A 230,686-nucleotide genomic window follows, 5' to 3' on the forward strand; every position below is an offset into this window, starting at 1 on the left:
GCCGTCCTTTGCGCATCAGCTCTGGCGGCAAGGCCGAGATATCATTCGCCGTGGCCACCACAAACACCGGTTGCTTGCGCTCCGCCTGCCAAGTCAACAAGCTGCCCAACAAGCGCTTGCTGGTGCCGCCGTCGCTGGATTCAGAGGCTATGCCTTTTTCCAATTCGTCCATCCACAAAACACAGGGCGACATACGTTCGGCCAAGGCCAGTGCCTCGCGCAAATTGCGCTCAGACTCGCCGTGAAATTTATTGTATAGCGCGCCGAAATCTAACCGTAATAGTGGCAAACCCCAAGGCCTGCCACCGCTTTCGCCGCCAGACTTTTACCGCTGCCCTGCACGCCCAGCAACATAACGCCTTTAGGTTTATCTCGAATCGAATTATCGGTAAAGGCTTGTTGTCGGCTGTTGAGCCACTGTTTTAGTTTAACCAGCCCGCCCACCTCGGCAAAACTGGCGGTATCGAACTCGAAAGACACTACGCCGTCGAGATTTAACAATTCAAATTTAGCCTTGTTGACATTGGGTAGATCAGATTCGGTAATGGCACCGTCATCGACAATGGCTGAGTGCACCAACTTTCGCACATCGGCAAAACTTAAGCCGCGTAAATTACTCACCATTCGCGCCAGCGTTTCATTGTCTGCTTTCACTCGCTGACCCTTTTCACTCCACAACTTTGCCTCTTCGCGAATGATGGTCATAATTTGCTCATCAGAGGGCATAGCGAGTGAAAAGCGCGCGGCAATGCGGGAGAGTTCGGGTGGCAAGTCTAGGGCGTGACTGACCAGCACCAAAGAATGGCGATTCTGACTTTGTGCTAAGGCTATATCTTTTAATAACCGCACCGTTTTTGGGTTGCCCGCGAGATAGGGGTGAAAGTCACAGAGCACCACTACGGCTGGGTGACTCATGGTTTTGATGTGACGCAATACATCCTCCGGCTCCTGCTGAGCATTGGTTGCAAGACTAACGCCATCGGTAGGCCCAAAGCCTAGGCGCACCAAGCCTTCGGTCACCGTCCAGCGATACACAGGCCGGCTGCGCAGGCGCCCGCGCTCACTCATCGAGGCCTCTGAGATAGCGCGCTGAATGGTCTCTAGTGCCCGCATTTCATCGTGCGTTTCCAACAGTATTAGCGGCGTTTTAGCGCCCAACATCAAACCTATATCTCTCACATCCGTCATGCGGGTCTCCCTTTTTTGTCCCCACTGCGATCCAAAACAGCCATTGCACACAGCGCAAGTTTGGCTGCTAGACTCAAGATTGCCATTCTAGCACTAGCTCCCTTGAACACCATGAGGCCAGACTAAATGGCTCCACGCGCGCCAAAAGTTCGAAAGGCCGAAGCACTGTGAAGATTAAACATAAACTAAGCGCACTACTCTCCCTGCTACTGCTCGTTTCCACAACAGCTGTGATTGTGCTAGCGCTGTCGTGGGCCAGTGAAAATTTTAAGCAAAACGCCTTGAATGATATTCGGTCGGCGCTCGAACTGAGTTCACAACAACTCAAGAGCGAGCTCTCTGTGGTTAACCAGAGCTTGGATATCTATATACATTCGCGCGAAGTACAAAGCGGCGACCCCAGTATTTTTCTGCCCTACCTTCAAGGCGAAATCAAACGCCAGCAACCGCACTTCGAAAAATTTATTTACGGGCTGCCGAATGGCACTTTTTACAACACCGCCGGCGGCAACCCGCACCTCGGCATGCTGAGAAGTTTCGATGACGACAATGCCAAAGCACCTCCCTATAACATTGCACAACGGGATTATTGGCAAGCGACGATCGCTCAAAACAGCGCTGCACTTCCCGTCACTTTCGTCTCACAGCCCATGATCTCCTACACCACGGGCAAGCGCCAAGTGGTGGTAGCCAGTGCCATCGTGGCAGAGGGTTCAGTGATCGGGCTCTTGGGTGTCAGCCTATACTGGCGCGATATTGAGGCTAGCCTCGAGCGACTAAAAGCAAACTATTTCTCGCGCTTCGACTGGCCCGCGCGCCTGATGCTAACCGATCGAGAAGGCAATTATTGGTATCACTGGAATCCGGAAAAAGTGGTACAAAAACTGGCCGATGAGAACGGCCAGTCGGTACTGGATAACTCGGGCCAGCCGATGTCATTGATTTCTAACATTAAGGATGAACATATTAGCGAGCTGACCGAAGTCTATAGCGGCAATCTCAAATCGGGCGTCAATGTCGTAAGGTTTCGCACTCAGCAAGATAAGCCCGGCCTCTATTTTATTTATGAAATTATTCCACACAGTGATTACGTTTTGGGCCTAATCGTCAGTCGAGACGAATTGTTAGGACCGCTCACTCAACTGCAGCAAAAGTACGCCTGGCTGTTAGGCATCATTGTCATTTGTGCCTGGGTGGCGGCGATTTTTATAGCGCACTTAATTTCCGCGCCCTTGGAAAGGCTGACCCACGCCGTTAATGCACTGAGCAAAGGTAAAATGCTGCCCATTGCCAGCAATCACCACTTAGATGAAATTAGACTGCTTAGCCAAGCCTTCGAGAACATACGCCATAAATTCATTGAGCGGGAATCTGATCTCGCCACCAGCGAAAGTCGATTCGAGTATGCGATGCAGGGCGCTAACGATGGTCTGTGGGATTGGAACCTCGCAAATGACGAAGTGTTCTACTCCCCGCGCTGGATTACCATGCTGGGTTACGAACCGGAGGGGTTCGGCACTAGCACCTCGAAATTCTTTCAAGTTATTCATCGGGATGACAAAAAGAAAGTCATACACAAAGCCGACGCCTATTTGAGTGGAAAAATCGATAAATTTCGCATGACGTTGCGTTTAAAAACATAAAGATGGCCACTATGTTGACGTGTTATCGCGAGCCTTCGCGGTTAGAGACCCGAGCTCGGGCAAGACGATAAGATTGGTAGGAACCCATGTTGATATATCGGAACAAGTCGCATTTGAAGCAAAAATAAAAGGCCTCAATGAAGACCTCGAAAAACGCGTTGTCAGCCGCACCGAAGATTTAATGCTGGCCAAAGAAGCCGCACTTAAGGCGCAGGCCGCGGCGGAGGAGGCCAATCTAGCCAAGAGTCGTTTTTTGGCAAACATGTCACACGAATTGCGCACGCCGCTGAATTCAATTAATGGTTTCGCGGATCGATTAATTACACGCTTAGAGGGCGTTATAGAGCCCCGCCATATGGACGCGCTAAAAACCATTGCGCGAAATGGCCGTCAGCTTCTCCATATTATCAACGATATTTTGGACACCCAGGGCATCGACAGCGGTGACATCACGTTAAAGTATTCACTCGTTTTGGTTCCTGAGTTATTCGATCAACTGGCTAGATCCTATAAAGATAAGGCGGATGAAAAAGGCATTGCCTTGCATTTTAAATACCCAGACGATATCGATCATCGCAGCATCTATGCAGACCCCATTAGAATCCGACAAATTCTCGATAACCTACTTAACAACGCGGTTAAATTCACCGACCAAGGCAGTGTTTCCATAAGCGCCCTGGTGGCAAACCACCAACACAAACCCGGCATGCGCTTCGATATCCAAGACACAGGGCGGGGTATCGAAATACCCATCTTAGATTCGCTGTTCATGCCCTTTACCCAAGCGGACAACTCCGTAAACCGACTCATCTCTGGCACAGGCTTAGGCCTGACCTTGGTTAAATTATTGACAGAAATGCACAATGGCGCGGTAACCGTGCAGTCCGAGCTCGGCAAGGGCAGCACTTTCTCGGTTTGGATTCCAGACCAAAAGCCGTAAACTAAGGTTTTGCCTTTGGGGACTCCCTATGATCAACAGCCCTATGGCCAACCGCCGCCTCAGCTTGCTAGACCAGCTGATTGTCGAAGCGGACGCCGCCCTGAGAACCCTGCAGCGAGGCCATACCGCCGCTCGCGCCTGCCCAGCCGACAAACTGGCGCAACCGGAGCTGTCTGCGCAAGAGGCGCGCCATGCCGCCGGTTTGATGCGGGTCAACCACGCTGGCGAGGTTTGCGCCCAAGCCCTATACCAGGGCCAGGCCCTAACCGCTAAATTACCCGAGGTCAGGGCCGAAATGGCACAGGCTGCGGCGGAAGAGATCGATCACCTAGCTTGGTGCGAACAGCGGCTAAAGGAGCTGAACAGCCGGCCCAGCCTGCTCAACCCGGCTTGGTACGCGCTGTCTTTTGGTATAGGCGCAGCGGCCGGGCTGATTAGCGACCGCGTCAGCTTGGGGTTTGTCGCGGCCACGGAAGATCAGGTGTGCCGTCACCTCGACGGCCACTTAGACAGCCTGCCGGAACAAGACTCGAAGAGCCGAGAGATTGTTAGCCAAATGCGCGCCGACGAAGCTAGGCACGCGGAAGCGGCGCGCACAGCAGGCGGCTATGAGTTTCCTGCGCCCATCAAATCTTTAATGACTGCAACCGCAAGCCTCATGACCGCGACTAGCTATCGGATATAAGAGATCGAACCATGCCAAGCACAGACAAAAAATTGATGTACCAAAGGCTGCTCCAAACGTGCCAGTCACTAACCGAGGGCGAAACCGATGAAGTGGCGGTTATGGCGACCCTCGCCTGCGAAATTCATCACGCGATTCCCTATAGTCACTGGACCGGCTTCTATCGCGTTACTGAGCCCAACCTACTAAAAATCGGGCCTTACCAGGGAGGCCACGGCTGTCTACAAATTAGCTTTGACCGCGGCGTATGCGGCAAAGCTGCACAAGAAAATGCGGTACAACTGGTGGACGATGTGCATAGCTTGCCCTACCACATTGCCTGCTCCAGCTCGACGCTGTCGGAGCTTGTCTTGCCCATTGCCGATGCCACGGGTCGCGTTAGAGCCGTGTTAGATCTAGACTCTAACGACCCTGCCGCCTTTTGCGCTGATGACGTAGAGGGCCTAACGGCACTAATCAATTTGGTAAGCGTTTGTTACAGAAGCTGAGTCATGCAGTATTCACGGCGATACTCCTCGCGGCTATCGTCAGCGAGGCCAAAGCCGACACCATTGAGTTGAGAGCTGACGACTGGTGCCCCTACACCTGCGCCTCGAGCGAACATCAGGGCCTATTGGTGGAGATAGCCACGCACATTTTCACTGCCGCAGGCCACAGGGTAAATTTTCGCACCGTGCCCTGGACGCGAGCAGTGCTCGAGGTTCAACACCATCAAGCCAACGGCCTCATTGGCGTCACACCGGCGGAAGCGCCCTCGCTGCTTTACAGCGCCGAACCGCTTATGTACGCAGAAGATCATTGGTTTGTTAGGGCTGACAATCCTTGGCGCTTTGATGATTTAACATCCTTAGCTGGGATAAAACTGGGCGCCACAGAGGGCTATAGTTACGGCCAGGATATCGATGCTTACATTGCTCAACATAAATCCGATGCCGATAAGGTCCAACTTTACATTAGCGACGTTTCTCTGCAGCGCAACCTGCGCAAACTCCAGCGGGGAAATATCGACGTATTGCTAGAGGATTGTCGCGTGGTCACGCGCGCCGTGCAGCGACACAAAAAGAAAGTGGCTTTGGTTAGCGCTGGCCTCGCCTCTCAAATAGGCCTCTATATAGGTTTCGCGGCCGATCATCCTAAGTCGAAACACTATATAGAATTGCTTAACAAAGGTTCGCGCGCGTTAATCGAAAGCGGCGAGCTGGCGCAAATGCTCGCTCGCTACCCCGCCACCCTGTGTCAAGGGAATCGCTAAAGTTCGGTCTCTATAATTTCAACCGAATGACTTAACTGCACGCCAGCAGCCTCGAGCATGATGGATGCCGAACAGTATTTAGTCGCGGACAACTCAACGGCTTTTTGTACTTGATTGGCCTTCAGGCCCTTGCCAGATACGATAAATTTCAAATGAATCTTGGTGAAAGGCGATGGCACGGCATCGGCGCGTTCAGCTTGCAACTCAACCCGGCAATCGCTAACCGCTTGCCTAGATTTTTTCAAAATTCCAATCACATCAAAAGACGCACAACCACCTAAGCCAAGCAGAATCATCTCCATGGGGCGAACGCCCATGTTCCTGCCGCCATGATCCGGCGCGCCATCCATTACTACGGCATGGCCGCTGCCCGACTCGCCTAAAAACATGACGCCATCTACCCACTTTACCGTCGCCTGCATAGCTTCCACTCTTTATTAATGCCGATCAAACAAGGCGCGCAGATTAACATAGACAGGCTATCGGCTCCATGTATCCACTCGCCGTCTAGGCCGATAACCTTAGTAAAAACAAGGCTATTGCCACTTTTTCCGCGCAATTCACCACCAAAGTGTGACTATGAAAGCTAACTAGTTCACACTATTGCACGCTTTATTCGACTTGCAGGAAAGCTGTGCTAAGGCCTCGCTGGCACCAAGCGCAGATAAACGCCATAATCAGGGCTGGCTCACAAGGCCTAATAACCAAAGCATTTGGTAACAAACGCAAATAAAAAGGGGTTCACTTTGGTCGCCGTATTGACACCACACATTCAAAACGTAGACAAGTTTTTAGAGCATTGTCATCGCCGCCGCTATCCGGCAAAAACCACGATTATTTATGCGGGAGACAAAAGCGATTCGCTCTACTACATAGTCAAAGGCTCAGTGACCGTACTGATCGAAGATGACGATGGCCATGAAATGATTGTTGCCTATTTAAATGATGGTGACTTCTTTGGCGAGATGGGTCTGTTCGAAGACGACGCCGATGCCCGCAGCGCATGGGTCAGAGCCAAGACTGAGTGCGAAGTAGCCGAGATCAGCTACGCGAAGTTTCACGAATTAGTGGCGACTCACCCAGAATTCCTATTTGCCCTGTGCAGCCAGATGGCGAACCGACTAAGAAATACCACACGCAAAGTCGGCGACCTCGCGTTTTTAGATGTCACCGGGCGCGTTGCTCGAACGCTGCTAGACCTCTGCAAAGAACCCGATGCCATGACGCACCCAGATGGCATGCAAATTAAAATCACACGTCAAGAGATAGGTCGCATCGTTGGCTGCTCGCGGGAAATGGTGGGGCGGGTGTTGAAAACCTTAGAAGAACAAGGCTTAGTCTCCGTCAAAGGCAAAACCATGGTGGTGTTTGGCACCCGCTAACAGATCTCCCCGACAAAAGGACCCGCATTAATGCACAGGACGCGAGCTTTACGCCAATTTGCAGCTCTGTTGGGCTTGGTATTAGGCGTCATCGGCTGCGATGACGCCTCGATACCCACACAGAAAGTGATCACCGGAACCGCGCAATTATCTGAGCCAAGCAAACTACCGCCAAACAGTAAACTTCAGGTGGTTCTCGAAGACATCAGTCGCGCAGATATTGCCGCACAACCCATTGCCGATCTAGAACAAGACGCCACCCAGCCACTCAACTTCGCCCTGAGCTACAATCACGATCACCTGCAACCCAATCGACGCTACAACCTCAGAGGCCGCATTGTCGACGCCCGTGGCGAGCTACTGTGGGTAACCGATAGCCAGCTATCGCCGCCGGCATCAAATACCCCCGTCACCTTGAAGCTGGTGGCCGTACCCAGTCGATCAGTGCCGCCCCAATCGTTATTTTATCAATGTGAAAAGCACAGCCTATTGGTAAAAATAGAGGGCGAAAGCGCCTCGCTATTTTTAGGTGAGAGGGTGTTTGCGCTGCATAAAATGATGACGGCCTCCGGCATTCACTATCAATCTGAGGAAGCGGACTTTTGGAGTAAGGGCGACGAGGCCTTTTTAACCATCGCCGGCGAGTCTCGCCAGCACTGTACGCTACAGCCGCAAGCGCTTTCGCTCGCGGCCGCCGAAGGTGCAACGCTTTGGGCAAGCGGCAATGAACCGCCTTGGTTGTTAATCCGAACCAAAGACGACGCCCTAACGCTGACGCAAGATTATGGCGCAGAGGTTTTAACCTTTCATCACCTAATTGAAAAGACACATAACAGCAACATCATTCAACTTAAGGCTGAATCTGAAGATCAAGCCCTGACCGTTTTGATCGAACAAAAAGCCTGTGCTGATACCATGAGCGACCGGGTCTACCCTTTAACACTCGCCCTTGAATTCAATGAAACAAAGCTCAGCGGTTGCGGCCAAAACCTGACTCAATCTTAGTTGCCTAAGGCTACTTTTAGATCATTTTCCGGCTGTGCAATGGGCAAATACAGCGTAAAACAACTGCCCTGCCCCTCGCGCGACTCCACTTTAATTTCACCCCTGTGCATTTGAACAATACCGTAAGACACCGATAAGCCCAGACCCGTGCCCTCGCCCACGCGTTTGGTGGTGAAAAATGGATCGAAGATCTTGCGCTTCACCTCGGCACTCATACCCACACCGTTGTCGGTAACACTTAACCACACTTGGCTATTATCCGCGCTCATACCCGATTTAATAACAATCTCGCCAAACTCTGGCAGTGATTGCCCGGCATTAACCAGTAAATTCAACAGCACCTGATTGATTTGAGGCGCAATGCATTGCACCGGCAATATATCCCCCAGCTCCAAGCGCACATTACATTTGTATTTCAGCTCGTTACTCACGATATTCAAACTTGAGCGCAACAGTTGATGTAGATCCTCCTGCTGCCAGGCCTTCTGCTCGGGGTGAGCAAAGCCCTTCAGGTCACCGACAATTTGCTTTACCCGCAACACCCCCTGCATAGACTCGGCAATTAAGTGGGTGGTGTCTTCACGTAAATAGGGTACGTCGATACGCTGTTTCAGCAGCATCAAGTCCCGCTTTAACTCGACGTCGGGAATCAAATCATCGAGCGCTTCATAAGCTTCCAGTAACCGCCACAAATCACCCAGATAGGCCTTTAAGGTATCGAGGTTTGAATTGATATAGCCAACCGGGTTGTTAATTTCGTGCGCCACCCCAGCCGCCAGCTGCCCTAAACTGACCATTTTCTCGGCCTGAATGAGCTGCGACGTCGCCTCTTGAAGCCGGTCATTGGCAGACTCCAGCTCCAAGGTGCGATCTCGAACCCGAGACTCTAGGTGCTGTTCGCGGTTATGTAAGGCGAGATGGGTGCGCACGCGAGCCAACAGCTCATCGCGATTAAAAGGGGTTGAAACATAGTCGGCTGCGCCCAAATGAAAGGCTCTACTGATGGTGTTTGGCTCGTTGTCGGCGCTCAACACAATGACCGTCGGCACGCGCGCCAAGCCCAAATGGGGCAGCTCTTGTAACACGTCAAAACCTGACTTTTCCGGCATATTCAAATCGAGCAGCACGAGATCAATACTCTCTCGCGTCACGACTTTCAGGCATTCGGCGCCGTTTGCGGCCTCATACAACTCAGGAAATTCGTCGGCCAAAATATGGCGCACTAACTTTCGGTTAATATCGTTGTCATCGACGAGCAAAATGACTTGCGGCATGGGCAGCTCCCTGTGGCCCAATTTTTAATAGCCACAGTAAACCCCAGATTGGAAAGCGTTTGCAAGCGCGCAATAGGGCGAAAAAAGCTCTTGCCAAGCCGTTTATTACAGGCAAAAAAAAGCCCTCTATAACAACTGAGGGCAAGGTCTTAGGGTGTTCTTGATCATCCTAGCGACTGCGATATCGATAGCGCCATCAGGTCTTATCTATCCAACCACCACACCTGAAACACCAGGTAACTAGGGTAAAAGTTGGGGGGCCCACTGCTTACTACGAGCCCCCCTAAATCGAGCCGGTTTTACCTTCTATACAACGACTACGGCATCACCGGAAAAACTGACTACTACCACTACAGGGTCATATTCGTTAAGCCTACTTCGAGAGTACTACTGCCATCAGGGTTTAGCACCGCTGGGCTACTTCACTCTCCACCACCTGAATATGTAACCTATTCTACATTAGCTGACTAACCTGTCAATCATGACATTATATCATTTTGTTATGGATGAATGTCTATAAAAACACATTAGTCATTTAAGTCAGCTTAAAAGTTAGCTATATTTAGCGTTAACCGCAGCGTATATATGAGCAAAATCGGGCATGAGCGACATCCAAGTATTGACCACTGGCGAAGCCGCTAAATTCTGTGGGGTTAACTTCCGCACGGTAATTCGCTGGATTGAGCGCGGCCGATTAAAGGCCTACAAGCTGCCAGGGCGTGGCGACCACCGGATACAGACCCAAGATTTTGTTAACTTCCTGAGAGAAAACCAAATGCCGGTGCCGCCTGAATTAGTGGGTGCCAACAACCGCATTTTGGTTATCGAAGATCAACCCGAGATGGCCGCTGCCATTAAACGCACATTGAAGCGCGCCGGCTACGAAGTAGAAGTGGCGAAAGACGGCTTTGTCGCAGGCACAATGTTAATGCGCCACGATCCAGCCTTAGTGACCCTCGATTTAAAGATGCCGGGAATAGACGGCTACGAAGTGCTCACCTTCATTCGCGAGCATCAGGATCACAATCAAGTAAAGGTATTGGTCATTTCAGCGGAGACAAAGGAAGGCTTATCGCGAGCGCTAAGTTCCGGCGCCGATGACATTCTCGCCAAGCCATTCGATAACAGCGAGTTACTCAGTAAAGTCACCATTCTCATTGGCGAAGGGCAACCCAACCTCGCCACTGTTGTCTAACCTGGCGCCCAAGCATGGATAACCCAAACAAGGCTTATTGGACAGCCGCATTCGGTTGGCTAAACATAGCCGTGGTCGCGCTGGTGATTGTTCTGGCAATTGTTGCACCCAGCTACATTAACGCAAGCCAGCCTGGCATAGTGTTTACCTTGGCGCTGCAACTGGTGGTGTCAGCGGGTTTGGTGTTTGTCGGCCAACAACTCAGGGCCGGCACCGATTTAGGCCACAAAGTCTATCCCGCTGCACTCGTAGCCTACGGGTTATTTCTGCTCATGGCCGCCCGATGGCTAGCCAACTAATTCCTCCTGCACAGGCTTGGGCGGGCAGCGAAAGGTCTGTTTGACCTCGTCGGCCCACACCGATTCCAAAACCACATCAAAGCCCCATAGCCGATGCACATGTTTTAACACCTCGTCCGTCGAAGGCCCCATGGGCTTGCGATTGTGTTGAAAATGCCGAAGGGTTAACGCGCGATCGCCACGCACATTAACACCGTACACCTGAATATTTGGCTCTCTATTGCCTAGGTTGTAATTACCCGCCAAGGCCGAGCGAACCGCTTGATAACCGCGCTCATCGTGAATGGCATCCACAATTATTTCCGATTCCGTATCGTCATCGACAATGGAAAAGAGCTTCATATCCCGCATGAGCTTGGGCGATAAATACTGCAAGATAAAACTTTCATCTTTAAAATTTCGCATAGCAAAATCTAAGGCTTCCTGCCAGGGCTTACCGGCTATATCGGGGAACCAATCCCTATCCTCCGCTGTGGGTGCCTCACAGATCCGGCGAATATCGGTCATCATATTAAAACCTAAGGTATAGGGGTTGATGCCGGAATAGTATTTACTGTCGAAGGGGGGCTGATAAACAACACTGGTATGCGATTGTAAAAACTCCATCATAAAGCCGTCGGTAACGTAACCCCGGTCGTACAGAGTATTAAGCAGGGTGTAATGCCAAAACGTTGCCCAACCCTCATTCATGACCTGCGTTTGACGCTGCGGATAAAAATACTGGGCTATCTTGCGCACAATGCGCACTATCTCACGCTGCCAAGGCTCGAGCAGGGGCGCATGTTTTTCAATAAAGTATAAAATGTTTTCCTGCGGCTCTTCCGGAAAACGAAAGGGGCTATCCAGCTGTTTTGCGGCGTCGGTTACGGGAATTGTGCGCCAAAGGTCGTTTACTTGCTGCTGTAAATGCTGTGCTCTCTCTTCTTGGCGAAGAATTTCTTCTTGAGCGGAAATAGGGTAAGGCCGCTTATACCTATCCACTCCGTAGTTCATGAGTGCATGGCAAGAATCGAGAATGCGCTCTACCTCATCGATGCCATGGCGCGACTCACAGCCGGCAATATAATTTTTTGCAAACACCAAATAATCAATGATGGAATCTGCATCCGTCCAGGCGCGAAACAGATAGTTACCTTTAAAAAAGGAATTATGCCCATAGCAGGCATGGGCAATCACCAACGCCTGCATAGTCATGGTGTTCTCTTCCATGAGGTAAGCGATGCAAGGGTTTGAGTTAATAACGATTTCGTAAGCCAGACCCATCTGGCCACGTTTGTACGAATTTTCTACATTCAAAAACTGCTTGCCGTAGGACCAATGACTATACCCAAGCGGCATACCCACTGAGGCGTAGGCATCCATCATCTGTTCCGAGCTAATGACCTCAATTTGATTGGGATAGGTATCCAAGCCATACTCGCGCGCAATCGCTGCGATTGCACTGTCGTATTCCTTGATCAGCTCAAAACTCCACTCGGATGTGGTCGATATCGGTTTATTTGTCATGGCTTTTCTTCTGAAATAGCTCTCTAAATACCGGATAAATATCGGCGCTCGTTTTAATTTGCTGCATGGCAAACGCGTCCGGTTCCTCGGCCGCGACGCGGGCGTATTCATCCCACAGGGCTTGGTGTTGACGCGGTGTTATTTCGATGTAGGAGAAATATTGCGCTTTAGGTAAAATTTTACTAAACATTAAATCTCGACAGACCGAGGAGTCGTCGTTCCAGTTATCGCCATCGCTGGCTTGTGCGCCGTAGATATTCCACTCTGCAGGGGAGTATCGGTCTTCGATAACCTCGTCCATTAACTTTAAGGCGCTAGAGACAATGGTGCCACCAGTTTCGCGACTGTAGAAAAAATCCTGCTCATTGACTTCTTTGGCACTGGTGTGGTGGCGAATAAAGACCACTTCCGTGCGCTCATAATTCCTTTGTAAAAATAAATACAAAAGAATGAAAAAACGCTTGGCAATCTCTTTGGTTTCCTGCGTCATCGAACCAGACACATCCATCAGGCAAAACATAACTGCCTTTGACTTTGGCACCGGGTGCTTCACCAATAGATTATATTTCAGGTCAAAGCTATCTATCCAAGGTAACTTTTTTAAACGCGATTTAAGTGATTGAATTTCTTCCTGCAGGGCAACAATCTTTTTTTCGTCGTGCAGCAGGTCATCCACAGACAAAAGCTCTTCCAGCTGCGCTTCACAAGCTGCAATCCTACGCCGCTTAACACCACCCAGCGCAACCCTGCGCGCATTGGCCGAGCGCAAGGTTCTAACAATATTGATACGCCCCGGATTACCTTCGTTGGCAACACCTGCGCGATGCAGCTTAAACTCCTCAGAGCCTGCCAACTGCCGTTTTACTAAATTTGGCAGTTCGAGGTCGTCAAACATGAAGTTGAGGAACTCATCTTGGGTGATCTGAAAGACGAATTCATCCATGCCTTCGCCTTGATCACTAGCGCCTTCACCCGAGCCGCCCCGCCCTGCCCCACCTTTCGGCCGAGCAATGCGGTCGCCAGAAGAAAACTCCTTATTGCCTGGGTGCACTCTTTCATTAACCCCACCAGAGCCATGGTGAAAAACCGGCTCACCCAAATCCTTAGAGGGAATACTGATCTTTTCGCCACGCTCTATATCGGTAATTGACCGTTTATTGACGGCATCTGAAACCGCTTTCTTAATATGCTCCTTATAGCGTCGCAAAAAGCGCTGGCGATTTACCGTGCTTTTGTTCTTCGCATTCAAACGACGATCGACGACATAACTCATGCGTTAACCTCACTATGAATGATCTATTGCGATTTACGAACCCGTAAATACCAATCAGACATCAACCGCACTTGTTTTTCGGTGTAGCCCCGCTCCGTCATGCGGGCAACAAAATCCTGGTGCTTCTTCTTGTCATCCGCCGAGGCCTTGGCATTAAAGGAAATAACCGGTAGCAAATCCTCAGTATTGGAAAACATTTTTTTCTCGATCACCGTCCTCAATTTTTCATAGCTGTTCCAGGCTGGATTTTTGCCTTGATTATTCGCCCTGGCGCGCAATACAAAATTAACCACTTCATTTCTAAAGTCTTTTGGATTGCTAATGCCGGCCGGCTTCTCAATTTTCTCTAGCTCTTCATTGAGCGACGAACGATTTAAAATCTCGCCCGTTTCTGGATCTCTGTACTCTTGATCCTGAATCCAAAAATCGGCATAGAGCACATAGCGATCAAAAACATTTTGACCATACTCGGTGTAAGACTCCAGATAAGCCGTCTGAATTTCTTTACCGATAAACTCTACATAGCGCGGCGCCAAATGCTCCTTAATAAAGGCTAGGTACTTATCCCTCAACTCCTGCTGAAATTGCTCCTGTTCTATTCTCTGTTCGAGCACATACAACAAATGCACAGGGTTGGCCGCCACTTCTGTGGGGTCAAAATTAAACACCTTGGAGAGTATTTTAAAAGCGAAGCGCGTGGACAAGCCATTCATACCTTCGTCTACGCCAGCACTGTCACGATACTCTTGCATCGATTTGGCCTTAGGGTCGGTATCTTTCAGATTCTCGCCGTCGTACACCCGCATCTTCGAAAACAAATTAGAGTTCTCGGGTTCTTTCAAGCGCGACAGCACAGCAAATTTCGCCAACATATGTAGCGTATCAGGCGCACAAGGCGCTCCGTTGAGGGAACTGTTTTGCAACAGCTTTTCGTATATTTTAACTTCCTCAGAAACTCTTAAACAATAAGGCACTTTAACGATGTACACACGATCGATGAAAGCCTCATTGTTTTTATTGTTTTTGAAGGTTTGCCATTCGGATTCATTGGAGTGAGCCAGCACAATACCTTCAAACGGAATAGCACCAAGTCCCTCGGTAGAGTTGTAGTTACCTTCTTGGGTTGCGGTGAGCAGAGGGTGTAGTACTTTTATCGGCGCTTTGAACATCTCCACGAATTCCATCAAGCCCTGATTAGCTCGGCTTAAACCGCCAGAAAAGCTGTAGGCATCTGGATCATTCTGGGGAAATTCCTCCAGCTTGCGGATATCCACTTTACCCACTAGGGAAGAGATATCCTGGTTGTTTTCATCGCCAGGTTCAGTTTTGGTTATGGCAATTTGATTTAAAATGGAGGGAAATAGCTTCACAACTTTAAACTGACCAATATCGCCCTTATATTCTTGCAGGCGTTTCGACGCCCAAGGCGACATAATGGTCTTTATATAACGCCGCGGAATACCATAATCTTCTTCCAGAATAGCGGCATCCTCTTCGGGGTTAAACAACCCCAAGGGCGATTCAAATACCGGCGAGCCCTTGATACAGTAAATGGGCTTCTCCTGCATCAGCGCCTTGAGCTTTTCAGCCAGCGACGATTTGCCGCCACCCACCGGCCCTAGTAAGTACAGAATTTGTTTGCGCTCTTCCAAACCTTGCGCCGCGTGTTTAAAGAAAGAAACGATTTGTTCTATCGCCTCTTCCATGCCATAGAAGTCATTGAAAACGGGGTAGCGCTTGATAATTTTGTTGGAAAAAATGCGACTCAGGCGCGAGTCTTTAGAGGTATCCACTAACTCGGCATCGCCGATGGCCGCCAGCATTCGCTCTGCGGCGGTGGCGTAAACGGATGGATCGGTTTTACATAAATCCAAATATTCCTGGATCGACAACTCTTCCTGTTGTGTTGCTTCGTAACGGTCCTGGTAATGGCTGAAAATACTCATCACATCGCTCCTTTACCTTGAAAGCCAGAAAGCTTTTGGCCACTTAATTTAAATACCAATTATCTCGATTAACAATTACCTTGGTTGTATCTAAAGTTGCAAGCCGTGCGCCAACAACTCCGAAAAATTAGATTCTGTATTAAGCATAGTCCCATTCTTAGACCGCACAGAAGAAGATTCGTTAAATATTTATTAGCGCTCAATTTTTCAGCAACCATTTGCATACCAAGCCGGTAACTGCACAGCCGATCGACTAACTCGCGCATTGATCAAATGATCGGGTTACAATGGCGAATTTCAATATGTCTAAATCAAAGGATGGAAAGATGGCCGTTTTAGTCACCGGAGGCGCAGGGTTCATTGGCAGCCACACCTTGGTAGAATTGGTGGCAGCAGGCTATCAGCCCGTTGTGGTCGACAACTTATGTAATAGTCAGCGCGAGTCTTTGGCTAGAGTGGAAGCACTTACTAACCAAAAAATTCCCTTCCACGAGGTGGATATTCGCGACAAATCAGGGCTAGAAAACGTCTTCCAACAACACCAGATTAGCCAAGTTATTCATTTTGCTGGTCTTAAAGCCGTTGGCGAGTCCTCACAACTACCGCTGAGCTATTACGATAACAACATTGCAGGCACTCTGGTGCTGCTGGAGGTCATGCAATCTAAGCAGGTGTTTGATTTAGTCTTTAGCTCTTCGGCCACTGTCTACTCACCCACCGCGCTGGTACCGCTCACGGAATCCTCGCCGCTCGGCGCCATTAACCCCTATGGTCGGACCAAATTGATGCTCGAGCAGATACTGGCCGACGTTGCCGCCAGTGACAAGCGCTGGCGATTTTGGCTGTTGCGCTACTTTAACCCCATCGGCGCCCATGAAAGCGGCACAATCGGCGAAGATCCCAGCGGTATACCGAACAACCTCCTACCCTACGTGGCCCGTGTCGCAATCGGCCAGCTACCGGAACTGCCCGTCTTTGGCGACGATTACGACACCCACGACGGTACCGGTGTTAGGGATTACATCCACGTGGTCGACCTAGCTCGCGGCCACATCAAAGCCATGGAAAAAATGGCTCCAGGCTGCCAGGCGGTAAATTTGGGCACCGGCCAGGGCTACAGCGTGCTCGATGTTGTAAACACCTACCGCAAGATTAGCGGCCAAGCCATTAAGGTCGCTATGAAGCCGCGCCGAGCCGGCGATCTCGCCACTTGTTTCGCCGAGACTTCCCACGCCAAGGCCAGTATTGGCTGGCAGGCAGAGTTTGACTTAACGCGGATGATTGCAGACAGCTGGCGCTGGACGCAACAGAACCCCAAGGGCTACCAACCTTAGCTCGAACATTGGGTACTGAAGCGCTGCTGATCCTCGAGCCGCATCAGGGTGAGGCAGCCGCCCCAAACGCAACCGGTATCTAGGGCGAAAGCATTGGGGTGAGACGAGTGCCCCTCCAGCGCCGCCCAATGGCCAAAAATAATTCGGTCTTCAGCGGTTTTTCTATTGAGCAGGGCAAACCAAGGCGCATAGCCTAGGTTCACGGCACTGGGGGCCGCTTTATTAGTCAGGTCGAGCCTGCCCTCGGTGTCACAAAAGCGCATGCGGGTGAAGTAGTTGGTAATGACGCGCAGGCGCTTCATACCTTTTAACCCCTTGCGCCAGCCTACCGGCTCGTTGCCATACATGGCTTTAAGGAAGCGCCGGTAGTCACCGCTCTGTAAAACGGCCTCCACTTCCCGCGCTCGCTTTTCCGCTTTTTTCAGGCTCCACATGGGTGGAATACCGGCGTGCACCATGGCGAAGCCGAGCGCTTTGTCGCGGTGTATGAGCGGTTGGGCGCGCAGCCACGCCATGAGCTCGCGTAAATCTGGCGCGTTCATCAGCTCGGCTAGGGTGTCGGCTTTAGAAGCGGCTTTAATGCCTTCCGCGACGGCGAGAAAATGCAAATCGTGATTGCCGAGAACAATGCTCGCCGCCTCGCCCAAGCCCTTAATAAAACGCAGCACCGCGAGCGACGCCGGGCCCCGATTGACCAGATCCCCAGCCACCCAGAGGCGATCGCGACCAGGGTCGAACTGCACTTGTTGCAGGAGTCTTTCGAGCGGCTCAATACACCCTTGTATATCGCCCACGGCATAGGTAGCCATTAGTGCAGGGCGCCCGGCAGGGTCAAGGCGAATAAGGGAATAGCGACGTCAAATAGCTCGCCTTCGTCGGTGCGAAATTGATAGCTACCCTCCATCGTGCCATTGGGGGTTTCAAGTACGGCGCCGGAGCTGTAAGTGAATTCTGCGCCGGGTAATAAACGAGGCTGCTCGCCGATAACACCCTCACCTCGCACTTCTTCTAACTTGTTTCTGCCATCCAAAATTTTCCAATGCCGGGTGAGCAATTTTGCCGGTTGCTGACCTTTATTGTGAATACTGATGGTGTAGGCAAACACATAGCGGCCCTGTTTGGGCGACGATTGCGCCGGCAGGTACAAACTTTTTACTTTGATGTGAATATCTTCGGGCAACATAAAAACGACAACTCTAGGATTGCGACGACTGACGCAGGTCAACCAAGGTATTGGCTAAAAACACATACTCATCAACAGAGATAGTTTCTGGGCGCCGGCTGATATCAAAATCTAACCCATCGATCTGCTCGACATCCATGAGCTGTTTTAAGGTATTGCGCAGGGTTTTACGGCGCTGGGAAAAGGCTGCCGTCACCAATTCTTGCAAGACTTGATGATCTTTGGCTGCAACTTTCGGTTTGGCATAGGGCGTTAACCGCACTATCGCGGAATCCACTTTGGGCGCCGGCGAAAAGCAGTGCGGCGGCACGTCGAACAAATACTCGACCGCACACCAATACTGCACCATCACCGACAGCCTGCCGTAGGTCTTCGAACCAGGTTCTGCACCCATTCGCTGCACCACTTCTTTTTGCAGCATGAAATGCATGTCTTGCACTTTGCCAACAAAGCTCAGCAGGTGAAAGATAAGCGGCGTAGAAATGTTATAGGGCAAGTTACCCACAATGCGCAGCGGTTTTCCGGGTGCGGCTAAGGCCGCGAAATCGACTTTCAGCGCATCGGCGGCAATCACCTCGAACTCGGGATAGCGCTCAAATTTAACTTTTAACCAGGGAATTAAATCCCGATCTAACTCCACAACTTTCAGGCTCGGGCAACCGGCGATCATCAGTTCGGTAATAGCCCCTTTACCCGGGCCAATTTCCACCACCTGCTCATTGGCATTAGGGGTTACTGCCCGGGCGATACGCGCGATAATACCGTCGTCGATTAAAAAGTTCTGACCAAATCGCTTTCTGGCCTTGTGATGAAAATCTGTCACAAATAATCCTCGGTCACACTCGACCGTTTGCGTGTTTAGCCATGTCCGTGGCGTATTGAATGGCGGTTAACAAACTGCCTGAATCGGCCTTGCCGGTGCCGGCGAGATCGAGCGCGGTACCGTGATCAACGGAGGTGCGAATATACGGTAGCCCCAGAGTGATATTCACGGCCTGACCAAAACCTTGGTATTTCAGAACCGGCAAACCTTGATCGTGATACATAGCCAACACGGCGTCGGCATGGGCCAAATATTTGGGCTGAAACAACGTATCGGCCGGCAAGGGGCCCTGCAATTTAATGCCGCGCTTGCGCAATGCTTGCAGCGTCGGCTCGATGATCTCGATTTCCTCGCGGCCCATATGGCCACCTTCACCGGCGTGAGGGTTTAAGCCGCAGACCACTATATTCGGCGCCGGCAAACCGAATTGCTGTTGCAGATCGCGGTGCAATATTTCGATGACCTGCGTCAGTAGACTTGCCGTGATAGCGGCGGGTACGTCTTTTAACGCCAAGTGCGTGGTCGCCAAGGCCACGCGCAGCCCCGCCGTCGCTAACATCATCACCACATTGGTTTGAGCTTTGGCGGCGAGATATTCGGTGTGGCCGGTGAAGGCAATACCGGCATCATTAATAATACTTTTTTGCACCGGGCCAGTGACAAAGGCATCCGCTTGACCACTTACACACAGCTCGATGGCCTGATCCAAGGTGGCCAGCACATAGGCACTGTTGGCTTGATTCAACACACCCGCCACTGCCGGCTCGGCCATGGCCACAGGCACAACAAGGAGCTCGCCGGCCGCTTGTGTGCAGGCAGGCCTAGATGAATCAAACGCACTTAGAGACAGGGGTAGCCCTAATTGTGCAGCGCGGGCACGCAGAAGGGCTGGATCAGCCACGACAATCCATTCTGCCGGGCGCGCCTGCTGGGCCGCAGCCAGAACAATATCTGGCCCTATGCCCGCGGGCTCACCGGCGGTTATGACGAGGCGAGGAATCACAAGTACCGCCGATTATAATTTAAGCTCCACAAAAGCTTCATCGCGAATTTCCTGCAGCCACACCTGCAGCTCTTCTTCAAAACGGCGGCCACGGAGTAGGTTGGCGGCTTGGTTTTTTATCATGGTGTCGCTCATATCCTGCTTGCGGCGCTCCAGCACTTGCAGGATATGCCAGCCAAACTGGCTGCGGAAGGGCAGACTAATTTCGCCCAAACCCATTTGTTTCATGGTTTCTTCAAACTCAGGCACAAACTGGCCCGGGTTAGACCAACCCAGATCGCCGCCCTGCAAAGCCGAGCCTAAATCCTCTGAATTTTCTTTCGCCAAAACGGCGAAATCTGCACCGTCTAGCACCTGCTGACGCAGCGCTTCCAACTTATCAAAGGCGTCCACATCGGTAATTAATTCATTGGTTTTAACGAGGATATGGCGAGCTTTGGTTTGTTCAACTAACACCTCGCCGCCGCCGCGCTGCTCGTACAATTTAATCAAATGAAAACCAGCACCGCTGCGAAAGGGTTCGGTGACTTCGCCCACTTTCAACGACGCCACTTTATCGGCGAATAAGCCGGGCAATTGCGCCACTTTACGCCAGCCTAAATCACCCCCATCGAGGGCATTTTGACCCGAGGAATTGGCGACGGCTAAACGCCTGAAATCGGCACCGGCCATCGCCTCCTGCTGAAGCGCTTTGGCTTTCGCCTCTAGCTCGACTATGTCGGCCTCACTAGCACCAGAGGTTACGGCAATGAGAATATGGCCCAGCAAATAATCCGGCGACGTCCAAAACTTGCCTTCGGTCGAATTCAAAAAGTTTTCAATTTCAGATTCTGTCACCTGAATACGGCGGTTGACGCTGCCTTGCTGCACTTGGCGCACTAGCATTTCCCGGCGCATATCTTCGCGCAATTGGTTCAGGCTAATGCCCTCCAACGCCAATTGCTGGGCAAATTGTTCCGGTGATAAATTATTCGAGGTGCGAATGCGCTCCACCATTTGATTCAATTCTTGCTCGCTTACCTGGGCTCCCGCCCGCCGCGCCATTTGCAACTGAATGCGCTCATTTACCAAGTGATCGAGTACCTGCGAACGCAGCACCTCCTCGGGCGGCAATTCGGTATTGCTGGCCTGAAGCTTGGTGCGAATAGAGCGCAGCTTAGACTCGAGCTCGCTCTGCATCACCACGCCCTCGTCGACGATCGCCACCACTTTGTCTAATTGCTCTAGTTCTGCAACAGCGGGCAAAGCGGTCAAACTAGCGATGAACACCAATGAGCAGGCGAGGCTTTTTCTTATGTACTTCATTACGTTACCGTTAAGGTTCATATTGTGGTCTTTGATCAAATCCAATGATGCCCTCTCGAAGCACCTGATCCAATCGCTGACCCAGTGTGCCCAGCCCTTTAAGCTGGAACTCTAAAAATACACCGCGATCCACCTCTAAATTGGAGGGACCCACGGCAGTGATATCGCGACTATCGGTCCAGCGGCGCGCCAAAAAGCGCATGCGATAACAGCAGCTATCGTATTCTACGCCAGCAAAGGTATCCATCTCGCGCCCGAGTGTGTGGTCGTAAAAGCTACGCGCCAACAAATTCCAGTCGCCCGCTAGCGGATAGACAACGCCAATGTCTGTTTGATCAATAGTTGTGTCATAAAGTTCACCGGTGCTGGCATCAACCGCGCTGCCCTTGCGCTGGTAGCGATAACCCAAGCTCAACACTCGGCCCTGCTCATCGCCATAACGCAGGCTGGTGCTGGCCTGCGACGGCTTGTAGTTATCTTGGGAGTAGGCCATATCAAAGCTGTAACGCCAATTGGTTCCAATCTGCGCGGCAATTTGGCCGGCGATCTCCGAGCGCGGCGCCTGTTCTGCCACGCCGTCCAAGGTCACCAGCCGATCGGTAAAATAGAAGATCTGGCCAAGGCTCAAGCGCAGCAACTCGGCACCGGTTTGCGCCGACAGAAAGCGCGAGGTCAATCCTACCGAAAGCTGGTCGGCATCGTCGATTCGATCGCCGCCGTTGAAGCGCGAGGTGCGAAATAACTGATCGTAACTGAAGGTGGTTTCGGTGGTGTCAAACTGCACATCTCTGCCGGTGTCGGTGATGTTGTAGAGATCGCTATGATCGAGTTCGGGGCTATTGAAATAAAACAAGCGCGGCTCGAAGGTTTGCACATAAGCGTCGCCCAACAGCGAATCTTCACGCTCGAAAAACAAGCCGCCGTCTAAGCTCAGTTGGGCGCCGGTCAGGCTTGGCGCCCTATTCGCGCCATCGCTCAGGCGCTCGGGGTCGAGGTCGTACTGAAGGTGCTTGGCCATCACCGCCGGCGTGAGGAAGCCCCACAGCCATTGATTATCCCACGCTAAACGATAGTCGGCGCGCAAACGGTCGCCGACGATGCGCTTATCCGTGGGTACCGCGTCGGTTTCATCCCAATAGTCATCGCTGTGATCAAACACTGTGTACTGGTTCAATAGACTGAGCGACCAGCCGCCAGCAAACGCATAGTCGCCATCGAGATCAACGCGGGGCATCTGCCGATAGGGCTCGGTGCCGGTGGCGCTGATATTTTGGTAGGCCTCGGCCTTTACACCCAATTGCCAATGCGCAAAGCCATAGCCTGCACTCACACTTTGCAATAAATGCGTGCGCGAACTGGTTTCGATAGATCCGCTATCAAACTCGCGCAGATAGTCGATATCGCTGACTTCGGAATAGTTTATCTGGGTGTTCCAAGGTTGACCTGCACCGCCGGTTTGCTTGATGCCATAGAGCCAGCGATCTTCACCCTTGTAGGGTGTGACGTCGCTTTGATCGATTTCGCCGGCGTCGGCTTTGTCCTGAAGGCTTTGGTTACTGCCGCCCTTGTCATCGCCGAGATAAGCCCCCGACAAGGTGGTGCTGAAATAGCGCGAGAGATGCCGCGCCTCGCCCTCCATGCTCAGGCCGCGATGCTCGAGCCAGCGCGGCGCCAAGGTTAGGTCGTAATCTGGCGCCAAGTTAAAATAGATGGGCTGGGCGTATTCGAAACCGTTGCGATCGCTGTGGGCGAGGGTGGGGAAAAGCAGCCCGGTCATGCGTTTATCGCTGGCCGGAAAACGAAAGTAAGGCGCGTAAAACACCGGGACATCAGACAACTCTAAGCGCATGTGCTTAGCCGTGCCTTGGCCGGTGGCATTATCGATGCTAATTTCTGCGCCGCGCATCAGCCACGTATTGTCCTCGGGCGCGCACATGGTAAAGCTGCCATCCTCGAGGGTATAGGTATCAGCGCCGACACTGGCGCCACTCTGCTGGGTCAAGCTCGCCGCATGACCGCGCATATGGGCGTCGTGCAACACAAACTGGGTGTCCTCCATGCGGGTTTGACCCTTGCCCTCATCGACGCTGAGCTTGTCGGCGAACATCACCGCACCGGGCTGGCGCAGCACAACGTGCCCCTCGATGGTGGCGGTGCCGTTGGCTTGATCAAACAGGGCCCTATCGGCGGTTAGGCGTCGATAGCCCTGAATCACCTCAACATCACCGGAAAGCTCAGCCTGCGACTCTTGCACCCAACGGCTCTCAGCTGCCGACGCCCGCACCGGCGCCTCATCTGGACTCATCTTGGCCTCGGCGTCGGTGCGCTTGGGCTCGATATAGGCGCCATCGCAGGCCTGTTTACAGCGCCCTAACTGCTCGGCCGTTAATGCCTCCCGTGGTACCCAGTCTAGCGTCTCGCGGCCGCGGCTATAAGCTTTCGCACTGGCGCCAAACATATCGCCCTTGGGATCGGCTTCATAGGGTTGCTGCTCGGCCACGGCCTGTAACGGCAAGGTCGCGAGGCCAACCAAGCCAAGATGCGCGGTGGTGATGGCGAGCCAAAGGACACTTTTTTTGTGGGAGGGCTTAAAGGGCATGCTATCTCTATTAAATACGTCGGGTACAAGCCCTAAAGGCTCTTCGCTAGGGCCGAGATTCTACTGCAAACGAGCCCGCCTGTGGAAAGAAAACGCCAGAAGGCGCAAAGGTTGTTGCGCGTCAAGACTTTCGCCGCGACGCTTAATCTGGAATCATGGTGGTTTTTTAGCTAAGGGATAGCTTGTGAGCGCACAAACAGAATTGCACCAATGGGTACAAGCCACACTCTCCGACAAGGGCTGGCTACCGTCTGGGCCCCTGATTATGACCGCGCTCACTGGCGACGCAGGTTTTCGCAGCTATTATCGCCTCAACACCCAAGCGCCATTGCTCGCCGTAGATGCCCCGCCCACCACGGAAAAAAATGAGGTGTTCGGCTACCTTTCGCACCTGCTCAGGCAACAAGGCGTGCATGCGCCGGAAGTGTACGCCGCCGATTTCGACAAGGGCTATCTTTTAATCGAAGACCTGGGCGCAGAGACTCTGCTGATGCGGATAAACAGCGAAAACGCCAATATCCTCTACGGCGAAGTGATTACCGACCTGTTACGCCTGCAGCAAACGCCTACCAAAAAGCTCGACCTGCCCCATTACGACCAAAGCCTGTTGCGCCAAGAAATGCAGCTTTTTATCGATTGGTTCGCGCCCAAGTTACTCGGCTACAAACTAACCGATGCCGATTTAACCATGCTAAATCAAACTTTTTCGGCACTTGAAAAAAACGCCCTAGAGCAGCCGCAAGTGTTGGTGCACCGGGATTACCACTCGCGCAATTTAATGATTCGCGATGGCCTCGCCCCCGGCATCGTCGATTTTCAAGACGGCGTGATAGGCCCCATAACCTACGACCTCGTTTCCCTGCTGCGGGATTGCTACCTGCGCTGGCCCGTGGAACAAGTCGAGCGCTGGGCTCTCGCCTACGGCAACATGGCAGTGGAAGTGGGCTTAATGCGCCCAATCACCCAGAAGACGTTTTTGCGCTGGTTCGATTTAATGGGCCTGCAAAGACACATTAAAGTGCTCGGCATTTTTGCGCGTTTACATTTGCGCGACGGCAAAGACGGCTACCTAAAAGATCTACCACTGGTGATTCGCTACAGCCTCGAAATTGCCGAAGCCTACCCAGAATTTTTGCCCTTTGCCGATTGGTTCCGCACCCATCTGATACCGCTGGCCAAGTCACAAACCTGGTACCAAGATTACCGCAAAGCCGGCGACCAATAAGTTAAACCTATGAAAGCCATCATTTTTGCCGCGGGAAAAGGTGAGCGCATGCGACCGCTCACCGATCACACGCCCAAGCCGCTGCTCACCATCAATGGCAAACCCCTCATCGACTTTCACCTGGAAAAGCTCGCCCAGGCTGGTTTCAACCAAGTAATCATCAACCTAGCCTACAAAGGCGAGATGATTAAAAGCCACTGCGGCAACGGCAGTCGCTACGGTGTAGCCATTGAATACTCCGACGAAGGGCCAGAGCCATTGGAGACAGGCGGCGCGTTAAACTTGTGCCTGCCATGGTTTCAAAACCAATGCTTCGCGATGATTTCTGCCGACATATTCTGTCACTTTGACTACGCCAATTTAGCCCAGCGAATCACTGACCTAGCCAACAGTGACGCACAAGCAAACCTCGCTTTAGTCGCCAACCCAGCCCACAACCCCAAGGGTGACTTTTCGCTGCAAAAAGCCACACTGTGCTTAGCCCAACAGCACACCTATACCTACTCAGGCCTAGGTGTCGCCAAACCCACCTTCATCGACCAATTCCCGCTCAAGCGCCAGCGTTTCCCGCTGCGAGAAGCGATTTATTTTTGGCTCGAAAGCGGCAAGGTTTACGGTTACCTGTGTGACGATTTCTGGTCCGACGTGGGCACGCCGGCGCGTTTAGAAGCCTTACAAAGCCATTGACATACCTAACCTTTTTGAAAGAACATCTGGCGCAATTACAATAAAAACCGCTGATACATCTATTGGATAAACAATGATCAAGGATAGATTGCTCGTAGCTATACTGGCCGCCACCACCTTAGTAGGCGCTTGCACCACCAGTTCAACAAAATCAATTAACCCCATTTCCGATCAGCAAACCACCTACTTCGCAGACCCTGAAGAGCGCGAACTGTTTGATGAATCCGAGCGCTTGCACGACGAGTTCGTGCGCAAAGGGCTCATCTACCGAGACTCGGCACTCACTCGCTATATCAATAAAGTATCCACGGATATCCAACCGCAAATCATCAAAGAAAAATTCGAGCTTCGCTTTTTCGTGATGCGCGACCCATCGGTCAACGCCTTCGCCCTACCCAACGGCAACATCTACTTAAACATTGGGCTTTTAAACCGTCTAGATAATGAGTCGCAACTCGCTTTTGTCATGGCGCACGAGGCGGCTCACATTATCAATCGACACGCATTTAAATCCAAAGTCAGCCGCCGCAATGATATCGTCGGTGCGCATATTGCCGATTTTTTCCTGGCCGGAACAGGCCTTTCTTATCTTGCCGCTGTTTCGAATATTGCCAGCTACAGCAGAGATTTAGAAACCGAAGCCGATGAGCGGGCACTCGTGTTTTTAAGCACAACAGACTATGACTTAAGCAAGGTAGTGGACACCTTCGACCAACTTAAAGAGGTCAAACACAACAAAGACAGCACCTCCATCTGGGCCAGCCATCCGGATGCATTGACCCGTAAAAAAAGCGCCACCACCTATATCGAAACCCATGGTCTGCCAAGCCATAGCAACACGGTTGACTCAGAGACATTTCAAAAATTCAAAGCAGAATTGACCGAGGCGACGCTGAAAATGCGTTTGCGATTACGTCAATATCAGTTAGCCCAAGAAACCGCAGAAGCCGCTATTTTGCATCAAGGTGAAAATGCGCTTATCCACGCCTATATTGGCGACAGCTACCGACTGCGGCTTGAAAACCAACTCACCGCCGCACAAGAGCGGGCATGGTTGTACGATGAAAAAACCGAGATCGCCAAACAGTACATCGACGACAACCTAGTCATCTTCGAACAGCAAGCCAACACCCATTACCAACTCGCCCTCCAGTTATCTGCTGACAATGCCAACGCAGTTCGCGGCACTGGCTTACTGCTTAGCTATCAAGGTAAGACGTCTGAGGCCATTGACTATCTTGATAGGTACCTAAGCTTCGAAAAAATACCAGACCGGCGCTTTATCGAAATGAAAGTTAAACAACTACACACCACGAATAATGAGAAATAACATGAAAAAAATTGGGTTGATTAGTCTGCTCTGCCTTTTAATATCCGCCTGTGTATCTAACACCAGCGTTAGACAGCATCAAGACTATGCCGATATCGCCAAGGAAGTGAGCACCGTTGTTATAATTCCACCGGATGTGGATATCGAACTCGTGGCCTTCGATGGCGACAATGAAGAACTCACGGAAGATCAACTGTTAATCGCCGCCGAAATTACCGCGCAAGCGAAAGGAAAGCTAAAATCCGAAGGTCTGACCGTTATCGATTTCGACATAGCTGGCGAAATGCTTGCCGATGAAGAATTCGCCTACGCAGTCACCCAGTGCACCGAAGCCTGGAACGCGGCTAAACAAGAGCTCTACGTCACAGGCTTTGTTAGCGAGGAGAAAAAAAGTTCGTTCCAAACCAGCATGGGCCCAGTCGCCAACGCTATTGCTGAAAAAACTGGCGCCGACTCAATGCTGTTAATGCACTTTCAAGGCGCAAAGAAATCGGCCGGTATGATTGCCAAAGATGTGGGCACCAGTGTGTTAGTGGGCGTGTTAACCATGGGTGCGGTTATTCCTGTACAGAACACAGAAGGAGCTACGCTCGACATAGCGCTGGTAGAAACAGCGGGCGGCCGGTTAATTTGGTCGAACAGAAAGGCGCTGCCACAAGTGAGCAGCGCATTGGCGGGACACGCCCTACAAGAGCTGCCTGATGTGACGTGGAAAAATGAACTGGCCGCTCCGGGCCCAGACGCCACTAACGGCGAAATGCCCCCCGAAGTAAAAACGTTACAATAAAACCCACGGCATTAAAGCACCTAGGCTCCTCCACCGGAGGAGCTGCAACTAGGGCGCATCGATCACCTGCGCATTGTCCACCTTCACGCCCTTGGCATGCGCATCTAAGAAACCGCGCACCCGTTTTATGACGCGGTCTTGGCTGGGCTCATAAACCGGCATTTGTAACGACACGTAATGCTCATGGCCCGCGCGTTTAGCGGCAACGGCCCGCGCGGATACATCGCTTGGGTCGGCGATATGCCTGTCTTCATACAAATCCAACATCGGCACCGATAGTTTGGCAATCACCCCAACTAAGTCACCCGCCTCACCCTGCAACTGATTGCGCGCATCGAGCAGCACAACCGCTCTAAAACCATCAAAGCCCATTTGCGCCACCAGCCTAGCTGCCCGCACAGCGCCGGCGCCCTCGGCGATCAACACCAAATTGAATTGGCCGTTATCGTGTAAATGCCGGATGGCCTGGGCTAAGCGGGCATCGACGATGTCGCTGGCGGGTTTGGCCGGTGCTTTGGGCGTGGGCGCCTCCGGTTCTGGGGTGTTGAGCTGGTCCACAGAGGCCACTGTGCCGCTGGTGTCATCAAATACCTCCTCGGTTTCCGGCCTTGGCGTTGCCGCCGACTCGGCCGACGCTGTTGCATCGGCGGCAGGCTCGGGTGACGCCGGCAGCTCGCGCTCCGGTACCGGCAAGGCATCCGGAGGCGGCAGGGTTACCATGAGCGTGGTCCAACCAAATTCCGGTAAGGCCAAGCGCAAGCGCTGCAGTCGCTGTGGGCGTATGGCATGTAAATCCTGATCTTGAACAAACAACACCGCGCCCACTGGCTCGGCACTGATCGCGAGGTTAAAAAGTGCCAAGACTTGGTTTTCACCTTCGGGCCACCAGAGCACCTGATCGCTGGGCGTCGCTTGCGCAACGAGGCTCATGTCTCGTATCGCCCGGCTTTTATAGATAGGTGGTTCCGACGCTACCTCTTTTTCCGCTTCAGTTTCAGCTGCTCCGTCCGCTACCGGCTCTGCTTCCTGTGCCGGCGCCGCAGCCGTTTCTGGCGCGGTTGTGGGCACTTGCACCTGCGCCTGAGCCCAAGCACCGAGCAGGTAAACAGCCATTATCACCACTAAAAGCCCGTATCGCACTGGCATCTCCCGATAAAGAATAACAACAAGTTTAGTCGCTGCTGAAGTTGCCGTTGCCACTTGGGCTTGCACCGGCAGTTGCGTACAATGGCGCCACATTTCTTGCCTTGGATTGATCATGACCGACTATCTCATAGCCCCGTCCATTTTATCGGCCGACTTAGCCCGTTTAGGAGAAGATGTTGACAAGGTGCTAGCCGCAGGCTCGGATATCGTGCATTTCGACGTGATGGATAACCACTATGTGCCCAACCTCACCTTTGGCCCCATGGTGTGCAAAGCGCTGCGTAAATACGGCATTACCGCGCCCATCGATGTGCACTTAATGGTTGAGCCAGTGGACGACTTGATCGTGCAATTCGCCGATGCCGGCGCCAGCTACATTACCTTTCACCCAGAAGCCTCGAAGCACGTGGATAGGTCGCTACAGCTGATCATCGACAAGGGCTGTAAGGCCGGTTTAGTGTTAAACCCCGCGACGCCGGTAGATATCGTAAAACCGGTGTTGCACAAACTCGATATGTTGCTACTGATGTCGGTGAACCCAGGTTTCGGCGGTCAAAAATTCATTCCGCAGACCCTGGATAAATTGCGCGAGGCGCGCGCCCTACTCGACGCGCAAAGCGCCAAAAGCGGACAAAAAATTCGCTTGGAAATTGACGGTGGCGTAACGCCAAGCAATATCGCCGACATTGCCCGCGCCGGTGCCGATACCTTCGTGGCTGGTTCGGCCATTTTTGGCGCCTCGAGTTATGAAAGCGCCATCGCCGCTATGCGCGCGGAACTGGCCAAGGCGTAATAACTCACTTATGAAAACATTGCGCGATCTTTGCCAGGGCCAACTGCCTAAGTTGGTACTGTTTGATTTGGATGGCACCTTAATCGATTCGGTACCCGACATCGCCACTGCCACCGACACCATGCTGACCTCGCTCGGCGCCGAGCCCGCAGGCGAGGCCAAGGTGCGCAGCTGGGTGGGCAATGGCGCGGCCACCTTGGTGGCGCGGGCGCTGCAAGATGCTGGTATAGAAGCTGGCCAACAAGAAGTCGCTATGACCCTATGGCGCGCCGCTTACACCCTCTGCTGCACGCGCCAAACCCGGCTCTACCCGGGCGCCATGGAGCTCCTGCGAGCCCTGAGTGACGCCGATATCGACATGGCCTTAGTAACCAATAAACCGGTGCAATTTGCCCAACCGATTTTGCAGCATTTGGGCATTGCCCGTTATTTTCGCTTGGTGTTGGGTGGCGAGTGCGTGGCCGAGAAAAAGCCGGCGCCCGATATGCTGCTCGAGGCCATAGCAGATGCCGGGTGCGACAAAGCTTTATGCGTGATGGTGGGCGACTCGAGTGCCGATATTAACGCCGCAAAAAATGCCGGTATCGCCGTGGTCGCGGTCAACTTTGGCTACGATAATGGCGCACCAGTGGCCAGCTTAAACCCGACCTTGGTGATCGATTCTCTCAGCGCCCTGGTGCAGTAAATTAACTCGGCGATTTTTACCGCAAAGGTTTTCTGACACTGGTTTTAAGCCGCTTTTTTCGCTTAGCACTTTGTTGCCGCATCGCACTTTTCCGAGCCAAGCCCCGCTAAACTTCCGTCGCCGCGGCTAGGCTTAAGGCGCCAGCTCATCACCTGAGCTGGCAGGCGCTCGAATCACGTCATCCCATAGGTTCCAGCGATGACTATCGGTATCTTTGCGCTTGCCGCGAATCCAATAATCGGTGAGTTTTGTCAGTGTGCCGTCGGCGCGACGCACTTGAAACCACTGCGACATATACAGTACGAACTCCAAATCATTACTGCTCAGCGGCATGGCCATGGGCACTGCAGGCAGTGCCGGCTGCGGCACCACCACGGCAAATTCTGGGTAGAGTAAAGTCCAAGCGGAGGCGCCGGCCGCACCAAAGATCACCGCGTCCAAATCCACTTTATCGCCGCGCAAAAATTCGCGCGGTGAACTAATTTCCGCCACGCGCCAATTGGGCAGGGCTTGATGTAAAGAGCCGGCAAGGTAATAGGTGTTTGGCACACCCAATCTCAGGCGATTACTGCTGCCGATTTCCTGCCACTCGCGCAATTCTGTGCGGCGAGATTTACGCACCAACAGCGCGAGGCTTTCCTGGTAGTGTGGCGCCGCTAAGGTAAAGTTTGCGATGGCACTGGGCGTCATGGCAACACCGGCGGTCATGTCTAAGTAGCGCGCATCCAATAGGCGTTTTGCATCTTTTCGGTAGACCCGCACAAACTCTACCGCAACACCCAAATCGCGCGCCAACTGATGCCATATTTCCACATCCAAACCGACCAAATCGCCCTGCTGATTGTGGAACGCATAGGGCAACCAATCTCTAAAATAACCCACGCGCAAGAGCTTGCGCGCTTGAATGCGGGCAAGGGTATTGCCGGCGGGCTCCTGCGGCAACACGGCGGGTACTTGCAACGTATTTTTACTCGGCGCCTTGGTTAAAAGTAAATCGCGACTGATGAACTCAGAGTAGGCGGTGTAATCGTGGCCAACCATTTTGTAAAGGCTGCGCAAAGTCAGCGACATAACCACCACCAACAGCAGTGTGGCAACCACAAAACGCAACAGCGCCTTAACACTCCAGCGCCATTTATGATCGGCGCCGCTGGCCACCAAAATCGCAAGCACCACCACAAACATCACCGAGGTCATGGCACCTAAACGATTGGAGATAATATTTTCCGACACCAAAAATAATTCAAAGAATTCGGCCGGAATTTTGTAGCTGTGCAATAAGCTTGGCACGGCATTAAAACTGGAGCCGAACAGGTTCACCAAACCGCTTAATAACAACTGGGGATAATCGGCAATGGCCACTGGCTCGCCGCCAAACCAACCGGCGAATAACACAAATAACAGTGCCATCAACTTGCCGGCAACCGGCAATGAAAAAGCCGCCGGCACCACCACTTCCACCAAGTTGGCTTGGGGCGAGGCGTGCTCGTAGGAGCGCAAAAATAACTTGCGGGTGTTCTCGGCGATGATCGGTAGCACGATAAATAAATTGCCCGTGGCGAAGGCGGTAATCAAGGCGTCTTTGCTGATATTCAACACCTCGCTGTAGCGCCACTTGGTCAAGGTTTTCACCAGCATGGGAAAGAGCCAAAAGGTCAGCACGAGGCAGAGCAAGGTCAGCGTCACCAAATACACATACAGGCCCTTTAAATCCTCCAGCTCCAAGGTACCGGCAGCGCTGGCGGCAATGGCGAACACACCAACCGGCGCCGTCTTCATTACCAGCGCCGCCATTTCACCGATGGCAGATTGCAAGGAATCAATCAGCTTTAAAAAGTCGTTATTTTGGCCGAGCCGCAATACTGCCACCCCCAAAAACAGCGAGAACACCACCACCGCGGGCACGGCACCGGCGCCCAGCGCAGAAAAAATATTGGCAGGCAGAAAATTAGCTAAAAAATCAAAGCGCTGCGCCGGCTCTAACATCGATGGGCTGAAATAAGAGGCCGAGGTCCAATCGGGAAAGGACAAAGTTGCCAAGGCAATCAGCACCAAGGTAAAGCCCCACAAAATAGCCAAGACTAAGGCGCCATATTTAGCCAGGGCCTTGGCTTGCCCCCTATTCAAGGCACCAACCGCCGCCACCAGCGACACCATGATGTAGGGCAGCACGGTCATCTGCAGCAACCCTAAAAAGATATCGCCGACAATATTCAGCGCCGTCATGCGCTCGCCGAAGCCCACACCCGCAGCCAAGCCCAACAACAAGCCTAAAATAATTTTTGTGGATAGCGACATCAAACAAGGTTCCTGAATATAGAAGTCATACAACGGTAGCTGATCGGCCAGCCAAGCGGGGCATTATCGGCCAAACCACCCAGCGTTGGTACTCACTGGGCGGAAAGATGCAACAGCAGCAACAAAAAAGCCGCTGATTGGCACAGATCCAAGGGCCAAGGTAGGCAAGACTGGCTCTTTTCAGTACACTAGCGCACCTCTAGGAACGACCCGTTTGGAGCACAGTGTGCAATTGGATACCTTCATGGCCCCAATTCTGCAGCAAGCCGCCTGCTTGCGATGGCGTAGCTGATTTAACACCAGTTAGCCCATGGCTCTGCCATGCCTGTCGCCACATAAAACCAAGGGTTCCCCATGACACCGGATCAGTTTGACCAACTTTGCCTGCAAGGCTTCAACCGCATTCCTTTAACGCGCGAGTTGCTAGCCGACTTAGACACACCCCTATCGTCCTATTTAAAATTCGCCAAAGGCCCCTATTCCTATTTGCTGGAATCGGTACAGGGCGGTGAGAAATGGGGCCGTTACTCGATCATCGGCCTGCCCGCACGGCAAGTACTGCGCGTCACCGGCGACGACATTGCCATCGAAATTGACGGCGAGATCGTAGAGCAGCACCAATCCGCCGACCCGCTTGCCTTCGTCGACGACTACAAAGCCCGCTTCAAAGCGCCCGAGCTAGACGGCCTGCCGCGTTTTAACGGCGGCCTTGTGGGCTATTTCGGCTACGACTGTGTGCGCTATGTGGAGCCGAAATTAAAAGCCAGCCAACCGAAAGATGTGATCGGCACGCCGGATATTCTATTGATGGTGTCGGACGAGCTGTTAGTGTTCGACAACTTAGCCGGTAAACTCATTTTAATCGTCCACGCCGACAGCGCCGAGCCGCTGGCCTACCAGAAGGCACAGGCGCGCCTAGATCAACTGGAAGCGCGACTGGCCGAGCCAGCGCCCAAAACCGCCGCCATGCGGTTAAAAGGTGAAGCGGCGCGGGAAGCGGATTTCACCTCCAGCTTTGGCGAGCAGAACTTCAACCAAGCCGTGGCGAAAATCAAAGATTACGTATTGGCCGGCGACACCATGCAAGTAGTGGTATCGCAGCGTTTATCCATTCCCTTTAGCGCCGAGCCGTTAAACCTTTACCGCGCCCTGCGCTGCTTGAACCCCTCGCCCTACATGTACTTTTTAGACTTGGGCGATCACCAAGTGGTTGGCTCAAGCCCGGAAATTTTGGCCCGTTTCGAAGATGGCGAAGTCACGGTTCGGCCCATCGCCGGCACCCGCCGCCGCGGCCATACGGAAGCCGAAGATCTAGCACTCGAGCAAGATCTTGTGAACGATCCAAAAGAAATTGCCGAGCATTTAATGCTCATCGACTTAGGCCGCAACGATGTCGGTCGCGTCGCCAACACCGGCACCGTGAAGCTCACCGACAAAATGGTGGTAGAGCGCTACAGCCACGTGATGCACATCACCTCCAACGTCACCGGCCAGGTAAAAGACGGGCTGACGGCGATGGATGTCTTGCGCGCAGCATTACCAGCCGGCACCCTATCGGGCGCGCCGAAGATTCGCGCCATGGAAATTATCGACGAACTCGAAAGCGAAAAGCGCGGCATCTACGGCGGCGCTATCGGCTATTTAGCTTGGAACGGCGCCATGGATACCGCCATTGCCATTCGTACCGCGGTGATTAAAAACGGCACCCTCTATATTCAAGCCGGTGCCGGCGTGGTGGCGGATTCGGTGCCGGCACTGGAGTGGAAAGAAACAATGAACAAAGCACGCGCCATGTTCCGCGCCGTCGACATGGTTCTATAAGGGGGTCATCGCAATGTTACTCATGATTGATAATTACGACTCCTTTACCTACAACGTGGTGCAGTACTTAGCCGAGCTTAAGGCCGAGGTAAAAGTGGTGCGCAATGATGAAATTAGCGTGGCCGACATAGCCCAATTAGCGCCCGAGCGCATTGTGGTATCGCCCGGCCCCTGCACGCCCAATGAAGCGGGCATTTCCATGGCGGCGATCGAAGCCTACGCAGGCAAGCTGCCGATCCTCGGCGTTTGTCTGGGCCACCAATCCATCGGCCAAGTGTTCGGCGGTAAAATTGTGCGCGCGCGCGCCGTTATGCACGGAAAAACCTCGCCCATTTATCACAACAACGTGGGCGTGTTTAAGGGCTTAAAAAATCCGCTCGTGTGCACCCGCTATCACTCGCTGGTGATCGACAAGGCGAGCCTACCCGACTGTCTGGAAATTACCGCCTGGACTCAGCACGACGATGGCTCCATGGACGAAATCATGGGCGTGCGCCATAAAAGCTTAAACGTGGAAGGCGTACAATTTCACCCGGAATCTATTTTGTCGGAACAGGGTCACGAGCTGTTCGATAACTTTTTAAAATCTTAAGGGGTGCAAGACCTAAATGGATATTAAAGCAGCACTCAATCATATCGCCCAAGGCCTGTCCCTTAGCCAAGCTGAGATGACCGCGTTAATGCGCACGGTGATGACCGGCGCCGCCACCCCAGCACAAATTGGCGCCCTGCTCATGGGCTTGCGCATGAAGAGCGAGTCCATCGACGAGATCACCGGTGCCGCCAGCGTTATGCGCGAATTGGCGGCGAAGGTGGATATCGATCAAACCCATTTGGTCGACACCTGCGGCACCGGTGGCGACGGCGCCAATTTGTTTAATGTCTCCACCGCTGCCGCCTTCGTAGTGGCGGCCAGTGGTGGCCGGGTTGCCAAGCACGGCAACCGCTCCGTTTCCAGCTCCACCGGCAGCGCCGATGTATTGGAAGCCGCCGGCGTTCATTTAGACCTGAGCCCAGAGCAAGTTAAAAAATGCATCGATACCTTAGGTGTGGGCTTTATGTTTGCGCCCGCGCACCACAGCGCCATGAAACACGCCATTGGCCCGCGCCGCGAGATGGGCTTGCGCACGATTTTTAATATGCTCGGCCCCATGACTAACCCCGCCATGGTCAAGCGCCAGGTGATTGGGGTGTTTAACAAAGCCCTGTGCCGCGCTATGGCCGAAGTGTTATCCCGCCTCGGCTCGGAGCACGTGCTTGTGGTGCACGCCGAAGACGGCCTTGATGAAATCTCTCTGGCCGCGCCAACCCACGTGGCCGAGCTCAAAGCTGGTAGCATTACTGAATACACCATCAAACCGGAAGACTTTGGTTTGGCCAGTCAAAGTTTGGCCGGTTTATCCGTCGATAACGCCGAGCAATCCTTAGCCCTAATCAAAAACGCATTAGGCAAACGCGACAATGAGGCCGCCCACAAGGCCGCTGACATTATCGCTCTCAACGCTGGCGCCGCGATTTATGTCAGCGGTATTGCCAGCTCGCTGGCACAAGGTATAGCCATGGCCCAAGACGCCATCGGCTCCGGCCTTGCCAAGGAAAAAATTCAGGAACTCGCCGCCTTCACCGACTGTTTAAAGTCGGCGTAGCACTCAAACATACAACTAGGCTTTCCCATGACAGACACACCTGACGTGCTCAAAAAAATATTGGCACGCAAGCAAGAAGAAATCGCCGAGCGCAGCGCGAAAATCAGCGTGCAACAACTGTTGGCTACGGCCAAGACGCAGTCACCGGTGCGCGGCTTTGTTGCCGCTATCGAGCGCAAGTTGGCACAGCAGCAAGCCGCGGTTATTGCCGAAGTGAAAAAAGCGTCGCCATCCAAAGGCGTTATCCGAGCCAATTTCGAGCCCACAGAAATTGCCAAGAGCTATGAAAAAGGCGGTGCCGCCTGCCTGTCTGTACTCACCGATGCCGACTTTTTCCAAGGCCATGAAACCTACCTAAAACAGGCTCGCGCCGCCACCAGCCTGCCGGTCATTCGTAAAGACTTTATTATCGACGACTACCAAATTGCCGAGGCCCGCGCTATCGGTGCCGACTGCATATTGCTTATCGTCTCGGCGCTAAGCCGCAGCCAACTACACGATCTCAATAAAACCGCGCTCGAGCTGGGCATGGACGTGTTAGTCGAAGTTCACGATCGCGCCGAGCTCGACCTTGCACTCGAATTACCTAACAAATTAATAGGCATCAACAACCGCAATTTACACACTTTCGAAACTAGCCTCGAGACTACCTTTAGCCTGTTGCCCCACATCGACAGCGGCCGCATTGTGGTCAGCGAGTCGGGCATACACAATATCGACGACGTCAAGATTATGCGCGGCCACGATGTTAATACCTTCCTCGTGGGCGAAGCCTTCATGCGCGACGAAGAGCCCGGGCGTCGACTGATGGAAATGTTTAACTAATGAGCGACGCACTGGCCTTTCTGCATCAGTACCCAGTGCTGTTGTGCTGCGCCATTTTTTGCGCGCGCTTATTAGATGTGAGTTTAGGCACCCTACGCACCTTGATGGTATTTCGTGGCTATCGCGCGCTGTCTGCTTTTGTCGGTTTTTTCGAAGTGTTGTTATGGGTTGCTGCCGCCAGCCAGGTCATTACCCATCTCGACCAGTGGTACTTAGCCGTAGCCTACGCCGCCGGTTTTGCCGCCGGTAATTACGTCGGCATCACCATCGAAGCGAAGCTCGCCATGGGACGCGAACTGGTGCGCATTGTCACGGAAAGCCCCGATATCTGCCTAGCCAAAGAACTGCGCAAGCACAACTATTCAGTAATTGAATTAGCGGCGCGCTTCGACGATGAAAAAGATGTCGAAATTTTGCTGATCTCGGAGAGCCGCAAACGCATCCCCGATTTATGCCGTCTGGTGAATAGCATTGACCCCAGCGCTTTCTACACCACTTCGGATATCAAAAAGCAATTTCAAGTCGATCAACTCCTCAACACTGAACGACCACTCATCAACGCCGGTTGGCGGGTGGTTGGCAAGCGCAAATAGCGCGGAGATTCCATGCCTAGATCTTTTATTGTGTCCCTGTTGCTGTTGATTGTGACGGGCTGTAGTTTTCTCGCCACACAACAATGGGATAAGCGCTTTGGCCCTAGCTCGCCCATCAATCGAGCCAGCGCCGCGTCTTTTGCGGTGAGCAATACCGACGTGCCCGATTACCTGCGCGAAGTAAAACCCATCATCGACAATCGCTGCGTGGTGTGCCACGGCTGCTACGATGCGCCTTGCCAACTTAAGTTAGAATCCATGACCGGGCTCGAGCGCGGCGCCAATAAAGAGCGCGTCTACGACGGTGCACGATTGTTAGCAGCAAATTTAACGCGCCTGTACGAAGACGCCGACAGCACCGAGCAATGGCGCTTGAAAGGCTTTTTCCCGGTGCTCAACGAGCGCGAGCAATCTGAGCCGGCCAATCAACAGGCCAGTGTTCTGATGCAAATGCTCGAACTGAAACAACGCCACCCACTGCCAAGCAATGGACCGCTGCCCGACAGCCAATTCGATTTCGCCCTCGACCGTAGCCAAAGCTGCCCGAGCATCGAAGAATTCGACACCTACGCTGCTGACTTTCCCTTAGCCGGTATGCCCTATGGCTTGCCCGGTTTAAGCCAGGAGGAACATCAAACCTTAACCAACTGGATCACATCTGGCGCCCGCGGCTTTGATCTTAGCGCTCATTTTTCGCCTGAACTCAGTGCCCAAATTGCTGACTGGGAAACATTTTTAAACGGCAACGACAACAAAAACCAACTCGCCAGCCGCTATATTTTCGAGCATCTCTACCTCGCCAATTTGTATTTCGACGACGGCGCCGAGCGTCAATTTTTTAGGCTAGTGCGCTCAGCCACCCCGCCCGGGCAACCGGTAGAGCGCATCAGCTCGCGCCGACCTTTTGATGACCCAGGGGTAAAAAGGGTTTACTACCGACTGATTTTTTACCCCGAGACCATTGTGGCAAAAAACCACATGCCCTATGCCCTCAACAAGGCGCGCTTAAGTAAGTGGCGCGAATGGTTTTTGGGCTCGGATTACGCGGTGCCGTCGCTGCCCAGTTACGATTTGGCAACCTCTGCCAACCCGTTTAAAACGTTTCAGCATATTCCACCGAAAATTCGCTACCGCTTCATGCTGGAAGAAAGCCAATACACCATTATGGGTTTTATTAAGGGCCCGGTGTGCCGTGGCCAAACCGCATTGAACGTTATCAACGATCAATTTTGGGTATTTTTTGTTGACCCGGATTATCCAGACATTGCCGAGTTTGCTGACTTCCTGGCCAACAACAGCGACAACTTGGATTTGCCAGCTGAGCGCGATAGCTCGGCCGGCGCTCTAGCCGGTTGGCTCACCTATTCGGAAAAACAACAAGCCTACCTAAAGGCGCAAGACCAGCTAATTAAAACCAAACTGGCGCGCTACAAGGGCCCAGACATCAACATGGTTTGGCAAGGCGACGGCGATAATCCGAATGCAGCGCTGACGGTATTCAGACATTTTGATAACGCCACTGTCGCTCAAGGCCTGATTGGCAATGACCCCAAAACCGCTTGGGTCATTACCTACCCACTGCTCGAGCGCATTCACTATTTGCTGGTGGCCGGTTTTGATGTGTACGGCAACGTGGGGCATCAACTGTTGACCCGCACCTACATGGATTTTTTACGCATGGAAGGCGAGCAGACTTTCCTGAGTTTACTGCCTAAAGAAACCGCGCACCAAGAGCTGGCGTACTGGTATCGCGGTGCCGAAGACATAGTACCCACCTACTTTAAAGGCGCGGGCCTAAGCGAGCAGTGGCAAACCCAGCTCACCTTTAGCAGCGACAACCCCAAGGCCGAACTGTACCAAAAATTGAAGTCTCACCTCGATGGCGTGCGCAATCTCAACCACGATATCGACACTAATCTGCACCTGTCGCCAACCACTCAGCGACACTTACTCGGCCTGCAAAACCAGCGCGGTAAACATTTACAATGGCTACCCGATAGCAGCCTGCTCATCATTGAACAGGAGCCGCCGCTCAGGCCAGCAGTCATCTCACTGCTGCACAACAAGGCGCATCAAAATATCACCAGCTTATTGCTCGAAGGCCGCAATCGACTGGTCGACGAAGACACCTTAACGGTGGCGAATGGCATCTTAACCACCTATCCAAACGCGCTGTTTAAACTTGGCAACGAGGCTTTGCCTGGCTTCAATCAGCGCGTAGCTCGCCTACAGTCGGCGCAGGACTACCAAGCTCTGGTTGACGCCTTTGGCGTCAGGCGCAACAACCCAAATTTTTGGGCCCTTAGCGATGAGTTACACAAACTCTATCGCCAGCAGGAACCTATCAGCTATGGCCTGCTGGACTACAATCGCCTAGAAAATCGCTGAGCGCAGAAATAAAGCTTGTGCCGATGAAAAAATCGGCACTAAAATCGCGCCCCCACTTATTATTGAGCCCTTGCCATGGCGCAGCCATCACTCACCTTGCCGGCAGCCAATGCTGGCGCAAGTGATTATCTCGAGCGCCTTAGCACTAAGGGCTGGGTGCATATTGAAGGCTTCCTCGAACCGGCGCTAACTGCCGAGCTCAAGCGCGAAGCGTTAAGACAACAAGAATGGGCCGACGCCGGTATCGGCAGCGCAGGCCAAACCAACGAAAAAATTCGGCGCGACAAAACGGTCTGGCTGAATGGCGCTAGCGCCGTACAAGCCCAGTACCTAGCGCGCATGGAGGCCATTCGCCTAGCGGTTAACCAAGCCTTCTTCGCCGGCTTATTCGAATATGAAGCGCATTTCGCCCACTACCCCGTCGGCGCCTTCTACCGCAAGCATCGCGATGCACTGCGCGGCTCAAATGCCAGGGTGCTAACCAGCGTTTGCTACTTGAACCCGCAATGGTGTGCCGACGATGGCGGCGAACTGGTGATTTACAACGATGCAGACACAGCCATTGAAGCTCAAATCTGGCCAGTGGCTGGCGACCTAGTGCTGTTTTGGAGTGAAGACTTTCCACACGAAGTATTGCCCGCAGCGCGCGACCGGTTCTCCATTTCAGGCTGGTTTCGACGCAACCTCGACGGCGCAAACCCACTGTAACTGATACAAAATTATGTTTGAATAACGCCTTCTTTAGCTGTCTGGAAGGAACCACGCATGCGCCATATACAAATCTATACCTACGCCCTCCTCGTCACCGCATTGCTGTTCGGCTACTCACCTGCGCGGGCACAAAGTACTTCGGTCGAGATGCTGTATCAAAACACGCAGAATCTTTCCCGAGAAATCGCCCAACTACAGACAGAGGCAAAAGCGCTAGCGGGTGAAAGGCAGGCGTCATTGCAGCTGCGTATCACCGGGCGGCAGCTGGAACTGTTAACGGCATTTGACACCTTAACCGACCGCATTGTGGCGGAGGAAAATGACGGTGTTGAACTTACCGAGCTAAAAGCCAAGCTGGCACCGCAGCTATTAGCGCTTGGGCCTCAGATTAAAACGGCCATCAACCGCCGGCTCGTCGCCCTAGACAAGCTAGAAGAAACCCACGAAGCGCTGTCTATTACTTGGATGGCAAGTTACCTAGAACACAACACTTTTATCGATCACGCCTATTTAACCCTGACTCAGCACGCTAAAAATTTAGCCGACTTAAAGCTCGATAACGCCGAATCAACCGCCTATTTACATCGCGCCTTGCAGCAGAGGGCCGAGGTCTTGGCGGGTCAAATTGCCTTAACACAAAAGGAACTGGAGGCAAATTTACACAGCCTGACGGCCTCGCCGGACGATGCCGGCACGCAACAAAAGGTCAAATCTTTAGAAGACAAACAAAACATCAACACCGAGAGCCTAAAAAGCACCGTCGCCCTATTGCAAGAAAATGGCTTGGAAAGCGGCCGCTACAAAGAGATTTTAATTAACAGCACCGGCGACATCACGGCCGATATCCTCGATGTCAATTTACTCAAGCGACTCTCGCAAACATGGCTGAAAAATATCACCAACTACGTGCTGGATAATGGCGCCGGTTTATTTTTTAAGCTTATTGTCTTTTTACTGATTCTGCTGCTATTCCACTACTTATCTCGCACCGTTGCAAAATTACTGCGCAAGAGCCTGGCAAAATCCACCATGCCAGTGTCTTTCTTAATGGAGACGATGGTGGTAAACCTGTGCCGGCGCATGATTATGCTCATCGGTATTCTACTTGGCCTCAGTCAACTCGGGTTTTCCTTGGCGCCGATTCTAGCCGGGCTAGGTGTGGCGGGCTTCATCGTCGGCTTTGCACTGCAGGATACGCTGGGAAATTTCGCCTCTGGCATGATGATTCTGATCTATCGACCCTACGATGTGGACGATTTAATTGAAGCCGCTGGCGTGCAGGGCCGAGTACAGCGGATGAATTTAGTGTCGACCACTATTTTAACCATCGACAACCAGACCCTGGTTATTCCCAACAACAAAATTTGGGGTGATGTGATTCGCAACGTCACGGCGCAAAAACATCGCCGGGTCGACATGGTGTTCGGCATTGGTTACAGCGACAACATAGAGAAAGCCGAAAAAATACTAAAAGACATACTCGATGCCCACCCGCAGGTATTATCCGAACCCGAGCACACGGTAAAGTTGCACACGTTAAATGAGTCATCGGTAGATTTTATTGTTCGCCCCTGGGTGGAGACGGAAAATTACTGGGACGTATATTGGGATGTCACAAAATCCGTGAAACTGCGCTTCGATGCCGAAGGTATCAGCATTCCCTTCCCGCAGAGAGACGTTCACATTTACCAAACAGAGAAAACAGCGTGATGGCGCTGTATCAAAGACTAAAGCACTGGCAGTTCTATCTACTGCTAGTGCTGTTTGCCGGCTTTGGCTTAACACCAAATCCCGGTGAGATATTGGCTCAAACCAATGATTTGCTGCTGCACTTTTCCGGCTATACCATCGCCGGTATATCCATGGGTTTGAGCAAGCCGGCTCTGCATCACTGGCAACGGTTTCTATTTTTGTGGCTCTATTCACTCGCCATCGAAGTGGGGCAGCACTTTGTACCCCACAGAGGTTTCGATCTGCTCGACTTAGTAGCCAACGGCAGCGGCGCTATTCTGGGCTTAATACTCTACCAATGGCTAGCCCGGCCTATTGATCGCGCTTTAACCCGAGCTATTGCACCCAGTCAAACAAATTAAATAACCACACCTGCTCGCCCTGCTGCAGAGTTAATTCGTTATTTTTAATGGCGATGTGACTCCACTCATTGAGCATACGCGCATAGCGCTGCTCCAGTAGCATGGCGTCGTCTGAGCACATCATCATGGTAGTGGCGAGCTGTTCAACTCTAAATTGCCCCTGCTCGTTTAACACAAACTGACCGCTAAATTGATTGCAACCGGCAAAACCGCCAACATGTTGTGCTTCGCCAAAATCCAGCTCAGGCACTAGACCTTTACCATAAGCACCCACCCGATTAGACAAGACCGCTTCACCATCGATGGTTTTTAACACCCAGCGGTGATGCGCCAACTGACTCGCCGTCACAAGTTTTTCACTCGCTTGGCTTGTTTGGTTGGCCTGACTATCTCGATTATCCTGATTCACCCCACTGGGTGTGCAGGCTAGTTGTAAAAACAACACCGCCAAACAAGCGCTGCGCTTAATCACCACAGACATTTTCAATCGCGAGGATTGCCTAATCATGAACTCAACCTTGATTTTTATTGAAAAAGTTAAAAATACTACTGCGCCATCCACTATCAGCAAGACGGTCGTTCCACCGGCGCGGAGATTCGTTATAATCCATGGCCTTACATGGAGCATTCATGAATCGCAATCTGCAATGGCACATCTTCTGCCGCGTTATCGACAACTTTGGCGACATAGGTGTGTGTTGGCGATTGGCGCGACAACTAACCAATGAGCACAACATTCAAGTCACCTTATGGGTAGACGATTTAATCAGTTTTCACGCGCTTTGGCCAAGCGTCGACCATAGGCTTACATCGCAAACCTGTGCCGGCGTGCTGATTAAACGCTGGCAAAAGCCCTTCGCAGAAACCGTCGTTGGCCAGGTTGTCGTCGAGGCATTTGGCTGCGAGTTGCCAACCAATTACCTTCAGGCCATGGTGCGTGCCAAACCCATATGGATAAACTTAGAGTACCTAAGCGCCGAAGAGTGGGTAAAAGACTATCACCTAAATCAGTCGCCGGTTAGAGGCATGCGGAAAACTTTTTTCTTTCCCGGCTTCGAAGCCGATACCGGAGGATTGCTCTGGGATCAAGCACTCATCCAACTATCACAAACCAGCAATGACAGCGACACCAAAGTGCGTATTGTTGCCGAGCTTGGCATAACACATTGCGCCAGCACCGACTTGCTTGCGAGCTTATTTTCCTACGAAAATACGGCGCTACCCGAGCTGCTCGAAGCACTGAGCCAGCACAATAAACCAGTGACCTTATTTGTGCCTGAGGGCCGAATGGCGGCGGGCGTGGCGCATTGGCTGGGCCGACAGCTATTGGCAGGCGAGCAAGTGCGCAAGGGCCAACTAACGCTGAACGGCTTAGCCTTCATGGATCAGTCTCGATACGACCAACTGCTTGCCATCTGCGACCTCAATTTTGTGCGCGGCGAGGAATCCTTCGTGCGCACCCAAATGCTGGCGAAGCCCTTTGTTTGGCATATCTACCCACAGCAAGAGGAGGTTCACATCCTCAAGTTGGAAGCCTTCCTCGAACTCTATCTGGCCGATGCCCCAGAGGCGGTAAAGCACGCAATACTGGCGGCCTCCCGGGCCTGGAATCAACCGCAATTAACCAGCAAAAACAGCTGGCATCTGCTGTTAGAGCAACTACCCGCTATCGCCCTACACGCCCGGCGTTGGCAAGCTAAGCAGATGGCGAACGGCGACCTAGCCTCAAATATCGTGCATTTTTGCAGCAATCAGGTATAGTACTGCGCGTTTCGATATGCCTATAAAATTCGGTGATTAAGCTATGAAAACTGCACAAGAGTTCCGCGCAGGCCAGGTCATGAACCTTGATGGCCAAGCTTGGGTGATACTAAAAACGGAATTCAACAAATCCGGTCGCAACTCAGCCGTCTGTAAGATGAAGCTGAAGAACTTGATCACTGGCGCTTCGCAAGAGCCCGTATTCAAGGCTGACGACAAGTTAGAACCCATATTCCTTGAGCGCAAGGATGTTACTTACTCCTACTTCGCTGATCCTTTGTACGTCTTTATGGACGAGGAATACAACCAAGTTGAAGTAGAAAAGGAAAACCTCGGCGATGCCGTAAACTTTATTGTCGACGGTATGACCGAAGTCAGCGAAGCGGTTTTCTACGGCGGCAAGGCCATTTCGATCGAACTGCCAACCACCATCGTGCGCACCGTTGCCTACACAGAGCCAGCCGCCCGTGGCGACACCTCTGGCAAGGTCATGAAGCTGGCAAAATTAGACAATGGCTTTGAAGTACAAGTAGCCGCGTTTATCGAAATTGGCGAAGCCATCGAAATCGATACCCGCACCGGCGAATTCAAAGGTCGCGCTAAGGGCTAATTCAGCCTTAGTCGAAAAAGCCGCCACTGTTGGCGGCTTTTTTATGCCTGGGTGAAACTCATGCCACATTGGAGGTCTATGCTAATTTGGAACTGAGTCTGCGCCACACCTTTACTCTAGCGCTTGTCGCTCCATCAACTGCTGAGAAATTGGCAGTAACAAGTCCCCGTACTCTCGGTTCAAGTAATGATGCATTGGGTAGGTGGCTACCGGAGGATATAGGGGCTCCACGTTGGTCACCCCCAATTCCTCTATAGCTTTTGGCACTGCTAATGTATCGCCCAATAGAAGATCCACTCGGCCTGCTGATAGCTGCTTTAAACCCACCTCGACACTCCCAGCCCTATGGGAATCTAACCCAACTAATAATTGATCTGACAATACCGAGCCGCGCAGAGACACTATCGAATGGCTGCGCCAGTTTCTGTGGTCGATGTCTTCTCCTTTGCGCTTATAAAGCAAGATAGTAAACACAGTGACAGGCGGCTCGACCCGCACCAGATTAGGAAACTGATCGCCAAACTCCTTAGCGCGAATGGCTGTACCATCCAGCAGACCTGAAGCTAGATTCTGGGCACCCCGGGCCCAAGGCATATCGACACATTCAACCTCAACACCTAACGCCGCGTAGGCCTCGACCACCCTCTTATTCCAAACACTAAAAATGTCGTTGCACTCTAAGCGAAGCGAAGTGGGCTGTGCCCATACGCCAGCGCTCAATGTGAGGGCGACCGCCATGGCAACGAATCCATGCCAAGGCCAACAATGATTAACGCGACAATCCCAATGTAATTTCACGATGACACCCTTTCCTTGGCTTAACGCCAGTGTAGCGCAATAGATTTCAGGCAAAAAAAAAGCCTGGTTCAGAACCAGGCTTTTTTCTGAGCGATCAATCACTTAAGCAAACGGATGGCGCAGTACAATAGTCTCAACCCTATCAGGCCCCGTGGAGACGATATCGATAGGCGCGCCGGTTAAGGCCTCAAGGCGCGCGATGTAATTGCGCGCATTTTGCGGCAACTGCTCGAGCGTGGTGGCACCCACGGTGGACTCAGTCCAACCCGGCATCACTTCATACTCTGGCACTACCAGCGCCCAACCCTCGGCATCGCAGGGCACACCCATTTTCTCGCCGGCGGCATTTTTGTAGCCAACGCAAATTTTCACTTCTTTCAAACCATCCAACACATCCAACTTGGTCAAGCACATACCCGACATAGAGTTGATGCGAATGGCATGGCGCACGGCAACGGCATCAAACCAGCCGGTGCGACGCTTGCGCCCAGTGGTGGCACCAAACTCGTGACCTTTAACACCTAAGTACTCGCCCACATCACAAGATAGCTCAGTGGGGAAAGGGCCAGAACCCACGCGTGTGGTGTAAGCCTTGGTGATACCCAGCACATAATCCAGATACAAGGGGCCAAAACCCGAGCCGGTAGCGGTGCCGCCGGCGGTGGTGTTAGACGAGGTCACGAAGGGGTAGGTGCCGTGATCGATATCGAGCAGCGAGCCCTGAGCACCTTCGAATAAAATGCCTTCGCCGTTTTCGCGGGCACTGTGCAAAATATCAATAACATCGGCCACCATGGGCTTCAACTGTACCGCCCACTCCTTGGCCAAGGCCAACACCTCGTCGACATCGACGGCGGGCACCTTGTAGTACTGGGTCAGGGTGAAGTTGTGTAATTCCATTACTTCGCGCAGCTTTGTCTCAAACCGCTCGGGCGCGAACAAGTCGCCTAAACGCAGGCTTCGGCGCGCCACCTTGTCTTCGTAAGCCGGGCCAATGCCGCGACCAGTGGTGCCAATTTTGGCATCGCCTTTGGCTATTTCGCGGGCCTGATCTAGGGCCACGTGATAGGGCAGAATCAGCGGGCAGGCGGGCGACAAACGCAGGCGCTCGCGCACCGGCACGCCGCTATCTTCCAGACCTTTCATTTCTTTCATTAAAGCTTCAGGCGATAGCACCACGCCATTGCCGATCAGGCAGGAGACGCCCTCGCGCAAGATGCCCGACGGGATCAAATGCAAGACGGTTTTCTTGCCGTTGATAACCAGCGTGTGACCGGCATTGTGGCCGCCTTGAAAACGCGCGACGATAGAAACCTGATCGGTCAGCAGATCGACGATCTTGCCCTTTCCCTCGTCACCCCATTGAGTGCCTAATACAACGACGTTTTTGCCCATGACTCGAATAACCTTTTACTTGCTGATCGGTTTAACTAGGTATTGACCGTTGTCGAGCACGAGCTCGCGGTCACAATTTAATTCTTCACGTACTAGCGAGCTTTCACTGAGCGTACAGACCACGCGCTCGCCCTGCTGGCGCAACTGTTGAACGGCCTGCCAACCCAAGGTATCAGACACCTCTGGCGCCAAAATACCTGGCTCTAACAAGCCCACCGTTGAACCGAGCGTGTTTAATGCGCCTAAATCGACGGCAAAACCGGTGGCCGGGCGGGCGCGACCAAATACTTCGCCGATATGATCGTAGCGGCCGCCATTGGCGATGGCCTGGCCATAGCCCGGCGCAAAAGCCGCAAACACGAGACCGGTATGGTAGTGGTAGCCACGTAATTCACTGATGTCAAAATACAAGTTGGCGGCTGGGTAGCGCTCGGCAATCACCGCCGCTATCTGCTGCAGCTCATCGATCGCCTGTAACGCGTCGGGCACATACTCAGACAATAATTTGCGCGCCTGCTCCAGCACCTCGACACCACCGCACAGCGCCGGCAGTGCCCGGATCAACTTGGCAATATTGGGCTGGGCAATTTGTTCGGCCACCCACGCATCGATGTCGCTCACCGCTTTTTGCTGCAGCAAGGTAAACAGCGCCATTTCTTGCTGATCATCTAATTGCGTTGCAGCGGCCAAGGCACGGTAGATACCCACGTGGCCCAAATCGATGTTGAGCTGCTTAACACCGGCGGTTTGCAGCGACTCTAGCAGCAGTGACACCACTTCAATATCGGCGCTCAAACTCGCCTCGCCAAAGAGCTCGACCCCAGCCTGAATCGGCGTGCGCGTAGCCAGTGGGCTTTTCGGCCGGGTGTGAACCACGTGACCGGCATAGCACAGGCGGTTGACGCCTTCGCGCTTAAAAGAATGGGCATCCATGCGCGCAGTTTGTGGCGTGATATCTGCGCGCAGCCCCATGGAGCGACCCGATAATTGGTCGGTCACCTTAAAGGTTAGCAAGTCGAGATCTTGACCCAGGCCGGTCAATAGCGAATCGGTAAACTCGAGTACGGGCGGTATGACCAAGTCATAGCCCCAACGGTGGTAGAGGTTGAGCATATCGCGGCGCAATTGCTCAATATCTTCCGCCTGCGCTGGCAGTATTTCGGCAATGCCATCAGGCAGCAACCATCGATCAGCATAGGTCATGTAATGCAGGGCCTTTTTGATGTCTTAACTGGATCACTTAATGATGTACAAGAGCCCAGCACCTATAACCATGCTGGCAAACCCCATCGTGCGTAGTTGGCGATCGTTCACCGTGGCCATGGTTACCACCAAGCCGCGCCAGCGACCTGGGTTTAGGAATGGAATAATGCCTTCTATCACGAGCATCAAACAAAAGGCCTTACCTAACTCTTCCCACATAACTCACCACGTGACTTTTAACACGAGTCTGCGCCACATATCGCCAATCAAACGCCGTTTTACGCCATAAAAGGCAAGTTTTGGCCGTTTTTAACACAAAAAAACCGGGCGCAAGGCCCGGTGATTTTATCTGGCTTGTGTGGCAGATCACCGAAAGGGGCGCATTCTACCACCCTTTGTGGGTGAATGTTGAACAAAAAACCCCGGTAAAGGTGGTTAATACCTACATTTACTGGGGTTAATCAGACTACTTCTTGCCCTGTGCATCCTTCAGGTAGCGGAAGAACTCACTGTCTGGGTCCACCAGCATAATGTCGTCTTTGTTTTGGAAAGCTTTTTTGTAGGCATTCAAGCTGCGCACAAAGGTGTAAAACTCAGGATCTTTGTTATAGGCAGCCGCGTAAGTAGCCGCCGCTATGGCGTCTCCCTCACCGCGAATACGCTCGGCATCGCGATAGGCCTCGGCCTCAACTACCACCTTTTGGCGATCGGCATCGGCGCTAATAAATTCCGCCTGCTCTTTACCTTTTGACCGGTGTTCGCGCGCTTCGCGCTCGCGCTCGGAGGTCATACGGCTATATACGGAACCACTCACTTCAGGCGGCAACTCAATCTGCTTGACCCGCACATCGATCAACTGAATACCGAGCGAACTGCGGCTAAAGTCATCTAAGTTTTGGGTTAACTTTTCCATCAACTCGTCGCGCTCGCCACTGACCACATCAAGTAATGAACGGCGAGCAAACTGGTTGCGCAGGCCTTCGTTGATACGCTGCGCCATCAATCGATCGGCCGTCATTTCATCGCCGCCGGTGGCAGTGTAAAACTTATCCACGTCTTGGATTTTCCACTTGGCGAAATAATCGACAATCATGCCTTTCTTTTCCACCGTCATGAAATTTTGCGGCGCTGTATCCAGGGTCAAGACGCGGCCATCAAATTTGCGCACCTCGTTGATCATAGGCCATTTAAAGTGCAAGCCGGGCTTTAAATCGGCCTGTACCATTTTACCGAACTCGAGCAGCACAGCGCGCTCGGTTTCTTTAACCACATAAACCGAATTTGATACAACTAACAGCGTTAAAGCAGCTACAGCCAACGCTAACATTGATTTACCGTTCATTAGCGAACCTCCCTGCGGGTACTGGCGGCTTCACGACGCAATTGTTCCATTACCTGGTTGCTCACTTCGCGAATCACATCAGGCGAAATATCGCTGCGATCTATGCTCGCAGAGCGCTGCTTAGTGATTTGATCCAAGGGTAAGTACAGCATGTTATTGCCGCCCTCAACATCCACCATGATTTTTGAACTGCTGGTCATGACCGACTCAATCGCATCTAGGTAGAGACGATCGCGGGTTACCTTTGGGGCTTTTTTGTATTCCACCAATAGCTGCTCGAAACGCGACGCCTCACCGGTAGATTCCGCCACAACGCGGGCTTTATACGCATTGGCTTCCTCAAGGATGCGCTGCGCTTTACCGCGTGCTTCCGGCACTATGCCGTTTAAGTAGGCTTGGGCTTCGTTCTTGTAGCGCTCTTCATCTTCACGGGCTTTGTTCACATCGTTAAAGGCCGCTTTCACTTCTTTCGGCGGCAGCGCATCTTCCATGTTGACCGTTTCCACGTGAATACCGGTGCCATAAGAGTTCAAATACTCTTGCAAGCGGGTCATCACATCGGCGGCAATTTTGGTACGCCCTTCGGTCAAGACTTCGTGCATAACCGTGCTGCCAATAACGTGACGCAAGGCTGAGTCAGTGGCTTCTTTCAAGCTGTTCTCGGGGTTCTTCACATTAATCACGAAATCTTTTGCGCTAAGAATGGAAAATTGAACCGAGAGATTGACGTCAACAATATTTAAATCTTCCGTCAGCATGGTCGACTTTGAACTGTGTAAACGCACCTTAGTAACGTTCACTTTGGTGACGCTATCAACCAGCGGTGGGTTCCAGCGCAAACCCGAACCTTTTTCTTCATGGAACAAGCCGAAACGCAGCACCACCGATTTCTCTTGCTCGTCTACCTGGTAGAAACCGGCAATACCGTACAGAATACCTGCTGCAACAAGAATCAAACCAAAGAAGCCAGCAGTAAAACTGCTACTGCCACCCGATCCGCCATTGCCGCCAAACATACCACCGAGACGCTCCTGAAACTTTTTAATCATTTCATCCATATCTGGTGGGCCATCGTTCTTGCCGCCTTTGCGACCGCCCCAAGGGTCTTGATTGTTTCCGCCGGGCTCATTCCAAGCCATGTTAGTCTCCATCAGAAGTAATAAATTTGTCTGCTAGCCAAGGCCTGCAGTGTACCAATGTTTTGCCTTCAACGCCGGTTTAACATCGGTGTGATTGTGTCGGCTACACCTTACATAAATGTGCGTTAACCAGCCTCTAACTGCGGGTGACCTAAGTTATGCCAAGGCGAGTCGGCCAGGGCAATATTTTCCGCGCTAAGCAGGCGCATTAAATCAACCCGGCCAATGCGCACATCCAGCTCGTAAGAGCCGTCGTCAGCACTGGCTTCGGCGAGCACCGCATTGTGCTGGTACAGTTTGGCGCGCAACCTCGCCCACTTAATCGGCAAGATTACCCGTTGATGCACTATCTCCTCGCCCAAGCGCTCGGCCATGGCCTGCAACAATAAGTCAATACCAGCGCCCGTTTGCGCCGAAAGCCACACCGCCAGCGGCATGCCTTGATCGTCGCGATCGATACGTGGCTCAAACTGATCGAGCAAATCAATTTTGTTAAACACCCGCAACTGTGGCAACTCGTGCGCGTCAATTTCCTCTAGCACCACCTCAACCTCATCGATATTGCGCTGGCGCTCTTCACTGGGCGCATCGATCACGTGCAGCAATAAGGTTGAGTTAGCCGCCTCTTCCAAGGTCGACTTAAACGCTTCTACGAGTTTGTGCGGTAGATGGCTCACAAAGCCCACGGTATCGGCCAAAATCGCCGTGCCCACATCGCGCAAGTCGATGCGGCGCATGGTGGGGTCAAGGGTTGCGAACAACTGATCCTTCACGTACACACCGGCATCGGTAATTCGATTAAATAAGGTCGATTTACCGGCGTTGGTATAGCCCACCAAGGATACCGTTGGAATATCGGCGCGAGTGCGCGAGCGACGCGCCTGATCGCGCTGCCGGCGCACGGCGGCCAAACGGGACTCAATAAAGGCAATGCGACCGCGCAACAAGCGTCTATCGGTTTCCAGCTGGGTTTCACCCGGGCCGCGCAAGCCGATACCGCCTTTCTGGCGCTCCAAGTGAGTCCAGCCGCGAATTAAGCGTGTCGACATATGGCGCAACTGCGCCAACTCGACCTGCAACTTACCTTCGTGGGTGCGTGCACGCTGGGCAAAAATATCCAGAATCAGACCGGTGCGATCGAGCACACGGCATTTCAGCACGGCTTCGAGATTGCGCTCTTGGCTTGGCGAAAGGGTGTGGTTAAAAATCACCAACTCGGCTTCATGCAAGGTTACAAGGTCTTGTAACTCCTCCAATTTGCCGCTGCCCATGAACGTGCGAGCATCGGGCGACGCGCGTTTTCCGGTGAGAAAGGCCACGGGATCGCCGCCGGCGGAAAGCACCAGCTCTTCGAATTCACGTGGATCGTTGGTTTCTAATTTGAGATTGAAATCCAGGTGAACTAGCACCGCTAGTTCACCGGAATCGGGACGTTCAAAGAACAAGACTACCCCTAAGGCTTAACAGCCTAAACTTAATCCTCAGCGACTTCGTCTTCCGCTTCGCCATCCGCTGGGTTCAGCATCGGCACGCGAACTGCACGCGAGGGCACTACGGTGGAGATGGCATGCTTATATACCATCTGACTTACGGTGTTTTTCAACAACACAACAAACTGATCAAAAGACTCAACCTGGCCTTGCAACTTAATTCCATTTACTAAATAAATAGATACGGGAATACGTTCTTTACGCAAAACATTCAAATAAGGGTCTTGTAAGCTATGCCCTTTTGACATGTTTATTCTCCTTAATAATCAACAATAAAAGTTGCGAATACCCTGTTCACAAGAATTGTGACAGGCGCAACAGCAAGCAAGATAACTGACTGGTGGCCCCAAAAAGGCACACTACTGCCCATTATATGGTTGCAACCCCTAGGCAGTTCAAGGCCTCGTTCACAATTTCTTGATGAAAAAGGGCTTTTCCGGCCGAATCGTCAGTATAGACCCATTTAAGATTTGGCCAGTTTCGCAACCAGGTCAGCTGGCGCTTGGCTAATTGACGGCTCGCAGCAACACCTTTTTCCACCATCGTGGGGTAATCGTACTGCCCTTCAAGATGCTCCCACACTTGGCGGTAGCCCACGGCGCGTATAGCCGGTAAATCTTTATGGAGGTCTTTGCGCGTCATTAGACCGCGCACTTCGTCGATAAATCCCGCCGCCAGCATTTTCTCAAACCGCAATGCGATGCGCTCATGCAACACCCTGCGCTGGTGTGGGCCTACGGCCAATTGAGTCACATTAAAACGCTCGACGAAAGGCGCGCCTTGGCTGGCCTGTTGCTCGGCGCGCAGCTGGCTCATGGTTTTGCCGCAACTGCGGTACACCTCGAGTGCGCGGGAAATACGTTGCGAGTGATTCGGGTGCAATTCGGCTGCGGTCGCAGGGTCGATGGCAGCCAGCTCCGCGTGCATCGCAGGCCAGCCTTTTTCGGCCGCTTCCTGCTCCACCTGCGCGCGCAGCGCCGGCTCGGAGCTGGGCATATCCGCCAGACCATCGAGCAGGGCTTTGAAATACAGCATAGTGCCTCCCACCAACAGGGGAACTCGCCCCTGTGCGTGGCTCGCGCCAATGGCGCGCTCGGCATCTTTGACAAATTGCCCGGCATTGTAGGGTTCGGCCGGGTCGCAAATATCGATGAGTTGATGGGGTGCTTGCGCTTGTTCTTGCGCCGAGGGTTTGGCCGAGCCGATATCTAAGCCTTTATAAACCAGCGCCGAGTCAACGCTGATCAAATCCAAGGGTAAATATTGGCGCAGCGCGATCGCCAAATCGGTTTTACCCGAGGCAGTCGGGCCCATTAAAAAGATGACCTGCTTGGGCTGGGTCATTACTGACCCCGCAAAAATAGCTTGTCGAGCGCGTCCATGCTCTGCAGAAACCACGTGGGCCGGCCGTGGTTGCACTGGCCACTGCGCTCAGTGGCCTCCATATCGCGCAGCAAACCGTTCATTTCGGGGATGGTTAATTTGCGGTTGGCGCGCACCGAGCCATGACAGGCCATGGTCGCGAGCAGCTCGTTAATGTGATGGCGAATACGATCGCTACTGCCGTGCTCGCTCAAATCCGACAACACGTCGCGCACCAGCTGTTCGACTTTCGCCTGCCCGAGAATTACCGGTATTTGGCGAATCAGCAAGGTTTCCGGCCCAGCTCGCTCTAAGCCAAAACCGAGCGAGGAAAAGATCTCTGCGTGCTGCTCGGCCAAATCGGCTTCTTTTTCGCTCACGGGAATACTCTCCGGCACCAGCAACGGTTGGGCGACCAAACCCTCACCCTCAAACGCCGCTTTCATGCGCTCGTAGGTAATGCGCTCGTGCGCAGCGTGGGCATCCACCACAATCAAGCCCTGGGCATTTTCAGCCAGAATGTAGACGCCTTTTAAATGGGCCACGGCAAAGCCGAGCGGCGGCATTTCTGCTGGGCTATCGCTGAGCGAGTGCAGGCTTTGTGCGGGCTGGTGCAACGCGCCGTACTGCTGCATCTGTTGAGCAACTTGACCAGGCTGCGGGTGGCTTGGTTGGTATTGACTGGGCTGGGTTTGCGAGAGCTGGCCATAGCCGTGATTTGACGACGGCCCGACGCCAGCAAACTCGGCGCGCTGCGGCACTGCCAAACCTAAACTCGACTGCGGGCCGAACTCGCCGCTGGTTAGGCCGCCAGCAGGCACTGCGATGGCTTCATTTTTTTCCAGCTGGTCTTGTGGCCGCACATCGGCCAAGGCGTGGTGCAGGGTGCGAAATAAAAAGTCGTGCACTAAACGGGAATCGCGAAACCGCACTTCGTGCTTAGTGGGGTGCACGTTAACATCCACCGTGGCCGGGTCTAGCTCTAAATACAACACATAGGCCGGATGCCGGCCGTGGAATAAAACATCTTGGTAGGCTTGGCGCACCGCATGGGTCACCAGCTTGTCTTTAATGGCGCGTCCATTGACATAAAAATGCTGAAGGTCTGCCTGCGAGCGCGAAAAAGCTGGCAAGGCTACCCAGCCCCACAACTTTAAACCGGCGCGCTCCACCTCTACATAGAGTGCATTTTCCATAAACGCGGAACCGCAAATCTGGCCAACGCGGCGCTCTTGTTCGATGCGCGTATTGGCCGCGCGCCAGCTGTGCACGGGGCGATTGTTGTGGGTCAAACTAAATGCCACATCGAAGTGAGACAAGGCCAAGCGCTTGACCACATCCTCTAAACGGCCGAATTCAGTTTTTTCTGTGCGCAAAAATTTCCGCCGCGCTGGGGTATTAAAAAATAAGTCGCGCACTTCCACCGTGGTGCCGCGCGGGTGCGGCGCCGGCATCAGTTCGGTCTCCATGTCCCGACCTTCAGAGCGCGCGCTCCAGCCGGCCGAGGGCAGCTCAGTTTGATTAGAACTGATTAACAAACGCGATACCGAACTGATGGACGCCAAGGCTTCGCCGCGAAAACCCAAGGTAGCAACGGCTTCCAAGTCGTCTAACTCATAAATTTTACTGGTGGCATGGCGGCTAAGCGCCAGTGGTAAGTCGTCTTTATCGATACCGACGCCATTGTCGCGCACGCGCATCAACTTAACGCCACCTTCATCGGCCTCAATTTCTAAACGCGAACTGCCAGCGTCAATGCTATTTTCCAGCAGTTCTTTAATAACCGATGCAGGCCTTTCAACCACCTCACCGGCGGCAATTTGGTTGGCGAGACGGGGCGATAATAATTTTATAACGGAAGACATTAGGATGCGGGTATCTGTAAAGTTTGACCAATTTTGATGGAGGAGCCATTGATATTATTGGCTTTGCGAATATCGGCCACCGAGACATTGTGCCGGCGGGCAATCGCGGAAAGGGTATCGCCGCGGGCGATTACATACTCGCGCGCCGGCGTGCCTTTGCCACCGCGCTTTTGCCAGGCTATGTAAGTATCTGACGGCGCTACGTCGTAAAAATAATCGGTGATACCGTTAAAAATCGCGCGCGCCATTTTTTCACGGTAGCTTGGGTTAGCGAGGTTTTTCGCCTCTTGCGGATTGGAAATGAAACCCGTCTCCACCAAAATCGATGGCACATCGGGTGATTTCAACACCAAAAAGCCGGCCTGTTCCACGTGATTTTTATGCATGTGGGCAACTTTTTTCATCGAGTTCGCCACCCGCTCTCCCACGGTTAAACTGTGGCTTAAGGTGGAGGTCATGGAGAGATCGACCAACACCGAGGCGAGCATTTCATCGCGACCATTGAGAATAGTGCCCTCGCCGCCGAACAAATCCGCTTCGTTTTCGCGCTGCGCTAAAAACCGTGCCATTTCACTGGTGGCGCCGCGCTCCGACAACGCAAACACCGAGGCACCGCGGGCATTTTTGTTGGTGAAGGCATCGGCGTGAATCGACACAAATAAATCCGCGCGCTCGTTGCGCGCCAGATCCCGGCGTTTTTCTAGCGGAATGTAGTAATCGCCTTTGCGCGTCATCACCGCGCGATAACCGGGCTCTTTATCCACCAGTTTTTGCAGCTCGCGGCTGATCGCCAATACCACATCTTTTTCCCGCAGCCGGCTTGGCCCGAGTGCGCCTGGGTCTTCACCACCGTGACCGGCATCGATGGCGATAACGATATCGCGCTGCGCGGTGGGGATTTTTGCCTCGATGGTTTTTTCGATTTTAATTTCGCTATCGAACAGGTCGATCACCAAGCGATCGGCTTTGTCGCCAAACTTTTTCAGCACCAAGCTGCGCGGACGCACGGAAGCAGACAAATCTAAAACAATGCGCAAATCATCTTGGTTGCGCGGCGCCGTGCGCACCGAGCGAATCGGCGTATCGGTCAAGGGCAATTCCGCCAAACTGGATTTTAATTTTACCGAACTGATATCCACCACTAAACGGTCTGGATTGGAGAGGGTGAAAATACTGTGCTCCACCGGCCCGCTTAAATCGAAAACAATGCGGGTGTGATCGGGCGCACGCCACAGCCGGGCGCTATCAATCGTCGCGGCCACGGCCCAAGGTGCACTCAAGCTAACAATACATAACACTAAAATTGCCAGCGGTCGCATCATGGCGGCCCCTACTCCTGTATTGCTGATGAAGCGTGCGGTGCGGCTAGCGCCCCAGTCACGCATTATTTTTCGCGGCCAAGGCCTGAACGGCTATCTGACCCAGAGCGCTCTTTGCCTCAAGTGCCAAACTGCGCCCGATACCTTTTTCTTCATCCTGTAATACCGCCACTGTAACGCGCAAATCCGGTTCAGGCAAAACACCGGCACCTTTGTTTGGCCACTCGACAATGCACAGCGCCGCTTGATCAAAATAATCGCGAATGCCCATATACTCGAGTTCTTCCGGGTCACCTAGGCGATACAAATCAAAATGGTAAACCCGACGCTCGGCAAAGCTGTATGGCTCCACCAGTGTATAGGTGGGACTCTTAACCGAAGCTGAATGACCGAATGCCTGCAAGATACCTCGGGTTAAGGTGGTTTTGCCGGCACCCAACTGCCCCTCTAAAAACACCACGCCACGCGGCAAGTGCGCGCCAATAAGCGCGCCCAGAGTCACCATTTCCGCTTCGCCAAAAGCAGACAACACCACTGTCGCCATGTTCTTACAATCCGTTCAGGAGCCAACGCACGGCCGGCAATAAATCAGTCGCTAATAAACCGCGCTGACCATCCGCTTCAGCCATCTGGTCACCCGCCATGGCATGCACCTGTGCGCCAAGCATGGCGGCTTGGGGCGCCGATAAGCCTTGAGCCAACAAGGCGCCGATGATGCCGGCCAACAAATCGCCCATGCCAGCACTGGCCATACCCGGGTTGCCAGCATCTACCAAGTACAACCGTGGGCCCTCCGAATCTGAAAATGCCACCAAGGAACCGGCGCCCTTTAATACCACCACGGCATCGGTTTTCGCCACTAGTGCCAACGCGGCGGCGGCGCGATCGGCCTGCACTTGGGCACTAGACAGGCCTAAGAGACGAGCCGCTTCGCCGGGATGCGGGGTGATCACACTGTTGTTCGGCAAACCATAAGAAGCCTGCTTAGCCAATAAGTTCAAGCCGTCAGCATCGATACACGTGGGTTGTGCACAAGCCAACACTTGCGCCAAGAGTTGCTCGCCCCATGCCCCCTGACCCAAACCCGGGCCCACCACAAAGGCCGTGGCCTGCCGACATTTTTCCTGCGCCTCAATACCGGCATCCACACCTAGCGCCATCAACTCGGGCTGGCGACTCAGCGCCAGCTGAGCGGTTAGTGGCCGGCTAATTAAACTCACCATACCGGCACTGGCGCGCAGGCCCGCTTGCGCGGCAATCAATGCCGCACCGGCCATGCCCTCGTCGCCGCCGACCACGGCCAAATGGCCGAAACTGTGCTTGTGGGTATCCAAGCCGCGCGCCGGCAGCGCCGCGATCAAGCTTTCGTAATCTAAACGCCGCGCTTTGGTGGCCAACTGGCAATCGCTCAGATCGCCCTGCAAATCGGAAAAACACACCGCACCGGCACAGGCGCGACCGGCGCCGGTAAACAAACCAAACTTAAGCCCAACAAAGGTCGCCGTGACATTGGCGCTCACCGCTTGGCCCATAACAGCGCCGGTATCGGCGCAAATACCCGAAGGTAAATCCAGCGCCAACACCTGCGCCGGCTGGGCGTTAATCCACGCGATAGCAGTAGCCATCTGGCCGCGCACCTCGGCGTTCAAGCCTGTGCCTAACAGCCCATCGACGATCACATCGGCCGCGAGCTGCTCTTGCTCGTCAAAGGCCGACATAGTCACCCCTTCTTGCTGCGCGAACTGAAACGCTTGGGCCGCCGCACCGGTCAATGTTGCCGGATCTGACAGCCAGCGCAGGGTGACCTCAAAATTTTTCGCCTGCGCCAAGGCCGCCACTATATAGCCATCGCCACCGTTATTGCCGCCACCGCACAACACCACTAAGCGCTTGGCCTCGGGCCACTGACGCAGCAACTGCTCAAAGGCAAAACGACCGGCGCGCTTCATCAGCACGGTGGCGGGAATGCCCTGCTCTTGAATCAGGTATTGATCTAACTGGCGTACGGATTGAGCGCTATAGAGTGCGCTGGGCAGAGTGGAATGGACCTTCGCTGACATTGAGTTATCTCGATGAGGGTAAAATCTGTCAGAATTATACGGAAAAGCCCCTCACAGCGACACGGACAATGCCCCAAGCCACTGAAAATGCATCACTTATTTTGCTCGCCGAACGGATAAAAGCCCACGGCCGCACACTGGGCTTCCAGCAAGTGGGAATTACCGACATCCGATTGCACGCCGAAGAGACCCGATTATCGGCCTGGCTAGACAAGGGCTACCATGGCGACATGGCTTGGATGGCCGATCACGGCAAGATGCGCACCCGCCCCGATGAACTTTTGCCCGGCAGCCTGCGTGTGATCAGTGCGCGCATGGACTACCTGCCCGGCGACACCAAACTCATCGCCGCGCTAAAAGATGGCGAAACCGCCTATATCTCCCGCTACGCCTTGGGCAGGGATTACCATAAACTCATCCGCAAACGCCTGAGCCAACTGGCGCAATTTATCGAAATCGAAGCCGAAAAACTGGGCCTGCCGCTACCTGAGGGCTTTCAACACCGCGCCTTTGTCGATAGCGCCCCCGTGTCGGAAAAGCCCTTAGCCGCAAAAGCCGGCCTGGGCTGGCAGGGCAAACACACCCTAGTGCTAAACAGCGAGGCCGGCAGTTGGTTTTTCCTCGGCGAAGTACTCACCTGCTTTGCCCTGCCTATCGATAAAAGCGAACAAATCGATCGCTGCGGCGACTGCACCGCCTGCTTAAAAGTCTGCCCGACTGATGCCTTTCCGCGCCCCTATGAACTCGACGCCAGACGCTGCATTTCCTATTTAACCATCGAAAACAAAGGCCCTATTCCCGAAGAATTTCGCGAGCCCATGGGCAACCGCGTGTTCGGCTGCGACGACTGCCAAGCCATCTGCCCGTGGAATAAATACGCCAAGGCCACAGAGGAGTTAGATTTCTTACCGAGGCACCAGCTCGACAACACCAAGCTGGTAGAATTGTTTCAATGGACCGAACAAGAGTTCCTAGACCGCAGCGCCGGCTCGCCGTTGAGAAGAGTTGGCTTTGAACGCTGGCAGAGAAACCTAGCGGTGGGCTTGGGCAATGCACCATCGAGCGATGAAATTATCAACGTTTTGCAGCTAGCGCTGCGCGACGCTACACCGATGGTGGCCGAGCATATTGAGTGGGCGCTGGAGCAGCAAGGGCGGCCGAATAGACGGCGGAAGAGGAAGATAAAGCAGTGAGACTGGGGATTTCCTCCGAAGGTTTTGTGGGGTTTTTACTGTTGCGGAGCTTGGGATAAATAATGTTAGTTAAGTGGAATGTTTAGCTTGTTCATTTTCTTTTAATGAAAAAAGAAAATGAACAAGGCAACTGCAAAGTCCAACCTACACAGTATCAACCCATCAACCCAACAAATATCAAAACTTAATAAACTCCTTCCGATAATGCTGCAACTCGGCAATAGAATCGCGAATATCATCCATGGCCAAATGACTCGAAGATTTCTTCACCCCGGCTAACACCTCTGGCGCCCAGCGCCGGGCTAATTCCTTCACCGTGCTGACATCTAAATTGCGGTAGTGAAAGAAGCGCTCAAGCGCCGGCATACCGCGCACGAGGAAGCGGCGGTCTTGGCAGATGGAGTTGCCGCACATGGGCGACTTGCCCTTGGGCACCCATTGCTCAAGGAAGGCAATAGTCGCGGCTTCTGCCCCTTGGGCTGAGGTTTGGCTGTCTTTTACCCGCTGCGTGAGGCCCGAGCCACCGTGCTGACGGGTATTCCACTCGTCCATACCGGCCAGTGCGGCATCGCTTTGGTGCACGGCGAACACAGGGCCTTCGGCTAAGACATTGAGCTGCGCATCGGTCACGATGGTGGCAATTTCGATGATGACATCGGTATCCGGGTCTAAACCGGTCATTTCTAGGTCGATCCAGACTAAATTATCGTCGGCTATGGGGCTCATGGGCTTTCACTCGTATTTTTTTGAGGGCGCACGTTTTACAATGCAGTCCATAGTTTAGCAAGCCTTATCCCCTATGAGCCAAAAACCATGATCTATCGCCTATGAGCAAACGCAAGCTCAACCGCCGCCAAACGTGGCGGATCGAGAAAATCCAACAGGAACGCAGCGACCGCGCTAACAAGCGCGACGCGAAAGCCGATCAGCAATTACAAGACGATAGCTTGGGGCCGGAGGAATTTGGCTTGGTGGTGGCACACTATGGCAAGCGCATTGAGGTGGAATCTTTAAACCAGGCCGACGATGCCGGTAGCACTGAGGGCGAGGTGATAAGCTGCCATTTTCGCGCTAACCTAGGTTCACTCGTCACCGGCGACAAGGTGGTGTGGCGGCGCGGTAAAGATGCCGGCGTGATAGTGGCCGTGCAACCGCGTCACTCGCAGTTACAAAGGCCAGACCCCTACGGCGACCTGAAAACCATCGCCGCCAATATCGACCGCATCATTATTGTTGCCGCGCCCTACCCAGAACCCCACGCCAATTTAATCGATCGCTATTTAGTGGCAACCGAGGCGCTGGGGCTAACCCCGCTCATTTTATTCAATAAATCAGACCGCATTGATGCCAGCAACCAAGCCAAGCTAGATTGGTTGACCGAGCGCTACGCGAGCCTTGGCTATGACGTGTTGAAAGTCTCGACCAAAACTCGGGAAAACATCGAGCAATTAACCGCGTATCTCGGTAATTACACCAGCGTCTTCGTTGGCCAATCGGGCGTGGGTAAATCCTCGTTGATTAATAGCTTGCTACCGGGCTATGAAATCAAAGTCGGCGAGCTGTCTGAAGCCACACAAAAGGGCACCCACACCACCACCACGGCGCACCTTTATCACTTCCCTTCCGGCGGCCATTTAATCGACTCGCCCGGCATACGGGAGTTCGGCCTATGGCATATGGAGCCGGCCGACGTGCTCGATGGTTTCATCGAGTTTCGACCCTTATTAGGTTACTGCAAGTTTCGCGACTGTAAACACGACCGCGAACCCGGCTGCGCACTACACAAAGCACTGGAAGCCGGCGAAATCAGCCAATCGCGCTTCGACAGCTGCAACATGATTCTCAATAGCCTAGACCACCCGCACGGTTAAACCTACGCTGAGTTTGCCGGAAAGCACGGGCAGACTCAGCTATTCTTCAACCATGACAAATGCCATCGCCATTACCCCTATTCAACTGCAAGCCCCGCGCGGTGCCGACCATTGGCGCAAGCTATTTAATCTCGCCGACTTAACGCTACTGCCCGGGAGTTTTGAACGGGTTGATCTGGCCTTGAAACACCCGAGCAGCAGCGCCGACCGAGTGGCCAGCGCCATGAAAGACGACCCAGCACTGTGCCTGCACTTCTTCCTGCGCGCCAATCGACTGGTGCAGCGCTCGGGTAACGAAGTGCACTCGCTGCCCCACATGATTAGCCTATTGGGCTTTACCACTGTGGCTCAAATTCTCAAAAGCCTGCCGGTGGCAGAGCGGCCGCTACCGTTTTACTGGCAGCAACTACAGGTCAGCCTATTGCGGCGCAACCTATTGATGCGCTTACCACTACACAACTTAGGCATAGATCCAACGCAGTTAGAATTCTCGGTGCTATTCAGCGACTGCGAGCAATGGTTGCGCTGGCATTTCGCAACGAGAGAGCAGCTGCATTACCAGGGCTTAGCGCGCAACCCCAAGATTGGCCCCATTAAAGCGCAACAACTGGTTTTTGGCACGGACGTAGGCGCCCAACTGCGCCTAAATTTACAGCACCAAAGCCTACCCAATGACCTGAAAGAAACTTTGCAGCAAAACCCAAAAAGCCTGAAGCAAATTCTCAAATCACTGCTAAAGGGCATTCAAGGAAAAGCTTTTAGCGCGCCATTACACAAGCGCCAAAGCCTCATTTTTTTGCTCGATAGATTGGTGGCTAACTTTTGCAGCTCGCCAATCCACAGCAGCACCAAGCGCTATCAACAATTGGTCGCACAATTGCTGCAAATTGCTGAAGCCAGCGTGGCCCAAAACCTACATCAAGTTGCCGGAGAGTTGGCGCCCTTGCACGCCAGCCTTATCGATACCCACCCTGCCCGGCGCCTGCTGTGTGCTTGGCCCAAGGGGCTAGATGAGCCAATATACGCGCTGCCGAGCCCACAACACGCTACCGCAAAAAAAGTGCCCCAAAAGCCAGTAGCAGTAGCAGATACCAGCACGCCTAATTTGCGCGACACTAACGCTGCAATAAGCCGCTCCCAACCAAACTACGAAACTCAAAACGCGAGCGCAAATCGACTGCTCGATAATCGCTTTTTAAATGCGAACTTGGTGCGGCAAGGTTTGCTAGCGCTGACAAAGGGGGAGCCTAGCCTCAACTCTCTTAATACCATTTTTCAAACCCTCAGCGATGCGCTTCAACAGGGTATGGGCATGAGCTTCGGTGCGATATTGGTGCCAATCACAGATGGCACTTGGCAGCCAAAATGTCAGTTTGACGAAGGGGATCTTCCCCCTATGGAGCAACTGCCAACGACACACCTATTCAGCAAAATGAGCGCCAAGCCGGCTGCCATTTTAATCGACAAAGATAACCGCGCCGCCATTCTCGAGCAGCTGCCGAGCCAGCTTAAAGTCAAGCTCGACGAAAGAGAATTATTGTTAGCCTCATTATTTTTAAACACCAAGCTCGTGGCCATTTTGCTGGCGGGTGAAGTGGATTTGGCGCCACCGAGAGTGCGAACCTGTAAGCGCCTAGCACAAGCTACCCAACTAGCCATTGCCCGACTTGCCTTACAAGTACAACGGCAAAGCGCGATCAAGCGCTGACCCGAGTACAACATTGATTTACAATAGCCGTTTTTCCGACGCGGAATCCCTATGCTGCCCCTAATCATTGAGCCGGCCCAACTTGCACAAGAATTGAGCAACCCCAAACTCTTGCTCATTGATTTATGCAATGAGCAAACCTACCACGCAGGCCACATTCCTAATGCGCATAGTGTTTTACCCCAAGAGATAATGGCAGGCACGCCACCCGCCGTGGGAAAGCAACCCGATGAAGCGCGCCTAACGGCACTTTTTTCCCGCTTGGGTTTAACCGCCGAGCATCACGTGGTGGTGTACGACGACGAGGGTGGCGGCTGGGCCGGGCGTATGATTTGGCTTCTCGACGTCATCGGCCATCAAAAGTATTCCTATCTGAACGGCGGCTTACTGGCCTGGAAAGCCGAAAACCGTGACTTGACCGACGCAATGCCACAGCCACAACCGGTGCCGTATAAGCTGTACGTTAACCATCAGTTCACAGTCGACATTGAAGATATTCTGCCCCAGCTCGGCAACAAGGATTTCGTCGTCTGGGACGCACGCAGCCCTGCGGAATACCGCGGCGAAAAAGTGTTCGCACAAAAAGCGGGCCACATTCCCGGTGCGATAAATTGCGAGTGGACACAATTAATGGACCAGCAGCGCCAATTGCGCATTCGCGACGACGCCAAAACCCTGTTGGCAAACTTAGGCATCGACAGAAGTAAAACCATCATAACCCACTGCCAAACCCATCATCGCTCGGGATTTACCTACTTAGTCGGTAAAACTTTGGGCTTTAGTATTCGCGCCTACTCTGGCTCTTGGAGTGAATGGGGTAATCACCCAGACACCCCCGTTGACGTTTAGAATTTTTAACCTCGGATAAACCCATGAACCCGAAATTTTTTGCAAACTTACAGTATGTCATTCCACAACACGCGCTCTCGCGCGCCGCTGGCTGGCTGGCTGACACCTCCATCAGCTGGATTAAAGACCCCTTCACTCGCTGGTTTGTCGAGCGCTATCAAGTGGATATGTCTGAAGCCTTAGAGGAAAACCCCTGCCGCTATGCCAGCTTCAACGATTTTTTCACACGCGCACTCAAGCCCGGCGCGAGACCGATTGATACCGATACACTGTCCATTGTTAGCCCCGCCGATGGCGCCATTTCACAACTGGGCGACATTGAGCTCGGCCGAGTATTCCAAGCCAAGGGGCAAGATTACAGCCTGACCGAATTGCTCGGCGGCGACCCAGAGGCTGCGGCGCCATTTATGGGCGGTAAGTTTGCCACCGTGTATTTATCGCCAAAGGACTACCATCGCGTGCACATGCCCCTTGCCGGCAAGCTTACCCAAATGGTGCATGTGCCCGGCGATCTTTTTTCCGTTAACGAAGCAACGGCTGATAATGTGCCACGCTTATTCGCGCGCAATGAACGCCTGGTCTGCTTTTTCGAGACAGACGCAGGCCCTATGGCATTGGTGTTAGTGGGCGCTATGATTGTCGCTTCAATCGAGACAGTCTGGGCCGGCCAAATCACGCCCTATCGCCGCGAAGTAAAGCGCACTAACTACGACACCATGCCCGATGTGCAATTGCAGAAGGGCGAGGAGATGGGGCGCTTCAAGTTAGGCTCTACCGCCATTGTGGTGTTTGGCCCAGATGTTATGACGTGGGACCAAAGCTACCGCGCAGGTACAGCCACTGTAATGGGACAAAAGCTTGGTGAGATGTTGGAGAGGTAGGCTACAAGCTACAAGCTACAAGCTACAGGCTACAGGCTACAGGCTACAGGCTACAGGCTACAGTGAGTATAAAAACAATTGCTACTTCGGCGACGCCTAACGCCATTAAAATACACAGACTTGTCATAAAAAAAGGCTCCTATTCCGGAGCCTTTTTTTATTTAGTCCCGACCAAATATGCCGGACAACCAACCTTTCTTTACCGGTTTAAATAAATATTCGTCGCGGATTTGGGCAATATCCACATCGTAGCTACCAGGCTCTAAATCCTGAGCAATCTCTATTTTTTCAATCTCGGACAAGCGCTTTTTACCTGAGTCGATCAAGGCCTGCTTTTGCCGATCGTCTTCCGCTAAATCCAGCAACATTGGCTTGCGCATTTGGTGTTTGCAAGAATCCAGCACCAGCATAACTTTGGGTTTCAAGCGGCGCTCGAAGTTTTGCTCCACCACAACGCCCACTTCGCCGGTCGATAACTCAACCAATGTGCCGGTGGGGTAAAGCCCGATGGCGCGAATAAACTCAACCACCAGTTCTTCTTGAAATTGCACGTCGCGCAATTCGTACAACTTGGCCACCGCCTTTGATGGCGCCAAGGGGTAGGCTTCACCACGAGGGTTGGTGGTGTCGTCATAGAAGGTTACGATACCGGCAATTTTACCGAGCAGGGGAATCTTATCGCCGCGCAAGTGCTGCGGAAAACCGCTGCCATTTAAGCGTTCGCAGTGGGTTTTCACCACGGCAATAACACGCGGCTCGATACCCGGCATTTGCCGAAGGATATCGCAGCCGTGCAACACAAATTTCTCGTATTCCAACTCATCGGCCGGCGAACGCACTTTTTGTGCAATCAAGCCGGCATCGATATTGACCTTGCCCACATCTTTTAGAAGGATACCCAGCGCCAAAGTATCGAGGTCAGTTTTACCAAGGCCAATATGGCGGCCAAATAAAATGCCCCAAACAGACGACCGCATGGCGTGGGTGTAGGTGTGCTCATCCACTTCGCGCACCCGCGCCAGCCAAGTAAACGCATCCGGATTTCTAACCACCGAATCCACCATCTGCGACGCCGCGCGCTTGGTGTCTTTAACGGGAATATCACCGCCCTTTTCCAGTTGACTCAGCACCTGCTCCATCGCGTGGTACACCTGCTGGTGCAGCTCTTTGGCGACGGCCACTTCTTTGTTGAGGGCCGACTTTTGCTGGTAAACATTGCGCTTAATTTTAAGCGGTGCCACTGGAATGTTGGCCGATGTATTTTTTGCAACGCGTTGACCAGCACCCGCCTGAGAGGCTGAGCCAGTGGTTTTACCCAGGGTTTTCAAACGAGCCGCAACCGGGCCCTTACCTTTGGCAACATCGATATAAACGTGCTTGCAATGGGCCTTGAGCTGCTTAATTTCATCCAGCTCGCGAATGTAGAAACCCTGCAAGGGGAAAGGCGTTTGCGACCATGGCCTATCCAGACCTGACACAAACATGCCAAGGGTTAGCTCATTAACATCGACTTTTAACTGTTTGATCGCCAAGGCAACTTCCTCGTTGCTGAATCTTATCCTATGCGCCAGTGGGCAAACTGGGCTGGGTAAACTTAACATCAAACATAGGTTTAGCACCTAAGCGCTTGAGTTAATAGATGATTTTAGCGTCTTTCTTAGCCGTTTGGCGAGTTTGACGTAAGACCAGCGTCACACATCGCAAGGATTACTGATGGTAGGCGGCCGAAAGCTGATGAACGGCATCGATAAACGCCCCCGCATTGGCGGGATCTACCTCGGGCGTTATTCCGTGGCCAAGGTTGAAAACATGGCCATTGCCCTTGCCGAAGGACGCCAATATCTGGCCAACCTCCGCCTCAATACGAGCGGAGTTGGCATAAAGCATGGTTGGGTCCATATTGCCCTGCAGTGCCACTCTATCGCCGACACGCGCCTTGGCGATACCTATATCGGTGGTCCAATCTAGCCCTAAGGCATCGGCACCAGTGTTGGCCAAAAGCTCGAGCCACTGGCCGCCGCCCTTAGTAAACAGGATAACCGGTACTTTGCGACCTTCGCGTTCGCGAATTAGGCCGGCAACGATGCGCTGCATATAGGCCAGCGAGAACTCTTGATAGGCGGCATGAGATAGAGCGCCACCCCAAGTATCAAAAATTTGCACCGCCTGAGCGCCGGCTTCAATTTGGGCGTTTAGATAGACAACTACCGAATCCGCCAGCACCGTCAGCAGCTGGTGCATTAATTCAGGCTGATCGAAGGCCATGGTCTTGGCGCGCCTGAAATCTTTACTCGAGCCACCCTCAACCATGTAGGTCGCCAAAGTCCAAGGGCTGCCAGAAAAGCCAATTAAAGGCACGCGGCCATTGAGCTCGCGACGGATAGTTTTAACAGCGTTTACCACATAAGGCAGATCTTGATGGGGGTTGACCACCTTGAGCGCCTGAATATCGGCTTCTGTGCGCACAGGCTTTTTAAAGCGCGGGCCTTCACCGGTTTCAAAATATAGACCCAAGCCCATGGCATCGGGAATGGTGAGAATATCCGAAAATAAAATCGCAGCGTCCAAGGGGTAGCGCTCCAAGGGCTGCAAGGTAACCTCACAAGCCATATCGGGGTTGGTACACAAGCCCATAAAATCACCAGCCTTAGCACGCGAAGCGCGGTACTCAGGCAAATAACGCCCAGCTTGGCGCATCATCCACACGGGGGTTACATCAACAGGCTGGCGCAGCAGCGCGCGCAGGAAACGGTCGTTTTTAAGTTCTGTCATGGGCTTCACTTCATTTTCAGTGGGCGCATTGTAAGGCCTGCGCTTGGCATCGTACAGTTTGCTAGCCCGCAAAAACAAAAGGCCCTGCAGTGAGGGCCTTTTGCTGGACTGGTTTTTGGTGGGCTAGGCACCCAAGGCCCTAGACATCCAAATAATCCAAGATGCCTTGAGCTGCTTCGCGCCCTTCCCAAATAGCCGTAACCACCAAGTCAGAGCCACGCACCATATCGCCGCCGGCGAATACTTTGGGGTTGGAGGTTTGAAACTTAAATTCTTGATGCTCAGCCGCTTCAACACCGCCCCAACTATTAATCTTAATGCCGTGCTCTTCGAACCAAGGCGCCGGGCTAGGTTGGAAACCGAACGCCACCAATACCGTATCGGCCGGTACAATTTGCTCCGAACCCGGTACGACTTCCGGCCGGCGACGACCATTTTCATCGGGTGCGCCCAGCTGAGTGGTCACCACTTTAACGCCTTCCACTTTGCCATCGCCGACAATTTCAACCGGCTGACGGTTGAAAATAAACTTCACACCTTCCTGCTTGGCATTTACCACTTCGCGTTTAGAACCCGGCATGTTTTCTTCATCGCGACGGTAGGCGCAAGTCACCGATGCCGCCTGCTGGCGAATAGAGGTGCGGTTGCAATCCATAGCCGTATCACCACCGCCTAACACCACCACGCGCTTACCCGCCACGCTAATAAAATCGGCCGGGTCTTTTTCAAAGCCCATATTGCGGTTCACGTTGGCAACGAGGAATGGTAGCGCATCGTAAACGCCCGCCAGCTCTTCGCCAGGGAAACCGCCTTTCATATACTTGTAAGTCCCCATACCCATAAATACCGCGTCGTAATCGCGCAGCAAATCGGCCATGGAAACATCCTTACCAATTTCTGTGTTTAAGCGAAATTCGATGCCCATCTCGGTGAAGATTTCACGGCGACGGCTCAACACCGACTTTTCCAATTTAAACTCGGGGATGCCGAAGGTTAATAGACCACCTATCTCCGGGTATTTATCGAATACCACAGGCTTAACACCATTGCGCACCAGAATATCCGCACAGCCAATACCGGCGGGGCCGGCGCCAATGATGGCCACTTTTTTATCAGTCCAAACCACTTTCGACATATCGGGCTTCCAACCCATGGCGAACGCGGTATCGGTAATGTATTTTTCGGCGTTGCCGATGGTCACCGCGCCGAAGCCGTCGTTGAGTGTGCAAGCACCTTCGCACAAACGATCTTGCGGACAAACGCGACCGCACACTTCGGGCAGTGAATTGGTTTGGTGGCTCAACTCGGCCGCTTCGAAAATATTGCCTTCGCTAATCAGCTTTAACCAGTTGGGGATGAAATTATGTACTGGGCACTTCCACTCACAATAAGGGTTGCCACACTCCAAACAGCGGTGGCTTTGATCTTTCACTTCCTCTTCCGTATAGGGCTTGTAGATTTCCACAAACTCATGTTTACGGGTTTTCAGTGATTTTTTCGCGGGGTCTTGGCGACCCACGTCGATAAACTGAAAATGATTATTTAAGCGAGCTGACATAGATGCTTCCTCTAAAATTCTGTTTGGTTACTGCGGGCTTGCAACAGTTTGCTTGAGCAAACCATCCAAGCTCGCGGCCTTCGGCTTAACCAGCCAGAACTTGCCAATCAGGTCGGTGAAGTTATCCAATAAATATTGGCCCCACTCGCTACCGGTTTCGGCAACAAATTCTTCAATAATTTGCTGCAAGTGCGTTTGATGCGCTTCCAACTCTTCATTGTTGATACGCGCAATTTCGACCAACTCGCGGTTATAGCGATCTGAGAAGCTGCGCTCAATATCGAGCACATAGGCGAAACCACCGGTCATACCGGCGCCAAAGTTCACGCCTACTTTTCCAAGCACCGCAACAACACCACCGGTCATGTATTCGCAGCAGTGATCGCCTGCCCCTTCCACCACAGCCTGCACACCCGAGTTGCGCACAGCGAAGCGCTCGCCCGCCGTGCCCGCAGCAAACAATTTTCCGCCGGTTGCACCGTATAAACAGGTGTTGCCAATAATCGAGGTTTCCTGTGACTTGAACGAGGAAATTTTCGGCGGACGAATAACCAACTTACCACCGGCCATACCCTTGCCCACATAATCGTTGGCGTCGCCCTCCAAGTACAACTCCAAACCACCGGCATTCCACACGCCAAAACTTTGACCCGCCACACCGGTGAGTTTTAGCTTGATGGGGCTATCACTCATACCCAAATTGCCGTGGCGCTTGGCAATTTCACCACTCAAACGCGCGCCAATGGAGCGGTCGCAGTTGGTAACCCTAAACGCAAACTCGCCACCGCTTTTCGCTTCAATAGCGGGCAACAAGGTCGCCACCATCGTCTCGGCCAGCTGACCTTCATCAAAGGGCTGGTTACGCGCCTGCTGGCAGGTTTGAGGTTTGGACGCTAAAAAATCATCGCTATAAATTACTGGGCTTAAATCTAACTGTGATTGACGTTTGGTTCGACCTTCAATGGTCTCCAATAAATCAACCCGGCCGACAAGCTCCTCAAGTGTGCGAACGCCTAGGCGCGCCATCCACTCGCGAGTTTCTTCCGCCATAAATTTAAAGAAGTTCATCGCCATATCGACGGTACCGATATAGTGATCGCGTCGCAATCTATCGTTTTGCGTTGCCACGCCGGTAGCACAGTTATTCAAATGGCAGATGCGTAAATACTTACAACCTAAGGCCACCATGGGCGCCGTACCGAAGCCAAAGCTTTCCGCGCCTAACATTGCCGCTTTAACAACATCCAAGCCAGACTTTAAGCCGCCGTCGGTTTGCACCCGCACCTTGCCGCGCAAATTATTGGCGCGCAGCATCTGATGGGTTTCAGACAGGCCCAACTCCCAAGGCGAGCCAGCGTAGCGAATAGACGTGATCGGGCTGGCTGCGGTACCGCCGTCATAACCAGAAATAGTAATTAAATCCGCATAGGCTTTAGCAACACCCGCCGCAATAGTACCAACGCCAGGGCGCGACACCAATTTAACCGACACCAACGCGTCTGGGTTAACTTGCTTCAGGTCGTAAATGAGCTGCGCCAAATCTTCAATCGAATAAATATCGTGATGCGGCGGCGGAGAAATTAAGGTCACGCCTGGCACTGAGTAACGCAAGCGCGCAATCAACGCATTAACTTTACCACCGGGCAACTGCCCGCCTTCGCCGGGCTTGGCGCCCTGCGCCACTTTGATTTGCAGTACTTCACCGTTAACCAAATACTCAGGCGTAACACCAAAGCGGCCGGACGCAACCTGCTTAATTTTCGACGATTTAATGGTGCCGTGGCGCGCGGGATCTTCCCCGCCTTCGCCGCTGTTCGAGCGACCGCCTAAGGTGTTCATCGCCTGCGCTAAAGCCTCGTGCGCCTCGGGCGATAAGGCACCTAAGGACATAGCGGCTGAGTCGAAGCGCTTAACAATCGATGCCACAGATTCCACTTCGTCCAAGGGCACGGGAGTGATGTTGTCTTTGATTTTCAAGAGATCGCGCAGTGTGGCGGTGGGCCGATCGTTGACCAAACCGGCGTAGTCGCGCCATACACTGTAGTCACCGGTTTGCACGGCCTTTTGCAGCGTCTGCACAACATCCGGGTTAAAGGCGTGATACTCCTGGCCGTGCATATATTTGAGTAAACCGCCTGGCTGGATAGGTTTGCGGGCTTTGTTGGCGTAACTTAAAAGTTTAACCACATCGGATTGCAAATCGTCAAAACCAGCGCCTTCAATGCGGCTCGGCGTTTCGGGGAAACACAAATCAACCACGTCCGAGTTCAGACCGATAATTTCAAACAAGTAGGCACCGCGATAGGAGGCCACCGTTGAGATACCCATCTTGGAGAGAATTTTCAACAGGCCTTTACAGATAGCCGTCACATAACGCTTCTGCGCGGTGGCGGCATCGTCGAGCATTTCACCGGTTTGAATTAAGTGATTGATGACACTGTAACTCAGGTAGGGGTGAACGGCGGTGGCACCATAGCCAATCAAACAGGCAATTTGATGCGAATCACGCGCAGTCGCGGTGTCGGCAATAATATTGGAGTTACAGCGCAGGCCGGTTTTTACCAAGCGCGCATGCACGGCACCGGTCGCCAACAAGGCGTGAATCGGCAGTTTATCCGTTTCCACATCGCGATCAGACAGTACGGCGATCACCGTGCCTTCGCGCACCGCGGCTTCAACTTCATCACATAAATCGACAATGGCCTGGCGCAAATCTTTTTGCGCAGGATCGAAATACAAACTGAACTTGCGAACCCGGTAACCTGGCTTGTCGAACTTTAAAATATAGTCGCACTTAGCCCAGGTTAATACCGGCGATGACAAGATCAAGCGATCAGCGTGATCTTCCACATGCTCGAACACGGACTTCTCTGCGCCCAAACAGGTTTCTAGCGACATCACAATAGATTCGCGTAGCGGATCTATTGGCGGATTCGTCACTTGCGCAAACTGCTGGCGGAAGAAATCGTATAAACAGCGCTCTTTTTCCGATAGCACGGCCATAGGCGTATCGTCGCCCATAGAACCGACAGCTTCTTGACCACCTTCGGCCAAGGGACGAATGACCTGATCGCGCTCTTCAAAGGTTACTTGGAATAACTTTTGGTGGCGGAAGAACTCGTCCATGGTGAACTGATTATCAATCGCCGGGCCATTGTAATCGGCGCGTAAACGGGTGGCACGCTTTGACAGCCACTGCTTATAGGGCTGCGCGTCTTTTAACATCTTATCGATGTCTTCACTAAAAAATAGCTTGCCCGTCTCAGTGTCGATCGAGAGCATTTGCCCAGGGCCTAAACGACCTTTGGCCACAACGTCTTCAGGCTTATAGCCGTGTACGCCCACTTCCGAGGCGACGGTAATAAAATCATCTTTAGTGATGACATAACGCGACGGGCGCAAACCGTTGCGGTCTAAGGTACACACCGCGTAGCGGCCGTCGGTAATAACCAAACCGGCCGGGCCATCCCACGGCTCCATGTGCATGGAGTTATATTCGTAGAAGGCGCGTAAATCTGGGTCCATATGCTCGACGTTTTGCCACGCTGGCGGCACTAACATGCGCACGGCGCGGTGTAACTCCATACCACCGGCGAGTAACACTTCGAGCATATTATCCAAACTCGATGAGTCAGAACCGGTGCGGTTTACCAGGGGCGTGATTTCATTCAGCTCGGGCAATAAATTGGTTTGAAATTTTGGCGTGCGCGCCACAGACCAATTGCGGTTCGCGGTGATGGTGTTAATTTCACCGTTGTGCGCCAACAATCTAAAGGGCTGCGCCAAAGGCCAACGAGGCAAGGTATTGGTCGAGAAGCGCTGGTGGAATACACAGATCGCCGTCTCTAAACGCTTGTCCGCTAGGTCCAAAAAGAAGCGCGGCAAGTCTACCGGCATCATTAAGCCTTTAAAGGACATCACCTTGGCATTGAGGCTACCCACATAGAAGCTTACATCCGCCGCCAAACGCAGCTCTGCTTTCCTGCGAACAATAAATAGCTTGGCATTCAATTGCTCGTCAGTCATGCCCTCACAATTGACGAACACATTATAAAAAGACGGCACTGATTCCAAAGCAATCGGCCCGAGGCAGGCATTGTCCGTTGGCATCTGGCGCCAACCCGCAAGGGTCAAGCCCTTGGCGGCAATCTCTTCATTAACAATTTTCTTTTGTGTTTCGGCGAGCTCGGCATCGGTGCTGAGCATCATCACGCCAACACCGTAGACATTGGTCAAGGGCAAACAACCGGCTTCTTCAGCCAACGAACGCATGAAACTGTCTGGCTTTTGCAGTAGCAACCCGCAGCCGTCACCGGTTTTACCGTCGGCAGCAATGCCACCGCGGTGCGTCATGCAGGTCAAAGCTTCGATAGCCGTTGTTAGCAACCGGTGGCTGGTTTCACCTTTTAAGTGGGCAATCAAGCCAAAGCCACAGTTGTCTTTGAACTCGTCTAACCGGTACAGGCCAGTGCTCATAAACAGTCCTTCAAATCGTTAAGAATTCCGCTAAGCAAGGGTTGGTTTAGGGCAACCAAGCGCGCCCTAAAGCCCTCTGTGAGCAATCAGTAGAGCGCAGTAACCACAGCAGGCAAAGCCCGCTGACGCTCAAAATATCGATATTGCCGGTGATGCTAGAGATTCCAGATTCAGCGCCAGTTCACTAAACTTACGCCAAATCACTCGTTGAATCAGATCCCGCACAGAGGTCCCTCAGATCCCACCTACCAAACTGTACTGCAGTTTCTGCTGTTTACAGGGCAAATGGGCGCAGAATGTTACCCGCTAAGCCATTCGGGTGCAAGTTGAGTCGCGCAATGATTGGAAAGCTAGGCGTTAGTGACCGATTCAATATTGCTAAAGTGTTTAATTTTCGTTTATTTGCTGCTGGACAGAGGCCAATGTGCGCGGCCAAGGGCCCGCTTTCTGCAGATTTTTGGGGAGTCTTTGCGTTGCTTGTCGCGCGGCATCCGAGCTCTCGTAATCACCCAAGACCACCACGTACCAAGGCTTACCGTCGCGTTTAGTGGTATACCAACGCAAGGGCTGACTGGCGTTTGCCTCTATAAAGCGCTCGACCCCAGCCTTGGACTCAGCCGCTAAGACTTGCAAGGTAAAGTGCTCTGCCGGCAAGGCTAGCAGCAGCAGCTCGTCTCCTGCAAATGCAGGCAAAGGGGTCACAGCTGCTTTTGGTGTTTCAACCACTGGTTGATGAAGAGACTCAAGCTGCTGTCCAGGTGTGATCACCGTGGGTTGTGGCGCCGACCTAACATGCCCACCTGAAACCATCAATGGATCATCTATAGCTACATCGGTTGTGGACTCATCAGTCGCTCTAACAGACGTGCCAGCCGAAGACGATACTATTGGCTCGCTGATGGGTGCAACAACCGGTGCTGGCGCCGGCACCTCAACAGCAGCCTGTGGCACTAGTACCACTGGGGTGCTAACTGTATTAGCCGCTGAATCACCGTCATAACCCCACCAAGCAATCGCTAAAATTAAGCAGAGCACTGCCAGCGCTGATAGATGCAGCCAAGGTATTCTCATGGTGGCTTGAATTGGGGCACTAGCCTTTTCCAACAAGTGGATTTCGGCCATCGCATTAACGCGATTCAAGTCGCCGCTACTGGTCAGCCAAATAGACTCCTCATCCACTTCACTAAAGGGGCTGACACTGTCAAAACCTGCATCCGCTAAACGAAAAGCTAAATAATCGGCGACGAATTCCTGGCTGATATCAGGCATGGAAAATATTTGCGGCGGTTCTGCATCAGGCTGATGAACAGATTGCAATTTATCAGCCAAATCGGCGGAGCCTACGAGCAACAAATGCCAGCAAGTGCCCGAATCATCGGGGTTAACTAAATCGAGTAAGGCTTTGAGCGTTTGCGGCTGCAACACATCGGCGTCATCGAGCAAAATATAGACCTGCAAGCTACCGCCGCTAAATTCGCTCCACTCCCGTAAGCGGGCGCGCAATCGCTGCTCCGAATCCTGCTCAGCAACCGCAAGGCCGATGGTTTTTGCAAGGTTAAACAACAATTCACTGGGCGAACCGAGCTCGATACCAGCGCGATAGAACACATAGTCTTCGCTCGATAACTGCGTATAGATCTGCTGGATTAGTGTCGTCTTACCTACACCGGGAGGACCAACCAGTGCCGAAACATTATCGGAAAAATGCAGCAGATGAATTAACTGGGCAAGTAAAGATTGGCGCCCATGGGCGGTAAAAAAACCACCGAGGCCTTTCTCAAAGGCTGGCTGCGTCAAGCCAAATAGCTGAATATAATCCAATAACGGCTCCGACTGCGTCGACAAGTCTTCAGCTTCGACGCGCAGATTGCGGAAGTTTGCCGCCGTTTTGTCTGCGCTGTCTGCCATACAGATCCACCCTTGTGTATTTTTTGTTCAGGCTAACGCCTTTAATGAGTATCGGCAAGCCCAGAACTTATGGATGCCTGTAGCACGTGTTGCAAATCACTTAGTCCAACATCGTTGACCACCACCGCCTCACCTAAGGCCTTCAACAAAACAAAGCGCAAGCGGCCATCCATCACTTTTTTATCGACGCTCATATGTGCTAAAAATTGGTCAACCGTCATCGACTTAGGGGCAGCAATAGGGAGCTGTGCCTTTTCCAATAAACCACGCACCCGGACGACATCCTTAGCAGCCAACCAGCCCAACTTTTCAGACAGCTCGGCCGCCAACATCATACCGGCACCCACTGCCTCGCCATGCAACCAATTGCCATAGCCCAACTGCGTCTCAATGGCATGTCCAAAGGTATGGCCTAAGTTTAACAAAGCGCGAACACCACCCTCGCGTTCATCGGCAGCAACAATTTTTGCTTTGTTCTCACACGACCGCCGAATAGCATAAATCAGCGCATCTGGGTCGAGCGCGACCAAGCGCTCAATATTCAACTCCAACCACCGCAAAAACTCAGCATCGCCCAACAAACCGTATTTAATAACTTCCGCCAAGCCCGCTGAAATCTCACGAGCGGGCAAAGTTGCAAGCAAATCAATATCGATGATCACCGCTTGTGGTTGATAGAAGGCGCCAATCATATTTTTGCCGAGCGGATGGTTGATGCCTGTTTTACCACCCACCGAGGAGTCCACCTGGGACAGCAAAGTGGTTGGCACCTGAATAAAATTAACGCCGCGTTGATAGCTAGCTGCTGCAAATCCACACATATCGCCAACAACCCCACCCCCTAGTGCGATTAATGTTGTGTTGCGATTGTGCCGAGCTTGCAACAAACCATCGAAGATCAGGTTTAATGTGGCAAAGTTTTTATGGGCTTCGCCATCCGGCAATTGAACTTGCGCCCCCTGCTTATCCTTCAAGCTCGATTGAAGTCTGGATTGGTATAAAGGGCCCACTGTACTGTTAGTAACAATACAGACCTGATCACTTTTGATGTGAGGTAAAAATAAACTCGGCTCAGCCAACAGGCCGGAACCAATATAGATGGGGTAACTGCGATCACCCAAATCAACCTGTACAATCTGCATTTTTACCCCCGAATTCAAAAGTCGGAACAATAGCAGATTTCTACATCTAAGGCTGCTTAAGCAGCCCTCGACTTAGTTAGGAAGATCGAACCAATGCAGCCATTTCCTGTGCAACCAGCTTTGGCGCTCGCTGTTCGGTATCAATGATGTGAGTCGCGACCTCGGCATACAAAGGATCGCGAATAGCCAGAAGTTCGCGAATGCGAGACTCCGGATCGGCGACCTGCAATAAAGGCCTTCGCTTATCCTTTGCCGTGCGCTCCAGCAATTGCTCTGTGGATGCCGTTAAATAAAAGACAATCCCTGAGGATTTAAGGCATTGGCGATTTTCTTCTCGCATAACGATGCCGCCGCCCGTCGCAATAACAAGCTGCCCCTGCAGTGACAGATCGGCTAACACAGCAACCTCTCGCTGCCGAAAGCCTGCTTCCCCTTCGACATCAAATATCCAAGGAATATCAGCACCAGTGCGCTCTTCAATTTCTCTATCCGAATCTTTGAAGGGATAACCCAGCTGTTGTGCAAGTAGTTTACCGATAGTAGTTTTGCCGGCCCCCATGGGGCCGACAAGAAAGACCGGACGACTCACTGAGCAAAATTGTCCGACATGATGCGAGGAGTAATAAAGATCAACAATTCAGTTTTGTTCTCACTCGTTACATCCTGACGGAAGGCACGGCCTAAGTAGGGAATATCGCCAAAGAAAGGAACCTTAGTGACTCCCTTAACCTGCTCAGTCTGAAAGATTCCACCCAGCACGATAGTTTCGCCATCTGCAGCAAGTACTTTGGTATTTAACTGAGTTACATCAATGGAGGGAATACCCGTTGGAGTAATTTCACCCACACTGTCCTTATGGATTTGAAGCTCCATAATGATGTGGTTATCTGGCGTTATCTGTGGCGTGACATCCAGTTTCAATACAGCCTCTTTAAAAGAAGTTGTGGTAGCACCGCTGGAGGAGGCCTCCTGGTAAGGAATCTCAGTACCGGACATAATAGTGGCTTTTTGCTTGTCGCCGGTAATCACCTTTGGCTGGGATACCACTTCGGCGTGACCAGAATCCTCGAGCGCAGACAACTCCAGAGCTAAGTAGGTATTATCGTCGACGAAGGCCGCGGTAATAGCACCAGCCGGGTTAACAACCCCGAGATCAATCATCATGGAATCACTCAAGTCAAACTCGATCTGACCGGTATCGTCGTCTACATCATAATCTAAGGTTTCTAGAGAGCCCGTAAATCTACCTTGGCTATTATCATTATTACTGAACCCTAATCCACCCCAACGAACGCCTAACTCTTCACGGAAATCAGTATTGGCAATTACAATGCGCGCTTCAATCATTACTTGCCGGATAGGAATATCAACCTCGGCGATAACTTTCTTGAACTCGGTAATTTTTTCTTCGGTATCTGTGAGGATAATCGAGTTAGTGCGCTCATCGACGATGGCTCGACCGCGCTCAGACAAAAGCGATCCTGTTGAATTTCTATCGCTGCTGCTACTACCGCTTCCACCACCAAAGTCCCTACCACTACCGCTCTCCCTTTGACCTTTAAACAATTCGAACAACTCTTTCGCGTTGGCGTAACGCACGCGAATGTACTCTGTGCGCAGAGGAGCCAATTCCTCCAATTGCTTTTTAGTTTCCAGCTCTTGGCGCTCGCGCTCGGCGATCTCAGCCGCCGGCGCGACCATCAACACATTACCAATCTGGCGCTTATCCAAGCCCTTGGTCTTTAACACTAAATCCAAGGCCTGATCCCACGGCACATTGTCCAAGCGCAAGGTAATACGACCACTTACCGTATCGGAAGCCACAAGATTTAGTTCAGTAAAGTCGGCAATCAACTGCAACACAGATCGCACTTCGATATCTTGGAAATTCAAAGATAGTTTGTCGCCAACAAAGGCAAAGGCGGCATTCTTAGCTTCCAACTCTTGCTTATTGAGCGGCTTAACACTAATAACATAGTTATTGTCAGCTTGGTAAGCGATGTAATCAAACTGACCAGGTGCGGCAATATCCACCACGGTATTGCGGCCATCATAATTCATATTAACTTGTGTAACAGGCGTTGCGAAATCAGTTACATCCAAACGACGACGTAATTCTTGCTCTAAAAATGTATTGATAAAGGTAACCCGAACGCCACTACTTACCTCGTCAACGTCTACCTCTAGATGAGCATCCGAAAGGGTAAAGTACAATTCGCCAGCGCCCTGCGCATTGCGCTTGAAATCAACGTCAGCAACACTGACTCGGCTATTGGCAGGTTTATCATTTGCACTTTTCGCAGTACTGGTCTGCTGAGATAAAGCTGCGCTACCACCGACGTTCGCTTTGGCCATCGCGTCACCGACATTGGTACCACCAACGGCAAGGATAAACTGGTTACCTTCGATGCGAGTCGAATAAGGCTGTAAATCATCGAGCGAGATAATTAAGCGAGTACGGCCACCGGCACTTACAATCGCTGCATCTTTGGCATTTTCAAAAGACAGCGCATACTTTTTCTGACTCAGGGCGTTATCCGTCTCAGGGAAATCAAGCACAATTCTCGCGGGTTTATCGATGGTGTAGCCATCAGGTGTGACGGGCGCCTCACTGAACTGCAAGTGCACCTCGAAACGCTGACCTGGTAACTCAGCGAACTTTATATCCTGAATGGTGTTGGCCTGAGCCACGCCTGCGCCAACGATCAAGGTCGCAATCGCAACCACTCTATACCCCAAACAGGTCAGTGATTTCATTAAATTACTCATGGCTGCTATTCCTTTTCCTCAATTCGTAAGCTTCTTGGTCTTTCAATCCAACCATTTAAGCCATCTGACACTATTTCTAAAAACTCAATTTGAGCCTGATTAATGGAAACGACATGGCCATGATTACGGCCGACATAATTTCCTTGCCGCACACGATGTACGCCACCTTTATCGTCTGAGACCAATGCCCACAAGGTGCCGTCTTTCTCAATCGTCCCCACCATTTTCAACACGCTAACCGAGTAATTTTCGAGATGCTCGCGCTCTCTGTTGAAATCAGGCTGGATTTTTTTACCAGCAGAACGCAACAATTGTTGCAACTCAACAACAGGTCGATCAAAGGGGCTTCTCAGCAGCATAGCGCCGTAATTAAACGCTTCATAAGGCCGAAACGAAGGCACAGGATCAATAGGCCCTGCCTGCCGAGCCTTTACGCTTGCCACATATGCCTTCAGATCAGAATCGTCGTGAACACTACAAGCCGACAAGCCGCCGCAAACAACTAAGAAAGCAATACGATTAATCAATGTCATTATTGCTCTCCCTGCGACTTGTAACGGTAGGTTTTAGCCGAAATATTCATCTGCAGGAAGGTACCTTCCTTATTTGGCTCGATGAGGTAATCGTGCAAGGTGACGATGCGCGGCATGCTGGAAATACCAGACACAAAGGCGCCAAAATCGTGATAACCACCTTGAACAACAATTTTAATGGGCAGCTCGATATAAAACTCCGCAGCAACCTCGGGCTCAAGTTTAATACTGTCGATGGACAAACCACTTGATGAGCCCTTCTCATCAATATCTTCTAGCAGGCCAGGAACTTCAGTATCGCTCGGCAACTGCGAAACTAACGCACCTAACGACTGCTCCATTTCAACCATTTGCTGTCGATAGGCTTCAAGATTCGCGGCCTGTTCACTTTTATCTTCAAACGACTTCCTCAGCTGCACTTCTTTGGCCGCGGACGAAGCAAGTTGAACTTCCAAGTCTTTAACGAAAAGGAAATAGGTTAATGCACCAATCGCAACGGCCATTATTATTGCCAGCATAGCCTTGACCCATGCGGGCCATATGCCTATCTTTTCCCAATCGACATCAGCTATATCAAAATTCTGAATTTGCTCAAGAGCATCTGCAAACGCCATGATTATTTGCCTTCCTCTTGCTCTGACTTCGGCACAGCGGTACGCACCGACATGCTAAATTTATTTGCCAACTCACCCTCTTCTGGCGCAGCCGCCACAGAAGTCAAATTTGGCGATTGAAACCAATCGGACTCATCAAGATTTCGCATTAACGAGGAGACGCGATTGTTTGATTCGGCAATGCCCGAAATATCAATTTTGTCTCCCGTGCGCTTCAAGTTTAAGACAAAAACACCATCGGGAATGGCGCGGGCCATCTCGTCAAAATAGCGCACGATTACCGGTCTTGTGCCTTGCAAGCCTTGAATAACACGCATGCGGTCTATCAGTTCCGCTTTGCGTTTTTTCAAGTCGCGAATTTCAGCCACTTGCTTTTCTAACTGCTGTATCTCGCGCTCAAGAGTGGCATTGCGTTGATTCTGAAATTCAATGTCACCCTCAACACTGGCAACCCACATATAAGCGAGAGCGGCGGCAATGATAAACACACCCCCGAGGATGGTGAAATATTCCTGTTTTTTCTCTTGGCGGTATTGATCGCGCCAAGGCAATAAGTTTATGCGTGACATTAGTCTTCAAAGCTCCTCATTGCCAAACCGGTTGCGATCATCAATGAAGGGGCATCAGCCGCCAGCGCTACCGCATTTACCTTAGGTGAAACAGACATACTGGAAAAAGGGTTAGCGATTGTGGTCTGCGTACCTAGTTTTTCTTCAATCAATTCTGCCAAGCCTTCCATCGCGGCAACACCGCCAGCTAACACAATATGGTCAACATCGTTGTATTGGCTCGAGGAAAAAAAGAACTGCAATGAGCGAGTCACCTGTTGAACCACTGATTCCTTAAACTGAAGCAGCACTTCGGTTTCATAATCATCAGGCAAACCACCTTGTTTTTTGGCCAGACCAGCTTCTTCCGCCGACAAACCGTAACGACGCTGAATTTCTTCGGTTAATTGCTTGCCGCCGAAAAGCTGCTCGCGGGTATAGATGGTTTTGCCCTCGAGCAACACGCTTAAGGTGGTCATGGTGGCGCCAATATCTAAGATGGCCACCACTTGATCGGAATCATCTTCAAACTGACGCGCGACCAAGGAGAAGGCGCGCTCCATAGTGTAGGCTTCTACATCCACCACTTTAGGAATCAACCCGGCCTGCTCAAGCACGGCCGAACGCAAATCGACATTTTCGCGTCGACAGGCAGCCAACAACACTTCCACTTGATCAGGGTTGCGCGGCGACGGGCCTTGCACCTCAAAATCAATAGCCACTTCTTCAAGTGGGTAGGGAATGTATTGATCGGCCTCTAAGGAAATTTGCGTTTCCATAGCGTCGTCGGAAAGCCCCGAGGGCATTTCGATCAACTTGGTGATGACCGCAGACCCTGCGACAGCAACCGCTGCATACTGAGTCTTGCATTTAGCTTGCTGCGCGACCTTTTTGATCACATCAGCCACCACCTCTACATCGGCGATATTCTTCTCCGATACGGCGTTCGGCGGCAGTGCCCGCACAGCGTAGCTTTCAACGCGGTAACGCTCGCCCTGACGGGAAAGCTCAAGCAGCTTGACCGACGTGGAACTGATATCCAGGCCGATTACCGGTTTTGTCTTTTTCTCGAGAAATCCCAAAATTCCCATTTTCCTATCAATTTCCGTAACTTACAGACAAGTTATGTTATAGCACTTTAACTTAAGCCTGCAACAATAGTGGCAATATGTAAAGCCCGTAAAAGCCCGTATAATGGCGGGCAAATTGACAAGGCCACCTAAGCTACTAATTCCTATGGAAAAAATATCCAAGAACTACCGCACAGTTCGCCTAATTTGCTGGCTACTACTGGCCGGAATCAGCGCCACAGCCCTCTCGACAGGCGGGCTATACCTCTATCTGAGCCCAAAACTCCCCTCTGTTGAGGCACTTAGGCAGATAAAATTCCAAACACCGCTGCGCATTTACTCTGCAGACGGCAAGCTAATCGGTGAGTTTGGCGAGAAGCGTCGCAGCCCCATTCGCTACGATCAGATCCCTCAGGCGTATATCGACGCCATACTCGCCGCCGAAGACGACCAATTCTACAAACATCACGGCGTGTCCATTAAAGGACTTTTGAGAGCAGCTTCACAAATATTGCAAACAGGGCAGATTCAAGGGGGGGGCAGCACCATCACCATGCAGGTGGCGCGCAATTTCTTCCTTACCTTTGATCAAACCTTCCTGCGCAAAGCGAACGAAATTTTGCTGGCGATCAAAATTGAGAACGAACTCTCAAAACCAGAAATTTTAGAGCTATACGTCAACAAAATTTACTTAGGTAATCGAGCCTACGGTATCGAGGCCGCGTCTCAAGTTTACTACGGTAAGAGCATAGACCAACTTAACCTCGCGCAACTGGCTATGATTGCCGGCCTGCCCAAAGCACCATCGCGCTACAACCCAATCGCCAACCCGCCCAGAGCCACAATTCGAAGAAATTGGATTCTCGGGCGCATGTTAGAGCTAGGCAAAATCAATCAGGCGCAGTACACCGAGGCGCTAAACACCCCACTAAGCGCTCGCTTCCACGAGTTAGCGCTGGATTTAAGTTCGCCTTACGTGGCGGAGGTCGCGCGCCAACAGGTGATCGACTTTTACGGCGAGGACGCCTATAGCGATGGCCTCAAGGTTTACACCACTATCGACACCAAACTGCAGGAAACGGCTCAGAAGGCCGTGGTTAGCGGGTTACTTACCTATGATTCTAGGCACGGCTATCGTGGCCCGGAAAAGACCATAAAGCTCAATGACAACATCAGCGAACCCGAGGAGCGGCAAAAGGCCTATCTGGAAGAGTTGAATAAAATCCCTGTTTTAGGCGGATTACAGCCAGCCATTATCACCGAAGTATTCGAACAAAGCGCCACGGCGCTGCTCGGCGATGGCAACAACATTACCTTGGAGTGGGAACAGGGATTGGCGAGCGCACAGCGTTACATCAATGAAGACCGCGTAGGCTCGCCGCCGACCAAGGCAAGCCAAATTCTGAGCGAGGGCGACTTGGTTAGACTACTGCCCCAATCAGACCAGCAATGGCAGCTATCCCAAGTGCCCGCGGCGCAATCGGCGCTGGTTGCGCTCAACCCAGAAGATGGCGCTATTGTGTCCTTGGTGGGCGGCTTCGATTTCCGTCAAAGCCACTTCAACCGAGCCGTACAAGCGGAGCGCCAGCCCGGCTCGAGCTTTAAACCCTTTATTTATACCGCGGCACTCGAAAGCGGCTTCACCCCGGCGACGCTGATCAATGACGCCCCCATCGTGTTCGAAGACGCCAGCCTTGAAGGCACCTGGCGCCCCGAAAATGACAGCGGCCAATTTCTAGGCCCGACGAGAATGCGTCAGGCGCTATATCAATCGCGCAATTTAGTTTCCATTCGTATCCTGCGCTCAATGGGCATCCGACCCACCATCGAAAAAATGGCGCGCTTTGGTTTCGACACCGGCAAACTACCGCGCGACCTATCCCTAGCGCTGGGCAGCCACGCTGTCACGCCGCTACAAATTGCCACGGGCTACGCCGTGTTTGCCAACGGTGGTTTCCGCGTAGAGCCCTACCTAGTGAAATCGATTGCCGATGTCAAAGGCGACCTCATTTTTGAAGAAAACCCCTTGGTGGCCTGCCGCCTTTGCCCAGAGCGACTCGCCCATAAGCAAAAAGAAGAGGTCGAAACAGAGATAGAAACTACTGAGGACGAGGCCGAAACACTAGACGACTTACTGGCCGAAACAGCACCGAGTGAGCCCCCAGCCGTCGATATGACAGCGACCAAACCAGTCAGGCTAGCCAAGCGAATTCTCGATGAACGCGACGCCTTTATCATCGACTCGATGCTGCGCGACGTGGTGAAAAAAGGCACAGGTAAAAAAGCCATGGCCCTTGGTCGCGACGATTTAGCGGGTAAAACCGGGACCACCAACGGCCCTAGGGATGCTTGGTTCTCCGGCTACAACCACCAATTGGTGGCCACAGCCTGGCTCGGCTTCGATCAAAACTTCAATTTGGGTCGGCGCGAATACGGCGGCTCCGCCGCACTGCCGGTGTGGATCGACTTTATGAGCATCGCACTCGATGGCATGCCCGAAGCGCACCGCCGTCAACCCGATGGCATTATCACGGTACGCATCGACCCAAAAACCGGTAAACGCGCACAGCCAGGCAGTAGCGGTGCGATATTTGAAATATTCAAAGTAGAGAATGCACCCGAGGAGTCAGACGCTACCCACTCGCAGCAAGAATCCTTGGACGAAAGCGACGAAACCTTGCCGGAGGAGCTGTTTTAAACCAACAACAAGAGCGCAAGCCATTACTGCCCTTAGTCATGTCGCGGGAGAGCTTGGTGCCGCTACTAGCGACCGTCACCCGCATGGGATCAGATCGCTGATAGAAAAGCATGCTTTGCCGCGCTAGCAAGGCCCACAATGTGTCATTGTGGGCCGGTGCCGAGGGGCGAGTGTTGAGACTAGATGGACGTATTCACATCGTGTCGCTAGTGCGGGCACCAAACTCACGCCCAAGCATACGCCGAGATGTCGATTCTATTGTGGGGCTTAAAACCTACCGATGATCGCGTCGTTTTTGTGAGACAGCCTTGGGCGCATGTCCCTTTTTATAAAACCCTGGCGCTGCCGCAATCTCACTTTACATCCTGGAGCCCACCCAGTGGGTAGTGCGCAGGAAAGGGTAAGTGAGCAACGCCGGTATCCACCGCAGCTTGAGCCACCGCCGCTGCGACTCGACCCAACAAACGCGCATCGGTAGGCTTGGGAATAATATACTCCGGGCCAAAGCTCAGTGCCGCGCCGCCATAGGCTTTGCTGACATCGTCTGTCACCGTCTCTTTTGCAATGCTGCGAATAGCCTCAACCGCGGCTAATTTCATCGCCTCATTGATGATGCGCGCCCGCACATCCAAAGCGCCACGAAACAAAAACGGGAAACACAAGACATTGTTAACTTGATTAGGATAATCCGACCGGCCCGTCGCCATAATCAAATCCTGACGCACCTGATGAGCCAGCTCGGGCGCAATTTCCGGGTCGGGGTTAGAGCAGGCGAACACAATAGGCCTTGCCGCCATTTTCGCCAGCTGCTCGGCGCTCAACAGATCTGGGCCAGATACACCGAGAAACACATCGGCGCCTTCGATGGCATCATCGAGCGTGCGTAGGTGGGTTTGATTGGCAAACTGCGCCTTGTATTCATTGATATCATCGCGCTCGGCGTGAATCACACCCTTGCTATCGAGCATGGTGATGTTTTCTCGTCGCGCGCCGGCCGATATCATTAAATTGCAACAGGCAGTGGCGGCAGCGCCGGCACCCAAGCACACGATTCTGACCTCAGTGATAGATTTATCTTGTATTTCCAAAGCGTTCAACAAACCTGCCGTGGTGACAATGGCGGTGCCGTGTTGATCGTCGTGAAACACCGGAATATCGCACAACTCTTTTAGTATGCGCTCAATCTCAAAGCACTCAGGCGCCTTAATATCTTCGAGATTAATACCGCCAAAACTCAGGGCAATATTGGCAACGGTATCGATAAATGCCTGCGGGCTATCCGATGACACTTCCAAATCGATCGAGTTAATACCGGCGAAGCGTTTAAATAACAGGCACTTGCCTTCCATAACCGGTTTCGAGGCCAAAGGCCCTAAATTACCAAGGCCCAAAATTGCACTGCCATCAGAGATAACAGCGACAAGATTACCTTTACCTGTATATCGGTAGGCATTCTCTGGATCTCTCGCAATTTCGCGCACTGGCTCAGCCACACCGGGGCTGTATGCTAAAGATAAATCTTCCTGCGTTTCCGCAGGTTTGGACAACTCTATACTCAACTTTCCCGGAACCGGAAAAGCATGGTAATCAAGTGCCGCTTTTTTACGCGACTCTCCTGATGCTGATAACTCGGACATGGTTGCAACCGCCAATTTTGTAGTTTTTTTAATTGTGATCTCTCGTAGGGAGCGCAAGGATACAGGCTTGCCTTACCCCCCTCAAGCGCGCTGCAGATAAGATCTAGAATGTTTCTTAAGGCTAGTTCACGCGAAGAGCATAAGGCGTGCGCACCTGCAACTTCCAAGGCGTGTAACCCTTTTGTAGATGATCGGATGTGTTAGAACGGTCCACAACCCAACCTTCAACTTCAATCTGATTCGCCACGTCAAAGCCAGCAGGAAAATCGTCGAAGTATTCGAGGTCATGCTTTTTAATCTGAATCGCTAACACGCCATCTAGCTCGAGCCAGTAATCGCCGGCGCGGGTTTTAGTGATTTTGGAAACTTTCCCGCTAACACGCTGAAAACCAGCGCGGGATAAGTGCCGTGCGGCGATGGCTTGGTTGGCGGCCCAAACACCCACTTTGCCAGCTTTCGGCTCGCTCGCGAGGTTAAAATAACAAGCGGCGTGTGCCAAATTGGGTGGCACAGCTAGGGGCACAGCTAGGCCTTTTATCAATAGATGTTCAGCCAAACTTTGCCCTTTGCCGTCTAGCAGGTGCGCCAGCCAGCGACCGTAGCGGTCTTGGTGCTCGCGATCAAAAACGAGAAACAGCCGATCGCGCGAGTTCAACCACTGCCTGGCTTGCTCTGTAGCCTCTCGGGCATAGGCCTGATCAACGCCGCCTTTGTGATCCAACTCTGGGGTGTTGATATTGAGCAATCGCACCTTGCGACCGTCTACCAGTTGCACCGTATCGCCGTCGTATACCCGTGCTACCTCCACCGGCTCCAAGCCTTTTACGATGTCTGGCGCGAAGCAACTTGGCCAAACCTCACTAGCCAGCGCTTCACCAGCCAAAAGCAATGTGCCCAACAACAGCCTTACCTGCATCTTCAGCCCTCAATTTTTATTGCTATTGAGCTTAAACCAATTTCACCAGCTTGGGTCCAAGCCTCGGCGACAAAGCGAGCAGGCACAAAAAAGCCGCGACATGCGCGGCTTTTTCAACACGTAAACGCTTAGCTTATTTGGCAGTGCCACGGCCAGCGAAACGCTTCTTGAAGCGGTCGATACGACCACCGGTGTCGGCAACTTTCTGCTTACCGGTGTAGAATGGGTGACATTCTGAACAGATATCAACATGGAAGTCTTGACCCAGTGTTGAGGCTGTTTCGATTTTGTTACCGCAGCTGCAGCTTGCAACTACAGGTACGTAATTTGGATGGATATCAGCTTTCATTTCGAAGTTTCCCAGTGTGTGCCGCCACCCGATCTTGTGCCGGGCACCGCACAAAGGTTAATGTTAGCGGTTTCAAGGATCGCGCATACTACCAGAATCCATCCGCCTGACAAGCGCTATTGTGTAATTTTTCAACAGGTCGCCACGGCGCAAAACCCTCTTTCATGCCAGAACACACCATCATCCGCGTCGCTGTGCCAAGTCCATTGCGGCGCCAGTTCGACTATTTGTTACCTCGCAGCGTTGGCCCGGCCGCGCCTGGCCAACGGGTACAAGTAGCCTTCGGCCAACAACAGTTAGTCGGCATTATCACCGAATTGCCACAAAGCTCCGATCTACCGGTCGAAAAACTCAAGCCAGTATTGGCGTTAATTGATAGCCAACCCTTGTTCGATACCGCCCTTTTACAGCTGTGCCTGTGGGCTGCTAACTACTACCAACACCCGGTCGGCGAGGTACTGCACGCAGCGCTACCGGCCTTGCTACGCGCCGGCGAGCAAGCGGCGCTGGCCACAGAGACCCGCTGGCAAATCACCGTGCAAGGCCTGGGCTTACCCGAAGGCGCGCCCAAAGGGGCTAAGAAACAAGCCAATTTACTCACCTTTTTACGGGCTGGCGCCAGAACCCCGGCCGACATAGAGCAGGCCGGCTTCAGCCGCGCCATCCTCAAGGCACTCGGCGACAAGCAGCTAGTCGAAGCCATAGAAATAGCCGAAACACAGACATTTAATGGCCCGCTAAGTGAGTTGGCGCTCACGTTGAATCAAGAACAAAGCGCCGCACTCAAGGCCATTAAGCCCACCGGCTTTTCCACCAGCCTGCTGGATGGCGTTACCGGCAGCGGCAAAACCGAAGTTTATCTGCAAGCCATTGCCCAACAGCTGGAAGCAGGCCGGCAAGCCCTCGTGCTGGTGCCAGAAATAGGCTTAACACCGCAAACCGTCGCACGCTTTCAGCGCCGCTTTAATGTGCCCGTGGGTATTTTGCATTCCGGCGTGGCCGACGGCGGTAGAAACTCTGCTTGGCTGCGCGCCAGAGCCGGCTTGGATCGCATTATTATCGGCACCCGCTCGGCCGTGTTTACGCCACTCAAACACCCCGGCATTATTATCGTCGATGAGGAGCACGATAATTCATACAAACAGCAGGAAGGTTTTCGCTATTCCGCGCGCGATCTCGCCGTTTACCGCGCCCATCAACTACATATTCCTCTGCTCATGGGCAGTGCTACGCCGTCGCTGGAAAGCCTTAGCAATACCCGCAGCGGCCGCTATCAACATTTGAAGCTCAGTAAACAAGCCGCCAGCGAACACAGCACGCGCATCATCCCTGTGGACATACGCGCCCAGCAGTTGCAGGAAGGCCTTGCCAGCCAGAGCTTAGCGGCCATCAAAGGCGCGGTAGCCAAGGGCGAGCAAGCACTGGTATTTATCAATCGGCGCGGTTTTGCCCCCGTGATCATGTGCCACTTTTGCGGCTGGCAGGCGAAGTGCCCGCGCTGCGATGCGCGCATGACACTGCACCGCCAACCCTACCACCTGCACTGCCACCACTGCGATCACCAGCGTCGCGTGCCGCAACAATGCCCTGACTGCAAGGCACCAGAGCTGCAGCACATAGGCCAAGGCACCGAGCGCACCGAGGAATTTCTCAGCAAGCTGCTGCCCCACACACCCATCTTGCGCATAGACCGAGATTCCACCCGTTCGCACAAGCAGCTCAACAGCATGCTCGATCAAATTGCCACCGGTGAGCCCTGTGTCTTAGTAGGCACCCAAATGCTGGCCAAGGGGCACCACTTTCCCAAGGTCTCGACCGTGGTGATTTTAGAGGCCGACGGCGGTTTATTTTCCGCCGATTTTCGCGCCACCGAAAAAATGGCGCAGCTCATCATTCAAGTGGCCGGCCGCGCCGGACGCGAAGCCTTGCAAGGCCAAGTGCTACTGCAAAGCCACCACACCGATCACCCCTACTTGCAGCTTCTGCTCAACCAAGGTTACGGCGCCTTGGCCGATTGCTTATTGCGCGAGCGCCAGGTGGTGGAACTACCGCCCTTCAGTTTTATGGTGATTTTGCGCGCTGAATCAAAACGGCCTGAAAACGCACTGCAATTTTTACAGCAGGCGCGCGCTAAAGCCGAAGGCTTACAAGCGCCAAGCCCGCAATTTCGTTATTTAGGGCCATTGCCTGCAAGCATGGAAAAGCGCCAGGATAGATTCCGCTTTTTACTGCAGTTACAGGCCAGCTCGCGCGCTCAACTCCAGCAATTTCTACCGCAATGGCTGGCGCAAATAGAACAAATGGCCTTGAGCAGACGGGTGCGCTGGAACCTAGATGTCGATCCGCAAGAAACCCATTAACCCAAAGCACACCACTCGCGTCGAACTTAAGTTGGGCTCAAGGCGCGACGAGTAGAGCAAGCACATACCCGAACACATGGCGCCCATATGCATGGCGCCCAAATGCATGGCGCCCATGGGCACGGCGCCAACATTCCTTTACAATGCCGGCCCACCTTTTGTTGTAATCAGAGCCATGACCCAAGACTTCGCCAACCGCAAACGCCGCAAACAACCGAGCAAGAAAAAATCTGACGTACCCGGCTGGGTATGGCTGTTTACCGGTGCGGTCCTAGGCGCGTTCGTGATGTTTTTGGTGTACTTATCGGATCAACCGCCGAGCAAGGCCAAACCAGCCAAAGTGGCCACTGCGCCCCAGGCAAAAGAACCTGAAAAAGCCGTGCCCAAGCCCCGTTTTGACTTTTATAAGCTGCTCGAAGAAAGCGAAGTTGTGGTAGAAACGCCAGAGGAAACACGCAAGCAACTAGAGCAACAAAGCACCGACAAGGTAGAGTATTTGCTGCAAGTTGGTTCGTTTAGAAAATCCGAAGACGCCGACAGCGTGAGAGCCAAACTGATTCTGCTCAACATGGATGCCAAAGTCGAAAAGGTCACGGTAAAAAGCGGTGAAACTTGGCACCGCGTTATTGTTGGCCCCTTCACTAACTCATCGGCCATGGCCAATGCGCGCAGCACCTTGGTATCCAATCGGTTCGACACGCTGTTACTTAAACGCAAAGCTGGCTAGAAAGGCTAGTTAGGTTGAATTACCGATCAACCACCCCCACCTAGGAAGTTCACACTCAGCATTAACCTGAAGGACTTCCCGTGACAACCATTCTTTCTGTGCGCCGCAACGGCACCGTCGTGCTTGGCGGCGACGGCCAAGTTTCCCTTGGCAACACCGTCATGAAAGGCAATGCCCGCAAGGTCCGCCGCCTGTACAACAACCAAGTGCTCGCAGGCTTTGCCGGCGGTACGGCCGATGCATTCACCCTGTTCGAGCGCTTTGAAGCCAAGCTCGAGGCCCACAATGGGCAGTTGGTCCGCGCCGCGGTAGAACTGGCCAAAGATTGGCGCACTGATCGCGCCTTGCGCCGGCTCGAAGCCTTGCTAGCCGTGGCCGATAAAGACGCCTCCTTGATTATCACCGGCAATGGCGACGTGATTCAGCCTGAGGACGACCTCATCGCCATCGGCTCCGGTGGCCCCTTCGCCCAAGCCGCGGCGCGGGCACTGCTCGATAACACCGAATTAGACGCCAAAACCATCGTCGAACAAGGCCTGCAAATAGCCGGCAGTATTTGTGTGTTTACCAATAACCACCTGACCATTGAAGAATTAAGCCAGAAGTAGCGAGCCCAATTATGTCCAATATGACGCCAAGCGAAATTGTTCACGAACTCGACCGCCATATCGTTGGCCAAAAAGATGCCAAGCGCGCCGTCGCTATTGCCCTGCGCAACCGCTGGCGCCGGATGCAGCTCAATGACGATTTGCGCCCTGAAGTCACGCCCAAAAATATTTTAATGATTGGGCCAACCGGCGTGGGTAAAACTGAAATAGCACGGCGCTTAGCCAAGCTCGCCAACGCCCCCTTCGTAAAAGTGGAAGCCACCAAGTTTACCGAAGTGGGCTATGTTGGCCGCGATGTGGATTCGATCGTGCGCGACTTAGTCGACGTCTCTATCAAGATGTACCGCGAGCAGGCCCAAGAAAAAGTTAAATACCGCGCCGAAGAAGCCGCCGAAGAACGTATTCTCGATGTGTTGCTGCCGCCAGCGCGCAATGCTGAAGGCGAGGCCGAGTCAAAAACTGATTCGGGCACGCGGCAAATTTTCCGCAAAAAATTACGCGAAGGCCAGCTCGACGACAAAGAAATCGATATCGACGTCGCCGCTACCAAAGTAGGCGTGGAAATTATGGCGCCGCCGGGCATGGAGGAAATGACCAGCCAGCTGCAAAATATGTTTTCCTCGATGGGCAAAGACAAGAAGAAAAAGGCCAAGATGACCGTCAAGCAAGCCTTCAAGCAATTGTGCGATGAAGAAGCGGCAAAAATGGTCAACGAAGAAGAATTGAAAGCTCAAGCCATCGAGGCGGCCGAGCAAAACGGCATCGTCTTTATCGATGAGATTGACAAGGTAGCCAAGCGCGGCGGCACCAGTGGCGCCGATGTATCGCGCGAGGGCGTACAGCGCGACCTTCTGCCCTTAATCGAGGGTAGCACTGTGTCCACCAAGCACGGCATGATTAAAACCGACCATATTTTATTTATCGCCAGCGGCGCCTTTCACTTCTCCAAACCCTCGGACCTGATTCCCGAGCTGCAAGGCCGGCTGCCGATTCGGGTCGAGCTAAAAGCTCTAACCCCGGAAGACTTCGAACGCATTCTGACCGAGCCAACCGCGTCGCTCACCGAGCAACAAAAAGCGCTGATGGCCACCGAGGGCGTCGAGATCACATTTACGCCAGACGGCATTAGGCGCATCGCCGAGACCGCCTATCAGGTCAACGAGCGCACCGAGAATATCGGCGCAAGAAGGCTGCACACGGTGATTGAAAAGCTCATTGAAGAGATTTCCTTCGAGGCCGGCAGCCAAGCCAAGGCTGTCACCATCGATGGTGCCTTCGTCGATTCGCAACTGGGCGCACTGGCGCAGGATGAAGACCTCAGCCGTTTTATCCTCTAGTGCCAAGCATAAATACGACAATCAGACGGAGACTCGGTAACTGGGTCTCCGTTCCCCGTTTAGCCGCTTGCCCATTCTCTCATTCACACCGCGCCTGACAACTAAAGTATCCCTCGCCCAAGCCGCTAACCTGACCTGAGCGTAGAAAGCTGTGAGCTGTCTACACTGTTGCAAGTATCTCAACGAAAGGTAGCGCCATGCATCGCCGTACCCATAAGGGCCAAAGCCTGACCAAACTCACAATTATGGTCACTAGTGCAATTGCATTCGTCTACCTGCTCGCTTGCGCCCTGTTGATGTCGGCAAACCCTAGCAAAACCACGCTACTCGTGTGCCTTGCCGGCATGGCGCTGGCACTCATTACTAGCGCAACTTTTCTCATGCACACCCGCGTCACCAGCCGGCTCAACGCGATGGCGGAGTTTTTAGTGCTAGTCGCAGACCCGAACAAGGCTCCCTCTTCGTCTCTAAAGGATGACAGAGACGACGAGCTCAGCTTCGCGGCTCACCTGTTATCTGATTTTGTCGAGCACCTGCGGCAAATTATGGAAGATGTTCGCATAGCGTCGCGCCAACTAGCGGGTTTTTCGCAGACCTTGGTGCAATCCATGGATACCACCTCCAAAGAGGTGGACAGCGAAACCCACGACATAGAGCAAGTCACGGCTGTCATCCACCAAGTGGCCGCCGCCTCACAGGCGCTCTCACAGCGAGGCCAAGAAATCAGTGACGCCGCGGGCACAACGGTGGAGTACCTAACCGAGGGCACCAAGGCCTACAGCGCTAGCCGAGATTCCGTGCAGACCTTAAGCAGTAATATTCAAACCATCGCCCAAGACATAGATCATCTCAAACACCAAAGCGCAGAAATTGGCACAGTGCTGGAAGTGATTGGCGGCATTGCCGAACAAACCAATTTATTGGCCCTCAACGCCGCTATTGAAGCGGCGCGCGCCGGAGAGCAAGGCCGTGGTTTTGCCGTAGTGGCAGACGAAGTGCGGGCGTTAGCGCACAGAACTCAGGAGTCCACCGTGCAAATTCAAAAAACCGTGGCCGACCTACAGGCCAGCGCCAACCACGCGGTGTCGGGTATCGCCAACTGCCGCGAGTTGAGTGAATCGAGCTTGCAGCAAAGCCTTGCCATGGAAAAAGTCATTACCAAAGCGCGCGAATCCACCCGTATTGTCAATGACCTAACCCACCAAATTGCAACCGGCACACAACAACAACAAGATGCCACCAACACCATTAACACACGCATGAACCATATCAACGACGTCAGTAAGGGCGTGTGCCAACGATTAAAAACCACGTCATCACAAGCCTTCGCCCAGTTGGAAGAGGCGCAAAAAGTTGATCAAGCACTGAACCAAATCTGTATTTAGGTGCGGCGGCCTTAGCGCTGCGCCATCGGCTGCGAAAACCTAGGGAACCTCTGAAACTCAGGTTTCGAACAGCAAGCAGTAGGGCTGACGCCAGATTTTGCTATACTCGCGCAAACTTTGCGTTAGTAGCAGCGGATTATGATTCCTGAAAAAATCAAACACCATAAAGGCTCCAACCAACTTGAGCTCGTGTTTAATCAGCAAAGCTACCAACTGTCGGCAGAATACCTGCGCATCTCCTCGCCCTCAGCGGAAGTCAAAGGCCACGGCCCAGGGCAGGCAAAATTGCAATTCGGCAAGCGGCTTGTTGAACTTAAAAAAGTCGAACCGGTAGGTAGCTACGCCCTTAAACTCGTGTTTAGCGACGGCCACGATTCAGGTATTTACACCTGGTCCTACTTATACGAACTGGCCAGCCAATACCCTCAGCGCTGGCAAGATTACCTAGCCCAACTTCACTCGGCGCAAAAAACCCGCGACCCTGATACCAGCGTCGTAAAATTTATTAATTAATCATCCATTTTGTTAAGACAAGGACGCACATCATGACCCTGCTACCGTCACTCCAACGCAGCCTTTGGCTATCGACCGCTGCCGCATTGGCCCTCACCGCTTGCGGACAAAAGGCAGAGCCACCAAAGGCGCCGCCACCGGCGGTAACCGTGGTGGTGGTATCGGCCCAAGACATTGGCGGCAGCCGCGAGTTCGTCGCGCGCACCGAGGCCTACTCCGAGGTGCAATTAATCGCCCGGGTGGAGGGAACGCTGGAAAAGAAAAATTTCCAAGAGGGCGGCATAGTCGCCAAAGATCAAGTTTTGTTCGAAATTAATCAAGACACCTACAAGGCGCAGTTATCTCAAGCCAAGGCCGAGCTAGCCGCCCGTATCGCCGAGAAAGATCGCTCTGAGCGCGATTTAAAGCGCGGCGCTGAATTGGCTCCCCAAGGCTTTATATCCCAGTCGGATCTCGACAAACTGACCTCCAATAAACAGCAAGCAGATGCCGCCGTGCTAGCCGCTGAAGCAGCGGTAGAAGCCGCCGAAATTAATTTAAGTTATACCCGCATTGTGGCACCCTTCGCCGGCCAAATCGGCAAATCCATTTACAGCGTGGGCAACACCGTTGGGCCCAACAAAGGCACGCTCGCCACACTGGTGAATATCGACAAAATCAAAGTTAACTTTCAACTCGAAGAAGCCAGCTACACAGCCTATCTACAAGAGCGGGCAAAATCACAGGCCACCGAAAAACTTTACACCTTAAAATTAATGCTACCGAATAAAACCCTGCACGACGCCCTGGGCGAATTAGATTTTGCCGACACTAAGGTCGATGCCACCACTGGCACCGTGAGCCTGCGCGCCGTGTTCGACAACCCTGATCACACTGTACTACCCGGTTTATACACCACGCTCTTAGTAGAGAGCCAAATCAAAGAAACCCGCGCGTTAATTCCGCAAGCTGCGGTGCAGGAAAACCAACAGGGCACCTTTGTGCTGGTGGTCGATAGCGAACAAAAAGTCGCTCAGCGCTTTGCCAAACTGGGCCAGCGCTTCGGCGCCATGTGGGTGGTTGAATCGGGCCTTGAAGCGGGCGAGCAGGTTATCGTCGAAGGCCTGCAAAAAGTCAGAGCGGGCGCCCTTGTCGCGCCCACGGTAAAAGTCGTAGACCCTAAAACTGGCGCAGTTAGCGAGAGCACTGCCCCCGCCGCCAGCCAAGAGGGTTAACCATGATCAGCAAATTTTTTATACATCGGCCTAAATTCGCCTTTGTGATTTCCATTGTCATTACGCTGGCCGGTTCGCTGTCGCTAATGACGCTGCCCGTTAACCTCTACCCGGAAATTGCGCCCACGCAAATTCAGGTGACTGCCACCTATCCTGGCGCCTCTGCCAACGTGGTTGAGGAAACCGTGCTACGCCCGCTGGAAGAGCAAATTAACGGCGTTGAAGGCATGGAGTTTATGGAGTCTACGGCCTCCAACTCCGGCCTCGCCACCATCACCGTAACCTTTAAAACCGATGTCGATGGCGACATGGCGCAGGTGAATGTGAAAAACCGCGCCTCGCTGGCGGAAAGTTCACTGCCGCCCGAAGTCATGCGCGACGGCGTGCAAACGCTGAAGCAATCCACCAGCATGTTGTTGGGCATTAATTTGATCGGCGAAAGCGAGCAATTCGACACCACATTTTTATCCAATTACGCCATCAGCAACTTGCAAGAACCTTTGGCGCGCATCGCCGGTGTTGCCAAGGCCGAGGTGATGGGTGATTTCCAATACGCCATGCGCGTTTGGTTAGACCCCACCAAAATGAACGCCCTCGATGTCACGGTATCCGATATTCAAGCGGCCATTGCCGAGCAGAATACCGTGGTAGCGGCGGGCAAACTGGGCGCCGGCCCCGTTGTTCCAGGGCAACAGTTTGAATACACCATTCAGACCCAAGGCCGACTGCAAGACGCATCCCAGTTTTCCGATACCATTATTCGCGCCGAGTCCGATGGCCGCTTCCTGCGCCTAAAAGATGTGGCGCGAGTAGAGATGGGTTCGCGCAGCTATAGCAATGCGGTGAAGCTCGACGGCCAAGACACCGCCTTCCTGGTCATCTATCAACTATCCGACGCCAACGCCACCTCGGTTGCCGCGGCGATTCACGCGGAAATGGCACGCTTAGCACCCATGCTGCCAGACGGCGTGCGCTACGAGATTTTGTACGACACCACAGATTTTATTAACGAGTCCATCGCCGAAGTTTATTCGACCTTGTTTGTTGCGGTGGCCTTGGTGATATTGGTGGTGTTCTTGTTTTTACAAAATTGGCGCGCCACGCTAATTCCCGCGATTGCCATTCCGGTTTCACTCATCGGCACCTTTGCGCTGATGAACGCACTCGGCTATTCAATCAACACGATTACTTTATTCGGCTTGGTACTCGCCATCGGCGTGGTGGTGGACGACGCCATTGTGGTGATTGAAAACGTCGAGCGAATCATGAAAGAGGAAAACCTAGGCGGCGTCGAAGCCACGCTAAAAGCCATGGAACAAGTTACCGGGCCCATTATCGCCACCACCTTAGTGTTAATGGCAGTATTTGTACCCGTGGGTTTTATGCCCGGCATTACCGGAGAAATTTACAAGCAATTCTCCGTCACTATTTCCTCGGCGGTATTTATCTCCTCCATCAACGCCCTCACCTTGAGCCCAGCCCTGTGCGCGGTATTGCTAAAGCCAGAACACATGACGCCGATTAAATGGCTGGCGCCGGTGGAAAAATTAATCCACCGCTCAACCGCCGGTTACACCGGCATCGTCGGCTGGCTATTAAAGCGCGGCGGCCGGGTGGGTATATTTACCCTGTTATTACTGGGCAGCACCTACTGGTTAATTACCAGCACACCCACCGGCTTCGTGCCCAATGAAGATCAAGGCTTCTTGTTTGTGGATGTGCAGTTGCCCGATGCGGCATCGGCCAATCGCACCGAAGAAGTCATGCAAAAAATTACCGGCTGGGTGGCGGACGAACCAGGTGTACGCAATTTCATTACGGTATCGGGTTTCAGTATTCTGAGCGGCGGCGCCACTAACGGCGGCTTAGGCATAGTCATTTTGGATCACTGGTCCAAGCGCGAGGACCCGGCGCTATTCGCCGATACGCTGCAGAAAAAGTTACAGGGCAAACTTTGGGCGCTGCCCGATGCCCAAGTGATGGTGATCAACCCGCCGCCCGTGCCCGGTTTAGGCAGCGCTTCAGGTTTCGACTTTAGGCTGCAAGATACGCAAGGTCGAGATTCGAAAGAGCTGGCTGCCGTGATGGGAGGGCTAATCTACTCCGCCAATCAGCGCGCAGATTTGGCCTACGCCTTCAGTACCTTCCGCGCCAACGTGCCGCAATACTTTTTGGACGTCGACCGCAATAAAGCCAAGGCTATGGGTATTCAACTGTCGGATATTTTCATGACCCTGCAGGCGCAACTCGGCTCGCTGTACATTAATGACTTCTCCAAGTTTGGCCGCAATTACCGCGTCATGATTCAGGCCGAGAGCCAATTCCGCCAAGAGCCGTCGGATTTATTGCACTTCTACGTGCGCAATCGAGACGGGCAAATGGTGCCGCTGTCGACGTTAGCGACGCTAACCCCAGCGCAGGGGCCGACGTCGATTTCGCGCTTTAATATGTTCCGCTCGGCCACTATCAACGGCGAGGCGGCACCGGGCTACAGCTCTGGCGACGCCTTGCAAGCCATGCAACTGCTGGCCGATCAGCTACCCGACGGCTACGCCTTCGAGTGGGCCGGCCAATCGCGGCAAGAAGTGGAGGCCGGCAATCTAGCGCCCATTTTGTTTGGCTTAGCGATTCTGTTCGTCTACCTCTTTTTGGTGGCGCAGTATGAGAGCTGGAACATCCCCTTCGCGGTATTGGGCGCGGTACCCATCGCCATTTTCGGCGCGCTGGCGGGCTTATCCCTATCGGGCATGGTCAACGATGTCTATGCCCAAGTGGGTATGGTGCTGCTCATCGGCCTGGCGGCGAAAACCGCCATTCTCATTGTCGAATTCGCGGTGGAGCAGCGCGCTGCAGGGGATAGCATTTTGGAGGCAGCGGCCAACGCCGCGCGCCTGCGCTTTCGCGCCGTGCTGATGACGGCACTGTCTTTCGTGCTCGGCGTGATTCCGCTAGTGACCGCCACGGGCGCCGGTGCCGCCTCGCGGGTGTCCTTGGGGGTAACGGTCTTGTGTGGCATGCTCGCCGCAACACTCATAGGCACAGTGCTATTGCCTTCTTTCTATCAGGGCATACAAACCCTGAGAGAGAAGTTTAAGCCACAAGCTTAAGGCCAACGCTAAGAGCCGAGCTGCAAGCTACAAGCCTGCGGCTTGCGGCTTGCGGCTTGCCACCAAGCTTTTGTGCCGACAAAAGCCCGATAACAAGGTAGAATCTGGCCCACTGACAGACTTAAGCGAATTCCCATGGCTGAGAAAAATACCACCCACTTTGGTTTTGAACAGGTTGCCGTTGAAGACAAGGCAAAGCGCGTCGCCGGCGTGTTTCACTCTGTTGCGGCCAAGTACGACCTGATGAACGATGTGATGTCGGGCGGTATTCACCGCTTGTGGAAACGCTTTACCATCGAGCTGTCTGGCGTTCGCCCCGGCGACAAGGTGCTCGATATCGCCGGCGGCACCGGCGACTTAAGTCACAAATTTGCCCGTTTGGTCGGCCCTGAGGGCCAGGTCATTCTGGCCGATATCAATGAATCTATGCTGCGCGTCGGGCGCGATAAATTGATCGACCTCGGCGATGTTGGCAACGTGCAATACGCCCAAGCCGACGCCCAATACCTGCCATTTCCAGACAACACCTTTGACTGCATCACCATCGCCTTCGGCCTGCGCAACGTCACGGATAAAGACCTAGCACTGGAATCCATGCTGCGCATTTTAAAGCCCGGCGGGCGCTTGTTGGTGCTGGAATTTTCCAAGCCCACCCACAACCTGCTGGAAAAAGTCTACGACACTTACTCCTTCCGCATCTTGCCCTTCATGGGTAAATTGATCGCCAACGACAGCGAGTCTTACCGCTACCTGGCCGAGAGCATTCGCATGCATCCAGATCAAGAAACCTTAAAAACCATGATGCAAAACGCCGGCTTTGCCGAAACTCGGTTTTACAACATGACAGGCGGTATCGTCGCGCTGCACAAGGGCATCAAACCCTAATGCTGGAATTGAATGTCGCCGCCCTTGCCGCGGCCGAAACGCTAATCAATAAAGCACTGCGCTACGACCCCGCGAGTAAAATTGCGCTGCAAAAACTTGCCGGGAAAATTTTGCACGTTCAGATTAGCCAACCCGAGCTGAATGTCTATATTTGCCCGCGCGTCGACCAACTGGACCTACAAGCCCATTGCGACTTGCCCGTGCACTGTAAAATTTCCGGTCGGTTAAAAGACCTGGTGGCATTAGCGGCAGGGGACAATTTTAATTTTTCCGGCACCGGCGTGACCGTCACCGGTCAAACCAACCTGTTATTGAACCTACGCGATATTGTTGCCAATTTAGATGTCGACTGGGAGGACTGGCTGGCCAGCTATACGGGCGACGAAATCGCCAACCCGCTAGCAAAGATGGTGCGCAAAACGGCGGGGTTTGTCACAACGCGCCTGCGCGAGACCAAAGACAATATCGAGCCCTACCTAAGCGAAGAATTGGCCTTGCTGCCAACCAAAGTGGCCTTAGAAAACTTCGCTTCACAGGTTGAAAGTCTGCAGCAAAATACCGAGCGCTTTGAGGCCAAGTTGCAAGCCCTAGCCCGAAAAATTCAGCAAAACAATTCACCCGCCTAATTCATCAGTCTAAGGGGCCCAACGGCGTGCGCGCTTTATTTCGATTATTCCAAATCATAGGTGTCGCCCTACGCTATCGGCTCGACCTACTGCTGCCCAACAACAAACCTTGGTGGCTAGCGCTGTTGTTCTCGCCGCTGGCCCTACTGCCTAAGCCCGCGGCCACCGATGGCGAGCGACTCAGATTAAGCCTCGAGCGCCTAGGCCCTATTTTTATCAAGTTTGGCCAGCTGCTCTCCACTCGCCCAGATTTGGTACCCGCCGAATTAGTGCTTGAACTCAGAAAGCTGCAAGATAAGGTGCCAGCCTTCGACCAGACCCAGCTCGTTAGCATCGTCGAACAAGCCTTAGGCCAGCCGATTGCCGACTGCTTTGGCGATTTTTCCGCCCAGCCACTGGCCAGCGCCTCCATAGCGCAAGTACACACAGCAAAACTGCATACCGGCGAAGATGTGATTGTCAAAGTGGTGCGCCCAAACCTGCTAGCCACCATTAAACGCGATATTGCCCTGCTCAAGGTGATCGCCAAGTTGCTCGAAGCGATCAGCCAGGACGGCCGGCGCTTGCGCCCGGTAGAAATAGTCGACGATTACCAAATCACCATTACCGACGAGCTAAACCTGCTTAGGGAAGCCGCCAATTGCACCCAGCTAAGGCGCAATTTTCTCGGCTCGAAGCTACTGTATGTGCCCGATGTGTACTGGGACTACTGCCGGGAAAACGTCTTAGTGCAGGAGCGAATTTACGGCATTGGGGTTAGCGATTTAGCCGAGCTCGAAAAACAAAACACCAATATGAAAATGCTGGCCGAGCGCGGGGTAGAAATATTCTTTACCCAGGTGTTCAGCCACAACTTTTTTCATGCCGACATGCACCCAGGCAATATATTTGTCAGCCGCAAAACACCGGACACACCTAGCTACATTGCCGTCGACACCGCCATCATGGGTAGCCTCACTACGGAAGATCAGTACTATTTAGCGCGCAACTTAGTGGCTATGTTTCGACGCGATTATCGCCAAGTGGCGCAGTTGCACGTGGATTCGGGCTGGGTGCCGGCGACAACCTCTGTGGCCGCCTTCGAAAGCGCCATTCGCACCGTGTGCGAACCCATCTTCGAAAAGCCCTTGGCTGAAATTTCCTTTGGCCAGGTGCTATTACAACTGTTCAGAACGGCACGGCGCTTTAACATGGAAGTGCAGCCCCAGTTAGTGCTGCTACAAAAAACCCTGCTCAATATCGAAGGTCTAGGTCGCCAGCTCTATCCGCAATTGGATTTATGGAGCACGGCTCACCCCTTTCTAGAAGCGTGGCTGAAGCAGCGCTACCACCCGAAAACCCTGCTGCAAGAGATAAAACGTTTCGGCCCCGAGTGGTTGGAAAAACTACCGCACATGCCGCAAAAAATTTACGACGCCCTTGGCAACAGCGAAAACCTGACTAAACAACTAGCCGACATAGGCACAGCACTGGCACGTGAACAGATACGTCAACAACAAGCCCGGCGAGCGACCCGTCGCCATCGTCTGGCACTTATCGCCTTAGCCGGCGCCGCACTCGTGAGCTTGCCCGAGGCGCGGGCAGCGATCGAGCAACTAAACACCAGCGCGCTGGCGCTAGGACTGCTCGGCCTGTATTTATGGCTCGTTTCTTAACCCTATGCAAAGCGTTCGCTAAGCCACAGCTTTCATCACCCAGATACGCTAGAATGCTCCAAGCACAGCCACAGCACCGGATTTTGAAACAAAACAATGACTGACACCTTTATCGATCACGTAAACTTCAACCAAGACGGCTTGGTGGCCGCTATCGCACAGGATGCCAAAACCGGCCGCATTTTGATGATGGCGTGGATGAATGCCGAAGCCCTAGCCCTCACCGTAGAGCGCGGCGAAGCGGTCTACTTTAGTCGCTCGCGCCAGAAGCTCTGGCACAAGGGCGAAAGCTCTGGCCACAGCCAAAAAGTAAAAGAAATTAGACTCGACTGCGACGGCGATATGATCTGCCTGCAAGTTGAGCAGTTGGGCGGCATTGCCTGCCATACCGGGCGCGAGTCCTGCCTGTACAGGGTACTGCGCAAGGGCGAGTGGCAAATCACCGACGACGTATTAAAAGACCCCAGCGAGATGTATCAATGAGCGATGTACTCGAGCAATTAACCCGCGTGTTAGAAGCGCGCAAAGGCGCCGACGCCGATAGCTCCTATGTCGCGTCGCTGCACGCCAAAGGCTTGAACAAAATTCTGGAAAAAGTGGGCGAAGAGTCAATAGAGACTATCATCGCCGCCAAAGATGCCGCCCTATCGGGCAGCAACGACGATGTCATTTATGAAACCGCAGACCTCTGGTTCCACACCTTAGTCATGCTGTCTCACCTCGGCCTCTCGGCCAACGATGTGCTCACGGAACTAGCCCGTCGCTTTGACTTATCTGGCTTGGAAGAAAAAGCCAATCGAACCTCTAAATAGGAGCATCCCATGGGACTCGGTGGAATTAGTATCTGGCAACTGTTAATCATTTTAGTCATCATCATTTTGTTATTCGGCACTAAGCGCTTGCGCGGGCTGGGCGGCGACATTGGCGATGCCATCAAGGGCTTTCGCAAGGCCGTGAGCGAAGACAAGAAGCCCGAGGCATTGGACGACCAGAAAGCCGCGAGCGCCGACCAGCCAGCGGAAAAAACCGACGCCAAGTCAGAACAAAAATAATTCCTCAGGGAGCATAAACCCCGGTGTTTGATATCGGTTTTTTTGAACTATTACTGGTGGCCATTGTTGGCCTGCTAGTGATTGGCCCCGAGCGGCTGCCCGAAACGATACGCTCGGTCAGCCTTTGGATTGGCCGGCTCAAGCGCAGCATCAGCGCGACCAAAGCCGAACTGGAGCAACAGCTTGGCACCGAGGATATTCGCCGCCAACTGCACAATGAAACCATCATGCGCGAGCTAAAAGCCAGCCGCGAAGAAATTGAGCGAGTGCTAAAAGATAACTACGTCGAGCCAGTGGAGCTGCCTGATCACGCCCACATGGATGAGCCAGACACCCACCCAAGCGCTACACCAGACAATCAGCAAGACCAACCGGCGAGCGAAGCAAACGGAAAGGCCAACGAGAACAAAGCGCCCACTACAGACGTACAAAAAAACAATGACTGACCAACCGCTACCGCTGGTACAACACCTGATTGAATTACGCGATCGACTCTTGCGCATGATTCTGGCGGTGCTTATTATTTTTTGCGGCCTATTCTACTTCGCCAACGAGATCTACACCTTCGTCGCGGCGCCATTGCAAAAATTTCTGCCGCCCAACGCCAGCATGATCGCCACCGATGTCACCTCGCCGTTTTTTACCCCTTTTAAACTGACTCTATTTACCTCTGTCGTCGCCGCCATGCCCTACTTACTCTTCCAGTTGTGGGGGTTTATCGCGCCGGCGCTATATAAACATGAAAAGCGCTTCGCCTTCCCATTGCTCTGCTCGAGTGTGACGCTTTTTTACGGCGGTATGGCCTTCGCCTACTTCATTGTCTTCCCGCTGGTGTTTGGTTTTTTTACCAGTGTCGGGCCAGAGGGCGTGACGGTGATGACCGACATCAGCCTATACCTAAATTTTGTCCTCAAACTCTTTTTTGCCTTTGGCCTCGCCTTTCAGATACCTGTGGCCACAGTACTCATGATTGCCATGGGCCTAACCACCTCGGCATCGCTCGCCAACAAGAGACCCTACATTGTGGTGGGTTGTTTTGTGATCGGCATGTTACTAACGCCACCAGACATTATTTCTCAAAGTCTATTGGCTATCCCCATGTGGCTGCTTTTCGAAACGGGCGTGCTTGTGGGGCGACTCGTAGAAAAGCCTGAAGACAAAGAAGTCACCCCCTAAGAAAGTTCATGCTTATAGCCGCCTAACGCGCCTAGATCCTGCACTTAGGACTGACCCAGTTCACCTAAAAGAATAAAAATGAGTAAAAATCAACACTTTGGCAGAGGAAACACCGAAATAGTCTTGATCTACCCTAACAAAAATAAAATATCCGTGTAGAATCAGTTTATCTGTGCTTTGAGAAGTATTGGCTCTGACAAGTTTACTTGTGATCCACCGGCGCAGGAAAGGCGTCCGCTTTTGCTCACTAGCAGTACCAGCGGACAGGTTTTAAGGCTCCGCCGTTGGGGCAATTGCAAAAGAAATGGAAGAACTATGTCTGATCAGGTTGAAGGCACTGTAAAGTGGTTTAACGACGAAAAGGGTTTTGGCTTTATTGAACAAGAAGGCGGCAAGGATGTGTTCGTACATTTCAGCGCCATCAGCGGCAATGGTCGTAAAACTCTGCGCGACGGCCAAAAGGTCACTATGACCGTGACTCAAGGTCAAAAAGGCCCACAGGCCGAAAACGTTAATCCTCTGTGATTGATGTTAATTAAAAAAGGGCGCTTAGCGCCCTTTTTTTATAATCGCAATTTATATCTACTAGCTCGCGCCAAGCGCCACTAACACCACACCCGCCACCGCAAACCAAACCGCATCGCGCGCCTTGTCCCAGGCAAAGCAGGCATAAATGTAAGACAAGGGCGGCAGAAACAAGGTTGTCAGGCCCCAAGAAAAGTCATCGTCAAACGAGATCTGCAACAATAAAAACCAACTCACAGCCAACAGCACAAAGCCAAACATCATCATCGCGGAAGATAAAGGGTCCATCGTTAAATCCTCTTTTTTATTGTGGTAATAACTTACCAGTTGCGCGCCCGCATGCAAAGCCAGCGAGCTTAGTGGGTGTGGCTAGACGGCTTGTCCGGATAAGCATCTCGAATCGCCAACACCTGGTCAATGATGGTCAAAAACTCCTGCACCACCTTGGGATCAAATTGACTGCCGGAATTTTCTTGTAAATAAGTAATCGTTTTCGAAACAGACCAAGGCACCTTGTAAGGCCGAGTCGAGGTGAGCGCATCGAACACATCGCATACGCTGACAATACGAGTGTACAAGGGTATTTCTTCGCCTTTCAATCCCTGGGGGTAGCCCTGCCCATCCCAGCGCTCGTGATGGGTTTTTGCGATCATCGCGGCCACTTCCATCAACTTGGAATCATAACTGCCCAAAATTTCGGCGCCCACCTCAGTGTGGGATTTCATCTTGGTCCACTCTTTGTTGTCCAGCTTACCTGGTTTTAGCAGCACCTCATCGGGGATCGCAATTTTGCCAATATCGTGCATGGGGCTGGCATGCAGAATAATTTCACACTCATCCTCGCTCAAACCCATTTGCCGCGCCAGCATGGCCGAGGCATGGCTCATGCGCACCACGTGCATACCGGTTTGATTATCGCGATACTCCGCCGCTTTACCTAAGCATTCAATCAGTTTTATCTGCGCCTGATAGAGTTGCCGGGTGCGCTCGTGCACTTTTTGCTCCAAGTGCTCATTTGCTTCGAGTACTTGTTTATGCAGCATGCGCACCTCCACCAAATTGCGCACCCGAAACAGCACTTCCACCCTTTCAAAGGGCTTGCTAATAAAGTCCTTTGCGCCTGAGCTCAAGGCTTGATGCCGGGTTTCTGCCGTGTGGTCAGCGGTTAAAATTAAGATAGGCAGGTAGTCATCCGGATTGTCTTCGCGCAGTTGCGCCATGACTTGAAAGCCATTTAGGTCAGGCATATGTACATCGAGCAATATTGCATCGAAATGGTGTTGTTGATACAGCTCGCGCACCTGCTTGGCATCGGTGGTGGTACTGATATTGGTGAAGCCGTCCTGGCGTAAAATCTTTTCCACGATAACAATGTTTACCGCATTGTCATCGACGATCAGAATACTTCCATCGTGTACTTGTGTCATTTTTACGCTAACCACCCTACTCTTTTTGTTTTTTATAGCTGGGGAAATCTACCCTACTTCCTAGTTAACGCCCGACAAGGTTTGAGGTTTAACTCTTCAACTAACTCTTACAGCAACCCTGCCATCAACTTTGCAACATAAACGTCACTGGGCCGTCATTGGTTAAACTCACTTGCATATCGGCACCAAATTGACCAGCGGCCACCGTCGCGTGCCGAGCCTGTAACCATTGCAAACAGTGCTCATACAGCGCCTTGGCAGCCTCGGGTGCCGCCGCCGACGAGAAGCCCGGCCGCAAACCTTTTTTCGTATCGGCGGCCAAGGTAAATTGTGACACCAATAAAATACCGCCATCGATATCAGTCACACTTAAATTCATTTTCCCTTCACTGTCACTGAAAACCCGATAATTCAGTAACTTCTCTAACAACTTTGCGGCGACACTCTCGTCATCTGATTTTTCGACCCCCAACAACACCAGTAGCCCTTGATTTATGGCGCCAATCGTTTCGCCATCCACGGCAACTGAAGCCTGCGTTACCCGTTGAATTAAAGCCTTCACCCTAGATCTCACTGTCACATAAATGCGCCATATTAGCGCAGTCTAGGTTTCAACCACAGCTCAGCCGCAATCCAATGGCATGGCACCACAGCAATCGGCGATCTCGGACTGGGCTTTTACGATTGCATCCACCATGGGCGCCTCGCGCATGGAATGGCCAGCCTCGCGCACTATGTGCAGTTTCAGATCTGGCAGTACGTCTTGCAGCGCCAATACCTGTGCAATCGGCGCCACCATATCAAAGCGGCCATGCACGCACGTGGTCGCAATATCAGCAACGGCTGCAAGGCTTTGTATACCGAGATCGTGCTCACAATCCCATTGCCGCATCATAAACGCCGTTTGCAAAGTCGCTTGAGCTAACACCACCGGCGGCTCTAGGTACTCCTTTTGCAGCTCGCCCTGGGGCTTTAATCCAGCGCAATGGGCGAGCCAATGCGCCCACTGCCTCGCCACGGCCATACGCTCCAACTCATTGCCCTGGCTCAACAGCTCATGGGCGCGAGCCACCAGTGCTTTGCCCGACACGCCAGCGGCCACACCTAAGGCTTTACACAACTGGCGATACGCTTCTGGAAATACCTGCGGGGCTCCCTGCTCAAATTGCCAATCCAGCTCCTGAGCTGAACCTAAGCTGGTGCCAATCAAGAGTAGTGCGCGCACCGACGTGGGTGCAGCAATGGCCATCGTTAGGGCCACTAGACCGCCCCATCCGGCGCCGGCGATCACCCAGCGATCAATACCCAACTGAGTTTGCAAGGCCAATAGATCGTCGCAAACCGCTTGTCGATTGTTACCGGTGAGGGACAAGTGCGGCTGAGACCGCCCGCAACCGCGCTGGTCGGGTAAAATGAGGTGATAGCGGTTCGGGTCAAACAAGCGCCGGTCGGCGCGGTGGCAGCCAAGCCCTGGGCCATCGTGCAAGTAAAGCAACGCAATGCCATTGGGCTGGCCCGCTTGCTCCACATACATACTCTGCCCATTAATGGACCAATGGCCACGGGCAAAGGGCCGAATTTCTGGATAGGCCTGGCGCATCTACTTACTTGGCCCCGGGGCGAAAGACACCGCCGCGCATAATGATGCGGCCGTAGCCTGTGGCCGAATCGTAAACCACATGCGCCCAGGTGGCATCGCCCGCCGCGTGCCAAAAAATAGGTTTCTTGGCGCGAATAAGTGCTGCGTATTCGGCCTCGGGCACGATGATGATGTCGTTGGTTGCGTCGTAATAGTCTTCCACTGGCTCCCAGGCCGGCAGGTCAGCCGTGGTGCGAATAAACCCATCGCGAATGACCTTTTCAACAAAAAAGGTCACCAGCGGCTGAAGATCTGGTTCATAAATGATAAAGGGAAGGTGATCGATCAAGATGCCCTCGTAAAGGTAGACCTCTCGATCGTGCTTATCTTTAATGCGAAGTGTAACGGTGGCCTCGCTACAAGGGTTGCCCACAACGCTCACCGTCAATTTATCCTGCACCTCCTGACTCACGAAGGCGACCGGCGCCTCCCGCTTCACGTCGCAGCCAGTCGGGTGCTGAGCAAGGGCGAGAGGCGCCATTGCGACAAGCCAGATTAGCGTCAATTTGACCCACATAATTGTACCTACCACATATAATCAGTCATCCTGTCAGTGTAGACGACAGATCAACCCGCCAAGCTACATGGCCTAAGTTTTAATCGGTCAAAAGGAAATGAAGGAATGGAAAACAAACGCTGCGAATGGTGTCATGGCGACGAGCTCTATCACCGCTATCACGACGAAGAGTGGGGCGTGCCGCTGTTTGACGAGCAGCGATTGTTTGAGTTTTTACTGCTTGAAGGCGCGCAAGCGGGCCTAAGCTGGATCACCGTGTTACGCAAACGCGAGAACTACCGTCTCGCTTACGATAACTTCGACCCCAACAAGCTGGCACGCTATTCCCAATCCAAGATAGACAAGCTATTGCAAAACCCTGGCATCATTCGCAACAAGCTCAAGGTCAACAGCGCCGTGCGCAACGCCAAGGCCTGGCTGGCGCTGAAAGATCAAGGTGTCGATCTGGTGGATTACTTTTGGCGCTTCGTGGATGGCAAACCCATTCAAAGCAACTTAAAGAAAATGTCTGATATCCCTGCATCGAACGCAATTTCAGACGCGCTGGCGAAACAATTGAAGAAAGATGGCTTCAACTTCGTCGGCAGCACCATTTGCTACGCCCATATGCAAGCTACCGGCATGATTAACGACCATATCCTTAGTTGCCCACGGCATAGGGCCTGTGTCGAGCTCAGTAAAAAGTTGTAAAGGAGGCTGTCGGATTTATTTACAGACCCAAAGGCGCAATATGTGGGGGCAAAGGAAGTTTACCCCACTGGCGCCTTAATCATTTTGTCGGGAAATTTTACATGCCTGCGACTGATATTACCTTAAGTGGTTGAAAATATAAGCTTATTTCACTTGGCACCATCCTTGCTGTACTCAAAGCTCATCACTTCGCTACAAGTGAAGAGCTCACATCAACAAGGAAAGTCAAAGACAATGAAAAGTCTCATTAAATCAATCGCCGCGGTCATATTTGCCAGTATGTCGCTGTCCGCGTCCGCCAGCCTGTTGGACGTATGGTCGGGCTGGACGGTTATGACCGTTACCAATGGCGATACCGATACGCTTAACGAAAACTATGTAAACCCCGGCTACGGCGGCCAAGCCTTCGACGCTGAATACTTACTTTACAAGTACGATGCCAGCACAGGCACACTTTCATTCGGCTTACAAACAGGTTTCGATATTTTAGACGGGCACTACCGCACCGACGGTAAAGACTACTATAACGGCGACCTAGCCTTATCGTTTGACGGCGATAAAAGCACCTACGAATATGCGATTGATTTTGGCAATCTCACTAAGACCTACCACAACGGCGTTAACTCAAGCTATAACCCGCAAAACATTGGTCAGGATGCCGCTGGCTTGTACGCGGTAGATACTTGGAACAACGACATTGCCTTTGACAGATCAAGCCCCTTTGCGATGAGCAGCGGTGCATTTCTAACCGGCGGGTTAATGAACGAAGGCTCTGGCAGTGGCGCAGACTTAGCAACGTCTTACTACAACATGTTCAGCTTTAATGTTGGTGCTTTGGGCTTAAGCTCTAGCTTCCTAAACATGGACGCCCACTGGACAATGTCTTGTGGTAACGACGTAATTGAAGCACATGCAGAAGTTGATGTGCCTGAACCCGCTCCTTTTGCATTGCTCGGCTTAGGTCTTCTCGGCTTAGCAATAGCGCGTAAAAGACTTAGCAAGTAGACAAGGTAAAAAATAAAAAAGGCGCCTTATTTGGCGCCTTTTTTATGCCAAAAAAAATATTTCAGGCTAGGCTAAAGCAAGGCTAATAGGTCATCTATGGTGATAGCCTCGGATACCGCGTCGGCTAATCGGTTTAATTCATTTTCAACATGCTGCTCATAATTTAACGATGCCACCTTTGCCAATCCAGCCCACTGAAGCAGCAGCTGCAAGGCTTCTTCACAATGAAAAATGCCATGTAAGTAACTAACTAGAATACGTCCATCGTCCGATAGGCAGCCATCGTGTTTTATCTCGGATGTACCTTGCTCGCTTAGCGTTATAATGTGCCGCAGTAAATCAGGGCCACGAGAAACGCCGGCATGTATTTCATAGCCACTTACTTCGGCAATCTCAATAAACCCAGGCAACTGCAATTTTCCAGTAACATTGAGCAATGTTTTTCTATCGCGCAACTCGGTTTCAAAATTTAACAAACCTAAACCTTTTAAGCTCCCCGCCTCACCCTCAACCCCCATTGGATCGTGAACCCAACGTCCAAGCATTTGCAAGCCACCACAAATTCCCATCACTTTGCCACCGTACCGCAAGTGGCTGCTTAGTTGAATATCCCAACCTTGCTCTGCCATAAAGGCTAAATCAGCGCGGGTATTTTTCGTGCCCGGTAAAATAATCAAGTCTGCACCAGCCAGTGATTGACCAGGTCCGACAAACTCGAAACTCACCTGAGGATGTAAGCGCAACGGATCAAAGTCGGTGTGATTGCTGATGCGCGACCAAACCGGCACTTTAATTTTTAGGCTTCGCCCATCCTCGCCTAGTGAATTAGCGGTCAAGGCATCTTCTGCTTCAATATGTAAATTTTGTAGGTAGGGAATAACACCCAGCACCGGCTTGCCCGTGCGTTGCTCTAGCCAATCGAGCCCCGGTTGTAACAACGATAAGTCTCCGCGAAAGCGATTAATTACAAACCCAATCACACGCCGCTGCTCAGATTTGGAGAGTAGCGCCAAGGTGCCGACTAAATGCGCAAACACCCCACCCTTATCGATATCGGCAATAATAATCACGGGGCAATCTACCGCCTCAGCAAAACCCATGTTGGCAATGTCGCCGTCGCGTAAATTAATTTCGGCTGGGCTGCCGGCTCCCTCCACCACAATAAAATCATACTGCGAGCTTAATCGCTGGTAAGACTCTATTACCGCGGCCATAGCCACTTTTTTGTAGTCGTGAAAACTGGCCGCTTCCATATCGGACAAGGCCCTGCCCTGCACAACAACCTGCGCACCGGTATCGCTACTGGGCTTCAACAGTATGGGGTTCATATCCGAGTGTGGCGCAATACCGCAAGCCTGTGCTTGCACCGCCTGCCCTCTGCCGATTTCACCGCCATCAACAGTTACCGCAGAATTTAACGCCATATTTTGCGGCTTAAACGGCGCTACGCTAAAGCCCCTACGCGCTAATATTCTGCCCAGCGCCGCCACCAATGTAGTTTTACCCGCATCAGAGGTAGTGCCCTGCACCATCAATGTTTTACTCATGAGCACTCAACTTTAATATTCACCCCCACTACTGCGCGTCCCGCGCCCGCGACATACTGTACATAAAAAAGCCGGCAATAATCACCGGCTTTTCCTGTCAGCTGTGAACTGCTAACTCACATAAAATTATCGAACCACATTGCCATCGGCATCCAGTACCTTAATGTCACCCAATTTTAACGAACTAACGCCCGCTTCAATTTTGGCTAAATCACCAACAATTACCCACACCAATTTTTCCGGTGTGATGGCCTGTGCGGCTGAGCGAACTTGATCGATGGTCAATGCCTGCACGCGATCGGCGTAAGTTATTACGTAGTCATCGGGGCGATCAAAGCGCACTTGGCCAGTCATCGCGCCTAACACGGCATTCATGGTTTCATAACTGCCCGGTAACTTCGCCACTTCATTTAACTGGTAGCGATGTAACTCATCGGCTTGCGCTGGCTTTTTACCTAAATAGTCCGTTAGTTCTTTTTGTACTTCGGCAATTGCCTCTTTAGTTTTATCCGTTTGCACGGGCGCGTAAGCCATTAAGGGCTGTTGCGCTGCAGCATCCACAATAAACGTATAGGCACCGTAGGCCCAATGCTTATCTTCGCGCAAATTCATATTTAGGCGCGCGGTAAAAGCGCCGCCTAAAATAGTGTTGGCCATATCGACCGCCAAATTCGCGCTGTCTTTAGCCGAGGGAATTAGCTGGCCGGCTAAAATCACCGTCTGCTGCGCGCCGGGCTTATCAATAAGGTAAACACTCGAATTAGGTTGCTCTACAACTTGGTGCAACTGTTTCACCCCCTTGTCAGCTTTTGGCGCCTTCCATTTACCAAAGGCGCGCTCCAGCTCAGGCTTCAAATCGTCCAGCGACATGGCGCCCACCACAACGAGCGTCGCGTTATCGGGTCGAATCCAGCGCTCGTGATAAGCGCGCATATCGGCAATTGAAATATCCGCAACACTGGCTTCAGTGCCCGAACCCGTTAACGGAATACCGTAGGCGTGATCATTGCCGTATAACAGTGGCGGCAATGTTCGCAGCGCCATAGACACAGGCTGGGATTTCTCCTGGCCGATACCAGCGATAGTCAGCGCGCGCTTGCGCTCCACATCTTCAGCGCGAAAGGCCGGGTTTTGCACAATATCGGAAAAGATATCGAGGGTTTTTCTAAGGTTGCTCGACAGCGCCGATACACTAAAGCTGGTGCTGTCAACATCGCTATTAACGCCCCACACCGCCCCTAAGCCCTCTAGTTCGGCAGAAATTTCAAGTGCGTCGCGTTTCTCAGTACCCTCTAACATAACGCTGCTGGCAAATTTATTAATGCCTAATTTGCTACCGAAGTCGGCGGCATAACCGGCATCGAACATCATCGCCAAATTGACTTGCGGCACGGTATCGCGCCGAGCAAACACCACCTTTAAACCATTGCTCAACTCGGTGCGCTCGATCGCCGGAAAACTCAATGGGGGTACCGCACCAGTGTCGGGGATCTTGCTTCTATCGGCATCGGTGCTCGCGGCATTTAAGCTTGGGAAAGGCGTTATTTCCAACACCAAATCACCCGAGCTTAACCAGCGGTTCGCCACCTTGGTGACCTGCTTGGTGTCCACCTCTTCCATGGTCAACAAGCTCTTTTTGAAGGCGCCTGGGTCACCCATATAAACCGCATTAGAGGCGAGAATATCCGACTTGCCGCCCCAGCCACCAACTTTTTCGGCGCCGCGCACGAAGCCGGCAAACAGGCTAGTGCGCACACGCTCCAACTCTTTTTTATCCGGGCCCTTTTTCAAAAATAGGGCGATTTCTTCGTCTATCACTTGTTCGATTTGCGCCAATTCAACGCCGGGTTTGGCGTCGGCCGTGATGGTAAATAGACTGGCCAACTCAAAGGGGAAATAAGCCACATTGACGCTAGTGGCAATTTGATCTTCGTGTACTAAGCGCTTGTACAAACGCGAATTTTTTCCGCCTGCTAAAAGCTCGGCAACAATTTGTAAAACATCGCTATCGGTGCTGGCAAGCTCTGCCGTATTCCAAGATTTATACAAACGCGCCTGAGGTACACGATCTTGGGTTTTAACGCGTTTTTGCTCAGTGCGTTTCGCAATCCAGGTTTTCTGACGCACCAGCGGCTCACCGGGTGCCACAAAACCGAAATATTTTTGCATTTTCGCTTTGGCAGTTTCGACGTCGATATCGCCGGCTAAAACCACCACCGCGTTGGAGGCGCCATAGTATTCATGGAACCAGGCCTTAACATCCTCGAGTGACGCGGCATTGAGATCGGCCATGGAGCCAATAGTACTCCAGGAATAGGGGTGGCCTTGGGGAAAGGCGGCTGCCTGTAAAATATCCCAAGCCTTGCCATAGGGCTGATTATCACCTTGGCGCTTTTCGTTTTGTACGACACCGCGCTGTTCATCTAACGTTTTTTGATCGATAGCACCGAGCATGTGCCCCATGCGATCAGACTCCATCCACAGCGCCATATCCAGCGCAGGCGTAGGCACAGTTTCAAAATAATTTGTGCGGTCGAGCCAAGTGGTGCCATTCATATTGGTGGCGCCGGCCTTTTCAAAGGGCTCAAAAAATTCACCCGGCGCATTTTCGCTGCCATTGAACATCAAGTGTTCGAATAGGTGCGCGAAGCCCGTTTTACCGACCTTTTCATCCTTGGAGCCCACGTGATACCAGACGTTAACCGCCACCACGGGCGCCTTCCGGTCCGTATGCACAACCACGCGCAAACCGTTATCTAAGGTAAAGGTGTCGTAGGGGATTTGCACAGAATCGGTGAGGGGACCAGCGTTAACGGCCGAGGCCAATACAAGACAGGCCGCAGCCAAGGGCTTTTTCAGCATGGGTAAACTCCATTTATTAACAGGTAGCTGCACCGCAAAGAGCGGTGTAAATGCAGCAGATTACCGCACTGACCCAAGTAAGCAAGCCTATCAAACCCAGAAATGCGAGCATTCATCGCAGATCAACAGAGACAAAGTGCCTCACCCTCAAACCCCTTTTCTTGCCTTCTGGCCTGTAGCCTGCGGGGGCCGGCCATGCAGCTTACGGCTTGCGGCTTGCGGCTTGCGGCTTGCGGCTTGCGGCTTGCGGCTTGCGGCTTGCGGCTTGCGGCTTGCGGCTTGCGGCTTGCGGCTTGCGGCTTGCGGCTTGCGGCTTGCGGCTTGCGGCTTGCGGCTTGCGGCTTGCGGCTTGCGGCTTGCGGCCAATAATCCTCTGCCGCACGCCCAGTAACCTGCAACCTCCTTTCGCCTAGCAGCACCAACTTTTGGTCCTTTAAGCTGCCCCCCCTACCACTCAATCCCTTTTTGCGCCGCCACACCGGCGTGAAAGGCGTGCTTAATCGCTTTCACTTCGCTGAAGGTATCAGCTAGGTCCTGTAAATATTGCTTGGCGCCGCGGCCGGTGATAATCACGCTTTGATCTTTCGGCCGGGCTTTAATCGCCTCGATAATCACATTTTTATCGAGATACTTGTAATTCAACATGTAGGTGAGTTCATCAAACACCACCAAGCGCACCTCGGGGTCGCTCAATAAGTGCTTGCAGCTAGCCCAACACTGCTCTGCCGCGCGCTTGTCTTGCTCGGCGTCTTGCGTCTCCCATGTAAAGCCCGTGCCCATCACATGAAATTCAACATTCGGGAGCTTTTCTAAAATATTCCGCTCACCGCAGGCCCAGGTGCCTTTAATAAACTGAACAATACCCACATTAAAACCATGGCCCGCAGCGCGAACGGCCGTGCCGAAAGCAGAAGAGCTTTTGCCCTTGCCATCGCCGGTGAGCACGATCACCACGCCGCGCTCTTCTGTTGCGCGGGCCACAGCGGCGTCCACCAAGCGCTTGCGCTGAGCCATACGCTCTTTATGTTTAGTGGCTTTTTCATCTGTCATTTTATTTACCTTAATTTCCACGTTAGCCATGGCGATCACTATACCGAACTGATCGCTTGGCCGCTGAAATTAAGGTTTAAGTACATCCAGCGTTAGGTAATAGCTATACATGACTTTGGCTATCGTCTTATCGCTCGACGCGGTTTCAACACCGGCTTCAAGCAGGTAGCGCCCAGCGCCCTGCCATTCAACACTGACCTTGCCATCGCCATCAGTTGTGTAGGTTTTTTCCGCTTGCTGATCGCGGTAGCGCGTGCCCTCGGGTAATAGGGTTAGCGTTAAGTTTTTGGCCGGCTTACCGTCCATCAAAAATTGAAACCGCGCAGGTTCGTCAGCATAGAGTGCATTAGGATGGTCAATAATTTGCAAGCTAATACCTGGCTCTGGCTGTTCAGGCTTCACAATCGACGGCTGCCCTAAGGTTACATAGGTTTCTATGCGAGAAACCGATGCCATGTACTTCACATCCTTTGCATCTTCAGGCAACTCGCGGGCTAATTTATCCCGCGGCCCTCGTGCACGCTTAACCTCTTTACTGCCCGGCACCGTGTATGCGACAAAGTACATCGGCTCACCACCACTCATAATACGGTAGCTACCCTGCTCTTTTATGTGAACCTCAAAACTCGAGCGGCGCTTGCTCTGTATTGGGTTGCCTAACGCTTCTGCTTTGCCAGAGGGTGAGAGCACGGAAATATCATCCAGCGGCATGCCCTTGTCCACGTAAAACACATTATTTGACGCGGTGTAGTCCACACTTACCCACTCGGCATCGCTCAATGAAAAGTCGGTGGGCAAAAGCCAACGCTTGTGCGCCTGAGCGCTGCCAACAGCGCAACATAACGCAATAGAAACCAATACCTTTAAGGCATTTTTTGAACGGTTAGACAGTAAAGCTCGCATGAAATGAACTCCTCGACATTTGAGTTTCAACTAGGATGAATGAAATTTCGGGTTTTACGGTGCAACTGAAAAAGAAACTTGCCCTAACTCTGAGCGACCTTGCTCAGTGTGAGTCCACGATTGCCCCTGCCAATGCAAGGGCACCTTGATATGCTCGCGCCCCCCCACTTCACGCACGGCTTCAATATTCAAGGTGTAATTACCAGAGGGAAGATCGACAACCTTACGTTCCTGATACATGCCTGGCTTACGGGTCGCGCCCGACACACCATCAATCGGGAAAGCCAAAGTACTCCCCCCCCGTCGCCACCAACTGCGTAAGTCCCGGAACCACTTTTCCTGTTCAACCCAAACTAGAATCTGGGCGTGCGGTTCGCGCCTATCGGTCTCAACCCACACGGCTACATAGGGGCGATGGTATTCAGCCGTATCAATTTTTGGTATCTCAAACTCAACCTCGAGTTGCGCCGACCAAGCGACAGTAGAAAAAACAAATAAAAAACAGGTGAAAAAATATTTAGTCATGGCACAAATACCCAGAACAACAACACAGGAAGTGCAGCACCTAAAAGCACAAGCGGCCAAGTGGATGCACGTTTTTTTGCGTAAACAAACAATAAAAATAAGCCGGTAAGAGAGAAAAAAATGCACACTATTGCGGCCACATCGATAAACAATAACCAAGCACTACCCGCATGCCGACCTTTATGCAAATCGTTGATTAGGGCAACAGCGCCATCATCTACTTGCTCCAATGTCATGACACCACTGGTTAGGTCCAGCAGCACAGTTGAGATACCGCCAGGACGCTGATAATCCAGCACCCATTCCACATCGTCGCGCTCAATGTTGCGCGGCACAGGGAGATGCCAAGCATGATTAATGGCCTTGGCCACTGCAGCCAACTGATCTGTTTCACTGGCCTGGTTAAACTCCGCCAGCCAAATATCCGGCTGCTGAATAACACTTACCTCTACTTTCGGCGCGGCTTTAAACCAATCAGGGTGATTGAGCGTGATGCCCGTTACCGAGAAAAATAATAAGCTGGCCAAACCCAAGGCAGAGCTAATCCAATGGGTAGTTCGACTAATTTTTGAAAAGGTTGGATTCATAATAAAAATGAGCGCTGAACTAGCGCTCGAAGGAGCGACCTAAAAGCTAAAATTCGTAAGATGCGGTTAATTTGAAATTTCTACCCGGTTCGTAGTCATTTAATATTAACTCACCAAATACCGGATGCACTGTATCGCCAACGCGCGAGGCGTGAGAGGTGTATTGTTCGTTAAACACATTGTCCACACCGGCAATCAGGGCCAAGCCCTGTATCGCTGCTGGCTGCCACTGAGCAGAAAAATTATGGACGTCGTAGGCCGGTTTTTCCTGTGTCTTTTCCTCTGCATGCCACTGGGAATTCCACGATAAATCGACGTCGGCAAGCCTGTAACTAAAGGCCAAACCGAAACTATCACCCACTTCTCTATCGAGACTATTGGTTGCACTCGTATCGTGCGTGTCACTACGCGAGCGAGCAAAGGTGAACAGTGCGGTAAACTCTTCCAGCTGATAGTTAGCGCTAAACTCGCCACCGGTAATACCCACATCGCCTAAGTTGACATCTTGCAGGCTTGAGTAACTGATGTAGTTTTCAATCTCGGTTTGGAAAAGATTAAAACCGGTCGTAAACTCATCTGCGCCTAAAAAATTATCTTGCGAAAAACGCACGCCCACTTGGTCATTGCGCGCAGTTTCAGGCTTCAGCGCAGGATTGGGAGTTTTGCCATAGCCAGCGCCGACCAACACTTCAGTTAATTCCGGTGCCTTAAACACTTCCGTAGAGCTGGCCAGTAGTTGCCAGCTGTCGGTGACAAACCATTCAGCCGCCAGTGCAAAACTGGTATCGCTAAAATCTTCTTCAACGGATACCGCATCCATAGTAACCTGATCGTAGCGCACACCGGGTGTCACAAAGAATGTGTCGGTAAGGCTTAAACGGTCTTGAATATAAATCGCATCGAGCCGCTGCTCTTCGCCACCTAACCTCACGCCACCAGTTATGTATTCCGTGGTGTAGGTATTGCTCTCTAGGCCCGCACTCAGCAAATGCTCTACACCGGCGCTAAAAGGCAACTGGGTCAGAAAGGTAACACCCGTATTTTCCGCGCTGCCTTCGGTAATCACACTGAGATTGTCTCGTTCGAGATCGTAACTATTGCTGTACAGGTTCGCCGATAGCATCAGCTCATTTTGCAATTCACCCTGATAACCTAAGTTCCACGTTTCGCGACCAAACTCTGTGGGGTAGAGCGTGGCACCGGAAATAGCGGCATTCGTTGCCACGCCCATATCGGGGCGCGGCGTGTAATCACCTTTATCTTGATACTTGTCAAAACTCAGCGTCAGGCGATGGTCCTGGTTAATATTCCAGCCGGCTTTAACTAAGCCATTATTCTGCACACCGTCATTGCCGAGAATTTCAGTGCCATCGCCATCTTCGAAATTATCGCGGTCATTCTGATTCACATAAGCCAATAAATCGACACTGTCGCTCAGCTGACCGTAGGCGGTGAAGGAGCCCGACAAGGAAGCGTTGGAGTTATAACCTAACTGCACTCGCGAGCCGAAGCGCTCGCCCTGCAATAAATCTTGGGCCGATTTGGTTTCAAACCTAACTGCGCCACCTAGGGCACCCGTCAATACCGAATTGGCACCCACATCGATATCCACTGAGCGTAAAATATCCGGGTTAATTAACAGGTTTCCCATGTGGTGAAACATATAATTGGTTTGCTTTGCACCGTCGATTGTGACGTTGAGATTGCGATCGTCTAGGCCGCGAATGTTGATGCGCTGGTTAACTGAATGGGTACCGCCAATGTCCACACCGGGGATATCGCGCATTAACTCACTTAAGTGATCTGCCTGCTTGGTGGCAATTTGATTTTCACCGAGGAAAACCGAAGAGCTTTTGACCTGAGTTGCCCACACCTGCACGGTTTCAATCGAAGTACTAGCGGCGGCAGCCGGCTCTTGCTCTACATCAACATCCACTGTACCTGCAGCTAACACCGACTGTGCTAGCGCAAAACTTAGCAGCCCCAAACTAAACGTTTTCATATCTCGGTCCATTATCAATGCCAAATAATCGGTGAATGATAATGATTCGCATCAATACAATCAATGCAAATAAGAATTATTTTTATTTATATTATTAGGTATGCGTTCGCACTCGACGGTTCAGCGTGCGCCTAAAGGCGTAAAAGCTGAGAACCAGGCCGGTCAACACGAAACAAAAAGCTAACCAAGCGAATAGACGCAGCAAGATATTGTTGAAATTGTCGCCGTCGCCATAGTCCATGATGTGTAAACGCCAGAGTGCATCGTACCAAACCCAGTAGTTAGTCCTTACTTTCAAGTACTCGCCTCGATCGTTCAAATACAAGCGCGCATCGTCAAATACGGCCTGCCACACCCCCGTCTGGCCATACAACTCATCGACCAAGCCAAGTAACCGCGGCTCGCTAGTATCCAGCCAGCGCACCTCTCGCAGCTCTCCCGAACCCAGGTAGAGCTCACCAGCAAAAGCGGCCACAGCCAAGGCATCAACCTTACCCACCTCAACCCCTTGGTGGTTCAACCAACGCTGGCCGCGCGCAAGCTCCAGCTTTATTAACGGCCCTTGGGCACTGGCCACCGCCGTAGCGGACTGAACCCCTTCAACCCCAGCGACGAGATGTGACCAGTGCGCTGGCATTGGCACAGCAGCGGGTTGCCGCACATAATCACCGCCTTTAACCAGCTCAGTAAATGGCACTGTGGCAAAAACGACACCCCCCAAAACCCAGACGAATATTTGCGCAAAAATAAAATATGACAAGTATTTATGCAGTTGCCAGGCCGCTCGCTTTAACTTCATTGGCGCTCTACCCCTCAAAATGTTACATGGTTAGTGTGCCTACTTGCGTCATTAGTTTGAATCGCCACTTGGTATGATCACTCAACCAATGGTGATCATGAGGCGTGCAGAACGGCCTCCCGCTCAGCTAGATACAAGCCTAAATTAGCTCCCAAGGCGCTACAACTCCGGTGCGAATTTCACTGCGAACAGGCTTAGCTAAACCCGTCTCACCGTCAGCTAAGCGCTTGATATTTATAGCAATAGTAATCAGGCGGGCCGAACCACATGGGCTATACTTGCTAGGCTATTGCCCACGGAGGTTCCATTGGCTCGCGTAATTCCACAGTATTGGCTAACGCTCATCACACTATTTTCAAGCCTTGCCTGTCTCGGTGACGTTAACATAGACGCGGCCATCGACAACCAGAGGATGCGGGTAAAAACCATCGTCATAAGCGGCGAAAACGATAGCGTCAGCGACAACATCCCCATGTCTAGCCTGCTGAGCATGGCCCAGACCATCAGAGCTGAATACCCAGAGGAGATGACCTTCACCGAAATTTCCCTTATCGGCGATAGGTTAACTACTTTCCTACGGGAGACCGGATACAAATTTCACTACGTCTTTTTACCTCGGCAAAATGCCCGCTCTGGCGTGGTCAGGTTAAACGTTATTGAGGTGACGCTGGACGATGTTTCACTGCTCGGCAGCTCCGAGATAGCGCCAGCCGCATGGCAAAACGTATTCGAAGCGCTCATCGGCAAGCCGGTTTATCAGCCCGATATCGATGCCCGCTTAAGAAGCCTGCAACAGCGCCCGGAGGTATCGCTGTTTGCCTATTACTCGCGCGGCTCAACGCCCAATAGCGTGCGGCTAAATTTAAAAGCCACAAAAACACCGCGCCATTTACTCAGCACCAGCATCGATAACTTTGGCAGCGAGTCATCCGGTCACAACCGTTTAATCAACAACTACACTTGGCTGAGCCCACTCGATAATTTCGATCGCCTCAATGTCGGCTTGATGTACGCAGAAGGTGGTGCCAGTAATCTTTACGGTTTTCTTTCCTATAGCCTTCCATTGACCAGCCTCGATAACGAACTGTCGGTACAGCTCTCCAATAACCAATATGAGGTGGGTGAAGAATTTGCATTGCTGGAGTTAAAAGGTGCCGCGCAGATTGCCAATGTTAATTTTGAACAGCGCTGGCATCTATCCGATCAACAAACGCACAAGCTGGTTGCCACCTGGAGCGATAAATCGGTCGACTACTCCAACGTTTTTGATGACGATGCCCTGGTCAATGATGAAAGCGCGTCCATGGCAAGCCTTGGCTGGCATTGGAATATGTCGAACCAACGCAACACACTGACGCAGCTCCTCACCATTAACGCCCATCAAGGCCAACTCGCACTCACCGGCACCGAAAAATTTACGACCAGTTTTACCTATTTCACGCTCAACAGCAGCAGCCATTGGTATTTTGGTCAGCAGTCTCTCGCGCTTAATCTCAGCTTACAAGAAACCGATCATGCCCTGCCATCCTTTGAAAAATTGGCGCTCACTGGGGTTAACGGTGCACGCGGTTTTTATGCCGGCCAATTCGCTGCCGACAAGGGCGCGCGCGCCAGCCTCGCGTGGATGTGGCCAGCTTACGCAATTAACGATCTCACCCAGCTCAGGGGGTTTGCTTTCGCCGACCTAGGCCAAGGAGACAAACTCGATTTCGCCGGGAATAGCATCGATCGTGGTTCGCTATCGTCGGCCGGATTCGGCCTCTCGGCGCAATTTTCAACGCATTATTACGCGCGCCTGCAATGGTCGGCGTGGAATCAATCGCGCATGGAAAACTCCATTGAAGCCACCGAACAGCCACTGCTTTTTGATTTCCAATATCGTTGGTAACCCATGAAAAAATCTCCGCCCACATGGCTCAAAAAGTTTGCCCTCCAGAGTTTAGCCCTAAGCGTGGCCCAGTCCACCTTACTCGCGCCAAATCTATGGGCGCTACCCAGCGCGCCAGAGATTAGCGCTGGCGACGCACAGATTGACGTGGGTAGTCAGCACATGACCATCCATCAAACAAGCCAGCGCGCGGTACTGGAATACCAACAGTTCAATCTCGACGCCAATGAAAAGGTTCAATTCATTCAACCCTCAGCTAGCGCGCTGACACTAAACAAAGTCACTGGCGCGGATGCGTCAATCATTGCAGGGCAATTAACCGCCAACGGCCACGTGTACTTAGTCAACCCGAACGGTGTTTTCTTCGCGCCCACAGCCCAAGTTGACCTAGCCGGCTTGGTCGTGACGACACTCGACATCGACGCTAAAGATTTCATGAGTGGTGAGTTTGCGCTGATGGCACCCGGCTCTGGCAGTATCACCAATGCCGGCAACCTACATGCCGATCAACTCCTTGCTTTCGTGGCACCATTAATAGAAAACACTGGCCGGCTCGACAGCGATCAACATCTCGCGTTGATCAATGCCGAGCAGTTAGTGATAACACCGGCGGGCCAACGCACCGGGTTTAGCATCGATAAAAATACTCTGATGCAGAGACCTTCGGGTATCGTCAATGCAGGCGACATAACCGGGCAATGGGTGGCGCTAAGTGCTCAAAGCGTCGATGCACTACACAACAGTGTGATTGACAACAGCGGCAATATTGCCGCAAAAAATCTTTCCGAATTACTCGGTGGCGACATAACCCTTACTGCTAACGACGTGATCAATCGCGGTGCAATAACTGCCACCATAGAGCCTGGCGTCGGTGGTGATATTAGCATCTCGGCCGAGCGCATTTACAACGACGGAAGCATCGACACCAGCGGCGGCCATGGCGGCGGCGCGATAGAACTTATCGCCTCGTCGCTGTTGATTCTCGATCAAAACAGCCAGCAAGATGCCAATGCAGGCAGCGAGGGTGACGGCGGCCGCATCATTAATTTTTCCTCGGGGCAGGCGCTATTTGCAAGCAGCGCAAACATTAGCGCAACCGGTGGCCTAAACGCCGGCAACGGCGGCTTCGTCGAGGTGTCTGGCTTGGATTATGTAGCCGCTTTAGGCAGCGTTAACACCCTCGCCTACGCCGGCACTACCGGCACCTACCTTATCGACCCAACCGACATTACCATTTCAAATGCCGCCGACAGCGGTGGTGTATTTTCCGGTGCAGGGCCCTTTAGTTGGTCGCCGTCAGGGGACACATCCAATATCAGCGTTGCCACTTTGCTAAGTAACCTCGGCACTAGCAACGTGAGTATCAACACCGCATCGGGGTTTAGCGGCACCGGTAATATCGACATTAATGACATCATCGATTTTAACGGCGTGGGAACAAAATCTTTATCGCTCACCGCAGACGGCAATATCAACATCAATGCCGGTGGGCAAATTTACGACAGCGACAGCAGTGGCGACAATCTCAATCTCACATTGGTTGCCGGCGGTAATTTTACCATGGCCGCCCCTAGCTCAATTTTTTTAGGTGGCGGCACATTTTCCAGCACCAGTGGCGGCAGTGCCAACATCAGCACTATCGGCTCAACCAACAACAATACGAACGCTTTAGCCATCACCGCGTCGACCATCACCGACAGCCACGGCGCGACGACTAATTTAAATTTGCCGGGCCGCGCCACGCTAAATGCCACCAATGGGTTCAGTGCACTCAGCACGAATCTCGGTGCGATAAGTATTACTTCTGTGGGTGGTGGTGCCAGCTTCACTAATAGCGGCAATTTAAATATCGTCGACCTCAATATGATCGGCAATGCCACTATATCGGTGACTGGCGATACGCTAATCAGCAATATTTCCGCCGTCAATAATTTAACCCTATCAAGCACCGGCTCGATGACGTTACCCGACGCCGGCATTGCAATAGCCGGTAATATTAACCTCAGCGCCGACGACCTAGGCGATAGCGATCGCTCTATCATTTTGAACGCCAACAACCTTACCCTTAACAGCAATTTCTCGAACGGCGACCTAACCGTGAATGCCAATGTCGCCTCGCTCGATGTCACCAACAGTGGCGCCAACACCCTCACCCTCACCGATACCGATAGCTTTACCCTCAACAACTTTGCCGTTACCGGTGGTGGCGGCCTAGCCTTGCAAACCGCCAACGACTTCATCATTGGCAGCAACATTGATACCGACGGAAATAATGGCGCCACGCTTAATTTTGCCTCCAGCGCCGGCGACCTGTTGGTCAATGCAAGTATCGGCGATTCGAACACCGGCACGGTGGATGACGTCAATATCGGACTGAGTGCCACTGGCAATATCACGATGCAAGACGGCACAGTAATCGAGGCAGGAAGCGCCAACATCAGCCTCTTGGCCGGCGGCAATATTACGCTCTCCAGTTTATTCAGCACGCAAACAACGGGCACGGCCATCGTCGTGAATGCCGGCAATCAAATCATTGATGGCGGCGACACAGATCAGGACATTCGCCCACTCGGCGGCCGCTACAGTTTAACCGCCGTCAACGGCATTGGTGTGGGCAACGCTATCGAAGCGCGCGGCACTGCCGCTGATTTAATTAATACTGGTAGCGGCAACATAGACGTGTACAATTTTTCCGGTACTTTTGCCGTGCGCAGCTTAAACAGCGTAGGCGATGCCAACTTAAGTTCCGCCGCCGATATCACCTTGCAAGCGGGGTCGGTCATCGCGGTTAACGATCTCACCCTGAATGCGCCCAACAACGTCACATTAGATGGGACTGGCACCACCACTATTAGCGGCGTTCTCGATATTACGGCCGGCGATGTGAACGACGGCGACCGAGTGCTTTCTCTCAGCGCCAACACCTTTAATCTCAATAGCGGCCTGAGTGGCGGCGACCTCACCATCAACAGCAACACCAATGCAGCCAACCTCAGCATTGGCACTAACAACTTAACCCTTAATAATACCGGCGCGCTTGCACTCAACGGCCTCAGTAGCAGCGGTGGCGATTTAATCATTACCGCCAGCGCCATTAATTTACTAAACCCCGTGGACTTTGATGGCGCCGATGGCAGCAACTTCAGCCTCGATGCAACCGCCGGCGATTTATTGATTAACGCATCGGCGCTCGACAGTAATTTAGCCAGCGCCGATGACATAGTGATTAATCTTAGCGCCAGTAACAATATAACCATGTTAGATAGCGCAGAATTCGCAGCCTACGGCGGTACAATCACCGCCAACACTGGCACCGGCGACATCACCCTAGGCGGCCTATCCAGCACCAATAATCTAACCACCGCCATTGTCGTCAATGCAGGCAATCGCATTTTAGACGCAGGGGATAGTTTTACTGATGTCAGCGCCATTAATGGCGAAGCAGATCTCACGGCGGTAAATGGCATTAGCGGATTAGAATTACAGGTTAGTAACTTACGGCTTACCAATACCACTAGCGGCGATATTTCCATTACTGAAGCCGACGCGCTGATATTGGATCACCTAAACTCCATCGGCGCTACAAGCATAACCGCTGCGACAAGAATAGAAATTCCCAATAGCGCCATCACCTCAGTGCAAGACTTAACGCTTAATAGCGCTGACTTACAGTTAGGAGACGCGGGCATCAATAACATTTTGGGTACGCTACACATCACGGCCCAGGATATTTACGACAGCGATAGAGCTGTCGTCATGACTGCTCCCAACCTTGTTATCAGTACCGCGCTGCTGTTAGGTGATCTGTCCATCAGCGGCGATGTCGATACGCTTAGTTTCAGCAACAGTTCCAACAACAATTTAATTTTCAACGATGTCGACGACATAAGCCTGACGCAACTGGCGCTATCGGGCGGCGACTTTCAACTAATGGCTGGCGGCAACCTTACTCTGGCCAATGCCATAGACACCAACAGCAGCGATGGCAGCTACTTAAATTTCAGCACCAGTTTGGGGGATATTTTCATCAATGCGGGTATCGCCGATGCAGACACCAGTGTCATCGACAATATCGACATCGACATTAACGCTGAAAATAATATCTTCATGGCCGATGGCACAAGCGTCAACGCGCAAGCCGGTACAATCAACCTGAGCACAACCAATGGCGACATAACCCTATCGGCGCTGGCATCGACACTGACTACAGGCTTTTCCATAAACCTAAACGCCGGCAACCGCATTCTCGATGGCGGCGATCTCGATCGCGACATTCAGGCTATCGGGGGCCGCTATTCCTTAATTGCTGTTAACGGTATTAACGATCTGGAAGTGCAAGGTATTCAAACGGATCTCATCAACACCGGCACCGGCAATATCACCATCAACGCACTCAGCAACGTAAATTTGCGTACGCTAACATCTGTGGGTGACACAACGATCAATGCTGGGGCAGATATAGCTATTCTTACCGGTGCCGTTACCAGTGTGCAAACACTTGCCCTAAGCGCGGGCGGCAATATCAGTATCGACGACGCCGGCTTCAACAATATCGCTACAAGTTTCACCGCCAGCGCATCCGATATCTACGATTCCGATCGCAGCGTTATTATCGACGCACCAATTATTGATATAAGCACAAGCCTTGCCGGTGGCGATAGCATATTTAATACAACCGCGTTGTCGGCCACTATCAACAAATCTGCAACCACTAATTTACTGACGCTGAATAAAATCAACAATGGCAATCTATCATTACTTAACTCAAATACCGGCTCAGGTGATTTAACAATTTCACTGTTAAATGGCGATTTAGACGTCAACAGTAGTGCCGCAGGGCTTGTCACCGGTGGCGCACTCGCCATTAGCGCGAATCATATTGTTGATTTCCCTAACGATGGCATCGTCACGCTAAATGCCAATACCATCGACCTCACACTACTGCAAGACCGCGCGCCTTTACAGCTAGACCTAAGCACATCGTCCTTAACGCTAAACGGCCCATCGGCCACTGCATTGACGATTAGAAAAATATCGGGCGATCTCGCCCTGCTATCAACCTCGTGGAATGGCGATCTCAGCTTTGACATTGCAAGCGGCAACCTAATATTAACTGACACAGGGTTAAGCACATTGGGGGATTTGAGCATCAGCGCCGTCGATCTCTTCGACACTATAGACCGCAATCTAACGATAAATAGCAACCTCCTAAACCTCAATCTTGCGAATTCAAACACTGACTTAGTCATCAACGGCGATATGAACAACCTGTCTCTGAGTAGTGCGGGCTCAGCAGCGTTTATTATCAATGACATAGATGAACTCAGCCTGGATAACCTGAATATTCTCGGCAATGGCACCATCGCCAGCGTCGGTAATCTGACAATAGCGAATGGCGCCATAGCCAATGTTAACAATCTGAATGTCACCAGCTTAGCTAATATCATTTTGTCCAACACCGGCATCAGCAATATTAACGGCATGCTGTCGCTCAGCGCCAACGACATCAACGATGGCGATAGAGACCTGCTAATTTCGGCACCCACGCTCACGTTAAACAGCGCGCTCGCCGGAGGTGACCTTAACCTAACAACCAACAGCAATAACATCAGCATTACCACATCCGCGCGGCAAATCGGGCTGACGCAAACCGGCAACTTAAACCTGACGCTGGACAATGCGGGAGGATCGTTGCTATTGCAAGGTGATGGCAGTCTAAACCTACAAAGCTACAACGCCGACAACCTAGACATTGATATATTGGGCAGTTTGCAACTACCTAATACCGATATAGCTGGCTCAAGCGCTTTTATTCGCGCAACAGATTTGGTTGACCTCGATAGGAACGTCGTACTTAACAGCCAACAACTTCTGCTGTACCTAGCCAACCCAGGCTCAAACCTGACGCTAAATACCAGTGCAACATCAATTGATCTGAATTTTGCGCAAAATAATTTAACGGTGAACAGCAACCCACTCGGTAACACACGCTTAACAGATCTCGACAGTGATGGTTACGCCGTTTTATTGGCCGACGGCAACTTCACCTACAACCAATTGCAAGGTGGCTTACAACTAGAGAACTGGCTGCAAGCAAGCGACAATAGCGCCGACGGTATTCGCGCCGGCATGCTCGGCTTTTACCTCACCGGCGGTGACATTGTGGTTATCGACGGGGCGCGAATTAGTGCCATCAACACGGTGGACGCCTCCGCTTTAGGCGGGCTCGACAACAATGATCAAACCGCACTGCTGTTTCGCCAACTCGACCTAACCGACACCAGTTACAGTTGGGCTTTTGGCGATGCCAGCACCAACAACGCTATTGTTATCGAGAGCCAGGGCGGCGATATCCTCATCGATAACTTTAACAATGCCAATATAAACACCGCAGCGAGAAGCATTACCTTGCTCAATAACGTCGAGATGCGCGCCTACAACAATTTAACCGACGCCCCAACCGGTAATATTATTAATCGCACGGCGACGCTGTCTAACGCCACACTTAGCGCGCTCGCGAGCCGTTCGCTCAGCTTGCTCACCGAAGCCGCAATAGCGCCACCACCACCGCCGGAGCCAGAGCCAGAGCCAGAATCGGAAAAAAGGCCGGTCGACCTCGACAGTGTTGGCAACGATTCCAGCTCAGCGCTAACCGACCCTGAACTGGTGGGAAATGAACCTCAGCCCAGCACGAGCGTGAGCCAACTGTTACAACAGGCGAACGGCCCCTGCGACAGCACCAATGATGCCAACACCAATCAAAAGCGCTGCGCCAATCAGGCATCGATAAATCGCTTTTTGAACAGCTTATTAATCGGCGGCCAGCTACCGACACCAACCCGAGAGTCATCCCAGTGAAAGCAATAATTCTATTTTTCTGCATCTTCGTCTGCCATGTCGTTCAAGCCGAAACAAACAGCAATGACAACGAAAAGGAAATGGCGCAACTGCAAGTTAAAGCGCTGTTTCTATACAACTTTGCTAACTTCGTCGAGTGGCCCAGTGACGCCTTTGATTCTGCCGATGCGCCTATTCGCATGTGCCTGTACGGCGATCTGCCCTTTGGTATTTTTTTAGACAGTGTTGATGGCACCCCAATTGCCAATCGAACGCTGGCTGTCACCCGAACCAATGAGATAGCTGAGATCGCCGAGGGTTGTCATATTCTTTTTGTTGGCGGCGAGAGGAAAGCGTCGCTGCCAGATTTCTGGAAAAACGTGGAGTTTTTATTTGTCTTGAGCGTTGGCGAGCAAGAAGATTTTTCCGATTCAGGTGGCATCATCAATATTTTCCGAACCGAAGATCAATACCAGTTTGAAGTAAACATTTCCAATGCCATGGCGGCCGGTTTATTTTTAAGCAGCGATCTCCTAAGTTTAGCGCGGGCGGTGCATGAAAACACCAAGTAAGCTCAATCACTTGATGAAAGGTGCCTTCCATAACCTTTCCATCAAGCGAAAACTACTTGTTATCGTGATCACTAGCTTGGCAATCGCTATGCTCAGTGCCTCAATCTTTTTTGTATTATACGATCGAGGCAAGGCGCAGGAAAATCTCGCTAACAATATTGAACTTATCGCCATCATGACCGGCAAGCGCAGCTCTGCCGCGCTCGCCTTCAACGACAAGAATGCTCTGCGCGACAACTTGGAAACATTGCGAATCCTACCTGGCTACATTGCCGCCTGCGTCTATGATCGAGAGCATAAACTATATTTACACGATAACCTGAAGGGCCGCGAACACCTGGAGAACCACGCTACACCCTGCCCCCAAACGCCAAATACAGAAAAACCTAGTATTATTGAGGGCTCGGAGATTAGGGCTATCGCCGAGATTACTCGCAACAATGTTATCTACGGCTCGCTACTCATTCGCTATAGCCTCGAGGAAATCGAACAGCGCACTAAGTTATTTTCTATCGCCACGTTTATCATATCGATGATCTCTATTCTCATTACGCTGCTTATCACCAGGCGCTTACAAGGTAGCTTTATCTACCCTATTACCAGCTTAAATGCCATTGCAGACCTTGTTAGCCAGAGCCAAGATTATGCGATTCGCGCGCCCCTGCACAGCCACGACGAGATAGGAAACTTAGTAAAATCCTTTAATGGCATGCTCAATATCATTCAGCAAAAGCACTTAAGTTTGAATGAGGCAATACTTGAGCTACAGCAGTCATCCCTTGAGCTAAAATCCTATGCCGCCAGTGCCGAGGAGCGCGGCGCAGAATTCCAGCAGCTACTCGCCGGTGCCAGCCACGATTTGCGCCAACCCTTGCAGGCCATGGCTATTTTTGTAGACGCCTTGAAGCTGAGCGCCACCAAAGACCAATCGCAATTGGTTAAAAAGCTCGACATTGCCATCGAGAACATGAGCCAATTATTCTCAGACCTACTCGATTACTCGCGCCTACGCAGCAAACAGCAAGCAAACTTTATTGAGGGCCCGGTTAATTTAAAACAACTCTTGTTTAAGGTATCGCACGAGTTTGAAGCCGTTGCCAACGATAAAAATTTATTTGTTAGGTTTCGCGCTGACGATATCAATGTCATCGGGCATTCGACATCGATAGAAAGAATCATACGCAACCTTTTAAGCAACGCTATTCGCTACACTGAAACCGGTGGCGTGCTTATTAGCTGCCGGCGCAGACAAGGCGGCGTTGTAGTGGAGGTATTCGACTCCGGCATAGGCATTAAACCCGAGTCATTATCAACAATTTTTGACAGCTACGTGCAAGAGGATAGAAATTTTAGCGGCCAACAAGACGGCGTCGGATTAGGCCTATCGATCGTCACTCGGCTGTGTAATCTGATGCACTACTCGCTCGAGGTAAAATCCAATCTCGGCCGCGGCACGCGCTTTCGCATCGTCATTCCCGCGCCAAAGTACATAAGTACAAGCGCCGCTGACCGGTCCGATGATGCGCCAAGTGTGGCCAACCTCATCGATCAAACTCTTATGCGCCAGCAAGTGCTCGAGGATAAATCCGTGTGTTTAATCGACGACGACCCAGAGATACTCGCCCAGCTGCATGCCTTGTTAACCAGCTGGGGCGCCAAGGTAAGCAGTGCCGACTCGCTGGAACAAGTGCACCAACTTATTCCCCGCTACAAGAGAAGTGCGCCGGATATCATTGTTTCAGATTATCAAATCGGGGTGGTAGACACAGGCATAGACGCGGTAGATCTGATTCGGGTTGCCTGTAATCACGCCGTGCCGGCGCTGATTATCACCGGCATCAGCGATGAAACCGAGCTACAAATTTTGCGCAGCCAAGGTTATAACGTCTTGCGCAAACCGGTAAAACCGGCCAAATTAAGGGCCGTTATCAGTTTTATGCTGAATCAGTAGCCAACTTAGGGCGCATTGAATTGCGCTTAAATCTATGCGAGCGCTAGGCTTTTATCCAACCGATATCCAGCGCCTTAGACACGGCCTGGGTGCGATTTTTAACGTCGAGCTCTTTTAAAATAGCCGCAACATGCACCTTGACAGTGCTCGGTGACATGTCTAAAACCTTGGCAATTTCTTTATTCGATAAGCCCTTGCCCATTTCCACCAATACATCTTGCTGTCGGCCGGTGATTTTCATTTCGCCATGGCTTAGGCGCGTACCGCTGGAACCAGATTGTGCGGCTGGTGGAGCAACATTGGCTACAGCACCCAACATCAATGGCGGCACGTAGACGCCACCGGAGAGCACTAATTTAACCGCACTTAACATCACTTTTGTAGGCGATGTTTTTGTAATAAAGCCACTCGCACCTTGCTGTAGCGCTTTACGCACTAAGTTTGGATCTTCTTCCGCCGACAGCAAAATAACCGGCAATTCCGGCGCCTCCATCTTTAGATCCACCAAAATGGATAAACCATCTTGATCCGGTAGGTGATAATCCAACAGCACAATATCAAACTCGGCGCCGGCTTCAATATGCTCCAGTGCTTGAGCGCCGCTATCGGCTTCGGTAACCTTGGCATTGGGCTCCAACTGACGCAAAAGTACGCCTAAGCCATCTCGAAATAGTGCGTGGTCATCGATAATTAAAATATCCAAAATACTGCCCTGCGATTAGTAATTGACCTTGTTTTCTAGCCAGCCTAGCAACCGATGCCAGCGCCACCTTTCGACCAACTGCCATGAGATTAATTGTTTGAGTAACGTCAAAAAACCCATGCTCTGAATGAATATTAGCTAACTATAGCCGCTCCGCTGCCAATTGGCGCGCCCTAATTGTCAGTCTCGACCAATGCCCAGCCCACCAAAAGGCTTAGACCATTAGGCGAATACCGCTCGAGCATTAAGGTCTCTACAGTAGCGCCATCATCAACGCCAAGAGCTAAGCCCATGAACGCGCAACGCCAAATCGATCTCGCTTCTGTAACCCAATTGGAACCAACCCAAGTTCGCACCTTAGGTAAGAGCAAAAATATCGACGACCTGATACGCGAAAATGGCGAGTTAAAACGCTCAAATAAAGCACTCAACGAACAGGCGACGGTGCAAGGCTTTTTCCTTGCCGAGCGGGATGCACGCAGCTCGACCTTAGAAAAAGATATCGCCAACTTGAAAGCGCTCAACGCCACCTTAAGGGCCGATCTCAACAAGCTACAAACCCAACACGCCGGTAGTAAAATCGCGCAAATCAAACTTAAGCACGCGCTAACTGTCGCCCGCCGAGAAAGGGCAGACTACCTCGAAACCAACGCCAAATTGCAGGCCATGCTCGATATCATGGTAAAGAAACAATCGCCTGTTTATCAACTTCAACTTTGGCTCGAAACACTGGTGTTACGATCCAAGGCGCGACTGGAAACTATCCGACAAAAAAATCGCTTTAAATGGGCCATCGAGAACCCTTACCACAACCGTTAGACAACAGACATCGTCGCTAACAAGAACAGCCAACCGGCAAGCTTAGGCTTAGCCGGTGCTCCTCTGATCCTTAAAACAAGAACGGCCACACTATTGCGGCCTGAGCACCGCGCGCCCCTAAAGTAGAACCCCTTTCCTGCTAATTGTTTATCGTTTTTCTTCGATCATCGAAAAAATAACGCCAACGCTATATCTGTTGCAAAAGCACTACAAATAAAATGCGACAAGCTACTCGCAAGACTTCTCGATTACTTCACCCCATTAACAAATAAATTATTAATTAAACGAACTATTGACATAGGCCAAATGGGCTAGGGCTAGACCATCAGGTCAATAGGTTAACCCGCGCCGGCGACCTATAGTGCCGTCTGAAAATTAACCTTCCAGCAAAAGGCAAACACCCATGTGGTTTAAAAATTTATCTCAACCGGCAGGCATACTGCTCATTAGTCTGGCGCTTAGCGCCTGTGGCGGCGGTGGCGGCTCGAGCGCTGCGCCCAGTACACAAACCGGCTCACAAACAACAACCGATAGCACAACAGACACCGGTTCTAACGGCGCCGGTTCTACAGACTCAGGCTCGACCGACTCTGGCTCTACCGATTCTGGCTCGACTGACTCAGGTTCGACCGGTACGGGCGGCTCAAACGCTGGATCAACGGGCTCAGGGTCTACCGACTCAGGCTCTACTGATTCTGGCTCTACCGGCTCGGGTTCAACTGACTCTGGCTCTACTGGCACTGACTCTACTGACTCGGGCTCCACTGAGTCGGGCTCCACGGATACCGGTTCTACCGACTCAGGCGACACCGGTTCAACGGATACGGGCGCTACCGATAACACCGGTGAAACCACAGACAACAACACCAACTCTGGCAATCAACACAGCTTAGGCAAGCCAAGCTACAGTGTCGGCACAACCTATGATGCAGGCTTAGACTTCGACAGCTTAGGTGGCGAGCACAAGCGCAGCGAATACCGAGTGATTGGCTACTACATGCCGTCATTGGCAGACTCACTGCCAGCAAAAAGCATCAGCGCAACGGTTGCCCGCCAACTCACGCACATCAACCTCGCCTTCATGCACTTCAACGCGCAAGGCGAATGTACTTTCGATCCAAATGACGACGCCAGCCAAGTCATACAAGTTATCGAAGATCTGCAAAGCCTGAAACAATACAACCCAGATTTAAAAATACTTTTTTCCATCGGCGGTTGGGCGCTATCGAATGACGATAGCCCAACGGTAGCTAATTACCGCTCGGCCTTTGCACCAGAAAAACGCGCTACCATGGTGAGCTCTTGCGTAAACTTCATGGCACAGCACGGTTTTGATGGTATCGACATTGATTGGGAATACCCACGTAGCCAAGACGTGGCCAACTTCATTGCTGGCCTAACTGATTTGCGCACAGCGCTAGATGCTCGCGGCAAACGCGAAGAGCTGAGTATTGCCGGCGCCGGCGGTGCATTCTTTATGTCGCGCTACTTTGACCAACTACCCGCGATTGTTGAGCAGTTAGATTTCATCAATTTGATGACCTATGACCTAAACGGCCCCTGGAATGGCGTGACCAAAACCAACTTTCACGCCCACTTGTATGGCAATAGCGATGAGCCGCGTTTTTACAATGCGCTGCGCGAAGTTGTTTTCAATCCGATCAAAACCTGGGAAGAAACGACCACACTATTCCCCAGCCCCTTTGCCTTAACAGTTGACGCCGCTATCAAGCAACACTTGATCATGGACATTCCACGCTCAAAAATTGTCATGGGTGTGCCATTTTACGGCCGTGCTTTCTTTAACACGGCCACGGGCAACAATGGCTTGCACCAAAGCTTTAACACCCCCGGCGGCGATCCGTATGTGGGCGATGTGACACTACTCACCGGTTGCGATGCCTGTGCTGAACGCGGCGAACCACGTGTTGCTACTTTCCGTGAAATTGAAGCCATGAAAGCCGGCGATTACGGTTACACCTACCACTTTGATGAACAGACCAAAGCGCCATGGCTATACCACGCCCGCGATAAAATTTTCGTGACCTACGACGACGAAAAATCCATGGTGTACAAAACCGATTATGTAAAAGCCGAAGGTTTAGGCGGCGTTATGTTCTGGCACCTGGGTCAAGACGACGGCAACTTTTCGCTGCTCAACACGCTGCACACTGAACTTAACGGTGCAAACAAAGGCACCTACAACGGCGATGGCGCTGAAACCATTATCGACACCAGCGATAACAGCAACAGTACCGAAACCGAAACCGAAACCGAAACCGAAACCGAAACCGAAACCGAAACCGATAGTGAAACAAATACTGAAACTGAAGCAAATACTGACACTGACAGCAACACCGATACGGCGGCATGGCATGCTAGCACCGTTTACAATATGGGTGACCAAGCGGCTTACAACGGCAATATCTACCAAGCCAAATGGTGGACGCAAGGCGCTCAGCCAGATCTTAATAGCGGTACCGATCAAGTATGGTTGTTAATCGGCGCAGGTAGCAACGCCAACGGTAACAACACCGATACCGACGCTGGCAGTGACAACTCGACTGACAACTCAAGCGGTACCGACACAGGCACTGACACGACTACCGATAACTCTGGCAGCGCTGGCAACACCGGCAATATCGATAACACCAGCACTGGCAACGAAGGCTCAACCAATTCAACACGCCCCGACGGCAAAGTGGTTGGAACTTACTTTGTTGAGTGGGGTATCTATGGTCGTGACTACCATGTAATGGATATGCCGGCGGAAAAACTGACCCATATTTTGTACGGCTTTATTCCCGTGTGTGGGCCGAACGATTCGCTGCGCGACGCAAATGCCAGCGGTTACAGTGCGCTGCAAACACAATGCGAAGGTAAGCAAGACTACGAAGTAACCATCCACGATAAATACGCGGCACTGGAAAAATCTTACAGTGGCGACAAGTGGGACGACCCTATTCGCGGCAACTTTGGTCAGCTGATCAAATTAAAACAACAGCACCCACACCTCAAGGTATTGCCTTCCGTGGGCGGCTGGACCTTGTCTGATCCGCTTTTCGATATTGGCACAGACGCCAACAAACGCGCGGTATTCGTTAACTCAGTAAAACAATTTTTACTCGACTACCGCTTTTTTGACGGCGTTGATATCGACTGGGAATTTCCTGGCGGCCGCGGTGCGAACAGCAACTTGGGCTCGCAAGCAGATTTCGAAGGCTATGCCGACTTGATGCGCGATCTGCGCGCCATGCTCAACCAACTTGAAGCTGAGCTAGGCAAAGAGTTAGAACTCACCTCGGCCATTGGCACCAGCCCAGCCATGGTGGCCTCGGCAAACTACGCGCGCGCGCATCAATACATGGATTATATTTTTGCCATGACCTACGACTACCATGGCGCATGGAATGGCGTGCTTGGTCATCAAACCGCGCTACACAACTATAGCTATAACCCACAACAGGGATACTACGCCGCGTCGGTTGTCGATAGCCTCGTTGCGCAGAATGTACCGCTAGGAAAAATCGTTCTTGGCGCAGCCGCCTATGGCCGTGGCTGGACCAACATCAGCGGCGCACAACCCGATTGGCCTTTCGCAGGCACCGGTAATGGCGCCGCCAAAGGCACGTGGGAAGCGGGCGTATTGGATTACAAAGATATCGTCACTAACTATTTAGGGGGCACACAAGGTACCGGCATCAATGGCTTTCAGTATTACTACGATACCGATGCAGAAGCCGCCTACCTATGGAATTACACCACCGGCACACTGATTAGCTACGACAACCCGCGCTCCGTAAAGGCCAAGGGCGCCTTTGTAAACCAGCAAGGCCTGGGCGGGCTTTTCTCTTGGGAAATAGATGCCGATAACGGCGATATCGTCGATGCCATGCTCGACGGATTAAACACCCCGTAAACAACCACTATCTCATTTTGTGTTTGGCGGGTTTTGCTGGAACCCGCCTTTTTTTGTGCTCTCGATTGTTAACCTACATTCACCGCGCACATTAAAGCGCTGAACTCTTGAGCCAGAACAAAAAAAGCGGCCTAGGCCGCTCTTTAGAGATCGCACGTTACCTCTACTATTTCGACAAACGCTCGAAGTAGCGATCCCGCAACATGGTAGCTCTAGTCACTTGCGACGCCTCAACACCGGCGGCAATCACCAACTCAGCACTGCTGGTCACCTCAAGTGGGTCACCGCTCCACAACACCAAATCAGCCACCGCACCCTGGCGAATATCGCCCGTCAATGGCGACTTAAACCAGCGCGCCGGGTTTGCCGTCATCGCGGCAATGGCTAGCTGTTTATCTAAACCATTGGCCACCGCATTACCGGCAGATTGACGCACTAAATGGGCGTTGTGGGTGTTATGCCAGCTCATGCCAGTAAACAATAAGGTAACACCCGCATCGCTTAACAATTTTGCATTGTCTAGGCGCGCACCCAAGGCGTCGTAACCGCTGGGTAAATTTTCGATCGGGTCCATAATCACTGGAATGCCCTGTGCGGCAATCGCCTTAGCCACCATCCAGCCTTCTTTCACGCCGGCCAAAATAAGTTTCAACTCAAACTCATTGGCAAGTGCCAATATCTTGGTGATGTCACTGGCCCGATTAACCCGCACAAGCAAAGGTTTTTGGCCCTTGATTACAGGTTCGAGTGCCGCCAAATCCATCAGGCTCAAGGTGTAGTCGCGCCTTTCGCCGGCCAAAGCTGCGGTTTTATTGGCAGAAAAGTCCCGCGCATCGGTTAAATTTTGACGCAATAAAGCCATTGCCGCCGCGCGCGAGTTACCGGCAAGGCTAACGCCGTACTCGGTGTAATCCACGGCGATGGCCAAGCTCTCGTTAATAACTTTCGGCGTGCCACCTAATTGCACTAACGCCACTTGGCCGGAAAACAAACCACTGCCCGATTCAGGAATCAACAAGGCCTGGGTTAAGCCGTGGGCGCGGTTGTAAGGCAACAAAGTGGATTGCGGGTTAAATGCGTCAGCCACTTTTAACGCCGCGGTAATGTCGGGGCGCTCGGTATAGAAGTCACTGGTCTGCTCAATGGCGCCCACTTCTACTGCACCTAATTGGGTGTAGCTGTTAAACAGCCCGGCGGTCACAGACTTACCTTTGGCGTCGATGGTTTTATCGGCACTCATGGTTAGGTTTTTACCCACGGCCGCAATTTTACCGTCGTTTATAAACAGATCTGTGGCCGCCAACATTGTATCGGCGGTATACACATCGGCACCTTTAATCAACAAGGAATCGGCTTGTGCCTGCAGAGCCAATGCACTGATCGCCAGTGCGCTAAGTAATTTTTTCATGGGCGAACCTCCCCAGCTTCAAGAATGCCAAGATTAAAATCACTGGTGGGCTGCACGCTCGGGTCTAAGCGATCAAAGCGCAAGCTGCCGTCAATCCAAACTTTTTCCGCATGGGCATACACACTCATGGGGTTGGCATCCCAGAGCACTAAATCGGCATTTTTACCGACTTTTAACGAACCAATTTTGTCCTCTAAGCCTAAAGATTTCGCTGGATTTAACGTGGCCCATTTGATCGCGTCCGCAGCGGTTAAGCCCAAACCTAACTTGTTGCCCGAGGTCATGGCCTTGGCCACTTCTTGGTTCAAACGCTGCACTTGTATGGGGTCGTCAGAATGAATCACGGCGCAGGCTTTGGCGTAATCAACTAAAGCAATATTTTCTTCCACCATATCGAAGGCCTCTTGTTTAAAGCCCCACCAATCGGCCCACATCACGCCGCAAATATCTTCCTTTGCCAACATCTCTGCTGCTTTATAACCTTCTACAGCGTGGTGGAAGGCGGCAATTTTGTAGCCAAACTCTTTTGCCATATCAATCATCTGCGCCATTTCATCGGCTTTATAGCAATGGTTGTGGATGCGAATATCGCCTTCCAAAACACCCGCCAAAGTCTCTAAGCGAAGGTCGCGCGTCGGCGCATCGGCGTCTTCGCCGGCTTCGATTTTCTTCACGTAGTCGTCCCAGCCTTTCTTGTACGCGGCGGCCTCAATCCACGCACTGCGGTAACCCGCCATGTTGCCCATGCGGGTAGACGGTAATTGCCCCTTTTCGCCGTACACGCGCTTGGGGTTTTCACCGCAGGCCATTTTTAAACTGTAAGGCGCATCGGGAAATTTCATGCCCTGCACAGTGAGCGACGGTACATTTTTCAGAGTGACGCCGCGGCCGCCGATTAAGTTGCCAGAGCCAGGTAAAATTTGCACCGTGGTGATACCACCGGCCAACGCCTTCTCAAACTGCGGGTCTTCCGGCCACACGGAGTGCTCGGCCCATACCTGCGCGGTTACCGGTGCGGTCATCTCATTGCCATCTTCGTGGTTGGCTGTACCCGGCGCAGGGTATACGCCCATGTGCGAGTGCACATCGATCAAACCCGGCGTCAGCCACTTACCTTTGGCTTCTATCACCACTGCGCCCTCAGGCACTTGCAAGCCTTTGCCCATGGCCTGAATTTTGCCGTCCATCACCACCAAATCAGTGGCCTCAGCCTCGCTGCCATCGCCCACCAGTAAATTCGCGCCTTTAACCAGCAGGGTTTTGCTAGTGGGCACTGTGTAAGTAGAGGGAAAGGGGTTTTTATTCGGTAACTCAAGGCTGGGCTTGGCTTTTTCTGGCTCGCCACAAGCACCTAACGTAAGGGCTATGGCGGCCGCTAAGCCGGATATCACTAAACGGTTCATAGTGCGTCCTGTTGTTATTTATAGCTATTAGAAGTTGATCGACTGTGATCGGGGTAAAGGAATAGGACGAGAGAAGTAGCCAATGCCTCACAAGAAAACCCACGCGGCTCAGCAGATAAAAAAGCCGGCACGGGGCCGGCTTGAAGAGAACTAGCTAATATTCAGACGCAAATAAACCCAGAACAGCTATCGCTCAAGCACTAGAACCGATAGGTGGCGCTACCGAAGGCATTGATACCGTCTTCGTAATAACCACTCACCACGGTGTAATCCTTGTCGAGCAGATTATTCACCTTCGCTTCCAGCACGAGATTGTTGCTAATAGCCCATGCAGCGCGAAGATTAACCAAGCCATAACCTGACAATTTTTGCGTGTTGGCCTGATCGGCGTAGCGCGCCGAACGCGCTTCAAAACCTAAGCCCAAGGTAATGCCGCCAAATGCGCGGCTAAGATCGGCGTTAAACAATTGATCCGATCGATTGATTAAGCGCTTGCCCGTGGCTTTGTCTTCCGCATCTAGGGCTGTGTAGTTAACGCCGAGCAACCAGCCGTCAAAGTTCTGTGCAAACTCCGCTTCCACACCGGTAATCTCCGCATCGTTGACATTGAACGGGTACCAGTTGCCACCGGCATCTGGCGCCCAGGCAATGAGATCGCTCACATCGTTTTCAAATATATTCATGGCAAACAGCAGGCCATCTTGGTGAAATTTTATGCCGGCTTCCAGGTTGCGCGAAGATTCTGGCTTTAACTCAGCATTACCCGAAAATGGGTAGTAAAGATCGTTAAAACTGGGCGCCTTAAAAGCGCTGCCATAGCTTGCCATTAGGCTCCAACCGTCGGCCAAATCAAAGCCATAGGTGATACTCCCCGTGTCTTTGCTACCAAACTGTTCGTTGTCGTCGTAACGCAGCGCGGCAATCAGATTATGGCCGCCAGAGCGACCCTGATACTGAACAAAAACCCCGGTGTTATCCCGACTATCAACGGCGTAAACAACATTATTCGATTCGACCTGCTCGACGTAGTAATCGACACCAAGACTCAACAAGCTCGCCTCCGCTAGCGCTAAATCATTTTGCCAGCTGGCACTTTCGCGCTCGGTATTAAAGCGGTTATTGCCGCCGTAGTTTATCTCTGCAACGCCGGCAATATGGTCGTCTTGCTGTGATTCATCCTGCGACAGACCGGCGCGCAATTGCGTAAGCCACACCTGATTTATCTGGCCCTTGAGCCCCACATCAGCCGAGTAGTTAGTGAATGTGGCGAAGGGTTCGCAGTCGACAAAACAAAAGCCGTTGTCGCTATCGCTTTCACCTTGCTGATACTGCCCACTGGCCTCCAGCGACCAAGCTTGCGACAGCTGCTGACTGGCATTAAGCGCCAACCGATCAGCGGCATAGGCATCTTTATCGCCGTTGCCATTGCTGGTGTTGACTGTGCGATCGAAGCCATCGGTGCTGATATGCGAAGCCACCAGATTGAGCTGGGTTGCCTCATCCTTCCAGCCAGCAACCAAGCGCGCCTGCTGCTCATTGTGCTTACCGTAACCGACATTGACGGCAAGGCTAGCGCCGTCATTTTCCGCCTGGCGGGTAAAAATTTGCACTATGCCGCCTATGGCGTCAGAGCCGTACAAACTGGAGCGCGGACCGCGCACTAATTCAATGCGCTCGATCGCCGCCGGGTCGACGAACTCCAGCGCCGTACTGCCCAAGGTCGCCGAACCCACCCGCACGCCGTCAACCAACACCAACAAATGGCCAGAGTTAGTGCCGCGCACGAAGGCGCTGCTGTTGGCACCGCGACCACCGCGCTGCACCATGTCGACACCGGTAAAACGGCTAATCAATTCAGGCACATCGCGCACCTGCAACTGCTCGATTTCAGCAGCCGTCAACACAGACACGGGGGCAAAGGTTTGCGCCAAGGGTGTTTCTGTTCGAGTGGCTGTGACAACCATCTCTTCTTGTTGAAGATCTTGGGCTTGAGCCTGAACGCCAACAATAGTCAAAGCAATTGCAGCAGATAAAGAAGTAAGTTTCATGAGAGCTCTCTATTCACAAAATAAGTGGTTTGAGAGAGGGAGAAAAGTGGGTACTCGTTCGCCAACGCGAGAAAGAAGACCACCGATGCAGCCCTCCGCTACGTCGTGTTGCCGCTCAGCGCCACACTAAAAATGGCGAATAACGGGCAGCAAAGCGAGGCAGGTATCGGGCTTAGGGTTGAATCAACCACATCACCGTTGCGGGGGCAGCGCTGGCCTTGAACCAGCTTCCCATTTAACTCGGGCATGACTCTCTTGTAGCAGAGAGTCACCAGAGCACCTAGCTTTGATGGCGCGGAGTTTACTCGGATATCGGAGCAGGTCAAGAAAGCAATGGCAGTGGTTCGCAAGCACTGCTAAAAAGCCGAGTTTCGCGGCCACGCTCCTGCGTAAAAGCGCGAACCTGACAGTACTAGAACAGGAGCTTGAATGTCACCAAGGGTTGCACAAGATTATGGCTGTGCAACAGGTCGTTTTCGAAGGCGCGCAAATGCGCGGGCAGTAATTTGTCAAACTGATAACTTTCGTTCAAGCCCAGCAAAATACGTGGCGAGAGACGCTGCGTATTCATCAGCACAGGGCTCGTCATATCAAGCTCCCATAACAATAGGTTCGGCCGGACAGCTGCAGCACCTGCCGTGAGTATCACCGCCTGACGTTGGTAGCCACCGCGGGTAATTGCCACAGGGTCACTGGTGATAGCGAGCTCAATTTGCCCCAAACGTTTATCCACCAGCGCGAAAAGGCTACTAGGCGGCATGCTGGAAATATGGCGCTCTGCAGCAAGCAGCGGCGAACAACAAAGGAAATTGAACAATAGGGCAATACAGCACGGCAACTTCATGGCACACCTCGGAAACGTGCTGCCATGTTAAAGCGATGTTTGGTGGAGAAATATTCGCCAGATGGCTAAAAATGACTAGCAAATGGCCTAGTCCATTTTAGCAAGCTGACAGATGGCGACACACTGTCAGGCCGTATTTAGTAAGTTGTACTTATTCGCTCAACGCTACTCGCCATGGCGGGTTCAACCTATTTTTGCCAGCCCAATACAAGATGATTTTGTTTCCTGAAGGGTCTCTTAGAACTGCCTCCCGCCAGAGGTATCGCTTGTCTGTTGGCGCCGCTTCGAAACAAAAACCTTTAGCTTCAAGCCGGCCCACCAACTCGTCAATCTGCTCATCTTCAAAATAAATAACGCTGCCGTTGTTGAACCCCTCTTCTGCCAAGCTTAGTGAAAAAGTTGAACCGCCATCACTACATTCAAAACGCGCGTAATGTGGGGTATCAACTATCTGAACAAAACCCATTTTCCGGTAGAAGGCTGCCGCTAATGGCATATCGCTAACTGGCAGTGTGACTTGATTCAAATTCATGCTTCCATTCCACCTTGTAAATACTGTCAGCATTACCCTTGAGCTGAACTAGCCGAAGGCAGAACCGGGTTTACAAGCCGTTGTTATCAATCTGAATACACCCCCGGCACCCAAAGCTCCATAAATGATTCAGCCTTTGCCAGCTGTGTAAATCCGAATTGTCCGTATAGACCATGGGCGTCTGCCGTCGCCAATAGCATACGCCGCAAACCCTGCAATTGGGGATGAGCCAAGATCGTTTCCATTAACCATTTGCTCAAGCCTTGGCCACGGTGGCTCTCAAGAATAAATACGTCGGCAAGGTAGGCAAAGGTTGCTGAGTCAGTGATCATACGCGCAAAACCCACTTGCTCCCCGGAACGCGTAAACACCCCGAAACAGAGCGAATTTTTAACTGCCCGCGCCATGGTTTCAAGCGGAATGCCTTTCGCCCAACTAGAGCTTGAAATAAAAGCATGCACAACAGACAAGTTCATCTCGTCATAATCTGTACTAATTCTATAGCCCTTCATATCAACACCCAAAGCAAGATAAAAACATACCAGGTATTCAACCTTAAGCTTTATCACCCATATATTTTTTGGAAAATAAGATACGCCAGATACAACCAAAGCAACACCAATGCAATGGACCTCAACCCTCGATGCTTATCATTTTTCTCAGAGTCGTTATTCAAGCTGCTTTTTTGCGCCAGCTTAAAAGACCCGCAAGCAGGGCAAGCACCCTGAGAAGACTGCTTGCCCTTATAGCCACATTCTGCACACTGAAAACCCATTCCTACTTATCTCCGCGCCACCTCGTAGAACTAAAATGCTTAGAGCATTCCTTCATCCACCTCAGCAAAAAAACTAGTCCTCATTAAAAATAGCATTCTGGATTACTAATAAAACCGTTCCGACTAATAGCGTAAACCCTCCTAGAAGAGACTCAAACTAGAACCACTTCGGCACAAGCCTATTCTTTTGCCGCCATGCGCCTATAAAGATAATGCGATTTCATTGGCGAGCGCTAAAGCAATATAAATCAACCCAACGCCTTACAACCGACAAAAAACACTCGAACAAATCAATTTCCTACTGATTCAATGCCGTATTTTTTAGCTAGTGCTTTGTAAACCGATTCGGCGTTATAACTAAAGCCTTGCCCGGGCTTTTCCTTGAATATTATGATTGTGTTTGAAGTATTCGGCTTGGTTATAATATAAGAATCACCGCCGTAGGTTGTGGTAGTCGCGCTACCGTAACTTGTACCGCCAACGCTAGACACGCTCGCCATAGTACTAGACGTGGTTGGCGTTGAATGTGCACTGCTCGTTGTATAGCTATTTGCATCGATGATGACAAAATACCGGCTGCCTTGTTCCAACGTGATTTCGGCACTACGCAGCAAGGTAAAATCCGAAGCCTTTCCAGCATCAGTAAACGCATTACCTCTAAAGGAAACCTTAAAGACATTGTCATCGAGCTGCGTCTCTGAATAGCCACCGGTTAAACCGTCATTCTGGTAAGACGTAGCGCACCCTTGGATAAAAGCAAAAAACAAAACGAATACAATTAGATTTCTCATGGTCTCTCCTGATTAGTGGGTAATGCCGGCGGCAAAAGTAAACGTTAATAAGTTCGGCAGCGATAGCCGCCCACGTAAACACCCTTGCCAGCTAAACATCGCACTTATTCAGCCGACCCAACTTTAAATGATATGGTGTTGCCCATAGCTGCAGCAACAGACATTCAGCTAGATATCCCGAGGCCTCTAAGCACCCACACTAGCGGGCGCCCTAACTAACTCGGAAGCGCTACTGCCCCTACTATTACTTGAACAGTTCAATTTTGCTGAAAATCGAATGTAGCAAGAGTGAATTATGAAAACAACAAGCAAAACCGATATGAATAAACACCCTACTACTGGTAACGAAACAATAGCTATTTACACGTCAAAATATGAGACGCACCGCCTAAAAGCCTTATTCAACGCCAAGATTAAAGTATTAGCTAAACCAGTTATATCAATTGCTGGATTTAACTCGCGAATACACTTGTTTGAACGAGCAAGAGGCTCTCTCTTTAATGCAGATAGGATTGACACGAGGTTGAAGCTGATTCTAGCCACCATGATAACGGCCAATGTCAGACCAATGATAAAAAATTATACTTATCAAAGACTTATCACCCGGCTAGCGGAGGTTAATGAAAGCAAGAGCACTGGAGTTAACTCACGCTTGAAGGCACAAAACACCGCGCTCAACCACGCAAGCAGTGCCAAAAATTTAAATAGGCTAATCCTTTCAGATCACCTCGACAGCGTTTAAGATTTTTGCTTACGTTGTTTCTTCCTATCGCCGTGGCGACGACCTGTCTAGCCTTTGATAGTATTAAAAACAATATTCTATATACCTGCGTATCTTCTTACGTTTTTATTCCCATTCAGCCAAGTTGCGAGAGTGCTCGCCGGCTGCATCAGACAATTTTTTGCAGCCGTCGAAGGCAATGAGCCATGGCCGAGACAACCTTTTTAATCACAAACGAACAATACCTCTTCGAGCGAGTCTAGGTCCGTAGGACCGATACTGCTACCACTTGTTATATGCTTGCATAGTTTGAAACTTCAATTAGATTACCATCGGGATCTCTAAAATATGCAGATACAATTTTTCCTGTGGCTCCAGTGCGATTAACAGGGCCCTCTATTATTGGAATATTATGTTCAATGAGCCCTTTGATTACCAACTCGATGGGTTCTTTGACGATAAAACACAAATCTGCACTACCAACACTAACATTTTCAGCTTTTGACTCAAGCTCCGCTCCCTGCTGATGAAGGTTTATTTTCTGGTTTCCAAAAACTAATGCAACGCGCCCTTGACCAAACACCACCTTTTCCATGCCCATAACAAGGGTATAGAAATCTACAGTTGCAGGAATATCCTTAACGGTAAGAACTATGTGATCAATTCTATCTACTTGCACGATGCTTCCTGCTTGATTGACATATAAAGTTTTTATTCATGAATCGTCTAGTTGCGGTGATTAACCTTTGACACTTCGCCACATTCATAAAGCAGCGCTAACCAAGCGACCTATGATTCTTCGGCCTGCCAACTTTGGCCATTGACCAACAATTTCTTCACCACATTGGCACCCGACGGGGTGACAGACAGCACAATGGAACCCTCACCCTTGCGCACTGCGGCATCCAAGCGCATGGCTTCCGATTGAGGGATATAAAAGCGCTCCAAACCTGTTTGAAAACGGCCATATTGGCATACACCTCGTAAGGGATAATCGCACGCCAAGGCCGAATGGCTCGCATAGTGATCACCACCTTCCACTAAACAGACCGCCTCCGGTTCACTGTTTTCAGCGCATAGGTCATCAATATCAAAAGCAATTTGATACACGATGTAATGGCCAGATAATAAATCTCTCGGGTCAAAGCCCGTAACAGGCAGAGTAAATTCCTTGCCAATGCTCGACACATAGGCCTTAGAACCGGCAAGAAATACGAGACAGAGCAAGGGAAAAACAAGCGCCGCAATCAGTATTTTTTTATGCTTCATAATCTGATGCCCTCAACCAATGTTTGCAGGCGCCCATGATGCTTATACCAAGCCCAAGCCAAGCTCAATATGATAACGCCGGAAATAATCAAACCAATGCCAGTGGTCGCTAGCCCACCCAACGCATCGAAATAGACGATTAAAAAACGAATGGCCACCAGCAAGGCGAAGAAATTGAATAGCCGGCGCGAGCCGCATAGGGCAAAGTAAAATGCGCAAAGGCTCGCAAGGAGGATGCTAAATGTGGCGGCCACCAGAGAGCTTTCTAGACTCAAACGAGTCGCGAATACCGCAACAACATAAACCGCAAACAATAATAGAAGCGCTTTCCGATGAGTTGCCGACGGGCTATCGGTAACGACGACTAGCGCCAGCGCAATCGCGAATAGCGCTGTTAGCCCGATGAGAATGGGATAGCTGAACACCAAGGGCATCCAACCCCACGATCCGATATCCATGGTGACCACAGCAATGCACCCTAACACCGCCAGCCAAAAGTTGAACACGCGAGCAAAAGCATGGGTGGGCAACAGCGCCAATGCCAATTTACCCAATATAAATAAGATAGCCGGTGCAGCAAACAACAGGCTTAGCATGACTTGATCATCGGAACTGCCAAACCAGTCATCGCTCTTTGCGTCGACTAGCGATATGACTGCGCCCATAAAAACCATTAGCCATACGTGGGGCAAGGGTGCGCGCTGCGTGCATAGCGCTAAAGGCAATAACATCACCAGCCACAGCAGTAGCGCTTGGTACAAATCGCCGCCTGTGTGGTAGATCTGTGCAATCAATCCGATAGACGCCAAAATCAGCGCGGCGAAAAAAACGATGCCCACTTCAAACAGCACTAGGCTTCCGCTGCCATGCAGCCGGTAAATACCCAACGCCAAGGCGGCTAGCACGAGTAAGTCGGCACCAAGTTTTGCCCAATTAGGTATTTCACTCCAATTAGCGGCGATCAAAGAAATCACGCCTATCGCTAATACGGTTACGCCAACCGCCAAAATGCCATAGAGTACCCAATGCCGCGCCGGCTTTGCTTGTTCATAGCGTTCGATACTGGCGGCTTGCGTCGATGAGATAAGTTCTGCGCTCACCCACTCCTGAAGCAGTTGTGTTAAATTCGCCATGGGCATCCCTGATTAGCTGAGTTTTCGGGTGTCGCTTTTGTTTGGCACCACAAAGATTAAGCGGCGATTATGGCGCGCTAAACGGCGCCAAGCTAGCCTAACATCTACACAATTCAAGTAAATTATTCACTTCGCTATCGTCTTACCCTGAAGCCCAACTATTTTTAAACTAAACTTGATGGTCCTATCATGAACAATATCAAGCCTAAAAAACTACTTAACAGCAAATGGACGGCAGTTACACCAAAGAATCGAGAAAAACATTTTTTGGTAACAGAGGTAGAATTTGACCAGGAGGGCACTGTAACCTCATGCATTCTAGAGGCTGTATTGTCAAAAAGATCTAGTTCAATCGACTGGCACGACTTGACTAATAACACACGCTGGCTTCACGGCTGGCAGTAGGTTAGTCATATTTCACTAGTTAACGGCTAGTCGCTTGGGGCTCTATCGCCACGACTTAAAACGGAGCACGCCTACTAGCCATCGCACATTAGGAATTTAGCATGAGCGAAATTAACGTCATCAACACAATTCAAGTCCCCGCTGGCATGGAAGCCGAAGCCGAGCAAATTAGAGCAGTGTACGTAGACTACTTTAGCAAGCAAGAGGGCTTTGTGAGTTCGACCTTTTACAAATCCATCCATAGGGAAACTGACGGCTCGATCAAGTATGTAAACACCGTAGTGTGGGCGTCGATACAGGATTTCGAGCGCGTTGTTAACCTAGGATTTAACAATACCGACGGCGAAAATAGCGACGGCATGCGGGTATTGGGCAAGGGCTTTCCTGAACCTATTGTTGTTTCACCTGGGCAATATCAAATTATTTCGCAAAGCTAAGCGCTACAGGTTACAGGCTACAGGCTACAGGCTACAGGCTACAGGCTACAGGCTACAGGCTACAGGCTACAGGCTACAGAGGAATGATCCTACGACTCATAGCCTTACACACGTTAAAATTTGGATGGAGGGATTGCGCATGACAACATTAACCGGTGAATGTTTTTGCGGCGCGGTTAAGTATCAAATCACAGGCCCGCTGCGCGACGCGCGCTCTTGTCACTGCTCGCGCTGTCGCAAAGCCTTTAGCGCCCAGGCTTCGGCCTATGCCTTAGTCGATCCTGCGGATTTCAGCTGGCTTTGCGGCGCCGACGCGTTAACCACCTACGCAAGCCAGCAAGATTTCGGCTTTCAGTTTTGCCGCCAATGCGGCTCTACCTTGTGCGGCATCTACAAAAATCACGTTCACGGCATCACGCTAGGCTGCCTGAACGAAGACCCTCACATTGAAATAGGTCGGCATATCTTTGTCGGCTCCAAAGCAAGTTGGGAGGTTATGCCCGAGGGCGTTACCCAGTATCAAGCGCAAGGGCCAGATTGACCCAAACCAACAGTCACAGCACGGCGCTGTCTGGCATCCAATTTTTACTTTGTCGACAGGAAGCTCTGATGCAAAAGGATGTTCAGGTAAAGTTCGCGTCTTACCCAGAACACATTCGGCCGTTGATGCTCACCCTTCGTTCACTTATTTTTGAAGTGGCGGCGGAAGATGGCATAGATGATCTTGAAGAATGTTTAAAATGGGGCGAGCCCAGTTATTTATGTAAACACGGCAGCACATTGCGCATAGATTGGAAAGCGAAGGAACCCAACCAGTACGCGATGTACTTCCACTGCCAGACCTCTTTGGTGGCTACTTTTACCGAACTATATGGGGAGGCGCTTTGCTTTTCTGGCAACAGAGCGATCATTCTCGACATACACCAAAAACTGCCGGAGCAAGTTTTAAAACATTGCGTATCCTTAACGCTGCGCTACCACTCACTCAAGCATAAACCTTTACTTGGCGCTTAAGCGTTCGACAAAAATCGATCATTAGACTCATAAACGGGTTTAATGCGAGCTATGATCAGGGCAAACCAGCTACAGTATCGGATCGGACGCGCTCAAGCTAACCCGTATACAACCACACTTGATTCAAGTAACGCGAACGCAACTATCCAACCACAACGCGCACTTGCTTTCACACCCTTAAATGATAATCCTTTAAGGGCAATCAGGAGAGGGCGACATGGTCGATGCACAAGCAAGCAAAGAAAAAAAAGGAAGTACTCAAGGCGCTAATTGGATAATTAAAGTTTATCCTTTTGGGGTTTTACTATTGAGCTTGGTCTTATGTTTTGTATTGGGCATTCAACCCACTCAGGCAGCGGTGCCTACCAACGAGCTGCTAGGCATACTTACATTAGCAGCGGCCATTTTAATCCTGAATCACTCCTGGGTAATGACCGCTACCGAGCTAACCCGGCACAAGTACAAAGTGTACGCCTCGCCCGAAGAAAGGAAAACGCATGCAGCAAGTAAAGCCGATGTTTCCGACGAGGGCATAAATGAAATTGAGAGGCACCTAAACACCCACAGAAATACAACAGAAAATACAATTTACTATATCTTTCTGGCCATTATCTTTTCGCTAGCATCGCCAAGCTTGCTCGCGGCATGGGTATGGTTACTGTTATTTCCCATCGCCCGTTTAGGCTACACCTACAGCTACTTCGCCGGAAACGATAACCTACGCGGCGTTTTCATGTCTTTAACGTTGCTATCAACTTACGGCATGGCGAGTTATTTGGCGCTCAGTTTTCTCTTTCGTTAGGTAATTTATTTTGAAAAAAATACGCATACACCACTACATGGGGAAAACGCTCGACACTGACGGCCGTTCCACTTGGGAATCCATTCAAGTTGAACTGTTAGTGGGCTTCCTATTTGGGGGGATAGCGTTTTCAATGTACCGACTTGGCTCAACCTTCTTTTTTGTCGCAGCCGCCATACCTACGCTTGCCTGCATCATCAGTGTTGGCCTTACCTTGTATTGGGCAAAGCAACATCAAGCGTCAAATACCAATACCGAGCGTTAAAAAACTGCTATAAACCAGCGCCCACTGCACCTCTGTTCTGCATTACATTTCGGTTTTCTCAATCCACTGCTGTCTCGCTAACGCTGAGAACATGAATTGGGGGCTTGTGCTAGAGACCGTCACCAGCATGGATGCTGGTGTTGAGCCTACATGGAAGTATTAACGGCGTGTCTCTAGCGTAAGCACGCGGTTCATGTCTGGCACCATGCTCACCCAAGGTCATCTCATTAAATACGAGTCCATCGGAAGATTCGCAAAATCCTTAACGGGACAGCAGTGATCTCAAACACACATTACTTTTCACACCTAACAATCTCCCTGCTGAAATCCCCCCCCAGAACTCACTTACGTTCGTACCCACTAATTTCAAACCTCAACCTCCTGCCATCCTCCGGCCATAACCCGCTGTTTTTGCTCACCTTCCCCATACCAGGGCCGCAAGTCACTAGCCCAATCCTTTTGGGCATAGCACACAGAGTCAGAATGACAACGTTGTCCATCCTGAAACTTTATGATACAACGTTGTCATTCTGTGCGTTTGCCCTCTCTTTTGCCCAGTGGTGATGAGGCTCTAGGTTTGTTGGCCTACAGGATGTTGTGAAAAACCAAAAATCAAAATAATAACCACGAGGTGTAACACGATGTTTAAACGCTCCCAACTCGGGCTGGGCGTTGCTTTGGCCTGTGCTTTCGCAAGCTTCAGCAGCCAAGCAGCAGTGCCTGCAAAACCCGCTATCAGCTGGATGCCCACCAGTTTCGAAAATGGCAACAACCTTACCGTGCACTGGGATATGTGGTGGGGTGTAAATGGCACAAGCTGGACACTCACCAACAATGGCGCCGTGCAGTGTGAAGGCCAACTCACCCCTAACGGCCAAAACCAACAAAGCGCAGAGTGCACCAGCAACTTTTCAGCCGGCAGCCACGCACTACAAGTCGCGCTGTGTAATACCGATGGCTGCACCAGCAGTAACAGCTTCACTATTCAAGTGACCAACGGCGGCACCACCAATCAAGCGCCAACCGTTAGCCATAACGCCCCAACGTCCGCTAGCGAAGGCGATACTGTCACCTTATCGGCCAGCGCCAGCGACGCCGATGGCAGCATTCAACAAGTTGCGTTTTATGTAGACAACGCTTTGATCGGCGCAGATACCAGCGCGCCCTATTCGGTGCAGTGGCAAACGACGGCCGGCAATCACACCATTCACGCCATCGCCACCGACAACCAAAATGCCACAGCGCAATCCGGCAGCTCGTCTATAGCCGTTACTGCCCTGCCCAATCAAGCACCGCAAATTTCCCTGGCTAATGTGCCGGCTAATTGGATGGACGGCCAAGCCGCCAGCTTTAGCGCTGTGGCCTCCGATACCGACGGCCAAATCAGCGCCGTGCGCTTCTATTTAAACAACGCGCTATTAGCCACCGACACCAGCTCGCCCTACCAAGCCAATTGGCAGGCGCAGGCCGGTAATCACAGCCTGTATGCGGTAGCAGTGGATGACGACAACGCCGAAACCCAAAGCGCCAGCCAAGCCTTCAGTGTGGCCGCCGATAGCAACGCCGCACCCACGGTAAGCTTGGCACCGCTGGCCAGCGGCATTATTGCCGGCGATCAAGTAGCACTCTCGGCGACGGCGACTGACGCCGATGGCAGCATCAGCAAAGTTGAGTTTTATATAGACAATCAACTACTCAGCACCGACACCAGCCTACCCTTCGAAACCAGCTGGACCGCCAGCGCCGGCAGCCACACGGTGCTAGCCCGCGCCTACGACAACCAAGCCAAAACCGCCGATGCCTCACAGACCGTGACCGTGGCCAACGACGGCTCGGTGAACCATGAAGACTGCCGGCCAGACGGCCTTTACGCCACACCCGGTATCGATGTGCCCTACTGCACCGTGTACGACACAGACGGGCGCGAATTGATGGGCAGCGCCACGCGCCGCGTCATCGGCTATTTCACCAGCTGGCGCACCGGCGGCAATGGCCCCGCCTACTTAGCGCACCAAATCCCGTGGGATAAGCTCACCCACATCAACTACGCCTTCGCCCACGTGAACAGCAATAACCAAGTGTCCGTAGGTGCCAACTCGCCCACCAATGCCGCCACTGGCATGGAATGGCCGGGCGTAGCCGGTGCCGAAATGGACCCGAGCCTGCCCTACAAAGGCCACTTCAACCTGCTCAACAAATACAAGAAGCAATACCCGCACGTGAAGACCTTGGTATCGATTGGCGGCTGGGCTGAAACCGGCGGCTATTTCGAGGGCGAGGGTCGCGTCGACTCAGGCGGTTTCTACACCATGACCACCAACAGCGATGGCTCGGTTAACAGCGCTGGCATTAACACCTTCGCCGATTCCGTAGTGACCTTCCTGCGCAGCTACGGCTTCGACGGCGCCGATATCGACTACGAATACCCCACCTCCATGAACGACGCGGGCAACCCGCTCGACTTCGCCATTTCTAACGCCATGCGCGGCGGCTTAAACGCCTCTTACAATGTGCTGATGAAAACCCTGCGCGAAAAACTCGACGCCGCCGGCGCGCAAGATGGCAAGCACTACATGCTCACCATCGCCTCGCCGTCGTCGGGTTATTTGTTGCGCGGTATGGAAGCGTTTAAATCGGTGCAGTATTTAGATTACGTCAACATTATGTCTTACGACCTGCACGGTTCGTGGAATCAATTTGTTGGCCCCAATGCACCGCTGTTTGATAACGGCGAAGATTCTGAATTGCTGAAATGGAATGCCTACGGCGGTCAGTACAAAAATATTGGCTACCTCAATACCGATTGGGCCTACCACTATTTCCGCGGTTCACTACCGGCCGGTCGCATTAACATCGGCGTGCCCTATTACACCCGTGGTTGGCAGGGCGTTGAAGGCGGCACCAACGGCTTGTGGGGCGAAGCGTCGCTACCCAACCAAGGCGAATGCCCAGTGGGTACCGGTTCCGGCGAAACCAATAAGTGCGGCTACGGCGCCATTGGTATCGACAACCTCTGGCACGACAAAAACGAAATGGGCGATGAACTGGGTGCCGGTTCCAACCCCATGTGGCACGCGAAAAACTTGGAGAATGGTATTCCGGGTAGCTATCTCGCAAGCTACGGCTTAGACCCAGTCAACAACCCCTACCATCAGCTGCAAGGCACTTACGTGCGCCACTACAACAGCACCATGGCGGCACCTTGGTTGTGGAACGCCGAGAAAAAAGTGTTCCTATCCACGGAAGATGAACAGTCTATTAACCGCAAGGCAGATTACATTGTCGATGAAGGTATTGGCGGCGTAATGTTCTGGGAATTGGCGGGTGATTACCGTTTCAACGCCGGCACCGGCGAATACGAAATGGGCAACACCCTCACCACTGCACTGGCGGATAAATTTGCCAACGCACCCAAGTACGGCAATAAGCGTGCGGAAGTGGCATTGCCCGGCGAGCAATTGGATATCAGTTTTGATCTCACCAATTTTGCTTTGGGTGATTCCAACTACCCCATCACGCCCGACCTAATCATCACCAACAATTCCGGCGTAGATTTACCGGGCAGCACCGAGTTTTATTTCGATGTAGCCACCAGTGCGCCGGATAATATTGCCGACCAAAGTGCCGCCGGTTTAACCGTGGTGTCTAACGGTTCAAACGCGTCGGGCAATAACATCGGTGGTTTAGACAATAATTTCCATCGGGTTAAAATTGCCACACCCAGTTATTTAACGGTGAAGCACGGCGAATCTTGGAAGGTAGTGATGAAATACTATCTGCCGGTTTCACTGCCTTCAAACTGGGAAGTAAAAATCGGCAGCCAACGCTTTGCGCTTTTACAAGAGCATCCGAACTTACCGGCGGGTACGGTAACGGGCGGCGGCACCGGTGGTGGCGATGGTGGCGGCACGGGTGATTGCGCCGCACAAAATATCGACCCAGCCAGCTACCCGGCCTACCCCCACTTTCCCCAAAAAGATTGGGCCGGCAACCCCTCCCACGCCAACGGCGGCCACCGCATGACCCACAACAGCGCGGTGTACCAAGCCAAGTGGTGGACGGCGACCCAACCCGGTGGGAGTGATTGGGATTTGGTTTGTGGCTTCTAATAGAGTAAGTAAAAGCGTTTAGGTTTTTTTAAACGTTAGGAAAGGGAAACGGGGCTTAGTGCCCCGTTTTTTGTTTGGCGTCTAGATCATCTATAGATGAAAACCATAAGAGCAAAAGCTAAGGCACCTACTACTGAGATTATGGTTGGGCACGTAGGTCGACTCACCCAGCCGCTTCACCGCTCCATCAACGCCTAAAGGCGCCTACTTTTGGTGCTCTACCTCCTGCATATATGGACCCACCCCGTTTGCAAGACATTTGATTCTGATAATGGATAAAAGTCATTGCTCTCATATATCCGGCCTGTTGGTGGAAGTTTTTGTCCTCCTGGCCCCGATGGATATTTGCGCTCGTCCTCCTCATCATCCCTACGGCTTTATTAAAGCCAATGCACGGAACAGGTTTTGAACGAGCCGGTCTGACCTATCTCACCATCCAATCAATCTATCTTTGCAACTGACGCGACGGGTTAAACTCTTGCAGTACGCTATCGCGTACTGTGATAAAACGCTGCTCTATACCGCAGGGCGATAGCGCTCGCCTTTTGCCATGATCACCCAAGCAATTCTGGCTAACTTATTTGCTACGGCGACGCAGGCTCGGTTGTGGCCTCTTCGCTCCAGTAACGATTGCGCCCAGCGGCTAAAGCGATCTGTTTTCTCCGCAGAATACCGCAGTACTGCGCGTGCCCCATGTATCAGCAAGGTGCGCAAATAACAATTACCTCGCTTACTGATACCCAGTAACACGGGCTTACCACCCGTACTGTGCTGACCCGGTACTAAGCCTAACCACGCGGAGAAGTGTCGGCCATTCACAAAGTCACTACCATCACCAGCCGCTGCATACAGTGCACTTGCGGTAATAGCTCCAATACCGAGCACCTCATCTAAACGCTGGCACTGTTCATTACCCTGATTAACCGCTTTTATACGTTGCTCGCAGCGCTCTAGGCGTTCGTTAATGGCTATGAGCTCATCGAACAGTTCTGCAAACAGTTCCCGAGCACCTACGGTTAAAGCGTTACTCCCGTCTTCGAGTATCAATGGCAATTCTCGTTTCAAGGTAGCAATACCCTTGTGAATCGCTACGCCATACTCCGCTAATAACCCTCTTATCTGGTTCGACAGGGCTGTACGCTCGCCCTTTAAACGCTCTCTTTGTCGATGTATGTTCTGAACATCTTGCTGCTCAATATTCTTAATGGGCACAAAGCGCATAGTAGGGCGTTGAGCTGCTTCAGCAATTGCCTCCGCATCGTTGTAGTCGTTCTTGTTGCCTTTGACATACGGTTTCACGTACTGCGGCGCTATTAGTTTCACATCATGCCCCAAGGCTTGAAGCTCTCTTGCCCAATAGTTGGCACTGCCGCAAGCTTCCATAACAACCAAGCAACTCTCTAGCTTGGCAAAGTAAGCCAAGAGCTGATGCCGTTTTAGTTGTTTCTTCTTTAACGGCTTGCCTCGTAAATTTACAGCCACTAAGTGGAAAACAGACTTTGCGATATCCAGCCCAATCGTTGTAATCTTCATCTCGACCCACTCCTCATTCTGTTAAATGGTATGTTCGTAACTTCCATTTTGGCTCATTGCGAAGCCGCTTTAGAAGTGGAGTGGGTCCATACCATTATCCATGCAGTCGTGCATTGAGTCGCTCGCGCCACGTCCTTGTTTGTGGCTTGCCTACAGGATGTAGGTACACTTGATGGACAGGACGTCCAAGGAAAGTGTTAGTGAAATGGCTGGGCAAACTACCTTTTGAGCCCCTTGCTAAAATCCGCGAGTTTGAGTGAGACAGCGGCAGAGGTTAACCAAATGCATCTATATAGACACAAATGGAAGTAGTTGTGGCAGAATCAGGGCTTTGAAGTGGTTGATTCATAAATGCATGCCTATATTTGGAATCGCCTATTGTCAAATTGTTCGATCAAAAGAGAGCATCTGAATGACAGGGAAGTTTCTTGAAAAACCTACAAATAAATTACTAGACGATTTTGGTGCTGGCAATGCCTCTCCCGGCTCAGGAAGTGCGGCAGCTCTTATGGGGTTACTTGCATCAAAGCTAACAATTACTGTATGTAAAAAAAGTATTGAATATGCCAAAGAAGAAAGTGAAATTAAAGCGTTTCAATATATATTGGATCAAGTCGAGACACATATTGAACCGAAATTGAAAGAATTATTCGAAAAAGATGCTACAGACTTTGAAAGAGTTGTCGAATTATGGCGGGAGAGAACTATAGAATCCTCGACAACTAAAAAGGCAGCCATATCTCGTGAAGCTAATAGATTACTTGAAAACGCTACAGATTATGTATTTGAGATTATTGAGCTCTGCATGACCTTGATTGACCATGGGGTTGTAGTGTTTGAAAGTGGCTGGAAGACAGTGCGAGGCGATTCAGGCGCAGCTATTAGCGCATCCATGGCTGGCGTCACCTCTGGAATTTTTATAGCCAATTTAAATCTTAAGACCCTGAAGGGCAGAAATTACGCCGCCTCAAACATTAAAAAATGTGATGAACTATACCAAAGACTGAATGTAAAGCAAACAAAGGCATTTAGTTGTGTTGTGTCGCTTAATTCAGAGGCTCTAGAGGCGATTCAGCTTGAACTTCCTGAGACCTAAAAATCTGTGGAAATCGCTATGGCGCAAAAAAATGTTTTAACTGGATATACTATGAAGAATAAGTCTGAGCCAATAAAAATTATTAGCTTGCGTAGTTAAATATAAACAAATTATAGATATTAACCATCCAGCACATAAGAGAACTCGCGTGGAGAAGCATTTTCAGAAAATTAGTGGGCTAATTCCCAACACACTCAAAAAAATAGACATTGAGCTTAAGGGGCGAAACTTAATCATCACAGGTGGCAACGGCTCCGGAAAAACCTGCCTTCTGCGGGAGCTTCATCGAAAGGCCGAACTATTGATAGTACAAAAGAGAATGGCTGATTTAGAGCAGATTCGGACTCATCACAATAACTTCAAGAATTTATTGGCTTCGGAAACAAAAGGCTCTAGCCAATATGATCGAACCCAGAAGAACTTGGATAGCTACCGAAATCAACTCGATGAAATAGAGTCTGGTCTGAAACTAGATATAAACAATAGTATAGAATTTTCTGCCAACTTAGGTGAACGAACAGCTGTGCTTAAAATGTTCGAAGCAAAGAGAACCTCTTCAATTGCACATGCTGACACTGCGAAGGGGATAGACACAGAAAAGCAACAAGCAGCGTCGAACAAAACGCACAATCAAAGTTTTGGTAATAGCTTGGAGCAGCACCTTGTCAACTTGAGAAACAGGAGATCTTTAGCAATAACTGAAGACAAAAATGAGTCCCTAGCACAAAATATATCTAGCTGGTTTATGGGTTTTGAGAAAAACCTACAAATTTTGCTTGAAGATAAAACAGCAAAGCTAAATTTCAATTCAAACACGCTGAAATTCACCATAGCTCAAGAAGGAAAACCAGAGTATACATTCCAGTCACTATCTTCAGGGTATCAAGCTATTTTTGAAATATATGCTGACTTATTAATGCGCACCGAGTACTTCGAAATAACCCCAGAAAATCTGACAGGGGTTGTTTTTATCGATGAAATTGATGCTCACCTGCACGTATCTTTGCAACGCTTGATCTTTCCATTTTTCACGAAGTCATTTCCAAATGTACAATTTTTAGTCACAACACACTCACCTTTTGTGCTTACATCTGCTGAGGACACGGTAATATTTGACCTAACAAGGAACTCTCAGGTTGACGAGGACATTTCGATGTACTCATACTCAGCAATCATTCAGGGGTTACTCGGAGCTAAGCCAACATCCTTATTACTGGAAGAATCGATAAATGAAATTGCAGAGATCATTAACTCAGATAATATCGACTATTCAAGGCTAGAAATTTTGGTAAACAAATTGAAACCTAATGAAGATAAACTTGATAGCAAATCAAAATCCTTCTTCTTGATGGGCGAAAATGCCCTTCTAGATAAGGAGTCATAAGTGTTCAAAGTCGTAAGAACAGGTGAGCCTCCCGAGTGCTTGGCAAATAACCAATACAATAGCCCTGAAATCGTCCAACGCTTACGCGAAATGTTCCATGGCAAGTGCTATTTGTGTGAACAAGCAGATTTATCAGCACCAGAAATAGAACACTTCGAACCCCATGAAGGCGATGACGGTTTGAAGTATGAATGGAATAATCTTTACTTTGCATGCTCTCGCTGCAACAGCGTAAAGAGCAATACCCACAGGAACCTTCTAGATTGTTGCTCTGATGAAATAGATGTAGTCAGAACCATTAAGTGCCTACCTCCTACCATGCCAGATGCACCAGTTCAAATATCTGCCGCAGACCATGTAGAAGACCTCAGAGTCATCAATACAGTTGAGCTGCTACACAAGTGCTTTAACGAAAGCAACACAGCAATAAGAGGTATAACAAGGGAAGTCCTTGTAGAGAAGCTGTTTGACTATCTAATAGATCTTTTGACCCATAGGCGCACTATAGTAAATAGGCGAACAACGCCTCACGAAAAGCAACATGCGCAAGAAAGAATCGAAGTTATGATCCAAGATAATTTTGAGTTTTCAGCTTTCTGGCGTTGGTACGTACTGAGTGACACAGTACTAAGAGAACGCTTAAGTGACGCTATAAATTTTTAAGATCGATAGGGTCGGATTCGATAGGGTCAGTGTCGTTAATTTAGAATCTATCGAGGGAATCTATTGGGGTCAGATTGAAATTAGGCTCGTCAATCAGAAGTTTTAGGGGAAGATCAGAGCAAAAATTAAATTTTTTAGAACGCTTGCAATTAGATCTAGCCAACAAGGATCGATGGGGTCAGTGTCATTCATTTTACACGACACATAAAAATTCAGATATTTTTGATTAATGTAAAAACTTTGACGTCGGGGTCATACGAGGCATCAGAAGTTTCGAGGTCAGGCCGCACATATCATAGAACTATAAAATGTGTGACCAGTACTCGATATCTTCCAGTGAATTGAAAACTATTTAGCAGGCGCTTTACTGGCAGCGACCTTAAGCGCTAGCATGCGGGCGTTTAGTCGGAGTTTTGCTCTATCTATTTTAGCCAACAGGGCTTTTGCCTCTTCCAAAGTCTGCACCCCTTTGGTGTCTTTCGGCACATTACTCTTCATCATCAGAGTCTCCATGTTTTTCCAGCCGCTTAGCCTTAAGTTCATCGAACTGACCGCTCAGAATAAGTTCAGGATCTTCTACGTCCTTAATGGATTGCTGCCATTTCTTTAGTTTGGGTTTAGCCTTTTCAAGCCGAGCCTTTGCTTCTGCCAACTTCTTCTCATGGTTCATGTTGTTTATACCTCAAGCTTCATTGAACAGTAACTGGGCATGCGTTTACTCTGCGACTCAACATAAGAAAACCCGTACTGGTCATAGAGATCTATAACGGCCTTATTGATAGGGCGCATGATTCGAATTTCATTAGCGCCAAGTAGTATACCGTACATCTGCGCCGCATAGGTTACGACCTCCAGCGCTTTCGTTTTACCTTTGTGCAGGCTTATGGGGGTACCTTCGATAAGGTCAATTTTAAGTTGAGTTTTGACTTGACTGGGCATGCCGTAGCTAAGACCGATGAGATTGCTGCCGTCTTTAATTCTCAAATCGAACCGTTTGAAGCGACTTTTGGCACTGTAATACTTGTAAGCGGAGCGCCAATTTATTAAGTCTCTGCCTTTGTTGGGGTCAATGCTATCCCACTTATCGGCTGTAACGGCGTCCTGCTCCGATATACTTCCAAACTGTAAACCAGGAAAATTGGCCGCCAAGTCAGTATAAAGTAGACCTCTAAGGCTCTTGTAGAACTTTGTAATCTCGCGGAACTCTAGCTCGGAGAAATCCATATCTCTTGCTGATTGCATAACACACCCCTTTATGGAAATTAAGGAATATTAGCTGAGGACAATGAATACTAGCCACTAACTGGTACGGCGGTTTACTAATTGAAAAAACGACCACTTGATTCAGAGAGGTTATTAAGGAAATATCTCTAACTTCTTACTACCCACTAAATTTTTTTGTCCATTAGGGGCAGCGCCCAATAGATAATATGAATAACGTAAAACTATTTAAATCACTTTGTTTAGTGAGTTTGGTCGCCGCTAGTACAGCCTGCGCTTCCGACAAAGAAGAGTTGATCGCAGCGTCAGCACAGTATTGTGCATTTTATGACTCGAAAACCTGGGGGGATTCCGATGATACTTACGAAATTTACAACCTGATTGCAACCAAGCAGCAAAACGAAATCTCCAACGCTGAATTCAAGGACTTAATGGCAACAACGGACATTAGTAGTTTTGCATCCTTCTATGCCAGCGTTCGAGAAAAAATTGAACGAGCAACCGGTAAACCATGGGATTGTGATGATTTTGATCACTTTTACATGCCCTCCCAAAAGTTAATTTCTATCTCACTAAACGGCTTGAACCAAAGGCGAGTAGACCCTAACGCCGAAAATGTCATCGTAATATCAGTTTCACATGCAGGAGATATACTCATTGCAGGAGCGCCACTAAGTACAACTGACCTAAATGACATAACTAAAGGTGTACAAGCAAGAATTGCTGGCAGGGATATCGATTCCCTCGATTTTGTAATTTATTTTGATGAAGGTTCACGCGGCGAGATGATACCACTGATTTTTACCGCTCTTACGAATTTAGACGTACAGAATATTAGCTTAATTGACTATTAACATTTGAGCTATGCAATCGAAATTTTGAGTCAGAAAGTAATCCCTATGGAATTTAATCCTGCAACACATACTGAGCAAGCTGTGCAATAAGCTTGGGGGACTCGCTATTGTACCCGCCACTTGTCAGCACTACGGTGGGCACGCCAAGCGCACGCAGAGCATCTACAACAAACCGGTCGCGCTCGATAACTGCGGAAGGGCTTAGACCCAGCCGGCCTACGCCATCACCTAACACAACATCTGTACCGGCATTATAAAAGACCAATGCAGGACGAGGACTCTGTTCGACAAAACGCGGCAATTCTGTTTTCAGAATTTCTAAATAGGCAGCATCATCAGTGCAATTTTTTAAGGGAAGCATAAACGGCAAATCTTTCTGATGAAGCCCCGGGTAGACCTGAAAGTTATACATATCGAACACGGACAGTTTCGTCTGTTGAGACAGGCAATCCTCAAACCCATTGCCTCGGTGTGCATCCAAATCGATCAGCCAGATTTCATCATCACAAGATAAAAGCTTCTTGGCGATGGCATCTGCCACGGCAATTGCCGCATCGGAGAAAAAACAAAAGCCTTCACCTCGATCAGCAAAAGCATGGTGAAAGCCGCCACCTAGGTTAAGCGCCATCCCCTTCTGTTCCAGAGCCCAACGCACGGCCTGCAACGTTCCTTCGCATGCCCATTTCGCAGGTTCGACTAACCGGCGTTGCAGCACACCCGCCGGCACCCAGCGCAATAACGAAACCTCCAATACGCTAGCAATACGATCGGCCTTACTCAGAGATTCCAAATAAGAGCGATCATGCACCCTAAGCAAGGCCTCGACACTGACAGGCCCCTCTGGTGCACGGGGCGATACACGCTGGCCAGCCGACTGCTCAAGCAGACGCAAGGCTATAGAGTACTTACGCCCTTCGAACGGGTGCAAGCAGCTAAGTAGCCCTAAGCTGTAATCGTATTCAGGACTGTAAAAAAAAGTACTTTGCATTAAAAAATCGATTGGCTTTTTATTTGCAGAGCATACGTCAACACGTCATTTGGCGTCCACATTTGGATGTAATTCCCCATAAACCGAACTTTAAGCAACCACTGCATCCCCGTGTTAGAGACATAATCACTAATTTTGATACTGGGCGAGCGATTGGACGCTAATCCAGACCCAGCTTCTAGCGCCATAGCTGTAACCGTAGAACAGTTTGACTTGAGCATATTGTACTGCTCAGATTTATCCTTAAACGCCTGCCAGAAAGCCTTAATAGCTTTTTCATCCAAATTGTCCAGCATCACTTTGACATCGGCTTCTCTGCGCTCAATCTTGCGATCAACCGCGTAGCTAGAAGGATAGGCTGCATCGTGCATCTCACCTATTTTTACGTCCTTTTTAGCGTTTGCAGCCCCTTTTGGCCAAAAACTGATATAGACACCATCAACATCAAGCGAAGCATGGCCCACCTCTGATGGAGAGTTTTTCCACACGTATAGAGTCACCGCCATATTTACTGTCCTTAGATTTAATATGAAAAACGGATCATAACCTTAGTTGGCATTTCGTCAGAAGTAATTTGAAAATTTGACTGCAAATTTGGAACGGGCGAACCGGCTTATTCAGCACACAAAAACAACAATGCGAAAGTACGGCTTGGTCCGTGTAAAAACTGAAACACTGCTACGCAACCTAACAACTCGGAGACAAATTATTTATTTCCAAGCCCGAGGTTACGATATCCAATCCACTCACCTTCCGCAGCTGACGTAGTTAGGGGCCAAACTTAAGCGAGCTACGCAGACCATCGCTCATCGCACGCCATCCCACCGTTAGGCTCGAAATTAAGAATGGGTAAACTGTCCTCGATATCCCTTCCTATACCCGCGCATAGAGTGATCGGCCGCTAGTCCTTCTGGATTCGTCGAGCCCATTAACGCGCTACGTACTCAGTCACGTCCCAGACAGGAACCTGAAGAAAGTCGCCAAGTCGTGCGACATCCATTTGTGCTCGACGCTGGCCACCGTGATCAACCACATTGAGCCGATCACCATTTTGCAGAACCAAATTAATTTCATAGCTTTCATAGCCGCCGTGACCATGGCCGTCAGTGTCTGTTTCAGCACAGAATTCAAAAAGCAGTTGAATAGCATGAATCTCGCTTAGCCGGCAGCGCTCAAACCGACCGGGAATATCGCACAATCGCTTAATATCTTGCCATGCGTTAAGCTCTCGCGACGCAGTGATTGCCGCAAGTGGTGCCTTAGGGTCGCCCCAGCCCTTCCAATAATAACCGCACTTTCGGTCAAAAATTCGCGGCTTACGCAGAGCTCGAACACCAAAAAAACCCACGGCAGAAAAGACACTTCCAAACAACAACGACATAACCGTCACAACTGAAAATTGCAGCTTCATCACACCGTTCCAAAGGGTGATGGAGACGGCGCAGACTCCAATCAATAGAAAAACACCAAGAAGTAACTGAGCGCCCATACTGGCTTGAAAGCAAACCCGATGAGAATCTAACTGCCGCAATTTATGGCTGACTAAATTACTGCCCCCAGCCACCAGTGGCGTCCAGCCAGTGCGCAGCGCAACTTCATCATTAAACACACTGAGATCAAGCCGGTCCTGTTCAGCAAAAGCTCTCCACTTATCACGCATTTTTTTCAACATAGCCGATCCTGTTACCGCTTAACCCAATAAAAAATATGGAATTTATGTGGGTAGATTAATTTAAAAGCGTCGTTCCAAACGGGGTAAATTCGAGCTCTTTTTAAAGACGATAGCGCATATCAAATACTGATGATAGATAACAAGATTTATTGGGGTAAGATGAAAATAAAAGGCACGTCATTCATCATAAATTTTTATCTGACCAGAATGGCACTTACAACTTGCATAAAAATAGAATAAACAATCCACCAATGAAATGAACAAGGTAAATCTATGCTGCTGTTTTCGGCATTTCTTTAAGCATAGCTATACCAAAAATTAAAAACCAAAGAATCTGACCCAATCCAAAAATAGCGGTTGTAGCCTCAAAAAATGGATTGGATGATAGAAATGAAAGGCCAGAAAACAGCGTTAGAACCCCTGCTGTACCAACTAATAGACCCCAGGAATGGAGCAGAGGGCTGTATATTTTACTTTTTAAGCCTACATAACTTATTGCCAATACCCATACAGCACCAACCAATTCGATACCACCACCCAAGGCATCGACGATGATATAAATACTCCGGTTAATCACGAGAGCTTGTTCAGGGTTTAACGCATGATATTTCGCTAACGCTTCTAGGCTTGCAAGAAAAATCAGGCTACTAGCAAGAACAATACACACCCAAAGATAGCCAACAACGGCCGTAAACTTCATAAGCTCTGGCGCCGCCCGCCAGAAGCGATGGTAGGTAGACTGCACCAAAACAATCAACGAAAAACTAAATAGCACGCCAATGATGAGATAGCCTACGAAAAACGTATCCCTGTTCAGCAGTACAAACTCCAAATAGTGTTCGGGTGTTTCGTATCCGCTTGAATCCAAAACGCCAAAAAACAAAACAAATCCAAATATATAGGTAAAAGCCTCTACAATTGCGGCTACCCCACCCCATTTTTGTATAGACACTGGCAGTTCCTTTTTTACTGAATATTGAACGTGTTCTGCCAATAGCTTAATGGCAAGCCTACTGGAAGTATTTAACTACAAATGTATTTTCGCTTAAAGACAGAATAACACGACGAGCTTAGCCAATTTATGGGGACCGGATGAAAATAAAGGCACGTCAATCATCGTTACTTCTTATCTGACCCTCATTTTACTTTATACAGCAACTAAAATATCAAGCGCCAATATCTTAGTTTTAATGCCAACCTTGACGCCAAATCTCCATTTTTTTACTGCGCATGGCTATACTTGATGGCCCGAGCATATGACAAGGAATGCTTTCATGCCCAGATACAGATGTGAGCAACACCGTTTCGAATCAGACTTTCTATTTCGCTGTGGAAATATTGATCGCAGTACAGACTGGGCGCCCAAAAACCCGCGTTTAGCACAACGTTTCTATGAGATTTTACGCTCAGATGACATGATGCGTATCGCCGCCGAAATGAGTGATAGCCTGATGACACATTCATTAGAGTCGTCGAAGGATAGCCCTTATATATCGACTGCATCCTGCCCTCATTGCCTGCTAGCAACGGAGGATGACGAGGTTCAAGCTATTATGGCTCGCTACGAATATCGTCTATACAGTTTTTTACTTCCCGTCACTGGCGGCAAAAGGGCTTTCTCCTTAGCGATGACGGGGGATACTGTAGGTGGTCATGAAACCGAGCAGTTGGTAATCACATTCCCGGGAACTTCGTTACTGGACTACTGGACAGGAGGGTTTATCGCACCCGAGCAGGCTGGGCCAAATTGGCCCATGGATGACAAATCTAAAAGTTAGGAGGGTCAGATAAGAACTAAGGCGCGCCTATTGTCATTAATTCTTATCTGACCCCGTCTTCATCCGAAAGTTTGACCGCCAATTTGGAGCGGGCGAATCGACTAAATTTAGCTGCTAAGCCACAGAGATTACACATTTATTGGGGTCAGCTGAAAATTAAGGCACGTCGATCGACAGTAATTCTTATTTGACTCCGCTTTCGCTGCTTTTATTTCACGGGTAGCCACAAACCTATAGACAGTCAAATAGGAGCGGGATCAGCTTCGACCTCATGCGTTGACACTACAATGAATGAATAGCAAGCTCCATTTCAACCAACGCTTAATTGCTAGGTACTCAGTAAACCAAGCGCATAACTCCCCCTAGCTAATGCGCCAAAGTTGTCGGTAAAAAATGCTTCAACCGAACTGACCTCGATGGATTCAATGGTTTTTTTAACAACGGGAACACCCACTTTCTCCATCATATTGCTCACCAGTATTCTCCCAGCGCTATCAACAGCGAGAACGGCGCCCAAATGCATATTGTAGGGTAGGTCCGCTGAGCTGGTATTGAGGCATATAATGCCTTGGCCTATCCCAGGCAAGCTACCCTTAAAATCGTAGTCGGTAACGCCACTTGCTTGCTTATGAAAATTTTCAGTGAGCGACACATTGAATGTCTTTCCGTTACCAAAGGTGGCATAAACATTCGGCGCCCTGGTTTGACCGGGCTTCCACTCAGGGCACACCCCACCATGGATGGATTGAATGATATATTCCGCCGACTCAATGCAGCTGGCTGGTATTTGATGCTTGTAGCGAATATAGCCTCTTGCGCTAACTTCTACGAATAGTGACACACTAGTCCATGGCATTAGGTTTTCCTCTTTTAGTTATGCCCGCTTCATTGGGGGCGGATCGATCATCGCTATAACAACCGAAATTCACTCACCCCAATCTCCAGATTTCCCGCTAAGCTTGATGAGCCTTATAGTCTTCGATCAACCGTACAACCCCTTGCCTTGTCTTTGCGATTGAAGAAATATAGCGAACGATACTGCTGGGTATACCTTCAAAGAGATCAGCGCAGGCATTGATGTCAAAGTTGTCGCCGGGGTCGGGAATGTTCGCCCCTTTGTTGATTACACGGGTACTAACAACTGCTTCGAACGTAGGGGCAGTGGCGACGCGATCAAATAAATTTGCCTTGGCTGGGTCAATGCCTTGCCATTTTAGTAGGGTCGCTAAGATTGAGGTGTGATCGAAAGGATAGTTCGAATCCAGCGGTTCGCGAAAAACAGTCCCTTCCGGTACCTGCGGCGAAATTAGCAGCGTGGGTACCCTTACGCCGTAGAGGTTAAATTTGAATGATGAGTTGCGGCTTTGCTCGTCGCCCGGATTAACTGCACCCCACGCTGGCGCATGGTGATCATAGGTGCCACCGTGCTCATCGAAGGTGACAATCAATAGCGTTCTCTCCCAAGCATTGGGGTTAGATTTCAACGCGGTATAGATATTATGTAACAGTTTTTCGCCATACCTTACATCGGTGGGCGGGTGGTAATCGTTACCTTGTCGCATCGTGTGAGGGCCAGCCCCGTAGCCCCACTTGGGCTCAATGTAGGAAAAGGCCGGTAGATTTCCGGCTTGAGCGCGCGCGTAAAACCCCAGATCGGGCGCATCTATTTTGCGTATGTTTAAAAGTGATTTATCCACCGTATTCATACTTGGAAAAGTGTATTGGGTGAAGCATTGATTGTCGTGCCACGTTTCGTGGAAGTAGATACCCATCTCGGTCTTTTTGGTCGCCAGTGCATTCCATATCGTGGGGGTTTTAAATTGCTCAAGTGCCATAATGTTTTTGTTTTCTAGCCGCCCAAGCGACGTGCCACAGAGCGCGAATGCGCGGTTCGGATTAGTTTGAGTTGGCATTGAGCTGTACCAGCGATCACAAACGGCGTACTGTTTTGCAAGGCCATTTAGCACCGGAAGTTCTGATGGCGTGTAGGTTTCAGTTATCTGTAATGTTTCACTCCAGGTGTCGTCGTCGGCATCAAAATCTTGCAGGAAACCCTGCATAAGAGCGGGCTTGGCCGCTTGAGGCGGCACTTTTACGGTGTGCTCTGCATCGCCGAATAGCTGATTCATAACATTTGGGTAAGCTTCGTTCGGATCTAGATTCGGCACGGTAAAACCATTTTTCCCCACGCCCCTTTTTATGGGGTAGTAAGTAACTGGACTCCAGTAGTGCGGCTTAAGTGGCAGCTTATAGGTATTCTCTCTTAAACCGTCGTATTGCGGTCCGTGAGGAATAGGTGGAATCATATTTTTTGGGGGCTTGTCGTATAACCAGCCCAGTAAATTGTCGAGCGATCGGTTTTCAAACATCACGTAGACGATGTGATCGATGTTGGGCAGGATGCGGGTTTCTTCGGGGTGAGGAGGCGTGGGCTCTGTCATGTCTACCTATCCTTGTATGGTTGACGTGAACGATCTAGGGCGTTAACTAATAGCGTTTGGTCTAGAAAAATGCAAACCCTATCGTCTTGATTGTAATTATCACGGCGACTTAATGAGTTCAGATGAAACTTATGGCGCGTCAATCGTCATTAAGTCTTATCTCACACGCTTTCCCTACAACCAGCTCCCTCGTTGCAAAATTGTAACGGGTTGCGAATAAGATACTTGTTTAGCTGCTTTGCCGAACAAGCATTAGGGTTTTCACTGCATGATGCCCACACACAACAGAACCAGCCAGGCACTAGGCCAGCCGGTTGTTCGATAAGGCGACCTTATCAATACTATAAAATGGGCTCTACTCCTAGGCCGAGACCTAAACACCCAGTCATCTTATCTGGACGACGCAGGACGAAATGGCAAATGATAGACAGAAAGCAAATATGACTCCAAGCACGCGCGCAAAAACTGTGCTAAATATACACGCTCTTGACACCATATTCATTGAGTGAAAACCTCTATCTTTTTATTCTCACGATTATAGGGAAATAATATGAGCAGCATAGCTGACACCATCAATAGCTTAATGTCATCTCATCTAGCGGGATTTATTATTGGCCTAGTTTCCAGCTTGTTCGCCACATACATCTATAAATATTGGTCAAAGTATAATGCGTGGAGAGACTATCGCTCGCTACTAGGCACATGGGTAGAGTCCAATAACCTGCTGGAAGATAGGCCATTTTCAATCTGTCAGTTCACTGTAGGCAAAGGAGGCATTCTTCATTTTGAGGGTTACAGTTATGACAATAGCGGCCATACGTATTACAAGTGGTGGTCCGTCGCATTGCACATCGACGATAGAAGCAATCGAATTTCTTACGTATATGAAACGCACAAAGTTGGAGAAATGATTAAGGATGAAGGCTTTGGTTGTATTTTCCTGAGAAAATTCGAATCAGCAGCTGATTGGGTTATCGAGCGAGGCTATTTTCTAGACTTATCGGAAGCAAAAGCGCGAGAGGCGAGAATGGTGAAATTCGAATCGGTGGCAAAGGCATTAAAGCTAGACCTTAAACCATCTGATGATAGCGACAGAAAATTTCTCATTGAAAGATTACTGAAGGAGAAAAAATCGCCCAAGATACAATCTATACTCGGTTGGTAGGTACCCCCCTTAATCATGGAGTCGACTATGGATAAATACTTGAAAGCGGCGCTGGAAGAGGCCTATAAAGGGCTATCCGAAGGAGGCATTCCAATCGGGTCTGTCTTGGTTTTAGATGGCAAAATAATAGCGCGCGGGCATAACAGAAGAATTCAAAATGGCAGCGCCATTTTACATGCTGAAATGGATTGCCTTGAACGTGCAGGAAGACTGACAGCCGAAGAATACAAAAAATGCACACTCTACTCAACACTTTCACCCTGCGACATGTGCAGCGGCGCCTCTCTTCTATATAAAATCCCGAAAATTGTTATTGGTGAAAATGTAAACTTTCAGGGACCAGAAGACCATCTGCGCGCCAGAGGGGTGGAAACGATTGTGATAAATGATGGTGAATGCATTGAATTGATGCGCAAGTTTATCGAGAATAATCCAACACTATGGAATGAAGACATTGGTGAATAGAGGCAGCCGGAACTAAGACAGAAAATGACAGGTAAATCTTAATTCGCTCAGAGGGACTAACTCAGATGGCACCAAGTTATTCTCGCTTCGGGTTTAGATGTCAGATGCAGACATCCGCAAAGAGCAACTCGGCTGCGGAGGTCATTAATAACAGATGGAAAATCTATGGCACCTACTAATCTCATCAATTACATGGAATGTCGCATCTAACGTATGAACACATCCTCAAAAGTATTAACGTCTATTTACTTAGTACTGGTAATTTTTCTAGCCTGGGCCGCTAAAGAACCCAACCCATATTCGACACGACTGCAAGTTTCACCACCGCTTGAAATTTACCACTGGCACTACCCAGCAACCTTTGCAGTAGCAGGCATGGTAGCCATATTACTTTTAAGCCCGTGGCGTGAAGGTCATTCATTTATTAGGTCGCTAATCGCTTTCGTCATATTTTTCACACTATTTTGGCTATTGGCATTAGGTGCAATGCACTCGGCACCAGCACATGGTCACCTAATTCAAATTTCTTTTATAATATCGCTATCTCTACTTTTCTACTGTGGATACGCTTTAGGTCGATCTCGGTCATGCACACAACTTCACTAAACTTTAAGATAATCCACCACGCAGACGTGGAACTACAAATGGATGCTATCTATTCCTTGCTGGGCGCCTGGCGTATGAACGGCCAGGTTCTGGGCGACCAGTTCCCTACGGCTAGAACTGAATCTGGTTATCGGCTCTATGTGAATACACCCGAAGCTGATTCGCTTTCGAACCTCAATCTGAACTCGCACGTTAGAAAATACACCGAAGCACTATTAGACGCAGGTCTATCTACACCGGAAATTTCGCCTGTAGGAACTGAACCTCAATGTGTAGGCGTTTGCTCCTGTGTTAAACCTGAGTTTTACATCTTATACACTACCCACTTAGCGCTGGAATCACCCTTGCGGTGTGGCGGGTGCTTCAAATCAATTCCATTGTATAGGCTCCAAAAAGCTGACGAAGACAATTATCAAGATATCATCAACTGGCAAGCAGACTATCAATCTTGCGACGACCTGCAAATGGGATGTCGCGTGGGTGAACGTTTTGCCAACAGCCAGATGAGTAATTTCAACTCGCCTTTAAGCCGCATGGGGCTCGATGTCTGCGATTCTATTAGCGGTAAAACGGATACGCCTACTTATTACTATTTATATCGATGGGTGGCTAAAAGCTACGAAAACGAAGTTTCTCGAAAGTGCCCTAAATGTGAAGGCGCATGGCGCCGACAGCAACCTTTGCACGATACATTCGATTTTGTCTGTGACAAATGTAAATTAGTTTCAAATATTGCATGGAGGGTGAGGTAAAACCATGGTTAACACCCTCGTCTTTGGCAATTCAGGCTCGGGCAAATCCACTCTAGCTAAAAAGATAAGCGCCGAGCAGAATGCTGCACATCTAGACTTAGACACAGTCGCTTGGCAAGCAACTGTGCCGCCAACGCGAACGCCGATTTCCGAATCGAAAGCTAAAATTGGTAGTTTTATCGAAGCCAATGGTCACTGGGTGATTGAAGGTTGTTATGCCGATTTGCTGGCCTTGGCGCAAGGCAGTGCCGAGAAAATTATTTTCTTAGATTTACCCGTTGCAGACTGCATTGCCAACGCCAGAAATCGCCCGTGGGAACCACACAAATATGAAAGCAAAGCCGCGCAAGATGCTAACTTGGCCATGCTTATTGACTGGATTTCCCAATACCCAACAAGAACCGACACCTTTTCACGGCAAGCTCACCTAAACCTGTACGAAGCCTTCACTGGTGAAAAAGAGCAGCGCAGGTCGAACGGCTAAGATAGCGCTCAGTAGCGCCTTGCTCATTCGCCAATAAAAAATGAAAAAATATTATGGCTTAATGACTCTTACCCGCGCTAATTAGACAGTATCACCATTCAATATCGTCTGTTTTTATCGAACTGAAATTAATCGACGGAACGGACGCGGCATTTGGCATACCTATCCCCCCCGGCCCGCTGAAACTTTGGGCCGAACCACCAGAAGCGGAGGCAACCGCCTGAAAACCTAACCCTGGAGGGTAAGGCGTAGCCGGTAAGTTTGCTGCAGCTCGAATATTGGCTGTTTGATGTGGAGTTTCAACGCCAAAATTGTCCTTTAAGCTGGACGGGGTACACATAGTATTAATATTCACCCCGGCTTGGGTTGGCATGTGTTTCATCATTGCCCAAGCGGCAACAATAGTGCCGGTTCGACCCTCCCCGAATCCACAGTGCACGAGCGTTGCACCTCTTCTTCTATTTGCCTCGATAATATCCGCCGCCGTCTTAAGTTGCTGGGGTGAGGCGGCGTGATAATCCTCAATGCGAAAATGGTAGTAGGCAATGCCATAGGTTGCCAACAGGGTTTTGGAGTGATCCGGTAGCTCGTATTGATTCGAGCTGATGACACAGCTAATGCCTTTCTTCTTTAAAAAATCAGCCTGTAAAAAACTAATATCATGAGACTCATCTTTCCCGGAATAATTAGGCTGCGCTGAGCGCGCCAAAACGCCAGGCAGAACCCACTGAAAGTTACGAAATCCACGGTCCGTAGTGAGATGACTTTGATAGGTGTTCAAGCCGTGTATGGTCATGTTTGCGACTCCAAAATAAAGGGCTTTGACTACATTCAGCAGCCTTACCTTGGAATACGAAGCATTGGCAAGAAAAGTTGCAGTGATAATCGGATAAAAGACAGGTTAAACAAATCTTAAACTGCGCATGCATCCATTGGTCATTTTTTAGCCATTTGGTGAGTTAGAGGGGTACAGCAACGGAAATCTTGGCCTTAGCTAACTTTGAGCCAAAAACGCCGGAGCTTTCGAAGACTTGCTCGACACGACGTCAGTCACCTCATAACATGCCAACTCCTCGCGACAAAACGAATCTTGCGTCAAACTTTTATCCAGCACACCCCTCATTTCTAATTGGAAGGCTAATTAGAATTTTGCGCCAACGGCTAGCAACGTGCAGTAGATCTAATGCGACTTCCCAACCGAAAGCAGCGCTCGACTTTCACTAGCTCTTAGTTCCATTCACTATCAAATGCCTTGGTCTAGGTAGCGTTAATTTACGAGGTGTACGTGCGCCTTATCTGCAGCGGCCAGCGCAACGCAATAATTAGCCAGACTAATGAAAACACCACGGGAAATGAAAAGTAATGCACGTATTCAGTACCGGAGAGCGTTAACTCAGCAGTTGCTAAACCGGCTATCAACCCTGCTAACATAGGCGCCCAATAATTGTGCGTGTACTCTATTTTGCAATTTGGGCAGATAACGGTGGGCCTATCCCACAAGGGAAAAGCCTCCTTCCTACTTACGTTAAACGCTGCTGCGCACTTAACACATTTCACAACAAACCTCCTCGCCGAATACCCCATTAAGTACTCTCATCAATACAACACTCGTCCTGCAAGAAACCAATGACCGCGTTGAGTGTTTCATATTCTGCAACACAATAGAGTGTGCGACTTTCGCGTCGTTGAGAAATAAGGCCTGCTGATACCAAGCTGGAGATATGGTGCGACAAAGTGGAGCTGGGGATTGCCAACTTTTCTTGTAAGCCGCCAACCGCGATGCCCTGGTGCCCCGCTTTAACAACACGCTTGTAAATCGCCAAGCGCGTCGTGTGGCCAAGCTCTTTTAACACCTTGGCAATGTCATCAACTTTCATCAGGGCCACTCCTCATACGTATATACCTTCCAATATTATTTCGATATTACTAGAAATAACTTGACTAGGCCATCGCAGCGCCATTATATTTCGAACATTCTAGAAATATGGATTGTTATCATGCAACCTCACCCAATGCTCACCGAAACCTTAACCATGTTCATGTTCATAGCCGTTGAACTCACCGCTCTATTCCTGCTGATTAGCTACTTGGTAGGCGTGCTTCAAGCCTATATACCGGCTGCGAAAATTCAGAGCATACTCAGCGGCAACAAGGGTAAAGGTTACTTTGTGGCGGGTTTTTTAGGCGCCATTACACCCTTTTGTTCCTGCTCAACCATTCCCTTCCTAAAAGGATTGCTACGCGCCAGGGCCAACTTCGGCAGCATGATGGTATTTTTATTTGCCAGCCCGCTATTAAATCCCACTATTATCGGGTTACTGGTGTTTACCTTTGGTTTAGAGATCGCACTTTTCTATTTCGCGGTATCCATGACCGTGGCGGTAATTGCGGGCTATTTACTCGATAGCTTTGGATTTGCACGCTACATCAGGCCAGAGGCTTATATCGAACCGAGTTCGTGCGGCAAAAAAGATTCATGCTGTGGTGAAGCGCCAGTCATAAATAAGTGGAAAAAAATATGGCTAGTTACCTGGCTCGATTTTAAAAAAGTGCTGCCCTACCTATTTATCGGTATCGCTATTGGTTCTGTGATTTATGGCTACATGCCCACGGAACTGGTGGCACGGCTGGCCAGCGATAGTAACCCTTTGGCCATTCCGGTATCTGCAGTGATTGGTATTCCACTGTATATTCGGGCAGAGGCGCTCATTCCACTAAGCGCCGCCTTGGCAAGTAAAGGCATGGGGTTAGGCGCAATAATGGCACTGATCATTGGCAGTGCTGGCGCCAGTTTAACGGAAGTTATTTTACTGAAGTCCCTGTTTAAGCATCAGATGATTGTGGCCTTTCTCGGTGTGGTTTTATCCATGGCCATTGGCGCAGGTTATTTATATTCAGCGCTTTTTTAACCTCTGCCGCGCATGCACGAACAACATCTAATTGCCAACACCGATCATCGAGGCTAGCCCATGTTTAAACATTATTTTGAGCTTGTTAAATTTCTGACCATTGCCGGTAACATTGCTATATTCCTTATTTTGGCTAATAACAACCACTGGCAATTAGGTGTTTTGGAATGGTTTCTCGGTATGATTTTATCGAACGCCCCCATCCTACTTTACACGCCTTGGTTTAAACGCATGGCAGTAGACCTTCAAGGTTCGTGGGCCAACCTATTTTCCTATCTCTCGCCAATATTGGTTGGGGCTGGCGGTGTGCTTACCTATGGAATAATGATAAGCATCGACAACTTTGGCTTCTGGTTATACTTTCTTGTGCCCTTCGGCCAAGCCGTTGTTTTTAACATTTTATTAGCCTTTGCTATGCAAGCTATGTTGTGGAGCAGCACGCCAAGCCTATAGCAGTGAAAAAGCGTAAATCGTTCGTCAACGCTAGGCGTTTGTTTTTTTCAGAGACACCCGTCATGTCATAAAGCCGACATGCGCCTGTCATATCTAACCATTAGTGTACTGCCGTCCTAAAATAAAACGGAATGGCACACATGCTTAAATCTCCTTACTTTCTCATTGGCGCATTAATGGCGTCTTTATTATTAAGCGCCTGTGGCGATGGCTCTGATGGTTCAGATGGCGTAGACGGTGCGGCTGGCGCACCCGGCGCGAACGGTAGCGATGGTGCCGATGGCAGCAATGCCGGCAATGGCCGCCTGCAACAAATCGGTCGTTACGAATCTGGTTTATTCGCCGCCGGCGGCGCCGAAATTGTTGCCTTCGATAGCAGCACCAACAAGCTTTTTGTGGTCAACTCCGGCGCTAACACCATCGATGTATTAGACATAGCAGACCCAAGTCAGCCCGCAAAAATAGCTACCCTTGCGGTTGCCGATCAAGACAGCGCCAGCTTCACCAGCGGCGGCGCCAACAGCGTTGCAGTTAAAAATGGCCTGCTCGCGGTAGCGGTAGAGGCCGACAACAAACAAGACGCCGGCCGCATCTACGTGTACAACACCAGCGATAACAGTTTCGCCGCCGCCTTCACCGCTGGCGCATTGCCAGACATGGTCACTTTTTCACACGATGGCCAAACCATTCTCAGTGCCAACGAGGGCGAGCCGAGTAGCGACTACAGCAACGACCCGGAAGGCTCTATCACCTTGGTAGATATTTCCGCGGGTATTACTGCCGCTGTGGTTAAACAAGCTACTTTCACCAGCTTTAACGCGAGCTTGGCAGATTTAATTGACGACGGCGTACGCATCACCGGCCCCGGCGCCAGTGTTGCGATGGACCTTGAACCTGAATACATCGCGGTTTCTCTCGACAACCAAACGGCTTATGTCACCCTGCAGGAAAATAACGCACTGGCCCTAATTGATATTGCCACAGCAACGGTCACCGATATTGTGCCGCTCGGCTACAAAGATCACAGCTTGCAAGGTATGGGTTTTGACGGCGATAAAAACGATGAATTCCCAACCATTGTGAATCAGCCGATTCTGGGTATGTACATGCCAGACAGTATTGCTGCCTACAGTTTTAACGGCAAAACCTACTTGATCACCGCCAACGAAGGCGATGGCCGCGAATATATTTACGATGCCGATAGCGCCACCTGCACTGGCGCCGGCCACACAGATTTAGGCGACGACGAGTGCTTAGCCTATGCCGATGAAGTGGCACTGGAAGATTTAAATTTAGACACCACGGTATTCACCGCCGATCAAATTTCCGAATTACAAGACGGTAAAGGCTGGGGAGATTTAACCGTAACCAACGCCACCGGCGATGCCGATAAGGATGGCAATTTCGAAGAAATCTATGCCTTCGGCGCGCGCTCTTTCAGCATTTGGAATGCCGAAGGCGACATGGTGTTCGATTCCGGCGATCAAATGGAGCAGATCGTTGCCGATCAATCACCCTTGTTTTTTAATTTGTCCAATGACAAAAACAGCACCGATAACCGCAGCGACAACAAAGGCCCAGAGCCTGAAGGTGTTGCCATTGGCACAGTAGCGGGCCGCACCTATGCGTTTATTGGCTTAGAGCGCCAAGGCGGAATTATGGTGTTTGATGTGAGCAACCCCTTCGCACCGGCCTTTGTGGAATACACCAGTAACCGCGATCTTTCCATCGACCCAGAAGAAGGCGTTGACGCCGGCGACTTAGGTCCAGAAGGTTTGGTCTTTGTCAGTGCAGAAGATAGTCCGAACGGCGAGGCGCTATTGATTGTGGGCAATGAAGTGAGCGGCACGACCACTATCTATAAAGTCCAATAATTCGAATCTCGCAAGCCTTAACAGCCCAGCTTTGCTGGGCTTTTTTTATCCCCTACCAAATACTGAAAGCTAAACTCCCCGCTTAAAGTAAGTATGAAAATTTTCAACTAGGGAATAATATCTACGTCATCCACCCCTCGCCGCAGGAGGCCAAATAAAGACCTTATTAACCAAAGTAGAATCTCCACCGGTAGCTCTACCAAAAACTCGAGCCAATCGAACCACTGACTGTTCTGATAGCGATGCCTGGGATCATCGCGTTTACTCGGCCACAACCAATACCCAAGTAAAAACGCCACCAACGCAAGTAACAACGTCGCCCAAGAAAAACCGGCGATCCACAAATCCAGCAATTGAAACAAGCCAAACAGAAACAGCACAAGCGCACCCAGTGCGCGAACATTGATCATTGCCTATCACCTCTTTACCTCAACCCCTATGCACGGCCGACAAACAACCAAGCCGATCTAAAATCTCTAGCTTGTAGAAACAGGCCACACGCCTTGTAGCTTGGTGAGTACAGCACAACGCCAAACTATCGCATGTAGGCTATTGAGCGCAATAAAAAACCCGATGTCGCCACCGGGTTTTAGTACAGCAAAGCAGTGATTACCTAGCTTGACTAAATACCGTAACGGCGCTGCCCTCCACTAACGCCGTGCCCGAAAGACCGGCCGCGTTGGCGGCACCATTGGCATCAGCAACGCGAGTCCAATTGCCGGTGGGCAAATTGACGTAGACATTATTGCCGCTGTTATACACTACGAACAAATTGTGGCTATCGCTTGGGTAAGTAATGTGCCCTGTTACCACCTGGCCGCCAAACTCTGCTGGACGAGACAGGGCCATATACTGAGCAATTTCTGCATTAGTGTTCATACGCAGGCCAGCATGGGCTTTACGCAGCGAAATTAGATCGCGAAAGTAGTTAAACGTTGGCGCATTATTGACTTTGTTATGCCATTTAATACTGTTAAAACTGTCGGGTGAGTTATAGGTATTGTGTGTTCCGCCGTGTTGGCCATAGTTCCATGCGGATGCGGTAGCTATTTGTTCGTCGGCGGTTTTGGTGCGCAAGAATTCATCACCGGCGTGCACGAAGGCAATACCTTGGCTGGTAAAAATCTGGCCCATACCAAAATTAACCACGCGCTTTGGATAAGCCAAATCCGCCGGCGGCGTTAAGCTCATGATTTGGTGCGAACCATTTTGCACCACGTTACTCGACAAGCTCAGGTACACCTTATCCCACAGGCCGAAATTATCGTGTGCGGAAATATAATTAATGCTCTGTTCTGGGTCAGCGGTGTAATTGCGAAACCAGGTGCCATTGCGACCGTCGTTACTGTTGTAGGGGGAGCCGCGCATACCGTCGTAGATTGCCCAACCACTGTCGGCCGCCGACAAATTATTGAACATAAAGCCAGTGGCCGTGCCGTCGTTATTGCCTTTAATGGCCTCGCGATAAGCACCGTTGAAAACGCCGACGTGTTCCTCTGCCATAAAACGTGTGGTGCCATAGCGCACGCGCTGACCTTCTTTTGGGTCAGAGGCGTAACCATTCCAAGGTTCGCCGTACAACAATAAATTTCGATCAGGGAATTGGCTGTTTAGGTGTGCGCCCCACTTTTCCACTTCGGCGTGGGAAAAAATGCCGATCAAATCGAAGCGAAAACCATCGATTTTATATTCCTCCACCCAGTACTGTAGCGAGTCTTGAATCATCCGGCTAACCATGGGCACATCGGCGTCGATGGAGTTTCCAGTGCCGGATAAATCCGTAGGCGTGTAATATTTACCAGAAATTTTATCGAACATCTCTTTGGCATAGGTGTGGTTATAGACCACATCCATAACGACGCGGATGCCGGCTTTGTGCAGTTCGTTAACCAGGGTTTTAAATTCCCGCGCCCGATTTTCATAATCTAGCGGGGTTTGCGAATAGCGCTCCTCCGGCACATTGAAATTGCGTGGATCATAGCCCCAGTTATAGCAAGGGTCTGAATCTGGCAGGCCATCACAGGTGGCATAATCGTAAACCGGCAACAGCTGCACATGGGTTACACCCAACTCCTTCAAGTGATCGATACCCGTTTTTACACCATTGTATTTCGTGCCCGCCTGCACCATGCCTAAATACTTTCCGCGCTTAGCGGCATCTACACCGGAACTTGGGTGGATGGTAAAGTCGCGCATGTGCACTTCATAAATGATGGCATCTTCGCGCTTGTTGAGTGCCGGCACCGAAGCCCAGCCGCCAAGGGGTTCTGTGCGTGCCATGTCCATCACAATATTGGTATCACTTTGCGGCACCGCCATTTTTCCGTAGGGGTCGCGCACTCTGTTGCCATTGACGGTGAAATAATATTCGGCGAGATGAAGGTCGCCCTCGACGCGCACTTGATACACTTCGCTATAGCCGTTGAAACTCGTCACTTTAGTCATGGCGTGATTAACACCCTCCAACACCAACGCAACATTGCTGGCATCTGGCGACCACAGTGAGAAGGTTGTACCCTCGGCGTCGTATACGGCACCCAAGGTATCTGCCGCCGCACCGCAGTTACTGGTGCATGCCACAGACTGCAAAGTGTATTGCAGCGTTTGATCGTTTACGGTGAGCAAATAGTCGCCCTGCCCGGTTAAGGAAATATCCGCACCCGCCTGGTTTAAGTAGCCATCGCCATTAGTGTCGCCATAGTTTTGCGACCAATTGCCGCTTACATCCACTTTAAAGCGCTGATTGGTTTGGCCATCGAAATGTATTTGCAGCTGCCAGGTATTATTCGCCACAAGTTCCATGGGTGTAGCTGCCCAAGCATTTGGCGTTCCGCGAAAATACAGTGATGGAAATATTTTGCTGAAACTAGCGGCACTACAGGATGCGACCTGCGTTGCATTGATCGCTTTAGTGCTACTGTTGAAAGCAATTGAATAGGCTGTATTGGCACTCACTTGGTAATCCGCTGCGGGATAATTTTCGCTCCAATCACCTAGCCTATCAATTTTAAAACGCGGCCCACCACCGGCATCACCCGCGCCAAACTGTTGGCAGGTTTCATAGGTGTTAGCGCTCACCTGGGTGAGTGCGCTGGCGGCCCAAGTGTTAGCTGTACCACGAAAAAACCAATCGGCCATAGCCGGGCTAGCACTGCTGGCGCTGACAACGCCGAGTGCCAAAATATGTGAAATCTTCATTGCTTTAACCTTGCTTATTGTTATCGGGTTAAAACAACAAACGGACATTACCGCTCCTAGTGCATACCGCCTTTACCACTCCTGACTAACGGCCAGCTAGGGCCGATTCCGTCTGTTGCAATATCATTCGGCCGCACTTTTCCACGGTAGCGTAAACACACTCCCAAAAAGATTACAGCTCGCGAATTAGAAAAAGAATGGTGCTAAGGGAAAAATACTGCAAGGGGGAGGTGCATGAATACGTATTCACTACTAGAGTTGAGCTAGAAAAGAATTAATTAGCCTGAACATTAAGCGCGTGCCGGCGCTGAACTACATTGATCTAGATAGCGATAAGCGATAACACACTCAACGACAGTCAACTTAGCTGTGTTTTTTAGCGTACACCCGATACACAATCGCAAGCGACAAACAAATAGCGGCAGGAAACAACAGGGCAAAAAATTGGTAGTCGGCGTATAGCAACGCGCCAAGCGTGCCGCCAACAATAAAACCTACAATAATTAGAACAAAAAGTAGAGCCTTGCGCTGATCTAAAGGCTGCCCCCGCAGAAGTGACCCAATCATAATACCCAAGTCAGTGAAAATACCGGTGACATGAGTCGTTCTTACCACCGCACCGCTATAGGTTGTCGCTAATGCATTTTGTAAACCGCACGCAGCCGATGCAAAAAAGTGGCCAGAGAAATTACCGTTTGAAAGGAGCCCTAGCGCGGCCAGCAATAACACGGCCTCCAACATAAGTGCCGAATCGTAATGCCTACCAAGCTTCAATGTTGAGCCGTGCAAGAGAAAACCAGCAATGGAGGAACCCATCACAAAAGAAGCAAGCACGCCTAGCAAGTGAAAAGTATGCTGAAGTGATGTATTCAGGAAGCTCGTGCCCAACAGCGTTGCCGTACCCGAAAGATGGGAAACCGATTGATGCTCAAAACCTAGCAGGCCAATAGCGTTAACGACACCAGCCACCAGCGCCAGTACAAACGCTCCTAGCTCAACCCATTTGGGTAATTGTGAAATCAATTCAAAAGTACTCCCCTATCCATAGCCAGGCGGTAGATCGCTTCTGCAAGCTACAAGGCGGGAGGCCGCCCCCTACAAGCTACAAAAAATTACATCAAGTGGTACAAAGCCAAGTATTTTCACATTGTGTAACTGCACCCTACACACAATCCGATCGCTAGTTTGAAAATACGTTAAAAAGCCTTAATCATTGAACGGGATATCAACCAGGCTGCGATATTGGCTTTCGCCAAATCGGTAAACGGTTCCAACGCTGCCACTTGCTTCAACTGGAGCACCGGCAGTTCCACCAGCAAGCCCTCTTCCTCATCCGCATAGGCGCCAGTAAAATCAGCCGGCACGCCTAAGTAATTAATTTGCAACGCGCCGTTGTCGGTTTCTTGGGTGATGGTGACCAATGTAGTTTCGGGAATGACTAAGCTCAAACCAGACTCCTCCAAAAATTCCCGCTGTGCCGTTAGTTTTAGGTTATTGCTATCGCCTATCAACCCCTCGTTGCCTCTGCTCTTGTCTGCGGGTATCAGCTCTGTGAGCGATGGGTTGAAACCGCCACCCAGCAAGCTTAGAAAGCCGGGAAATAGATGGCTGCTGGCGCCGCGTTTTTGCAGCAGCAAGCTGCCACTCGCTTGACAGTAAGACAATACATTAGCGGCTAAAACGGCCGGCATTTTCCCCAACTGGCGTAACGCCAGCATCTCCGAGTAACGCACCACTTGGTAATGCATTTCCTCCGTTAACCCCTCTCGCCCTGTATCAACCAGCGCGTGCCATTCATCCACCTTTAAGGTGGTGCGAATAGCTTCGGCAAGGGCAAGGCATTCGCGATCGAGTGCTAAAAAACCGGCGTTAATTAGGCGGGGGCTGTGCTGGGCAATGCCGAGGAAACGCAAGTGTAAGTCATGCGCAACACACCAATGATTCAACTGTTCGAGCGATGGCAAGCCAGTCATAGGGCAGACTCTGCCACTATCGATAAACCACGCTCGGTAACCGTGATTTGCGCCTTAATACGATAGACTTCGGCTAAGTTTTTATCGGTCAACACCTGCTCAGGCGTGCCGTCTGCTACTAGATGACCTTGGTGCAACAGCAGGATGCGATCGCAAAAACGCGCAGTGAGAGAGAGATCGTGCAGCGCCGCAATCACCAATCCAGTTTCCGATTTGGTTTTTAACAATTGCATAATCTGTAGCTGATGCAGAGGGTCTAAAGCCGCAATGGGTTCATCGGCTAACCAGATATCGGCTACCGTGGCAAATAAGCGCGCGCACTGTACCCGGCGCAACTCGCCACCCGATAGGGTATCGACCGAGCGCTGAGCTAGAGCTTCCACGTCGGCGGCCTGCAAGGCCAAGCGAATTAACCCGGCGTCCGCTTTCAAGGCTGCATCAATGCTGCCGGTGTGCGGTAGGCGTCCGAGTGCAACCAAGGCTTCGGCGCTGATCGACCAAGCGGGTGCTTCCTGCTGCGCCAACAACGCCAGGGTTTTTGCGCGGGCTTTGGCGGGCCACTGGCCGAGTATTTTCTGATTTAATAGCACTTCCCCTGCGCTCGGTTTTAACAAACCCGATAAACATTTGAGCAAGGTACTTTTACCGGCGCCGTTCGGTCCAATTAAACCGATCAACTCGCCTTTGGCTGCAGAAAAACTGATGTCCTTTAGCAATGTTTTATCCGCCACACCGAAACACAGATGTTGACTCTCAAGCCCTGTCACAATCGACCCTTCTTCGCATATTATTTGGATAATTCAAATTAGAAATGGACGGCGTCAAACCATGTGACGCTTGCCTTTCACCAGTAGATAGATAAAAAACGGCGCACCCAACAAGGCGGTAACCACACCCAGTTTTAATTCGCGCACAACATCGATATGACGCACGAGAATATCCGCACAGAGTAGTAGCAAGGCGCCGCCGAGGGCCGAATAAACTAACAGTTTACCGGGCTGGTGATCCGCCCAACTGCGCAACAAGTGCGGCACCATCAAGCCGATAAAACCAATGGCGCCACTCACCGCCACACCACCACCCACGGCGAGTGCGATACCGGCGAGCAATAAGACGCGCTCGCGCGCGCCGTCAAAACCCAAGCTGGTTGCCGTATCATCGCCTAGGGTCAGCGCATCTAAATAGGCCTTGCGCGAAAAAATCAGCAGCATCCCCAACACGCAGGTGGGCAGTGCTACGGCTACGTGATCCATGGAGCGATTCGCCAAAGAACCCATTAACCAGAAAATAATTTCTTGTAGCGCAAATAAATTTTTAGAAAAATTTAACGCGACGGCCACCAGCGCACCAAAAAGCGAGTTAAGGGCAACACCGGCAAGAATTAACACCAACACACTTTGGCTACGCCCAGCCAAGCCGTAAATAGCAAGCAGGGCAATCAGGCTACCCAGCATGGCAGCAGCTGGCAGCACTAACCAGCCGAGCGAGGTCAAACCAAAGTACAGCGTAATCACCGCGCCCAGCGCAGCGCCAGAAGACACCCCCAATACACCGGGTTCGGCCAGGGGGTTACGCAATAAACCCTGCATGGCGGCGCCACTCATCCCCAGGGCCGCACCCACCACCAAGGCTAAGAGCGTGCGCGGTAAGCGCACATCGAACACGATACTGCGCCCGGCGCTCAATGTCCCAGCCAATAGATCTTGCGTAGCCTGCCAAACCGACACATCCACGGCGCCCAAGGTGAGCGACACAAGAACCAAAAAACATAAACCGACGACTAACAAAAAACTCTTCAAGATACGTCCCTTGCAAGGCCAAGCCGCAATTCAATCAAGGCAGACATTAGTGCATTTATATTTGGCGCTGGGCAAACGGTTAGGTTGCCCGGCAAAGCTGCGAGGGCACCGCCTTTCATGGCGCGCGCCAAAGCCGGGTGCCGCAACACTTCATGGGCGACAGAGAAATGCTTGGCGGCCACTTGGTCGACGATCAATAAATCTGGCGGGTTCAACACCAGCTTCTCTAAATCTATACTGGCAAAACCTTGTATACCCTGTTGCACAGCCCAGTTATGGAACCCGGCCAAGCTGAGCAATTCATCCTCCAAGGTGCCGTTACCCGGAGCAATATGGTTAGGGCCCAGCATGAGCGCGCTGGGTTTAGCGCTCACGGGGGTAAGCCGATTATCGGCTTCCAGTTGCAACTTGCGCGCTTGCCACTGGCTCGAGAATTCAACTAATGCCGGCGGGTTGTTCAATATCTCTGCCATGCGGGCGAGGTGTGCATCGATATCGGCCAGCTTTTGCGGCAAAGGCACGCGCAGTACCGGGTAGCCCAGCGCTAGCAGCAGCTCAACGGCCTCGCGCGCGCCGTATTCCCCCGCCAACACCAGCCGAGGTTTTAGCGGGATGATTTCCTCCACTAAACCATGATTGCGGTGCAGCCCCTGCGCTTGAAGCGCCAGCGGCGACATAAGCGGGTTGTCGGCAAAATAGGTCACGCTGGCGATCTGATCCCGCCCGGCAAAGCGCAGCAGCATTTGATCAACGCAAAGATTAACGCTAACCAAGCCTCCCGAGGAACTCGCCGGCAGCGAAGAACCTGACTCGGCGTGGCTCCGCGCTGCGACCAAGCCACTACACAAAAGCAGAAATAAACAAGCCCACAGCGAGGGCTGCAGGCAGCGCACCTTATTCAGTTGCTGCGCCGGCGCAGGCGCCTTTGGTCCAGCTGGTTAACCCCATACTCGCCGCGCGGCAGGCGTTGCTGTGGGTCTTGCCATCACAGCCACAAACCGGGGTGTAATCCATCGTGCACATGCGGTTGGGGTTGATTTTGCTGGCATCGATACACGCGACAGCCTCGGCAACCGGCGGCTTCTCTAGCCCGGTATCTGTGGTCACGGCAGTCTGGGCAATAGGCGCTCGTTCTTGGCCGCAGGCATTAAGCACTAGCGCTAACAGCACAAACGCGGCGATTGAGGTGGCTGATAAAATACGTTTAAACATGGGTACCCTCCCTAAGAGTGCGTCATTATAGGGATAGGCCTAGGCCAGTTAAAAGCGACATTTCACAGAAGCTGTATGCAAAGGCGACTACACTTTAGCTCTGTTGATTAACATGCTCAGGTATACACGATGGATAAGCAGCAAGAGCGCCGGCGTTTCGTGCGCGTTTCCTTCCAAGAGCCGGTACTCCTCTCGCAAAACGGCAACACATGGTCATGTGAGCTGATCGATATATCGCTCAAGGGCGCGCTGCTGCAGCCCCCGGTCGATTGCACACCGATAGCGGACGACGCACTAACGCTGACACTGGCGCTGGACGACAACAACGCGATTCAAATGATCGGCTCATTGGTACACCAACAAGATGAGCAACTCGGCTTATATTGCGAGCGCATAGACATAGATAGCATGGCGCACCTGAGAAAGCTGATAGAATTGAACACCGGTGACCCAAGCGCAGCAGAGCGAGAGTTCAAGCGCTTAGGGCAGGCAGATTAGCGGTTAAACATTAAGTATATGGGAACTCGACTTTTTTGGTACCATAGTGCAATACCGTGCCAACGCCCCGCCTTTTCTGGCAGATGCCGGCACAGATGACAACAAAAGGTGATGAGGTATGACATTCACAGGTACAGAAGGGCGGGAGCGCCGCTACTTCCCGAGAGTTAGCTACCGCGCTTACGCGACCCTAACCACCACCCAAACAAAATTCGACGTGCATATCGTTGATGTATCGTTTAACGGCGCCTTGGCAGCCCTGATTCGGCCGCATACGCTATCGCCAGGCGAAGAAATCATCCTGACCATCGAAGCTAGCGAAGGTAATTTGATTAAAATGCAGGGCAAGCTGGCGCACCAGCGCGACCACATGCTGGGCATCGAATGTCGCGCCCTAGGCATCGATAATCAAGCCAGGCTGCGCGAACTCCTGAAGAAAGAATCCGAGCGACAAAATGAGCGCAGCGTTAAAGCCATGATGGACGATCACGATCAACGCAGCTAGAACCTGCCCCTGCAGTGGTATCAATCTGCCACTGCAAAGCCCTCCTTAAAGCCCACCTCAATGTAAGTTTAAACCTAACTTAGGTTGATATCCCACAAGGTGTAACTCGGTAAATTTGTTAAGATGCCTTCAGATTTTACGGGGGACACACCTTGCGCACCTTTGGCCTTTGCTTTTTACTCTTGCTGACGCTGGCAACAGAGACCCTGGCAGAGCCCTTGCGTATCGCCGTGGCGAGTAACTTTAAACCCGCGCTCGAGCAGCTACTACCGGCATTTAGCGCCAATCACCCAGACACGAAAATTACCCTTAGCGCCGGCGCGTCGGGGCAACTCTTCACCCAAGTTTCGCAGGGCGCTCCTTTCGACCTGTTTTTGTCTGCCGATGCTGTCTACCCGAGCAAGCTTCATGCACAAGGCCTAGCGTTCGCACCTCTGCCCTATGCCAATGGCAGGTTGCTGTTGCTCAGCCGTACACCCGCCAGCCAATGGCAAGGTGCGGTACAAAACGCCGCGCGCGTCGCCCTCGCCAACCCTACGCTGGCGCCCTATGGCGCGGCAGCAAAATCCTTACTCGAAGGCGCTGGCTTGTGGCGACAGCCGAATCTAAAAGCGCCGGTTTTAGCGAGTAATATCGCCCAAGTACAACAGTGGTTTGACACCGGTAATGTAGATGTCGCCTTTGCTGCGGCAGCGCTTTTTAAACCCGATGACAGCACCCAGGTTTTTGATCTGACGGCACTACTTGAACACCCTATTGAGCAACACCTAGTCATTCTTAAGCGCAGCAGATTACAAGCCAGCGCCACCGAATTTTGTGATTACCTGCGTAGCCAGCCAGTTCAACAGCAACTCAAACAACTCGGCTATTCGCCCATCGCCACCCCTAACCGCGAGGCAGCCGATATCTAATGCCATTACCTGCAGCCTCGGTGCAAGCTATTTTACTGACACTAGAATTAGCATTTATCAGTACCTTACTGTTACTCATACTGGCGACTCCGCTAGCCTGGTGGCTGCAAAAATCTCACGCTTGGTACGCTCGAGTAACCGAAATTATTGTTGCTTTACCGCTCGTGTTGCCGCCGACGGTGATTGGCTTTTATCTATTAATTGCCTTCTCGCCTAACCATTGGCTCGGCGCGCAGTGGCTGGCGATTACCGGTCAAACCCTCGCCTTTAGTTTTACCGGGCTAGTGCTCGGCTCCATGATCTATTCCCTGCCGTTTGTCGTGCAACCACTGCAATCCGCCTTCGCTCAATTGGATAAAGGCTTATTGGAAATGGCGCAGGTGCAACAACTCAATCTTGCCCAGCAATTTCGCCACATTATTTTCCCCTTGTGCAAACGCGGCTTTATCGGCGCCGCCGTACTCGGCTTTGCCCACACCATGGGCGAGTTTGGTGTCGTACTGATGATTGGCGGCAATCTACCCAATGAAACCCAAGTCGCCTCTATCGCCATTTTTGATGCGGTAGAAAGCTTGAATTATTCCGCCGCGCATCAATTATCTCTGGTCATGTTAGCAATCGCCGTTGCGGCATTGCTTACCCTTTATTGGCGCAAAGGTGCGGCTAGATGAGCTTGCGCGCAAACATAAAGGTACTCAGCGGCAGTCTCGATTGCGCACTACCGGCAACCGGCATCACCGTTATTTTTGGCGAGTCTGGCTGCGGTAAAACCACCTTGCTGCGCACATTGATCGGGCTTGAGAAAGCGGCGGGTAGCATTTTTCTTGGATCAACGACTTGGCAGGACGCACAGAGATTTATCACGCCGAGTCAGCGCCATATTGCGGTGGCTTTTCAAGAGCCGCGCCTGCTGGCACACAAAACTGCGCTCGAAAACATACTGCTAGGCCAGCAAAACACAACTAAGGCCTGCCACTATGACGCAATCACCAAGGCGCTCGATCTCGACCGGCTCCTGCATCAAAAGGCGCAGTCTTTATCCGGTGGCGAGCAACATCGCGTGGCATTGGCAAGAGCGTTAAGTAAAGATGCTTGCGCCGTATTTCTCGATGAGCCGCTCACGGGACTGGATCAGCAAAGACGCAAAGCGGCAATGGGACTTATCCAACAGGCTGCCGAAACAAAGCCCGTGCTTCTGGTCACTCATCAACTGGATGAGCTTTTAGCCTTGGCGCAATATTTAATTTTGATGGGTAAAAACCAAACCCTTTGCGGAGAGATAGACGCACTTATTAACGAGCCGATACTGACCCAACAACGGGGCCACGAATACAGTATTTTAACCGGCCCACTTCAGCCCAACCCCGCGAGCGATTTGCACGCTATTGACCTCGGTGCTGGGCAGACATTGCGCATCACCCCCAAGATTCACGCAGCGGGGACGGACAAAATCCGCGTCGCCATAGACGCCCGAGATGTTAGCCTTAGCCTCAGCCGCGCCGAAGACTCGAGCATTATGAATATCTTGGCGGCTAAGGTTGTTGAACTTCAACCGGCCCATGAAGGCGCCATAAAAGTCACCTTAAATCTAGGCTCCCAACTATTGCGCGCGCTTATTTCTAGCCACTCAGCTCAAAAACTCGCGCTCAAACCCGGCCTCGCTTTGTTTGCGCAAATTAAGGCCACAGTGCAGATACGTTAACCCATTGGGCAACAATCATTGAGAATAAAACGGTAAGTCACTCATGCTAGGTTTCAAAAAAGTACCGCGCCAATGCCGCATTGCCGTGAGCCTATTGCTCTTAGCGATGCAAGCTACACCAAGCTTTGCCGTTGAGCCACAGCCGAGAATGTGGAGCCACCTACCCATGGATCGCAACTTTGCTGGCATCGCCTTTGCCCACACTGACGCCGATATCGCTTTTGACCCAACCTTGAAGCTTGAAGATGTAAAAATGTCTTTAGATGTTGTGGCGGCTAAATATATCCGAAGCTTCGAGGCCTTTGGCAAGTCGGCGCGGGTAGACGTTACCCAGCCCTTCATGCGCGGAAAATGGTCCGGTTTACTCGATGGCAGCCCAGCTTCTACCTCACGCCAAGGCTTCGGCGACACTTTCGTGCGCTTCTCCACGAATTTATACGGAGCACCACCTCTCGCCGGCAAAGCATTTGGTGCCTACCGCGCCGGCGCGCAAAGCGAAACGATTGTGGGCGCAGGCGTGGTATTTCGCCTGCCCACTGGAGATTATCACAGCGATAAACTCATCAACTTAGGTCAAAATCGCTACGCCATCAGACCGCAACTTGGCGTTACCCATTCGCGCGGACCATGGAGCGCAGAAATCACCGGTGAAATTGGCTTCTATGGCGACAATGATGATTTCTTTGGCGGCAAAACCCTGAGTCAAAAGCCGCTGTATATTATGCACGCCCATCTAATCCGCAGCTTTAGTCCTGGCCAGTGGCTAGCGCTTAGCATGGGTTATGACTACGGCGGTGAGAACCAAGTGAACGGCGTTGAAAAAAATGACGATAAACGCGATACCGGTTGGAAGTTAAGCTATGTTCACCCACTTAATCGCGCCACCAGCGTTAACATTTCCTATTTGAATATCGATACTAAAAACGCCACCGGCATGCATTCAAATACACTGGTTGCCGCATTGTCTTTAGCTTGGTAACCCCCGCGTTTTTAAACACATAAAAAAAGCCGGCATTGCCGGCTTTTTTTACTATCGAGGCTTACTTCTTCGAGCGCTTGCGCTCGTTTTCCGTCAATAGCTTTTTACGCAGACGAATACTTTGCGGCGTCACTTCAACCAACTCATCGTCTTCAATGAACTCAAGTGCTTGCTCGAGTGTATGACGCACCGGTGGCGACAAAGTCAGTGCTTCATCAGTACCCGAGGCGCGCACGTTAGTCAGCTGCTTGGCCTTAGTCGGGTTTACCACTAGGTCGTTACCGCGACTGTGCAAGCCCACAATTTGACCTTCGTAAACTTCAACTGCGGCACCGAGGAACAAGCGACCGCGATCTTGCAGCGGGTATAAGCCATAGGCCAGAGTTTTACCCTTAACCATAGACACCAACACGCCGTTTATTCGCTTGGCCACTTCGCCATCTTTAACCGGGCCGTAGTGATCGAAGATGCTGGTCATGATGCCTGAACCGGAGGTCAGGGTCAGGAACAAACCGCGGAAGCCGATCAAGCCGCGCGACGGCGCCATGAATTCCAACTTAACGCGACCTTGCCCATCTGGCTCCATGTTAGTTAGCTCGGCTTTACGCAAACCTAACTCAGACATGATGGCGCCTTGATGCTGCTCTTCAACATCAATCACTACCTGTTCGAAGGGCTCCATGATGACGCCATCGATCTCTTTCTGAATTACTTCAGGGCGCGACACACCTAGCTCGAAACCTTCGCGACGCATGTTTTCAATCAGTACCGACAAGTGCAATTCGCCGCGACCCGACACGATAAACTTATCGGCGGTGTCGCCTTGCTTAACGCGCAGCGCCACGTTGTGGATCAACTCCTGATCCAAGCGGTCTTTGATATTGCGCGAGGTCACGAACTTGCCTTCTTTACCGGCAAACGGTGAATCGTTTACTTGGAAGGTCATGCTTACCGTTGGCTCGTCGACCATCAGCGCCGGCATAGCTTCTACGGCTTGCGGGTTACACACTGTGTCGGAAATATTTAAACCTTCGATACCGGTGATACACACGATATCGCCGGCGTAAGCCTGTGGCACTTCAACACGCTCGAGACCGTGGTAGCCCATCACTTGAAGAATCTTGCCCTTGCGCTGCTTGCCATCGATGCCAACCACAACCACTTGCTCGTTGGTTTTGATGCTACCGCGGGTAATACGGCCGACGCCGATAACGCCAACGTAGGAGTTGTAATCCAGGGCAGAAATTTGCATCTGCAGCGGACCGTCGCGGTCAACCGCTGGCGGCTTCACTTTGTCGACGATTAGCTGGAACAGGGGCGTCATATCTTCGGCCATATTGTCCAGTTCCATACCGGCAATACCGTTTAACGCCGAGGCGTAAATCACCGGAAAGTCCAACTGCTCGTCGGTGCCGCCTAAGCGGTCGAACAAGTCAAACACTTGATCCATTACCCAATCCGGACGCGCGCCTGGACGATCCACCTTGTTGATCACAACAATGGGGTTCAAGCCCTTTTCGAAGGCCTTAGAGGTGACGAAGCGGGTTTGTGGCATGGGGCCGTCAACGGCGTCAACCAGCAAACACACACAGTCCACCATGGACAGCACGCGCTCAACTTCGCCGCCGAAATCGGCGTGGCCGGGGGTATCCACGATATTAATGTGGTAGCCGTTCCACTCAATGGCGGTGTTTTTCGCCAAAATGGTAATACCGCGCTCACGCTCTTGGTCGTTGGAGTCCATGATGCGCTCGGTGCCTGCACTCTTGCGATCGAGGGTACCGGACTGGCTCAGCAGCTTGTCCACAAGGGTGGTCTTGCCATGGTCAACGTGGGCGATGATGGCAATATTACGTAGTTTCTCGATCACAACAGGAGTCTCTTGAAAAATAAGGATGTAAAACAAAGGGCGCGCATTATACCGGTGTCGGTGCTCAATAAACAGTCAGCAATGCAATGAATCTGAAAATTGAACATTGGCATCTCATTCATCTAAACTGTAAACAACACTTCTAAAAGGCGTAACCTTGACCGAAAAGTTTCTTTTATTTGGCGGATGGACCTGCATTTCAGCGCTTTGGCGGTCGGCTTGCGTCGCGCTTATTACAGCGTTATTAGCGGGGCCGGCGAACGGTGCGGAGCCACTCACTTACAACTTCGTCAAACTGCCACCCTTCCAATATCAACCCGACAAAGCCGATAGCGAAGCCCAAGGCGTAACCATCGACCTGCTGCGCGCCGCTGCGCAGGATATTGACCTGGCGATAATCTACCAACAAATACCGCGCCAACGGATGATCAACGCGGCCAGCACGGGGCAAATGCAGATTTCACTGGTCAGCAGGCGATTCATTTCTCCCATGCAAGCGCACTACCTCTGTAGCAGTGAAGCGCTAACTCAGGTAAAACCGACGCTCTACATCAATCCCCAGCTACACCCCAATATTCAGGGCCCGGACGACCTTACCGATGAGCTGGTGTACGCGCCTTATTCTACCAGCGGCAGCCTGATTAACCTGTTACCGGCGAGCGTCAAGCGCGACGACAGCAACCGAGACACTGTGGTCAGTAGTCTATTCAGCAAGGGCCGAGCCGGCCTGGTGGTAAACTTCAAAGAAAATATGGACATGCTGCTACAGCGCTCGCCACCGGGCTTTCCCTATCGCAGCGTTGAGTTAGCCGCGCTCGATATTTTGCTGTGCATCAACAAAAATATCGACAACCACGAAGCGATTCATCAAGCGTTAGAGCGGGCGCTGTTGCGCGTTGCCAACAGCGACACAGGCCAAGCTATTTATAACAAGCATCAATTACAGTTAGATTTCATTGCAGCACCCACCGCTGCAACAGAATCTAACTAATCACTAAACGCCAAACACTAGGCTTAAACGGACCATATCAGGGCGCAAGAGTACACCCAGCGGCCTGCTGTTCTGGCCGATAGACGCCAACATTGGGGTGCCCGGCATCCTTTAAATGCTCGGCGTGCAATTGGCTCATCACCCCTTTATCGCAATACAACAGGTATTGACGGCTGGGGTCGAGCCCAGCAAAGCGGGTATTTAGGCTGAAGAAGGGTATTTTTTGCACCTCGACATTAGCCAAGCGCAGCGGCCGCAACTCTTCTTCGTTGGGATGACGGATATCGATCACCACGCTGGCGCTGGCGTCGGCAACCACATCCACCTTGACCACCGTTGCCTCTAAATCAGCCACCACATCTTGAATAAACTGCGTTTTGCGGGTACTGATCGCCTGCTCCAGCACGTCAAAATCAAACTTTGCCTCGGCCGCGAGAACCTTGTCCATTTTGGCTTTGGTGGTCGGTTTAACCGAGATAACGCCGCAATACTCAGGCATGGACGCGGCAAAGTCTTCGGTGCCTATGGCGCGGGAGATATCGATAATATCGCCCTTGTCCATCACGATCAGCGGGCGCAGTACTAGGGTATCGGTGACCGCATCGATCGCCGCTAAATTCGGCAGGGTTTGACTCGATACCTGCGCCACCGCCTCGCCCGTGACCAGCGCCTGAATGTCCAGCTCCGCCGCCACCTTGCTCGCCGCGCGCAACATCATGCGCTTGAGCACAACCCCCATGTAGGAGTTGTCTACGTTTTGTAAAATTTCGCTGATGACGCCTTCGAAGGGCACAGAGACAAATTTAACCGGGTGCGACGAGCCGTATTTATTCCACAGAAAGAAAGCCACTTCCTTCACCCCTAACTCGTGCGCTCTACCGCCCAAATTAAAGAAGCAATAGTGGGTGCGAATGCCGCGCTTGATCATCAAATAGCTGGCAACGGTGGAGTCAAATCCGCCGGAGATCAAAGACAACACCCCCTCTTGCGAGCCGATGGGGAAGCCACCCAGCCCTGGGGTTTGCTCCTCGATGACGTATAAGTTGTCGTCGCGAATTTCGATTTTAACGACCACATCGGGATTTTTTAATTTCACACCCTTTGCGCCGGAGTGCTGATTCAAACCACCGCCGACATAGCGCTCCACGTCGATAGAGGAAAACTCGTGGCTGCCGGTGCGCTTGGCGCGCACGCAAAAGGTTTTGCCTTCCAGTAAGGGGCCCCACACCGACAAGGTTTTCTCGAACACATCGTGCATATCGCCGAGCGGAAAAGGCTGCACGCGCACGAAGTTAGCAATGCCGGGGGTGCGCGCCAGAACATCGCTGATGCGGGCCGACAGCAATTCGTCGTTGCCAGGCGCCAGTACTTCGATCTTTTCCCAATCCCGCTCTACCTTAATACCCGTATCCACCTGCACCAATTGGGAGCGCAGGTTATCGCGCAACTGTTTGATGAAGCGCTTGCGCACTGGCGGGCTTTTAATGGTTATTTCAGGGAATAGTTTGACGATAAAATGCATGGAGTCTCCACGCCACCCATCATGGTGGTGGCCTAAGTTTTTACGGGGTGCGCATTATACATAGGCGCGACACATCGACTAAACACTCATTTTGCAACACTCAAACACCCGGAAAGCACCATTAAGGTGCACACCAAAATATGGCGCACCAAAAAGGGTCGAAAAACACATCAACCTCGCTCCGACTTCACGCTGACAGCCTTATAAACTGGCACTTTAATCCAAAACAGTTTTGGCATATATTTTGCCACTCCTGAATAACCCTTCATCGGCGCCCTAGACTGCACAGGCCAGATGACAGCGAAAGTTAGAAGGGCGCGACGCAACAAACAACTTATTTCAACCGGTTCTGACAACTCGGAGGCATCCATGTCAAAAACTCTAGACCTGATCAAAGAACACGAAGCCAAATGGATCGACTTGCGCTTCACCGATACTCGCGGCAAAGAGCAGCACGTTACCTACCCATCTAACTGCGTAAACGACTCTTTCTTCGAAGACGGTAAAATGTTCGACGGCTCTTCCATCTCTGGCTGGAAAGGCATTAACGAATCCGACATGATTTTGATGCCCGATGACGAAACAGCCGTACTGGACCCCTTCTACGAAGAAGCCACTATTAACATTCGCTGTAACATCGTTGAGCCATCAACCATGCAAGGCTACGACCGCGACCCACGCTCTATCGGCCTGCGCGCCGAGCAGTACCTGGCGTCAACCGGTTTAGGCGATACCGCTTTGTTCGGCCCAGAGCCCGAGTTCTTCATCTTCGATAGCGTACATTTCAACAGCTCAATGGGCGGCGCTTTCTACAAAATCAAATCTGAAGAAGCAGCTTGGTCTTCAGGCGACGACGTTGAAGGCAAACACGGCCATAGCCCACGCGTTAAAGGCGGTTACTTCCCCGTTGCACCGGTAGACAGCCTGCACGACATCCGCGGCGCTATGTGTAATGCCATGGAAGCCATGGGCCTTGAGATTGAAATTCACCACCACGAAGTGGCCAACGCTGGCCAGTGTGAAATTGGTGTAGGTGCCAACACCCTGGTTAAGAAAGCTGACGAAGTGCAAATTTTAAAGTACTGCGTGCACAACATTGCGCACGCCTACGGCAAAACCGCGACCTTCATGCCTAAGCCTCTGATCGGCGACAACGGCTCTGGCATGCACGTGCACCAGTCTTTCTCCAAGAACGGCAAGAACCAGTTTGCCGGCGACGCTTATGCTGGCCTGTCTGAAACTGCCCTTTACTATGTTGGCGGTATCATCAAGCACGCGAAAGCATTGAACGCCTTCTGTAACGCCTCAACCAACTCTTACAAGCGTTTGGTTCCAGGTTTCGAAGCCCCAGTCATGCTGGCTTACTCGGCGCGCAACCGCTCTGCATCCATCCGCATTCCTTACGTTGTGGGCGAAAAAGCCAAGCGTATCGAAACTCGCTTCCCAGACCCAACGGCCAACCCTTACCTGTGCTTCGCGGCACTGTTGATGGCGGGTATCGACGGCGTGCAGAACAAGATTCACCCAGGCGATGCTGCCACTAAAGATCTATACGATCTGCCACCAGAAGAAGAAGCTGAAATTCCAACTGTTTGTTCAAGCTTGGAAGAAGCCTTGGCAGCACTGGATGCAGACCGCGAGTTCTTAACCCGCGGCGGCGTTTTCTCCGACGATTTCATCGATTCTTACATCGAACTGAAAGAAGCAGAGATTCAGAAGATCAACATGACCCCACACCCAGTAGAATTCGAACTCTACTACTCTGTGTAAGGTTAGATTTACGACCGCCACGGAAGGCGGAAGTGTCAGACCAGCAGGAGCACCATCTGACCCGCTCGACTCGGGGCTCGCAAGGAAACTTGCGGGCCTTTTGTTTGTCTGAGGTATACTGAAAATCTTCGTGATCAGGGGAAGATAAACATGAAATTACTCATCGCCGCCGCCATCGCACTCAGCATGAGCGCCATCGCCATGGCTCAGGTCTATAAAACCACCGATGAAAACGGTAGAACTGTGTACACCGACAGGCCCAGCGACGACGCTGAAAGTGTCGAGATGCGCGAGATTAATACCGCACCGCCCATCAGCGCCCGCCCGAATACACGCCAATCTAAAGCTGAAAAACCAGCACTCGACTACCGGGTGCACATCACCTCGCCCGAAAATGAAACCTACCTAACGCCCGGCGAACGCAACCTCACCGTCGCCTTCATGGTCAACCAACCGCTGGTCGACGGGGTGCGTGCGCAACTGCTGTCCAACGGCAGCCCCGTGGGCAGCAGCACCACCGGCTCGAGTATCACACTGCCCGAGGTTGAGCGCGGCGAGCACCAGGTCAGCGTTATTATTTACGACAGCGAGGATCAGATACTCGCCGAGTCGGCGCCCATCACTGTGTATTCTCACCGAACCACAGTTCCAAAGGCCAAACCCAAGTCCGGTAACTAGCCGGCGCCCGCACTGGCACCAAAAGAAACCCAAAAAAAACCTAGCGCACCAAACTGGTGCGCTAGGTTTTTCTGCGTTAGGCTCAAAGCGCCAAAAAGGTGAGTGCCGAACCACCTTTGCCCCTTCATTAACCTTTTACTAACTTGGTTTGGTTTTTGCAGGGTAGATCACTTCTGCCCGAGGGCATTAAAGGTGGAGCCGTGACCAAATCCGAATTGTCTTTTATAACGCTACTCGACAACCTCAATACGGCCGTGGTGGTGACAGACACCAACCTACGCATTCAATACATCAACCCAGCGGCGGAAGTGCTGTTAGCGGTAAGTGGCGAAAGGGTTGAAGGCGCGCAATTGGTTAACTTCGTGCACGAATCGGAAGCGGCGCTGAAAGATTTGCAGGAAGCCCTGAGCGAACAACACCAATTTACCCGCCGTCGAGCTGAATGGACGCTGGGCAGCGGCACCCACTTAACGGTGGATTATACGGTCACGCCCATTAACCACCCGGTTGGCCTGCTGATAGAAATTCAGCCACTGGATCGCCTACTACGTATTTCGCGCGAAGAGGCGATTTTGTCGGCCCAGGACACCAGCCGCAACCTCGTGCGTGGCATGGCGCACGAAATTAAGAACCCGCTCGGCGGCATCCGCGGTGCGGCACAATTGCTCGCGCGCGAGCTGGAAGACGGCGATCTGAAGGAATACACACAGGTCATCATCGACGAGGCCGACCGGCTGCGCAATTTGGTCGATCGCATGCTCGGGCCGCGTCAACCACCCACCTTTGCCCCTATTAATATCCATCAAGTACTCGAGCGCGTCTGCGTGCTGGTGGGGGTGGAAAGTGGCGGCAGGGTCGCCATCAGCCGCGACTACGATCCCAGCATTCCAGACCTGCCTGGCGATGCCGAGCAACTCGTACAAGCCACCCTCAATGTGGTGCGCAACGCCATGCAGGCCTTGCAAGAGAACAACGTGACGGACGGCCATATCGCCTTGCGCACGCGTATCCAACGCCAATTTACCATTGGCCGCAGCCATCACAATTTAATTTGCCGCATCGATGTGATCGACAATGGCCCCGGCATTGCACCGGAAATTATCGAAGACATTTTTTACCCGATGATCTCAGGTCGGGCCGAAGGTACGGGGCTCGGTCTCGCCATTGCACTGCAGTTAATCAACCAGCATCACGGCTTAATCGAATGCGAGAGCCGGCCAGGCCAAACCCAATTCACAATCTATATCCCAATGGAACAACCAAAAGCGGAACAGCCCAATGCAAAAAACTAATCGTGTATGGATCATCGACGACGACCGATCAATCCGCTGGGTGTTGGAAAAATCGCTACAGCAGGCGGGCCTAGAGACGCGCAGTTTCGAGTCCGGCGAAGGCATCATTGAGCAACTGTCGCGCGACATACCCGACGCTATCGTGAGCGATATTCGCATGCCTGGCATCGATGGCTTGGCGCTGTTAGAAAAGATACATGCGTCTCATCCAGCGGTGCCGGTTATTATTATGACCGCGCACTCAGACCTCGACAGCGCCGTACAAGCCTATCAAGGCGGCGCCTTTGAATACCTGCCCAAACCCTTTGACGTGGATGAAGCCGTGGCCGTCACCAAGCGAGCACTGGCGCATGCGCAGGAGCAAAAAGCTCAGGCACCGGTGGTTGACGCGGAAGATGAAGTGAGCACGGAAATTATTGGCGAAGCGCCGGCCATGCAGGAAGTTTTTCGCGCAATCGGTCGCCTGTCTCAATCCAACATCACCGTGCTGATCAATGGCGAATCGGGTACTGGTAAAGAACTCGTGGCCCGAGCACTGCATCGCCATAGCCCAAGAAAACAAGCGCCGTTTATCGCGCTGAATATGGCGGCTATTCCAAAAGATCTGATTGAATCTGAATTATTCGGCCATGAAAAAGGCGCCTTCACCGGCGCTGGCGGTCAGCGCCAAGGCCGCTTTGAGCAGGCCAACGGCGGCACCTTATTTCTCGACGAAATTGGCGATATGCCCGCCGACACCCAGACTCGACTTTTACGGGTATTGGCAGACGGCGAATTTTATCGCGTAGGGGGCCACACACCGGTAAAAGTGAATGTGCGCATTATTGCAGCCACGCACCAAAACTTAGAAAAGCTGGTGCAGGACCACCGCTTTCGCGAAGATTTATTCCACCGTCTAAACGTCATCCGCATTCATATTCCAAAGCTCGCCGAACGGCGCGAGGACGTGCCTAAACTGGCGCAATTTTTCCTGCAGAAAGCCGCGCGTGAACTCGGCGTTGAAGCAAAAACCCTGCAAACCGAAGCGGAAAATGTGCTGTGTAATTTGAATTGGCCGGGCAATGTTCGGCAATTGGAAAACACCTGCCGCTGGATTACGGTGATGGCGTCTGGACGCGAAGTGCAAGCCGACGACTTACCGCCAGAACTGTTAGAAGCGCAGGATAAGGGCCTACAAAATAGCGAGTGGGACAAAGCGCTACGGGCTTGGGCTGATCAAGCGCTAGCGCGCGGCCAACAAGATATTTTAAGCCAGGCGGTGCCGGCCTTTGAACGAGCCCTAATCGAAACGGCGCTAAAACACACCGCCGGGCGCAAGCGCGACGCGGCAAATCTATTAGGCTGGGGCCGCAACACCCTAACGCGCAAGCTGAAAGAACTGGGCATGAACGACGACAGCGCCGACGACAACCAAGAGGAAGATTAATCAACCAGCGCGAAGTCAGACTTGGGCGGCTAAAGCGCCCAAGCGGTGCCCAAGCGCGAGGCCGCGCTACTCTGCTGACTTTCCGTGCTAGCCCATAGGCGATTAGACAAACCTGAGACCGGCTCTCGAGCACCGTCGGCCAACCACTCCACCAATGCCTGCGCCACATCGGGGTATTTTATCGGCGCCGGTGCCGGCGCGCGTAAGAAGCGCTTCATCACTCGATCGTCAAATCGGCGCATCACATGGGCACTGGCCAATAGGGTTAGCGCCTTGGCATTGCACTGCTGCTCAAACTGGCCCTCAAGCGGCTGCACCAACAATTTTTTCCCCAGTGCCAACACCTCTGATGGCAATTCAAAACCCGCGCCGCACACCACGCCTTCAACCGACATCAAATCCTGCTTAAAACTCGTGCGCGAATAGGGTTTGATGGTGATATTTTCACTGTCGACCACCTCACTCACCGGCGCATAGTAGATAAAGTGATAATTTGGGTAGCGGCGTAAAAATGCGGTTACACGGGGCACATCGTCAAAGGGTAAATACACCAAATATGACTTCCAACGCGGCGCGCAGTAGCCTAAGCCCGGCTCTATTATTGGCGGAAGAATTGGCGCCCCGAAGGCATTCCAATGCAATCCAATCTCCACATCGGCCGGGGCAAAATTTTTCATAATGGTCTTTGACGCATAGTGAAAAGGTTGTTTGGGTACGGGGTAGTTAAAGGCATACTGATGGCCGATACCGATACACTTTTTACCCTGAATTTTCGCCGCCCAGGCCGTCACCGGCTCAAAGTCTGTTAACACCAAATCATAGTTGTGCACGTCGAGGTCTTTGACGTCGCGAATAAAGCGGCCAATATCCGATTGGCACAAGGTGCGCAGTGCATTTACCCGGCCGTCATCCAACACGAAAGAAAAGCCCCGCCGCGTTCGATAGTGACCAAAGGCTTCTAAACCAAATAATTTTTGCCGCTCGCGCCCGCTCAGTAAAACATCGACCTCGAAGCCAATTTTTCGGAGTTTAGGCACTAACACATTGGCGCGCGTGATATGACCATTTCCCGTCGCCTGAACGCCAAAAAGTACTCTTTTCATAAAATCATCTAGCCCCAAATACCGATCATCGAAACACTTTGCACCGCCAGCGCCACACAGGCCAACCCAAGTAATGCACCGGCGAGAATATCGCCTAGGAAATGCACCCCGAGGGTGACACGCGAGGCGCCGACCAGTACCACATACATGGCCAGCAACGTATTTATCTCTAGATAGAAGCAACCCAACAGGCCGGCGAACACAGCGGCGGCAGCGGTATGGCCAGAGGGGAAGCTAAATTCGTCGGCCGGCGATAAGCCGTGCCAACAGTCCAGCTGATTAAAGGGGCGGGCGCGTTTGAATGCCCGTTTAAGGCTCATGTATAGCGGTACTTCTAAGCCGAAAGCGATCAAACCAGTGATAAAAAACTGACCGCCAAATTCAGGCTCTAGTAAGAAAATGGCGATGGCGGAAATAAGATAAAGTGGCCCGTCGGCCAGCGTCGAAATAACCCTCGCCGCCTTCTGAAACATCGAATGCCGTAAAAAGGCGTTGACCATTAGAAAAAATCTAATGTCTGCATGATTTAGAAACAGCAAGGTATTTTTCATCATGCCTAACATTCTTGGCTAGGCCCATGACGGCTACATGACAGCGCCATGAAGATTGGATGACAAGCGAGCGGGCTTAGGGAATCGGTGTCGACTCGCTAACAGGTGCCTTTTTTTCTGGTTCTGGCGGTGTTGAATCCCAGCGATAAGTTAAATCGATTGCCTGTGAATCCCCAGAGGTAGTCTCGATGCCCAGTTGATCAGAAATTTTATATTGCACTACAAAATTTCCAGCGGCGCCGAGCAAACCATAAACATATTTAACATAGAGCTTATCGGTAATGCGCTTACCGGCCGCGATGGAACTACCACCGTCGCTACCATCCTCTACCGTAATATCGGAAATACCGAACTCGCCCCCGATACGCTGCAACAGTGGCAAGGCCTGTTTCAAACCCAAACCTAGCGCGGCCGATTGCATATCGACAACTTCGCCAGCACCAGACTGAGATATGGGCTTGCCGCTCACCATATAAGATAAAATATCGGCCTCGCTCATAGCCTTGTCCGAATACAATTCGGTCTTCGGGTGCTTGGCCGAGCCAGCCAACTGAATACCCACCACTATGTCATCGACTTTTCTCACCGCCAGTACCGACAAAGCTGGGTTATCGATAGGGCCCGAAAAAATGATTTGGCCACTTTCAATATCTAATTTTTGGCCATAGCTTCGAAATCGCCCATTGGTTAAAAGCACGACACCGTGCACTTGATTTAGGCGCATTTGATCGCGGGTAAAGCGCAGCTCGCCACCCACATCTGTGCTGAGGCCGAAGCCTTCAAAGGCAACATTTTTATCGAAACCCAACACCACCTCGGAGGTAAATTCTATCAAGCCGGTCTTTGATTCTGGCTCGTCTCGTCCATACACCACCGCATCCTCAGACACCCCAGCGGCACTCACCGGCAACTCGCGCAGCACCATGGATGAATCGTGTACGCGAATGTCGCCCGTTAAGTGCCAGCGCAAGCCATTGCCCGACATTTTCAGCGACGGGTCGGCAATAAGTTGCACGTCGGGTAAATTCACTAAGTGGATATTCTTTCCTGAGATATCGAGCTCAGCCTGAAACATCTGTTGATCGTTAAGCTTTTCTGACAATACCCGGCCTTCGACGCGGGCCAAGCCCTCGCCCACTTTGCCATTGGCATTTAAGATAAGATCGCCGCGCTCGGCTTCTAACACGAGTTGCCAAGCGGAGAGTTGGGTACCCGACGCCGGTAGCGACATGCCCGCATCCGAGACCACGACCTTGCCTTGATATTGCAGTTGATCAGAGCCACTGGGAATCAACACGCTAATGTCTGCCTGGGCCACGCCCACCAAGTCTCGCTGCCCCGGCAAAAACGGCTGCAAATATGCCAGCTGCCCGACACCACCTTTCACATTTAAAGCCACGGCGCGCTCGGGCGTTTGCCATTGTTTTACGTCGCCAACGAGCACCAAGCTTTGATCTTGATCGAAGATCATCTCGCCGCCGAGCGACAATTTATGTTCATCACCTTTTAATGCAATGAAAAATTTCTCCACCGGCAATACCAGTGACGGCTCGTCGCTCTCGGTATAGATCATGCTCGTCTTAACCGCTTCTACCTGTGCCGATAACAATAGTTTGTCGATCGCGCTCTGACCAAAATCCGCATCCAATTGCCAACGGCCAATCAACTCACCATTGAGCTTCCACTCCAGCGGCAACTGCTCATACCACTCGGGAAACAGCGAGCGCTCTCGGTCTAAATAAAAACCACTCACATCGCCCGATATATTCAACTTATGCCAATCCGTTAGGGTTAATTTATCTAAGCACAGAGATAAGGTCGATTGAGATAAACACAGGGGCTGCCAAACCAAGGCGGCCGCGGAAATTTCGCCGCGACTCGGCGCAGCCAAGGTCCACGCAGCAGCGAACCATTGATCCCTAAACGAAAAACGCTTTATTTGCGCCTGCCAAGAAGAACTGGCCAGGATAGTGTCGATATCGTCCGCCTGGGCGAGTTTTACCGAACCAGCCAAATGTAAATCATCGAGATCAAACTGCCCGAGTAGTTGGCTACCGGTGACCGTTAGCTCATGCTTTTCCAGCCTGCCCGCTAAAGAAAATCTAGCACTACCTAAGCTTGTAGTATCCAAGCGCATGCCATCGACTGCACCGCTGAGTTGCTCTATGCGCAGGGCGCGCAGCATATCGGTCAAAGCGGGCGACGAAGCTGAACCCGATACCTTTAAGCCCGAGTCCACTTGCAACCCAATCTCGAGCGACGCTGATTGCGCAAACAAATTGCCCAAGCGCAGATTTTCCGTCTCGGCGTTTAAGGTTACATTGGGGGTATAGATATTGCCTTTCGCATCGACATTTACATTTGCTTTGCCCGATAGTTCGGGAATTAAATCTTGTAATTTGGCGCTGTCAATAACCGCACGCACAGCAAACTCATCGTTAAAACCCAAGGCTGCGGCCACGTTAATTTTACTGCCCGGGGCGATAAAATTCAGTTGCTCGACTTTTACCTCCCGCTCATTCAACACCAGGGTAAAACCACCGCGCAGCGGCTTAGCACCAAAGTTGACATTCATGGCCGGCACGTCGAGTCTCATCTGCACACCTTTATCCGGCACCGACAAGGCCAACTTGGCGTGCAAGCTGGCTTGCGACTCTTGCATCGCCTCCGGTAACCAATGCGCCAAGGAGACATTTTCGCCTTCCACATCGAGCGCTAGGCTAAAATCTTCCTGCCAACTTAATGTACCTCTTGCCTTGACCTCGCCGCCGGCAAAGGTGCCGGTAAAAGACGCGACACTGGCCTGTGAACTCGCAAAATCCACAAGACCTTCGATGTGTACGCGTGTGTCGATGGGTGCATATTCGTACGACCAAATATAATCGGCCTCGCCCTTTACCGATAATCGATCGCCGTCCAATTCCAGCGTGAGATCGCCGCTAGGGCTTTGCATATCGTCGGTAATAGGGTGGCTAAAATCTTTCCACACCAGTTGCGCACTGCAGCTTAGGTGGACACCACCGGTACATTCGCCCGAGCTGTTTACGCCGTGCGAAGGTACTTTTACGGAAAAATTTATCGTCTTGGAAAAACGCGCTCGGCCCGACAATTCATAGTCAATTTGACCGTAGTTTAGTTTCAGGCCAGATAAAATAAGCTGGTTGCCGCCCAACCAAAATTTGGCATCAAGATCGGGTATATTTTCCAGCCCCGTCGCTGTGGCAAGGCGAACACCCCGCGCGCGCAGGGCCTGCACTTCCAGGTTAAAAGGGAGATCTAACTCAGGAAATTCTATGCTACCGGCTTTAGGCTTCGGCTCTGCGTTCGCCTGGTCCGCGAGCCGGATATCAGATTGTTTAATGTCGATTTGATTAATTTGAATACGACCGGTCAAGAGCGCCAATGGTTGCCATGAAAATGAAAGCTCACTAGCTGTAACAGATTCAAAACCTAAAGAGTCATCCCGTGCTTCAACGGCGAGCTGGCGCACAATTAAGCCAGACCATAAGCTGCCATCCAACTGAGTAAAGGTAACCTTAACCGGTACATAGGGCAGGGCTTGACGCACCCCCCACTGAGCACCTTGGGTGGTAAAAATTAACCAAGAACAAAGCAAAAATGGAACGATTACCAGCAGTAACAGGGCAGAGCCAAATACAATAGAGAGTCGTCGCAGCCAAACCATTTACAGATCGGCCCCCACTGAGATATGGAAGCGGTAGTTATCCTCGCTGTCGAGTGGGCTGGCGATATCGATGCGCAAAGGCCCAACCGGCGAATACCAACGCAAGCCAATGCCGACCCCGCGCTTAAGCGCAAACACGGTATCAAAGGCATCGCCGGCATCATAAAACACTGATGCCGACCAGCTCGGTAAAAACAAATAGTCATACTCCAAACTTGCAACGGCGAGGTGGCTACCGCCGATCACTTCACCCTCATCATTCGTGGTACCCAGGGAATTATATTCGTAACCGCGAATGCTGTTATCGCCACCGGTGAAGAAACGAACCGAGGGCGGCAGCTCGGAAAAATCATCTTTTAAGGTGCCCGCCACTTCACCGCGCAGGAGCAAACGCCCCTTCTCCGACAGAGGTAAAATGAATTTTGTTTTGACCCTCAGCTGCGCGAAATCCGTGCCGGATAACCAATACTGGCTACTTGCCGTCACTTCCGCTTCGACCCTAACACCCAGCGTCTGGCGCACTTCGTTATTGGCGTTGACCCAGCTCACGCCAACACCGGGTACAACTAACCACTGCTCATCTGGCTCTTCTGAACCAATAACATAGGATTCATAGCGAACATTCACGCCGGTGTTCAAAATCCAATCCTGTGGCAGTGCCTCCACCGCGCGAATGCGCGTAGTGGTGGCCTGGCTTTCATAGCTCACGGTGTTTTCTCGCACCCAGCCGCCACTGATTTCATACCACTCGCGCGCTGCCTCTTGGCGAGGAATGGTGTAGGTGCCACCCAATTCCTGCAGGGTTTGCGAGTAGAGTGCATCAACCCGCCATTTATGCCCCTTGGCATTAAAATATCGATTCTGATAATCCGCGCGCACGCGCATTTTTTGATCGGTGGAATAACCGATACCCGCACCAAAACTAGTTTGGCTTTTCATACCCACATCCACAGCAATGGGCACCACCACGCTTTGGCCTGTGCTATCCACGCGTGGGTTTAACAACACCTGTTGGAAGTAATCACTGCCTTGCAGGCGACTATAAATATCTTGTAGCGCCTCGGCAGAGTAAGGCTCGCCCTCCGCGGCACCGGCCAAGCGCAGCAAGAGATCTTGGTCGAGCGGCGAGGCCGAGAATTCATAGGCGCCAAAATAATAGCGGGCGCCGAATTCTAGGGTTAACTTCACGTCCGCTGAAAATTGATCAGGATAGATGGCCAGCTCTGCATCGCTAAACTTTGCTCGCCAGTAGCCTTGAGCTCGCACGCTGTCTAACAGCGCGGTTTTATAATTATCGTAATCGCTGTGCTTTAACGGTTGACCCGCCATAAGCGGCGGGCTTTGCAGCAGATCGACGATGGTCGCGTCCAGATCCAAAGGGCGATCAATTGCCTGAACCCGTACATTGCGCAGCCTAACGCGCTCACCTGGCGCGACTTCGACGTTCAGCTGCCAGCAGTTTTCAACCTCGGAAAAACTCAGCTTAAGCTGATAACTGTAATAGCCGTAGGCATTCAGTGCTTGCCCAACCTGTTCGTCGGCACTTTTGCGCCGCTGTTGTAGTCGCCACCGAGGCGCCTTACAGTCTTCCGCAGTAATGGTGAGATGGGCTTTAATATTGTCTGCCAACTCACCGTCAACGCCGGTTAATAACACCTCGCCATGAACCAGCGTCGCACCCGCAAAGCACAAGCAGCTGAAAGTTCGGAGCAATTTGCGGGTGATACTTCGACGCATAGCAACGGGGGTTCGCTGTTAAATTTAGTAACCGCAGTTTGCCCCTTGCACTGGATGCTTGCCAAGTGAAAAACAGCAAGATGCGCAGAAGCGGCAAAAAAAACGGCGCCGAAGCGCCGCTTTTAGTCGCAATAAGAATTATTGCTCTGTAGCAGCTTCCTTGGCGCCAGCTTGCTGCGCCTTTGCCTGCTGCACCGCGTGCGCAAATAGCGCATCGAAATTTACCGGTGGCAACATCAAGGCTGGGAAGCTTCCCTTCACCACGATGCTATCAACAGCTTCGCGCGCGTAAGGGAATAATATTTGTGGGCAAGCCGTGTTCAGCAGCTGTGGCAACGCCTGCTCCGGCAGACCATTGATATGGAACAAACCCGCCTGCTGTACTTCAACTAGGAAAGCCGTTTCTTCACCGATGCTAACGGTAATGGTTAGGGTTAAAACCACTTCGTAATTCTCGGCATCAATTTTCGCCGCTTTGGTATTCAGCTCTTGGTTAACCGCTGGCTTCCACTCCTTCATGAAGGCCTTTACGCCCATGGGAGACTCGAAAGACAAATCCTTTAGGTACACGCGTTGGAGTGCGAACTGCTGAGCGGCGGCCGGAGTTTCTGTTGCGGCGGCTGCGCCGGTATTGGTTTCTTCTGTCATGAGGATTGCCTATCGATATTTCTGAAATTATTGAGTTTTGTTGTTATGGCGCCCAAACAGCGGCGAACTATTAAGGAGATAAGGGCGCCAAGGCCGAGTTTCAAGCCCCTTGCAACAGCGAATCTAACTTGCCGGCGCGGTCCAGCGCCCACAGTTCGTCAAAACCACCCACGTGGGTTTCGCCAACCCAAATTTGTGGCACTGTGCGCCGACCACTACGCTTCATCACGTCATTGCGCAACTCGGGCCTTTTGTCCAAGTTAATATCCTCGTAATCCACGCCTTTCTGCTTGAGCAATTGCTTGGCGCGCACGCAATAAGGGCAAATAGTCGTGCTATAGACAACAACAGGAACGGCCATGATAACTCCTCTGGCTTGGGCTTAAACGAAGCATTTTGAGCATGAGATCGCTTGGGCGTTACAGCCTATTACTTAACAAGCGGCAAATTTTGCCCCTGCCAATCGGCGATACCGCCATCTAAACGCACCACATCGTAACCTTGCGCACGCAATAAGCGGCCGGCGTTACCGGTGTGCTGGCCCATCTTATCGACCAATATGATGGTTTTACCCTGAAACTTGGCGAAATCTGCCAACTGCTTTTCAACTTTGTTGTGCGGGATATTTATGGCGTCGACAATGTGCCCCACCTTGAACTCGGCCGCATCGCGAATATCGACCAATACCGACTCGCCTTTATTCACCAGTGCCGTAACCTGATGCACAGATAAAGACGCACCTGCTTTAGACTTTTCGCGCCAAAGGTAGATGTACACCAACACACACATGAGAGACACGAGCAACCACTGCTCGGTGAGAAAAATAATGATATCCACAGATATTCCTTAGCCTAGGTACTCGCAAGCGCGCCAGTATAGCGACTCAAACTTGAAAAAGCATGGAATGCGCGTCATTCAGGCCGCCAAAATCGCCACATACATAGAGTTGTCACCCGCCACAGGGTAGAATTACGACACAAAAAATCAATGACTCACAGGCTCTAACTCCATGTCCGCAAACGCTGTAGCGAAAAAACCACTGGTACTGGTCATCCTCGATGGCTTTGGTTATTCAGAAAGCACTGAACACAATGCTATTAAGGCCGCCAAAACCCCGGTCTGGGATAAGCTTTGGGCCAACAACCCGAAGACCTTAATTGGCACCTCGGGGCTGGCGGTTGGCCTGCCCGAAGGTCAGATGGGCAACAGCGAGGTGGGGCACATGACCCTAGGCGCTGGGCGCGTGGTTTACCAGAGCTTTACCCGCGTTAATAAGGCCATCAGCGACGGCGACTTTTTCACCAATCCCGCCTACTGCGCGGCCATCGACAAGGCCGTGAGCCAAGGCAAAGCCGTACACATCATGGGCCTGTTGTCTGCCGGTGGCGTACACAGCCACGAAGACCATATTTTCGCCATGATGGAATTGGCCGCCAAGCGCGGCGCCAAAGAAATTTACTTGCACGCCATGCTCGATGGCCGCGACACACCGCCGCGCAGCGCCGAGGCCTCACTCAGATCGGCCCAGGAAAAATTTAACGCCCTCGGTGTTGGCCGCGTGGCGAGCATCATCGGTCGCTTCTTTGCCCTCGATCGCGATAATCGCTGGGATAGAGTGCAGGCAGCCTACGACCTGATGACCCTAGGCGCCGCCGAATACGATGCCGACGACGCCGTAAGCGGGCTGAAAGCCGCCTACGCCCGCGAGGAAAACGACGAGTTCGTCAAAGCCACGGTGATCGTCGCCGAGGGCGAAGAAGTTGCCACCGTAAACGATGGCGACGCGCTTATTTTTATGAACTTCCGCCCCGACCGCGCACGCGAAATTACCCGTGCCTTCGTCGAACCCGACTTCGACGGCTTCGAGCGCGAACTGGTACCGGCGCTGTCTGACTTTGTCATGACCACCGAATACGCCGCCGATATTAAAGTGCCTTGCGCCTTCCCGCCTGAATCCATGGCCAACTCCATGGGCGAATACCTCGCCAAACAGGGTAAAACCCAGCTGCGCATCGCCGAGACGGAAAAATACGCCCACGTCACCTTCTTTTTCAGCGGCGGCCAAGAAGAACTTTATACCGGTGAGGAGCGCATATTGGTGCCCTCACCCAAGGTAGCCACCTATGACTTGGCACCTGAAATGAGCGCCGCGGAAGTGACCGAAAAGCTGGTGGCGGCGATCGAGTCGAACAAATTTGACGCCATCATTTGCAACTACGCTAACTGCGACCAAGTGGGCCACTCGGGTGTGTTCAACGCCGCGGTGAAAGCCGTAGAGGTAATTGACGACGCCGTTAATAGCGTTGTCCAAGCCGTGCTCAAGGCCGGCGGCGAAGCCCTAATAACCGCAGACCACGGCAACGTTGAGGAAATGTTCGATCCAGTTTCCGGCCAGGTGAGCACCCAGCACACCACGCTGCCCGTGCCCTTCCTCTATGTTGGTGAGCGCAAGCTAACCCTGCAAGATGGCGGATCGCTAGCGGACGTCGCGCCCACCATGCTTAGCCTTATGGGTATGGCGCAGCCGGCAGAAATGACCGGCAAGAGCTTGGTCACATTTAATTAAGGCACGGCTGGCTTTCGGGCGCAGAGCATTTTATGCTGGGCGCCTGAACGTCATTTCGACACCTGTAGACGGCAAACTTGGTTCCTAAAACATGATGAAAGCACTAGTCGCAGCTCTTTTCGCCCTTACGGTTAGCCTAAGCCCCGCGCTGTACGCACAAGATCAAGCGGCCTACCAAGCCAAATTGGAAGAGCTGCAAAGCATGATCAAAAAGCTGCAAGGCGAATTAGATACCGCCAAAAGCAGTCGCGACAGCCTGAACGTTGAACTCAAGCGCAACGAAAGCGAGATCGCCGATTTGTTGAAAAACATCGAACGCATCAACGCCGAGCTCGCGGCGCAAAAAAAAAGCTGAGTGAGTTAAAGGCGCAACAACAGTCTTTAACGCAGGCGAAAGCCCAGCAACAACAGCAGTTTAGCGCTCAAGTGGTGGCGGCCTATAAGGCTGGCACCCCGAGCCAGTTGCAACTGCTACTTAGCCAAAACGACCCAGCCCTACTGTCGCGCATGGCTTATTACAACACCGCGCTGCTCAATAATCGCAAAACCCAAATCGACAACTATCAAACCACCCTTGCCCAGCTAGAAAAGCTCGAGCCCGAAATCATCCAACAGGCAGATTTGCTGGCACGCAGCCAATCGACCCTGAACCAAAAACACCAGTCGCTAAAAGCCTCGCAAACGGAGCGCAAGAAAACCTTGGCGCGGATTAACGCCAGTATCGACGCGAAAGATGCGCAACTGCAACGCTCCGCCGCCGATCGCGCGCATCTGGAAAAAATTCTTTCCGAAGTGGTTCGACAACTCAGCGATGTCGCCCTGGGCATGCCGGGTCAACCGTTCAATGCGCGCAAAGGCAAGATGGGCTGGCCCACCAAAGGCAGACTCAGCGCCAGCTTTGGCAGTGCGCGCGCCGGCAATCGGCTGCGCTGGCAGGGCGTAGTGATAGATGCCCCCGAAGGCCGAGAAGTCAAAGCCATTCACCAAGGACGCGTAGTATTTTCCGAATATATGCGTGGCCAAGGCATGCTGCTCATCATCGATCACGGCGATAACTACCTAAGCCTTTATGCGCACAACCAGGCACTATTTAAAGAAACTGGGGATTGGGTTGCCGATGGCGAAGTGGTTGCTCGGGTTGGCAACAGCGGTGGCTTAGAACAGGCAAACCTCTATTTTGAAATTCGCCACAAGGGCAAGCCGGTCAACCCCGCGCAATGGTGTCGTGGCTAGCCTGTTTTTCGCCGCATTGGCCAAAGCGTGTCAGAACTTCAGTGGCAATTTATTGTCAGCTAGTGAACAAAGCCGGCACGCATGCATTACACTAGGTGAATTATTTGACGTGGCGACTATTTTCGCAGGAGCAAACCGTTCATGAAGTACCCAAGCGCGACACGCACCTTTTGTGCCCTTCGCCTAACACCTGTATTTGTAGCCGCGAGCCTGTGTTTACTCCTAGGTGCTAGCCCCAGCTTTGCGACGGAAGATGCTGCAACGCCCACGCCAAAAACACCGGCGCCAAAGCCAGCTGACAAAGAGCAAGGCCTGCTGCCTTTGGATGACCTACGCACCTTCACCAAAGTGTACGACCATATCCATCAAGGTTATGTCGAGGAAATCAGCGATCGCAAGTTATTGGAGTACGCCATCAAAGGCATGCTGTCCGAGCTAGACCCGCACTCAGCCTACCTAGACGCAAACTCCTTCGACGATTTGCAAATGAATACCACCGGCGAGTTTGGCGGCTTGGGTATCGAGGTGGGCATGGAAGACGGCTTCGTCAAAGTCATTTCACCCATGGACGACACGCCCGCGGCCAAGGCCGGTATCGAGGCCGGCGATTTGATCATCAAGCTCGATGACAAAACCGTGAAGGGCATGGACCTGAACGATGCCGTTAAAGCCATGCGCGGCCCCAAAGGCAGCAAAATAAATGTCACCATCGTGCGCGAAGGCGAAGCCAAGCCTTTGGAGTTCAAGCTAACGCGCGACGCCATCAAGGTGAAAAGTGTTCGCGCCCGGCGCATGGACGACAACTTTGCCTACGTCCGCATCGCCCAGTTTCAATTAAGCACCGGCAGAGACATGATCGACGCCATCGCCAAGTTACAGAAAGACACTAGCAAGCCGATCGAAGGCTTGGTGCTGGATTTACGCAACAACCCGGGCGGCGTTTTGCAGGCATCGGTGGAGGTAGTGGACGCGTTTATTAACGAGGGGCTGATTGTTTACACCGAGGGCCGCATAGAAAATGCCGACAACCGTTTTACCGCTACCCAAGGCGATATGTTAAACGGCTTACCTATCGTGGTGCTCATAAACGACGGCTCGGCATCGGCGTCAGAAATTGTTGCCGGCGCCCTGCAAGATCATCATCGAGCGGTCATTTTAGGCACGCAGAGCTTTGGCAAGGGCTCGGTGCAGACGGTTATTCCCATTAGCGAGGAGAGTGCGATCAAACTCACCACGGCGCTATACTTCACCCCCGGCGGCCGCTCGATCCAGGCTCAAGGCATTATTCCAGACATCACCGTTGAGCGCGCCAAGCTAACGGCCATTCGCCCGCGCGCAAGTGTGACCGAAGCGGACCTTACCGGCCATTTGGATAACGGCAACGGCGGCGAAGAGAGCAAGGCAAGCGAGCGCTCGTCGGCACAAAAAGCGTCGCAAGAACTGCTGGAAAATGACAACCAGTTATTCGAAGCTATCAACCTACTGAAGAGCCACAAGCTGTTTGGCAAATCATCACCCCTGATCAACGCGCCCGGCAACACCACTGTTATCAGTGCGAATGATCAAAAAGATCACTAATGCGCTGCCCATTCTATGCCGCCAATGGCTAGCGCCATTGGCGCTGGGATGCGCGCTCTGCCAAGCCTCCAACGCCGGGCCAAGCCAAGCTGACAACAGGCCAACACTGGCCATCGTCATTGATGACATAGGCTATCACCGGAGCAGCGCCCAGAAACTCATCGCTTTGCCATATGAACTGACTTTTTCGGTGCTGCCAATCTCGCCCTACGGAAAAGAACTGGCTGAGCTCGCCTGGATCAGAGGCAAAGAGGTGATGCTACACATACCCATGGCCACCCAAACCAACGCCAAACTCGACCCTGGTGGCATTGCGCTAAATATGCCACCAACTCACATCACCGAGCTGATAGCAACCCATATAGCCAGCTACCCACAGGCAAGCGGCATCAATAACCACATGGGTAGCCGGCTAACCGAACTTGAGCCGGCAATGGGCGCCGTGATGCAGGCGCTAACCGCCCAGGATTTATTCTTTATCGACAGCCGAACCAGCGCCCAGAGTGTGGCGTACGACCAGGCCAAAAAAGCCGGCTTACAAACGGCAAAAAGAGACATTTTTCTGGATAACGAACAAAGTATTGTTGCAATAGCAATGCAACTGGAAAAAGCCGTAGCCCTAGCAGAAAAGAACGGCAATGCGGTTGCCATAGGTCACCCCTACCCAGAAACCTACGCCGCGTTGAAGCGCCAACTCCCCCTACTCACCACCAGAGTTAAAGTGGTACCATCGTCCACCCTACTGAGAAACCTGTCACACAATCAGCGTGAACCAGCGCACACAACCAGCCAGACCAACCTTAGCAATCGCCCGTGGCTACAGGGATTAAGCAAGTAGCCCATAAAAACAGCCTAACCTTACTCCCAATTAGTATAAGAAATTATCTATTGATTCGATAAACTTAGTCTGTTGAATGGAATTAGTGAAACCTGCTTATTATTCATACAAAAGGTAGCTATTTAGAAACCTATTCAACACGCAGTGGTCTAAGGTGAACAGAGAATTCTCGAAACTAGAAGTTTAGGCCCCTCGCTTGAGGGAAAGATCGCGCTAGAAGGCGGATCAAACAGGACGATGAAGGCAATATTATGACTGTGCAGAGATTAGGTGAACAAGGATTCGTTTCCACACGCCAGGAACGCTTTTTCAAGAAAGATGACTACTGGTACTACAACACGCGCGAAGGCGTGGCCATAGGCCCGTTTGATAGCCTCAACGAGGCACGTGTTGGCGCCACAGAGTTCATTGATTTTATTATGGGTGCTGGCGCACCGCTGATTCCAACCTTGGAACGCTACGGCCGCCACGCAGCCTAATTGAATTTACCGACCAAAAGCTGCGCGTACCTTACGCGCGGCTTTGTTCTGTCTGAAACTAATGTTTTAACCTCATCTGCCCCTCCTGCCATCAGCTTCAAAACGATGGAAACACTCGGCTAAGCTTCGGCTCAGGCAAAGTTAAGCCATCTATTTTGATCGAAAGAGCTCGCTCAGCGCCCAACACCAGCCTATTCAGATATTGCTGAAGGCAAAAACTAAAGGCGAACCTCAACGCCCTGTGCGGCCATAAACTGCTTGGCCTCGGCAACGGTATATTCGCCAAAGTGAAAAATGCTGGCCGCAAGTACGGCATCGGCACCACCTTGTTTAACACCGTCCACTAAGTGCTGCAAATTGCCCACGCCGCCAGAGGCAATGACGGGCACCGGCACGGCATCGCTAATGGCGCGCGTCACCCCCAGATCAAAGCCGTTTTTCATGCCGTCTTGATCCATGCTGGTTAGTAATATTTCACCGGCACCAAACTCGGCCATGCGCACGGCCCACTCCACCGCATCAATACCCGTTGGCTTGCGCCCACCGTGGGTAAAAATTTCCCAGCGCGGCGCTTCGCCAAGCTTCGAGACACACTTCGCATCGATGGCGACCACAATGCATTGGGCGCCAAAACGGTCCGAGGCCGCCTTCACAAAATCGGGGTTAAACACCGCTGCAGAATTGATCGACACTTTATCGGCACCGGCATTCAGCATGCGCCGAATATCGTCGACTTTGCGAATGCCGCCACCCACGGTTAAGGGAATAAACACTTCCGATGCGATGGCTTCCACTGTGTGAACGGTGGTCTCGCGCTCTTCGTGACTGGCGGTGATATCGAGGAAGGTAATTTCATCGGCGCCGGCGGCGTTATAACGCCGAGCCACTTCTACGGGGTCGCCGGCATCGCGAATATCCAAAAACTGAACACCCTTAACGACCCGACCATTTTCCACGTCCAAGCAGGGAATAATTCTCTTCGCCAACGCCATGAGCCTGTCCTAATCAATCGCCAAAATGTTCAAAATAGATCAAGCATTATCATCGCAATAGCGTTGCGCTTCTGCCATGTTCAAGCTGCCTTCATAAATAGCCCGGCCGGTAATAGCGCCGCAAATGCCTTGCTTGGACACGGCATGTAAGGCCCGAATATCATCCATATTGGTGATGCCGCCCGAGGCGATGACAGGGATGGACGAGGCTTTTGCCATAGCCAAGGTTTGCTCGACATTCACACCCTGCATCATGCCATCGCGGGCAATATCGGTATAAATAATAGAGTCAACACCATCGGCTTCGAAGCGCTTGGCCAGATCCGTGGCCTTAACATTAGACACTTCGGCCCAACCGTCGGTTGCCACCAAACCATCCTTGGCATCTAAGCCAACAATAATATGCCCGGGAAATTGCTTACACATATCAGTAACAAACTGCGGCTCTTTCACCGCCTTGGTGCCGATGATGACGTAGTTAACGCCAGCGGCCAAATAAGCTTCAATGATCTCGGCGCTGCGGATGCCACCACCGATTTGAATGGGCAAGCTCGGGTAGGCCTTGGCAATGGCCGTTACGACGTCGCCGTTCACGGGCTTGCCTTCGAAGGCACCATTGAGATCGACCAAGTGCAAACGCCGACAACCCTGCTCCACCCACTGCGCCGCTACGGCCACAGGGTCATCGGAAAACACGGTGGAATCATCCATTAAACCTTGACGCAGGCGCACACACTGGCCGTCTTTAAGATCGATGGCGGGAATAATTAACATGAAATGTCCTAACTAAATGTGAGCAAAAAAATTACTGTTTGCCGTCCCACTGCACGAAATTGCGCAATAGCTGTAAGCCGGCGGTGTGGCTTTTCTCAGGGTGAAATTGCACCGCAAATAAGTTATCCCGCGCTAGGGCGACATCGCAATCGACGCCGTAATGACAATGACCAACCACTAGGCTTCTATCTTGCGCTTGCACATAATAGGAGTGCACAAAATAAAAGCGGGCGCCGTTATCTATGCCCGCCCAGAGCGGATGCGCCGCTTGTTGCACCTGGTTCCAGCCCATGTGCGGGACTTTCAAACGACTACCGTCAGCTTCCAACAGCGGCTCGCCAAAAAAGCGAACCCTGCCTTCAACTAGGCCAATACAATCGACGCCTGCGTTCTCTTCGCTATGGCTCATGAGGGCCTGCATACCCACACAGACACCCAACACCGGCTTGCCGCTTGCTACTTGAGCGCGCATCAATTGATCGAAACCTAACCGGCGTATCTCCGCCATGCAATCGCGAATGGCGCCGACACCGGGGAACACCACGCGATCGGCGCTGGCGACTAGCGCAGAATCGGCGGTAACAATCACATTGGAGTCAGGCGATACATGGGCTAAGGCACTCGATACGGAATGTAAATTACCCATACCGTAATCGATAACTGCAATGGTTTGCCTTGCCATGCTTACAAAGTGCCTTTGGTCGACGGCATTTGACCAGCCATTCTCGGGTCTAGCTCTAGCGCCATACGCAGCGCGCGGCCGAAGGCCTTAAACACCGTTTCAATCTGGTGGTGAGCGTTAAAGCCGCGCAAGGTGTCCACATGCAAAGTTACTTGCGCGTGATTTACAAAACCCTGGAAAAATTCCCAGAACAACTCAGTATCAAATTGACCGATGCGCTTTTGGGTAAACGGAATATCCATCACCAGCCCGGGCCGACCGGAAAAATCGATCACCACGCGGGACAGGGCTTCATCTAGGGGCACATAGGCGTGACCGTAGCGGCGAATACCCTTCTTATCACCCACAGCCTTGGCGATAGCCTGACCAATGGTAATGCCGATATCTTCCACCGAGTGGTGGTCATCGATATGGGTATCGCCCTTACAGGTAACGTCGAGATCGATCATGCCGTGGCGGGCAATTTGATCCATCATGTGCTCGAGGAAGGGCACGCCGGTATCAAATTTACCTTGGCCCTTGCCATCGAGATTGAGGCTCACAGAAATTTGTGTTTCCAGCGTATCGCGGCTGACTGTAGCGGTGCGCTCCACCATGGGACTCCAATGGCTGGTTTTCGGGAGCGGGGATTATATAGGCTGAGGCTTGGGCTGCCCAGCGCCACTAAAGCGCTTTGACAGTAAATATTTGATCGAAATTGGCATAACCCAGCACTTTATACACATCTGGATTGCAATGGGTGATTGAAAATTGCTCGAGATCGAGTTTAGCTTGGTCGCGCAAAATCAGTAATATGGCCATACCGGAGCTATCTATACCGGTGCAATCCTTAAGGTTCACTTCGCACTTGGTCAGGCCCCGCACATGAGGCATATAGGCTTGACGAAAATCGTGATGGGCGTTTAGACCCAATCGGCCCACGACTCTAATGACCAACTCGTGTTCAAACGGGCACTCTGCCGTTACTTCCGCTGTCATCTGATTCCTTGGCCTCACCGGCTTGTGCGAGGCATTTTGACTATGGGTATACATCAACTCATCTCCAATATTAGTCGCTTTAACCGCTAGCGCCAGCCGCAAAATCATCTAGCCATGGCCAAATGCGCTAGGCCGAATTAAACTATCGCCCTTTGTACCCAAACTGTAACGACCTATGTGGCGTCATCTCACCAGCATTAAGCACCTTAGGCTCGCCTTCTTGGCGCTTAGCTTATGTTTGGTGTTCGCTCAGGCGATTGAGACTCAACACGACCACCAAACTTTTCAAACCGACTGCTACCTATGCCAGCACTCACCGGCTCTGGCCTGTGGGGAAGAAGCGCCGTCACTCGACGCACCTGCCACTGACGCTTGGCAGGAAACAACACCCTATTTTCGCCACCACCGCCAACTAGAAAAGCGCGGTAAGCGCGATCCACCCGCCACTACTCCTGTCGCCGCGTAAAGCCACGCAAATCACTTATTTAGACATTATCGACAGCCAAGCCCTCGGGCCTTGGTTTTTGGAGTATTTCCGCATGATTAAGTTCCCCTTCATGGGCCAGCAATTGATGGCCAAGCAACGCTTAGCCACTACGTTACTTCTAGGCCTTAGCCTGACACCCTTGCCCCTATCGGCCGCCATTGAAGAGGTCATTATCACCGCCTCACCGCTGGCAAAAAATGGCGACACTTTGAGCCAACCAGCGGCGGTGCTAAGCGGCGACGAGCTGCGCCGCAAAGCCGCCAGCACCCTCGGCGACACCTTAAACGATCAACCCGGCATGAGCTCGGCCTCCTTCGGCCCAGGCGTCGGTGCCCCCGTTATTCGCGGCCAGAGCGCCAATCGCGTCAAGGTCATGCAAAACCAGCTCGGCACCATGGATGCCGCTAGCGCTAGCCCAGATCACGCTAACTCGGTAGAGCCGCTGCTGGCCGAGCGCATCGAGGTGCTACGCGGCCCCGCCACCTTGCGCTTCGGCAATGACGCTATCGGCGGCGTGGTCAATGTGATCGACAACAGCATTCCCAGTGCGCGCATAAACGGCGTGGAAGGCGCTATCGAGGCGCGCTACCAAAGCGTTAACCAGCAAAAGGTGGGGGTTGGCATGCTGGAAGGCGGCTCTGATCGCCTTGCCTGGCACCTAGATGGAGTCTGGCGCGAGAGCCAAAACGTCGATATTCCCGGCTATGCCCACGCCGAGGAGAGTCATGAATCGCCCGAGCTCGAGGAAGAAGAGCACAAAGGGATTATCGAAAACACCGACGCGCAAGCCGACTCTTTCAGTGCCGGGGCCAGCTGGTTTAACGACACCGGCTTTATCGGGCTCGCCATTAGCCAACTCAACAACAATTACGGTATCCCGCCCGGCGGTCACGAACACGAAGAAGAGGAGCCAGACCACGAAGAGGAGCCGGGCCACGAAGAGGAGGAGGCCTTGGTGCGCATCGACCTCACGCAAACCCGCTACGACCTAAAGGGCGAGCAAAACAACCTCGCTCCCTGGATCGAAAAACTGAGCTACCGCCTCGCCTATAACGATTACCAGCACATAGAGCTAGAGGGCGACGAAGCTGGCACCAAATTCCAAAATAAAGCTTGGGAAGGCCGTGCCGAGGTTATTCACACGGACTCCGGCGACCAACGCGGCGCCTTCGGCATCCAAGCCGGCACGCGGGACTTTGCCGCGATCGGCGATGAAGCCTTCATTCCGCGCTCGGATATCGATAATCTTGGCGCCTTTGTGCTTGAGGAGTTTAATCGCAGTAACTGGGTGTTCGAACTGGGTGCACGCGCCGAATACAATGCCATAGCCCCCGACGACCAAAGCAAGCGCAGCTTTAACACCTACAGCCTTTCGGGCGCGGCCCACTGGCACATAAACGATGCCCAACACTTAACCTTTAGCTTGGCGAGAGCGCAGCGTGCGCCATCGGTAGAGGAGCTGTTTTCCTTAGGCGCACACCTTGCCGAACAAAATTACGTAGAGGGTAACGCCGACTTGAAACCGGAAACCAGCCTCAACACGGAGATTGGCTACCACTACGAGGGCCCGGTTCACCTCGAGCTCAATCTGTTCAACAACGCCATCGACAACTTTATCTACAAAGCCAACACCGGCGCGGTGATAGACGAGTTACCAGTCTACGCCTACGTGCAAGACGCAACCCGGTTTTACGGCGCGGAAATACAACTGACCCTGCCACTCAACAGCCAATGGCAACTGCAAGGCTTTGTCGATGCGGTGCGCGCCAAGTTCGATAAGGGCGGCGATGTGCCGCGTATTAACCCACCAAGAGCCGGCATTAGCCTGAGTTACGAGGACGATCAATGGCAGCTCGACATGCGCGCCACCGCCGTGAGCGAACAAAAGCACCCAGGCGAAGGCGAGTTTGCGGTAGACGGCTATAACCGCCTCGATCTCAGCGCCAGTCGCAATCTGAATTTGGGTGAACAAGAGATTTTGCTGTTTATTAAAGGCAATAACCTGAGCAACGCCGAGATCCGCAATGCCAGCTCGTTCTTGCGAGCTTATGCGCCGGAACCCGGTCGCTCTGTTGAACTAGGCGCCCGCCTTTCCTTCTAAAACCAGCCACCAAGGCGCGGACACTTAGGCGGCAACAGAGCTTTCAGCTCTGGACGTCACGGCTTAGCGGGTCAAATGACCCCTAAGTCGTCCTTCTAGGTTGGCGCGCACTGACCCGCTCTCTATAATTAGTCATCATTGGCTCAGCCAGCGTTTCCCTATAACCTCTCCGGACACCATTGCCGATACCGCGTTATGAATGCAAAAACACTGGCTCAACCCCAAATAGACTCAGCTCAAGCCTTAGCCAGCGACGGCCAACCCAGTTTGCGCATTTGCCTGCTGGGCTATCGCTCGCACCCTTTTGTCGGCGGCCAGGGCATCTATCTACATTATTTAAGCAAAGCGCTGTTAGCACTAGGCCATCAAGTGGATGTCATTTCAGGCCCGCCCTACCCGGAAGTCATCAGCGGCGTAAACCTGATTAAACTGCCCAGCCTAGACTTGTTCGCGGTCGACGACCCAACGCGGGCGCTAAGACTGAGACATTTAACCAGTTACACCGATACCTTCGAGTGGTGCAGCAAGCTCACCGGCGGCTTCGCCGAGCCCTATACCTTTGGTCGGCGGGTGGCGAAATATTTAAAACGCCACGGTCACAATTACGACATAGTGCACGACAATCAATGCCTAGCTTGGGGCCTACTCGATATTCAAAAGCGCGGTTTACCGGTAGTCGCCACCGTGCACCACCCCATCACCCGCGATTTAGAAATTAAACTCGCCGCCGAAGATAACTGGGGCATGCGCTTACTGATCAAGCGCTGGCACTATTTCTTAAAAATGCAAAAACGGGTAGTGCAAAAACTTGCGCACATAGTCACCGTGTCGGAACAGTCGCGGCAAGATATTGCACAAGCCTTTCAGCGCCCCTTGGCCAGTATTGATTTGATGCACAACGGCATAGACACGGAAGTATTTAAGCCAAACCCGGACATCGCGAAGCAAGCCTATAAAGTGATTAGCACCGCATCCGCCGATCAACCGCTCAAAGGTTTACGATTTTTATTACAAGCTATCGCCAACTTAAAAGCACACTACCCAGACATTTCACTCACCGTTATCGGCAAACTCCATGCCGGTGGCGAAACAGAAAAGTTATTGCAAAAGCTGGCGCTAGAACAGCAGGTAACATTTATCTCCGGCATCACTACCGCAGAACTGGTCGATCAATACAACAGCGCGCAAGTTGCCGTGGTGCCATCGCTCTATGAAGGCTTTGGTTTACCCGCGGGCGAGGCCATGGCCTGTGCACTGCCTTTGGTAGCTACCGATGGCGGCGCCATTCCCGAAGTGGTCGGCGATGCTGCCCTAAGCGTGCCGGCCGGCGATGCTATGGCCATTAGCCAAGCCTTGTCGCAACTGTTCGACAAGCCAGCCTTGCGCCAGATGTTGAGCGAAAAAGCGCGCAAACGCATCGAGGAAAATTTCAGCTGGCACAAGGTAGCCACCGAATTAACCGCCTACTATCGACATATTCTCAAGCCCGCCGATGCGGCGCAAAAGGTTAAGCGTCATGCTCACCGTTGATTTTAAACATTTTCCGCTCAAAGACGGCGACCGCCTTTTGGATCTAGGTTGCGGCGAGGGCCGACACGCAATTAACGCTTACATAGCAGGCAACATCGATGTTTTTGCAGTTGATTTGAACCCCAGCGATTTGGCCATAGCACAACAACGGCAACAACCTTTCGCCGAAAAGTCGAACGCCAAAAGCTTTCATTTACAATGCGCCGACGCACTAAAACTGCCCTTTCCCGATCACTGCTTTGACAAAATCATTTGCAGCGAAGTGCTCGAACACCTGCCCGACTACCAAGGTGCGCTTACCGAGATTCAACGCATTTTAAAACCTGGCGGCACCCTTGCCATCAGCGTACCGCGCGCCTGGCCGGAAAAAATTTGCTGGAAGCTAAGCAGCGCCTACCACCAAGTTGAAGGTGGCCATCTGCGCATATTTAATAGCCAAACTCTCAATCGCGAAATTGAGCAGTTCGGCTTTAAACGCTACCAACGCCATTGGGCGCACGCGCTGCACTCGCCTTTTTGGTGGCTCAAGTGCGCGCTCTGGAACCAGCAAGAGCAGTCGCGCTTAATTCGCGGCTATCACAAACTACTGGTCTGGGACTTAATGCAAAAACCGTGGCTGACCCAAACCTTAGAAAAGTTATTGAACCCCATCATGGGAAAAAGTGTGGTGATGTATTACCACACAGAGGACACAGTGTGACATCGCTATTATTACAAAAAGGCCGCTACCCGAAAGCGCTACTGCAACCGACTGTAGACTACATACTCAAACAGCAATTTGAAGATGGTTGCATTCCCTGGTACCGCGGCGACAAAGCAGACCCCTGGGATCACACAGAAGCCGCCATGGGGCTATCAATTGCCGGTGAATTTGCCGCGGCCGAAAGAGCCTATCAATGGTTAGCCAATCAACAATTAGACGACGGCAGCTGGTGGAACCACTACAAAAATAACCAACCCGTGTGCAAAGAGAAGCGCGAAACCAACTTCGTCGCCTACGTGGCAACCGGTATTTGGCACCATTACCTGATTACCGAAAACCGCGATTTCCTCGCCTTACATTGGCCCATGGTGGCCGAAGCCATCGAGTTTGTGCTGCGCTACCAAAGCGAGCAAGGCGAAATTGATTGGGCCGTGGATGAACAAGGCAATGGCTTAGGCGACGCACTCATCACCGCCAATAGCTCTATAGCCAAGAGCCTTGAGTGCGCCATTAATATTGCCCATACCCTCGGACAAGCAACCGAGCGCTGGAGCGCCGCGCGGTCCAACATTGTTGCCTGCTTAAAGCATAAGCCCGAGCGTTTCGATCGCACCTGGGAGAGCAAAGCCCGTTATTCCATGGACTGGTTTTACCCAGTACTCACCGGTGTCATTACCGGCGAAGATGCCGTGGCACGCATCGATAGTCGCTGGCACGAATTCGTGGAAAAGGGTTTAGGTTGCCGCTGCGTAACCGATGAACCTTGGGTCACCATCGCCGAAAGTTGCGAGCTAACTATGGCATTGTTGGCCATTAACGATCACGCCCGCGCAGTTAATTTATACAGCTGGCTACACCAATTTTTAGATGCCGACGGCGGCTATTGGATGGGTTATCAATTTCGCGACAAGGTGGTGTGGCCGGAAGAAAAAACTACCTGGACCAGTGGTGCCATTTTACTTGCCGCCGATGCACTCACTGAACACACAGCCGCGGCAAAATTGTTCATCGAACATAACGACATTCACACCGCCGTTGATTCGCTAAACATGCCACGCAAAAATCAACGCAGCGCAGCCAATGGGCTGCGCATTGACTAGAGCTTAGAGCCTGCGCAAGACACCCAAGGTGTTTATGGTCGGCAGCTGTTCGAATAAGCCAGAGGCCAGCGCCAATTTATAAATATCATAGGGCGCTTGGCCGCCGTCTTCCGGGTTGGGAAAAATGTCATGGATAAGCAGCAAGCCGCCAGGCATCACGTGACTTGCCCAACTGCGGTAATCAGACAAAGCCGTTGCCAGCGCGTGGCCACCATCGATAAACACCAGCGCCAAGGGCGTTGCCCAATGCCTGCCGGCAACGGCTGAAGAGGCAACGATGGGCACCACCGTATCTTCCAACTTTGCTCGGCTTAAGGTATCTCGAAAAGTTCGAAAGCTATCCATCTTTTTGACCTGACCATCGTACAACTCGGGATCGTGGTACTCCTCGCCCAGTTGATGCTCCTCAGAGCCGCGATGGTGATCAACCGCGAACAAAGTTTGTTGATTAGCCTGGCAGGCGGCAGCTAAATACACAGTCGATTTTCCACAGTAGGAACCCACTTCTAAGCAGGGACCCATTGCACTTGCAGTGAGAGCTAGTTGATAAAGCCCTTCGCCTTCGTCGTCGGCCAAGAAGCCTTTTACCGATTGGATATTGAAATCACTGCTGTGTATTAAGTGCATAGAAAACTCAAAGCCGGCTGTTTATCGTCGCGGTAGTTTACAGCATTCAGATAGGAGAAAAACAACAAGTTACCGCGATTCTTGCCACTTTGCTGTAAACTAAAGCCAAACCCGAACAGACCTAAGTTATGCGGAAAAATAACAGACCCTACGCACTTAAATGGCTGAGCAACGCGATCAATCGCCGCTACACCAAGCGCTTTCTCGAACCTCAGTTCGATCATTGTGGCGATGGATTACAAGCCATTTCACCTTGGTCAATCAGTGTTTTCGGAGCAGGTATAAAGCTCGGTCGCTGCACCCATATCATTTCCGCACGCAGCAATCCTGTGCAGTTGACTTGCTGGTCAGGTAAACAGGGGGCAGGTGAAATTCATATCGGCGATTTTGTGTTAATTTCGCCGGGCGTACGCATCTCGTCCAATATATCTATTCACATTGGCGACAGCTGCATGCTAGCTGCGAATGTCTATATTTCCGATAGCGATTGGCACGGCCTCTATAATAGAACCCGGCCATTCCGCTGCAGCAAGCCGGTGTCGTTAGGGCGAAACGTTTGGATTGGCGATAGCGCCATTATTTGTAAAGGCGTTAATATTGGGGACAATAGCGTGGTTGGCGCGGGTTCCGTAGTCACAAAAGATGTACCGGCAAATACCGTGGTTGCCGGCAATCCGGCAAAACCGGTGAAACATCTAAACCCAAATCGAAAAATGCTCACCCGCGAAACGCTGTTTGCCGACACCGAACACTATTATCAGAACCAGGCGCAATTAGATAAATACGTCCTCGGCAACAACGGCTGGTTCAATTGGTTGAGATCGGTATTATTCCCCAATAAAAACGATTAGTGCAAAACAGCTAACAGCTAACAGCTAACAGCTAACAGCTAACAGCTAACAGCTAACAGCTAACAGCTAACAGCTACAATAAAAACAGGGCTACGAAAAATTGTACACACGATATTTTCGTCACCTGTCTCCATGCATACTACTATAAAGATCTAACAACCAAGAAACTAACCAAGCACAATACGCAGTTCATCGCCATCCACAGACAATAGATCACCGGCGTTAATTTGCCGACGTTTTCGTGTCTCCACCTCGCCGTTCACCAATACGGCTCCATCGGCAACCATCATCTTCGCCTCCGCACCACTCGACGCGATACCCTCGAACTTCAGTATTTTATAAAGTTCTACCGGTTGTTTGGTAATCAATACATCTCTCATTGCCTATCCTCAAAACTCACTGGCTAAAATCCAGTCGAGCATTAAAACCCATATCAAATACACAGCTCAGTACCTATGCTAGAGCTTCTTTTGTAAAAAAACGGCTTGGCCCATTTTTGGATCAAGCTCGTACTGTCGATAGCCCATCGCAGCATACAGGGCTCCGGCTTGCTGATTACCGGTTAACACCTCGAGCGTCAGCTTGCAGCACTGACGCGCGCGGGCATGGGCTTCCATTGCTTGCATCAGCTGGGTCGCCACGCCCTTGCCGCGGGCAACGCTCAGCACCGCCAAGTCATGAATATTAATCAAGCGCTTGGCCGCGAAGGTAGAAACAGTTTCAAAACCATTAATAAGCCCCACGGCCTCGGCGTCGACGAACGCGATAAAACTCACTGCGTGCTGCGTTGCGCGCAACAGCACCGGCAACTCGGCACGGACATGATCAGCTAAGGCTTCACCACCGCCCATGGGGTCGCGAGCATAAGCGTCGAGCAGATTTAACACATGATGCATTTGCTCGGCATCTGCGTAATCCACCCTTTGGATGGTGCAGTTGGTCGTTTGGCTAGGGTTCATTTTGATAATTCACCTATTGGATGACACATCACTGCTCGGCTGCCTGAGTGTCGACCGGCAGTGGCGTATTTTCAGTTTCCGGTTCCAGTGCGTTCAATACTTTAATTTGGGTTTTTAACGCGGCATTCACATCCGCGCCAGCGGCCAAACCTTCGACGATGGCAATTGAACTTAACTTGTCATCAATAAATCGCCAAGCGTGCGCGGTTAAATAACTACCACTGCCAGCATTCTCAAACACCACCACGAGATCCAGTTGATCATCGTCGTCAATATCCACCAAACCGGCCTGCTTTAAAAAGCCGTCGCGCGCAAAAATCAGCCCGGTAATAAAGAAATCCCGAGAATTCGATTCATCTCTGTTCTGGTATATCCGAACACTATAGCTACCCATGCTTTTGGGTTCACCACGGCCCTCCTCAACCACAACGCTGACGCCCTCACCCCACACCAAAAATTTTTCGCTGTTAAGCTCAACTTGGGCAAAGTCATCTGACTCACAAGCCATAAGCAAGCTGCTGAGCAACAGTACCCATGCAAAACCCATTTTCATCGACTTATCCCCCAAGTACTTTATTCACAAGTGCATTTTTTAGCAGTGACTGACGATCAACCTGACGCACGCCTTCATTTCTCAACCAGCGCAATAAGATAGAGTCCGAGGCGAATAATTGCTTAAAACCTTCCATACCTAACATCATCATTAAATTCTCTGCCTTGCGCGCACGCTGATATCGGCGCAGGGTCGCCATGTGGGCAACGGGTAAACCGCGCTGCAGCGCTCGATCGAGCTCGGCCACTAGGGCTAACGCATCTTTGATACCGATATTAACGCCTTGACCTGCGAGCGGGTGAATAGTGTGCGCCGCATCGCCCAACAGTGCCAAGCCCGGCACAACATAATCCAGCGCGTGACGCTGCCGCAACGGAATACAAAAGCGCTTATCAATGCTTAGCACTTGACCAAGACAAGCTTCCGAGCGACGGGTTAATTGCGCACAAAAGGCATCATCGCTTAGACCCATTAATGCCTGTGCTTTTTCAGTTTCAATAGACCAGACAATGGAGCAGTGAAATTCATCTTGCTCGGCCCTGGCGGCTTGCTGCAAAGGCAGAAAGGCCAAGGGCCCATCCATCATAAAGCGCTGTCGCGCGACAAAGCCATGGGGTTTTTCCGTGGTTATCGTCGCGACAATGGCGCTGTGGCCGTAGTCCCATTCGCGCGTTGCCATCTGCGCCAAACTTCGCATTTGCGAGTGAGCGCCATCGGCGGCCAACACCAGCAGGCTTTGGATCATTTGACCAGACGCCAAGGTTAATTGTGTAGGCGCGAAAGTTTCGTCGCCGGTCATTGTGGGTGGCGTAAATTGCTCGACCTTCTCACCCAACAGCAACGAGATGTTGGGGGCGTAACTCATCGCTTGCTGCAGGTGACTCACCAATAAAGAATTCTCGACAATAAAGCCGAGTTGCTTTTGCTGTGAGGCCTGGGCATCGAAATGAATGCGCCCTGTGCCCTCGGCATCCCACACGTCCATTTCGCGATAGGCGCATACGCGCTGCGCCTGCAACTTTGACCAAATACCCACGCCCTCTAACGCCGACACAGAGGTTTGGGTGAGTGCGACCACGCGAGGATCGAAAACTGAAGCATCAAATACCGTGAGTGTGTCTGCAGCCTCTATGACCGCAATGCGCAACTGCGGGTGCTGCCGCGTTATCAGCAAGGCCACCAAGGCGCCCACTAAACCCGCACCAACCACGACGATATCAAAAGCGTTAGATTTGTCAGTCATGAAGCTTGGCCTTGTAACAATGATCAAATATTGCGAAAAAAATCATGGCGTCACTAGGCTCGCCCCATCGACTGATTGGCGAGCCATTGTTTTGCCAATGGTAAGTTATTCAACAACATCATGGCCGACTGGCGAGGAATAAAGTGCAGCCAATGATCACTGCTAAACCAATTCACCAACTGATGACTGTACTGCGTGGTTAACCATTGATCGGTGCCGCGCTTAGCCTGGTAGTCGAGCAAGTCGGACAATTGCCCTAATGCGTCTAATCCGTTTTGCTGAACACTTTGCTCGATAGTCTCCACTAGAGCCACCGTATCGCGCACTGATAAATTAAACCCTTGGCCGGCAACTGGGTGAAGAAAATGCGCCGCGTTACCCAGCAATACTAAATGCGCACGCACCTGTTCCTGCGCTTCAACGAGGGCCAGAGGATAAACGTCGCGCTTGCTAAGTGCGACAAAATTACCGAGCCGATCACCAAATCGACGCTGTGCCTGAACAAGAAATTCCGCATCGGGCAAGTCGGCCAGATGTTGATCCTGAGCCTTTAAGGTCCACACCAGCGCCATAACCTGCGGGTCGGCCAATGGCAACATCGCCATGGGTCCATCAGCGGTAAAACGCTCGTAGGCAACGCCCTGGTGATGTTTTTCACAGCGCAGGTTGGCAATCACGGCACTTTGCAAATACTCAGTGCGCGAGGAGGCAATACCCAGCTGCTTTTTTAATGTATCGCTGGCGCCGTCGGCCAAAATTAATAGCCGCGTGGCAAAGGTTTGTTCGCTGCTCGCTAGGCGATATCCACCGGCGATTGCCGCCACTCGCTCAACCCCAATGGGTGCGATGCGGGCGATCGTCGACTGCGCTAGCTGCGTCATTAAACATTGGCCCAGCGCGGCATTGGGCACAACCAAACCCAATTGCTCAAGCGCCAACTTTTCTGCGCTGAAGCCTGTACCCGACCAATGCCCCTTATCCGACACCTGCACCCTGTTAATTTTTCCGCTCACGGCTTGCAGTTGTTGCGATAAATTTAATTCCGCCAAGGCCTCTAGGCTGCCCGCAGCCAGTGCAGTGGCGCGCTGATCAAAGCTAGGCTGAAACGGTTCTGGCCGCGGCGCCAAAGCATACTGATCAAATAATGCGATGCTTAGAGACGGCAACCTTTTGGCCAGCAACAAGGCTGCCGTGATGCCGACCATGCCCGCGCCGACAATCGCGATATCGAAATCAAAGCTGCCATTGTCTTGGGACTTAACCGCACTCACTGTCATTGCCATTCCTTTCATTAAAGCCTCGCCCGTTAAAGCAGCGAGCGCTGCGGCCCTTTCATTCTTGCGCTGGCCATTAGCTGTTCAATATCGCTGCAAGTTTTTGGCACGCCAGCGCTTAAGACTTCGCAACCATTTTTTGTGATCAAAACATCGTCTTCAATTCGAATGGCGAGCCCACGCCATTTTTTTGCCACCCGATCGTCATCGGGGTGAATATAAATTCCAGGTTCTACCGTCAGCACCATGCCGGGCTCGAGCACCCGCCATTGATCGCCGATGCGATAATCGCCTACATCGTGCACATCCATGCCGAGCCAATGACCGATGCGGTGCATGTAAAATGCTTTATAAGCACCGTTGGCGATAAGCTGTTCCGGCTCGCCGTGTAAGATACCCAAGGCGACTAAACCTTCGACCATGACTTGCACCGACGTTTCGTGCGCCTGGTTCCAATGCCCGCCGGGCCTTAAGGTTTCAATCGCCCGCAACTGCACCTGCAATACCAATTCATACAGCTGCTTTTGCGCTGGACTAAACACGCCGCTAACAGGGAAGGTGCGAGTAATATCGGCCGCATAACCCTGATATTCGCAACCGGCATCGATTAACACTAAATCGCCATCGCGCAACACACTGTGATTATCGATGTAGTGCAAGACACAGGCATTTCTACCACCGCC

General features: G+C 51.6%; 212 protein-coding genes and 1 riboswitch (1 of these 213 cut by a window edge). Of the genes, 101 read left to right on the plus strand and 111 right to left on the minus strand.

Translation table 11 applies throughout. The features are described 5' to 3' along the window. On the minus strand, window positions 1-289 hold a 289-nt coding region (locus QWY82_RS00260), incomplete at its 3' end, for an AAA family ATPase (RefSeq protein WP_290259097.1). After that, window positions 271-1,188: an AAA family ATPase gene (locus QWY82_RS00265; RefSeq protein ID WP_290259098.1), complete on the minus strand. Its 918-nt coding sequence runs from the start codon at window positions 1,186-1,188 to the stop codon at window positions 271-273. The genes QWY82_RS00265 and QWY82_RS00260, both read right to left, overlap by 19 nt. Before the next feature lie 167 nt (window positions 1,189-1,355). Here QWY82_RS00265 and QWY82_RS00270 point away from each other — a divergent pair, with 167 nt between their 5' ends. The 5 genes from QWY82_RS00270 to QWY82_RS00290 all read left to right on the plus strand — a co-directional run bounded on the left by QWY82_RS00270 (window position 1,356) and on the right by QWY82_RS00290 (window position 5,708). After that, on the plus strand, window positions 1,356-2,831 hold the full coding sequence (locus tag QWY82_RS00270) for a PAS domain-containing protein (protein ID WP_290259099.1): 1,476 nt from the start codon (window positions 1,356-1,358) through the stop codon (window positions 2,829-2,831). Window positions 2,832-2,904: 73 nt separating this feature from the next. Continuing rightward, on the plus strand, window positions 2,905-3,771 hold the full coding sequence (locus tag QWY82_RS00275) for a sensor histidine kinase (RefSeq protein ID WP_290259100.1): 867 nt from the start codon (window positions 2,905-2,907) through the stop codon (window positions 3,769-3,771). 28 nt (window positions 3,772-3,799) lie between these two features. Then, a complete protein-coding gene (gene coq7, locus QWY82_RS00280) occupies window positions 3,800-4,456 on the plus strand; it encodes a 2-polyprenyl-3-methyl-6-methoxy-1,4-benzoquinone monooxygenase (protein ID WP_290259101.1) in 657 nt (218 codons plus the stop codon). 11 nt (window positions 4,457-4,467) lie between these two features. Then, on the plus strand, window positions 4,468-4,944 hold the full coding sequence (locus QWY82_RS00285; RefSeq protein WP_290259102.1) for a GAF domain-containing protein: 477 nt from the start codon (window positions 4,468-4,470) through the stop codon (window positions 4,942-4,944). Next, window positions 4,929-5,708, plus strand: coding sequence for a substrate-binding periplasmic protein (locus QWY82_RS00290; RefSeq protein WP_290259104.1), 780 nt, complete (start codon window positions 4,929-4,931; stop codon window positions 5,706-5,708). The genes QWY82_RS00285 and QWY82_RS00290 overlap by 16 nt, the downstream gene beginning before the upstream one ends. On the opposite strand, the gene QWY82_RS00295 is transcribed toward QWY82_RS00290, so the two are convergent. After that, window positions 5,705-6,130, minus strand: coding sequence for an OsmC family protein (locus QWY82_RS00295; RefSeq protein WP_290259105.1), 426 nt, complete (start codon window positions 6,128-6,130; stop codon window positions 5,705-5,707). The genes QWY82_RS00290 and QWY82_RS00295 overlap by 4 nt on opposite strands. A 324-nt stretch (window positions 6,131-6,454) precedes the next feature. Between QWY82_RS00295 and crp the strand changes: the two genes are divergently transcribed. Further along, on the plus strand, window positions 6,455-7,090 hold the full coding sequence (crp, locus tag QWY82_RS00300; protein WP_290259106.1) for a cAMP-activated global transcriptional regulator CRP: 636 nt from the start codon (window positions 6,455-6,457) through the stop codon (window positions 7,088-7,090). A 30-nt stretch (window positions 7,091-7,120) separates the two neighbouring features. Continuing rightward, window positions 7,121-8,095, plus strand: a complete 975-nt coding sequence (locus tag QWY82_RS00305; protein ID WP_290259108.1) for a YbaY family lipoprotein — start codon at window positions 7,121-7,123, stop codon at window positions 8,093-8,095. Here the strand turns inward: QWY82_RS00305 and QWY82_RS00310 are convergent. Further along, on the minus strand, window positions 8,092-9,369 hold the full coding sequence (locus QWY82_RS00310) for a hybrid sensor histidine kinase/response regulator (protein WP_290259109.1): 1,278 nt from the start codon (window positions 9,367-9,369) through the stop codon (window positions 8,092-8,094). The two genes, QWY82_RS00305 and QWY82_RS00310, sit on opposite strands and share 4 nt — an antisense overlap. A gap of 601 nt (window positions 9,370-9,970) precedes the next feature. On the opposite strand from QWY82_RS00310, the gene QWY82_RS00315 reads away from it, so the two are divergent. After that, window positions 9,971-10,564: a response regulator gene (locus QWY82_RS00315; protein ID WP_290259110.1), complete on the plus strand. Its 594-nt coding sequence runs from the start codon at window positions 9,971-9,973 to the stop codon at window positions 10,562-10,564. Between the two features lie 14 nt (window positions 10,565-10,578). Beyond that, window positions 10,579-10,863 (plus strand): hypothetical protein, encoded by a 285-nt coding sequence (locus tag QWY82_RS00320; protein ID WP_290259111.1) that lies wholly within the window; start codon window positions 10,579-10,581, stop codon window positions 10,861-10,863. Here the strand turns inward: QWY82_RS00320 and QWY82_RS00325 are convergent. From QWY82_RS00325 to QWY82_RS00335, 3 genes are read right to left on the minus strand one after another with little or no spacing between them, the layout of a single operon-like run. Continuing rightward, window positions 10,852-12,369: a SpoVR family protein gene (locus QWY82_RS00325; RefSeq protein ID WP_290259112.1), complete on the minus strand. Its 1,518-nt coding sequence runs from the start codon at window positions 12,367-12,369 to the stop codon at window positions 10,852-10,854. The two genes, QWY82_RS00320 and QWY82_RS00325, sit on opposite strands and share 12 nt — an antisense overlap. Then, the gene (locus QWY82_RS00330; protein WP_290259113.1) at window positions 12,359-13,642 is read right to left on the minus strand and encodes a YeaH/YhbH family protein; all 1,284 of its coding nucleotides are present in this window, start codon (window positions 13,640-13,642) and stop codon (window positions 12,359-12,361) included. The genes QWY82_RS00325 and QWY82_RS00330 overlap by 11 nt, the downstream gene beginning before the upstream one ends. A gap of 23 nt (window positions 13,643-13,665) precedes the next feature. Continuing rightward, complete coding sequence (locus QWY82_RS00335) at window positions 13,666-15,588, minus strand: PrkA family serine protein kinase (RefSeq protein WP_290259114.1); 1,923 nt, start codon at window positions 15,586-15,588, stop codon at window positions 13,666-13,668. 326 nt (window positions 15,589-15,914) lie between these two features. Between QWY82_RS00335 and galE the strand changes: the two genes are divergently transcribed. Next, window positions 15,915-16,922, plus strand: coding sequence for a UDP-glucose 4-epimerase GalE (gene galE, locus QWY82_RS00340; protein WP_290263394.1), 1,008 nt, complete (start codon window positions 15,915-15,917; stop codon window positions 16,920-16,922). Here galE and QWY82_RS00345 read toward each other — a convergent pair. From QWY82_RS00345 to QWY82_RS00370, 6 genes are read right to left on the minus strand one after another with little or no spacing between them, the layout of a single operon-like run. Beyond that, a complete protein-coding gene (locus QWY82_RS00345) occupies window positions 16,919-17,731 on the minus strand; it encodes a symmetrical bis(5'-nucleosyl)-tetraphosphatase (protein WP_290259116.1) in 813 nt (270 codons plus the stop codon). The two genes, galE and QWY82_RS00345, sit on opposite strands and share 4 nt — an antisense overlap. Continuing rightward, on the minus strand, window positions 17,731-18,105 hold the full coding sequence (gene apaG / locus QWY82_RS00350; protein WP_290259117.1) for a Co2+/Mg2+ efflux facilitator ApaG/CorD: 375 nt from the start codon (window positions 18,103-18,105) through the stop codon (window positions 17,731-17,733). The genes QWY82_RS00345 and apaG overlap by 1 nt, the downstream gene beginning before the upstream one ends. 13 nt (window positions 18,106-18,118) lie before the next feature. Further along, entirely contained in the window at window positions 18,119-18,928 is an 810-nt protein-coding gene (rsmA, locus tag QWY82_RS00355; protein WP_290259118.1) for a 16S rRNA (adenine(1518)-N(6)/adenine(1519)-N(6))-dimethyltransferase RsmA, read from the minus strand. A gap of 13 nt (window positions 18,929-18,941) precedes the next feature. Then, window positions 18,942-19,931, minus strand: coding sequence for a 4-hydroxythreonine-4-phosphate dehydrogenase PdxA (pdxA, locus tag QWY82_RS00360; protein WP_290259119.1), 990 nt, complete (start codon window positions 19,929-19,931; stop codon window positions 18,942-18,944). 12 nt (window positions 19,932-19,943) lie between these two features. Continuing rightward, entirely contained in the window at window positions 19,944-21,236 is a 1,293-nt protein-coding gene (locus tag QWY82_RS00365; protein ID WP_290259120.1) for a peptidylprolyl isomerase, read from the minus strand. Window positions 21,237-21,246: 10 nt separating this feature from the next. Continuing rightward, the gene (locus QWY82_RS00370; RefSeq protein WP_290259121.1) at window positions 21,247-23,835 is read right to left on the minus strand and encodes an LPS-assembly protein LptD; all 2,589 of its coding nucleotides are present in this window, start codon (window positions 23,833-23,835) and stop codon (window positions 21,247-21,249) included. Window positions 23,836-24,019: 184 nt separating this feature from the next. Between QWY82_RS00370 and QWY82_RS00375 the strand changes: the two genes are divergently transcribed. From QWY82_RS00375 to QWY82_RS00390, 4 genes are all read left to right on the plus strand, one after another. Next, entirely contained in the window at window positions 24,020-25,060 is a 1,041-nt protein-coding gene (locus QWY82_RS00375) for an aminoglycoside phosphotransferase family protein (protein WP_290259122.1), read from the plus strand. Between the two features lie 9 nt (window positions 25,061-25,069). Next, window positions 25,070-25,747 (plus strand): nucleotidyltransferase family protein, encoded by a 678-nt coding sequence (locus QWY82_RS00380; protein ID WP_290259123.1) that lies wholly within the window; start codon window positions 25,070-25,072, stop codon window positions 25,745-25,747. 73 nt (window positions 25,748-25,820) lie between these two features. Next, window positions 25,821-27,077 (plus strand): M48 family metalloprotease, encoded by a 1,257-nt coding sequence (locus tag QWY82_RS00385; protein ID WP_290259124.1) that lies wholly within the window; start codon window positions 25,821-25,823, stop codon window positions 27,075-27,077. Between the two features lies 1 nt (window position 27,078). Further along, a complete protein-coding gene (locus QWY82_RS00390; RefSeq protein WP_290259125.1) occupies window positions 27,079-27,864 on the plus strand; it encodes a hypothetical protein in 786 nt (261 codons plus the stop codon). A gap of 48 nt (window positions 27,865-27,912) precedes the next feature. Here the strand turns inward: QWY82_RS00390 and QWY82_RS00395 are convergent, their stop codons facing one another. Then, window positions 27,913-29,124 (minus strand): DUF3530 family protein, encoded by a 1,212-nt coding sequence (locus QWY82_RS00395; protein ID WP_290259126.1) that lies wholly within the window; start codon window positions 29,122-29,124, stop codon window positions 27,913-27,915. Between QWY82_RS00395 and rpe the strand changes: the two genes are divergently transcribed. Together rpe and QWY82_RS00405 are read left to right on the plus strand one after the other, a co-directional pair. Beyond that, window positions 29,123-29,803 carry a ribulose-phosphate 3-epimerase gene (gene rpe, locus QWY82_RS00400; RefSeq protein WP_290259127.1) on the plus strand — a complete coding sequence of 227 codons (681 nt, stop codon included), beginning with the start codon at window positions 29,123-29,125 and terminating at the stop codon, window positions 29,801-29,803. The two genes, QWY82_RS00395 and rpe, sit on opposite strands and share 2 nt — an antisense overlap. A gap of 10 nt (window positions 29,804-29,813) precedes the next feature. Continuing rightward, window positions 29,814-30,488: a phosphoglycolate phosphatase gene (locus QWY82_RS00405; RefSeq protein ID WP_290259128.1), complete on the plus strand. Its 675-nt coding sequence runs from the start codon at window positions 29,814-29,816 to the stop codon at window positions 30,486-30,488. Window positions 30,489-30,620: 132 nt separating this feature from the next. Here the strand turns inward: QWY82_RS00405 and QWY82_RS00410 are convergent, their stop codons facing one another. Then, entirely contained in the window at window positions 30,621-32,786 is a 2,166-nt protein-coding gene (locus tag QWY82_RS00410; RefSeq protein ID WP_290259129.1) for a cation:dicarboxylate symporter family transporter, read from the minus strand. Between the two features lie 354 nt (window positions 32,787-33,140). Between QWY82_RS00410 and trpE the strand changes: the two genes are divergently transcribed. The 9 genes from trpE to QWY82_RS00455 all read left to right on the plus strand — a co-directional run bounded on the left by trpE (window position 33,141) and on the right by QWY82_RS00455 (window position 42,863). Beyond that, window positions 33,141-34,607, plus strand: a complete 1,467-nt coding sequence (gene trpE / locus QWY82_RS00415; protein ID WP_290259130.1) for an anthranilate synthase component I — start codon at window positions 33,141-33,143, stop codon at window positions 34,605-34,607. A gap of 13 nt (window positions 34,608-34,620) precedes the next feature. Further along, window positions 34,621-35,199 (plus strand): aminodeoxychorismate/anthranilate synthase component II, encoded by a 579-nt coding sequence (locus QWY82_RS00420; protein ID WP_290259132.1) that lies wholly within the window; start codon window positions 34,621-34,623, stop codon window positions 35,197-35,199. A gap of 16 nt (window positions 35,200-35,215) precedes the next feature. After that, the gene (gene trpD, locus QWY82_RS00425) at window positions 35,216-36,253 is read left to right on the plus strand and encodes an anthranilate phosphoribosyltransferase (RefSeq protein ID WP_290259133.1); all 1,038 of its coding nucleotides are present in this window, start codon (window positions 35,216-35,218) and stop codon (window positions 36,251-36,253) included. Between the two features lie 27 nt (window positions 36,254-36,280). Continuing rightward, a complete protein-coding gene (gene trpC / locus QWY82_RS00430; RefSeq protein WP_290259134.1) occupies window positions 36,281-37,078 on the plus strand; it encodes an indole-3-glycerol phosphate synthase TrpC in 798 nt (265 codons plus the stop codon). Further along, a complete protein-coding gene (locus QWY82_RS00435) occupies window positions 37,078-37,671 on the plus strand; it encodes a DUF2179 domain-containing protein (protein ID WP_290259135.1) in 594 nt (197 codons plus the stop codon). The genes trpC and QWY82_RS00435 overlap by 1 nt, the downstream gene beginning before the upstream one ends. A gap of 12 nt (window positions 37,672-37,683) precedes the next feature. Further along, complete coding sequence (locus QWY82_RS00440) at window positions 37,684-40,059, plus strand: fatty acid cis/trans isomerase (protein ID WP_290259136.1); 2,376 nt, start codon at window positions 37,684-37,686, stop codon at window positions 40,057-40,059. 75 nt (window positions 40,060-40,134) lie between these two features. After that, window positions 40,135-40,767 carry a 2OG-Fe(II) oxygenase gene (locus QWY82_RS00445; RefSeq protein WP_290259137.1) on the plus strand — a complete coding sequence of 211 codons (633 nt, stop codon included), beginning with the start codon at window positions 40,135-40,137 and terminating at the stop codon, window positions 40,765-40,767. Between the two features lie 57 nt (window positions 40,768-40,824). Further along, complete coding sequence (locus tag QWY82_RS00450) at window positions 40,825-42,480, plus strand: mechanosensitive ion channel domain-containing protein (RefSeq protein WP_290259138.1); 1,656 nt, start codon at window positions 40,825-40,827, stop codon at window positions 42,478-42,480. After that, entirely contained in the window at window positions 42,480-42,863 is a 384-nt protein-coding gene (locus QWY82_RS00455; RefSeq protein WP_290263396.1) for a VanZ family protein, read from the plus strand. The genes QWY82_RS00450 and QWY82_RS00455 overlap by 1 nt, the downstream gene beginning before the upstream one ends. Here the strand turns inward: QWY82_RS00455 and QWY82_RS00460 are convergent. After that, window positions 42,838-43,371: an META domain-containing protein gene (locus QWY82_RS00460; protein WP_290259139.1), complete on the minus strand. Its 534-nt coding sequence runs from the start codon at window positions 43,369-43,371 to the stop codon at window positions 42,838-42,840. The two genes, QWY82_RS00455 and QWY82_RS00460, sit on opposite strands and share 26 nt — an antisense overlap. A 122-nt stretch (window positions 43,372-43,493) precedes the next feature. On the opposite strand from QWY82_RS00460, the gene earP reads away from it, so the two are divergent. Together earP and efp are read left to right on the plus strand one after the other, a co-directional pair. Further along, the gene (earP, locus tag QWY82_RS00465) at window positions 43,494-44,624 is read left to right on the plus strand and encodes an elongation factor P maturation arginine rhamnosyltransferase EarP (RefSeq protein ID WP_290259140.1); all 1,131 of its coding nucleotides are present in this window, start codon (window positions 43,494-43,496) and stop codon (window positions 44,622-44,624) included. A gap of 43 nt (window positions 44,625-44,667) precedes the next feature. Beyond that, entirely contained in the window at window positions 44,668-45,234 is a 567-nt protein-coding gene (gene efp, locus QWY82_RS00470; protein WP_290259141.1) for an elongation factor P, read from the plus strand. A gap of 111 nt (window positions 45,235-45,345) precedes the next feature. Here efp and QWY82_RS00475 read toward each other — a convergent pair whose 3' ends face one another. The 13 genes from QWY82_RS00475 to QWY82_RS00535 form a co-directional block, all read right to left on the minus strand. Further along, on the minus strand, window positions 45,346-45,972 hold the full coding sequence (locus tag QWY82_RS00475; protein ID WP_290259142.1) for a type 2 periplasmic-binding domain-containing protein: 627 nt from the start codon (window positions 45,970-45,972) through the stop codon (window positions 45,346-45,348). 162 nt (window positions 45,973-46,134) lie between these two features. Beyond that, window positions 46,135-47,427 carry an adenylosuccinate synthase gene (locus QWY82_RS00480; protein WP_290259143.1) on the minus strand — a complete coding sequence of 431 codons (1,293 nt, stop codon included), beginning with the start codon at window positions 47,425-47,427 and terminating at the stop codon, window positions 46,135-46,137. 15 nt (window positions 47,428-47,442) lie between these two features. Beyond that, the gene (locus QWY82_RS00485; RefSeq protein WP_290259144.1) at window positions 47,443-48,630 is read right to left on the minus strand and encodes an ATP phosphoribosyltransferase regulatory subunit; all 1,188 of its coding nucleotides are present in this window, start codon (window positions 48,628-48,630) and stop codon (window positions 47,443-47,445) included. 33 nt (window positions 48,631-48,663) lie between these two features. Further along, the gene (locus tag QWY82_RS00490; protein WP_290259145.1) at window positions 48,664-48,849 is read right to left on the minus strand and encodes a DUF2065 domain-containing protein; all 186 of its coding nucleotides are present in this window, start codon (window positions 48,847-48,849) and stop codon (window positions 48,664-48,666) included. 247 nt (window positions 48,850-49,096) lie between these two features. Then, entirely contained in the window at window positions 49,097-49,972 is an 876-nt protein-coding gene (hflC, locus tag QWY82_RS00495) for a protease modulator HflC (protein WP_290259146.1), read from the minus strand. Continuing rightward, entirely contained in the window at window positions 49,972-51,111 is a 1,140-nt protein-coding gene (hflK, locus tag QWY82_RS00500; RefSeq protein WP_290259147.1) for an FtsH protease activity modulator HflK, read from the minus strand. The genes hflC and hflK overlap by 1 nt, the downstream gene beginning before the upstream one ends. Window positions 51,112-51,236: 125 nt before the next feature. Beyond that, on the minus strand, window positions 51,237-52,556 hold the full coding sequence (gene hflX, locus QWY82_RS00505; RefSeq protein ID WP_290259148.1) for a ribosome rescue GTPase HflX: 1,320 nt from the start codon (window positions 52,554-52,556) through the stop codon (window positions 51,237-51,239). A gap of 29 nt (window positions 52,557-52,585) precedes the next feature. Then, window positions 52,586-52,849 (minus strand): RNA chaperone Hfq, encoded by a 264-nt coding sequence (gene hfq, locus QWY82_RS00510; protein ID WP_290259149.1) that lies wholly within the window; start codon window positions 52,847-52,849, stop codon window positions 52,586-52,588. 121 nt (window positions 52,850-52,970) lie between these two features. Beyond that, window positions 52,971-53,945: a tRNA (adenosine(37)-N6)-dimethylallyltransferase MiaA gene (gene miaA, locus QWY82_RS00515; protein WP_290259150.1), complete on the minus strand. Its 975-nt coding sequence runs from the start codon at window positions 53,943-53,945 to the stop codon at window positions 52,971-52,973. Next, a complete protein-coding gene (gene mutL / locus QWY82_RS00520; RefSeq protein WP_290259151.1) occupies window positions 53,945-55,828 on the minus strand; it encodes a DNA mismatch repair endonuclease MutL in 1,884 nt (627 codons plus the stop codon). Before mutL ends, miaA begins: the two co-directional genes overlap by 1 nt. Next, complete coding sequence (locus QWY82_RS00525) at window positions 55,828-57,150, minus strand: N-acetylmuramoyl-L-alanine amidase (RefSeq protein ID WP_380736135.1); 1,323 nt, start codon at window positions 57,148-57,150, stop codon at window positions 55,828-55,830. Before QWY82_RS00525 ends, mutL begins: the two co-directional genes overlap by 1 nt. 55 nt (window positions 57,151-57,205) lie before the next feature. Beyond that, window positions 57,206-57,691 (minus strand): tRNA (adenosine(37)-N6)-threonylcarbamoyltransferase complex ATPase subunit type 1 TsaE, encoded by a 486-nt coding sequence (gene tsaE / locus QWY82_RS00530; RefSeq protein WP_380736134.1) that lies wholly within the window; start codon window positions 57,689-57,691, stop codon window positions 57,206-57,208. 4 nt (window positions 57,692-57,695) lie between these two features. Further along, the gene (locus tag QWY82_RS00535) at window positions 57,696-59,207 is read right to left on the minus strand and encodes an NAD(P)H-hydrate dehydratase (protein ID WP_290259152.1); all 1,512 of its coding nucleotides are present in this window, start codon (window positions 59,205-59,207) and stop codon (window positions 57,696-57,698) included. Between the two features lie 68 nt (window positions 59,208-59,275). Here QWY82_RS00535 and queG point away from each other — a divergent pair, with 68 nt between their 5' ends. Continuing rightward, on the plus strand, window positions 59,276-60,400 hold the full coding sequence (gene queG / locus QWY82_RS00540; protein ID WP_290259153.1) for a tRNA epoxyqueuosine(34) reductase QueG: 1,125 nt from the start codon (window positions 59,276-59,278) through the stop codon (window positions 60,398-60,400). A 177-nt stretch (window positions 60,401-60,577) separates the two neighbouring features. Here queG and orn read toward each other — a convergent pair whose 3' ends face one another. Then, complete coding sequence (gene orn / locus QWY82_RS00545; RefSeq protein WP_290259154.1) at window positions 60,578-61,126, minus strand: oligoribonuclease; 549 nt, start codon at window positions 61,124-61,126, stop codon at window positions 60,578-60,580. A 101-nt stretch (window positions 61,127-61,227) separates the two neighbouring features. Here orn and rsgA point away from each other — a divergent pair, with 101 nt between their 5' ends. Genes rsgA through asd form a run of 4 tightly spaced genes read left to right on the plus strand, consistent with a single transcriptional unit; the run spans window position 61,228 to window position 65,709 of the window. Next, window positions 61,228-62,271: a small ribosomal subunit biogenesis GTPase RsgA gene (gene rsgA, locus QWY82_RS00550; RefSeq protein ID WP_290259155.1), complete on the plus strand. Its 1,044-nt coding sequence runs from the start codon at window positions 61,228-61,230 to the stop codon at window positions 62,269-62,271. Between the two features lie 52 nt (window positions 62,272-62,323). After that, entirely contained in the window at window positions 62,324-63,979 is a 1,656-nt protein-coding gene (locus QWY82_RS00555) for a hypothetical protein (protein ID WP_290259156.1), read from the plus strand. A 51-nt stretch (window positions 63,980-64,030) separates the two neighbouring features. Further along, window positions 64,031-64,828: a sulfurtransferase gene (locus QWY82_RS00560; RefSeq protein ID WP_290259157.1), complete on the plus strand. Its 798-nt coding sequence runs from the start codon at window positions 64,031-64,033 to the stop codon at window positions 64,826-64,828. A 23-nt stretch (window positions 64,829-64,851) separates the two neighbouring features. Then, window positions 64,852-65,709, plus strand: a complete 858-nt coding sequence (gene asd / locus QWY82_RS00565) for an archaetidylserine decarboxylase (protein ID WP_290259158.1) — start codon at window positions 64,852-64,854, stop codon at window positions 65,707-65,709. A 161-nt stretch (window positions 65,710-65,870) separates the two neighbouring features. Here the strand turns inward: asd and QWY82_RS00570 are convergent, their stop codons facing one another. From QWY82_RS00570 to QWY82_RS00625, 12 genes are all read right to left on the minus strand, one after another. Continuing rightward, window positions 65,871-67,241 carry a cyclic di-GMP phosphodiesterase gene (locus QWY82_RS00570; protein WP_290259159.1) on the minus strand — a complete coding sequence of 457 codons (1,371 nt, stop codon included), beginning with the start codon at window positions 67,239-67,241 and terminating at the stop codon, window positions 65,871-65,873. A 175-nt stretch (window positions 67,242-67,416) separates the two neighbouring features. Next, the gene (hemE, locus tag QWY82_RS00575; protein WP_290259160.1) at window positions 67,417-68,481 is read right to left on the minus strand and encodes a uroporphyrinogen decarboxylase; all 1,065 of its coding nucleotides are present in this window, start codon (window positions 68,479-68,481) and stop codon (window positions 67,417-67,419) included. Between the two features lie 139 nt (window positions 68,482-68,620). Continuing rightward, on the minus strand, window positions 68,621-70,039 hold the full coding sequence (locus QWY82_RS00580) for an FAD-dependent oxidoreductase (RefSeq protein ID WP_290259161.1): 1,419 nt from the start codon (window positions 70,037-70,039) through the stop codon (window positions 68,621-68,623). Between the two features lie 27 nt (window positions 70,040-70,066). After that, the gene (gene gltB / locus QWY82_RS00585) at window positions 70,067-74,515 is read right to left on the minus strand and encodes a glutamate synthase large subunit (RefSeq protein ID WP_290259162.1); all 4,449 of its coding nucleotides are present in this window, start codon (window positions 74,513-74,515) and stop codon (window positions 70,067-70,069) included. 387 nt (window positions 74,516-74,902) lie between these two features. After that, a complete protein-coding gene (locus QWY82_RS00590; RefSeq protein ID WP_290259164.1) occupies window positions 74,903-76,423 on the minus strand; it encodes an SPOR domain-containing protein in 1,521 nt (506 codons plus the stop codon). A 41-nt stretch (window positions 76,424-76,464) separates the two neighbouring features. Then, window positions 76,465-77,565, minus strand: a complete 1,101-nt coding sequence (gene aroB, locus QWY82_RS00595) for a 3-dehydroquinate synthase (RefSeq protein WP_290259165.1) — start codon at window positions 77,563-77,565, stop codon at window positions 76,465-76,467. A gap of 76 nt (window positions 77,566-77,641) precedes the next feature. Then, the gene (aroK, locus tag QWY82_RS00600) at window positions 77,642-78,154 is read right to left on the minus strand and encodes a shikimate kinase AroK (RefSeq protein WP_290259166.1); all 513 of its coding nucleotides are present in this window, start codon (window positions 78,152-78,154) and stop codon (window positions 77,642-77,644) included. Further along, complete coding sequence (locus tag QWY82_RS00605) at window positions 78,151-80,334, minus strand: type IV pilus secretin PilQ (RefSeq protein WP_290259167.1); 2,184 nt, start codon at window positions 80,332-80,334, stop codon at window positions 78,151-78,153. Before QWY82_RS00605 ends, aroK begins: the two co-directional genes overlap by 4 nt. A 5-nt stretch (window positions 80,335-80,339) precedes the next feature. Next, a complete protein-coding gene (locus tag QWY82_RS00610; RefSeq protein ID WP_290259168.1) occupies window positions 80,340-80,867 on the minus strand; it encodes a pilus assembly protein PilP in 528 nt (175 codons plus the stop codon). After that, on the minus strand, window positions 80,867-81,481 hold the full coding sequence (locus QWY82_RS00615; protein WP_290259169.1) for a type IV pilus inner membrane component PilO: 615 nt from the start codon (window positions 81,479-81,481) through the stop codon (window positions 80,867-80,869). The genes QWY82_RS00610 and QWY82_RS00615 overlap by 1 nt, the downstream gene beginning before the upstream one ends. Window positions 81,482-81,483: 2 nt before the next feature. Beyond that, window positions 81,484-82,050 (minus strand): PilN domain-containing protein, encoded by a 567-nt coding sequence (locus QWY82_RS00620; protein WP_290259170.1) that lies wholly within the window; start codon window positions 82,048-82,050, stop codon window positions 81,484-81,486. After that, entirely contained in the window at window positions 82,050-83,120 is a 1,071-nt protein-coding gene (locus QWY82_RS00625; protein WP_290259171.1) for a pilus assembly protein PilM, read from the minus strand. Before QWY82_RS00625 ends, QWY82_RS00620 begins: the two co-directional genes overlap by 1 nt. Before the next feature lie 145 nt (window positions 83,121-83,265). Between QWY82_RS00625 and QWY82_RS00630 the strand changes: the two genes are divergently transcribed. Then, window positions 83,266-85,797, plus strand: a complete 2,532-nt coding sequence (locus QWY82_RS00630) for a penicillin-binding protein 1A (protein WP_290259172.1) — start codon at window positions 83,266-83,268, stop codon at window positions 85,795-85,797. 353 nt (window positions 85,798-86,150) lie between these two features. Here QWY82_RS00630 and QWY82_RS00635 read toward each other — a convergent pair whose 3' ends face one another. From QWY82_RS00635 to rpmE, 3 genes are all read right to left on the minus strand, one after another. Beyond that, complete coding sequence (locus QWY82_RS00635) at window positions 86,151-87,434, minus strand: malic enzyme-like NAD(P)-binding protein (protein WP_290259173.1); 1,284 nt, start codon at window positions 87,432-87,434, stop codon at window positions 86,151-86,153. A 121-nt stretch (window positions 87,435-87,555) separates the two neighbouring features. After that, window positions 87,556-88,350 carry a thermonuclease family protein gene (locus QWY82_RS00640; protein WP_290259174.1) on the minus strand — a complete coding sequence of 265 codons (795 nt, stop codon included), beginning with the start codon at window positions 88,348-88,350 and terminating at the stop codon, window positions 87,556-87,558. A 133-nt stretch (window positions 88,351-88,483) separates the two neighbouring features. Continuing rightward, window positions 88,484-88,699, minus strand: a complete 216-nt coding sequence (gene rpmE, locus QWY82_RS00645) for a 50S ribosomal protein L31 (RefSeq protein ID WP_290259175.1) — start codon at window positions 88,697-88,699, stop codon at window positions 88,484-88,486. A gap of 164 nt (window positions 88,700-88,863) precedes the next feature. Here rpmE and QWY82_RS00650 point away from each other — a divergent pair, with 164 nt between their 5' ends. The 17 genes from QWY82_RS00650 to QWY82_RS00730 all read left to right on the plus strand — a co-directional run bounded on the left by QWY82_RS00650 (window position 88,864) and on the right by QWY82_RS00730 (window position 105,869). Further along, window positions 88,864-91,059, plus strand: a complete 2,196-nt coding sequence (locus QWY82_RS00650) for a primosomal protein N' (RefSeq protein ID WP_290259177.1) — start codon at window positions 88,864-88,866, stop codon at window positions 91,057-91,059. A 91-nt stretch (window positions 91,060-91,150) separates the two neighbouring features. Next, the gene (locus tag QWY82_RS00655) at window positions 91,151-91,786 is read left to right on the plus strand and encodes an SPOR domain-containing protein (RefSeq protein ID WP_290259178.1); all 636 of its coding nucleotides are present in this window, start codon (window positions 91,151-91,153) and stop codon (window positions 91,784-91,786) included. Window positions 91,787-91,866: 80 nt separating this feature from the next. Beyond that, window positions 91,867-92,394: an ATP-dependent protease subunit HslV gene (gene hslV, locus QWY82_RS00660; protein WP_290259179.1), complete on the plus strand. Its 528-nt coding sequence runs from the start codon at window positions 91,867-91,869 to the stop codon at window positions 92,392-92,394. 11 nt (window positions 92,395-92,405) lie between these two features. After that, window positions 92,406-93,731 carry an ATP-dependent protease ATPase subunit HslU gene (hslU, locus tag QWY82_RS00665; RefSeq protein WP_290259180.1) on the plus strand — a complete coding sequence of 442 codons (1,326 nt, stop codon included), beginning with the start codon at window positions 92,406-92,408 and terminating at the stop codon, window positions 93,729-93,731. Window positions 93,732-93,928: 197 nt separating this feature from the next. Then, the gene (locus QWY82_RS00670; RefSeq protein ID WP_290259181.1) at window positions 93,929-95,116 is read left to right on the plus strand and encodes a methyl-accepting chemotaxis protein; all 1,188 of its coding nucleotides are present in this window, start codon (window positions 93,929-93,931) and stop codon (window positions 95,114-95,116) included. A 138-nt stretch (window positions 95,117-95,254) separates the two neighbouring features. After that, on the plus strand, window positions 95,255-95,629 hold the full coding sequence (locus tag QWY82_RS00675; protein WP_290259182.1) for a gamma-butyrobetaine hydroxylase family protein: 375 nt from the start codon (window positions 95,255-95,257) through the stop codon (window positions 95,627-95,629). Between the two features lie 32 nt (window positions 95,630-95,661). Continuing rightward, window positions 95,662-96,843: an efflux RND transporter periplasmic adaptor subunit gene (locus QWY82_RS00680; protein WP_290259183.1), complete on the plus strand. Its 1,182-nt coding sequence runs from the start codon at window positions 95,662-95,664 to the stop codon at window positions 96,841-96,843. Between the two features lie 2 nt (window positions 96,844-96,845). Beyond that, window positions 96,846-99,950 (plus strand): efflux RND transporter permease subunit, encoded by a 3,105-nt coding sequence (locus tag QWY82_RS00685; RefSeq protein WP_290259184.1) that lies wholly within the window; start codon window positions 96,846-96,848, stop codon window positions 99,948-99,950. Window positions 99,951-100,085: 135 nt separating this feature from the next. Beyond that, a complete protein-coding gene (ubiE, locus tag QWY82_RS00690; RefSeq protein WP_290259185.1) occupies window positions 100,086-100,835 on the plus strand; it encodes a bifunctional demethylmenaquinone methyltransferase/2-methoxy-6-polyprenyl-1,4-benzoquinol methylase UbiE in 750 nt (249 codons plus the stop codon). Continuing rightward, window positions 100,835-101,461, plus strand: coding sequence for a ubiquinone biosynthesis accessory factor UbiJ (locus QWY82_RS00695; protein WP_290259186.1), 627 nt, complete (start codon window positions 100,835-100,837; stop codon window positions 101,459-101,461). The genes ubiE and QWY82_RS00695 overlap by 1 nt, the downstream gene beginning before the upstream one ends. Before the next feature lie 26 nt (window positions 101,462-101,487). Further along, a complete protein-coding gene (ubiB, locus tag QWY82_RS00700) occupies window positions 101,488-103,116 on the plus strand; it encodes a ubiquinone biosynthesis regulatory protein kinase UbiB (protein ID WP_290259187.1) in 1,629 nt (542 codons plus the stop codon). 96 nt (window positions 103,117-103,212) lie between these two features. Further along, on the plus strand, window positions 103,213-103,599 hold the full coding sequence (gene hisI / locus QWY82_RS00705; RefSeq protein WP_290259188.1) for a phosphoribosyl-AMP cyclohydrolase: 387 nt from the start codon (window positions 103,213-103,215) through the stop codon (window positions 103,597-103,599). Further along, entirely contained in the window at window positions 103,596-103,928 is a 333-nt protein-coding gene (locus tag QWY82_RS00710) for a phosphoribosyl-ATP diphosphatase (RefSeq protein ID WP_290259189.1), read from the plus strand. Before hisI ends, QWY82_RS00710 begins: the two co-directional genes overlap by 4 nt. A gap of 9 nt (window positions 103,929-103,937) precedes the next feature. Beyond that, on the plus strand, window positions 103,938-104,168 hold the full coding sequence (gene tatA / locus QWY82_RS00715) for a twin-arginine translocase TatA/TatE family subunit (protein ID WP_290259190.1): 231 nt from the start codon (window positions 103,938-103,940) through the stop codon (window positions 104,166-104,168). Between the two features lie 23 nt (window positions 104,169-104,191). Then, entirely contained in the window at window positions 104,192-104,614 is a 423-nt protein-coding gene (tatB, locus tag QWY82_RS00720; RefSeq protein ID WP_290259191.1) for a Sec-independent protein translocase protein TatB, read from the plus strand. Continuing rightward, a complete protein-coding gene (gene tatC, locus QWY82_RS00725) occupies window positions 104,607-105,344 on the plus strand; it encodes a twin-arginine translocase subunit TatC (protein WP_290259192.1) in 738 nt (245 codons plus the stop codon). Before tatB ends, tatC begins: the two co-directional genes overlap by 8 nt. A gap of 315 nt (window positions 105,345-105,659) precedes the next feature. Beyond that, on the plus strand, window positions 105,660-105,869 hold the full coding sequence (locus QWY82_RS00730; RefSeq protein WP_290259193.1) for a cold-shock protein: 210 nt from the start codon (window positions 105,660-105,662) through the stop codon (window positions 105,867-105,869). Between the two features lie 60 nt (window positions 105,870-105,929). Here QWY82_RS00730 and QWY82_RS00735 read toward each other — a convergent pair whose 3' ends face one another. From QWY82_RS00735 to QWY82_RS00755, 5 genes are all read right to left on the minus strand, one after another. Then, window positions 105,930-106,157, minus strand: coding sequence for a hypothetical protein (locus QWY82_RS00735; RefSeq protein WP_290259194.1), 228 nt, complete (start codon window positions 106,155-106,157; stop codon window positions 105,930-105,932). A gap of 68 nt (window positions 106,158-106,225) precedes the next feature. Continuing rightward, on the minus strand, window positions 106,226-107,296 hold the full coding sequence (locus tag QWY82_RS00740; protein ID WP_290259195.1) for an HD domain-containing phosphohydrolase: 1,071 nt from the start codon (window positions 107,294-107,296) through the stop codon (window positions 106,226-106,228). 124 nt (window positions 107,297-107,420) lie between these two features. Then, the gene (gene dtd / locus QWY82_RS00745; RefSeq protein WP_290263403.1) at window positions 107,421-107,858 is read right to left on the minus strand and encodes a D-aminoacyl-tRNA deacylase; all 438 of its coding nucleotides are present in this window, start codon (window positions 107,856-107,858) and stop codon (window positions 107,421-107,423) included. 60 nt (window positions 107,859-107,918) lie between these two features. Continuing rightward, a complete protein-coding gene (locus tag QWY82_RS00750) occupies window positions 107,919-108,896 on the minus strand; it encodes an alpha/beta fold hydrolase (protein WP_290259196.1) in 978 nt (325 codons plus the stop codon). A 4-nt stretch (window positions 108,897-108,900) separates the two neighbouring features. Next, complete coding sequence (locus tag QWY82_RS00755) at window positions 108,901-109,452, minus strand: hypothetical protein (protein ID WP_290259197.1); 552 nt, start codon at window positions 109,450-109,452, stop codon at window positions 108,901-108,903. A 105-nt stretch (window positions 109,453-109,557) separates the two neighbouring features. Here QWY82_RS00755 and QWY82_RS00760 point away from each other — a divergent pair, with 105 nt between their 5' ends. Together QWY82_RS00760 and QWY82_RS00765 are read left to right on the plus strand one after the other, a co-directional pair. Further along, a complete protein-coding gene (locus QWY82_RS00760; protein ID WP_290259198.1) occupies window positions 109,558-110,142 on the plus strand; it encodes a DNA-3-methyladenine glycosylase I in 585 nt (194 codons plus the stop codon). 234 nt (window positions 110,143-110,376) lie between these two features. Next, entirely contained in the window at window positions 110,377-111,147 is a 771-nt protein-coding gene (locus tag QWY82_RS00765) for a PEP-CTERM sorting domain-containing protein (RefSeq protein WP_290259199.1), read from the plus strand. A 71-nt stretch (window positions 111,148-111,218) separates the two neighbouring features. Here the strand turns inward: QWY82_RS00765 and QWY82_RS00770 are convergent, their stop codons facing one another. The 9 genes from QWY82_RS00770 to QWY82_RS00810 form a co-directional block, all read right to left on the minus strand. Continuing rightward, window positions 111,219-112,694 (minus strand): cobyric acid synthase, encoded by a 1,476-nt coding sequence (locus QWY82_RS00770; RefSeq protein WP_290259200.1) that lies wholly within the window; start codon window positions 112,692-112,694, stop codon window positions 111,219-111,221. 126 nt (window positions 112,695-112,820) lie between these two features. Then, window positions 112,821-115,556: a M16 family metallopeptidase gene (locus QWY82_RS00775; RefSeq protein ID WP_290259201.1), complete on the minus strand. Its 2,736-nt coding sequence runs from the start codon at window positions 115,554-115,556 to the stop codon at window positions 112,821-112,823. Window positions 115,557-115,758: 202 nt separating this feature from the next. Then, entirely contained in the window at window positions 115,759-115,938 is a 180-nt protein-coding gene (locus QWY82_RS00780; RefSeq protein WP_290259202.1) for a hypothetical protein, read from the minus strand. A gap of 65 nt (window positions 115,939-116,003) precedes the next feature. Next, window positions 116,004-116,606 (minus strand): cob(I)yrinic acid a,c-diamide adenosyltransferase, encoded by a 603-nt coding sequence (cobO, locus tag QWY82_RS00785; protein WP_290259203.1) that lies wholly within the window; start codon window positions 116,604-116,606, stop codon window positions 116,004-116,006. Between the two features lie 69 nt (window positions 116,607-116,675). After that, on the minus strand, window positions 116,676-117,509 hold the full coding sequence (locus QWY82_RS00790) for a DUF4198 domain-containing protein (protein ID WP_290259204.1): 834 nt from the start codon (window positions 117,507-117,509) through the stop codon (window positions 116,676-116,678). Between the two features lie 54 nt (window positions 117,510-117,563). Then, window positions 117,564-118,034, minus strand: coding sequence for a DUF2271 domain-containing protein (locus QWY82_RS00795; RefSeq protein ID WP_290259205.1), 471 nt, complete (start codon window positions 118,032-118,034; stop codon window positions 117,564-117,566). Then, window positions 118,031-118,621 carry a PepSY-associated TM helix domain-containing protein gene (locus QWY82_RS00800; RefSeq protein ID WP_290259206.1) on the minus strand — a complete coding sequence of 197 codons (591 nt, stop codon included), beginning with the start codon at window positions 118,619-118,621 and terminating at the stop codon, window positions 118,031-118,033. Before QWY82_RS00800 ends, QWY82_RS00795 begins: the two co-directional genes overlap by 4 nt. A gap of 46 nt (window positions 118,622-118,667) precedes the next feature. Then, complete coding sequence (locus QWY82_RS00805) at window positions 118,668-120,623, minus strand: TonB-dependent receptor domain-containing protein (RefSeq protein ID WP_290259207.1); 1,956 nt, start codon at window positions 120,621-120,623, stop codon at window positions 118,668-118,670. A 94-nt stretch (window positions 120,624-120,717) separates the two neighbouring features. Further along, window positions 120,718-121,422: a hypothetical protein gene (locus QWY82_RS00810; protein WP_290259208.1), complete on the minus strand. Its 705-nt coding sequence runs from the start codon at window positions 121,420-121,422 to the stop codon at window positions 120,718-120,720. A gap of 307 nt (window positions 121,423-121,729) precedes the next feature. On the opposite strand from QWY82_RS00810, the gene QWY82_RS00815 reads away from it, so the two are divergent. From QWY82_RS00815 to QWY82_RS00830, 4 genes are read left to right on the plus strand one after another with little or no spacing between them, the layout of a single operon-like run. Further along, the gene (locus QWY82_RS00815) at window positions 121,730-123,310 is read left to right on the plus strand and encodes a ShlB/FhaC/HecB family hemolysin secretion/activation protein (protein ID WP_290259209.1); all 1,581 of its coding nucleotides are present in this window, start codon (window positions 121,730-121,732) and stop codon (window positions 123,308-123,310) included. Between the two features lie 3 nt (window positions 123,311-123,313). After that, window positions 123,314-130,168 (plus strand): two-partner secretion domain-containing protein, encoded by a 6,855-nt coding sequence (locus QWY82_RS00820; RefSeq protein WP_290259210.1) that lies wholly within the window; start codon window positions 123,314-123,316, stop codon window positions 130,166-130,168. Continuing rightward, window positions 130,165-130,719: a YfiR family protein gene (locus tag QWY82_RS00825; protein ID WP_290259212.1), complete on the plus strand. Its 555-nt coding sequence runs from the start codon at window positions 130,165-130,167 to the stop codon at window positions 130,717-130,719. The genes QWY82_RS00820 and QWY82_RS00825 overlap by 4 nt, the downstream gene beginning before the upstream one ends. Beyond that, on the plus strand, window positions 130,703-132,670 hold the full coding sequence (locus QWY82_RS00830; protein WP_290259213.1) for a hybrid sensor histidine kinase/response regulator: 1,968 nt from the start codon (window positions 130,703-130,705) through the stop codon (window positions 132,668-132,670). Before QWY82_RS00825 ends, QWY82_RS00830 begins: the two co-directional genes overlap by 17 nt. Window positions 132,671-132,713: 43 nt before the next feature. Here the strand turns inward: QWY82_RS00830 and QWY82_RS00835 are convergent, their stop codons facing one another. Beyond that, window positions 132,714-133,373: a response regulator transcription factor gene (locus tag QWY82_RS00835; RefSeq protein ID WP_290259214.1), complete on the minus strand. Its 660-nt coding sequence runs from the start codon at window positions 133,371-133,373 to the stop codon at window positions 132,714-132,716. Window positions 133,374-133,664: 291 nt separating this feature from the next. On the opposite strand from QWY82_RS00835, the gene QWY82_RS00840 reads away from it, so the two are divergent. Both QWY82_RS00840 and QWY82_RS00845 read left to right on the plus strand, forming a co-directional pair. Further along, window positions 133,665-134,192 (plus strand): hypothetical protein, encoded by a 528-nt coding sequence (locus QWY82_RS00840; protein WP_290259215.1) that lies wholly within the window; start codon window positions 133,665-133,667, stop codon window positions 134,190-134,192. A 403-nt stretch (window positions 134,193-134,595) separates the two neighbouring features. After that, the gene (locus tag QWY82_RS00845) at window positions 134,596-138,111 is read left to right on the plus strand and encodes a glycosyl hydrolase family 18 protein (RefSeq protein WP_290259216.1); all 3,516 of its coding nucleotides are present in this window, start codon (window positions 134,596-134,598) and stop codon (window positions 138,109-138,111) included. Window positions 138,112-138,277: 166 nt separating this feature from the next. Here QWY82_RS00845 and QWY82_RS00850 read toward each other — a convergent pair whose 3' ends face one another. The 7 genes from QWY82_RS00850 to QWY82_RS00880 all read right to left on the minus strand — a co-directional run bounded on the left by QWY82_RS00850 (window position 138,278) and on the right by QWY82_RS00880 (window position 145,912). Continuing rightward, entirely contained in the window at window positions 138,278-139,519 is a 1,242-nt protein-coding gene (locus QWY82_RS00850; RefSeq protein WP_290259217.1) for an amidohydrolase family protein, read from the minus strand. Beyond that, window positions 139,516-140,922 (minus strand): amidohydrolase, encoded by a 1,407-nt coding sequence (locus QWY82_RS00855; protein ID WP_290259218.1) that lies wholly within the window; start codon window positions 140,920-140,922, stop codon window positions 139,516-139,518. The genes QWY82_RS00850 and QWY82_RS00855 overlap by 4 nt, the downstream gene beginning before the upstream one ends. 200 nt (window positions 140,923-141,122) lie before the next feature. After that, entirely contained in the window at window positions 141,123-142,970 is a 1,848-nt protein-coding gene (locus QWY82_RS00860) for a TonB-dependent receptor domain-containing protein (protein WP_290259219.1), read from the minus strand. A 141-nt stretch (window positions 142,971-143,111) separates the two neighbouring features. Beyond that, window positions 143,112-143,264: riboswitch (cobalamin riboswitch) on the minus strand. 118 nt (window positions 143,265-143,382) lie between these two features. After that, window positions 143,383-143,814, minus strand: a complete 432-nt coding sequence (locus QWY82_RS00865; RefSeq protein ID WP_290259221.1) for a hypothetical protein — start codon at window positions 143,812-143,814, stop codon at window positions 143,383-143,385. Between the two features lie 151 nt (window positions 143,815-143,965). After that, on the minus strand, window positions 143,966-144,379 hold the full coding sequence (locus QWY82_RS00870) for a VOC family protein (RefSeq protein ID WP_290259223.1): 414 nt from the start codon (window positions 144,377-144,379) through the stop codon (window positions 143,966-143,968). Window positions 144,380-144,432: 53 nt separating this feature from the next. Continuing rightward, window positions 144,433-144,957 (minus strand): GNAT family N-acetyltransferase, encoded by a 525-nt coding sequence (locus tag QWY82_RS00875; protein ID WP_290259225.1) that lies wholly within the window; start codon window positions 144,955-144,957, stop codon window positions 144,433-144,435. 454 nt (window positions 144,958-145,411) lie between these two features. Further along, entirely contained in the window at window positions 145,412-145,912 is a 501-nt protein-coding gene (locus QWY82_RS00880; RefSeq protein ID WP_290259227.1) for a CC0125/CC1285 family lipoprotein, read from the minus strand. A 295-nt stretch (window positions 145,913-146,207) separates the two neighbouring features. On the opposite strand from QWY82_RS00880, the gene QWY82_RS00885 reads away from it, so the two are divergent. Beyond that, a complete protein-coding gene (locus QWY82_RS00885; RefSeq protein ID WP_290259228.1) occupies window positions 146,208-146,654 on the plus strand; it encodes a hypothetical protein in 447 nt (148 codons plus the stop codon). Between the two features lie 271 nt (window positions 146,655-146,925). Here QWY82_RS00885 and QWY82_RS00890 read toward each other — a convergent pair whose 3' ends face one another. The 3 genes from QWY82_RS00890 to QWY82_RS00900 all read right to left on the minus strand — a co-directional run bounded on the left by QWY82_RS00890 (window position 146,926) and on the right by QWY82_RS00900 (window position 149,035). Next, window positions 146,926-147,312 carry a VOC family protein gene (locus QWY82_RS00890; protein WP_290259229.1) on the minus strand — a complete coding sequence of 129 codons (387 nt, stop codon included), beginning with the start codon at window positions 147,310-147,312 and terminating at the stop codon, window positions 146,926-146,928. Window positions 147,313-147,422: 110 nt separating this feature from the next. Next, window positions 147,423-147,902 (minus strand): GDYXXLXY domain-containing protein, encoded by a 480-nt coding sequence (locus QWY82_RS00895; protein ID WP_290259230.1) that lies wholly within the window; start codon window positions 147,900-147,902, stop codon window positions 147,423-147,425. Further along, a complete protein-coding gene (locus tag QWY82_RS00900) occupies window positions 147,899-149,035 on the minus strand; it encodes a DUF2157 domain-containing protein (protein WP_290259231.1) in 1,137 nt (378 codons plus the stop codon). The genes QWY82_RS00895 and QWY82_RS00900 overlap by 4 nt, the downstream gene beginning before the upstream one ends. Before the next feature lie 189 nt (window positions 149,036-149,224). Here QWY82_RS00900 and QWY82_RS00905 point away from each other — a divergent pair, with 189 nt between their 5' ends. From QWY82_RS00905 to QWY82_RS00935, 7 genes are all read left to right on the plus strand, one after another. Then, entirely contained in the window at window positions 149,225-149,440 is a 216-nt protein-coding gene (locus tag QWY82_RS00905) for a TIGR02450 family Trp-rich protein (protein ID WP_290259232.1), read from the plus strand. Between the two features lie 101 nt (window positions 149,441-149,541). After that, window positions 149,542-149,877: an antibiotic biosynthesis monooxygenase family protein gene (locus QWY82_RS00910; protein ID WP_290259233.1), complete on the plus strand. Its 336-nt coding sequence runs from the start codon at window positions 149,542-149,544 to the stop codon at window positions 149,875-149,877. A 139-nt stretch (window positions 149,878-150,016) separates the two neighbouring features. After that, a complete protein-coding gene (locus QWY82_RS00915; RefSeq protein ID WP_290259234.1) occupies window positions 150,017-150,418 on the plus strand; it encodes a GFA family protein in 402 nt (133 codons plus the stop codon). 68 nt (window positions 150,419-150,486) lie between these two features. Then, entirely contained in the window at window positions 150,487-150,891 is a 405-nt protein-coding gene (locus QWY82_RS00920) for a DUF1801 domain-containing protein (protein WP_290259235.1), read from the plus strand. Window positions 150,892-151,198: 307 nt separating this feature from the next. Beyond that, a complete protein-coding gene (locus tag QWY82_RS00925) occupies window positions 151,199-151,693 on the plus strand; it encodes an MAPEG family protein (RefSeq protein ID WP_290259236.1) in 495 nt (164 codons plus the stop codon). A gap of 10 nt (window positions 151,694-151,703) precedes the next feature. Then, window positions 151,704-151,958: a hypothetical protein gene (locus QWY82_RS00930; RefSeq protein WP_290259237.1), complete on the plus strand. Its 255-nt coding sequence runs from the start codon at window positions 151,704-151,706 to the stop codon at window positions 151,956-151,958. Window positions 151,959-152,599: 641 nt separating this feature from the next. Then, on the plus strand, window positions 152,600-156,067 hold the full coding sequence (locus tag QWY82_RS00935; RefSeq protein WP_290259238.1) for a chitinase C-terminal domain-containing protein: 3,468 nt from the start codon (window positions 152,600-152,602) through the stop codon (window positions 156,065-156,067). Window positions 156,068-156,583: 516 nt separating this feature from the next. Here the strand turns inward: QWY82_RS00935 and QWY82_RS00940 are convergent. After that, a complete protein-coding gene (locus QWY82_RS00940) occupies window positions 156,584-157,600 on the minus strand; it encodes an IS110 family RNA-guided transposase (protein WP_290259239.1) in 1,017 nt (338 codons plus the stop codon). Between the two features lie 412 nt (window positions 157,601-158,012). Here QWY82_RS00940 and QWY82_RS00945 point away from each other — a divergent pair, with 412 nt between their 5' ends. The 3 genes from QWY82_RS00945 to QWY82_RS00955 all read left to right on the plus strand — a co-directional run bounded on the left by QWY82_RS00945 (window position 158,013) and on the right by QWY82_RS00955 (window position 160,743). Beyond that, the gene (locus tag QWY82_RS00945; protein ID WP_290259240.1) at window positions 158,013-158,696 is read left to right on the plus strand and encodes a cyclodeaminase/cyclohydrolase family protein; all 684 of its coding nucleotides are present in this window, start codon (window positions 158,013-158,015) and stop codon (window positions 158,694-158,696) included. Window positions 158,697-158,844: 148 nt separating this feature from the next. Continuing rightward, complete coding sequence (locus QWY82_RS00950) at window positions 158,845-160,080, plus strand: AAA family ATPase (protein WP_290259241.1); 1,236 nt, start codon at window positions 158,845-158,847, stop codon at window positions 160,078-160,080. Next, a complete protein-coding gene (locus tag QWY82_RS00955; protein ID WP_290259242.1) occupies window positions 160,081-160,743 on the plus strand; it encodes an HNH endonuclease in 663 nt (220 codons plus the stop codon). A gap of 348 nt (window positions 160,744-161,091) precedes the next feature. On the opposite strand, the gene QWY82_RS00960 is transcribed toward QWY82_RS00955, so the two are convergent. The 3 genes from QWY82_RS00960 to QWY82_RS00970 are packed head-to-tail and all read right to left on the minus strand — an operon-like array spanning window position 161,092 to window position 161,985. Beyond that, complete coding sequence (locus tag QWY82_RS00960; protein ID WP_290259243.1) at window positions 161,092-161,244, minus strand: hypothetical protein; 153 nt, start codon at window positions 161,242-161,244, stop codon at window positions 161,092-161,094. Continuing rightward, entirely contained in the window at window positions 161,231-161,413 is a 183-nt protein-coding gene (locus tag QWY82_RS00965; RefSeq protein ID WP_290259244.1) for a hypothetical protein, read from the minus strand. The genes QWY82_RS00960 and QWY82_RS00965 overlap by 14 nt, the downstream gene beginning before the upstream one ends. A gap of 5 nt (window positions 161,414-161,418) precedes the next feature. Next, window positions 161,419-161,985 (minus strand): hypothetical protein, encoded by a 567-nt coding sequence (locus QWY82_RS00970; RefSeq protein WP_290259245.1) that lies wholly within the window; start codon window positions 161,983-161,985, stop codon window positions 161,419-161,421. Between the two features lie 188 nt (window positions 161,986-162,173). On the opposite strand from QWY82_RS00970, the gene QWY82_RS00975 reads away from it, so the two are divergent. Continuing rightward, on the plus strand, window positions 162,174-162,818 hold the full coding sequence (locus tag QWY82_RS00975; RefSeq protein WP_290259246.1) for a hypothetical protein: 645 nt from the start codon (window positions 162,174-162,176) through the stop codon (window positions 162,816-162,818). A gap of 52 nt (window positions 162,819-162,870) precedes the next feature. Here the strand turns inward: QWY82_RS00975 and QWY82_RS00980 are convergent, their stop codons facing one another. The 4 genes from QWY82_RS00980 to QWY82_RS00995 form a co-directional block, all read right to left on the minus strand. Next, a complete protein-coding gene (locus QWY82_RS00980) occupies window positions 162,871-163,806 on the minus strand; it encodes a histone deacetylase family protein (protein ID WP_290259247.1) in 936 nt (311 codons plus the stop codon). Continuing rightward, window positions 163,806-164,312 (minus strand): hypothetical protein, encoded by a 507-nt coding sequence (locus tag QWY82_RS00985; protein WP_290259248.1) that lies wholly within the window; start codon window positions 164,310-164,312, stop codon window positions 163,806-163,808. Before QWY82_RS00985 ends, QWY82_RS00980 begins: the two co-directional genes overlap by 1 nt. Window positions 164,313-164,734: 422 nt before the next feature. Beyond that, window positions 164,735-165,466, minus strand: coding sequence for a hypothetical protein (locus QWY82_RS00990; protein WP_290259249.1), 732 nt, complete (start codon window positions 165,464-165,466; stop codon window positions 164,735-164,737). Window positions 165,467-165,749: 283 nt separating this feature from the next. Then, window positions 165,750-166,430, minus strand: a complete 681-nt coding sequence (locus QWY82_RS00995) for a hypothetical protein (RefSeq protein ID WP_290259250.1) — start codon at window positions 166,428-166,430, stop codon at window positions 165,750-165,752. Between the two features lie 322 nt (window positions 166,431-166,752). Here QWY82_RS00995 and QWY82_RS01000 point away from each other — a divergent pair, with 322 nt between their 5' ends. Next, window positions 166,753-167,256, plus strand: coding sequence for a hypothetical protein (locus QWY82_RS01000; RefSeq protein ID WP_290259251.1), 504 nt, complete (start codon window positions 166,753-166,755; stop codon window positions 167,254-167,256). A gap of 328 nt (window positions 167,257-167,584) precedes the next feature. Here QWY82_RS01000 and QWY82_RS01005 read toward each other — a convergent pair whose 3' ends face one another. Continuing rightward, window positions 167,585-168,112, minus strand: coding sequence for a hypothetical protein (locus tag QWY82_RS01005; RefSeq protein WP_290259252.1), 528 nt, complete (start codon window positions 168,110-168,112; stop codon window positions 167,585-167,587). Window positions 168,113-168,209: 97 nt separating this feature from the next. Then, complete coding sequence (locus QWY82_RS01010) at window positions 168,210-169,697, minus strand: alkaline phosphatase family protein (protein ID WP_290259253.1); 1,488 nt, start codon at window positions 169,695-169,697, stop codon at window positions 168,210-168,212. 550 nt (window positions 169,698-170,247) lie between these two features. On the opposite strand from QWY82_RS01010, the gene QWY82_RS01015 reads away from it, so the two are divergent. The 4 genes from QWY82_RS01015 to QWY82_RS01030 all read left to right on the plus strand — a co-directional run bounded on the left by QWY82_RS01015 (window position 170,248) and on the right by QWY82_RS01030 (window position 173,169). Further along, on the plus strand, window positions 170,248-170,862 hold the full coding sequence (locus QWY82_RS01015) for a hypothetical protein (protein WP_290259254.1): 615 nt from the start codon (window positions 170,248-170,250) through the stop codon (window positions 170,860-170,862). Window positions 170,863-170,889: 27 nt separating this feature from the next. Beyond that, window positions 170,890-171,327: a nucleoside deaminase gene (locus QWY82_RS01020; RefSeq protein ID WP_290259255.1), complete on the plus strand. Its 438-nt coding sequence runs from the start codon at window positions 170,890-170,892 to the stop codon at window positions 171,325-171,327. Between the two features lie 587 nt (window positions 171,328-171,914). After that, complete coding sequence (locus QWY82_RS01025) at window positions 171,915-172,685, plus strand: DUF2310 family Zn-ribbon-containing protein (RefSeq protein ID WP_290259256.1); 771 nt, start codon at window positions 171,915-171,917, stop codon at window positions 172,683-172,685. A 4-nt stretch (window positions 172,686-172,689) separates the two neighbouring features. Next, window positions 172,690-173,169: a P-loop NTPase family protein gene (locus QWY82_RS01030; RefSeq protein ID WP_290259258.1), complete on the plus strand. Its 480-nt coding sequence runs from the start codon at window positions 172,690-172,692 to the stop codon at window positions 173,167-173,169. A gap of 91 nt (window positions 173,170-173,260) precedes the next feature. On the opposite strand, the gene QWY82_RS01035 is transcribed toward QWY82_RS01030, so the two are convergent. Beyond that, complete coding sequence (locus tag QWY82_RS01035) at window positions 173,261-173,965, minus strand: phosphatase domain-containing putative toxin (RefSeq protein ID WP_290259259.1); 705 nt, start codon at window positions 173,963-173,965, stop codon at window positions 173,261-173,263. A 787-nt stretch (window positions 173,966-174,752) separates the two neighbouring features. Next, window positions 174,753-175,046, minus strand: a complete 294-nt coding sequence (locus QWY82_RS01040) for an ArsR/SmtB family transcription factor (RefSeq protein ID WP_290259260.1) — start codon at window positions 175,044-175,046, stop codon at window positions 174,753-174,755. 120 nt (window positions 175,047-175,166) lie between these two features. On the opposite strand from QWY82_RS01040, the gene QWY82_RS01045 reads away from it, so the two are divergent. From QWY82_RS01045 to QWY82_RS01055, 3 genes are all read left to right on the plus strand, one after another. After that, window positions 175,167-176,078, plus strand: coding sequence for a permease (locus QWY82_RS01045; RefSeq protein ID WP_290259261.1), 912 nt, complete (start codon window positions 175,167-175,169; stop codon window positions 176,076-176,078). A gap of 60 nt (window positions 176,079-176,138) precedes the next feature. Further along, window positions 176,139-176,531 carry a hypothetical protein gene (locus QWY82_RS01050; protein ID WP_290259262.1) on the plus strand — a complete coding sequence of 131 codons (393 nt, stop codon included), beginning with the start codon at window positions 176,139-176,141 and terminating at the stop codon, window positions 176,529-176,531. A gap of 140 nt (window positions 176,532-176,671) precedes the next feature. Continuing rightward, entirely contained in the window at window positions 176,672-178,405 is a 1,734-nt protein-coding gene (locus QWY82_RS01055) for a choice-of-anchor I family protein (RefSeq protein ID WP_290259263.1), read from the plus strand. Window positions 178,406-178,512: 107 nt separating this feature from the next. Here QWY82_RS01055 and QWY82_RS01060 read toward each other — a convergent pair whose 3' ends face one another. From QWY82_RS01060 to QWY82_RS01095, 8 genes are all read right to left on the minus strand, one after another. After that, complete coding sequence (locus QWY82_RS01060; RefSeq protein ID WP_290259264.1) at window positions 178,513-178,815, minus strand: hypothetical protein; 303 nt, start codon at window positions 178,813-178,815, stop codon at window positions 178,513-178,515. A 199-nt stretch (window positions 178,816-179,014) separates the two neighbouring features. After that, window positions 179,015-181,603, minus strand: coding sequence for an alpha-amylase family glycosyl hydrolase (locus QWY82_RS01065; RefSeq protein ID WP_290259265.1), 2,589 nt, complete (start codon window positions 181,601-181,603; stop codon window positions 179,015-179,017). Between the two features lie 363 nt (window positions 181,604-181,966). Continuing rightward, complete coding sequence (locus QWY82_RS01070) at window positions 181,967-182,626, minus strand: YoaK family protein (protein WP_290259266.1); 660 nt, start codon at window positions 182,624-182,626, stop codon at window positions 181,967-181,969. 173 nt (window positions 182,627-182,799) lie between these two features. Continuing rightward, window positions 182,800-183,576, minus strand: a complete 777-nt coding sequence (locus tag QWY82_RS01075; protein ID WP_290259267.1) for a hypothetical protein — start codon at window positions 183,574-183,576, stop codon at window positions 182,800-182,802. Next, window positions 183,573-184,343: an ABC transporter ATP-binding protein gene (locus QWY82_RS01080; RefSeq protein WP_290259268.1), complete on the minus strand. Its 771-nt coding sequence runs from the start codon at window positions 184,341-184,343 to the stop codon at window positions 183,573-183,575. The genes QWY82_RS01075 and QWY82_RS01080 overlap by 4 nt, the downstream gene beginning before the upstream one ends. Window positions 184,344-184,397: 54 nt before the next feature. Further along, window positions 184,398-185,375: a FecCD family ABC transporter permease gene (locus tag QWY82_RS01085; protein WP_290259269.1), complete on the minus strand. Its 978-nt coding sequence runs from the start codon at window positions 185,373-185,375 to the stop codon at window positions 184,398-184,400. Continuing rightward, a complete protein-coding gene (locus QWY82_RS01090) occupies window positions 185,372-186,211 on the minus strand; it encodes an ABC transporter substrate-binding protein (protein WP_290259270.1) in 840 nt (279 codons plus the stop codon). Before QWY82_RS01090 ends, QWY82_RS01085 begins: the two co-directional genes overlap by 4 nt. A 58-nt stretch (window positions 186,212-186,269) precedes the next feature. Beyond that, window positions 186,270-186,587: a Kazal-type serine protease inhibitor family protein gene (locus QWY82_RS01095; protein ID WP_290259271.1), complete on the minus strand. Its 318-nt coding sequence runs from the start codon at window positions 186,585-186,587 to the stop codon at window positions 186,270-186,272. A gap of 129 nt (window positions 186,588-186,716) precedes the next feature. Here QWY82_RS01095 and QWY82_RS01100 point away from each other — a divergent pair, with 129 nt between their 5' ends. The 6 genes from QWY82_RS01100 (at window position 186,717) to QWY82_RS01125 (ending at window position 191,182) form a co-directional block, all read left to right on the plus strand. Further along, window positions 186,717-187,085, plus strand: coding sequence for a PilZ domain-containing protein (locus QWY82_RS01100; RefSeq protein WP_290259272.1), 369 nt, complete (start codon window positions 186,717-186,719; stop codon window positions 187,083-187,085). A gap of 118 nt (window positions 187,086-187,203) precedes the next feature. Beyond that, window positions 187,204-187,590, plus strand: coding sequence for a PilZ domain-containing protein (locus QWY82_RS01105; protein WP_290259273.1), 387 nt, complete (start codon window positions 187,204-187,206; stop codon window positions 187,588-187,590). Between the two features lie 152 nt (window positions 187,591-187,742). After that, window positions 187,743-188,501 carry a molybdate ABC transporter substrate-binding protein gene (gene modA, locus QWY82_RS01110; protein WP_290259274.1) on the plus strand — a complete coding sequence of 253 codons (759 nt, stop codon included), beginning with the start codon at window positions 187,743-187,745 and terminating at the stop codon, window positions 188,499-188,501. Next, entirely contained in the window at window positions 188,501-189,172 is a 672-nt protein-coding gene (modB, locus tag QWY82_RS01115) for a molybdate ABC transporter permease subunit (protein WP_290259275.1), read from the plus strand. The genes modA and modB overlap by 1 nt, the downstream gene beginning before the upstream one ends. After that, on the plus strand, window positions 189,169-190,203 hold the full coding sequence (locus tag QWY82_RS01120; protein WP_290259276.1) for an ATP-binding cassette domain-containing protein: 1,035 nt from the start codon (window positions 189,169-189,171) through the stop codon (window positions 190,201-190,203). The genes modB and QWY82_RS01120 overlap by 4 nt, the downstream gene beginning before the upstream one ends. A gap of 43 nt (window positions 190,204-190,246) precedes the next feature. Continuing rightward, the gene (locus tag QWY82_RS01125; RefSeq protein WP_290259277.1) at window positions 190,247-191,182 is read left to right on the plus strand and encodes a transporter; all 936 of its coding nucleotides are present in this window, start codon (window positions 190,247-190,249) and stop codon (window positions 191,180-191,182) included. A gap of 61 nt (window positions 191,183-191,243) precedes the next feature. Here QWY82_RS01125 and typA read toward each other — a convergent pair whose 3' ends face one another. Further along, complete coding sequence (gene typA / locus QWY82_RS01130; protein WP_290259278.1) at window positions 191,244-193,052, minus strand: translational GTPase TypA; 1,809 nt, start codon at window positions 193,050-193,052, stop codon at window positions 191,244-191,246. Window positions 193,053-193,209: 157 nt separating this feature from the next. Here typA and QWY82_RS01135 point away from each other — a divergent pair, with 157 nt between their 5' ends. Beyond that, window positions 193,210-194,043 (plus strand): transporter substrate-binding domain-containing protein, encoded by an 834-nt coding sequence (locus QWY82_RS01135; protein ID WP_290259279.1) that lies wholly within the window; start codon window positions 193,210-193,212, stop codon window positions 194,041-194,043. Window positions 194,044-194,080: 37 nt separating this feature from the next. Here the strand turns inward: QWY82_RS01135 and thiI are convergent, their stop codons facing one another. Further along, a complete protein-coding gene (gene thiI / locus QWY82_RS01140; protein WP_290259280.1) occupies window positions 194,081-195,565 on the minus strand; it encodes a tRNA uracil 4-sulfurtransferase ThiI in 1,485 nt (494 codons plus the stop codon). A gap of 369 nt (window positions 195,566-195,934) precedes the next feature. Between thiI and glnA the strand changes: the two genes are divergently transcribed. The 4 genes from glnA (at window position 195,935) to glnG (ending at window position 200,731) form a co-directional block, all read left to right on the plus strand. Then, a complete protein-coding gene (gene glnA / locus QWY82_RS01145; RefSeq protein WP_290259281.1) occupies window positions 195,935-197,335 on the plus strand; it encodes a glutamate--ammonia ligase in 1,401 nt (466 codons plus the stop codon). Between the two features lie 150 nt (window positions 197,336-197,485). Next, on the plus strand, window positions 197,486-198,013 hold the full coding sequence (locus QWY82_RS01150) for a DUF4124 domain-containing protein (protein ID WP_290259282.1): 528 nt from the start codon (window positions 197,486-197,488) through the stop codon (window positions 198,011-198,013). Between the two features lie 200 nt (window positions 198,014-198,213). Further along, the gene (glnL, locus tag QWY82_RS01155) at window positions 198,214-199,305 is read left to right on the plus strand and encodes a nitrogen regulation protein NR(II) (protein ID WP_290259283.1); all 1,092 of its coding nucleotides are present in this window, start codon (window positions 198,214-198,216) and stop codon (window positions 199,303-199,305) included. Then, on the plus strand, window positions 199,292-200,731 hold the full coding sequence (glnG, locus tag QWY82_RS01160) for a nitrogen regulation protein NR(I) (protein WP_290259284.1): 1,440 nt from the start codon (window positions 199,292-199,294) through the stop codon (window positions 200,729-200,731). The genes glnL and glnG overlap by 14 nt, the downstream gene beginning before the upstream one ends. Before the next feature lie 29 nt (window positions 200,732-200,760). Here the strand turns inward: glnG and QWY82_RS01165 are convergent, their stop codons facing one another. The 7 genes from QWY82_RS01165 to QWY82_RS01195 all read right to left on the minus strand — a co-directional run bounded on the left by QWY82_RS01165 (window position 200,761) and on the right by QWY82_RS01195 (window position 209,292). Beyond that, on the minus strand, window positions 200,761-201,834 hold the full coding sequence (locus QWY82_RS01165) for an MJ1255/VC2487 family glycosyltransferase (protein ID WP_290259285.1): 1,074 nt from the start codon (window positions 201,832-201,834) through the stop codon (window positions 200,761-200,763). Between the two features lie 8 nt (window positions 201,835-201,842). Next, on the minus strand, window positions 201,843-202,388 hold the full coding sequence (locus QWY82_RS01170; protein ID WP_290259286.1) for a phosphatase PAP2 family protein: 546 nt from the start codon (window positions 202,386-202,388) through the stop codon (window positions 201,843-201,845). Between the two features lie 73 nt (window positions 202,389-202,461). After that, window positions 202,462-206,070 (minus strand): translocation/assembly module TamB domain-containing protein, encoded by a 3,609-nt coding sequence (locus QWY82_RS01175; RefSeq protein WP_290259287.1) that lies wholly within the window; start codon window positions 206,068-206,070, stop codon window positions 202,462-202,464. Further along, window positions 206,071-207,807: an autotransporter assembly complex protein TamA gene (locus tag QWY82_RS01180; RefSeq protein WP_290259288.1), complete on the minus strand. Its 1,737-nt coding sequence runs from the start codon at window positions 207,805-207,807 to the stop codon at window positions 206,071-206,073. Window positions 207,808-207,945: 138 nt separating this feature from the next. After that, on the minus strand, window positions 207,946-208,455 hold the full coding sequence (secB, locus tag QWY82_RS01185) for a protein-export chaperone SecB (RefSeq protein ID WP_290259289.1): 510 nt from the start codon (window positions 208,453-208,455) through the stop codon (window positions 207,946-207,948). Between the two features lie 100 nt (window positions 208,456-208,555). Continuing rightward, window positions 208,556-208,816: a glutaredoxin 3 gene (gene grxC / locus QWY82_RS01190; RefSeq protein ID WP_290259290.1), complete on the minus strand. Its 261-nt coding sequence runs from the start codon at window positions 208,814-208,816 to the stop codon at window positions 208,556-208,558. A gap of 68 nt (window positions 208,817-208,884) precedes the next feature. Next, window positions 208,885-209,292 carry a rhodanese-like domain-containing protein gene (locus QWY82_RS01195; RefSeq protein WP_353958671.1) on the minus strand — a complete coding sequence of 136 codons (408 nt, stop codon included), beginning with the start codon at window positions 209,290-209,292 and terminating at the stop codon, window positions 208,885-208,887. Window positions 209,293-209,464: 172 nt separating this feature from the next. Between QWY82_RS01195 and gpmM the strand changes: the two genes are divergently transcribed. The 6 genes from gpmM (at window position 209,465) to QWY82_RS01225 (ending at window position 215,149) form a co-directional block, all read left to right on the plus strand. Beyond that, complete coding sequence (gpmM, locus tag QWY82_RS01200) at window positions 209,465-211,021, plus strand: 2,3-bisphosphoglycerate-independent phosphoglycerate mutase (protein WP_290259292.1); 1,557 nt, start codon at window positions 209,465-209,467, stop codon at window positions 211,019-211,021. 91 nt (window positions 211,022-211,112) lie between these two features. Next, window positions 211,113-211,376, plus strand: a complete 264-nt coding sequence (locus tag QWY82_RS01205) for a hypothetical protein (RefSeq protein ID WP_290259293.1) — start codon at window positions 211,113-211,115, stop codon at window positions 211,374-211,376. A 71-nt stretch (window positions 211,377-211,447) separates the two neighbouring features. Further along, a complete protein-coding gene (locus QWY82_RS01210) occupies window positions 211,448-212,254 on the plus strand; it encodes a murein hydrolase activator EnvC family protein (protein WP_290259294.1) in 807 nt (268 codons plus the stop codon). A 141-nt stretch (window positions 212,255-212,395) separates the two neighbouring features. Further along, window positions 212,396-213,832 (plus strand): S41 family peptidase, encoded by a 1,437-nt coding sequence (locus tag QWY82_RS01215; RefSeq protein WP_290259295.1) that lies wholly within the window; start codon window positions 212,396-212,398, stop codon window positions 213,830-213,832. Next, on the plus strand, window positions 213,813-214,670 hold the full coding sequence (locus QWY82_RS01220) for a divergent polysaccharide deacetylase family protein (RefSeq protein ID WP_290259296.1): 858 nt from the start codon (window positions 213,813-213,815) through the stop codon (window positions 214,668-214,670). Before QWY82_RS01215 ends, QWY82_RS01220 begins: the two co-directional genes overlap by 20 nt. 251 nt (window positions 214,671-214,921) lie before the next feature. After that, window positions 214,922-215,149, plus strand: a complete 228-nt coding sequence (locus QWY82_RS01225; RefSeq protein WP_290259297.1) for a DUF6316 family protein — start codon at window positions 214,922-214,924, stop codon at window positions 215,147-215,149. Between the two features lie 218 nt (window positions 215,150-215,367). On the opposite strand, the gene hisF is transcribed toward QWY82_RS01225, so the two are convergent. The 5 genes from hisF to QWY82_RS01250 all read right to left on the minus strand — a co-directional run bounded on the left by hisF (window position 215,368) and on the right by QWY82_RS01250 (window position 218,575). After that, window positions 215,368-216,141, minus strand: coding sequence for an imidazole glycerol phosphate synthase subunit HisF (hisF, locus tag QWY82_RS01230; protein WP_290259298.1), 774 nt, complete (start codon window positions 216,139-216,141; stop codon window positions 215,368-215,370). A 39-nt stretch (window positions 216,142-216,180) separates the two neighbouring features. Then, window positions 216,181-216,915, minus strand: coding sequence for a 1-(5-phosphoribosyl)-5-[(5-phosphoribosylamino)methylideneamino]imidazole-4-carboxamide isomerase (gene hisA, locus QWY82_RS01235; protein ID WP_290259299.1), 735 nt, complete (start codon window positions 216,913-216,915; stop codon window positions 216,181-216,183). 31 nt (window positions 216,916-216,946) lie between these two features. After that, entirely contained in the window at window positions 216,947-217,597 is a 651-nt protein-coding gene (gene hisH / locus QWY82_RS01240) for an imidazole glycerol phosphate synthase subunit HisH (RefSeq protein ID WP_290259300.1), read from the minus strand. A gap of 2 nt (window positions 217,598-217,599) precedes the next feature. After that, complete coding sequence (hisB, locus tag QWY82_RS01245) at window positions 217,600-218,193, minus strand: imidazoleglycerol-phosphate dehydratase HisB (protein WP_290259301.1); 594 nt, start codon at window positions 218,191-218,193, stop codon at window positions 217,600-217,602. A gap of 67 nt (window positions 218,194-218,260) precedes the next feature. Beyond that, a complete protein-coding gene (locus tag QWY82_RS01250) occupies window positions 218,261-218,575 on the minus strand; it encodes an STAS domain-containing protein (RefSeq protein WP_290259303.1) in 315 nt (104 codons plus the stop codon). 175 nt (window positions 218,576-218,750) lie between these two features. Here QWY82_RS01250 and QWY82_RS01255 point away from each other — a divergent pair, with 175 nt between their 5' ends. The 5 genes from QWY82_RS01255 (at window position 218,751) to QWY82_RS01275 (ending at window position 224,496) form a co-directional block, all read left to right on the plus strand. Beyond that, window positions 218,751-219,041: a hypothetical protein gene (locus QWY82_RS01255; protein ID WP_290259304.1), complete on the plus strand. Its 291-nt coding sequence runs from the start codon at window positions 218,751-218,753 to the stop codon at window positions 219,039-219,041. Between the two features lie 73 nt (window positions 219,042-219,114). Further along, on the plus strand, window positions 219,115-221,163 hold the full coding sequence (locus QWY82_RS01260; RefSeq protein ID WP_290259305.1) for a TonB-dependent receptor: 2,049 nt from the start codon (window positions 219,115-219,117) through the stop codon (window positions 221,161-221,163). Between the two features lie 195 nt (window positions 221,164-221,358). After that, the gene (locus QWY82_RS01265) at window positions 221,359-222,693 is read left to right on the plus strand and encodes a glycosyltransferase family 4 protein (RefSeq protein WP_290259306.1); all 1,335 of its coding nucleotides are present in this window, start codon (window positions 221,359-221,361) and stop codon (window positions 222,691-222,693) included. Continuing rightward, window positions 222,680-223,393, plus strand: coding sequence for a class I SAM-dependent methyltransferase (locus QWY82_RS01270; protein WP_290259307.1), 714 nt, complete (start codon window positions 222,680-222,682; stop codon window positions 223,391-223,393). The genes QWY82_RS01265 and QWY82_RS01270 overlap by 14 nt, the downstream gene beginning before the upstream one ends. After that, a complete protein-coding gene (locus tag QWY82_RS01275; protein WP_290259308.1) occupies window positions 223,390-224,496 on the plus strand; it encodes a prenyltransferase/squalene oxidase repeat-containing protein in 1,107 nt (368 codons plus the stop codon). Before QWY82_RS01270 ends, QWY82_RS01275 begins: the two co-directional genes overlap by 4 nt. A 3-nt stretch (window positions 224,497-224,499) precedes the next feature. Here QWY82_RS01275 and QWY82_RS01280 read toward each other — a convergent pair whose 3' ends face one another. Beyond that, window positions 224,500-225,123, minus strand: coding sequence for a class I SAM-dependent methyltransferase (locus QWY82_RS01280; protein WP_290259309.1), 624 nt, complete (start codon window positions 225,121-225,123; stop codon window positions 224,500-224,502). A 128-nt stretch (window positions 225,124-225,251) separates the two neighbouring features. Between QWY82_RS01280 and QWY82_RS01285 the strand changes: the two genes are divergently transcribed. Beyond that, window positions 225,252-225,974, plus strand: coding sequence for an acyltransferase (locus QWY82_RS01285; RefSeq protein WP_290259310.1), 723 nt, complete (start codon window positions 225,252-225,254; stop codon window positions 225,972-225,974). A 167-nt stretch (window positions 225,975-226,141) separates the two neighbouring features. Here QWY82_RS01285 and QWY82_RS01290 read toward each other — a convergent pair whose 3' ends face one another. The 6 genes from QWY82_RS01290 to pepP form a co-directional block, all read right to left on the minus strand. After that, window positions 226,142-226,354: an RNA-binding S4 domain-containing protein gene (locus QWY82_RS01290; protein WP_290259312.1), complete on the minus strand. Its 213-nt coding sequence runs from the start codon at window positions 226,352-226,354 to the stop codon at window positions 226,142-226,144. A gap of 78 nt (window positions 226,355-226,432) precedes the next feature. Beyond that, window positions 226,433-226,933: a GNAT family N-acetyltransferase gene (locus tag QWY82_RS01295; protein ID WP_290259314.1), complete on the minus strand. Its 501-nt coding sequence runs from the start codon at window positions 226,931-226,933 to the stop codon at window positions 226,433-226,435. 28 nt (window positions 226,934-226,961) lie between these two features. Next, window positions 226,962-227,486, minus strand: coding sequence for a PliI family lysozyme inhibitor of I-type lysozyme (locus tag QWY82_RS01300; RefSeq protein WP_290259315.1), 525 nt, complete (start codon window positions 227,484-227,486; stop codon window positions 226,962-226,964). 4 nt (window positions 227,487-227,490) lie between these two features. Then, entirely contained in the window at window positions 227,491-228,729 is a 1,239-nt protein-coding gene (locus tag QWY82_RS01305) for a UbiH/UbiF/VisC/COQ6 family ubiquinone biosynthesis hydroxylase (protein WP_290259316.1), read from the minus strand. Between the two features lie 53 nt (window positions 228,730-228,782). After that, window positions 228,783-230,006 (minus strand): FAD-dependent monooxygenase, encoded by a 1,224-nt coding sequence (locus tag QWY82_RS01310; RefSeq protein ID WP_290259317.1) that lies wholly within the window; start codon window positions 230,004-230,006, stop codon window positions 228,783-228,785. Window positions 230,007-230,035: 29 nt separating this feature from the next. After that, window positions 230,036-230,686 carry the final stretch of a Xaa-Pro aminopeptidase gene (gene pepP, locus QWY82_RS01315; protein WP_290259318.1) on the minus strand. Its footprint extends 696 nt past the window's final position, so the window shows 651 of its 1,347 coding nt (coding positions 697-1,347); the start codon falls outside the window, past its right edge — the gene reads right to left on this strand; it ends in the stop codon at window positions 230,036-230,038.

Source organism: Simiduia curdlanivorans, from assembly GCF_030409605.1.
Classification (GTDB): domain Bacteria; phylum Pseudomonadota; class Gammaproteobacteria; order Pseudomonadales; family Cellvibrionaceae; genus Simiduia; species Simiduia curdlanivorans.

Excerpts from the sequence above, each read along its gene's own strand:
- QWY82_RS00265 (WP_290259098.1), bottom strand. The coding sequence starts at position 1,188 with ATGACGGATGTGAGAGATATAGGTTTGATGTTGGGCGCTAAAACGCCG.
- coq7 (WP_290259101.1), top strand. The coding sequence starts at position 3,800 with ATGATCAACAGCCCTATGGCCAACCGCCGCCTCAGCTTGCTAGACCAG.
- QWY82_RS00285 (WP_290259102.1), top strand. The coding sequence starts at position 4,468 with ATGCCAAGCACAGACAAAAAATTGATGTACCAAAGGCTGCTCCAAACG.
- QWY82_RS00295 (WP_290259105.1), bottom strand. The coding sequence starts at position 6,130 with ATGCAGGCGACGGTAAAGTGGGTAGATGGCGTCATGTTTTTAGGCGAG.
- QWY82_RS00305 (WP_290259108.1), top strand. The coding sequence starts at position 7,121 with ATGCACAGGACGCGAGCTTTACGCCAATTTGCAGCTCTGTTGGGCTTG.
- QWY82_RS00310 (WP_290259109.1), bottom strand. The coding sequence starts at position 9,369 with ATGCCGCAAGTCATTTTGCTCGTCGATGACAACGATATTAACCGAAAG.
- QWY82_RS00315 (WP_290259110.1), top strand. The coding sequence starts at position 9,971 with ATGAGCGACATCCAAGTATTGACCACTGGCGAAGCCGCTAAATTCTGT.
- QWY82_RS00320 (WP_290259111.1), top strand. The coding sequence starts at position 10,579 with ATGGATAACCCAAACAAGGCTTATTGGACAGCCGCATTCGGTTGGCTA.
- QWY82_RS00325 (WP_290259112.1), bottom strand. The coding sequence starts at position 12,369 with ATGACAAATAAACCGATATCGACCACATCCGAGTGGAGTTTTGAGCTG.
- QWY82_RS00330 (WP_290259113.1), bottom strand. The coding sequence starts at position 13,642 with ATGAGTTATGTCGTCGATCGTCGTTTGAATGCGAAGAACAAAAGCACG.
- QWY82_RS00335 (WP_290259114.1), bottom strand. The coding sequence starts at position 15,588 with ATGAGTATTTTCAGCCATTACCAGGACCGTTACGAAGCAACACAACAG.
- galE (WP_290263394.1), top strand. The coding sequence starts at position 15,915 with ATGGCCGTTTTAGTCACCGGAGGCGCAGGGTTCATTGGCAGCCACACC.
- QWY82_RS00345 (WP_290259116.1), bottom strand. The coding sequence starts at position 17,731 with ATGGCTACCTATGCCGTGGGCGATATACAAGGGTGTATTGAGCCGCTC.
- apaG (WP_290259117.1), bottom strand. The coding sequence starts at position 18,105 with ATGTTGCCCGAAGATATTCACATCAAAGTAAAAAGTTTGTACCTGCCG.
- QWY82_RS00365 (WP_290259120.1), bottom strand. The coding sequence starts at position 21,236 with ATGAAGTACATAAGAAAAAGCCTCGCCTGCTCATTGGTGTTCATCGCT.
- QWY82_RS00370 (WP_290259121.1), bottom strand. The coding sequence starts at position 23,835 with ATGCCCTTTAAGCCCTCCCACAAAAAAAGTGTCCTTTGGCTCGCCATC.
- QWY82_RS00380 (WP_290259123.1), top strand. The coding sequence starts at position 25,070 with ATGAAAGCCATCATTTTTGCCGCGGGAAAAGGTGAGCGCATGCGACCG.
- QWY82_RS00385 (WP_290259124.1), top strand. The coding sequence starts at position 25,821 with ATGATCAAGGATAGATTGCTCGTAGCTATACTGGCCGCCACCACCTTA.
- QWY82_RS00390 (WP_290259125.1), top strand. The coding sequence starts at position 27,079 with ATGAAAAAAATTGGGTTGATTAGTCTGCTCTGCCTTTTAATATCCGCC.
- rpe (WP_290259127.1), top strand. The coding sequence starts at position 29,123 with ATGACCGACTATCTCATAGCCCCGTCCATTTTATCGGCCGACTTAGCC.
- QWY82_RS00395 (WP_290259126.1), bottom strand. The coding sequence starts at position 29,124 with ATGATCAATCCAAGGCAAGAAATGTGGCGCCATTGTACGCAACTGCCG.
- QWY82_RS00405 (WP_290259128.1), top strand. The coding sequence starts at position 29,814 with ATGAAAACATTGCGCGATCTTTGCCAGGGCCAACTGCCTAAGTTGGTA.
- QWY82_RS00410 (WP_290259129.1), bottom strand. The coding sequence starts at position 32,786 with ATGTCGCTATCCACAAAAATTATTTTAGGCTTGTTGTTGGGCTTGGCT.
- trpE (WP_290259130.1), top strand. The coding sequence starts at position 33,141 with ATGACACCGGATCAGTTTGACCAACTTTGCCTGCAAGGCTTCAACCGC.
- QWY82_RS00420 (WP_290259132.1), top strand. The coding sequence starts at position 34,621 with ATGTTACTCATGATTGATAATTACGACTCCTTTACCTACAACGTGGTG.
- trpD (WP_290259133.1), top strand. The coding sequence starts at position 35,216 with ATGGATATTAAAGCAGCACTCAATCATATCGCCCAAGGCCTGTCCCTT.
- trpC (WP_290259134.1), top strand. The coding sequence starts at position 36,281 with ATGACAGACACACCTGACGTGCTCAAAAAAATATTGGCACGCAAGCAA.
- QWY82_RS00435 (WP_290259135.1), top strand. The coding sequence starts at position 37,078 with ATGAGCGACGCACTGGCCTTTCTGCATCAGTACCCAGTGCTGTTGTGC.
- QWY82_RS00440 (WP_290259136.1), top strand. The coding sequence starts at position 37,684 with ATGCCTAGATCTTTTATTGTGTCCCTGTTGCTGTTGATTGTGACGGGC.
- QWY82_RS00445 (WP_290259137.1), top strand. The coding sequence starts at position 40,135 with ATGGCGCAGCCATCACTCACCTTGCCGGCAGCCAATGCTGGCGCAAGT.
- QWY82_RS00450 (WP_290259138.1), top strand. The coding sequence starts at position 40,825 with ATGCGCCATATACAAATCTATACCTACGCCCTCCTCGTCACCGCATTG.
- QWY82_RS00455 (WP_290263396.1), top strand. The coding sequence starts at position 42,480 with ATGGCGCTGTATCAAAGACTAAAGCACTGGCAGTTCTATCTACTGCTA.
- QWY82_RS00460 (WP_290259139.1), bottom strand. The coding sequence starts at position 43,371 with ATGATTAGGCAATCCTCGCGATTGAAAATGTCTGTGGTGATTAAGCGC.
- earP (WP_290259140.1), top strand. The coding sequence starts at position 43,494 with ATGAATCGCAATCTGCAATGGCACATCTTCTGCCGCGTTATCGACAAC.
- efp (WP_290259141.1), top strand. The coding sequence starts at position 44,668 with ATGAAAACTGCACAAGAGTTCCGCGCAGGCCAGGTCATGAACCTTGAT.
- QWY82_RS00475 (WP_290259142.1), bottom strand. The coding sequence starts at position 45,972 with ATGGCGGTCGCCCTCACATTGAGCGCTGGCGTATGGGCACAGCCCACT.
- QWY82_RS00480 (WP_290259143.1), bottom strand. The coding sequence starts at position 47,427 with ATGGGCAAAAACGTCGTTGTATTAGGCACTCAATGGGGTGACGAGGGA.
- QWY82_RS00485 (WP_290259144.1), bottom strand. The coding sequence starts at position 48,630 with ATGACCTATGCTGATCGATGGTTGCTGCCTGATGGCATTGCCGAAATA.
- QWY82_RS00490 (WP_290259145.1), bottom strand. The coding sequence starts at position 48,849 with ATGTGGGAAGAGTTAGGTAAGGCCTTTTGTTTGATGCTCGTGATAGAA.
- hflC (WP_290259146.1), bottom strand. The coding sequence starts at position 49,972 with ATGAACGGTAAATCAATGTTAGCGTTGGCTGTAGCTGCTTTAACGCTG.
- hflK (WP_290259147.1), bottom strand. The coding sequence starts at position 51,111 with ATGGCTTGGAATGAGCCCGGCGGAAACAATCAAGACCCTTGGGGCGGT.
- hfq (WP_290259149.1), bottom strand. The coding sequence starts at position 52,849 with ATGTCAAAAGGGCATAGCTTACAAGACCCTTATTTGAATGTTTTGCGT.
- miaA (WP_290259150.1), bottom strand. The coding sequence starts at position 53,945 with ATGACCCAGCCCAAGCAGGTCATCTTTTTAATGGGCCCGACTGCCTCG.
- mutL (WP_290259151.1), bottom strand. The coding sequence starts at position 55,828 with ATGTCTTCCGTTATAAAATTATTATCGCCCCGTCTCGCCAACCAAATT.
- QWY82_RS00525 (WP_380736135.1), bottom strand. The coding sequence starts at position 57,150 with ATGATGCGACCGCTGGCAATTTTAGTGTTATGTATTGTTAGCTTGAGT.
- tsaE (WP_380736134.1), bottom strand. The coding sequence starts at position 57,691 with ATGGCGACAGTGGTGTTGTCTGCTTTTGGCGAAGCGGAAATGGTGACT.
- QWY82_RS00535 (WP_290259152.1), bottom strand. The coding sequence starts at position 59,207 with ATGTCAGCGAAGGTCCATTCCACTCTGCCCAGCGCACTCTATAGCGCT.
- queG (WP_290259153.1), top strand. The coding sequence starts at position 59,276 with ATGCCCCAAGCCACTGAAAATGCATCACTTATTTTGCTCGCCGAACGG.
- orn (WP_290259154.1), bottom strand. The coding sequence starts at position 61,126 with ATGAGCCCCATAGCCGACGATAATTTAGTCTGGATCGACCTAGAAATG.
- rsgA (WP_290259155.1), top strand. The coding sequence starts at position 61,228 with ATGAGCAAACGCAAGCTCAACCGCCGCCAAACGTGGCGGATCGAGAAA.
- QWY82_RS00555 (WP_290259156.1), top strand. The coding sequence starts at position 62,324 with ATGACAAATGCCATCGCCATTACCCCTATTCAACTGCAAGCCCCGCGC.
- QWY82_RS00560 (WP_290259157.1), top strand. The coding sequence starts at position 64,031 with ATGCTGCCCCTAATCATTGAGCCGGCCCAACTTGCACAAGAATTGAGC.
- asd (WP_290259158.1), top strand. The coding sequence starts at position 64,852 with ATGAACCCGAAATTTTTTGCAAACTTACAGTATGTCATTCCACAACAC.
- hemE (WP_290259160.1), bottom strand. The coding sequence starts at position 68,481 with ATGACAGAACTTAAAAACGACCGTTTCCTGCGCGCGCTGCTGCGCCAG.
- QWY82_RS00580 (WP_290259161.1), bottom strand. The coding sequence starts at position 70,039 with ATGTCAGCTCGCTTAAATAATCATTTTCAGTTTATCGACGTGGGTCGC.
- gltB (WP_290259162.1), bottom strand. The coding sequence starts at position 74,515 with ATGAGCACTGGCCTGTACCGGTTAGACGAGTTCAAAGACAACTGTGGC.
- QWY82_RS00590 (WP_290259164.1), bottom strand. The coding sequence starts at position 76,423 with ATGGCAGACAGCGCAGACAAAACGGCGGCAAACTTCCGCAATCTGCGC.
- aroB (WP_290259165.1), bottom strand. The coding sequence starts at position 77,565 with ATGCAGATTGTACAGGTTGATTTGGGTGATCGCAGTTACCCCATCTAT.
- QWY82_RS00605 (WP_290259167.1), bottom strand. The coding sequence starts at position 80,334 with ATGAGTAATTTAATGAAATCACTGACCTGTTTGGGGTATAGAGTGGTT.
- QWY82_RS00610 (WP_290259168.1), bottom strand. The coding sequence starts at position 80,867 with ATGACATTGATTAATCGTATTGCTTTCTTAGTTGTTTGCGGCGGCTTG.
- QWY82_RS00615 (WP_290259169.1), bottom strand. The coding sequence starts at position 81,481 with ATGGCGTTTGCAGATGCTCTTGAGCAAATTCAGAATTTTGATATAGCT.
- QWY82_RS00620 (WP_290259170.1), bottom strand. The coding sequence starts at position 82,050 with ATGTCACGCATAAACTTATTGCCTTGGCGCGATCAATACCGCCAAGAG.
- QWY82_RS00625 (WP_290259171.1), bottom strand. The coding sequence starts at position 83,120 with ATGGGAATTTTGGGATTTCTCGAGAAAAAGACAAAACCGGTAATCGGC.
- QWY82_RS00630 (WP_290259172.1), top strand. The coding sequence starts at position 83,266 with ATGGAAAAAATATCCAAGAACTACCGCACAGTTCGCCTAATTTGCTGG.
- QWY82_RS00635 (WP_290259173.1), bottom strand. The coding sequence starts at position 87,434 with ATGTCCGAGTTATCAGCATCAGGAGAGTCGCGTAAAAAAGCGGCACTT.
- QWY82_RS00640 (WP_290259174.1), bottom strand. The coding sequence starts at position 88,350 with ATGCAGGTAAGGCTGTTGTTGGGCACATTGCTTTTGGCTGGTGAAGCG.
- rpmE (WP_290259175.1), bottom strand. The coding sequence starts at position 88,699 with ATGAAAGCTGATATCCATCCAAATTACGTACCTGTAGTTGCAAGCTGC.
- QWY82_RS00650 (WP_290259177.1), top strand. The coding sequence starts at position 88,864 with ATGCCAGAACACACCATCATCCGCGTCGCTGTGCCAAGTCCATTGCGG.
- QWY82_RS00655 (WP_290259178.1), top strand. The coding sequence starts at position 91,151 with ATGGCGCCCAAATGCATGGCGCCCATGGGCACGGCGCCAACATTCCTT.
- hslU (WP_290259180.1), top strand. The coding sequence starts at position 92,406 with ATGTCCAATATGACGCCAAGCGAAATTGTTCACGAACTCGACCGCCAT.
- QWY82_RS00670 (WP_290259181.1), top strand. The coding sequence starts at position 93,929 with ATGCATCGCCGTACCCATAAGGGCCAAAGCCTGACCAAACTCACAATT.
- QWY82_RS00675 (WP_290259182.1), top strand. The coding sequence starts at position 95,255 with ATGATTCCTGAAAAAATCAAACACCATAAAGGCTCCAACCAACTTGAG.
- QWY82_RS00680 (WP_290259183.1), top strand. The coding sequence starts at position 95,662 with ATGACCCTGCTACCGTCACTCCAACGCAGCCTTTGGCTATCGACCGCT.
- QWY82_RS00685 (WP_290259184.1), top strand. The coding sequence starts at position 96,846 with ATGATCAGCAAATTTTTTATACATCGGCCTAAATTCGCCTTTGTGATT.
- ubiE (WP_290259185.1), top strand. The coding sequence starts at position 100,086 with ATGGCTGAGAAAAATACCACCCACTTTGGTTTTGAACAGGTTGCCGTT.
- QWY82_RS00695 (WP_290259186.1), top strand. The coding sequence starts at position 100,835 with ATGCTGGAATTGAATGTCGCCGCCCTTGCCGCGGCCGAAACGCTAATC.
- hisI (WP_290259188.1), top strand. The coding sequence starts at position 103,213 with ATGACTGACACCTTTATCGATCACGTAAACTTCAACCAAGACGGCTTG.
- QWY82_RS00710 (WP_290259189.1), top strand. The coding sequence starts at position 103,596 with ATGAGCGATGTACTCGAGCAATTAACCCGCGTGTTAGAAGCGCGCAAA.
- tatA (WP_290259190.1), top strand. The coding sequence starts at position 103,938 with ATGGGACTCGGTGGAATTAGTATCTGGCAACTGTTAATCATTTTAGTC.
- tatC (WP_290259192.1), top strand. The coding sequence starts at position 104,607 with ATGACTGACCAACCGCTACCGCTGGTACAACACCTGATTGAATTACGC.
- QWY82_RS00730 (WP_290259193.1), top strand. The coding sequence starts at position 105,660 with ATGTCTGATCAGGTTGAAGGCACTGTAAAGTGGTTTAACGACGAAAAG.
- QWY82_RS00735 (WP_290259194.1), bottom strand. The coding sequence starts at position 106,157 with ATGGACCCTTTATCTTCCGCGATGATGATGTTTGGCTTTGTGCTGTTG.
- QWY82_RS00740 (WP_290259195.1), bottom strand. The coding sequence starts at position 107,296 with ATGACACAAGTACACGATGGAAGTATTCTGATCGTCGATGACAATGCG.
- QWY82_RS00750 (WP_290259196.1), bottom strand. The coding sequence starts at position 108,896 with ATGCGCCAGGCCTATCCAGAAATTCGGCCCTTTGCCCGTGGCCATTGG.
- QWY82_RS00755 (WP_290259197.1), bottom strand. The coding sequence starts at position 109,452 with ATGTGGGTCAAATTGACGCTAATCTGGCTTGTCGCAATGGCGCCTCTC.
- QWY82_RS00760 (WP_290259198.1), top strand. The coding sequence starts at position 109,558 with ATGGAAAACAAACGCTGCGAATGGTGTCATGGCGACGAGCTCTATCAC.
- QWY82_RS00765 (WP_290259199.1), top strand. The coding sequence starts at position 110,377 with ATGAAAAGTCTCATTAAATCAATCGCCGCGGTCATATTTGCCAGTATG.
- QWY82_RS00770 (WP_290259200.1), bottom strand. The coding sequence starts at position 112,694 with ATGAGTAAAACATTGATGGTGCAGGGCACTACCTCTGATGCGGGTAAA.
- QWY82_RS00775 (WP_290259201.1), bottom strand. The coding sequence starts at position 115,556 with ATGCTGAAAAAGCCCTTGGCTGCGGCCTGTCTTGTATTGGCCTCGGCC.
- cobO (WP_290259203.1), bottom strand. The coding sequence starts at position 116,606 with ATGACAGATGAAAAAGCCACTAAACATAAAGAGCGTATGGCTCAGCGC.
- QWY82_RS00790 (WP_290259204.1), bottom strand. The coding sequence starts at position 117,509 with ATGCGAGCTTTACTGTCTAACCGTTCAAAAAATGCCTTAAAGGTATTG.
- QWY82_RS00795 (WP_290259205.1), bottom strand. The coding sequence starts at position 118,034 with ATGACTAAATATTTTTTCACCTGTTTTTTATTTGTTTTTTCTACTGTC.
- QWY82_RS00800 (WP_290259206.1), bottom strand. The coding sequence starts at position 118,621 with ATGAATCCAACCTTTTCAAAAATTAGTCGAACTACCCATTGGATTAGC.
- QWY82_RS00805 (WP_290259207.1), bottom strand. The coding sequence starts at position 120,623 with ATGAAAACGTTTAGTTTGGGGCTGCTAAGTTTTGCGCTAGCACAGTCG.
- QWY82_RS00810 (WP_290259208.1), bottom strand. The coding sequence starts at position 121,422 with ATGAAGTTAAAGCGAGCGGCCTGGCAACTGCATAAATACTTGTCATAT.
- QWY82_RS00820 (WP_290259210.1), top strand. The coding sequence starts at position 123,314 with ATGAAAAAATCTCCGCCCACATGGCTCAAAAAGTTTGCCCTCCAGAGT.
- QWY82_RS00830 (WP_290259213.1), top strand. The coding sequence starts at position 130,703 with ATGAAAACACCAAGTAAGCTCAATCACTTGATGAAAGGTGCCTTCCAT.
- QWY82_RS00840 (WP_290259215.1), top strand. The coding sequence starts at position 133,665 with ATGAACGCGCAACGCCAAATCGATCTCGCTTCTGTAACCCAATTGGAA.
- QWY82_RS00845 (WP_290259216.1), top strand. The coding sequence starts at position 134,596 with ATGTGGTTTAAAAATTTATCTCAACCGGCAGGCATACTGCTCATTAGT.
- QWY82_RS00850 (WP_290259217.1), bottom strand. The coding sequence starts at position 139,519 with ATGAAAAAATTACTTAGCGCACTGGCGATCAGTGCATTGGCTCTGCAG.
- QWY82_RS00855 (WP_290259218.1), bottom strand. The coding sequence starts at position 140,922 with ATGAACCGTTTAGTGATATCCGGCTTAGCGGCCGCCATAGCCCTTACG.
- QWY82_RS00860 (WP_290259219.1), bottom strand. The coding sequence starts at position 142,970 with ATGAAACTTACTTCTTTATCTGCTGCAATTGCTTTGACTATTGTTGGC.
- QWY82_RS00865 (WP_290259221.1), bottom strand. The coding sequence starts at position 143,814 with ATGAAGTTGCCGTGCTGTATTGCCCTATTGTTCAATTTCCTTTGTTGT.
- QWY82_RS00870 (WP_290259223.1), bottom strand. The coding sequence starts at position 144,379 with ATGCTGACAGTATTTACAAGGTGGAATGGAAGCATGAATTTGAATCAA.
- QWY82_RS00880 (WP_290259227.1), bottom strand. The coding sequence starts at position 145,912 with ATGAGAAATCTAATTGTATTCGTTTTGTTTTTTGCTTTTATCCAAGGG.
- QWY82_RS00885 (WP_290259228.1), top strand. The coding sequence starts at position 146,208 with ATGAAAACAACAAGCAAAACCGATATGAATAAACACCCTACTACTGGT.
- QWY82_RS00895 (WP_290259230.1), bottom strand. The coding sequence starts at position 147,902 with ATGAAGCATAAAAAAATACTGATTGCGGCGCTTGTTTTTCCCTTGCTC.
- QWY82_RS00900 (WP_290259231.1), bottom strand. The coding sequence starts at position 149,035 with ATGGCGAATTTAACACAACTGCTTCAGGAGTGGGTGAGCGCAGAACTT.
- QWY82_RS00905 (WP_290259232.1), top strand. The coding sequence starts at position 149,225 with ATGAACAATATCAAGCCTAAAAAACTACTTAACAGCAAATGGACGGCA.
- QWY82_RS00910 (WP_290259233.1), top strand. The coding sequence starts at position 149,542 with ATGAGCGAAATTAACGTCATCAACACAATTCAAGTCCCCGCTGGCATG.
- QWY82_RS00915 (WP_290259234.1), top strand. The coding sequence starts at position 150,017 with ATGACAACATTAACCGGTGAATGTTTTTGCGGCGCGGTTAAGTATCAA.
- QWY82_RS00920 (WP_290259235.1), top strand. The coding sequence starts at position 150,487 with ATGCAAAAGGATGTTCAGGTAAAGTTCGCGTCTTACCCAGAACACATT.
- QWY82_RS00935 (WP_290259238.1), top strand. The coding sequence starts at position 152,600 with ATGTTTAAACGCTCCCAACTCGGGCTGGGCGTTGCTTTGGCCTGTGCT.
- QWY82_RS00940 (WP_290259239.1), bottom strand. The coding sequence starts at position 157,600 with ATGAAGATTACAACGATTGGGCTGGATATCGCAAAGTCTGTTTTCCAC.
- QWY82_RS00945 (WP_290259240.1), top strand. The coding sequence starts at position 158,013 with ATGACAGGGAAGTTTCTTGAAAAACCTACAAATAAATTACTAGACGAT.
- QWY82_RS00960 (WP_290259243.1), bottom strand. The coding sequence starts at position 161,244 with ATGATGAAGAGTAATGTGCCGAAAGACACCAAAGGGGTGCAGACTTTG.
- QWY82_RS00965 (WP_290259244.1), bottom strand. The coding sequence starts at position 161,413 with ATGAACCATGAGAAGAAGTTGGCAGAAGCAAAGGCTCGGCTTGAAAAG.
- QWY82_RS00970 (WP_290259245.1), bottom strand. The coding sequence starts at position 161,985 with ATGCAATCAGCAAGAGATATGGATTTCTCCGAGCTAGAGTTCCGCGAG.
- QWY82_RS00975 (WP_290259246.1), top strand. The coding sequence starts at position 162,174 with ATGAATAACGTAAAACTATTTAAATCACTTTGTTTAGTGAGTTTGGTC.
- QWY82_RS00980 (WP_290259247.1), bottom strand. The coding sequence starts at position 163,806 with ATGCAAAGTACTTTTTTTTACAGTCCTGAATACGATTACAGCTTAGGG.
- QWY82_RS00985 (WP_290259248.1), bottom strand. The coding sequence starts at position 164,312 with ATGGCGGTGACTCTATACGTGTGGAAAAACTCTCCATCAGAGGTGGGC.
- QWY82_RS00990 (WP_290259249.1), bottom strand. The coding sequence starts at position 165,466 with ATGCGTGATAAGTGGAGAGCTTTTGCTGAACAGGACCGGCTTGATCTC.
- QWY82_RS01000 (WP_290259251.1), top strand. The coding sequence starts at position 166,753 with ATGCCCAGATACAGATGTGAGCAACACCGTTTCGAATCAGACTTTCTA.
- QWY82_RS01005 (WP_290259252.1), bottom strand. The coding sequence starts at position 168,112 with ATGCCATGGACTAGTGTGTCACTATTCGTAGAAGTTAGCGCAAGAGGC.
- QWY82_RS01010 (WP_290259253.1), bottom strand. The coding sequence starts at position 169,697 with ATGACAGAGCCCACGCCTCCTCACCCCGAAGAAACCCGCATCCTGCCC.
- QWY82_RS01015 (WP_290259254.1), top strand. The coding sequence starts at position 170,248 with ATGAGCAGCATAGCTGACACCATCAATAGCTTAATGTCATCTCATCTA.
- QWY82_RS01020 (WP_290259255.1), top strand. The coding sequence starts at position 170,890 with ATGGATAAATACTTGAAAGCGGCGCTGGAAGAGGCCTATAAAGGGCTA.
- QWY82_RS01025 (WP_290259256.1), top strand. The coding sequence starts at position 171,915 with ATGCACACAACTTCACTAAACTTTAAGATAATCCACCACGCAGACGTG.
- QWY82_RS01030 (WP_290259258.1), top strand. The coding sequence starts at position 172,690 with ATGGTTAACACCCTCGTCTTTGGCAATTCAGGCTCGGGCAAATCCACT.
- QWY82_RS01035 (WP_290259259.1), bottom strand. The coding sequence starts at position 173,965 with ATGACCATACACGGCTTGAACACCTATCAAAGTCATCTCACTACGGAC.
- QWY82_RS01040 (WP_290259260.1), bottom strand. The coding sequence starts at position 175,046 with ATGAAAGTTGATGACATTGCCAAGGTGTTAAAAGAGCTTGGCCACACG.
- QWY82_RS01045 (WP_290259261.1), top strand. The coding sequence starts at position 175,167 with ATGCAACCTCACCCAATGCTCACCGAAACCTTAACCATGTTCATGTTC.
- QWY82_RS01050 (WP_290259262.1), top strand. The coding sequence starts at position 176,139 with ATGTTTAAACATTATTTTGAGCTTGTTAAATTTCTGACCATTGCCGGT.
- QWY82_RS01055 (WP_290259263.1), top strand. The coding sequence starts at position 176,672 with ATGCTTAAATCTCCTTACTTTCTCATTGGCGCATTAATGGCGTCTTTA.
- QWY82_RS01060 (WP_290259264.1), bottom strand. The coding sequence starts at position 178,815 with ATGATCAATGTTCGCGCACTGGGTGCGCTTGTGCTGTTTCTGTTTGGC.
- QWY82_RS01065 (WP_290259265.1), bottom strand. The coding sequence starts at position 181,603 with ATGAAGATTTCACATATTTTGGCACTCGGCGTTGTCAGCGCCAGCAGT.
- QWY82_RS01075 (WP_290259267.1), bottom strand. The coding sequence starts at position 183,576 with ATGACTGGCTTGCCATCGCTCGAACAGTTGAATCATTGGTGTGTTGCG.
- QWY82_RS01095 (WP_290259271.1), bottom strand. The coding sequence starts at position 186,587 with ATGTTTAAACGTATTTTATCAGCCACCTCAATCGCCGCGTTTGTGCTG.
- QWY82_RS01100 (WP_290259272.1), top strand. The coding sequence starts at position 186,717 with ATGGATAAGCAGCAAGAGCGCCGGCGTTTCGTGCGCGTTTCCTTCCAA.
- QWY82_RS01105 (WP_290259273.1), top strand. The coding sequence starts at position 187,204 with ATGACATTCACAGGTACAGAAGGGCGGGAGCGCCGCTACTTCCCGAGA.
- modB (WP_290259275.1), top strand. The coding sequence starts at position 188,501 with ATGCCATTACCTGCAGCCTCGGTGCAAGCTATTTTACTGACACTAGAA.
- QWY82_RS01120 (WP_290259276.1), top strand. The coding sequence starts at position 189,169 with ATGAGCTTGCGCGCAAACATAAAGGTACTCAGCGGCAGTCTCGATTGC.
- QWY82_RS01125 (WP_290259277.1), top strand. The coding sequence starts at position 190,247 with ATGCTAGGTTTCAAAAAAGTACCGCGCCAATGCCGCATTGCCGTGAGC.
- thiI (WP_290259280.1), bottom strand. The coding sequence starts at position 195,565 with ATGCATTTTATCGTCAAACTATTCCCTGAAATAACCATTAAAAGCCCG.
- glnA (WP_290259281.1), top strand. The coding sequence starts at position 195,935 with ATGTCAAAAACTCTAGACCTGATCAAAGAACACGAAGCCAAATGGATC.
- QWY82_RS01150 (WP_290259282.1), top strand. The coding sequence starts at position 197,486 with ATGAAATTACTCATCGCCGCCGCCATCGCACTCAGCATGAGCGCCATC.
- glnG (WP_290259284.1), top strand. The coding sequence starts at position 199,292 with ATGCAAAAAACTAATCGTGTATGGATCATCGACGACGACCGATCAATC.
- QWY82_RS01165 (WP_290259285.1), bottom strand. The coding sequence starts at position 201,834 with ATGAAAAGAGTACTTTTTGGCGTTCAGGCGACGGGAAATGGTCATATC.
- QWY82_RS01170 (WP_290259286.1), bottom strand. The coding sequence starts at position 202,388 with ATGATGAAAAATACCTTGCTGTTTCTAAATCATGCAGACATTAGATTT.
- QWY82_RS01175 (WP_290259287.1), bottom strand. The coding sequence starts at position 206,070 with ATGGTTTGGCTGCGACGACTCTCTATTGTATTTGGCTCTGCCCTGTTA.
- QWY82_RS01180 (WP_290259288.1), bottom strand. The coding sequence starts at position 207,807 with ATGCGTCGAAGTATCACCCGCAAATTGCTCCGAACTTTCAGCTGCTTG.
- secB (WP_290259289.1), bottom strand. The coding sequence starts at position 208,455 with ATGACAGAAGAAACCAATACCGGCGCAGCCGCCGCAACAGAAACTCCG.
- grxC (WP_290259290.1), bottom strand. The coding sequence starts at position 208,816 with ATGGCCGTTCCTGTTGTTGTCTATAGCACGACTATTTGCCCTTATTGC.
- gpmM (WP_290259292.1), top strand. The coding sequence starts at position 209,465 with ATGTCCGCAAACGCTGTAGCGAAAAAACCACTGGTACTGGTCATCCTC.
- QWY82_RS01205 (WP_290259293.1), top strand. The coding sequence starts at position 211,113 with ATGATGAAAGCACTAGTCGCAGCTCTTTTCGCCCTTACGGTTAGCCTA.
- QWY82_RS01215 (WP_290259295.1), top strand. The coding sequence starts at position 212,396 with ATGAAGTACCCAAGCGCGACACGCACCTTTTGTGCCCTTCGCCTAACA.
- QWY82_RS01220 (WP_290259296.1), top strand. The coding sequence starts at position 213,813 with ATGATCAAAAAGATCACTAATGCGCTGCCCATTCTATGCCGCCAATGG.
- QWY82_RS01225 (WP_290259297.1), top strand. The coding sequence starts at position 214,922 with ATGACTGTGCAGAGATTAGGTGAACAAGGATTCGTTTCCACACGCCAG.
- hisF (WP_290259298.1), bottom strand. The coding sequence starts at position 216,141 with ATGGCGTTGGCGAAGAGAATTATTCCCTGCTTGGACGTGGAAAATGGT.
- hisA (WP_290259299.1), bottom strand. The coding sequence starts at position 216,915 with ATGTTAATTATTCCCGCCATCGATCTTAAAGACGGCCAGTGTGTGCGC.
- hisH (WP_290259300.1), bottom strand. The coding sequence starts at position 217,597 with ATGGCAAGGCAAACCATTGCAGTTATCGATTACGGTATGGGTAATTTA.
- hisB (WP_290259301.1), bottom strand. The coding sequence starts at position 218,193 with ATGGTGGAGCGCACCGCTACAGTCAGCCGCGATACGCTGGAAACACAA.
- QWY82_RS01250 (WP_290259303.1), bottom strand. The coding sequence starts at position 218,575 with ATGACAGCGGAAGTAACGGCAGAGTGCCCGTTTGAACACGAGTTGGTC.
- QWY82_RS01255 (WP_290259304.1), top strand. The coding sequence starts at position 218,751 with ATGTGGCGTCATCTCACCAGCATTAAGCACCTTAGGCTCGCCTTCTTG.
- QWY82_RS01260 (WP_290259305.1), top strand. The coding sequence starts at position 219,115 with ATGATTAAGTTCCCCTTCATGGGCCAGCAATTGATGGCCAAGCAACGC.
- QWY82_RS01265 (WP_290259306.1), top strand. The coding sequence starts at position 221,359 with ATGAATGCAAAAACACTGGCTCAACCCCAAATAGACTCAGCTCAAGCC.
- QWY82_RS01270 (WP_290259307.1), top strand. The coding sequence starts at position 222,680 with ATGCTCACCGTTGATTTTAAACATTTTCCGCTCAAAGACGGCGACCGC.
- QWY82_RS01280 (WP_290259309.1), bottom strand. The coding sequence starts at position 225,123 with ATGCACTTAATACACAGCAGTGATTTCAATATCCAATCGGTAAAAGGC.
- QWY82_RS01285 (WP_290259310.1), top strand. The coding sequence starts at position 225,252 with ATGCGGAAAAATAACAGACCCTACGCACTTAAATGGCTGAGCAACGCG.
- QWY82_RS01290 (WP_290259312.1), bottom strand. The coding sequence starts at position 226,354 with ATGAGAGATGTATTGATTACCAAACAACCGGTAGAACTTTATAAAATA.
- QWY82_RS01295 (WP_290259314.1), bottom strand. The coding sequence starts at position 226,933 with ATGAACCCTAGCCAAACGACCAACTGCACCATCCAAAGGGTGGATTAC.
- QWY82_RS01300 (WP_290259315.1), bottom strand. The coding sequence starts at position 227,486 with ATGAAAATGGGTTTTGCATGGGTACTGTTGCTCAGCAGCTTGCTTATG.
- QWY82_RS01305 (WP_290259316.1), bottom strand. The coding sequence starts at position 228,729 with ATGACTGACAAATCTAACGCTTTTGATATCGTCGTGGTTGGTGCGGGT.
- QWY82_RS01310 (WP_290259317.1), bottom strand. The coding sequence starts at position 230,006 with ATGACAGTGAGTGCGGTTAAGTCCCAAGACAATGGCAGCTTTGATTTC.